Annotated in this window: 180 protein-coding genes and 2 tRNA genes (1 of these 182 only partly in view); 106 read left to right on the top strand and 76 right to left on the bottom strand. The window is 67.1% G+C overall.

What is annotated here, in order from left to right; translation table 11 throughout:
* The 12 genes from NUV79_RS25270 to NUV79_RS10550 form a co-directional block, all read left to right on the top strand.
* On the top strand, positions 1 to 501 hold a 501-nt coding region (locus NUV79_RS25270; RefSeq protein ID WP_308218180.1), incomplete at its 5' end, for an SPOR domain-containing protein.
* Positions 502 to 687: 186 nt separating this feature from the next.
* Entirely contained in the window at positions 688 to 1782 is a 1095-nt protein-coding gene (locus tag NUV79_RS10600) for a TRAP transporter substrate-binding protein (RefSeq protein ID WP_257733036.1), read from the top strand.
* Between the two features lie 60 nt (positions 1783 to 1842).
* Entirely contained in the window at positions 1843 to 2853 is a 1011-nt protein-coding gene (gene nagZ, locus NUV79_RS10595) for a beta-N-acetylhexosaminidase (protein ID WP_257733035.1), read from the top strand.
* Positions 2854 to 2901: 48 nt separating this feature from the next.
* A complete protein-coding gene (locus tag NUV79_RS10590) occupies positions 2902 to 3732 on the top strand; it encodes a segregation and condensation protein A (protein ID WP_257733034.1) in 831 nt (276 codons plus the stop codon).
* Positions 3733 to 3737: 5 nt separating this feature from the next.
* A complete protein-coding gene (gene scpB, locus NUV79_RS10585; protein WP_257733053.1) occupies positions 3738 to 4427 on the top strand; it encodes an SMC-Scp complex subunit ScpB in 690 nt (229 codons plus the stop codon).
* 47 nt (positions 4428 to 4474) lie between these two features.
* Complete coding sequence (locus tag NUV79_RS10580) at positions 4475 to 5581, top strand: ABC transporter ATP-binding protein (protein ID WP_257733033.1); 1107 nt, start codon at positions 4475 to 4477, stop codon at positions 5579 to 5581.
* An 81-nt stretch (positions 5582 to 5662) separates the two neighbouring features.
* The gene (locus tag NUV79_RS10575; RefSeq protein ID WP_257733032.1) at positions 5663 to 5911 is read left to right on the top strand and encodes a twin-arginine translocase TatA/TatE family subunit; all 249 of its coding nucleotides are present in this window, start codon (positions 5663 to 5665) and stop codon (positions 5909 to 5911) included.
* Positions 5912 to 5957: 46 nt separating this feature from the next.
* The gene (tatB, locus tag NUV79_RS25265) at positions 5958 to 6656 is read left to right on the top strand and encodes a Sec-independent protein translocase protein TatB (RefSeq protein ID WP_308218179.1); all 699 of its coding nucleotides are present in this window, start codon (positions 5958 to 5960) and stop codon (positions 6654 to 6656) included.
* A complete protein-coding gene (gene tatC, locus NUV79_RS10565; RefSeq protein WP_257733031.1) occupies positions 6653 to 7465 on the top strand; it encodes a twin-arginine translocase subunit TatC in 813 nt (270 codons plus the stop codon). Before tatB ends, tatC begins: the two co-directional genes overlap by 4 nt.
* 109 nt (positions 7466 to 7574) lie before the next feature.
* Positions 7575 to 8876 carry a serine--tRNA ligase gene (serS, locus tag NUV79_RS10560; RefSeq protein ID WP_257733030.1) on the top strand — a complete coding sequence of 434 codons (1302 nt, stop codon included), beginning with the start codon at positions 7575 to 7577 and terminating at the stop codon, positions 8874 to 8876.
* A gap of 3 nt (positions 8877 to 8879) precedes the next feature.
* The gene (gene surE / locus NUV79_RS10555; protein ID WP_257733029.1) at positions 8880 to 9641 is read left to right on the top strand and encodes a 5'/3'-nucleotidase SurE; all 762 of its coding nucleotides are present in this window, start codon (positions 8880 to 8882) and stop codon (positions 9639 to 9641) included.
* Between the two features lie 19 nt (positions 9642 to 9660).
* A complete protein-coding gene (locus NUV79_RS10550; RefSeq protein WP_257733028.1) occupies positions 9661 to 10323 on the top strand; it encodes a protein-L-isoaspartate O-methyltransferase family protein in 663 nt (220 codons plus the stop codon).
* Positions 10324 to 10356: 33 nt separating this feature from the next.
* Here the strand turns inward: NUV79_RS10550 and NUV79_RS10545 are convergent, their stop codons facing one another.
* Complete coding sequence (locus NUV79_RS10545; RefSeq protein WP_257733027.1) at positions 10357 to 10605, bottom strand: hypothetical protein; 249 nt, start codon at positions 10603 to 10605, stop codon at positions 10357 to 10359.
* Between the two features lie 361 nt (positions 10606 to 10966).
* Between NUV79_RS10545 and NUV79_RS25260 the strand changes: the two genes are divergently transcribed.
* Positions 10967 to 12238, top strand: a complete 1272-nt coding sequence (locus tag NUV79_RS25260; protein ID WP_308218178.1) for a LysM peptidoglycan-binding domain-containing M23 family metallopeptidase — start codon at positions 10967 to 10969, stop codon at positions 12236 to 12238.
* A 204-nt stretch (positions 12239 to 12442) separates the two neighbouring features.
* Here the strand turns inward: NUV79_RS25260 and NUV79_RS10530 are convergent, their stop codons facing one another.
* Entirely contained in the window at positions 12443 to 13321 is an 879-nt protein-coding gene (locus tag NUV79_RS10530) for an ATP-binding protein (protein WP_257733026.1), read from the bottom strand.
* 340 nt (positions 13322 to 13661) lie between these two features.
* On the opposite strand from NUV79_RS10530, the gene yajC reads away from it, so the two are divergent.
* From yajC to NUV79_RS10505, 5 genes are all read left to right on the top strand, one after another.
* Positions 13662 to 13937 (top strand): preprotein translocase subunit YajC, encoded by a 276-nt coding sequence (gene yajC / locus NUV79_RS10525; protein ID WP_257733051.1) that lies wholly within the window; start codon positions 13662 to 13664, stop codon positions 13935 to 13937.
* A gap of 63 nt (positions 13938 to 14000) precedes the next feature.
* Positions 14001 to 15611 (top strand): protein translocase subunit SecD, encoded by a 1611-nt coding sequence (secD, locus tag NUV79_RS10520; RefSeq protein WP_257733025.1) that lies wholly within the window; start codon positions 14001 to 14003, stop codon positions 15609 to 15611.
* A gap of 24 nt (positions 15612 to 15635) precedes the next feature.
* Complete coding sequence (gene secF / locus NUV79_RS10515; RefSeq protein ID WP_257733024.1) at positions 15636 to 16595, top strand: protein translocase subunit SecF; 960 nt, start codon at positions 15636 to 15638, stop codon at positions 16593 to 16595.
* 8 nt (positions 16596 to 16603) lie between these two features.
* Positions 16604 to 16981, top strand: a complete 378-nt coding sequence (locus NUV79_RS10510; RefSeq protein WP_257733023.1) for an Mth938-like domain-containing protein — start codon at positions 16604 to 16606, stop codon at positions 16979 to 16981.
* A 106-nt stretch (positions 16982 to 17087) separates the two neighbouring features.
* On the top strand, positions 17088 to 17975 hold the full coding sequence (locus tag NUV79_RS10505; protein ID WP_257733050.1) for a phytoene/squalene synthase family protein: 888 nt from the start codon (positions 17088 to 17090) through the stop codon (positions 17973 to 17975).
* A 254-nt stretch (positions 17976 to 18229) separates the two neighbouring features.
* On the opposite strand, the gene trmFO is transcribed toward NUV79_RS10505, so the two are convergent.
* Complete coding sequence (gene trmFO, locus NUV79_RS10500; protein WP_257733022.1) at positions 18230 to 19636, bottom strand: methylenetetrahydrofolate--tRNA-(uracil(54)-C(5))-methyltransferase (FADH(2)-oxidizing) TrmFO; 1407 nt, start codon at positions 19634 to 19636, stop codon at positions 18230 to 18232.
* Positions 19637 to 19821: 185 nt separating this feature from the next.
* Entirely contained in the window at positions 19822 to 19977 is a 156-nt protein-coding gene (locus NUV79_RS10495) for a DUF1127 domain-containing protein (protein WP_082009515.1), read from the bottom strand.
* Between the two features lie 562 nt (positions 19978 to 20539).
* Between NUV79_RS10495 and NUV79_RS10490 the strand changes: the two genes are divergently transcribed.
* Positions 20540 to 20893, top strand: a complete 354-nt coding sequence (locus NUV79_RS10490; protein WP_257733021.1) for a hypothetical protein — start codon at positions 20540 to 20542, stop codon at positions 20891 to 20893.
* A gap of 51 nt (positions 20894 to 20944) precedes the next feature.
* On the opposite strand, the gene NUV79_RS10485 is transcribed toward NUV79_RS10490, so the two are convergent.
* Together NUV79_RS10485 and NUV79_RS10480 are read right to left on the bottom strand one after the other, a co-directional pair.
* Positions 20945 to 23332 carry a heavy metal translocating P-type ATPase gene (locus tag NUV79_RS10485; protein WP_257733020.1) on the bottom strand — a complete coding sequence of 796 codons (2388 nt, stop codon included), beginning with the start codon at positions 23330 to 23332 and terminating at the stop codon, positions 20945 to 20947.
* Between the two features lie 206 nt (positions 23333 to 23538).
* On the bottom strand, positions 23539 to 25023 hold the full coding sequence (locus NUV79_RS10480) for a M81 family metallopeptidase (protein ID WP_257733019.1): 1485 nt from the start codon (positions 25021 to 25023) through the stop codon (positions 23539 to 23541).
* 186 nt (positions 25024 to 25209) lie between these two features.
* Between NUV79_RS10480 and NUV79_RS10475 the strand changes: the two genes are divergently transcribed.
* The 6 genes from NUV79_RS10475 to NUV79_RS10450 all read left to right on the top strand — a co-directional run bounded on the left by NUV79_RS10475 (position 25210) and on the right by NUV79_RS10450 (position 33171).
* On the top strand, positions 25210 to 26670 hold the full coding sequence (locus NUV79_RS10475) for a M81 family metallopeptidase (protein ID WP_257733049.1): 1461 nt from the start codon (positions 25210 to 25212) through the stop codon (positions 26668 to 26670).
* The gene (locus NUV79_RS10470) at positions 26661 to 27965 is read left to right on the top strand and encodes an alanine racemase (protein WP_257733018.1); all 1305 of its coding nucleotides are present in this window, start codon (positions 26661 to 26663) and stop codon (positions 27963 to 27965) included. Before NUV79_RS10475 ends, NUV79_RS10470 begins: the two co-directional genes overlap by 10 nt.
* A 261-nt stretch (positions 27966 to 28226) precedes the next feature.
* The gene (locus tag NUV79_RS10465) at positions 28227 to 29735 is read left to right on the top strand and encodes a M81 family metallopeptidase (RefSeq protein WP_257733017.1); all 1509 of its coding nucleotides are present in this window, start codon (positions 28227 to 28229) and stop codon (positions 29733 to 29735) included.
* A gap of 31 nt (positions 29736 to 29766) precedes the next feature.
* Positions 29767 to 31305, top strand: coding sequence for an ABC transporter substrate-binding protein (locus NUV79_RS10460; RefSeq protein ID WP_257733016.1), 1539 nt, complete (start codon positions 29767 to 29769; stop codon positions 31303 to 31305).
* 43 nt (positions 31306 to 31348) lie between these two features.
* Positions 31349 to 32227 (top strand): ABC transporter permease, encoded by an 879-nt coding sequence (locus NUV79_RS10455; RefSeq protein ID WP_257733015.1) that lies wholly within the window; start codon positions 31349 to 31351, stop codon positions 32225 to 32227.
* Complete coding sequence (locus NUV79_RS10450; protein WP_257733014.1) at positions 32224 to 33171, top strand: ABC transporter permease; 948 nt, start codon at positions 32224 to 32226, stop codon at positions 33169 to 33171. Before NUV79_RS10455 ends, NUV79_RS10450 begins: the two co-directional genes overlap by 4 nt.
* A gap of 5 nt (positions 33172 to 33176) precedes the next feature.
* Here NUV79_RS10450 and NUV79_RS10445 read toward each other — a convergent pair whose 3' ends face one another.
* Positions 33177 to 33968 carry an IclR family transcriptional regulator gene (locus tag NUV79_RS10445; RefSeq protein WP_257733013.1) on the bottom strand — a complete coding sequence of 264 codons (792 nt, stop codon included), beginning with the start codon at positions 33966 to 33968 and terminating at the stop codon, positions 33177 to 33179.
* A 133-nt stretch (positions 33969 to 34101) separates the two neighbouring features.
* Here NUV79_RS10445 and NUV79_RS10440 point away from each other — a divergent pair, with 133 nt between their 5' ends.
* From NUV79_RS10440 to NUV79_RS10430, 3 genes are all read left to right on the top strand, one after another.
* On the top strand, positions 34102 to 35418 hold the full coding sequence (locus NUV79_RS10440; RefSeq protein WP_257733012.1) for an aspartate aminotransferase family protein: 1317 nt from the start codon (positions 34102 to 34104) through the stop codon (positions 35416 to 35418).
* A gap of 254 nt (positions 35419 to 35672) precedes the next feature.
* Positions 35673 to 36866: a CaiB/BaiF CoA transferase family protein gene (locus NUV79_RS10435; protein WP_257733011.1), complete on the top strand. Its 1194-nt coding sequence runs from the start codon at positions 35673 to 35675 to the stop codon at positions 36864 to 36866.
* A 12-nt stretch (positions 36867 to 36878) separates the two neighbouring features.
* On the top strand, positions 36879 to 37661 hold the full coding sequence (locus NUV79_RS10430) for an enoyl-CoA hydratase/isomerase family protein (RefSeq protein WP_257733010.1): 783 nt from the start codon (positions 36879 to 36881) through the stop codon (positions 37659 to 37661).
* Between the two features lie 24 nt (positions 37662 to 37685).
* On the opposite strand, the gene NUV79_RS10425 is transcribed toward NUV79_RS10430, so the two are convergent.
* Positions 37686 to 39065: a M20/M25/M40 family metallo-hydrolase gene (locus tag NUV79_RS10425; RefSeq protein ID WP_257733009.1), complete on the bottom strand. Its 1380-nt coding sequence runs from the start codon at positions 39063 to 39065 to the stop codon at positions 37686 to 37688.
* A 202-nt stretch (positions 39066 to 39267) separates the two neighbouring features.
* Between NUV79_RS10425 and NUV79_RS10420 the strand changes: the two genes are divergently transcribed.
* Together NUV79_RS10420 and NUV79_RS10415 are read left to right on the top strand one after the other, a co-directional pair.
* The gene (locus NUV79_RS10420) at positions 39268 to 39852 is read left to right on the top strand and encodes a 2'-5' RNA ligase family protein (protein WP_257733008.1); all 585 of its coding nucleotides are present in this window, start codon (positions 39268 to 39270) and stop codon (positions 39850 to 39852) included.
* 118 nt (positions 39853 to 39970) lie between these two features.
* Positions 39971 to 40678 carry a glutathione S-transferase N-terminal domain-containing protein gene (locus NUV79_RS10415; RefSeq protein ID WP_257733007.1) on the top strand — a complete coding sequence of 236 codons (708 nt, stop codon included), beginning with the start codon at positions 39971 to 39973 and terminating at the stop codon, positions 40676 to 40678.
* 33 nt (positions 40679 to 40711) lie between these two features.
* Here the strand turns inward: NUV79_RS10415 and NUV79_RS10410 are convergent, their stop codons facing one another.
* Complete coding sequence (locus tag NUV79_RS10410) at positions 40712 to 41281, bottom strand: phosphoribosyltransferase family protein (RefSeq protein ID WP_257733006.1); 570 nt, start codon at positions 41279 to 41281, stop codon at positions 40712 to 40714.
* A 125-nt stretch (positions 41282 to 41406) separates the two neighbouring features.
* Between NUV79_RS10410 and NUV79_RS10405 the strand changes: the two genes are divergently transcribed.
* The 3 genes from NUV79_RS10405 (at position 41407) to NUV79_RS10395 (ending at position 43791) form a co-directional block, all read left to right on the top strand.
* Positions 41407 to 41763: an ArsC family reductase gene (locus NUV79_RS10405; protein WP_257733005.1), complete on the top strand. Its 357-nt coding sequence runs from the start codon at positions 41407 to 41409 to the stop codon at positions 41761 to 41763.
* Between the two features lie 82 nt (positions 41764 to 41845).
* Positions 41846 to 43009 carry a tRNA guanosine(34) transglycosylase Tgt gene (gene tgt / locus NUV79_RS10400; RefSeq protein ID WP_374679138.1) on the top strand — a complete coding sequence of 388 codons (1164 nt, stop codon included), beginning with the start codon at positions 41846 to 41848 and terminating at the stop codon, positions 43007 to 43009.
* Positions 43006 to 43791 carry a hypothetical protein gene (locus tag NUV79_RS10395; protein ID WP_257733004.1) on the top strand — a complete coding sequence of 262 codons (786 nt, stop codon included), beginning with the start codon at positions 43006 to 43008 and terminating at the stop codon, positions 43789 to 43791. The genes tgt and NUV79_RS10395 overlap by 4 nt, the downstream gene beginning before the upstream one ends.
* Here the strand turns inward: NUV79_RS10395 and NUV79_RS10390 are convergent.
* A complete protein-coding gene (locus NUV79_RS10390) occupies positions 43705 to 44694 on the bottom strand; it encodes a DMT family transporter (protein WP_257733003.1) in 990 nt (329 codons plus the stop codon). The genes NUV79_RS10395 and NUV79_RS10390 overlap by 87 nt on opposite strands.
* A gap of 219 nt (positions 44695 to 44913) precedes the next feature.
* Here NUV79_RS10390 and NUV79_RS10385 point away from each other — a divergent pair, with 219 nt between their 5' ends.
* Positions 44914 to 45504, top strand: a complete 591-nt coding sequence (locus tag NUV79_RS10385; protein ID WP_257733002.1) for a hypothetical protein — start codon at positions 44914 to 44916, stop codon at positions 45502 to 45504.
* Between the two features lie 23 nt (positions 45505 to 45527).
* Here NUV79_RS10385 and eno read toward each other — a convergent pair whose 3' ends face one another.
* Both eno and NUV79_RS10375 read right to left on the bottom strand, forming a co-directional pair.
* The gene (gene eno / locus NUV79_RS10380; RefSeq protein ID WP_257733001.1) at positions 45528 to 46811 is read right to left on the bottom strand and encodes a phosphopyruvate hydratase; all 1284 of its coding nucleotides are present in this window, start codon (positions 46809 to 46811) and stop codon (positions 45528 to 45530) included.
* 199 nt (positions 46812 to 47010) lie between these two features.
* Positions 47011 to 47334, bottom strand: a complete 324-nt coding sequence (locus tag NUV79_RS10375) for a hypothetical protein (RefSeq protein ID WP_257733000.1) — start codon at positions 47332 to 47334, stop codon at positions 47011 to 47013.
* A gap of 291 nt (positions 47335 to 47625) precedes the next feature.
* On the opposite strand from NUV79_RS10375, the gene queF reads away from it, so the two are divergent.
* The gene (gene queF, locus NUV79_RS10370; protein WP_257732999.1) at positions 47626 to 48081 is read left to right on the top strand and encodes a preQ(1) synthase; all 456 of its coding nucleotides are present in this window, start codon (positions 47626 to 47628) and stop codon (positions 48079 to 48081) included.
* A gap of 79 nt (positions 48082 to 48160) precedes the next feature.
* On the opposite strand, the gene NUV79_RS10365 is transcribed toward queF, so the two are convergent.
* Together NUV79_RS10365 and kdsA are read right to left on the bottom strand one after the other, a co-directional pair.
* Positions 48161 to 49357, bottom strand: a complete 1197-nt coding sequence (locus tag NUV79_RS10365; RefSeq protein WP_257732998.1) for an MFS transporter — start codon at positions 49355 to 49357, stop codon at positions 48161 to 48163.
* Entirely contained in the window at positions 49350 to 50222 is an 873-nt protein-coding gene (kdsA, locus tag NUV79_RS10360; RefSeq protein WP_257732997.1) for a 3-deoxy-8-phosphooctulonate synthase, read from the bottom strand. Before kdsA ends, NUV79_RS10365 begins: the two co-directional genes overlap by 8 nt.
* A gap of 284 nt (positions 50223 to 50506) precedes the next feature.
* Here kdsA and clpS point away from each other — a divergent pair, with 284 nt between their 5' ends.
* The 4 genes from clpS (at position 50507) to NUV79_RS10340 (ending at position 54264) form a co-directional block, all read left to right on the top strand.
* On the top strand, positions 50507 to 50866 hold the full coding sequence (clpS, locus tag NUV79_RS10355; protein WP_257733047.1) for an ATP-dependent Clp protease adapter ClpS: 360 nt from the start codon (positions 50507 to 50509) through the stop codon (positions 50864 to 50866).
* A 46-nt stretch (positions 50867 to 50912) separates the two neighbouring features.
* The gene (clpA, locus tag NUV79_RS10350) at positions 50913 to 53438 is read left to right on the top strand and encodes an ATP-dependent Clp protease ATP-binding subunit ClpA (protein ID WP_257732996.1); all 2526 of its coding nucleotides are present in this window, start codon (positions 50913 to 50915) and stop codon (positions 53436 to 53438) included.
* Positions 53439 to 53442: 4 nt separating this feature from the next.
* Positions 53443 to 53742, top strand: coding sequence for a hypothetical protein (locus NUV79_RS10345; protein ID WP_257732995.1), 300 nt, complete (start codon positions 53443 to 53445; stop codon positions 53740 to 53742).
* Positions 53743 to 53925: 183 nt separating this feature from the next.
* A complete protein-coding gene (locus tag NUV79_RS10340) occupies positions 53926 to 54264 on the top strand; it encodes a YciI family protein (RefSeq protein ID WP_257732994.1) in 339 nt (112 codons plus the stop codon).
* Between the two features lie 393 nt (positions 54265 to 54657).
* Here NUV79_RS10340 and NUV79_RS10335 read toward each other — a convergent pair whose 3' ends face one another.
* Positions 54658 to 56529, bottom strand: a complete 1872-nt coding sequence (locus NUV79_RS10335; RefSeq protein ID WP_257732993.1) for an ABC-F family ATP-binding cassette domain-containing protein — start codon at positions 56527 to 56529, stop codon at positions 54658 to 54660.
* On the opposite strand from NUV79_RS10335, the gene NUV79_RS10330 reads away from it, so the two are divergent.
* The 7 genes from NUV79_RS10330 (at position 56510) to pncA (ending at position 65608) form a co-directional block, all read left to right on the top strand.
* Entirely contained in the window at positions 56510 to 56809 is a 300-nt protein-coding gene (locus NUV79_RS10330) for a hypothetical protein (RefSeq protein WP_257732992.1), read from the top strand. The two genes, NUV79_RS10335 and NUV79_RS10330, sit on opposite strands and share 20 nt — an antisense overlap.
* A gap of 60 nt (positions 56810 to 56869) precedes the next feature.
* The gene (gene coaD / locus NUV79_RS10325) at positions 56870 to 57370 is read left to right on the top strand and encodes a pantetheine-phosphate adenylyltransferase (protein WP_257732991.1); all 501 of its coding nucleotides are present in this window, start codon (positions 56870 to 56872) and stop codon (positions 57368 to 57370) included.
* Positions 57371 to 57535: 165 nt separating this feature from the next.
* Positions 57536 to 58867 carry a proline--tRNA ligase gene (gene proS, locus NUV79_RS10320; RefSeq protein ID WP_257732990.1) on the top strand — a complete coding sequence of 444 codons (1332 nt, stop codon included), beginning with the start codon at positions 57536 to 57538 and terminating at the stop codon, positions 58865 to 58867.
* Between the two features lie 43 nt (positions 58868 to 58910).
* Positions 58911 to 60203, top strand: a complete 1293-nt coding sequence (locus tag NUV79_RS10315) for a lipoprotein-releasing ABC transporter permease subunit (RefSeq protein WP_257732989.1) — start codon at positions 58911 to 58913, stop codon at positions 60201 to 60203.
* A 4-nt stretch (positions 60204 to 60207) separates the two neighbouring features.
* Positions 60208 to 60894 (top strand): ABC transporter ATP-binding protein, encoded by a 687-nt coding sequence (locus NUV79_RS10310; RefSeq protein WP_257732988.1) that lies wholly within the window; start codon positions 60208 to 60210, stop codon positions 60892 to 60894.
* 597 nt (positions 60895 to 61491) lie between these two features.
* The gene (dnaE, locus tag NUV79_RS10305) at positions 61492 to 64965 is read left to right on the top strand and encodes a DNA polymerase III subunit alpha (RefSeq protein ID WP_257732987.1); all 3474 of its coding nucleotides are present in this window, start codon (positions 61492 to 61494) and stop codon (positions 64963 to 64965) included.
* Between the two features lie 10 nt (positions 64966 to 64975).
* Positions 64976 to 65608: a bifunctional nicotinamidase/pyrazinamidase gene (gene pncA, locus NUV79_RS10300; RefSeq protein WP_374679135.1), complete on the top strand. Its 633-nt coding sequence runs from the start codon at positions 64976 to 64978 to the stop codon at positions 65606 to 65608.
* A gap of 8 nt (positions 65609 to 65616) precedes the next feature.
* Here pncA and NUV79_RS10295 read toward each other — a convergent pair whose 3' ends face one another.
* A complete protein-coding gene (locus tag NUV79_RS10295) occupies positions 65617 to 66771 on the bottom strand; it encodes a GGDEF domain-containing protein (protein WP_257732985.1) in 1155 nt (384 codons plus the stop codon).
* Positions 66772 to 66908: 137 nt separating this feature from the next.
* On the opposite strand from NUV79_RS10295, the gene NUV79_RS10290 reads away from it, so the two are divergent.
* The 4 genes from NUV79_RS10290 (at position 66909) to pyrH (ending at position 70478) form a co-directional block, all read left to right on the top strand.
* Entirely contained in the window at positions 66909 to 67301 is a 393-nt protein-coding gene (locus tag NUV79_RS10290) for a pore-forming ESAT-6 family protein (protein ID WP_257732984.1), read from the top strand.
* Between the two features lie 249 nt (positions 67302 to 67550).
* The gene (locus NUV79_RS10285; RefSeq protein WP_257732983.1) at positions 67551 to 68543 is read left to right on the top strand and encodes a 30S ribosomal protein S2; all 993 of its coding nucleotides are present in this window, start codon (positions 67551 to 67553) and stop codon (positions 68541 to 68543) included.
* A 194-nt stretch (positions 68544 to 68737) separates the two neighbouring features.
* Complete coding sequence (tsf, locus tag NUV79_RS10280; protein WP_257732982.1) at positions 68738 to 69661, top strand: translation elongation factor Ts; 924 nt, start codon at positions 68738 to 68740, stop codon at positions 69659 to 69661.
* 109 nt (positions 69662 to 69770) lie between these two features.
* A complete protein-coding gene (pyrH, locus tag NUV79_RS10275) occupies positions 69771 to 70478 on the top strand; it encodes a UMP kinase (RefSeq protein WP_257732981.1) in 708 nt (235 codons plus the stop codon).
* Between the two features lie 7 nt (positions 70479 to 70485).
* Here pyrH and NUV79_RS10270 read toward each other — a convergent pair whose 3' ends face one another.
* Entirely contained in the window at positions 70486 to 70899 is a 414-nt protein-coding gene (locus NUV79_RS10270) for a VOC family protein (protein ID WP_257732980.1), read from the bottom strand.
* 182 nt (positions 70900 to 71081) lie between these two features.
* Between NUV79_RS10270 and frr the strand changes: the two genes are divergently transcribed.
* The 11 genes from frr to lpxB all read left to right on the top strand — a co-directional run bounded on the left by frr (position 71082) and on the right by lpxB (position 83105).
* Entirely contained in the window at positions 71082 to 71645 is a 564-nt protein-coding gene (frr, locus tag NUV79_RS10265; RefSeq protein WP_257732979.1) for a ribosome recycling factor, read from the top strand.
* Between the two features lie 59 nt (positions 71646 to 71704).
* Positions 71705 to 72463, top strand: coding sequence for an isoprenyl transferase (locus NUV79_RS10260; protein ID WP_257732978.1), 759 nt, complete (start codon positions 71705 to 71707; stop codon positions 72461 to 72463).
* A complete protein-coding gene (locus tag NUV79_RS10255) occupies positions 72460 to 73287 on the top strand; it encodes a phosphatidate cytidylyltransferase (RefSeq protein ID WP_257732977.1) in 828 nt (275 codons plus the stop codon). Before NUV79_RS10260 ends, NUV79_RS10255 begins: the two co-directional genes overlap by 4 nt.
* A gap of 5 nt (positions 73288 to 73292) precedes the next feature.
* A complete protein-coding gene (dxr, locus tag NUV79_RS10250) occupies positions 73293 to 74474 on the top strand; it encodes a 1-deoxy-D-xylulose-5-phosphate reductoisomerase (RefSeq protein WP_257732976.1) in 1182 nt (393 codons plus the stop codon).
* Positions 74475 to 74505: 31 nt separating this feature from the next.
* The gene (gene rseP / locus NUV79_RS10245) at positions 74506 to 75654 is read left to right on the top strand and encodes an RIP metalloprotease RseP (protein ID WP_257732975.1); all 1149 of its coding nucleotides are present in this window, start codon (positions 74506 to 74508) and stop codon (positions 75652 to 75654) included.
* 215 nt (positions 75655 to 75869) lie between these two features.
* Complete coding sequence (bamA, locus tag NUV79_RS10240; protein WP_374679132.1) at positions 75870 to 78371, top strand: outer membrane protein assembly factor BamA; 2502 nt, start codon at positions 75870 to 75872, stop codon at positions 78369 to 78371.
* A 132-nt stretch (positions 78372 to 78503) separates the two neighbouring features.
* Positions 78504 to 79565: a UDP-3-O-(3-hydroxymyristoyl)glucosamine N-acyltransferase gene (gene lpxD, locus NUV79_RS10235; RefSeq protein WP_257732974.1), complete on the top strand. Its 1062-nt coding sequence runs from the start codon at positions 78504 to 78506 to the stop codon at positions 79563 to 79565.
* 192 nt (positions 79566 to 79757) lie between these two features.
* Complete coding sequence (fabZ, locus tag NUV79_RS10230) at positions 79758 to 80216, top strand: 3-hydroxyacyl-ACP dehydratase FabZ (protein ID WP_257732973.1); 459 nt, start codon at positions 79758 to 79760, stop codon at positions 80214 to 80216.
* Between the two features lie 35 nt (positions 80217 to 80251).
* Complete coding sequence (gene lpxA / locus NUV79_RS10225; RefSeq protein WP_257733045.1) at positions 80252 to 81061, top strand: acyl-ACP--UDP-N-acetylglucosamine O-acyltransferase; 810 nt, start codon at positions 80252 to 80254, stop codon at positions 81059 to 81061.
* On the top strand, positions 81058 to 81918 hold the full coding sequence (locus NUV79_RS10220; protein WP_257732972.1) for an LpxI family protein: 861 nt from the start codon (positions 81058 to 81060) through the stop codon (positions 81916 to 81918). Before lpxA ends, NUV79_RS10220 begins: the two co-directional genes overlap by 4 nt.
* The gene (gene lpxB / locus NUV79_RS10215) at positions 81918 to 83105 is read left to right on the top strand and encodes a lipid-A-disaccharide synthase (protein ID WP_257732971.1); all 1188 of its coding nucleotides are present in this window, start codon (positions 81918 to 81920) and stop codon (positions 83103 to 83105) included. Before NUV79_RS10220 ends, lpxB begins: the two co-directional genes overlap by 1 nt.
* 6 nt (positions 83106 to 83111) lie before the next feature.
* Here the strand turns inward: lpxB and NUV79_RS10210 are convergent, their stop codons facing one another.
* The 3 genes from NUV79_RS10210 to gltX all read right to left on the bottom strand — a co-directional run bounded on the left by NUV79_RS10210 (position 83112) and on the right by gltX (position 87313).
* A complete protein-coding gene (locus NUV79_RS10210; protein ID WP_257732970.1) occupies positions 83112 to 84101 on the bottom strand; it encodes a Bug family tripartite tricarboxylate transporter substrate binding protein in 990 nt (329 codons plus the stop codon).
* Between the two features lie 141 nt (positions 84102 to 84242).
* Positions 84243 to 85532 carry a citrate synthase gene (gene gltA, locus NUV79_RS10205; protein WP_257732969.1) on the bottom strand — a complete coding sequence of 430 codons (1290 nt, stop codon included), beginning with the start codon at positions 85530 to 85532 and terminating at the stop codon, positions 84243 to 84245.
* A gap of 359 nt (positions 85533 to 85891) precedes the next feature.
* Positions 85892 to 87313 carry a glutamate--tRNA ligase gene (gene gltX, locus NUV79_RS10200; protein ID WP_257732968.1) on the bottom strand — a complete coding sequence of 474 codons (1422 nt, stop codon included), beginning with the start codon at positions 87311 to 87313 and terminating at the stop codon, positions 85892 to 85894.
* 293 nt (positions 87314 to 87606) lie between these two features.
* Between gltX and NUV79_RS10195 the strand changes: the two genes are divergently transcribed.
* Entirely contained in the window at positions 87607 to 89760 is a 2154-nt protein-coding gene (locus tag NUV79_RS10195) for a ComEC/Rec2 family competence protein (RefSeq protein WP_257732967.1), read from the top strand.
* On the opposite strand, the gene lexA is transcribed toward NUV79_RS10195, so the two are convergent.
* From lexA to NUV79_RS10150, 9 genes are all read right to left on the bottom strand, one after another.
* Positions 89754 to 90467 (bottom strand): transcriptional repressor LexA, encoded by a 714-nt coding sequence (lexA, locus tag NUV79_RS10190; RefSeq protein WP_257732966.1) that lies wholly within the window; start codon positions 90465 to 90467, stop codon positions 89754 to 89756. The genes NUV79_RS10195 and lexA overlap by 7 nt on opposite strands.
* 80 nt (positions 90468 to 90547) lie before the next feature.
* Entirely contained in the window at positions 90548 to 91759 is a 1212-nt protein-coding gene (locus NUV79_RS10185) for a molybdopterin molybdotransferase MoeA (RefSeq protein ID WP_257732965.1), read from the bottom strand.
* Positions 91759 to 92241 carry a cyclic pyranopterin monophosphate synthase MoaC gene (gene moaC / locus NUV79_RS10180; protein WP_257732964.1) on the bottom strand — a complete coding sequence of 161 codons (483 nt, stop codon included), beginning with the start codon at positions 92239 to 92241 and terminating at the stop codon, positions 91759 to 91761. Before moaC ends, NUV79_RS10185 begins: the two co-directional genes overlap by 1 nt.
* The gene (gene trpC, locus NUV79_RS10175; RefSeq protein ID WP_257732963.1) at positions 92238 to 93044 is read right to left on the bottom strand and encodes an indole-3-glycerol phosphate synthase TrpC; all 807 of its coding nucleotides are present in this window, start codon (positions 93042 to 93044) and stop codon (positions 92238 to 92240) included. Before trpC ends, moaC begins: the two co-directional genes overlap by 4 nt.
* Before the next feature lie 7 nt (positions 93045 to 93051).
* Positions 93052 to 94065 carry an anthranilate phosphoribosyltransferase gene (gene trpD, locus NUV79_RS10170; protein ID WP_257732962.1) on the bottom strand — a complete coding sequence of 338 codons (1014 nt, stop codon included), beginning with the start codon at positions 94063 to 94065 and terminating at the stop codon, positions 93052 to 93054.
* Positions 94066 to 94080: 15 nt separating this feature from the next.
* Positions 94081 to 94698 carry an anthranilate synthase component II gene (locus tag NUV79_RS10165; protein ID WP_257732961.1) on the bottom strand — a complete coding sequence of 206 codons (618 nt, stop codon included), beginning with the start codon at positions 94696 to 94698 and terminating at the stop codon, positions 94081 to 94083.
* A gap of 77 nt (positions 94699 to 94775) precedes the next feature.
* Positions 94776 to 95810, bottom strand: coding sequence for an aldo/keto reductase (locus NUV79_RS10160; RefSeq protein ID WP_257732960.1), 1035 nt, complete (start codon positions 95808 to 95810; stop codon positions 94776 to 94778).
* Positions 95811 to 95921: 111 nt separating this feature from the next.
* Complete coding sequence (locus NUV79_RS10155) at positions 95922 to 97433, bottom strand: helicase HerA domain-containing protein (protein WP_257732959.1); 1512 nt, start codon at positions 97431 to 97433, stop codon at positions 95922 to 95924.
* Positions 97434 to 97546: 113 nt separating this feature from the next.
* On the bottom strand, positions 97547 to 97828 hold the full coding sequence (locus tag NUV79_RS10150) for a YARHG domain-containing protein (protein WP_257732958.1): 282 nt from the start codon (positions 97826 to 97828) through the stop codon (positions 97547 to 97549).
* A gap of 126 nt (positions 97829 to 97954) precedes the next feature.
* Between NUV79_RS10150 and NUV79_RS10145 the strand changes: the two genes are divergently transcribed.
* Complete coding sequence (locus tag NUV79_RS10145; protein ID WP_257732957.1) at positions 97955 to 98617, top strand: ceramidase; 663 nt, start codon at positions 97955 to 97957, stop codon at positions 98615 to 98617.
* A 35-nt stretch (positions 98618 to 98652) separates the two neighbouring features.
* On the opposite strand, the gene NUV79_RS10140 is transcribed toward NUV79_RS10145, so the two are convergent.
* Together NUV79_RS10140 and NUV79_RS10135 are read right to left on the bottom strand one after the other, a co-directional pair.
* The gene (locus NUV79_RS10140; protein WP_257732956.1) at positions 98653 to 99687 is read right to left on the bottom strand and encodes an AMP-binding protein; all 1035 of its coding nucleotides are present in this window, start codon (positions 99685 to 99687) and stop codon (positions 98653 to 98655) included.
* A gap of 9 nt (positions 99688 to 99696) precedes the next feature.
* Positions 99697 to 101520 (bottom strand): extracellular solute-binding protein, encoded by a 1824-nt coding sequence (locus NUV79_RS10135; RefSeq protein WP_257732955.1) that lies wholly within the window; start codon positions 101518 to 101520, stop codon positions 99697 to 99699.
* A 267-nt stretch (positions 101521 to 101787) separates the two neighbouring features.
* Here NUV79_RS10135 and NUV79_RS10130 point away from each other — a divergent pair, with 267 nt between their 5' ends.
* Positions 101788 to 102570 carry an invasion associated locus B family protein gene (locus NUV79_RS10130; RefSeq protein ID WP_257732954.1) on the top strand — a complete coding sequence of 261 codons (783 nt, stop codon included), beginning with the start codon at positions 101788 to 101790 and terminating at the stop codon, positions 102568 to 102570.
* Between the two features lie 122 nt (positions 102571 to 102692).
* On the opposite strand, the gene hspQ is transcribed toward NUV79_RS10130, so the two are convergent.
* Together hspQ and NUV79_RS10120 are read right to left on the bottom strand one after the other, a co-directional pair.
* Complete coding sequence (gene hspQ, locus NUV79_RS10125; protein ID WP_047578680.1) at positions 102693 to 103022, bottom strand: heat shock protein HspQ; 330 nt, start codon at positions 103020 to 103022, stop codon at positions 102693 to 102695.
* A 112-nt stretch (positions 103023 to 103134) separates the two neighbouring features.
* Complete coding sequence (locus NUV79_RS10120) at positions 103135 to 104184, bottom strand: HpcH/HpaI aldolase/citrate lyase family protein (protein WP_257732953.1); 1050 nt, start codon at positions 104182 to 104184, stop codon at positions 103135 to 103137.
* Positions 104185 to 104457: 273 nt separating this feature from the next.
* On the opposite strand from NUV79_RS10120, the gene NUV79_RS10115 reads away from it, so the two are divergent.
* Complete coding sequence (locus NUV79_RS10115) at positions 104458 to 105429, top strand: AEC family transporter (protein WP_257732952.1); 972 nt, start codon at positions 104458 to 104460, stop codon at positions 105427 to 105429.
* 9 nt (positions 105430 to 105438) lie between these two features.
* The gene (locus NUV79_RS10110; RefSeq protein WP_257732951.1) at positions 105439 to 106557 is read left to right on the top strand and encodes a CaiB/BaiF CoA transferase family protein; all 1119 of its coding nucleotides are present in this window, start codon (positions 105439 to 105441) and stop codon (positions 106555 to 106557) included.
* An 8-nt stretch (positions 106558 to 106565) separates the two neighbouring features.
* Here the strand turns inward: NUV79_RS10110 and NUV79_RS10105 are convergent, their stop codons facing one another.
* A complete protein-coding gene (locus NUV79_RS10105; protein ID WP_257732950.1) occupies positions 106566 to 107741 on the bottom strand; it encodes a UbiH/UbiF family hydroxylase in 1176 nt (391 codons plus the stop codon).
* Positions 107742 to 107875: 134 nt separating this feature from the next.
* Between NUV79_RS10105 and NUV79_RS10100 the strand changes: the two genes are divergently transcribed.
* Positions 107876 to 108850, top strand: coding sequence for a quinone oxidoreductase family protein (locus NUV79_RS10100; protein ID WP_257732949.1), 975 nt, complete (start codon positions 107876 to 107878; stop codon positions 108848 to 108850).
* Between the two features lie 143 nt (positions 108851 to 108993).
* Positions 108994 to 109362 (top strand): hypothetical protein, encoded by a 369-nt coding sequence (locus tag NUV79_RS10095; protein WP_257732948.1) that lies wholly within the window; start codon positions 108994 to 108996, stop codon positions 109360 to 109362.
* An 11-nt stretch (positions 109363 to 109373) separates the two neighbouring features.
* On the opposite strand, the gene rimO is transcribed toward NUV79_RS10095, so the two are convergent.
* The 14 genes from rimO to NUV79_RS10025 all read right to left on the bottom strand — a co-directional run bounded on the left by rimO (position 109374) and on the right by NUV79_RS10025 (position 122074).
* Entirely contained in the window at positions 109374 to 110693 is a 1320-nt protein-coding gene (gene rimO, locus NUV79_RS10090; protein WP_257732947.1) for a 30S ribosomal protein S12 methylthiotransferase RimO, read from the bottom strand.
* A 104-nt stretch (positions 110694 to 110797) separates the two neighbouring features.
* Positions 110798 to 111664, bottom strand: coding sequence for a sulfurtransferase (locus NUV79_RS10085; RefSeq protein ID WP_257732946.1), 867 nt, complete (start codon positions 111662 to 111664; stop codon positions 110798 to 110800).
* Positions 111661 to 112098 (bottom strand): OsmC family protein, encoded by a 438-nt coding sequence (locus NUV79_RS10080; RefSeq protein ID WP_257732945.1) that lies wholly within the window; start codon positions 112096 to 112098, stop codon positions 111661 to 111663. The genes NUV79_RS10085 and NUV79_RS10080 overlap by 4 nt, the downstream gene beginning before the upstream one ends.
* A gap of 126 nt (positions 112099 to 112224) precedes the next feature.
* On the bottom strand, positions 112225 to 113271 hold the full coding sequence (locus NUV79_RS10075; protein WP_257732944.1) for a sulfate/molybdate ABC transporter ATP-binding protein: 1047 nt from the start codon (positions 113269 to 113271) through the stop codon (positions 112225 to 112227).
* 24 nt (positions 113272 to 113295) lie between these two features.
* Positions 113296 to 114186, bottom strand: coding sequence for a sulfate ABC transporter permease subunit CysW (cysW, locus tag NUV79_RS10070; RefSeq protein WP_257732943.1), 891 nt, complete (start codon positions 114184 to 114186; stop codon positions 113296 to 113298).
* Positions 114179 to 115075 (bottom strand): sulfate ABC transporter permease subunit CysT, encoded by an 897-nt coding sequence (gene cysT, locus NUV79_RS10065; RefSeq protein WP_257732942.1) that lies wholly within the window; start codon positions 115073 to 115075, stop codon positions 114179 to 114181. The genes cysW and cysT overlap by 8 nt, the downstream gene beginning before the upstream one ends.
* Before the next feature lie 9 nt (positions 115076 to 115084).
* Complete coding sequence (locus NUV79_RS10060) at positions 115085 to 116125, bottom strand: sulfate ABC transporter substrate-binding protein (protein WP_257732941.1); 1041 nt, start codon at positions 116123 to 116125, stop codon at positions 115085 to 115087.
* Positions 116126 to 116317: 192 nt separating this feature from the next.
* Entirely contained in the window at positions 116318 to 117775 is a 1458-nt protein-coding gene (gene cysG / locus NUV79_RS10055; RefSeq protein ID WP_257732940.1) for a siroheme synthase CysG, read from the bottom strand.
* A complete protein-coding gene (locus NUV79_RS10050; protein ID WP_257732939.1) occupies positions 117772 to 118023 on the bottom strand; it encodes a hypothetical protein in 252 nt (83 codons plus the stop codon). The genes cysG and NUV79_RS10050 overlap by 4 nt, the downstream gene beginning before the upstream one ends.
* A gap of 3 nt (positions 118024 to 118026) precedes the next feature.
* Positions 118027 to 118551 (bottom strand): DUF934 domain-containing protein, encoded by a 525-nt coding sequence (locus NUV79_RS10045; RefSeq protein WP_257732938.1) that lies wholly within the window; start codon positions 118549 to 118551, stop codon positions 118027 to 118029.
* Positions 118538 to 120208 (bottom strand): nitrite/sulfite reductase, encoded by a 1671-nt coding sequence (locus NUV79_RS10040; protein ID WP_257732937.1) that lies wholly within the window; start codon positions 120206 to 120208, stop codon positions 118538 to 118540. The genes NUV79_RS10045 and NUV79_RS10040 overlap by 14 nt, the downstream gene beginning before the upstream one ends.
* Before the next feature lie 4 nt (positions 120209 to 120212).
* Positions 120213 to 120569, bottom strand: a complete 357-nt coding sequence (locus NUV79_RS10035; RefSeq protein WP_257732936.1) for a DUF2849 domain-containing protein — start codon at positions 120567 to 120569, stop codon at positions 120213 to 120215.
* Entirely contained in the window at positions 120569 to 120883 is a 315-nt protein-coding gene (locus tag NUV79_RS10030; protein ID WP_257732935.1) for a 2Fe-2S iron-sulfur cluster-binding protein, read from the bottom strand. The genes NUV79_RS10035 and NUV79_RS10030 overlap by 1 nt, the downstream gene beginning before the upstream one ends.
* Positions 120884 to 121099: 216 nt before the next feature.
* Positions 121100 to 122074, bottom strand: a complete 975-nt coding sequence (locus NUV79_RS10025) for a Gfo/Idh/MocA family protein (RefSeq protein WP_257732934.1) — start codon at positions 122072 to 122074, stop codon at positions 121100 to 121102.
* Between the two features lie 159 nt (positions 122075 to 122233).
* Between NUV79_RS10025 and NUV79_RS10020 the strand changes: the two genes are divergently transcribed.
* Complete coding sequence (locus NUV79_RS10020; RefSeq protein WP_257732933.1) at positions 122234 to 123349, top strand: acyltransferase family protein; 1116 nt, start codon at positions 122234 to 122236, stop codon at positions 123347 to 123349.
* A gap of 10 nt (positions 123350 to 123359) precedes the next feature.
* Here the strand turns inward: NUV79_RS10020 and NUV79_RS10015 are convergent, their stop codons facing one another.
* Positions 123360 to 124673 carry an O-antigen ligase family protein gene (locus NUV79_RS10015; protein ID WP_257732932.1) on the bottom strand — a complete coding sequence of 438 codons (1314 nt, stop codon included), beginning with the start codon at positions 124671 to 124673 and terminating at the stop codon, positions 123360 to 123362.
* A gap of 164 nt (positions 124674 to 124837) precedes the next feature.
* Here NUV79_RS10015 and NUV79_RS10010 point away from each other — a divergent pair, with 164 nt between their 5' ends.
* Positions 124838 to 125878, top strand: a complete 1041-nt coding sequence (locus NUV79_RS10010; RefSeq protein ID WP_257732931.1) for a zinc-dependent alcohol dehydrogenase family protein — start codon at positions 124838 to 124840, stop codon at positions 125876 to 125878.
* Between the two features lie 227 nt (positions 125879 to 126105).
* On the opposite strand, the gene NUV79_RS10005 is transcribed toward NUV79_RS10010, so the two are convergent.
* Positions 126106 to 126432 (bottom strand): hypothetical protein, encoded by a 327-nt coding sequence (locus NUV79_RS10005; RefSeq protein WP_257732930.1) that lies wholly within the window; start codon positions 126430 to 126432, stop codon positions 126106 to 126108.
* A 700-nt stretch (positions 126433 to 127132) separates the two neighbouring features.
* Here NUV79_RS10005 and NUV79_RS10000 point away from each other — a divergent pair.
* Positions 127133 to 128932: an ATP-binding protein gene (locus tag NUV79_RS10000; protein WP_257732929.1), complete on the top strand. Its 1800-nt coding sequence runs from the start codon at positions 127133 to 127135 to the stop codon at positions 128930 to 128932.
* 85 nt (positions 128933 to 129017) lie between these two features.
* Here NUV79_RS10000 and uvrA read toward each other — a convergent pair whose 3' ends face one another.
* A complete protein-coding gene (gene uvrA, locus NUV79_RS09995) occupies positions 129018 to 131987 on the bottom strand; it encodes an excinuclease ABC subunit UvrA (RefSeq protein WP_374679117.1) in 2970 nt (989 codons plus the stop codon).
* A 211-nt stretch (positions 131988 to 132198) separates the two neighbouring features.
* Between uvrA and NUV79_RS09990 the strand changes: the two genes are divergently transcribed.
* Complete coding sequence (locus tag NUV79_RS09990; protein ID WP_257732928.1) at positions 132199 to 132867, top strand: GntR family transcriptional regulator; 669 nt, start codon at positions 132199 to 132201, stop codon at positions 132865 to 132867.
* 129 nt (positions 132868 to 132996) lie between these two features.
* Positions 132997 to 133563: a biotin transporter BioY gene (locus tag NUV79_RS09985; protein WP_257732927.1), complete on the top strand. Its 567-nt coding sequence runs from the start codon at positions 132997 to 132999 to the stop codon at positions 133561 to 133563.
* 114 nt (positions 133564 to 133677) lie between these two features.
* Here NUV79_RS09985 and NUV79_RS09980 read toward each other — a convergent pair whose 3' ends face one another.
* The 3 genes from NUV79_RS09980 to rpiB form a co-directional block, all read right to left on the bottom strand.
* Positions 133678 to 133842 (bottom strand): hypothetical protein, encoded by a 165-nt coding sequence (locus tag NUV79_RS09980; protein ID WP_257732926.1) that lies wholly within the window; start codon positions 133840 to 133842, stop codon positions 133678 to 133680.
* 1332 nt (positions 133843 to 135174) lie between these two features.
* Positions 135175 to 135663 (bottom strand): hypothetical protein, encoded by a 489-nt coding sequence (locus NUV79_RS09975; protein WP_257732925.1) that lies wholly within the window; start codon positions 135661 to 135663, stop codon positions 135175 to 135177.
* A 159-nt stretch (positions 135664 to 135822) separates the two neighbouring features.
* The gene (gene rpiB, locus NUV79_RS09970; RefSeq protein WP_257732924.1) at positions 135823 to 136272 is read right to left on the bottom strand and encodes a ribose 5-phosphate isomerase B; all 450 of its coding nucleotides are present in this window, start codon (positions 136270 to 136272) and stop codon (positions 135823 to 135825) included.
* 283 nt (positions 136273 to 136555) lie between these two features.
* Here rpiB and NUV79_RS09965 point away from each other — a divergent pair, with 283 nt between their 5' ends.
* From NUV79_RS09965 to ssb, 3 genes are all read left to right on the top strand, one after another.
* Positions 136556 to 137551 carry an ABC transporter substrate-binding protein gene (locus NUV79_RS09965; RefSeq protein ID WP_257732923.1) on the top strand — a complete coding sequence of 332 codons (996 nt, stop codon included), beginning with the start codon at positions 136556 to 136558 and terminating at the stop codon, positions 137549 to 137551.
* On the top strand, positions 137548 to 138405 hold the full coding sequence (locus NUV79_RS09960; RefSeq protein ID WP_257732922.1) for an ABC transporter permease: 858 nt from the start codon (positions 137548 to 137550) through the stop codon (positions 138403 to 138405). The genes NUV79_RS09965 and NUV79_RS09960 overlap by 4 nt, the downstream gene beginning before the upstream one ends.
* Before the next feature lie 145 nt (positions 138406 to 138550).
* Positions 138551 to 139111, top strand: coding sequence for a single-stranded DNA-binding protein (ssb, locus tag NUV79_RS09955; RefSeq protein WP_257732921.1), 561 nt, complete (start codon positions 138551 to 138553; stop codon positions 139109 to 139111).
* A gap of 87 nt (positions 139112 to 139198) precedes the next feature.
* Here the strand turns inward: ssb and NUV79_RS09950 are convergent, their stop codons facing one another.
* Positions 139199 to 139990, bottom strand: a complete 792-nt coding sequence (locus NUV79_RS09950) for a class I SAM-dependent methyltransferase (protein WP_257732920.1) — start codon at positions 139988 to 139990, stop codon at positions 139199 to 139201.
* Complete coding sequence (locus NUV79_RS09945) at positions 139987 to 140415, bottom strand: NUDIX hydrolase (RefSeq protein WP_257732919.1); 429 nt, start codon at positions 140413 to 140415, stop codon at positions 139987 to 139989. The genes NUV79_RS09950 and NUV79_RS09945 overlap by 4 nt, the downstream gene beginning before the upstream one ends.
* A 147-nt stretch (positions 140416 to 140562) precedes the next feature.
* Between NUV79_RS09945 and NUV79_RS09940 the strand changes: the two genes are divergently transcribed.
* The 10 genes from NUV79_RS09940 to NUV79_RS09895 all read left to right on the top strand — a co-directional run bounded on the left by NUV79_RS09940 (position 140563) and on the right by NUV79_RS09895 (position 149481).
* Entirely contained in the window at positions 140563 to 141081 is a 519-nt protein-coding gene (locus NUV79_RS09940; RefSeq protein WP_257732918.1) for a GAF domain-containing protein, read from the top strand.
* Positions 141082 to 141088: 7 nt separating this feature from the next.
* Positions 141089 to 141439, top strand: a complete 351-nt coding sequence (locus tag NUV79_RS09935; protein ID WP_257732917.1) for a winged helix-turn-helix domain-containing protein — start codon at positions 141089 to 141091, stop codon at positions 141437 to 141439.
* A 330-nt stretch (positions 141440 to 141769) separates the two neighbouring features.
* A complete protein-coding gene (exbB, locus tag NUV79_RS09930) occupies positions 141770 to 142840 on the top strand; it encodes a tonB-system energizer ExbB (RefSeq protein ID WP_257732916.1) in 1071 nt (356 codons plus the stop codon).
* A gap of 3 nt (positions 142841 to 142843) precedes the next feature.
* Positions 142844 to 143293, top strand: a complete 450-nt coding sequence (gene exbD / locus NUV79_RS09925; protein WP_257732915.1) for a TonB system transport protein ExbD — start codon at positions 142844 to 142846, stop codon at positions 143291 to 143293.
* Positions 143290 to 144153: an energy transducer TonB family protein gene (locus NUV79_RS09920; RefSeq protein WP_257732914.1), complete on the top strand. Its 864-nt coding sequence runs from the start codon at positions 143290 to 143292 to the stop codon at positions 144151 to 144153. Before exbD ends, NUV79_RS09920 begins: the two co-directional genes overlap by 4 nt.
* 66 nt (positions 144154 to 144219) lie before the next feature.
* The gene (locus NUV79_RS09915) at positions 144220 to 144468 is read left to right on the top strand and encodes a hypothetical protein (protein ID WP_257732913.1); all 249 of its coding nucleotides are present in this window, start codon (positions 144220 to 144222) and stop codon (positions 144466 to 144468) included.
* Positions 144469 to 144860: 392 nt separating this feature from the next.
* A complete protein-coding gene (locus NUV79_RS09910; protein WP_257732912.1) occupies positions 144861 to 146069 on the top strand; it encodes an ABC transporter substrate-binding protein in 1209 nt (402 codons plus the stop codon).
* Between the two features lie 63 nt (positions 146070 to 146132).
* Positions 146133 to 148001 carry an ABC transporter permease gene (locus NUV79_RS09905; RefSeq protein ID WP_257732911.1) on the top strand — a complete coding sequence of 623 codons (1869 nt, stop codon included), beginning with the start codon at positions 146133 to 146135 and terminating at the stop codon, positions 147999 to 148001.
* The gene (locus NUV79_RS09900) at positions 147998 to 148771 is read left to right on the top strand and encodes an ABC transporter ATP-binding protein (RefSeq protein WP_257732910.1); all 774 of its coding nucleotides are present in this window, start codon (positions 147998 to 148000) and stop codon (positions 148769 to 148771) included. The genes NUV79_RS09905 and NUV79_RS09900 overlap by 4 nt, the downstream gene beginning before the upstream one ends.
* Positions 148771 to 149481 carry an ABC transporter ATP-binding protein gene (locus tag NUV79_RS09895; RefSeq protein ID WP_257732909.1) on the top strand — a complete coding sequence of 237 codons (711 nt, stop codon included), beginning with the start codon at positions 148771 to 148773 and terminating at the stop codon, positions 149479 to 149481. The genes NUV79_RS09900 and NUV79_RS09895 overlap by 1 nt, the downstream gene beginning before the upstream one ends.
* Here the strand turns inward: NUV79_RS09895 and NUV79_RS09890 are convergent.
* The 11 genes from NUV79_RS09890 to NUV79_RS09840 form a co-directional block, all read right to left on the bottom strand.
* Positions 149438 to 149995, bottom strand: a complete 558-nt coding sequence (locus NUV79_RS09890) for a MarR family winged helix-turn-helix transcriptional regulator (protein WP_257732908.1) — start codon at positions 149993 to 149995, stop codon at positions 149438 to 149440. The two genes, NUV79_RS09895 and NUV79_RS09890, sit on opposite strands and share 44 nt — an antisense overlap.
* A gap of 157 nt (positions 149996 to 150152) precedes the next feature.
* Positions 150153 to 151571, bottom strand: coding sequence for a M20 family metallopeptidase (locus NUV79_RS09885; protein ID WP_257732907.1), 1419 nt, complete (start codon positions 151569 to 151571; stop codon positions 150153 to 150155).
* 167 nt (positions 151572 to 151738) lie between these two features.
* Complete coding sequence (gene cueR / locus NUV79_RS09880; RefSeq protein WP_257732906.1) at positions 151739 to 152149, bottom strand: Cu(I)-responsive transcriptional regulator; 411 nt, start codon at positions 152147 to 152149, stop codon at positions 151739 to 151741.
* Between the two features lies 1 nt (position 152150).
* Entirely contained in the window at positions 152151 to 154637 is a 2487-nt protein-coding gene (locus NUV79_RS09875) for a heavy metal translocating P-type ATPase (RefSeq protein ID WP_257732905.1), read from the bottom strand.
* Between the two features lie 102 nt (positions 154638 to 154739).
* Positions 154740 to 155834, bottom strand: a complete 1095-nt coding sequence (gene modC / locus NUV79_RS09870) for a molybdenum ABC transporter ATP-binding protein (protein WP_257732904.1) — start codon at positions 155832 to 155834, stop codon at positions 154740 to 154742.
* Positions 155831 to 156529: a molybdate ABC transporter permease subunit gene (gene modB / locus NUV79_RS09865; RefSeq protein ID WP_257732903.1), complete on the bottom strand. Its 699-nt coding sequence runs from the start codon at positions 156527 to 156529 to the stop codon at positions 155831 to 155833. Before modB ends, modC begins: the two co-directional genes overlap by 4 nt.
* A gap of 10 nt (positions 156530 to 156539) precedes the next feature.
* Entirely contained in the window at positions 156540 to 157343 is an 804-nt protein-coding gene (modA, locus tag NUV79_RS09860) for a molybdate ABC transporter substrate-binding protein (RefSeq protein WP_257732902.1), read from the bottom strand.
* A gap of 131 nt (positions 157344 to 157474) precedes the next feature.
* Positions 157475 to 157912 (bottom strand): GNAT family N-acetyltransferase, encoded by a 438-nt coding sequence (locus NUV79_RS09855; protein ID WP_257732901.1) that lies wholly within the window; start codon positions 157910 to 157912, stop codon positions 157475 to 157477.
* Between the two features lie 14 nt (positions 157913 to 157926).
* Positions 157927 to 158448, bottom strand: coding sequence for a cupin domain-containing protein (locus NUV79_RS09850; protein WP_257732900.1), 522 nt, complete (start codon positions 158446 to 158448; stop codon positions 157927 to 157929).
* 13 nt (positions 158449 to 158461) lie between these two features.
* Positions 158462 to 159319 carry a 3-mercaptopyruvate sulfurtransferase gene (gene sseA, locus NUV79_RS09845; RefSeq protein WP_257732899.1) on the bottom strand — a complete coding sequence of 286 codons (858 nt, stop codon included), beginning with the start codon at positions 159317 to 159319 and terminating at the stop codon, positions 158462 to 158464.
* Positions 159320 to 159352: 33 nt separating this feature from the next.
* A complete protein-coding gene (locus tag NUV79_RS09840; protein WP_257732898.1) occupies positions 159353 to 160069 on the bottom strand; it encodes an alanyl-tRNA editing protein in 717 nt (238 codons plus the stop codon).
* Positions 160070 to 160235: 166 nt separating this feature from the next.
* Between NUV79_RS09840 and NUV79_RS09835 the strand changes: the two genes are divergently transcribed.
* Complete coding sequence (locus tag NUV79_RS09835) at positions 160236 to 161018, top strand: SDR family NAD(P)-dependent oxidoreductase (RefSeq protein ID WP_257732897.1); 783 nt, start codon at positions 160236 to 160238, stop codon at positions 161016 to 161018.
* 6 nt (positions 161019 to 161024) lie between these two features.
* On the opposite strand, the gene NUV79_RS09830 is transcribed toward NUV79_RS09835, so the two are convergent.
* On the bottom strand, positions 161025 to 162482 hold the full coding sequence (locus NUV79_RS09830; protein ID WP_257732896.1) for a cryptochrome/photolyase family protein: 1458 nt from the start codon (positions 162480 to 162482) through the stop codon (positions 161025 to 161027).
* A 367-nt stretch (positions 162483 to 162849) separates the two neighbouring features.
* Here NUV79_RS09830 and NUV79_RS09825 point away from each other — a divergent pair, with 367 nt between their 5' ends.
* Positions 162850 to 163116 (top strand): hypothetical protein, encoded by a 267-nt coding sequence (locus NUV79_RS09825; RefSeq protein ID WP_257732895.1) that lies wholly within the window; start codon positions 162850 to 162852, stop codon positions 163114 to 163116.
* An 80-nt stretch (positions 163117 to 163196) separates the two neighbouring features.
* A complete protein-coding gene (locus NUV79_RS09820) occupies positions 163197 to 163340 on the top strand; it encodes a hypothetical protein (protein ID WP_257732894.1) in 144 nt (47 codons plus the stop codon).
* Positions 163341 to 163572: 232 nt separating this feature from the next.
* On the opposite strand, the gene NUV79_RS09815 is transcribed toward NUV79_RS09820, so the two are convergent.
* Positions 163573 to 163646, bottom strand: a tRNA-Cys gene (locus tag NUV79_RS09815).
* A 169-nt stretch (positions 163647 to 163815) separates the two neighbouring features.
* On the opposite strand from NUV79_RS09815, the gene NUV79_RS09810 reads away from it, so the two are divergent.
* The 4 genes from NUV79_RS09810 (at position 163816) to NUV79_RS09795 (ending at position 167147) form a co-directional block, all read left to right on the top strand.
* Positions 163816 to 163890 (top strand) — tRNA-Asn (locus NUV79_RS09810).
* A gap of 193 nt (positions 163891 to 164083) precedes the next feature.
* The gene (locus tag NUV79_RS09805) at positions 164084 to 164725 is read left to right on the top strand and encodes a protein-L-isoaspartate O-methyltransferase family protein (protein WP_257732893.1); all 642 of its coding nucleotides are present in this window, start codon (positions 164084 to 164086) and stop codon (positions 164723 to 164725) included.
* Between the two features lie 159 nt (positions 164726 to 164884).
* Positions 164885 to 166300: a TolC family outer membrane protein gene (locus NUV79_RS09800; protein ID WP_257732892.1), complete on the top strand. Its 1416-nt coding sequence runs from the start codon at positions 164885 to 164887 to the stop codon at positions 166298 to 166300.
* Between the two features lie 247 nt (positions 166301 to 166547).
* Positions 166548 to 167147, top strand: coding sequence for a PopZ family protein (locus tag NUV79_RS09795; protein ID WP_257732891.1), 600 nt, complete (start codon positions 166548 to 166550; stop codon positions 167145 to 167147).
* Between the two features lie 35 nt (positions 167148 to 167182).
* On the opposite strand, the gene NUV79_RS09790 is transcribed toward NUV79_RS09795, so the two are convergent.
* Together NUV79_RS09790 and NUV79_RS09785 are read right to left on the bottom strand one after the other, a co-directional pair.
* The gene (locus tag NUV79_RS09790) at positions 167183 to 167425 is read right to left on the bottom strand and encodes a hypothetical protein (RefSeq protein WP_257732890.1); all 243 of its coding nucleotides are present in this window, start codon (positions 167423 to 167425) and stop codon (positions 167183 to 167185) included.
* Between the two features lie 27 nt (positions 167426 to 167452).
* Positions 167453 to 167938, bottom strand: coding sequence for a pyridoxamine 5'-phosphate oxidase family protein (locus NUV79_RS09785; RefSeq protein ID WP_257732889.1), 486 nt, complete (start codon positions 167936 to 167938; stop codon positions 167453 to 167455).
* 184 nt (positions 167939 to 168122) lie between these two features.
* Here NUV79_RS09785 and dps point away from each other — a divergent pair, with 184 nt between their 5' ends.
* The 6 genes from dps to NUV79_RS09755 all read left to right on the top strand — a co-directional run bounded on the left by dps (position 168123) and on the right by NUV79_RS09755 (position 177102).
* Positions 168123 to 168662, top strand: coding sequence for a DNA starvation/stationary phase protection protein Dps (dps, locus tag NUV79_RS09780; RefSeq protein ID WP_257732888.1), 540 nt, complete (start codon positions 168123 to 168125; stop codon positions 168660 to 168662).
* A gap of 139 nt (positions 168663 to 168801) precedes the next feature.
* Positions 168802 to 171621, top strand: coding sequence for a valine--tRNA ligase (locus tag NUV79_RS09775; protein WP_257732887.1), 2820 nt, complete (start codon positions 168802 to 168804; stop codon positions 171619 to 171621).
* A 45-nt stretch (positions 171622 to 171666) separates the two neighbouring features.
* Positions 171667 to 173298, top strand: a complete 1632-nt coding sequence (locus NUV79_RS09770) for an alkaline phosphatase D family protein (RefSeq protein WP_257732886.1) — start codon at positions 171667 to 171669, stop codon at positions 173296 to 173298.
* Between the two features lie 161 nt (positions 173299 to 173459).
* A complete protein-coding gene (locus NUV79_RS09765) occupies positions 173460 to 174041 on the top strand; it encodes a YqaA family protein (RefSeq protein WP_257732885.1) in 582 nt (193 codons plus the stop codon).
* A 390-nt stretch (positions 174042 to 174431) separates the two neighbouring features.
* A complete protein-coding gene (gene ilvD, locus NUV79_RS09760; RefSeq protein WP_257733043.1) occupies positions 174432 to 176162 on the top strand; it encodes a dihydroxy-acid dehydratase in 1731 nt (576 codons plus the stop codon).
* Positions 176163 to 176187: 25 nt separating this feature from the next.
* The gene (locus NUV79_RS09755) at positions 176188 to 177102 is read left to right on the top strand and encodes a tetratricopeptide repeat protein (RefSeq protein WP_374679103.1); all 915 of its coding nucleotides are present in this window, start codon (positions 176188 to 176190) and stop codon (positions 177100 to 177102) included.
* Between the two features lie 118 nt (positions 177103 to 177220).
* On the opposite strand, the gene xth is transcribed toward NUV79_RS09755, so the two are convergent.
* Entirely contained in the window at positions 177221 to 178000 is a 780-nt protein-coding gene (xth, locus tag NUV79_RS09750; RefSeq protein ID WP_257732884.1) for an exodeoxyribonuclease III, read from the bottom strand.
* A gap of 135 nt (positions 178001 to 178135) precedes the next feature.
* Complete coding sequence (locus NUV79_RS09745) at positions 178136 to 178603, bottom strand: BA14K family protein (protein ID WP_257732883.1); 468 nt, start codon at positions 178601 to 178603, stop codon at positions 178136 to 178138.
* Between the two features lie 239 nt (positions 178604 to 178842).
* On the opposite strand from NUV79_RS09745, the gene NUV79_RS09740 reads away from it, so the two are divergent.
* Positions 178843 to 179418 carry a TIGR00645 family protein gene (locus tag NUV79_RS09740; protein ID WP_257732882.1) on the top strand — a complete coding sequence of 192 codons (576 nt, stop codon included), beginning with the start codon at positions 178843 to 178845 and terminating at the stop codon, positions 179416 to 179418.
* Positions 179419 to 179491: 73 nt separating this feature from the next.
* On the opposite strand, the gene trpE is transcribed toward NUV79_RS09740, so the two are convergent.
* Together trpE and NUV79_RS09730 are read right to left on the bottom strand one after the other, a co-directional pair.
* Positions 179492 to 181006, bottom strand: a complete 1515-nt coding sequence (gene trpE, locus NUV79_RS09735) for an anthranilate synthase component I (protein ID WP_257732881.1) — start codon at positions 181004 to 181006, stop codon at positions 179492 to 179494.
* Positions 181007 to 181008: 2 nt separating this feature from the next.
* Positions 181009 to 182922 carry a peptidylprolyl isomerase gene (locus tag NUV79_RS09730; protein WP_257732880.1) on the bottom strand — a complete coding sequence of 638 codons (1914 nt, stop codon included), beginning with the start codon at positions 182920 to 182922 and terminating at the stop codon, positions 181009 to 181011.
* A 188-nt stretch (positions 182923 to 183110) separates the two neighbouring features.
* Here NUV79_RS09730 and tpiA point away from each other — a divergent pair, with 188 nt between their 5' ends.
* The 3 genes from tpiA (at position 183111) to NUV79_RS09715 (ending at position 186214) form a co-directional block, all read left to right on the top strand.
* Positions 183111 to 183875, top strand: coding sequence for a triose-phosphate isomerase (gene tpiA, locus NUV79_RS09725; protein WP_257732879.1), 765 nt, complete (start codon positions 183111 to 183113; stop codon positions 183873 to 183875).
* 144 nt (positions 183876 to 184019) lie between these two features.
* Positions 184020 to 184433 (top strand): preprotein translocase subunit SecG, encoded by a 414-nt coding sequence (gene secG / locus NUV79_RS09720; protein WP_257733041.1) that lies wholly within the window; start codon positions 184020 to 184022, stop codon positions 184431 to 184433.
* 152 nt (positions 184434 to 184585) lie between these two features.
* Positions 184586 to 186214, top strand: coding sequence for a CTP synthase (locus NUV79_RS09715; protein WP_257732878.1), 1629 nt, complete (start codon positions 184586 to 184588; stop codon positions 186212 to 186214).
* On the opposite strand, the gene NUV79_RS09710 is transcribed toward NUV79_RS09715, so the two are convergent.
* On the bottom strand, positions 186215 to 186601 hold the full coding sequence (locus NUV79_RS09710; RefSeq protein ID WP_257732877.1) for a GFA family protein: 387 nt from the start codon (positions 186599 to 186601) through the stop codon (positions 186215 to 186217).
* Between the two features lie 105 nt (positions 186602 to 186706).
* On the opposite strand from NUV79_RS09710, the gene NUV79_RS09705 reads away from it, so the two are divergent.
* The 3 genes in view from NUV79_RS09705 to NUV79_RS09695 are tightly spaced (at most 7 nt apart) and all read left to right on the top strand, a layout consistent with a single transcriptional unit that may run on beyond the window.
* Entirely contained in the window at positions 186707 to 187108 is a 402-nt protein-coding gene (locus tag NUV79_RS09705) for a DUF350 domain-containing protein (RefSeq protein ID WP_257732876.1), read from the top strand.
* Positions 187109 to 187115: 7 nt separating this feature from the next.
* Positions 187116 to 187733: a DUF1190 domain-containing protein gene (locus NUV79_RS09700; protein WP_257732875.1), complete on the top strand. Its 618-nt coding sequence runs from the start codon at positions 187116 to 187118 to the stop codon at positions 187731 to 187733.
* 1 nt (position 187734) lies between these two features.
* Positions 187735 to 188531, top strand: partial view of a glutathionylspermidine synthase family protein gene (locus tag NUV79_RS09695; RefSeq protein ID WP_257732874.1) — the 5' portion only. 373 nt of this gene lie beyond the right edge of the window; 797 of the gene's 1170 nt are visible here — the first part of the coding sequence; its start codon is at positions 187735 to 187737; its stop codon lies beyond the right edge, outside the window.

Raw genomic sequence — 188531 nt, 5'->3', positions numbered from 1 at the left:
CCCCCCCCCCCCCCCCCCCCCCCCCCCCCCCCCCCCCCCCCCCCCCCCCGGCCCCTCGGTGGGCAGGCGACGAATCCCGCGCTTGCGCAGTCCCGTCCGGCCCAGCTTCCCGCCGCGGCTCCGAAGGTCGAGGCGCGTGCCACCACGCCGCCGGCTGCCACGACGCCTGTCGCCCCGACCCGCGTCGCCAGCGCTGCGCCCGCTCCGGTCGCTGCGCCGCCGGCTCCGGCAACCGCTGCCGTCCGTGCCGGCACGGGCGATTTCGTGGTGCAGCTCGGCGCTCCGGGCAGCGAGAGCGAAGCCCGTGCCACCTTCGCGGCCTTGCAGCGCAAGTATCCTCAGCAACTCGGCGGCCAGGCACCGATCGTCCGCAAGACCGAGCTTGCCGGCGGCAAGACCGTGTTCCGCCTCCGCGTCGGACCTTATTCCCGCGAGGATGCCACGACGATGTGCACGCAGCTCCAGGCTGCCGGCGGACAGTGCTTCATCGCCAAGAACTGATCGCGACCGACCCGTGACGAGACATGACGGCGGCGCCCACCGGGCGCCGCCGTTCTCATTTGAATCAGACGCATGGCAGGGTGTGTTCCCACGCTTGTTTCATGCGTTCGGCCATGCGAGTAGCCTCCCCAATAACGAGTGGCCTGCCCCGAAAAGGCGGGCCGGCAGAACGCTGGAGGTAAGCCCATGGATCGCCGCAAGTTCGTCAAGGTCGCCGGTGCCGGCGCCGCAGGCAGCGCCGTCATCGCCGCACCCGCGATCGCGCAGTCGCAGCCCAAGATCAATTGGCGGCTGACCTCCAGCTATCCCAAGAGCCTCGACACGCTGTTCGGCATCTCGACCCATGTCGCGAAGCGCGTCGCCGAGATGACCGACAACAATTTCCAGATCCAGGTCTTCGCGCCGGGCGAGATCGTGCCGGGCCTGCAGGCGCTCGACGCCGTGCAGAACGGCACCGTCGAGTGCAGCCACACGCTGGCGAGCTTCTATATCGGCAAGAACCCGGCCTTCGCCTTCGAGACCTCGCTGCCCTTCGGCTTCAACGCCCGTCAGCAAAATGCCTGGCTCTACCAGGGCGGCGGCCTCGAGCTCTGCCGCGCCTTCATGAAGACCTACAACATCCACACCATCCCGTCCGGCAATACCGGCGCGCAGATGGGCGGCTGGTTCCGCAAGGAGATCAAGTCGCTGGAGGACCTGAAGGGCCTCAAGATGCGCATCGCCGGCATGGGCGGCCAGATCATGGCCAAGCTCGGCGTGGTGCCGCAGCAGATCGCGGGAGGCGACATCTATCCGGCGCTGGAGCGCGGCACGCTCGATGCCGTCGAGTTCTCCGGCCCCTATGACGACGAGAAGCTCGGCTTCGTGAAGGTCGCCAAGTACTACTACTATCCCGGCTTCTGGGAGGGGAACGCCAATGTCAGCTTCCTCGCCAACCAGGACAAGTGGAACGAGCTGCCGGCCTCCTACAAGGCGATCGTCGAGGCGGCCTGTGCCGAGGCCAACATGAACTGCCTGGCCAAGTACGACCATAACAATCCCGACGCGCTGATTCGCCTCGCCGGCACCGGCGCCGAGCTGCGGCCCTTCCCGCAGGAGGTGATGACGGCGGCGTTCAAGGAAGCCTTCGCCATGTATGGCGAGCTTGCCGCCAGCAACGCGAACTTCAAGACCTTCTATGATTCCTTCCTGCCGTACTGGAAGAAGGAGCAGCTCTGGTTCCGCATCGCCGAGCTGCCCTTCGACGCGTTCAACGCGCAGGCCTATCAGCAGGTGAAGTAACAATCCGGGCGGGCGCGGATCATTCTTGACCGCGCCCGTTCCGCTTCCTAACCCGGTAGCATGACATCGCGCGCCTTCATCGCCGGCTGCCTCGGCACGAGCCTCACCGCGGACGAGCGGGCCTTCTTCCGCGACGCAAGGCCCTGGGGCTTCATCGTCTTCAAGCGCAACACGCAGACGCCCGAGCAGGTCGCGGCACTCACCGCCGAGATGCGCGAGACGGTCGGCTGGCACGCGCCGATCCTGATTGATCAGGAGGGCGGCCGGGTGCAGCGCATGGGGCCGCCGAACTGGCCGAAATACCAGTCGGCGCGTGCCTTCCTTGCGATCAACGATCCCATCCGCCAGCGCGAGATCGTCCGCCTCAACGCCCGCCTGATGGCGCATGACCTGAGACAAGTCGGCATCGATGTCGACTGCCTGCCGGTGCTCGACGTACCGGTGGCCGGCAGCCATGATGTCATCGGCGACCGTGCCTATGCCCATGATCCCGATCAGGTGGCGCGGCTCGGCCGGGCGGCGGCCGAAGGGCTGATCGCCGGCGGCGTGCTGCCGGTCGTCAAGCACATGCCCGGCCATGGCCGCGCGCGCGCCGACAGCCATCACGACCTGCCGATCGTCGATGCCCCGCTCGACGAATTGCGTGCGCATGATTTCCGGCCGTTCCGGCATCTCGCCGACATGCCGCTGGCGATGACCGCGCATCTCGTCTTCACCGCGCTCGACGCCAGGAACCCGGCGACGATCTCGCGGAAGATCGTGCGTGAAATCATGCGCGGCGAACTCGGCTTCGACGGGCTGATCATGACCGACGACATCTCGATGAAGGCGCTGTCGGGCTCGTTCGAGGCCAAGTCGCGTGCCGCGATCCGGGCCGGCGTCGATGTCATCCTGCATTGCCACGGCATCATGGACGAGATGATCGCGGTCGCCGGGGCCGTGCCGGAGATGACCGGCGCCCGCGCCCGCCGTGCGAACGCCGCGCTCGGGCGCATCCGGCATGAGCCGGAGCCGGTCGATCTGGAGGCCGCGCGCGCCGAGATCGCGGCCGCGCTTGCCTTGAGCGCCTGAACGGCCGAATCTGCGCCTTCGGGGATGACAGGTGGGGCAGGGCCTTCGATGACGGCCGAATTGCCATTCGAGGAAGACCGCGCTGGGCGCGCGGGCGAGCCTTCGCTCGTCGTCGATGTCGACGGCTATGAAGGCCCGCTCGACCTGCTGCTCGATCTCGCGCGCCGGCAGAAGGTCGATCTGCACCGCATCTCGATCTTGGCGCTGGCCGAGCAGTACCTCACCTTCGTCGAGGAGGCGCGGGCGCTGCGGCTGGAACTCGCCGCCGATTATCTCGTGATGGCGGCCTGGCTGGCCTATCTCAAGTCGCGCCTGCTGCTGCCGGAGCCGCCCAAGGGCGAGGAGCCGAGCGCCGCTGATCTTGCGACCGCGCTGGCGCTGCGTCTGCGCCGGCTGGAGGCGATCCGTGCCGCTGCCAGCAAGCTTTCGGCGCGCGAGCGGCTGGGACTCGATGTCTTCGCCCGTGGTGCGCCGGAGGAGATCGTGGCGGGAGCCCGGCCGGTCTGGGAAGCCGAGCTTTACGACCTTCTCGCAGCCTATGCCCAGCAGCGGCAGAAGCGGGTGCAGGGGCATATCTCGGTCGGGCACCGCGCCGTCTGGTCGCTGGTCGAGGCGCGCGAGGCCTTGCAACGCTTGGTCGGCGCGGCCGGCGACTGGACCGAACTGGACGATTATCTCACGCAGTACATGAGTTCTCACGGCCTGCCGGTGCGGGAGATGCGGGCGACGGTCCGGGCTTCCGCGCTCTCGGCGATGCTGGAGATGGTGCGGGAAGGGGTGCTCGACCTCAGGCAGGAGGAAGCCTTCGCGCCGATCCAGGTGCGCCGCCGTTCGGCCCGGCCGGAAGGCTTGCCCTTCGCCGCCAAGGATGCCTCATGACCGGCATGGCAACTGAACCCGAGGACATCGAGACCGATGGCGGGGCGGAGGCCTTTTCGCAGGCGCTGCGCGTCGTCGAGGCGCTGCTCTTCGCCTCCGCCGTGCCGCTGACAGCGGAGGCGCTCGGCCGGGCTATTCCCGCCGGCATCGCGATCGAGCAGGTTCTGGCGCGGCTTGCCGAGAGCTACGCCTTGCGCGGGGTCAATCTGCGTCAGGTCGCGGGCGGCTGGGCCTTTCGCACGGCGCCCGATCTCGGCTACCTGCTCGCGGCGGAGGCAGAGCCGCCACGCCGGCTGTCGCGCGCCGCGCTCGAAGTGCTGTCGATCATCGCCTATCACCAGCCGGTGACGCGGGCCGAGATCGAGGAGATCCGCGGCGTCGCCACCGCCAAGGGTACGCTCGACATCCTGCTCGAGGCGGGCTGGGTCCGCCTGCGCGGCCGGCGGCGCTCGCCCGGCCGGCCGATCACCTACGGGACGACGCCGGGCTTCCTCGATCATTTCGGGCTGGATCGCATCGACGACCTCCCGGGGCTGGAGGAATTGAAGGGCACAGGCTTCATCGAGGGACGCCTGACGCGCGACCTCGCCGTGCCGGTTCCCGATGACGATCCGGGCTTGCGCGACGACGAGGACCCGCTCGGCGACCTGTTCAGCCCGCTTGACGACGGCGAAGGCGGATCGCAACAGGGGTGAGGAGCCCGGCCATCGGCCGGGATGGAACGGCCGGAGCGGTATCGACCTTGGCGGAAACCAAATCAGGATGGCTCGGCTGGGGCCGGCGCGGCACGGCCGGCGCGGCGATCCCGATGGCGCTCGGCTTCGAGGCTGTGACGCAGCGCTTCGGTTCGGTGACGGCGCTGTCGGATGTCTCGCTCTCGGTCAAGCCCGGCGAGATCGTCGCGCTCTTGGGCCAATCCGGCTGCGGCAAGACGACGCTGCTCCGGCTCGCGGCCGGGGTCGAGCGGCCGAGCGCGGGGCGCGTCCTGCTGGAAGGGCGCGACGTCTCGTCGCCTGATCGTTTCGTCGAGCCGGAGCATCGCGGCGTCGGCTTCGTCTTCCAGGATTATGCGCTGTTTCCGCATCTTTCGGTGCGCGACAATGTCCGCTTCGGCCTGCGCGGCCAGACGCCCGCGACGGCCGATGCAACCGCCCTGCGGGCGCTGGGGCGGGTCGGGCTCGCCGATCTTGCCGATTCCTATCCGCATATGCTCTCGGGCGGCGAGCAACAGCGCGTGGCGCTGGCGCGCGCGATCGCGCCGCGGCCGGGCGTGCTGCTGATGGACGAGCCCTTCTCCAATCTCGACCGGCGGCTGCGCGACGTGGTGCGCGACGAGACCGCCGCCCTGCTGGAGGAAACCGGCGCGACCTCGATCATCGTCACGCATGATCCGGAAGACGCGATGCGCATCGCCGACCGGATCGTCCTGATGCGGGCAGGGCGCATCGTCCAGATCGGGACCGGCGAGGAGCTCTACCGTCAGCCCAACAGCCTCTTTGCCGCCCGATTTTTCTGCGATCTGACGGAGATCGAGGGCCGTGTGTCGGGTGGGGCGGTCGATACGCCGCTCGGCCGCTTCGCGGCCCCCGGACTAGCGGAAGGATCGATCGCTGTCGCCTGCATCCGGCCTCATCGCGTCCGCATCGTGCCGAAGGGCTACTATCTGCGCGGGCGGTTGACGGCACGGCGCTTCCTCGGCGAGGCCGATCACCTTCAGGTGACCGTGGACGGTTTCGATCGGGCCTTGTCGGTGCGGGCGCCGCTCTCGGACGAGATCGAGGTGGGCGACGAGATCGGGGTCGAGATTCCGTCGGACGAAGTCCTTGTGTTTCCGGCTGCGGATCAATAGGTTCCGCCGCCGAACAAGCGACCGGGCAAGGATTTGGTTGGGGCCATTCCCCGGTCGACGCAATTTCGGAGGAGTTTCGCCATGGGTGGCGTGAGCATTTGGCACTGGATCGTCGTCGGCGTCATCGTGATGCTGCTGTTCGGGCGCGGCAAGGTTTCCGAGCTGATGGGCGATGTCGCCAAGGGCATCAAATCGTTCAAGAAGGGCATGGCCGAGGATGACGAGGCGGCGGCTCCGGCCGCCACCAACGTTGATCCCAAGGTGATCGACCAGACGAAGGCCGACAACGCCGCCGCCCAGGCCCAGGCCAAGGCCGAGCACAAGGCCTGATGCCGCCGTGCCCTCCGGGGCACGGGCTTGAGAGGACGAGCCGTCGATGTTCGACATCGCCTGGAGCGAGATGGTGCTGATCGGCGCGGTGGCGCTGGTCGTGATCGGCCCGAAGGACCTGCCCAAGGCCCTGCGCACGGTCGGCCAGACGATTGGCCGTGTCAGGCGCATGGCCTCGGAGTTCCAGGGGCAGTTCAACGACGCGATGCGCGAGGCCGAGCTCGCCGATCTGAAGAAGCAGGTCGAGGATGTCGGTGGATCGGTGTCGAGCGCGCTGAACAACGATTTCAAGCCGATCGATACCCCGAAGGACTTCGATACGGCCAAGCCGGACGCTGCGAAGCCTGACGACGCCGCCCTGAAGGAGGCCGAGGCCAAGCTCGCCTCGATTCCGCTGCCGGAGCCGCTTCCGCCGGTCCAGATCGCAGCCGAGGCGCCGAAGCCTGCCGACAAGCCGAAGCGGGCCAAGAAGTCCGAGGCGGAGCCTGCTCCCGTCGTCGCCGAGGCTCCGGTCGCCGTGGCCGAGCCTATCCCGGTGAAGCCTGTCCGCAAGCGTAGCGTCAAGGCTGTCGAAGCTCCTGCCGTCGTCGAGGCACCGGCTCCGGTTGTGGTCGCTCCGGCGAAGGCTCCGAAAGCCGCTGCGGCACGCAAGCCGAAGGCTGTGATCGCTGCCGCTCCGGCTGAACCCGCCAAGCCTGCCGCCCGCAAGCGCAAGGCCGCCAAGGGCGAGGAGAACTCCGCATGAGCGTCGCCAATCCTCGCGACGGCGAGGACGAGATCGAGGCCTCGCGCGCGCCGCTTATCGAGCATCTCGTCGAATTGCGCTCGCGATTGATCAAGTCGCTGATCGCGTTCCTGGTGATGTTCTTCCTCTGCTTCGCGCTGGCGACGCAGATCTACAACATCCTGGTCCAGCCCTATATCTGGGCGGCGGGGCCGGGCGCGAACGTCCAGCTGATCTACACCGCGCCGCTGGAGTATCTGTTCACCCAGATCAAGATCGCGGCCTTCGGCGCGGGCTTCCTGGCTTTCCCGGTGATCGCGACGCAGATCTACAAGTTCGTCGCGCCGGGGCTCTACAAGAACGAGAAGCAGGCTTTCGCGCCCTATCTGGTGGCGACGCCGCTCTTCTTCATCGCGGGTGCTGCGATGGTGTTCTTCTTCGCCATGCCCGTGCTGATGAAGTTCTCGATCGGCATGCAGCAGACCGCGACGGACGGGCAGGCCGGCATCGCGCTCCTGCCCAAGGTCAGCGAGTATCTCTCGCTGATCATGACGCTGATCTTCGCCTTCGGCATCGCCTTCCAGCTGCCGGTGATCCTGACCCTGCTCGGGCAGGCGGGCATCATCGATTCGCAATTCCTGAAGGAAAAGCGTCGCTACGCCATCGTCTTCGTCTTCGTCGTCGCGGCGGTGCTGACCCCGCCGGACGTGATCTCGCAGCTGATGCTCGCCGTCCCGATGATGCTGCTCTACGAGCTCTCGGTGTTCTCGGTGCGTCGCGTCGAGAAGAAGAGCGAGGCGAAGAAGGCGGAAGAGGACGCGGCGGAGTAACCGATCTCCGCTTCCGCCCGGAATGACGCGAGGGGTGGTTCCCTCGCGCGCGATCCCGGTCTAGAGCATGCGTCGCTGCATTCCGCAGCGATGGCATGGCCGGACGACGATGTACGACATCAGATGGATTCGCGAGAACGCCGCGGCGTTCGACAAGGGGCTTGAGCGCAGGGGCCTGGCGCCGCTGTCGTCCTCGCTGCTCGAACTCGACGATGTCCGCCGCTCGTCGATCGCCAAGGCGCAAGCCACGCAGGAGCGCCGCAACGCGCTCTCCAAGGAGATCGGCAAGGCTTTTGCGCAGAAGGATGTCGCGCTCGCCGATACGCTGAAGGCCGAGGTCGCGGCGCTCAAGGAGCAGCAGCCGGCGCTGGAGGCCGAGGAAAAGGCCGCCAAGGACAAGCTCGACGAGACGCTCGCCGCGATCCCGAACACGCCCTTCGACGATGTGCCCGACGGTGCCGACGAGCACGGCAATGTCGTGCTGCATGTCCATGGCGTGAAGCCGGAGGAGCGCGGGCTGCTCAAGGGCGTCAACGACCCCAAGCAGCATTTCGAGCTGGGCGAGGCGCTCGGCCAGATGGATTTCGAGAAGGCAGCCAAGCTCTCCGGCTCGCGTTTCGTCGTGCTGCAAAGTGGGATCGCGCGTCTGTCGCGGGCGATCGGGCAGTTCATGCTCGACACGCACACCGAGGAGCACGGCTATACCGAGGTGAACCCGCCGCTGCTGGTGCGCGACGACGCGATGTTCGGCACGGCGCAACTGCCGAAGTTCCGCGAGGACCAGTTCCGGGCCGGCGAGGAGCATTGGCTGATCCCGACCGCCGAGGTGCCGCTGACCAATCTCGCAAGGGAATTAATCCTCTCCGAGGAGGAGCTGCCGCTTCGATTCACCGCGCTCACGCCCTGCTTCCGTTCGGAAGCCGGCTCGGCCGGGCGCGACACGCGCGGCATGCTGCGCCAGCACCAGTTCGAGAAGGTCGAGCTCGTCTCGATCACGGCGCCGGAGAAGTCGCGCGAGGAGCATGAGCGCATGCTCGCCTGCGCCGAGGCGGTGCTGAAGAAGCTCGACCTGCATTATCGCGTGATGACGCTGTGCACCGGCGACATGGGCTTCGCCTCGCAGAAGACCTGGGACATCGAGGCCTGGCTGCCCGGCCAGAAGACCTATCGCGAGATCTCGTCCTGCTCGGTCTGCGGCGATTTCCAGGCGCGTCGCATGAACGCCCGCTACAAGACCAGGGACGGCAAGGGGCCGTTCTTCGTGCACACCCTCAACGGCTCGGGCACGGCGGTCGGCCGCGCGCTGATCGCCGTGATGGAGAACTACCAGAACGCCGACGGCTCGATCACCGTGCCGGACGTTCTGGTGCCCTATATGCGCGGCGTGACGCGGATCGAGAAGGCGGCCTGAGACATGCGTATCCTCGTCACCAATGATGACGGCATCCATGCCGAGGGCCTGGCCGTGCTGGAGCGCATCGCGCGCCAGCTTTCGGACGATGTCTGGGTCGTGGCGCCCGAGACCGACCAGTCCGGCGTCGCGCATTCGCTGTCGCTGTCCAATCCGCTCCGGTTGCGCCAGATCGACGAGAAGCGCTTCGCGGTGCAGGGCACGCCGACCGATTGCGTGATCATGGCCGTGCGCGCCGTCATGAAGGAGGCGCGGCCCGATCTCGTTCTCTCCGGCGTCAATCGCGGCTCGAACGTCGCCGAGGACGTGACCTATTCCGGCACCATCGCCGCCGCCATGGAAGGCACGCTGCTCGGCGTGCCCTCGATCGCGGTGAGCCAGGCCTACTCGCCCGGCAATCGCGATTCGATCCGCTGGGACTGCGCTGAGAGCCATGCGCCGGGCATCATCCGCCGGTTGCTGGAGGAGGGCATCCCGGAAGGCGTGCTGTTCAACCTCAACTTCCCCAATGCGGGGCCGGACGAGGTCGATGGCGTCGCCGTCACCGTGCAGGGCCGGCGCGACCAGGAGCTGGTGCAGCTGGAGCCGCGCAAGGACGGCCGCGGCAATCCCTATTACTGGATCGCCTTCCAGCGCAGCGGCAAGGAGCCGGCCAACGGCACCGACCTGAAGGCGCTGGCGGAGAAGCGCATCTCGATCACACCGCTCGAGCTCGACCTGACGCATGAGCCGACGCTGACGCGCTTCGCGCAGCTCTTCGCCTGAGCCGGGGGCGGGGAGGGGCATGAGCGAGGACGCGCCGGCCAGCGAAGGCGAGCGCACCGTCGCCTTCCTGCTTTCGCTCCGCGCGCGGGGCGTGCGCGACCTCGCGCTGCTGCGTGCGATGGAGCGGGTGCCGCGCGACCGTTTCGCGCCGGCCCGCTTCGCCGATCTCGCCCGGCAGGACGTCTCGGTGCCGCTGCCCTGCGGCCAGACGATGACCGCCCCCCATACTGTCGCCAACCTGCTCGGCGCGCTCGACATGCAGCCGGGTGCGCGCGTGCTCGAGGTCGGGACCGGCTCCGGCTATGTCTCGGCGCTGCTTGCCGCGATGGGGGCCGAGGTCGTCTCGCTGGAGCGCTACCGCTCGCTGGCGCTGGCCGCGCATGAGCGGGTTTCGGGCAGCGGTTTCGGCGGCGCGATCGACCTGCGCCATGCCGACGGCTTCCAGCCAGACCGGACGCTCGGGCGCTTCGACCGCATCCTCGTCAACGGCGTCACCCAGGCGGTGCCGGAAGCACTGCTGGCGCGGCTGTCGCCGGGCGGAAGGCTCGTCGGCGCCCTGCGTATCGATGGCGCGGCGCGGCGGGTGGTGGTCACGCATCTCGAAGATGGGCAGTTCGATCACGCAACTGGCCCAGCGTTGCGCCTGCCGCCACTGATCCCCGGACGGTCGCGCGCGCTGTAGATCGACCGGCGGACCGCAGGCAGGCCGAGCCGTCTATCGGCGCTGAAGCACGTCGGAATCGGCGATGCCGTCGCCGGTCAGGCGCAGCTCGTTGCGGTCGAAGAAGCCGATGAAGCGCTTGCCGCCGATCTCGAAGACGACCATCCGGCCGGAGATATCGCGCAATCTCAGCGCGTCGCGCTGAAACGGTCGGGTGACGTCGATATTGCCGAGCATTCTTTCCGTGTCTATCAGGATCAGTTGCTTCTCCGAGCGCCAGGTCCCGTGCATCTGCTTCAGCATCGACTCGGCCGATAGGGCCGCCCGACCGGGAAGAAGCGCAAAACAGGCGAGGGTCACACGAAGCATGCCGTTGCGTTAGCGCAAGGGCGATGCTGCCGCAATTGCGGGGTTCGCCCGGGGCGCGGGGCCATAGATGCGGCGGGCCTCGTCATTCGTGCCGGCTGCGGCATCAACCAGATTTCCCAGGGCGTTTACGCGAAATTAAGCTCAACGGGACTTTAATCGCCTTCATCGAGTTGCGTCGTTCGCGAGTACTCAGTTCATGCGTAGCCAAGCCGGATCGATCAATCCCCGCGCTCTCCGTCGTTTGTCAACGGTGTGCCTGTTCGCCATCGGCGTCAGCGCGTGCTCGTCGGATACGATGCGTTTCACCGAGACGCCGTTCGACAGCCCCTTCAAGTCGGCTCAGGCGCCGTCCCAGGTTCGCGATCCGGTCACGACCGGCTCCATCGGGCAGGTGTCGAGTGCGCCGCTGCAGCCGGTGGCTTCCGCGCCGCTGGTCCGGGCGCAGCCCCTGCCGCCGCCGCAATCCTCCGTCGCGCTGAGCTCGCCCGCTCCGCAGGCCGTTTCCGGCGGTGCCGCCGGCTGGTCCGCGCAGGGCGGTACGCCCGTTGTGCTTGCCCAGGGCGAGACGCTCGACACGATCTCGTCGCGCTACGGCGTGCCGCGCGCCGCCATCATGTCGGCGAATGGGCTGAGCAATGCGAATGTCGCCCCCGGCACACGCATCACCATTCCCGTCTATAACGCCTCTGCTTCCGCTGCTCCGGCCGCCCCGGCGCCGGTCCGTCAAATCGCGCAGGCTCCCGCCGAGACGCAGCGTTTCGTCGCCGGCCCGTCGGCAGCTCCGCGTGTGACCCCGCCGGCCGCCGTCGATCCGAAGGCGCAGGCCAGGGCTGCCGCCGAGGCCAAGGCCACCGCCGCCGCTGAAGCCAAGGCGAAGGCTGCCGCAGACGCTCAGGCCATGAAGGAATCGCGCGCTCGCTTCGCCGCAGAGGCGAAGGCCAAGGCCGATGCCCGCAAGACCAGTGCCGCCCTGCCGACGCCGGCTGCGAAGCCTGCGGCTGCGCCGGTCGCCGCCGTGAAGCCTGCGCCCGAAGCGAAGCCGGTCAAGACCGCTGCGCCGGCCGCCAAGCCGGTGGTCGTGGCGAGCGCTCCGGCTGCCGAGCCGAAGCCGACCGCGATCCCGAAGGCCGAGCCCGCGCCCGAGCCTAAGACCACCGCCAGCATTCCGAAGCAGGAAGAAGAAGCCTCGCCCGGCGACAAGGCGGATTTCCGCTGGCCGGCTCGCGGTCGCGTCATCTCCGGCTACAGCGGCAAGGGTGGCAACGAGGGCATCAACATCGCTGTTCCCGAGGGCACACCGGTCAAGGCTGCCGAGGGCGGCACGGTCGCCTATGCCGGCAGCGAGCTGAAGGGCTATGGTAACCTTGTCCTGATCCGTCACCCGAACGGCTATGTCTCGGCCTATGCCCATAACGGCGAGCTCAAGGTGAAGCGCGGCGACACCGTGAAGCGCGGCCAGGTCGTCGCCAACTCGGGCCAGACCGGCAACGTCTCCTCGCCGCAGCTCCATTTCGAACTGCGCAAGGGTTCCGCGCCGGTCGATCCGACGCCCTACCTGAACAACTGATTCCGGAGCCGCGGACGAGGTTTCACCCTTCGATCGGTTCCGCGAGACCCTCCCGATCGAAAAGAACGGGGCTGCCCCAGAAAAGGGCGGCCCCGTTTTCGTTTGTGTTTCCAGCGTCGTCATGCCCGGGCTTGACCCGGGCATCTCGGAAACCGGTGTCCTCTTGTCATGAGATTCTCGGGTCAAGCCCGAGAATGACGCTCCTCAACCCTCCAGCTTCCGGCCCAGTCGGCCGGCAAGGTCCTGGATGTACTGCCAGGCGGTGCGGCCGGAGCGGGAGCCGCGCGTCGTCGACCATTCCAGCGCGTCGCGGCGCAATTCGTCGGCGGCGACGTCCAGGCCGAAATGGCCGGCATAGCCGTTGATCATCTCCAGGTACTCGTCCTGGCTGCATTTGTGGAAGCCGAGCCAGAGGCCGAAACGGTCGGACAGCGAGACCTTCTCCTCGATCGCCTCGCCCGGATTGATCGAGGTCGAGCGCTCGTTGTCCATCATGTCGCGCGGCAAGAGGTGGCGGCGATTCGAGGTGGCATAGAACACCACATTGTCGGGGCGCCCCTCGACGCCGCCGTCGAGCACCGCCTTCAGCGACTTGTAGGAGGTGTCGTCGCTGTCGAAGGACAGATCGTCGCAGAAGACGATGGCGCGGTGAGGATCGTTGCGCAGCTGGCTCATCAGCCCTGGAAGGCTCTCGATGTCCTCGCGATGGATCTCGATCAGCTTCAGCGGCAGCGCATCCTTGGCGAGGCGCAGGTTGGTGTCGGCATGGACGGCCTTGACCAGCGAGGACTTGCCCATGCCGCGTGCGCCCCAGAGCAGGACGTTGTTCGCCGGCAGGCCCTTGGCGAAGCGTTCGGTATTCTCGGCCAGCGTGTCGCGGACGCGGTCGACACCGCGCAAAAGCGAGAGCGCGACGCGGTTGACCTTCGGAACCGGCACCAGTTCCGAGCCCGATGCCTGCCAGACGAAGGCGTCGGCGGCCTTGAGGTCGGCGGCCTTGCGACGGGGCGGGGCGATACGCTCCAGCGCGTCGGCGATGCGCAGCAGCGTCGCGAGTGTCTGGTCGGTCTCGGTCGTGGTCATGGCGGCGTGGCCTTCGTTTCGTTCCGTTGAACCGTACCGTACCGTCCGGTACGGTTCATGCCGCTACCTAAACCACGCCGTGGATCGCGCGCAAGGGGCATTGCGCGAATGGCAGCCAGCCCATAGGTGAGGGATCGCGCATGGGAGACCGGGCGCGTCCGATTGATTTCACGGCGTTGCTGGCTATAGTCCGCGCGATTTTGCGGCCGGGCGGTGGTTTTGGCTTGCGTCTTCCATCCAGAGATTCGCGGTCGGCGGCGTGCCGCCGCCGTACCAGAGGAGTGTATTCGTGATCACCCCCGCTTTCGCCCAGGCCACAGGAGCCGGTGGCGGCGCCGACATGCTGATCCAGCTCGTGCCGTTCCTGCTGATCTTCGTCATCATGTGGTTCCTGATCATCCGGCCGCAGCAGCGCCGGGCCAAGGCCCATCAGGAGCTGATCAAGAACGTGCGCCGCGGCGACACCGTCGTCACCTCCGGCGGCATGATCGCGAAGGTCTCGAAGGTCGTCGACGACGGCGAGATCGAGGTCGAGATCGCCGACGGCGTGCGCGTGCGCATCGTGCGCGGCATGATCCAGGACGTCCGCTCCAAGGGCGAGCCGGTCAAGAACTGAGAATGCGGCGGCCCAGGCTCCCGATGAGGGAGCCCCGGCACGATTACAAGGCTGTTCACGCAGATGCTTCGTCTCCAGGCCCGCAAGGTCATTCTCGTCCTGCTCGTGCTGTTCATCGGCTGCGGGCTCGCCGTGCCGAACCTCTTGTCACCTGAGACGCGCAAGGCCATCGAAACCAACGCGCCGTCCTGGATTCCGCGGGCCTTCCTGCCGATCCATGCGGTGGTGCTTGGCCTTGATTTGCAGGGCGGGTCCCACGTCCTGCTCGAAATCGACCGGGCCGAACTGGTGCGCAGCCAGGTCGTCCAGCTGCGCGACGACGTCCGCCGTATCCTCCGCGAAGAGCGCGCCAACCCGCAGGGTGGCATCCAGACCACGACACGCGGCGTGCAGGTGCGCGTTCCGGACGCGACCGAGCGGGCCCGCGTGCTGCCGAAGCTGCGCGAGCTCGCCCAGCCGATCGGCACGCTCGGCGCCTTCGGCCCCTCCGGCAACCAGTCGATCAACATCACCGACCAGCCGGACGGGCTGATCCAGCTCACGGTCACCGAGGCCGGTTCGAACGAGCGCATCCGCCGGGCCGTCGAGCAGGCCATGGAAGTGCTGCGCAGGCGCGTCGACGCGCTCGGCACGACCGAGCCGAACATCCAGCGTCAGGGCCTCGACCGCATCCTGGTGCAGGTGCCGGGCCTGCAGGACCCGCAGAAGCTCAAGGAAATCCTTGGCCAGACCGCGAAACTCGAGTTCCGCCTCGTCGGCGATGCCAACAGCGCCGATGTCGACATGCTGCCGTCGCAGGATGCCGGTGGCCAGCAGGTTCCCGTGCTGCGCCAGCCCTCGGTCGATGGCGCCGACCTGATCGACGCGCAGCCGGCCTTCGATTCGCGCAGCGGCACGCCGATCGTGAATTTCCGCTTCAACATCCGCGGCGCCCAGCGCTTCGGCCAGATCACCACCGAAAATCTCGGCCGTGCGCTGGCGATCGTGCTCGACAACAAGGTGATCTCGTCGCCGGTGATCCAGTCGCCGATCACGGGCGGCTCGGGCCAGATCTCCGGCAATTTCACGGTCGAGCAGGTCAACAACCTGGCGATCCTGCTGCGCGCCGGTGCGCTGCCGGCCCGCATGACGATCGTCGAGGAGCGTACCGTCGGCCCCGGCCTCGGCGCCGACTCGATCCAGGCCGGCAAGATGGCGACCCTGATCGCGACCGTGCTGGTGGTGATCTACATGCTCGCGACCTACGGCATCTTCGGCTTGATCGCGAGCATCGCGCTCGTCGTCCATGTCGGCCTGATCTTCGGCCTGATGTCCTTCCTCGGCGCGACGATGACGCTGCCCGGCATCGCCGGCATCGTGCTGACCATCGGCACGGCGGTCGATTCGAACGTGCTGATCTACGAGCGCATGCGCGAGGAGGAGCATCAGGGCCGCAGCCTCGTCTCGGCGCTCGAAGCCGGCTTCCAGCGCGCCTTCGCCACGATCATCGACTCCAACGTCACGATGCTGATCGCGGCGGTGGCGCTGTTCTCGCTTGGCTCCGGCCCGGTGCGCGGCTTCGCGGTGGTCTTCATCCTCGGCATTCTCACCACCGTCATCACGGCGGTGACGCTGACGCGGATGCTGATCGCGATCTGGTATCGCTGGGCCAAGCCCAAGCGCCTGCCGTTCTGACGCAAGCCTTTCAGGAGATTGGCCATGCGCCTGCTTCGTATCGTTCCCGACAACACCAAGTTCAAATTCGTCTGGTTCCGCCGCTTCAGCTATCCGCTGTCGGCCGCCTATTCGATCCTGGTGCTCGTCCTCTTCCTCACCGTCGGCCTGAATTTCGGCATCGACTTCAAGGGCGGCACCCTGATCGAGATGCAGGCCAAGAGCGGCAGCATCGACATCGCCCAGATCCGCCACACGGCCAACGGGCTCGGCTTCGGCGAGGCCGAGGTTCAGGAGTTCGGCGCGGCTGGCGAGGTCTCGATGCGCTTCGGCATGCAGCCGGGCGGCGAGACCGCGCAGCAGGCGGTCGTGGTCAAGGCGCGCGAGGCCTTCGCCTCCAGCTATGAGTTCCGCCGCGTCGAGACGGTCGGCCCGCGCGTCTCGGGCGAGCTGGTGCAGGCCGGCACGCTCGGTGTCGTGCTCGCGATCGTCGGCGTGCTGATCTATCTCTGGTTCCGCTTCGAGATGCCGCTGGCGATCGGCGCGATCCTCGGCACGCTGCACGACATCGTGCTGACGATCGGCTTCTTCCTGATCACGCAGCTCGAATTCAACCTGACCTCGATCGCGGCGATCCTGACCATCGTCGGCTATTCGCTGAACGAGACCGTCGTTGTGTTCGACCGTACGCGCGAATTGCTGCGCCGCTACAAGACAATGCCGGTGGCCGAGCTGCTCGACCTCTCGGTGAACTCCACCCTGTCGCGCACCGCGATGACGGCGACCACGACATTCCTGTCGCTGCTGGCGCTCGTGATCTTCGGCGGCTCGGCGATCGAGGGCTTCGCGCTGGTGATGCTGTTCGGCGTCGTGGTCTGCACCTACTCGGCGATGTTCGTCTCGACGCCGGTGCTGCTCTACATGGACGTCCGCTCGGCCGGCGCCCGTGAGGAGGCGCAGGAGGCGGCGCGAGCCAAGTCTTCCGCCGCCAAGGCCAAGGCCTGAGCGGCTTCATGCCGCGCTTCGACGGGTTCGTTCCCGGCCGTTTCCCACTCGACGCCATCGGCGCGGGCGGGTTCCGCTTCGCCGAGATGAGCCACAAGGGCTCGATCATCGCGACGCCGGCCGGCATCCGCATCTGGCCGGTGACGCGCTTTTCCGAAGTCACGATCGAGAGCCTGCAACCGGTGCTCGATGAGGCCGGGACGATCGATTTCCTGTTGATCGGGACGGGGGCGGACATTGCCTTCATTCCGCCCGCCCTGCGTGATCCCCTGAAGCAGGCCGGAATCGCGGTCGAGGGCATGGCGACCGGCGCGGCGGCGCGGACCTATAACGTCCTCGTCGGCGAAGACCGGCGGGTGGCGGCGGCGCTGATCGCGGTCGACTAGGACCATGTCGTGAGCCGGCCATGTGAGCGGCGCGTAGCGATGACGCGGCGCTTGGCCTAGACTGGGCTTGGGCCAAGGGCGAATGATGACGGGCCAGGGCGGAACGATGCCGCAGACCGAGACCGACGACCGCAGGGAGATCGCGCCGGCGCGCCTGCCGGAGGCCTATGCCCATTGCGCCGCGCTGGTCCGCGAGCAGGATCAGGACCGCTATATCGCCGGGCTCTATGCGCCCGAGGACCGCCGGGCGGCGCTCTATGCGCTCTATGCCTTCAGCCTGGAAATCGCGCGCGTCAGGGCGCTGGTCAGCGAGCCGTTGCCGGGCGAGGTACGCCTGCAATGGTGGCGCGATGTGCTCGAGGGCCAGGCGGGCGGTGAGACGCAGGCCCATCCGGTGGCCGCGGCCCTGCTCGATACGATCCGGCGCTATCGCCTGCCGGTCGCGCCGCTGACCGCGTTGATCGATGCGCGCATCTTCGACCTTTACGACGACCCGATGCCCTCGCTGCGTGATCTGGAGGGCTATGCCGGCGAGACGGTGAGCGCCCTGATGCGGCTTGCCTGCATCATCCTGGCCGGCGGGCGCGATCCCGGCGGTGCGACGGCCTGCGGCCATGCCGGCGTCGCCTATGCGCTGACCGGGCTGATGCGCGCCTTCCCGTGGCATGCGGCCGAGGGGCAGGTCTATCTGCCGGCCGATATCCTCGCCCGCAACGGCGTGACCCGCGACGACATCGTGCGCGGGCGCGGCGGGCCGGGCGTGCTCTATACGCTCAAGGAATTGCGCGAGATCGCGCGCGGGCACCTGAAGAAGCTCACCAGCCTCAGCGAGACGATTCCCTCCGGCCTGAAGCCGGCCTTCCTGCCGGTCGCGCTGGTCGAGCCCTATCTCAAGCGGATGGAGGTCGGCGGCTACGACCCCTACCGCACGATCATCACCCTGCCGGCCTGGCGCCGGCAATGGGTGCTGTGGCGGGCGTCGCGGAAGCGCTGAGAGGCGTCGTGCCACCACTCTCGCGCAAAGCGATTTATCAGACCAGTATTCCAGATGGCGCGGGGAACCCTCTCCCATAGGGAGAGGGCAGGGTGAGGGGTAGGCCGCTCACCGTGATTGCCGTGTGGTGGTCGCTGCACGGCGGTTAGGCCAACGCCTCACTGGTCCGGGGGCCGACACCTCACCCCTGCCCCTCTCCTTACAGGAGAGGGGTTCCCCGCGGTTATTTTGTCTACCGAGGGTAGTGGTTCGGCCTACTCAGCCGCCTTCGCCTCGACGCCGCCGGCCCATTCGTCCATGACCTGTTTGGCGCGGGCCGTCAGCGCCTGCTTGCGGGCGAGGCTCTTGGCCGGGCCTTTCAGACGCTTGCCGTCCGGGCCGGTCGTCGCCACGCCCTCGATCAGCGGGAACAGGCCGAAATTGATATTCATCGGCTGGAAGGAGCGCGGGCCCTCGTCGATCGTGACGATATGGCCGCCGGTGATGTGGTTGACCAGCGCGCCGAGTGCCGTCGTCGCAGGCGGCATTGGCAGGTCGCGGCCGAGCCGCTCGGCGGCGGCCATCCGGCCGGCGAGGAGGCCGGTCGCGGCGCTTTCGACATAGCCCTCGCAGCCGGTGATCTGGCCAGCGAAGCGCAGGCGCGTATCCGCCTTGAGGCGCAGGCGCTCGTCGAGCAGCTTCGGCGAGTTGAGGTAGGTGTTGCGGTGGATGCCGCCGAGCCGGGCGAACTCGGCGTTCTGCAGGCCGGGGATCATCCTGAAGATGTTCGCCTGCTCGCCATATTTCAGCTTGGTCTGGAAGCCGGTCATGTTGAACAGCGTGCCGAGCGCGTTGTCCTGCCGGAGCTGGACCACGGCATAGGCCTTCACGGTCGGGTTGTGCTTGTTGGTGAGGCCGACCGGCTTCATCGGGCCCCAGCGCAGGGTCTCGCGCCCACGCTCGGCCATGACCTCGATCGGCAGGCAGCCGTCGAAATAGGGCGTGCCTTCCCACTCCTTGAACTCGGTCTTCTCGGCGGCGAGCAGCGCGTCGATGAAGGCCTCGTACTGGTCGCGGTCGAGCGGGCAGTTGATGTAGTCGGCGCCGGTGCCGCCAGGGCCGGCCTTGTCGTAGCGCGACTGGAGCCAGGCCTGGTCCATGTCGATCGAATCGAAATGGACGATCGGGGCGATGGCGTCGAAGAAGGCGAGCGAATCCTCGGATGTCAGCGACTGCAGACCCGCGGCCAGAGCGGGCGAGGTCAACGGTCCGGTGGCGATGATGACATTGTCCCACGCGGCCGGCGGCAGGCCTGCGATCTCGCCGCGATCGATGGTGACGAGCGGGTGGGCCTCCAGAGCGGCAGTGACGGCCTGCGAGAAGCCGTCGCGATCGACCGCGAGCGCGCCGCCGGCCGGGACCTGATGGGCGTCGCCCTTGGCCATGATCAGCGAATTCAGGCGGCGCATCTCCCAGTGGAGCTGGCCGACGGCATTGCTGGAGGAATCGTCGGAGCGGAAGGAGTTCGAGCAGACGAGCTCGGCCAATCCTTCCGTCTTGTGGGCGTCGGTGCCGCGGACGGGGCGCATCTCGTGGATGACGACAGGGACGCCGGCCTGCGCGATCTGCCAGGCGGCTTCGGAGCCGGCGAGACCGCCGCCGATGATATGAACGGGTTCCATGGCTGGGGATGTGTCCGCAGCCGGGCCGCAGGTCAAGGGACAGGCGGCCTGAAATGCAAAATGCCCGCCGTGAGGCGGGCATTCGCTCTTCGACCGAAGCTCGAGGGGAGGGGAAACACGAGCCTCAGGAGAAACTACACGGAACGCGTCGCGCCCGATGCGCGACGGTTCTCATTCTCAGGCCTTCAGGCCGCGGCGTGCGAACGCGCGATGAAGGAGATCTCCGAGCGCGACAGGCCGAGATCGTCGAGCTCGCGGTCGGTCAGGCGGGAGAGCTCGCGAACGGTCTCGCGATAGCGGAGGTAGGCGCGGATTTTGGCAGCGATCATGGTGACGAACATGGTGGTTTTCCTTAGCGATATTCCGGACCGGGGCGGTGCCCACAGCGACAATCTCGTTGTGCACTGCATATAAACCGGACAGCCTGCTTCCAACAGGGGCACGCGGTCAGCTCCGATATGCATTCAATGCATGACAAGTTAAGTTTCCGGTCATTTTCGTGGGATCGTTCTGCGCTGAACGTAACGCTTGCGGCGAAATTGAGGAAATCGACCGCCTCCGATTTGTGCGCCTGCCGGCCTGAAGCAGCGCGGCGCTGAAGAGTTGCCTATCAGATAGTCATGTTGCGGTTGCTAAATCGCGAGCCGTCGCAACAAGACAATTTTGCGTTGCAGCAAGGGGCGGTGCGGCTGCGATTCCTGGTCGCAGCGGAAGGCTCGCCGGCCGACACGCATTGATCCGCTACGGCAGTGTTTGCCCGGTAGAACTTGCCGATTCGACGGGCGTCCGGCAGCCGGTGCCTTGGTCGAGTTCCGGGTAACTTATTGAAATGGATGTCTGATTCTCCTGATTGTGCCCCGGCCCGGAGATTGCCTGCCAGTGCCCAGCAGAAAGGAGCACGCGATGACCATCTCGTTCTCGACCTCGAACTGGCCCGTCAATCTGACGAAGGCCTACGCTGCCACACAGGCCGCTGATGACGATTCGAAACAGGGGGCCGGCGCTTCCGCCTCGTCCTCTGCCTCGTCATCCTCGACCGAAGCCGAGTTCCTGAAGATCGCGCGGATGACGCCGGAGGAGCGGGTTCAGGCCGCGCTGCTGGCCAAGCTCGGCATGACCGAGGAGGAATTCAACAAGCTCGACGCGCAGGCCAAGGCCGACGTCATGACCAAGATCCGCGACGAGATGCTGAAGCAGATGGAAGCCAAGGGCGAGACCGCGAAGAAGACCGGTACGCTCGCCGATATCAGCGTGTGAAGCGCATTTGCGAGGCCGGCTGCTGCCGGCCTCGTTTCTTCGATCTGTTGATCAGCTCACCTTGCCCGCGTCGAAACGCAGCAGCCGCAGCGCGTTGGCGGTGACAATCACGGTCGCGCCGGTATCGGCGAGGATCGCGACCCAGAGCCCGGTATAGCCGAGCACGCTGGTGACGAGGAACACCGCCTTCAGCCCGAGCGCGATCGTGATGTTCGTGCGGATATTGCCCATCGCCGCCCGCGCCAGCCGGATCAGAGCCGCGACATCGCGCACGCGGCTCTTCAGCACCGCGCCATCGGCGGTCTCCAAAGCGACATCGGTGCCCGAGCCCATGGCGATGCCGATGCTGGCGGCGGCCAGCGCCGGCGCATCGTTGATGCCGTCGCCGACCATCATTACCGATGTCTCGCCGGAGAAGGCCTTGATCGCCGCGACCTTGTCGTCGGGCATCAGCTCGGCCTTGTGCTCCATGCCGAGGCCGGCGGCGATGGCGGCACCGGTGCGGGCATTGTCGCCGGTCAGCATTGTCGAGCGGATGCCCATAGCCTTCAGTTCGGCGATAGCCGCGGCTGCGTCCTCGCGAGGCTCGTCGCGCAGCGCGATGAAGCCGGCGAGCGCGCCATCGACGATGACGGCGGCGACTGTCTTGCCGGCGGCTTCCAACCCCTCGGCCGTGACGCGCGCCCGCTTGTCGAAGGGCGCGCGGCTCTCGGCATGGCGGGGAGCGCCGACGAAGACGGCGCGGCCATCGACCTTGCCGGTGACGCCCTGGCCGGCGAGCGCTGCAGCCTCGGCCGCCGGCTTATAGGCGATGCCGTCGGCGCGGGAGCGCTCCAGCACGGCCTCGGCCAGCGGATGCGCGGAGCCGTGCTCGACCGCGGCGGCATAGGCCAGAACCTCGGCCTCGCCGCCGGAGAGTGCCACGACATCGGTGACGCGTGGCTTGCCCTGGGTCAGCGTGCCCGTCTTGTCGAAGGCGACGAGGCCGGTCTTGGCGGCGGTCTCGATGACGACGCCGCCCTTCATCAACAGGCCCTGCCGGGCGCCGGCCGACAAGGCGGCGGCGATCGAGGCAGGCACCGAGATGACGAGCGCACAGGGGCAGCCGATCAGCAGCAGTGCCAGCGCCCGGTAGATCCAGACCGACCATTCGGCGCCGAGCAGAAGCGGGGGCACCAGCGCGACCAGCACGGCGAGGCCGACGATCGCGGGCATGTACCAGCGCGAGAACCGATCGATGAAGCGCTCGGTCGGGGCGCGGGCCTCCTGCGCTTCCTCGACCAGGCGGATGATGCGGGCGATGGTGTTGTCCTGCGCCGCCTTGTCGACGCGCACGCGCAGCGCCGCCTCGCGATTGACCGAGCCGGCATAGACGGGCTCGCCGACGCCCTTGGTCTTCGGCACGGATTCGCCAGTGACCGGGCTCTCGTCGATGCCGGAGGTGCCGTCGGTGATCTCGCCATCGGCCGGGATGCGGTCGCCGGGACGCACCAGCACGGTCTGGCCGATCCTGAGGCTCGCGGCATCGACCTGCCGGGTCGCGCCGTTCTCCTCGATAATCGCGGTTTTGGGCACGAGATCGCCGAGCGCGCGGATCGAGGCGCGGGCGCGATCGGCCGCGACGCCTTCGAGCACCTCGCCGACCGCGAAGAGGAAGACCACCAGTGCCGCCTCCTCGGCCGCACCGATGAAGAGCGCGCCGATGGCGGCGATCGTCATCAGCATCTCGATGGTGAAGGGGATGCCGGCACGCGCTGCCGCGAAGGCGCGCTTCGCCACGGGCAGGACGCCAACGATACAGGCCAGGATGAAGGCCCAGTGGCCGATGCCCGGCCAGATCAGCCCGGCAGCATAGGCGGCGCCGAGGAACAGGCCCGTGGCGATGACGAGGCGGCCCTTGCCGGTCTGGTACCAGCTCGCGCCCTCGGGCGTGGCTTCATGGACATGGCCAGGCAGGCCGTGGCCGTGGTCGTTCGCGGCGGTGGCTGACTTGGCGCCCTGCGAGGCGTGGTCGTGTCCGGCGTGGGAATGGCCGGAATGATCGTGCTTGTGATCGAGGTCATGCGCATGACCCGAGCAGGCGTCGCCGTGCTCATGCTTGCCGTGAGCATGGGCGTGGTCGTGATGCTCGAGGGCGTGGCCGACGTGATCATGACCGCAGCCGCACGCGTCCTGCTTGGCTGCCGGGCGCTCGACAGGATTCGCTAGCGCGGCCGTGGTGTAGCCGAGGCCGTTGACGCGCTTCTCGATCGCTTCCGGCGTGGTTGCGCCGGCATCGAGCGCGACGGTCAGCGTCTCCGACATCACCGAAAGCCTGACGTCGCTGACGCCGGGCAGGCGCTCCACCGCACCGCGAATCTTCGCCGCGCAGCTCGCGCAATCCATGCCGCCGACCTTCCAGGACAGGGTCTGGGCTGTGGTTTCGGGGCGGGCGGCCATGACGTGTCTCCGTCTCTCTTTCGCTACGGGACACTTCTCTACAAGCTGTAGCCACTTCAGGTTCAAGAGGGAAAATGCGCTTCGGGGGCATGGCCGTCATGCTCGAGCCTGACCCGAGCATCTCGGGAGGAGAACGCCCCTTGTTCTGCCAGAGGTTCTCGGGTCTGCGCTTCGCTTCGCCCGAGAATGACTGCGTGAGGCTGGCCTCAATCCAGCGGGAACACCGGCCGGCGCAGGCGTTTGTAGGGCAGGCCAGCGATCCGGCTGGTGCAGGGGCCGGGCGTCGCCACGGAGAAGCTGCCCTTGGCGATCTTGTCATAGGCGCGCCGATGCGCCACCGCCGCCTTGACGCCGATCGCCTTCAGTGCTTCCGGCTCGATGCCCTGCGAGCGGAGCTGGCCGAGGTCGAAGGGCGGGGTCTTGCGGCTGCTCAGCAGGACCGTGACGCCCTCGACCTGCACGACCACACAGGGCCCCATGCTGAAGCGCGAGCCCTGCGAGGCTGCCAGATGGCTGTTGAGGTCCTCCAGCGCGAACTCGCCGTCGCTGGCGCTGATGAAGCGTGCCTCGATCTCGATGGGACCTTCGGCGATGGCGCTGCCCCTGCCTCCGATCGAGAGCTTGCGGGTCTCGCCGGGTTTTGCGCCAGCCATGGCGGCGACGGCGGCGGGATCGGCGATGGCGACCGCGCAGTTCCCGACGTCATGGCGCAGGAAGGCCCGCAGCACCGAGGTGGCGTCGCCCGGCGCGCCGCCGCCGATATTGTCGGCCGGCTCGACCACGATATAGGGGCCGCCCTCCGAACGCAGGATTTCCGCGACGGCCTCGTCGAGATTCCATTCGGCCGGCTGGCCGAATTCGCGCAAGTCGATGGCCGTGGCCGCGAGGCGCTCCAGCGCATCGCGGGCGGGCGCTTCCGGGCCGGTGAAGGCGACCGCGAAGGCGACGCCGGCCTCGGGCACATCCGAGAAGGAATAGCCGCCGACGACATTGACCACCCAGATATCCGGGTTCTCCTGCTCGATCCGGCGCGCCAGCGCCTCCAGGTCGCGCATCGGCCGGTCGGCGGTGCCGGTTCCGGTCGGCGGCCAGACCACCGGGGCGTTGCAGGCGAGCATGCGCGGGAGTTCCCCGCTCGCGAGTGACCGTGCCAGCAGCTTCGCCGAGCGGACGGCGGATTCGCGCGCATCCGTATGCGGGTTCTCGCGATAGGCGACGAGCGCGTTGGTATGCGCCGCCATGGCAGCGGTGAAATTGGCGTGGAGATCGAAGACGCCGAAGACCGGTAAACTCTCGCAGCCCGGCACCGCGCGGATATGGGCGAGCAGCGTGCCTTCCGGGTCGAGGCAGTCGGTCGTGACCATCGCGCCGTGCAGGGCGAGCCAGATGCCGTCGAGCCCGCCATCGGCGAGCGCCGCCTTCAGGCCGGCATCGAATTCCACGAGGAAGCGCTGGAACACCGCATGCTCGACCGTGCCGGCGGGCAGGGCGGTGTAATCCACCGTCGGCAGCACTTCCCAGCCCTCGGCTTTGGCTACTTCCAGGAAGCCGTCGATCGTCGAGCCGTCACCGCGACGGGCCAGCAACTCCGCACCCCTGCGGATGGTGAAATCGACGAGCGTCGTCACCTCGTCGACGAAACTATGGGTCTCGTGGAAGAGCGATCCGAGCAGGATGCGGCGGCGGGACATGATCGGCTGAATCTCCCAGGCTCGCAGGACGCATTCATCTCGGCCGCCGATCTGTTCCGGATCAAGCCTGCATTGTTCCATTCGGAGGAACGCGAGTGCTTTGACAGGCCGGGTGCCGTCCCGGTTTCATGGGCGTGCCGGCAGCCCGAAAGGGCGGCTGCCGCCTTTGACCGAGAGAGCATGCGGATGCGCGTCTTCACTGCGTCGCTGGCGACGGAAACCAATACCTTCGCGCCGCTCTTCGTCGATCGCAGCGCCTTCGAGGGCGCCTTCTACTGCCCGCCCGGCACGCATCCGGACACCCCGACGCTGTGCTCGGCCCCGACCGTGGCGGCGCGCCCCCGCGCCGCCAGCGAAGGCTATGAACTGGTCGAGGGCACGGCGACCTGGGCCGAGCCGGCGGGCCTCGTCTCGCAGGAGGGCTATGAGAGCCTGCGCGACGAAATCCTCGGCCAGCTTGAGGCGGCGCTGCCGGTCGATATCGTGCTGCTCGGCCTGCATGGCTCGATGGTGGCGCGCGGCTATGACGATTGCGAGGGCGACCTGATCGCACGGGTAAGGGAGCTGGCCGGGCCGGATTGCGTCATCGGCGCCGAACTCGACATGCATTGTCATCTGACGGCCGAGATGGTCGCGGGCGCCGACATCATCGTCGCCTTCAAGGAGTTCCCGCATACGGATTTCCTGGCGCGGGCCGGGGATCTGCTGGAGCTTTGCCTCAGGACCGCGCGCAAACAGGTGAAGCCTGTGAGCGCCGTGTTCGACTGCCGGGGGCTCGCAGCCTTCATGACCAGCCGCGAGCCCGGCCGCAGCTTCGTCGACCGGCTACTCGCGATGGAGGGCAAGGATGGCATCCTCTCGATCTCGGTCGCGCATGGCTTCCAGGCGGCCGATGTCGCTGATGTCGGGACGAAGGTGCTGGTGATCGCCGATGGTGACGAGGCGAAGGCGGCTGCGCTGGCTAAACAGCTCGGCCTCGAAATCCTGCGCTGGGGGCAGGGCGCCTCGCCGAAACACTACAAGCCGGAGGAAGGCATCGCAGCGGCGCTGGAACTGGCAAAGCCCGGCAAGCCGGTGGTGCTGGCCGACCGCTGGGACAATCCGGGCGGCGGGGTTGCCGGCGATTCCTCGGTGATGGTCGAGGCGCTGCTGCGGCATCCGGATGTGCCGGCGGCGATCGGTGCCATGTGGGACCCGGTCGCGGTCAGTCTGTGCCGGGCTGCGGGCGTCGGCGCGGAGATTCCCCTGCGCTTCATCGGAAAAGCGGCGCCGTCCTCGGGCCGGCCGATCGATGCGGTGGTGACGGTTACGGGCACGACCGGGGACCTGCTGATCCCGTTCGCGCAGAGCTGGGTTTCGCTCGGGCCTGCCGCCGCGATCCGGATCGGCCAACTCGATATCGTGCTGGCCTCGACGCGGGCGCAGACCTTCAGCCCGCCGGTCTTTACCGATCTCGGCATCGACCTTTCGGCGAAGACGGTGGTGGTGGTGAAATCCTCCAACCATTTCCACGCCGCCTTCGCGCCGATTGCGGCACAAGTGCTTTACCTCGACAGCGGTGGACCCTACCCGCCCGATGCGAGCAAGATCCCCTACACCAAGGTGAAACGCCCCTTCTCTCCGCTGGACCCTAATCCATGGCTGTGACTGCTCCCGCCCCGCTCCCGCGCCTGTCGCTTCGCGAGATCGAGGATCAGCGCCTCGATGTGCTGGTGAAGGGCCTGCCGCCGGGCGCCTCGCTGCGGCTCGGCGATGTCGGCAAACAGGGCTGGAACGTGCTCGCTGGCGACATGCCGATGCCGCTGGCTGTGATCCGCGAAAGCGTTCTCACGGCCAACAGCGCCTGGATGAGCGCCTTCAGCGCCGCCAACGGCCTGCTGATCGCGCCGCATGGCAAGACGACGATGGCGCCGCAGCTCTTCGACCTGCAGGTCGCCGATGGCGCCTGGGCGATCACCGTCGCGACGATGCAGCAGCTCGCGGTCGCCCGGCATTTCGGCGTGAAGCGCGTCATCCTCGCCAACCAGCCGGTCGGGTCGCAGGAGATCGCCGCCTGTTTCGAGGCGCTGCGGGAACCCGGCTTCGAGCTCTATTGCCTTGCCGACAGCGTTGCCGGGGTCGGTCTGCTGGCGCAGGCGGCGAAGGGGCATGCGGGCGCCAACCCGCTACGGATCTTCGTCGAGATCGGCTTCATGGGGGGGCGCACCGGGGCGCGGACGCGCGAGGAGGCGCTGGCCGTGGCGCGTGCGGTCGCGGGCGCGCCGGGGCTGCGGCTTGCCGGTTTCGAGTGCTTCGAGGGACTGCACAGCGATACCGCCAATGCCGACCGATTGCTCGGCGAGGTGGTTGCCGTCGCGGCGGCGGCCGAGAGCGAGGGGCTGCTCGGGCCGGAGCCGATGGTACTCTCGGCCGGCGGGACCTCGCTGTTCGACCGGGTTGGCGAGGCCTTCAATGCCGCCGCCTTCAAGCGGCCGATCGTCAAGGTGCTGCGTTCCGGTTGCTACCTGACCCATGATTCCACGGTCTATTCGGCGGCGTTCCGACGGATCACGCTGGAGACCAGCCTCAAGCTGCCGCCGGGCGGCCTCGAGCCGGCGCTGGAGGTCTGGGCCTATGTCCAGTCGCGGCCGGAGCGCGGGCGCAGCCTGCTCACCGTCGGCAAGCGCGATATCTCGTTCGATTCCGGCATGCCGGTGCCGGTGCGCTGGTATCGGCCGGGCGGGGCGACGCAGCGGCCGGAGCCGATGCCGGCCGGCCATACGGTGCTCGGCCTCAACGACCAGCATTGCCATCTCGGTACGCCGGAGGAGAGCCCTTTGCAGGTCGGTGATATGGTGGCCTTCGGCATCGGCCATCCCTGCACGACCTTCGACAAATGGGCGGTGCTGATGCTGGTCGATGACGACTGGACCGTCACCGGCGCCATCCGGACCTTCTTCTAAGCGTCTGCACCGATACCATCGTCCTCATCCTGCGGCGGCTCCGCAGGGTGAGGATTGAATCTCCCGAAAGGTCCTGTGAGTGCGTGTTCCTTCAGATGGAACATCCAATCCTTGACGTGAAATATTTGACGCAACTACGCTTTTGACGATGAGGCCGGGCTGCCGCCCAACACAGATTCAGCCCGGCGCGATGCCCTGAAGTCGACAATCCGCTTCGTCCGGCATCGGCCGGAGCAGCGGTCGCAATCCGGGAGGATGGCCGTGCGTCTGGCGCTGATCCACATCGTTCAGGAGACGAACGACTTCAATCCGCTGCTGACGACGCTCGCCGATTTCGAGGCGTTCGGCCTCGTCGAGGGCGAAGAGATTGCCCGGCATTTCGGCGAGATCGGCCAGATCGGCGGGCATTACGCGGCGGTGAAGGAGAGCGGTCTCGCCATCGAGACGATCCCGATCATCCGGGCCTGGGCCGTGGCTGGCGGGCGCATCTCGCGCGAGGCCTTCGATTTCTTCCAGGCGAAGATCCGGGCGGGGCTCGAGACGGTGGGGCCGATCGACGGGCTCGTCCTGCATCTGCACGGCGCCTGCGCGGCCGAAGGCATCGACGATGTCGAGGGCGAGCAGGCCGAGCTTTGCCGGAAGATATTGGGGCCGGACGTGCCGATCCTGCTCGGGCTCGATCACCACGCCAATGTCACCCACAAGATCATGGCCAATTGCACGGCCATCGTCGGGCATCGCACCCAGCCGCATGACGTGTTCGATACCGGCAAGATCGGAACGCAAGTGCTGCTGCGTATCCTCATTGAGAAGTGCCGGCCGGTCATGGCCTGGCGCAAGATACCGCTGCTCTCGCATCAGGAGCAGTTCCTGACCTCGAAAGGGCCGATGAAGATCTGGTTCGACCGGGCCCGCGCGATCGAGGCCGACCGGCGCGTCCTGCAGGCCTCGAACTACCCGATGCAGCCCTGGCTCGATGTCGCGGAGGGCGGCTGGTCGACCATCGTGGTCACCGACAGCGATCAGGCGCTGGCCGAGAAGCTGGCGGACGAGCTGGCCGATCTCGCCTGGTCGATGCGCGATGATTTTCAGGTGCGCGAGGCGGTCTCCATCGATGACGCTGTGCGCAAGGCCGATGCGGCCGAGCGCGGCATGGTCGTCGTCAGCGATACCGGCGATACCGTCTTCGGCGGCGCGGCCGGCGACAGCAACCTGCTGCTGGAAGCGATGCTGCGGCTCGGCATCAGGAGCAAGGCGCTGATCCCGCTGATCTCGCCCAAGGCCGTCGCGACGTTGACGGCGGCGGGCGAGGGCGCCGAGGTGACGCTGCCGCTCGGGGGCGATGCGGCGACGGCATTCTTCAAGCCGCTGACCGTGACGGGCCGCGTGCGCAAGCTCGGCGGCGGTTCGATCCCGTTGAACTTCAACCATCAGCCCGAGGTCCACATGGGCCGTGTCGCTGTCTTCGATGTTGGGCCGGTGACGCTCTTGATCTCGGAGCTGCGCGGCGTCGCGGGCAATGTGCCGGACGTCTACGAGGCCTTCGGCATCGACCTCTCCGACTACAAGATGGCGGTGCTCAAGACGGCCTCGAACTTCCAGTATTTCGACCGCATCGCCTCCGGGCTCGTCCGCGCCGATACGCGCGGGCCGGGGCAATCGGACGTGTTCACCCTGCCGTGGCAGCGGATTCCGCGCCCGGTCTATCCGTTGGAGACAATAAGCGACTGGCGGGCGCATTCGTCCCAGCCGGGAGCGGGGAAAAGCTGAGACGAAACCAGAGACAACAAAGGGGAAAGCGATGACAAAGCTGTCGCGACGTCAATTCGGCATGGCCGGCCTTGCGCTGGCGGGCGTGTCCCTGGCGGGAGCCTTGCCGGCCTCGGCCCAGCAGCTCAAGGGCGGGAGATTGCGCGTCGCCGTGCTGAGCGAGCTGGCGAATTACGACCCGCAGCAGCTCTCGACGGTGAATTTCCACGTCATCAAGAACCTCTATGACAGCCTGATCGAGTACACGCCGGAGGGGAAGCCGGAGCCGAGCCTGGCGACGGAGTGGACAATCGCGCCGGACAAGAGCGCGGTGACGCTGAAGCTGCGCAGCGGCGTGACCTTCCAGAGCGGCACACCGTTCAAGGCGGATTCCGTGCTGGCGACCTTGCAGAAGGGCGCCGATCCCAAGCGCGGCAAGAACGTGTTCCCGACGATGTCGATCGTCAAGGACTGGTCGGCGCCCGACGATTCCACCGTGACGATCAACTTCAAGGCCCCGGTGCCCGAGCGCCAGATCCTCGACCTGCTGCAGTTCCTGATCCCGATCGACCCGAAGGGCATCGACACGGTCGAGACCGTGCCGGCCGGCACCGGGCCCTACACGCTGGTCAACCGCGCGGTAGGGCAGAGCCTGACGCTCAAGGCCAATCCGAAATACTGGCGCGAGAAGCAGCCGATCGTGCAGGACCTCGTCTTCACGGTGTTCAGCGAGGATGCCTCGGCGAGCGCCGCGCTGGAATCGGGCGCGGTCGATATCGTCTATAACGGCTCTTCGCGCAGCGCCGTCAGGCTCAAGAATGCCGGCTTTCAGGTCTTCGCCGGGCCGGGGCCATTGGTGCAGGTCTTCCGCATCAATTCGACGCGCGGGCCGTTCCGCAACAAGGCGTTCCGGCAGGCCTTCAACCATCTGATGGACCGGGCGAGCATCCTGCGCGTTGGCTATGCCGGCATGGGCAAGGTCGTGGCGCTGCCCTGGGCGCCGGCGAGCCCGGCCTATGACGAGAGCTACAACGCGACTTATGCCTATGACCTGGAGAAGGCGAAGAAGCTGATCGCCGCTTCCGGCCTTTCCGCCGACGAGCTCAAGAACTGGAAGCTGCTGGTCAATGGCAGCGACGAGCCTTCGGTCGCGATCAGCCAGATCGTGCAGGGCTCGCTGCAGAAGATCGGCATCCCCGTTGAACTCGACATGCGGCAGGGCGCGGAATACGTCACCGCTCTGCTTGGCGGCGATTTCGCCGCGACCTTCGGCGCCGTCGGCAACGTTCAGAAATTCCCGTCGCGCGTCGCCACCAACTCGATCTACCGCACCTCGGGCAATCCGGTCCTGAAGGACCCGCATCCGCATCCCGACTACGTCGCCGCGATCGCCAGGGTCGATGGCGCGTCCGGCGGGGCGGCGGAGGTCAAGGCGGCCTATGACAACCTCAACAAGGTCATGGTCGTGGAGGCCTTCGGCATCCCCACCAATTCCTACGATGTCGGCCTGATCGTCGCCTCCGACAAGATCGGCGGGATCACGCTCGATATGGATAACCTCTTCATCGCGCGCACCATCGGCTTCAAATGATGCGGCCTGACGGCGCCGGGCGGCGCGAGCGCGGCGCCCGGCGATGACGGAGACGTTGGCCCGGATCAAGGGATTGCTGCGCCGGCTGCTCGCCCGGCGCGGTGCAGCGCTCGGGCTCGGCTTTCTCGGGCTGGTGGCGCTGGCGGCGGCTTTCGCGACCGTGCTGCCCTTCGATCCGCTGTCGCAGAGCGTGGCGGCCTCGCTGCTGCCGCCCTCGGCCGAGAACTGGTTCGGCACCGACGAACTCGGCCGCGATATCCTGGCGCGCGTCATCTATGGCGCGCGGACCTCGCTTTTGACTGCGGTCGGCGCGGTCATCATCGCGGCGCTGGTCGGCGTGCCGATCGGGCTCGCCGCCGGCTTCTATGGCGACTGGCGCGATTCCCTGCTGATGCGCTGCATCGACGTGCTGCTGGCGCTGCCCAACATCCTGTTCGCGATGGCGCTGATCGCCGTGCTCGGCCGCAGCCAGGGGGCGGCGCTGATCGCGGTCGGCATCGCCGGCATTCCGGGCTTCGCGCGGATCGCGCGGGCGCAGGTCATGGCCCTGCGCCAGCTCGATTTCGTCACGGCGGTGCGCGGCTTCGGCGGTAGTCCCGGCTACATCATGTTCAAAACGATCCTGCCCAACGCCTTGAGCCCGCTGGTGGTGCAGGCGATCGTGCTGGCCTCGATCGCGATCCTGCTGGAGGCGGCGCTGGCCTTCCTCGGGGTCGGCGTGCCGCCACCGACGCCGAGCTGGGGCGAGATGCTGCGCACCGGCAAATCCTATCTCTACGAGGCGCCGACCTATGCGGTGCTGCCCGGAATCGTGCTGACGCTGACGATCCTCTCGCTCGATACGATCGGCCGGGCGCTGACCGCGATCCTCGACCGCGACGAGACCGATGCCAGCGGCGAGACGATCGGGGGCCGGCGATGACGGCCTATGTCCTGCGCCGCCTGTTCCAGATGCTGCCGGTGCTGCTGATCGCCTCCTTCGCGATCTTCGCGATGATCTATGCGGTGCCCGGCGGGCCGGTCGCGGTGATCGTCGGCGAGAATGCCGGGCCGGAGGAGATCGCCGCCGCGATCCAGCGCTACGGGCTCGACCGGCCGATGGTCGTGCAATACGCCGACTGGCTCGGACGCGCGGCGATGGGCGATTTCGGGCTCTCGCTGCACAGCCGCCAGCCGGTGCTGCAACTGATCGGCGAGCGCCTGCCGGCGACCTTGCAACTGGCGCTGGCGGCAATCTTCGTTGCGCTGGTCATCGGCATTCCCGTGGCGATCGCGAGCGCGGTGAAGCCGAATTCCTGGCTTGATCGCCTGCTCAGCGGCTGGAGTGCGCTCGCGCTGGGCGTGCCGACCTTCTGGCTCGGCATCCTGTTGATCCTGCTCTTCGCGGTGGAATTGCGCTGGCTGCCATCGGCTTCGCGGCATGTCCCGTTCTGGGAGTCTCCGGTCGATGCCTTGCGCAGCCTCGCGCTGCCGGCGATCACGCTCGGTACCTATGTCTCGGGCATCCTGGCGCGCTTCCTGCGGGCGTCGCTGATCGGCGAGGCGCGGGCCGATTATGTCCGCACGGCGCGGGCCAAGGGCGTGCCGGAGAACCGCATCGTCGGCTTCCACATCATGCGCAATGCGCTCCTGCCCTTCGTCACCATCGTCGGCTTGATGATGGCGAATTTCATCGGCGGCGCCGTGGTGACGGAGGCGGTGTTCACCTATCCGGGGCTCGGGCGCCTGCTGATCCAGGCGATCAGCACCCGCGACTACCCGCTGATCCAGGGCTGCATCCTGGTGATCCTGATCGCGTATATGCTGATCAACCTCACAGTCGACATGCTCTACGCCTGGATCGACCCGCGGATCGAATACCGATGAGCGCCCTAGCGCAGGTCGGCGGTCGGGCGCGAGCCGAGATGGGTCGAGATGCCGGCTGCGACCTCGCGCAGGCGCGTGCCGACCTTGGCCGCCAGCGAATGCGGCATCCGCATCAAGGGCGCCGAGACGCTGAGCGCCGCGACGGGGTAGCCGTCCTCGTCGAGGATCGGCACGCCGACGCACATGGCGCCGTCCTCGTTCTCGCCCATCTCCGTGGCGTAGCCGGTGCGGGCGACCTGCCGAAGCTGTCGCTCGATCTCCTCGCGCTCCAGCAGCGTGCGGCCGGTGCGCTCGGTCAGCGGCAGGTCGAGCTGCCTTTGCCGCTCCACCTCGGGCAGGAAGGCGAGGATCGCCTTGCCGAGCGCGGTCGAATGCATCGGATGGCTCTCGCCGATGCGGGCCTGCATGCGCAGCGACCGATTGGCCTCGATCAGGTCGATATAGACGACGGTGCCGTTGCCCTTGACCGCGAGATTCACGGTCTCGTTGAACTCCTGCATCAATTCGATCATGGCCGGGCGCGCCAATTCGCGGACCTTGCTGACGCTGGCATCGGCGCGGGCGATGGCACGCAGTTGCGGGCCGAGATTGTAGCGGTCGGTCGCACGGTTGTGGTCGAGGAAGCCGGCGGCGGTCAGCGTCTGCAAATAGCGGAAGGTCGTCGTCTTCGGGATCTTGAGCTCCTTGCTGACGGCGGTGAGCGCGATCTCGTGGCCGTGGCGGGCGACCAGCTCAAGCACCTTCAGCGCCTTCATCACCGGCTGCACGACATAGGGGTTGTCGGTTTTCGTGGGCATGGCCGCTCCGGTGGTCGCGCTCGCTCAAGGGCCAGGATGGCCAAGGCCTGCGAATTCCGCAAGGCGAAACCCCTGTTCCTTTACGCGGAGCAGGTGGTCTGGTGAGGTCGGGGCAACAGCGGGAGGCAACGCAATGACAGGCACGGACAGCCAGCAGGCGGGCGCCCTGCGCTTCGATGAATCCGCCCGGCAGATTGCGGCGAATGCACGTTTCATCGCCGGCGGCGTGAACAGCAATTTCCGATTGGGCATGCAGCCCGGGCCGCTCGTCTTCGAGCGCGGCGAGGGCGCCTATCTGATCGATGTCGATGGCAACCGGATCATCGATTATTACTGCGGCATGGGCGCGACGGTGCTCGGCCATACGCCGGCGCCCGTCATCGAGGCGGTGAAGCGTCAGGCCGAGAAAGGCATCCTCTTCGCCGGCCAGATGCCGGTCGAAGCGGAAGCCGCGCAATTGATCTGCGAGCGCATTCCCTCGGCCGAGCGCCTGCGCTTCGGCTCATCCGGCTCGGAGGTGGCGCAGGCCGCGATGCGCTTGGCGCGTGCTGCTACGGCTAAGCGGACCATCGTCAAGTTCGAAGGGCATTACCACGGCTGGTTCGACAATATCCTGTGGTCGACGGCGCCGGGATTGAACGCAGCCGGGCCCGAGGAGGCGCCGACACCGGTGATCGGCAGCAAGGGCCAGGATCCGCAAGCCGGAGAGGGGCTCTCGATCCTCGGTTGGAACGATCTCGCGGCACTGGAAACCCGCCTCGCCAAGGGCGATGTGGCCGCCGTGCTGATGGAGCCGGCGATGTGCAACCAGGGCGCCATTGCGCCGGCACCGGGCTATCTGGAAGGCGCGCTCGCCGCCTGCCGCAAGCATGGCGCGATCCTGATCTTCGACGAGGTCATCACCGGCTTCCGGCTCGGGCGTGGCGGGGCGCAGGAGCGCTTCGGCGTGACGCCGGATCTCACCCTCATGGCCAAGGCGATCGCCAACGGCTTCCCGGTCGCGGCGATCGCTGGCCGGGCCGACCTGCTCGACCTGTTCGCCGACGGCGTGCTGCATGGCGGCACCTTCAATGCCCAGCCGGTCGCGATGGCGGCGCTGGTCGCGACCCAGAAGGCGCTGACGCCGGAGCATTACGAACGCAGTTCCGCTCAGGGCCAGCGCCTGCAGGACGGCATCCGCACCATTCTCGCGGAGACAGATATCAAGGCGCAGGTCGCCGGCTTCCCGCTGATGTTCCATGTCGCCTTCGGGCTCGACGCGCCGGCGCGGAACTACCGGGATGTCGCGCGCGCCGACAAGGCCGCCTATAGCCGCTTCGCGCATGAACTGCTGAAGCGCGGCGTGCGCGTGCTGGAGCGCGGCGCCTGGTTCGTGTCGTCGGAGCATGACGCAGGCGTGGTCGATGCGACGCTGGCTGCCGTGCGCGACGCGGCGCGGGCGGTGGCTTAGCAGTTCAAGCCTCTCCTTTTGTCATTCCGAGGCTTCGCGTAAGCGAAGAACCCGGAACCCACGGCTGGGTGAGCCGGTCGCAGCCGAACCTGATGGTTCACCCAGTCGTGGATTCCGGGTTCGCGCCTGCGGCGCGCCCCGGAATGACAAGACTGGGTCGCCATGCGCTCCAATCCTGCATGCAGCATGCGCGTCGCCATTGACCCCGCGGCGTACCGTACCGGATAGTTCGCTCCGAGAGGGAGCGAATGCCGATGCCGCAGCCGAGACCGTCCACCGCGCTTGCCGGGCTCAAGGTTCTGGACCTGACGCGGGTGCGGGCCGGGCCGACCTGCGTGCGCGTCTTCGCCGATTTCGGGGCGGACGTGATCAAGGTCGAGAGCCCGCCGGGGCTCGATCCCAACGAGAACATGAGCGGGCCGCGCCTCGGCTACGACATGCAGAACCTGCATCGCAACAAGCGCTCGCTGGCGCTGAACCTTAAAACGCTGGAGGGCAAGGCGATCCTGATGAAGCTCGTCGACGAGGCCGATCTCGTCGTCGAGAATTTCCGGCCCGACGTGAAGGAGCGGCTCGGGCTCGATTTCGAGACGCTGCATGCGCGCAATCCGCGCCTGATCCTGGTGTCGATCTCCGGCTTCGGCCAGTCCGGTCCCTATCGGACCCGCGCCGGCTTCGACCAGATCGCGCAGGGCATGGGTGGGATGATGTCGGTGACCGGCCTGCCGGGGCAGGGGCCGGTGCGGGCCGGAATCGCGCTCGCCGATTCCTCAGCCGGGCTCTATGGCGCGGTCGGGGCGCTGGTCGCGCTGCAGGAGCGGGCGGTCTCGGGGCGGGGGCAGTGGGTGCAGACCTCGCTGCTCGAGGCCCAGATCGCGATGATGGATTTCCAGGCCGCGCGCTATCTCGTCGAAGGCTCGGTACCGCCGCAATCCGGCAACGACCACCCTTACCAGACGCCGATGGGCGTCTATCGCACGCGCGATGGCGCGATCAATCTCGGCGTCGGCGGCGAGGAGCAGTGGCGCTCATTCTGCCGGGCTATCGGGCGGCCCGAATGGGGCACCGATACCCGCTATGACAGCACGGAGAAGCGCTTCGCCCGCCGGCCGGAGCTGCGCGAGCTGATCGAGGAGATATTCGCGTCAGCCGACAGCGCTCATTGGCTGGAGGCGATGGAGCGCAACAGCGTTCCGGCCGGGCCGATCTATGCGGTCGATGAGATGTTCGAGGACCCGCAGGTGCGCCATCTCGGCATCGCCAAGCCGGTGAGCCATCCCGAGCTCGGCGATATCCGCCTGATCGGCCAGCCGGTGACGCTGTCGCGCACGCCCGCCGATGTCGCGACGCCGACGCCTGCGGCCGGCGCCCACAACGACGAGATTCTGGCCGATCTCGGCTATGACGAAGCCGGGCTCGCGCGCTTGCGGGCCGATGGCGTGATCTGACGGAGAGCCTGCGTGAACGACGAAATCCTGTATGCGGTCGAGGGCGGGGTCGGCACGATCACGCTCAACCGGCCCCAGGCGCGCAATGCGCTGACCTTCGCCATGTATGAGCGCATCGCCGAGATCTGCCGCGACCCGGCCGCCCATGGCGATCCGCGCGTCATCGTCATGACCGGGGCGGGCGACAAGGCCTTCGCGGCGGGGACCGACATCGCCCAGTTCCGCTCCTTCTCCAGCGCCGAGGATGCGCTGGCCTATGAGGAGCGGATCGAGACCGTGATCGGCACGATCGAAAGCTGCCCGGTGCCGACGCTGGCCGCGATCTCCGGCGCCTTCACCGGCGGTGGGGCTGCGATCGGGCTCGCCTGCGACCTGCGCATCGCGACCGCGAGCGCGCGCTTCGGCTTCCCGATCGCGCGTACGCTCGGCAACTGCCTGTCGATGGAGAATTACGGGCGGCTCTACGCGATCCTCGGCCCGGCGCGGGTCAAGGACATCGTCTTCACCGCGCGGTTGGTCGAGGCGGAGGAGGGCGCGCGGATCGGGCTTTACAACGAGCTGGTGCCGGACCATGAGGCGCTGATGCGCCGGGCGCGCGAGCTGGCGGAGATCATCGCCGGCCATGCGCCGCTGACGATGCGCGCGACCAAGGAAGCGATGCGCCGCCTGACGGCCGCGACCGCCGCCGGCATCGACGGCCATGATCTCGTGACGCTCTGCTACACCAGCGCCGATTTTCGCGAGGGCATGGAAGCGTTCCTCGGCAAGCGGACGCCGAACTGGAAGGGCAAGTAGCGCCCTTCCAGTGCGCGGCAGTGCTCAGGCCGGCTTTTGGAGCCGCCCGAGTTCGTGCAGCAGCGCGGCACCCGTGCGCAGGCCGCTGTAGAAGCAGTCCAGCGTCATGTTCTCGTTCGGGGCGTGGTTGGCCTCGTCGTGATTGGCGTAGGGCGTCACGAAGGCGGGGATGCCCAGGATCTTGGTGAAGACGTAGTTCGGCAGGCTGCCGAAGCCGGCCGGGATCAGCAGGGGCTCCTCGCCCTGAGCCGCCACGAAGGCGCGGCGCAGCGGCGCGGTATAGGGCGAGGCGATCGAGGTCTTCGAGGGCTGCATGCCCTTCTCCTCGGCGATGAACTCGACCTCGGGTGCATGCTTTTCGACGTGAGCCCTGACCTTGCGCAGGATGTCCTCCGGGTCCTGCGCCTCGACGAGGCGGATGTCGCATTTCACCAGCGCCTCGTTCGGCAGCACGGTCTTGGTGCCCGGTCCGCCATAGCCGCCATGGAAGCCGTTGATGGTCAGTGTCGGCCGGAAGCAGAGGCGCTCGTAGAAGGGCCGGTCGGCGGGCGCGTCGAGGCGCGTGAGGCCAACGCCCTTCTTGAAGGCCTCGATATCGAGCGGCAGGCGCTCGACCGCTTCCAGCTCCTCCGCCGTCGGCGGCTCGATGTCGTCATGCAGGCCGTCGATGGTGATCTCACCCTCGGGGTTCTTCATCGTCGCGAGGAGATGGACCAGCGTCCAGATCGGGTTCGGCACGACGCCGCCGAAATTGCCGGAATGGACGTCGCGGCTGGCATGGCGGCAGCGGAGATCGAAGGAGACGACGCCGCGCGAGCCGAACTTGATGGTCGGCGCACCGCTGGCATGGCGCGGGCCATCGGCGGTGACGGCAAGGTCGGCCTTGAGCAGATGCGGGTTGGCGCGGACGAAGCCGGCAATGTTCGGGCTGCCGATCTCCTCCTCGCCCTCAAGCACGAGGATGACGTTGCAGGGCAGTTCGCCATGGACCTTGAGATGGGATTCGATCGCGAGGATCTGGGCGAAATGCTGGCCCTTGTTGTCGCCGACGCCGCGCGCATAAAGCCGGCCGTCGCGGATCGTCGGCTCGAAGGGCGGCGAAACCCATTTGTCGAGCGGGTCCGGCGGCTGCACGTCGTAATGGCCATAGAGCAGCACGGTCGGCTTGCCCGGCGCCTTCTCCCAGCGCGCGACGACGACCGGATGGCCCTCGGTCGGGATCAGGCTGGCTTCCAGGCCGATTTCCGTGAGCATGTCGACGAGCAGCAGGCCGACCTCGGCGATGCCGATATTCTCGGCGCTGATGCTGGGGTGGCGCAGATACGCGATGAGGCGGTCGAGGAAGGCGCTGCGGTTGGTCTCGATATGCTCGAAGACCGCGGCGAGTGCGTCTGAGGAAGCCATAGCCAATGCCTGACAGGAGAGGAATCCGTGCCGCCCGCCAAGCGGGGGCGCAAGCGGCGGCCGAGTGGCCACCGAGGGCAGCCTAGACGCGGGGTCTGCGGCGCTCAAGCGCGGGCAGGGTTGTCACGGTGACTGGCAGCTCTGCGAATTTCGCTGGGCGGATTGCGGTTTGTGTTGTTCTTGTTTTGTTCTATAGTTGGATATGCAACTCGTTCTCGACCTCGACGGTGGGCGAGCGTTTCGGCCGCGAGACGGCCGCCGACCGCCCCGCTATTTCTTCGCGCTCCTCCCGGATGCGGAAGCGAAATCGCGGATCGACAGGCTGGCGCGTGACTTGAGAGCGCGGCTTCGCGCTTCGGGAGAGTTACGCGGGCCGGACAAATATCATGTGACCTTGCGAGGCATCGCTGCCCCTGATGGGCCGTTCGGGCAGAGCATCGCGATGGCACGCACGGTTGCCGACGCGATCCGGAAGACCTCTTTCGCCGTCATGTTCAATCAGGCCGCGAGCTTCGGAGCAGCACCAAACTACGCATTTTCCCTGACAACGGGGGCGGATTTGCTTGCTGCCAATGGCTTGTCCACCACACTCCTCGATGCCTTGCGGCACGCTGGCCTGAAGGTCGATGGATCGAGCTTCCAGCCGCATGTAACGCTCTTCTACGACCGGAGGCGTAGGGAGCCCTTAGCCTTGCCGCCGCTGAGCTGGCAGGTGCGCGAGTTCGTGCTGATCGAGAGCATCGACAACAGGAAGTACGTAATCCTAGGCACTTGGCCGCTCGCTTGAACTCCATGCAGCTGTGCAAGGCCGGTTTGCGGCAATCGGGGTGCCGCGCCGTTGCTTTGGTCGCGGCCGGCTCTATCGTTCCCGGCCGAAGCCTCATCCGATTCAGACGGAGCCTTTCATGGCCGATTTGTCCGCTTTCCCGATCACCAGGCGCTGGCCCGCCGCGCATCCCGACCGCATCCAGCTCTATTCGCTGCCGACGCCGAACGGCGTGAAGGTCTCGATCGCGCTGGAGGAGCTGGAACTGCCCTACGAGCCGCATCTCATCGATATCGGCAAGAACGAGACCTGGGGGCCGGAATTCCTGTCGCTGAACCCCAACGGCAAGATTCCGGCGATCATCGATCCCAACGGCCCGGACGGGAAGCCTTTCGGCCTGTGGGAATCCGGTGCGATCCTGCTCTATCTCGCCGAGAAGACCGGCAAGCTCCTGCCGAAGGACCCGGCCGCCCGCTACGAGACGATCCAGTGGGTGTTCTTCCAGATGGCGGCGATCGGCCCGATGTTCGGGCAGCTCGGCTTCTTCCATAAATTCGCCGGCCGCGAATACGAGGACAAGCGCCCGCGCGACCGCTACGCCAGCGAGAGCAAGCGCCTGCTCGGCGTGCTCGAGGAGCGGCTGGCCAGCCGCACCTGGATCATGGGCGACGACTACACCATCGCCGATATCGCGATCCTCGGCTGGGTGCGCAATCTCGTCGGTTTCTACGATGCAGGTGGGCTCGTGGATTACGCCAAGCTGACCCATGTGCCGATCTGGCTGGAGCGCTGCCTGTCGCGCCCGGCCGTGCAGCGCGGCCTCGACAGCCCGAAGCGCCCGGCCTGACGAGCAGCTGCTCCTTCGGTCCGACCAGAGAGCTTATTCGGGTTGGGCCGGAGGCAGCTTTTGCAGGCTGTGCACGACCATGCCGGCCCGAGACAGCCGCTCGCGGCCGCCGAGGCCTTCAAGCTCGAAGACGAAGAGCGCATGCGTGCAGCGTGCACCCAGCCGGCGGAGCAGTTGCGCCGTCGCCAGCGCGGTGCCGCCGGTCATCAGGCAGTCGTCGATGATGGCGACCGCACGCCCTTCCAGCGCCTGGCCCTTCGACAAGGCGATGCCGTTGCCGAGCTCGTAATTGGCGGCGAGGCTGCGCACGACATCGGCGCGGATCGAGCCGACCTTGCGGATATCGATGAAGCCGAGGCCGTTGCGCAGCGCCAGCGCACCGGCGAAGCCTAGGCCGCCGATATCGATGCCGGCGAGAAGGTCGATCTCCTTGTCGAGACGGGCCGACAGGGCCTCGCAGGCAGCCCTCATCCAGCGGGGATTGCTTGTGAAGCTCGTCGCATCGGGAAAATCCACGCCGGGGACGGGATGGTTCTTCCAGCGGCGATGGGGAAAAGCCGGGCTGTCCATCATTTTCGGCTCGGAGGTCGAAGCGGTATCCATGCTAATCCCTGCCTGTACCCGGCGATGCCGCCTGCGCTGTCATGCCTGTCTGCCGCCCGGCCGGCAAACCGTGATAACAGCCGGGTGGCGGATGCCGTGCGGCTTCACGAGGTTCGGACCACGGCATGACGATCACGATCTACGGCATCAAGAATTGCGACACGATGAAGAAGGCGCGCGTCTGGCTGGATGGCCATGGCGTCGCGATCGCGTTCCACGACTACAAGGCGAGCGGGATCGACAGGGCCTCGCTGGAGCGCTGGGTCAAGGAGCATGGCTGGGAGACGGTGCTGAACCGCGCCGGCACGACCTTCCGCGCGCTGCCTGACGAGGATAAGCAAGGGCTCGATGCCGGGAAGGCGATCGCGCTCATGCTGGCGCAGCCCTCGATGATCAAGCGGCCGGTGCTCGACCTCGGCAAGGGCAAGACGATCGTCGGCTTCAAGCCGGAGGTTTACGAGGCGGCGATCGCGAACGGCTGAAGCCCGCGCATGACGGAGCGGAACGGTCATCCGGCGCGCGGGTCTCTTCCCTAAACCCGCGCGCTGCTCTACCTCGCAGGCCATGACCGATCAGCCCCAATCCATGCAGCCCGAGATCGCTGCCACACCCGAATTCGCCTTCAAGGTCGCGGCCCGCGACGGCGCGGCGCGCACCGGCGCGATCAGCATGCCGCGCGGCGTCATCCGCACGCCGGCCTTCATGCCGGTCGGCACTGCCGCGACCGTGAAGGGCATGTATCCCGAGCAGGTGAGGGCGCTCGGTGCCGATGTCGTGCTCGGTAACACCTATCACCTGATGCTGCGGCCCGGCGCCGAGCGCGTCGCCCGGCTCGGCGGCCTGCACAAGTTCATGAACTGGCCGCACCCGATCCTGACGGACTCGGGCGGGTTCCAGGTGATGTCGCTGTCGCAATTGCGGAAGCTGACCGAGGAGGGCGTGACCTTCCGCTCCCATATCGACGGCTCGAAGCACGTGCTGACGCCCGAGCGCTCCGTCGAGATCCAGAACCTGCTCGGCTCCGATATCGTGATGCAGCTCGACGAATGCGTGGCGCTGCCTTGCGAGGAGAAGGTTGCGGAGAAGGCGATGCGCCTGTCGCTGCGCTGGGCCGAGCGCTGCAAGACCGCGTTCGGCGACCATCCGGGCCGCGCACTGTTCGGCATCGTGCAGGGCGGGGACGTGCCGCATCTGCGCGTCGAGAGTGCGCGCGAGCTCGCTGCCATGGACCTGAAGGGCTATGCCGTCGGTGGATTGGCGGTCGGCGAGCCGCAGGACGTGATGCTGGCGATGATCGAGACGGTCGAGCCACATCTGCCGCAGGAGAAACCGCGCTACCTGATGGGCGTCGGCACGCCCGACGACATCGTCAAATCTGTGGCGCGCGGCATCGACATGTTCGACTGCGTGATGCCGACGCGGGCCGGCCGCCATGGCCAGATCTTCACGCGTTTCGGCCGGATGAACCTCAAGAACGCCAAGCATGCGGAAGACCCGCGCCCGGTCGACGAACAATCCTCCTGCCCGGCGGCCAACAGCTGGTCGCGCGCCTATCTGCACCATCTGGTCAAGGCCGAGGAGATGCTCGGCAAGATGCTGCTGACCTGGGTCAATCTCGCCTATTACCAGGACCTGATGGCGGGCCTGCGCGCGGCGATCGCCGCCGGGCGGCTCGATGACTTCATCGCGGAGACCCGCGAAGGCTGGGAAAGGGGCGAGCCGGCTTGAGCACGGGCCTCGCCCTGCTGCCTCTCAAGATGGCGCTCGCGGCCTCGGTGGTCGTGAGCTGCTCGATGCTGGCCGAGCGCGCTGGGCCGCTGATGGCGGCGATGATCGCGACCTTGCCGATCTCGCTCGGGCCGGTCCTCGTTTTTCTGGCGCTCGACCATGGCCCGGCCTTCATCGCGGGTGCCGCGCTCGGCACGATGAACGCCAACGCGACCCATGCCAGCTTCGTGCTGAGCTATGTGCTGCTGGCCCAGCGCCATGGCGTGCTGGTCTCCCTCGGCGGGGCGCTGGCGATCTGGACGGTGCTGCTGCTGCTTCTGCGCAGCATGGCGCTGTCGGTGCTCCCGCTTACCGCGCTGACGATCCTCGCCCTGTCCGTCGTGCATGTGCTGGTGCGGCCCCATCTCAAGGTGCGCGCGAGGCCACCGGCGGGGATTTCGCGCTACGCGATCCCGATCCGCGCGGCCTGCGTCGCGGCGCTGGTCGGCATCGTGACCGGCCTCAGCGAGCGCGTCGGCCCGCAATGGTCCGGCATCCTCGCCGGCCTACCGATCATCCTCTCCAGCCTCATCATCATCCTGCATACGCGGGCCGGCGGCCCGGCCGCAGCCGCCGTCATCGGCAGCAGCGCTCTCGGCCTGCTCGGTGCGGGCCTCGGGCTCGCGGCGGTGCATCTCGCCGCCGTGCCCTGGGGCTCATGGACGGCGCTGGCCCTCGGCCTCGCCATTGCGGTTGTCTGGAACCTGATCCTGCTCGGGCTGGCGCGCCGGGCGGCGCCATGATGCCACGAACAGGCCGCCGATGATCAGCACGATGCCGACAAGCTGAAGCGAGGAGGGGATCTCGCCCAGCGCGGGAACCGCGAGCAGCGTGCCGGTGACCGGGATGAGCGGCGGAAAGCGTCCGACCACGGACGGCCCCAGAACATGCGCGGCCCAGCCCCAGACCCAGAGGCCGACGATGACGTTGAGCACGCCCTGATTGAAGCCGTGGAGCGCAAGCACCCACCAGGGGGCGACATCGAAGCCGCGGAAATAGAACAGGAAATAGATCGGCAGGTAGACCAGCGACAGGACCGAGACGATCGCGGTCGCCTTGAGGCCGTCGACCTGCCAGCGCTGGATCATCAGCGGATAGAAGCCCCAGAGCAGGCCGACACCAAGGAAGCAGAGATCGCCGCGCAGCGTCATGGCGTTCGCGCCGGCGCTGCCGGCGATGCCGAGGCAGATCAGGCCAGCGAGCACGCCGGCGACACCGATCATGAGCCGCCCGGTCAGGGCCGCGCCGAACATCACGACCGAGCCGATGATGCCGATCAGCGTCACCGTGCCCGGCCCGATGGTGGCGCCATGGGCGGCGGGCGCCATCGTCAGGCCGGTCAGCATCAGATAGGTCATCGGGAAGCCGCTGCTCAGCGTCAGCCAGAGGCCGCGCTTCCAGCCGACCCCGCCGCAGGAGGTAAGGCCGGGCCGCAGGAAGATCGGCAAGAGCAGCAGCCCGGCGATGGCGAAGCGCAGCGCCATCAGGTCATGCTGGGTCAACCCGTTCAGCACGGCATGGCGGCTGATGACGAAGTTCGAACCGTAGATCAGAACGGCCAGCAGCATGCCGAGCGCCGCGAGGCGCTTGCGGCGGCGCACCCTCGCATCCGTATCGAGCATCGTAGCTGGGGTGATCTGGTCCATCCTCTTTCTCTAACGCCGCATCGCCCCAGCCGTTACGGGCCGTTACGCATGGCGTCCGCGCGTATGGCGGCAGACCGTATTTGCGCCCCGTTTCGGCCCTGCTGGTGCCCAGACGCACCGGCTTCCTTGCATCGCAACATGCAAGGGGCGCAGCAATGCGGAGCGCGACCGATGTCGACAGATTCTGATTTTCCTGCCCCAGCCACGATCGTGACCCGATTGGGGAGCGATCTCCTGCTCTCGCTGGGCGTCGCCACGGCAACGGCCCTGCTCGTGATGGTGCCGACGCTCATCGCCGATGCGTCGCCCGATCGTGCCAAGGCGCCGACCTTGACCCTGCTGCGCGACGGCAAGCTCACGGATCGGCTGGCGGAGTTCGCCGCAGGCGGCGAGGAGGGTTTCCCGGAGGAGCGTCTGCTGACGCCGGCCGCGTTGGCAATGCCGATGGTGTTGGCCTGGCCCGAGCCGGGGGATTGGACACCACTGCGGGCGGTCGTTGCTCAGGCGAAGCCGCCGGCCGCGGCCAGCGCCGTCGCGCTGCCGCCGCGCCGTCTGGCGATTCTGTCCGAAACGAAGGGGCAGGCTATGTCCGCGCCGCTGGTGATCCTGCCTCCAGCCGCCGTGACCACGGCGGGGTCGGTTCAGGCCGTCGACGCAGCAGGCGGCGAGGCTGCGGATTCATCCCTGCGGCAGTACGTCGTCGCGCCGGCGATGAAAGTCGTCGATGTGGTGTCCGGTGCTGCCGGAAGCGTGCAGGCGGCAGGGTCATGGACCCTGACGCAGGCGAACGGCCTGCTGCCGCGCTGGTGAGCGCGGCAGCGTGAGGCTTTAGATCAGGCCAGCGCCTTCAGCGCGTTGCGGCCGGCATAGATCGCCTGCGCGCCCAGCTCTTCCTCGATGCGCAGGAGCTGGTTGTACTTCGCGGTCCGGTCCGAGCGGGCAAGCGAGCCGGTCTTGATCTGCCCGCAATTCGTCGCGACGGCGAGGTCGGCGATGGTCGAGTCCTCGGTCTCGCCCGAGCGATGCGACATCACGGCGGTGTAGCCGGCGCGCTGCGCCATCTCGACGGCGGCGAGCGTCTCGGTCAGCGAACCGATCTGGTTGACCTTGACCAGGATCGAGTTCGCCGTCTTTGCCTTGATGCCCTGCGACAGGCGGGTGACGTTGGTCACGAAGAGATCGTCGCCGACAAGCTGGCACTTCGAGCCGACGAGATCGGTCAGCGCCTTCCAGCCCTCCCAGTCGTCCTCGGCCATGCCGTCCTCGATCGAGACGATCGGGTAGTTGCCGACGAGCTTGGCAAGGTACTTGGCCTGGGCCTTCGGGTCGCGCGTCTTGCGCTCGCCTTCGTAGACGTAGGAACCGTCCTTGAAGAACTCGGTCGCGGCGCAGTCGAGCGCCAGCGCGACGTCCTGGCCCGGCTTGTAGCCGGCGGTCTCGATTGCCTGCATGACGAAATCGAGCGCGGCCTCGGCCGACTTGATGTTCGGGGCGAAGCCGCCTTCGTCGCCGACATTGGTGTTGTGGCCGGCGTCGTGCAGCTTCTTCTTCAGAGTGTGGAAGATTTCCGCACCCATGCGCAGGCCCTCAGTGAAGGAGGTCGCGCCGATCGGCATGACCATGAATTCCTGGAAGTCGATCGGGTTGTCGGCATGGGCGCCGCCATTGACGATGTTCATCATCGGCACGGGCAGGACGCGGGCCGAGGTGCCGCCGACATAGCGGTAGAGCGGCAGGCCGGAGGCTTCGGCCGCCGCCTTGGCGACGGCGAGCGAGACGCCGAGGATGGCGTTGGCGCCGAGCTTCGACTTGTTGGGGGTGCCGTCGAGCTCGATCATGGTCTGGTCGATCGCGGTCTGGTCCTCGGCGTCCATGGCGACGATCGCCTCGGCGATGGCGACGTTGACCGCCTCGACCGCCTTGAGAACGCCTTTGCCGAGATAGCGCGACTTGTCGCCGTCGCGGAGTTCCACCGCCTCATGCGCGCCGGTCGAGGCGCCCGAGGGAACGGCGGCGCGGCCCATCGAGCCGTCTTCCAGCACGACATCGACCTCGACCGTCGGATTTCCGCGGGAATCGAGGATCTGGCGTCCGATGATGTCGATGATCGCGGTCATGGCAGGCTCCGGGGAAGCAGGCGGGATGATAGGGCGCTTCTAACCAACCGGTTGCCGCGGGGAAAGCCTCAATCCGCAGGTTCTTGACGGTGCGGCAGGCGTCCGATGGCGCGGGGCTTGCGGATTGCCCGGGCATCCAGACGCTTCGTCCCATCGGGAAACGATCATGTTCCAGACCATGCCTAACCGCCGCCGGCCTTCACTCTCCTCTGTCCTGTTCTGGTCCGGCCTGACCGTCCTGTGGTGGGCGGGGCTTTGCCTCGTCGCGGGGCGGCCGGTCTGGTTCTGGTAGGTCTTCCGGTTCGTCGGGCAGGCCGAGATAGCTGCCGAGCATGAAGCCGGCCTGCAGCGCGAAGAGATAGCCGATCCAGACGAGGACGACGAAGAGTCCGAACTCGCCGCGGAAAATCCACGCCGGAAAGACGACGAGCGTGACCGCGGCGCTGGCGAGAATGATTGCCGGATAGCCATGGGACAGGCCGATCAACAGGCCGATCAAAAACAGTATGCCGGCAATGATCATGCAGTTCGGTCTAGGCTTCTGATTTCGTGAAATCGAAGTAGAGCGTACTGCTCGATCACGCAAACAAGCGTGTGGAAGATCGAGAGATATTTAAGAAAATTGCCGAGATAAATTACCTAGAATTTGAATCGTTCCGTAAATTTCTATTTTATATTTGGTTTTGTCCGGTTGTTTCGGTTCGTTGATGCTGAGCCGGCCTCTTTCCGGCAATTCGAATGGCGGCGGCGCCGGCGGCAGTTCCCAGACCGGCCGGAGATGCTCTAGAACGCCGGCCAAATGCAGGAGCATCCCATGACCATCGACGCCTCGACCTTGCAGCTCGGCCAGAGCAGCGCCTTGCCCGCCTCGCCGGAGGAGGCGCGGCTCGACCGCGTGCCCAATCCGCATGCCGGCACGAATTATCTCGCCCGCTTCACCTGCCCGGAATTCACCTCGATCTGCCCGGTCACCGGCCAGCCGGATTTCGGCATCCTCGTCATCGACTATCTGCCGGGGAACTGGCTGGTCGAGTCGAAGTCGCTGAAGCTCTATCTCGGCTCGTTCCGCAACCACGGCGCCTTCCACGAGGATTGCACCGTGAACATCGGCAAGACGCTGGTCGATCTGCTGGAGCCGGAATGGTTCCGTATCGGCGGCTACTGGTATCCGCGCGGCGGCATCCCGATCGACGTGTTCTGGCAGACGGGCGAGCCGCCGAAGGGCCTCTGGCTGCCTGACCAGGGCGTCGCGCCCTATCGCGGGCGGTGAGTCTTATCGTGCTCGCTTGAAATGCTGTGTCATGCCCGGATCAAGCCGGGCGTGACACTTTAAGCTTGGAGCCTGGGCTTCAGGTCCGCGTGCCCAATGGCGGCAGCAGGCGCGGGGTCACGATGCCCAGCGTGCCGATGGTGATACCGAAGACGACCAGCGCCAGCTGCGGGCCGAGCAGATGCAGGAGCGCGCCCATGATCAGCGGCCCGGTCGCGTGCCCCATGAAGAAGAAGCAGGCGAACAGTGCCATGGCCGAGCCGCGCGCCGTTGGCGCGAGCTCCGTCGCCTGGGCCTGAAAGGTGCCGTGCATCAGGAAGAAGCCGAAGCCGGTGACCAGGAAGATGCCGATCGCGCTCCACCACGGCCCGGGAATGATGAAGGCGAAATAGCTCACCGCCACAGCGAGCCCGCCATAGCGCATCATCTGGCGCGGGCCGACCCGCTCGACGAGGATACGGGTGAGGAGGCCATAGACCAGGCCGCCGAGCCCCATCGCGCCGATGGCGAGGCCGGCCTCCGAGGCACCGACGCCGGAACGCTGGTGCAGGATCGCGGCGATGAAGGGCTGCAGGCCGAAGACGAAGGCGCCTTCGATCATCACGAGCAGGTAGAGCAGCTTGCTGCGCGGGTTGGCGAAGACGGCCTTGTAGCTCGTCACCGCGCCGGCGAGGCTCAGGGGAGGCCGCGCCGCATCCGGCCGGGGCTTGAGCACGAGCCGCACCAGCAGGGCGCCGCCCGCCGCGAGAAGCCCGGCAATGACGAGCACGGCACGCCAGCCGATATGATCGGCGACGAGGCCTGAGAAGGTCGCGCCCGCCATCTGGCCGATGATCATGATGACGAGGAAGCGGCCGAGCATGATCTGCCGCTCGGCCATCGGAGCGCGGTCGCCGATCGCGGCCATCGCGGCCGGAATGATGCCGCCGGCCATGACGCCCCCGAGCGCGCGCAGCACGAGCAGCATCCAGAAGCTGGTCGCGAAGGCGGCAAGGATCGAAAGCACGCACAGCGCTGCGAGGCAGGTGGCGATGCTGCGCAGCTTGCCGACGGAATCGGCGATCGGGCCGAGAAAGGGCTGGCCGAGCGCGTAGCAGCTGGCGAAGGCCGTCACCAGGAAGGCGATCTGATGAACGCTCTGGCCGAACTCGACGGCCAGGGTCGGCACCAGCGGGTCGATCAGCCGCATGGTGAAGGTGGAGGCGAAACCGCAGAGTCCGAGGACCGGGATCAGGGCCCCCAGATTGTCGCCGGAGGCCTTGGCGGGTTCAGACATAGGCGAGTGCCGCCGGGGCCGTCCGCGACTTGGCGAGGCGGTCGAACGCCTGGAGTTCGGCGATCAGGCCCTTGAACTCGGCGAGCGGCACCATGTTGGGGCCGTCCGAGGGCGCCTTGTCGGGGTCGGGATGGGTCTCGATGAAGAGGCCGGCGACGCCGACGGCGACCGCCGCGCGCGACAGGACCGGTACGAACTCGCGCTGGCCGCCGGTCGAGGCGCCCTTGCCGCCGGGCTGCTGCACCGAATGGGTGGCGTCGAAGATCACCGGCGCGCCGATCTCGGCCATGGTCGGCAGGGCGCGCATGTCGGAGACCAGCGTATTATAGCCGAAGGAGGCGCCGCGCTCGGTCAGCATCACGTTGGCATTGCCGCTCTCGGTCACCTTGGCGGCGACATTGACCATGTCCCAGGGGGCGAGGAACTGGCCCTTCTTGACATTGACGACGCGGCCGGTCTTCGCGGCGGCGACGAGCAGGTCGGTCTGGCGGCAGAGGAAGGCCGGGATCTGGAGGATATCGACGACCTCGGCCACCGGCGCGCATTGGTCGACCTCGTGAACGTCGGTGAGAACCGGCAGGCCGGTGCGCTCGCGAATCTCGGCATAGACGGGCAGGGCCGCCTTCATGCCGATGCCACGGGCGCCCTTGACGCTGGTGCGGTTGGCCTTGTCGAAGGAGGCCTTGAAGACGAGGCCGATATTCAGCTCCTCGGCGATCTCCCTGAGCGCCAGCGCGCATTCGAGCGCATGGTTGCGGCTTTCCATCTGGCAGGGGCCTGCGATCAGTGCGAGCGGCAACGCATTGCCGAAGCGCACGGGGCGGGCGAGATCCTCGCCGATGGTGACGGTGGCGTTGGGAGTCATGGCGGCGTCCTTGTCCAGCGGGCTGCCGGGTGCTTGCCGGGCTTATGTCGAGTTGAGCCCGGCCGGGTCAAGTCAGGGCAGCCCTGCAACGAGCTTATAGATTGGGCTCCCTTGCGAACGGGCTGGCGAAGCAGGGGCGAGGTCTGTAAATTCGCAAGCGAAGCACTATCTCGATTGGCGATGCAGGATCGGATGTGAATACGGCGCGTACGAAAATGATGCAGTCAGGCCAGGACAGGGCAAGGCAGGCAGGGCGTCCGGTGCGCGCCGGCGACGGGCTCGTCATGGCCGACCGCCCCAAGCGCGGCCAGCCGCCGAACGATGGCGGCGGGCGCGAAGGCAACGGGCGCGAGGGCAGCGGCACCGCCGTCCTCACCCGGACGCGGACGCGCAAGCCCAATCTCTACCGCGTCCTGCTGCTCAACGACGACTACACCCCGATGGAGTTCGTCGTTCACGTTCTGGAGCGGTTCTTCAACAAGGACCGCGCCGAAGCTACGCAGATCATGATGCATGTGCATCAGAACGGCGTCGGCGAATGCGGCGTCTTTACCTACGAAGTCGCCGAGACCAAGGTTACGCTCGTCATGGATCTGGCGCGCAAGCACATGCATCCGCTGCAATGCGTGATGGAGAAAAAGTAGCCTTGGGTCATCGAGTTCTTTTGGAAATCAGATAGGAGCGCGCCCCTTGCCGAGTTTCTCGCGCAGCCTCGAACAGGCGCTTCACCGGGCTCTGGCCCTCGCCAATGAGCGCCGTCACGAATACGCCACCCTCGAACACCTCTTGCTCGCGTTGGTCGACGACCAGGACGCGGCGGCGGTGATGCGCGCCTGCAGCGTCGATCTCGACCTGCTCAGGCGCAACCTCGTCGATTACATCGACGCGGAGCTGACCAATCTCGTCACCGATGGCCGTGACGATTCCAAGCCGACAGCCGGCTTCCAGCGCGTCATCCAGCGCGCGGTGATCCATGTCCAGTCCTCGGGCCGCGAGGAGGTGACCGGCGCCAATGTGCTCGTCGCGATGTTCGCCGAGCGCGAGAGCCATGCCGCCTACTTCCTGCAGGAGCAGGACATGACCCGCTACGACGCGGTCAACTATATCAGCCACGGCATCGCCAAGCGCCCCGGCGCCAGCGAGAGCCGACCTGTCCGCGGGTCCGAGGAAGAGGGCGAGCCGCAGCGCGAGCAGCGCTCCGAGCAGGGCCAGCCGGAGGACAAGGACAAGAAGAAAAAGGAAAGCGCGCTGGACGCTTACTGCGTCAACCTCAACCGCAAGGCGAGGGACGGGCGCATCGATCCGCTGATCGGCCGCGAGGCCGAGGTGCAGCGCACGATCCAGATCCTCTGCCGCCGCCAGAAGAACAACCCGCTGCTGGTCGGCGACCCCGGCGTCGGCAAGACGGCGATCGCCGAGGGCCTCGCGCTCAAGATCACGCGCGGCGAGGTGCCGGAAGTGCTGGAGGACGCGACCGTCTTCTCGCTCGACATGGGCACGCTGCTCGCCGGCACGCGCTATCGCGGCGATTTCGAGGAGCGCCTCAAGCAGGTGATGAAGGAGATCGAGCAGCACCCGAAGGCGATCATGTTCATCGACGAGATCCACACGGTGATCGGTGCCGGTGCGACCTCGGGCGGCGCGATGGACGCCTCCAACCTGCTGAAGCCGGCGCTGGCCTCGGGCTCGCTGCGCTGCATCGGCTCGACCACCTACAAGGAATACCGCCAGTATTTCGAGAAGGACCGGGCGCTGGTGCGCCGCTTCCAGAAAATCGACGTCAACGAGCCGTCGGTGCCGGACACGATCGAGATCCTCAAGGGCCTAAAGCCCTATTTCGAGGAGTTCCATAAGCTGCGCTACACCAACGACGCCATCAAGGCGGCGGTGGAGCTCTCGGCCCGCTACATCCATGACCGCAAGCTGCCGGACAAGGCGATCGACGTGATCGACGAGACCGGCGCCTCGCAGATGCTGGTGACCGAGTCGAAGCGCAAGAAGACGATCGGCGTGAAGGAGATCGAGGCGGCGATCGCGACCATGGCGCGCATCCCGGCCAAGACGGTCTCCAAGGACGATGCCGAGGTGCTGCGCAATCTCGAGACCACGCTCAAGCGCACCGTTTACGGTCAGGAGAAGGCGATCGAGGCCCTGTCCTCCTCGATCAAGCTCGCCCGCGCGGGCCTGCGCGACGGCGAAAAGCCGATCGGCTGCTATCTCTTCGCCGGCCCGACCGGCGTCGGCAAGACCGAGGTCGCGCGCCAGCTCGCCTCCTCGCTCGGCGTCGAGCTGATCCGCTTCGACATGTCCGAATATATGGAGCGCCACACCGTCTCGCGGCTGATCGGCGCGCCTCCCGGCTATGTCGGCTTCGACCAGGGCGGGTTGCTCACCGATCAGATCGACCAGCATCCGCATAGCGTGCTGCTGCTGGACGAGATCGAGAAGGCCCATCCGGACCTGTTCAACATCCTCCTGCAGGTGATGGACCACGGCAAGCTGACCGACAATAACGGCAAGCAGGTCGATTTCAGGAACGTCATCCTGATCATGACCACCAATGCCGGCGCCGCCGACATGGCCCGCAACGCCTATGGCTTCACCCGGACCAAGCGCGAGGGCGACGATACCGAGGCGATCAACAAGCTGTTCGCCCCGGAATTCCGCAACCGGCTCGATTCAGTCATCTCCTTCGGCCATCTGCCGAAGACGGTGGTCGCGCGCGTCGTCGACAAGTTCGTGCTCCAGCTCGAAGCGCAGCTCGCCGACCGCAACGTCACGATCGAGCTTTCGGACGAGGCGCGCGAGTGGCTGGTCGACAATGGCTATGACGAGGCGATGGGCGCCCGGCCGATGGCCCGCCTGATCCAGCAGACGATCAAGACGCCGCTCGCCGACGAGGTGCTGTTCGGGCGCCTGAAGAATGGCGGCGCGGTCAAGGTCGTCGTCGTCCAGTCGGAGACCGGCATCAAGGTGCTCGGCCTCGAATTCCCGGACGGGCCGGCCAGGCCCAAGCCGGAGAAGGATGTCGCGGCCGCCACGGCCAAGCGCGTGCCGAAGCCGCGCGCGAAAGCTGCGGCTACCGGCAAAACGAGCAAGACTCCGCCGCGGCGAGCGCCTAAAGGTGGCGGAACTCCGGATGGGACGGGTGGCGCGCCGAAGGCCTCGGCCAAGGGCGTCCGCACGGTGCCGAAGGTTCCGCTGACGAAGGCATAAGAACGTGTTGTTCAAGCGAAAGACCGCGAGCCTCGCCGCCGATGGCGGCGAGGTGCTTCAGGAGGCCCCGGCGGCGCCTGTCGCGCCGGCGCGCCCGAAGAAGGAAAAGCTCGGCTGGTTCGAGAAGCGGGACCGGCGCCGTCGCCGCCGCAAGATCTTCGAGGAGGTGCTGGGCTGGATCCTGGTGCCGGCCTTCATCTACCTGATCTATCTCGGCGTGCAGGCTGTCGGCGGCATCCCGAAGGAACTGATCGACTTCGCCAATGAGCTGATCGCGCTGGCGATGAAGGGCGGCAAGGGCTGAGGTCGTAGCCGGGAACGCCTCAGGCGTTCTCAGCTCTTCACCCGGCAACCATTGCTCCTCCGTCGCAGCCCAGCGCCTTTGCTGGCGCGACAACTGCCAATCCTTGTCAGGATCGTGCGAGAAGGCGCGACTGAGCCGCCTGGCGCGCTTGTCTCCTCCGAAGCTGCCGCACATCATCGCGGCATGACGAAATACCTGATCTCCTTTCCAAGCGAAGCGATGGTGGTCACGGGCGAGCAGCTGGCCGCCGCCTCCGTCGATTCCCATGCCGTGATCGAGGAAGCCAAGGCGGCCGGCGTCTATGTCTTTGGCGGCGGGATCAACGAGCCGGTCGCCCCCGTGCTCGTCGCTGCCGATGGATCGGTATCCGAGGAGATTTATCCGGGCAGCCGCCTCAATGGCGGCTTTGCGGTGCTGGAGCTGCCGACGCGTGAGGAGGCGGTGAAATGGGCAGCGAAGCTCGCAGGCGCTTGCCGCTGCTCGCAGGAACTCCGCGAGTTCATGTACGATCCGGCCAGCTAGCGCGCGGCCGCGTTGGATTGGGGCTCTCGGGCAGCCGCACGGTGAACAGGCGGTCGGAGTGGCCGACGCCCCCACCGCCGTCGTACATTATCGCCCATGATCAGATTCGCTCTCGCCACCGCGCTGGTCGCGATCGCCCTGGGGGCCGCCGATGGTGCGCTCGCGTCCGGGTCGTGCCGCCCGACCCGAGACGGCAAGGACCGCATGGATATGTCCGGCGGCTGCCCGAGCGGCTATGTCGTCCGCGGTGCCTGCTGCGAATCCGTCCGGCCGATCTCGCAGCCCACCGGCGCATATACCTGCCCGGCCGGAACCATGCTGAGGCTCGGCGCCTGCGTCCCGCGCCAATAGGCGGTCAGCCGCGACAGCCCCGGATACCGGAGGCCTGACGCCTCAGGCGTTCTCCAGTTCCTCGCCGAGCAGCAGCCATTCCTCTTCCGCTGCCGCCAGCGCCTCCGACAGTTCCGCGCGCTGGCGCGAGATCTGCAGCGCCTTGTCGGGCTCGCGGGAGAAGGCGCCGTTTGCGAGCGCCGCGTCGACCTTTTCGATCAGGCCGGTCAGCTTGGCGATGCGCGCCTCGGCGAGATTGAGCTTCTGCCTGAGCGGCCCTTGGGCGGCCCGCTTCGTCGCCGCTTCCTTGCGCTCGTCGGCCTTGGGCTTGGCGGTAGCATCCGGCGCAGGCTTGCCGCGCTTCTCGGCCTTGGCGGCGCCCAGCACATAGGTGCGGTAATCGTCCATGTCGCCGTCGAAATTCTTCACGGTGCCGCCGCCGACGAGCCAGAGCCGGTCGGCGCAGGCCTCGATCAGGAAGCGGTCGTGACTGACGAGGATGACGGCGCCGGGATACTCGTTGATCGCGTTGACCAGCGCGGTGCGGCTGTCGATGTCGAGATGGTTGGTCGGCTCGTCGAGGATCAGCAGATGCGGCCCGTGGAAGGTCGCGAGCCCCAGCATCAGGCGGGCCTTCTCGCCGCCGGAGAGCAGCTTCACCGGTGTGTCGGCCTTGGAGGCGGGGAAGCCGATCTGCGCCGCCTTGGAGCGGACCTTCGCTTCCGGCGCATCCGGCATCAGGTCGCGCAGATGGCCGACCGGCGTGTCCTCGATGCGCAGTTCGTCGAGCTGGTGCTGGGCGAAATAGGCCGTCTCCAGCTTGCTCGACTTCTTCATCTCGCCGGACATCGCGTCGAGCCGGCCGCCGATCAGCTTGCAGAAGGTCGACTTGCCGTTGCCGTTCGAGCCGAGCAGCGCGATGCGGTCGTCCGGCGCCAATGACAGGTTGAGCCGCGACAAGACCTTACGCTCGCCATAGCCGGCGGCGGCATCCTCCAGCACGATCATCGGCGGCGAGAGCGGCTTTTCCGGGCCGGGGAAGACGAAGGGCTGCACGTCGCGATCGACGATCGCGGCGATGGTCTGCATCTTCTCCAGCCGCTTGACGCGCGACTGCGCCTGCCGGGCCTTGGTCGCCTTGGCCTTGAAGCGGTCGACGAAGGACTGGAGATGCTTGCGCTCGGCGTCCTGCTTCTCCTTGGCGCGGGCGAGCTGCATCTGCTTCTCGGCGCGCTGCTTTTCGAATGAGGAATAGCCGCCGCGATAGAGCGTCAGCTTGCCCTGGTCGAGATGCATGATGTGGTCGACCGAGGTGTCCAGCAATTCGCGATCGTGGCTGATGACGATCACGGTATGTGGATAGCGCTCCAGATAATCGTAGAGCCAGAGCGTGCCTTCGAGGTCGAGATAGTTGGTGGGTTCGTCGAGCAGCAGCAGGTCGGGCTCGGAGAACAGCACGGCGGCGAGCGCGACGCGCATCCGCCAGCCCCCCGAGAAATCGGAGCAGGGGCGCTGCTGCGCCTCTTCGTTGAAGCCGAGCCCGTGCAGCACCATCGCGGCACGCGCCGGGGCGGAATGCGCACCGATATCGGCGAGCCGCGTGCCGATCTCGGCGATGCGGTGCGGATCGGTCGCGGTTTCCGCTTCGGTCATCAGGGCTGTGCGCTCTGTATCCGCCGCGAGCACAACCTCGATCAGCGTCTCCGGGCCACCCGGCGCTTCCTGTGCGACGCCGCCGATGCGTCGGCCCCTCGGCAGGCTGATATTGCCGCTCTCGGTGCCGAAATCGCCGGTGATGATCTTGAACAGCGTGGTCTTGCCGGTGCCGTTGCGGCCGACGAAGCCGACGCGCGCGCCATCGGGGATGGCGGCGCCGGTATGGTCGAGCAGCAGGCGCTCGCCGAGACGGTAGGTGATGTCGTTGATCGTCAGCATGGCGCGTTCGTTTAGGCTTGGGAGCCCCGAAAAGGCAATCGAAAGCCGGAACAAGCGGCCGATGTCACCGTTTCGTCAAAATCTCGCCTTGGGACGGCCTCCGCCGGCCATCACCCAAGGGAAACCGGATCAACCGCGATTCGCCGAGGTTATCTTCATGGATACCCGCCTGTCCTTCGCCAGCTCCCGCCGCGCTTCCGCTACGGCGTCCCTCATGGTCCTCGTCTCGATCATCATCGGCAGCGCCGCAGCGCTCGTCGCGCTGGTGCCGCTGACCTGAAGTTGCCCAAGCCCCTGAGAAGACTTGTCGTCTTCCGGTCCAGCCGCTAACGCTGGCCCCATGGCACGCATCGCTTTCTATACCGGCTCCTTCGACCCCGTGACCAACGGCCATGCCGACGTTATCGCGGCGGCCGCCGGCCTCTGCGACAGGCTCGTCCTGGCGATCGGGGTCCATCCCGGCAAGACGCCGCTGCTCTCCGTCGATATCCGTGCCGAATTGCTGCGCGCCGTCGCCGGGCCCCTGCTGGCAGCCAAGGGCGCCGCGCTCGACGTCGTGACCTTCGACGATCTCGCGGTGGACGCGGCGCGCCGGGCGGGGGCTTCGATCATCATCCGCGGCCTGCGCGACGGCAGCGATCTCGACTACGAGATGCAGATGGCCGGGATGAACGGCACGATGGCGCCGGATGTGCAAACCGTGTTCCTGCCGGCCTCGCCCGGTGTGCGCTACATCACCGCGACGCTGGTGCGCCAGATCGCGGCGATGGGCGGGGATGTCTCGCCCTTCGTGCCGGCCCCGGTGCTCGCAGCGCTGAAGGCGCGCTTCGCCAAGGGCTGACGGCGCTATCCCTCGCTAAAGGCACATAACTTCGCCATCTTCCGCCGCTTCCTGCTGATTTTGGTTTGCATTTTGCCGAGAGCGATGGTGTCTCTCAGCTAGGCCGACTCGCTCTCCGATCTCCCGGCGCGATTCTGCGCGCAGGGCCCTCCGACAGGTTTTCCGATGCGTCTTTCCCGCTATTTCCTGCCCCTTCTGCGCGACACGCCCAAGGAAGCGGAGATCGTCTCGCACCGGCTGATGCTGCGCGCCGGCATGATCCGCCAGCAATCGGCGGGCATCTATTCCTGGCTGCCGCTGGGCCTGCGCGTGCTGAACAAGATCAGCAACGTCATCCGCGAGGAGCAGGACCGCTCGGGTGCCGTCGAGATCCTGATGCCGACCATCCAGTCGGCCGATCTCTGGCGCGAGAGCGGGCGCTACGACGCCTATGGCAAGGAGATGCTGCGCATCAAGGACCGGCATGATCGCGACATGCTCTACGGGCCGACCAACGAGGAAATGGTCACCGAGATCGTCCGTTCCTACGTCAAGTCCTACAAGGACCTGCCGCTCAATCTCTACCACATCCAGTGGAAGTTCCGCGACGAGGTCCGCCCGCGCTTCGGCGTGATGCGCGGCCGCGAGTTCCTGATGAAGGACGCCTATTCCTTCGATCTCGACAAGGACGCGGCGCGCCACGCCTATAACCGTATGTTCACGGCCTATCTGCGCACCTTCGCGCGGCTCGGCCTGAAGGCGATCCCGATGAAGGCCGATACCGGCCCGATCGGCGGCGACCTCAGCCACGAGTTCATCGTGCTTGCCTCGACCGGCGAGAGCGAGGTCTTCTGCCACAGCGACTACCTGAACTTCGAGACGCCGGCCGCCGATACCGATTTCGACAGCGTTGCCGGCCTGCAGGGCGTCTTCGACAAGTGGACGAGCCTCTACGCCGCGACCGAGGAGATGCACGACAAGGCAGCCTTCGAAGCGGTTCCCGAAGACAAGCGCGTCTCGGCGCGCGGCATCGAGGTCGGCCATATCTTCTATTTCGGCACGAAATATTCCGAGCCGATGGGCGCGACGGTCGCCGGGCCGGACGGCCAGCCCGTGCTTCTGCATGGCGGCTCCTACGGCATCGGGCCGAGCCGCCTCGTCGCGGCGCTGATCGAGGCCGGCCATGACGATGCCGGCATCGTCTGGCCCGAGGAGATCGCGCCCTTCGACATCGCGGTGATCAACCTCAAGGCCGGCGACGCGGCGACCGACGGTGCGGCCGAGCGCATCTACAAGGACCTGCTCGCCAAGGGCTACGACGCCGTGCTCGACGACACCGACGACCGGCCGGGCGCCAAATTCGCCACCGCCGACCTGATCGGCGTGCCCTGGCAGATCATCGTCGGCCCGAAGGGGCTGGCCGAGGGCAAGGTCGAGATCAAGCGCCGCGCCGGTGGCGAGCGCGAACTCGTCTCGCTCGAGGCCGCGCTCGACCGCTTCAAGGGCAGGACGGCGTGACGGCGGGCACCGTCATGAAGCTGGACATCGTGGGAGCTGCCGCATGAGCGCCGTCGCCGACAGCGCCGAGGTCCCGACCGGAACCAAGGCCTTCGCCGGTTTCGAGTGGCTGCTTGCCGGACGCTATCTGCGCACGCGTCGCCGCGAGGGTTTCGTCTCGGTCATCGCCGGCTTCTCCTTCCTCGGTATCATGCTCGGCGTCGCGACGCTGATCATCGTGATGTCGGTGATGAACGGCTTCCGGATCGAGCTGCTGAGCAAGATCGTCGGCGTGAACGGCCATATCTTCGCGACGCCGATCGACCGGCCGCTCGATGATTACGACAGCGTCGCGGCGCGGCTCAGCAAGATCTCCGGCATCAAGCTCGCGATCCCGCTGGTCGAGGGACAGGCGCTCGCCTCCTCGCAGACCGGCAACAATGGCGTGCTGGTCCGCGGCATCCGCGAGAGCGACATCAAGGCGATCCCCTTCATCGGCGGCAACATCAAGGGCGGCACGCTCGATGGCTTCGATGGCGGGACGCCTGGCGTCGCCATTGGCCGCCGCCTCGCCAACGCGTTGGGCATCCAGGTCAATGACATGATGACGCTGGTCTCGCCGCAAGGGGCCTCGACGCCCTTCGGCACAGCGCCGCGCATCAAGGCCTATCCGGTCAAGGCGATCTTCGAGATCGGCATGACCGAGTTCGACGGCACCTTCGTCTACATGCCGCTCGCCGAGGCGCAGGCCTATTTCAACCGCGACGGCGACGTGAACGTCATCGAGATCTTCGTCGACAATCCAGACCGGACCCAGGCCGTCCGCGACGCGATCGAGGCCGATGCGCCGCGCCCGCTCGTGCTCTCCGACTGGCGCCAGAGAAATCGAAGCTTCTTCAATGCGCTGGAAGTCGAGCGCAACGTGATGTTCATCATCCTGACCCTGATCGTGCTGGTCGCGGCGCTGAACATCGTCTCCGGCCTGATCATGCTGGTGAAGGACAAGACCGCCGATATCGCGATCATGCGCACCATGGGCTGCACGCGCGGCACGGTGCTACGCGTCTTCCTGATTACGGGGGCGGCGATCGGCGTCATCGGCACTTTGGCCGGGCTCGCTCTCGGCATCGTCTTCGCCAAGAACATCAAGTCGATCATGGCGGCGCTGAATTGGATCACTGGCGCCAATCTCTGGGACCCGACGGTGCGTTTCCTCAGCGACATCCCCTCCGTCATCGACTGGAGCGAGGTGACGAGCGTGGTGGTGATGGCGCTGACCCTGTCGCTGCTGGCGACGCTCTATCCGGCCTGGAAGGCGGCACGCCTCGACCCGGTCGAAGCTCTCAGGATGGGTTGAGCCGATGGCACAGGAAATGCCCGCGCTCTTCCTCTCCCAGGTCGAGCGCTACTACCCGCAGAGCGACGCGCCGCTCGAAGTGCTGCGCAAGGCCGATTTCGCGCTCTGGCCGGGCGAGGTCGTCGCCCTGGTTGCGCCGAGCGGCACCGGCAAGTCGACGCTGCTGCATGTCGCTGGCCTGCTAGAGAAGCCCGATTCCGGCGAGGTGTTCGTCGGCGGGCTCGCCACGACCAAGCTCGACGACAAGGGCCGCACGCGGCTGCGCCGTACCGAGATCGGCTTCGTCTACCAGTTCCACCATCTCCTGCCCGAGTTCACGGCGCTGGAGAACGTGGTGCTGCCGCAGCGCATCCGCGGCCTCGCCCGCGGCCTCGCGGAGGAGCGGGCATCGGAACTTCTGACCTTCCTCGGCCTCGGCGAGCGGCTCGACCATCTGCCGGGCGAATTGTCCGGCGGCGAGCAGCAGCGCGTTGCCATCGGCCGCGCCGTCGCCAACGGGCCGCGCCTGTTGCTGGCCGACGAGCCGACCGGCAATCTGGATCCGCAGACCGCGCAGCATGTCTTCGGCACGTTGATGGCGCTGGCGCGGGCCTCGGGGCTGGCGGCGCTGATCGCGACGCATAACCTCGATCTCGCCCGCCAGATGGACCGGCAGGTCACGATCCGCGACGGGCTCGTCGTCAAGCTGTAGGCGGCAGCGGCCGTCAGGCTGTTCCTTACCGGCACCACCACCTTTGTCATTCCGGATTCGCGCCTGTGGTGCCCCCGGAATGACAAAGACGGCTTCTGAGCGGAACGCCCCGCGTCATGCTCGCCCTTGTGGCGAGCATCCACGTCTTGAGCACGGCCCTCGTCGAAAGAAGGCGTGGGTGGTCGGGACAAGCCCGAGCATGACGCTGCAAAATCCAGAGCGGCGAGACTGATCGCCAACGCCCGCATCAGAGCATCGGTAGGATTTCATTAACCGCTATGCCGGGTTCGCGCTGCCCGCTTCCCTATCGACATTGACGAGAACAAATAGCGAACTAATATGAACGTATCAGAAACACAGGAGGTTCTCATGACTGCAGCGCGTAAATTCGCCGCCGGCCTTGCCGAGATCGCCTCGCTCGGCGTCTTCCTCGGCATGATCTGGCTCTGGGCCGCTATTCTCTCCGGCCCGCATGTCTGAGGACGGCAGGAGCCATCCACAGACGGGCCCATAAGGCCTCGACGCCGGCCCCGCCCAGGACGCATAAGAAGGGCCGGGTAAGGACGAGTCGCCCGGTTGCGGCGACAGGAGTGGGACATGAGCAGGGAAGCCGACGAGGCGCGCGTTCTCCAGGAGATCGGCTTCGTCCACCTGCATGTCCATTCGAGCTATTCGCTGCTCGAAGGCGCGATGACGATCGCGACGCTCGCCAAGATGGCGGTGGCCGACGGCCAGCCGGCTTTAGCACTGACCGATACCGACAATCTCTTCGGCGGTCTCGAATTCTCCGAGAAGCTGGCGGGCTCCGGCCTGCAGCCGATCGTCGGCGTGCAGCTCTCCGTCGATTTCGCCGATGAAGGCGAGGGCAGCCGCAAGCCGACACAGCCGCAGCGCCTGCCGCATATCGTCCTGCTGGCCATGGACGAGGGCGGCTACGGCAACCTGATGAAGCTCGTTAGCGAGGCGGCGCTGGCGACCGGCGGCTCGGGCCAGCCGATCACCACGGTCGAGCGTCTTGCCGCCTATAATAGCGGCCTGATCGCGCTGACCGGGGGGCAGGGCGGACCGGTGGATGTCGCCCTGCGACTCGGCCAGCTTCCGCAGGCCGCTTCGCGCCTCGCGACGCTCGCCGGCATCTATGGGGACCGGCTTTATGTCGAGATCCAGCGACATGGCGGCGAGGGCGAGGCGACGCGGGAAGCGCATCTCTTGCGCCTCGCCTACGACGCAGACCTGCCGATCGTCGCGACCAACGAACCCTTCTTCGCCAAGCCTGCCGATTTCGACGCGCATGACGCGCTGCTGGCCGTGGCCGAGGGGCGCCTCGTTTCCGACGGCACGCGCCGCCGCGTTACGCCGGAGCATTATTTCGCCTCGCGCGCCGAGATGAAGAAGCGCTTCGCCGACCTGCCGGAAGCGCTGGCGAACACCGTCGAGATCGCGATGCGCTGCCATTGGCGCGTCTCGACCCGCAAGCCGATCCTGCCGCGCTTCGGCGAGGAGGGGCGTGACGAGGCGGAGGAGCTGCAGGATCAGGCCCGCGCCGGGCTTGCTGCGCGGCTTGCCAAGCACGGCCCGGCCGAAGGCTTCACCGTCGAGGATTACGAGAAGCGGCTCGATTTCGAGCTCTCGATCATCACCCGGATGAAGTTCCCGGGCTACTTCCTGATCGTCTCGGACTTCATCAAATGGGCGAAGAACCATGACATCCCGGTCGGTCCGGGCCGCGGCTCGGGCGCAGGCTCGCTGGTCGCCTATGCGCTGACGATCACCGACGTCGATCCGCTGCGCTTCGGCCTGCTCTTCGAGCGCTTCCTCAATCCCGACCGCGTCTCGATGCCCGACTTCGACATCGACTTCTGCCAGAACCGGCGAGAAGAGGTGATCGACTATGTGAAGCACCATTACGGGCAGGAACGCGTCGCCCAGATCATCACCTTCGGCACGCTGCTCGCCCGCGGCGTGCTGCGCGACGTCGGCCGCGTGCTCGAAATGCCCTATGGCCAGGTCGACAAGCTGACGAAGCTCGTGCCGCAGAACCCGGCCAAGCCGATCTCGTTGAAGGATGCGATCGAGGGCGAACCCAAGCTGCAGCAGGCCGCCGAGGAGGAGCCGATCGTCGCGCGGCTGCTCGAAATTGGCCAGAAGCTGGAAGGGCTTCACCGCCATGCTTCGACTCACGCCGCAGGCGTGGTGATCGGCGACCGGCCGCTGGAGCAGCTCGTGGCACTCTCGGTCGATCCGCGCACCGGCATGCGCGTCACCCAGTTCAACATGAAATGGGTCGAGCAGGCCGGGCTGGTGAAGTTCGACTTCCTCGGCCTGAAGACGCTGACCACGCTGACCACGGCGGTGAAGCTGATCGCCCAGCGCGGCATCCATATCGATCTGGCGCAACTGCCCTTCGACGATCCGACGACCTACGCCATGCTGGCGCGCGGCGAGACGGTCGGCGTGTTCCAGGTGGAATCGGTCGGCATGCGCAAGGCGCTGGTCGAGATGAAGGCCGACCGGATCGAGGACCTGATCGCGCTGGTGGCGCTCTATCGGCCGGGCCCGATGGACAACATCCCGACCTATTGCCGCCGCAAGCTCGGACTGGAAGACCCGACCTATCTCCATCCCGGCATGGAGCCCTGGCTGCGCGAGACCCACGGCATCATCGTCTACCAGGAACAGGTGATGCAGGTGGCGCAGGCGCTCTCGGGCTATTCGCTCGGCGAAGCCGATCTGCTGCGCCGCGCCATGGGCAAGAAGATCAAGGCGGAGATGGACGCCCAGCGCGACCGCTTCGTGAAGGGCGCGATCGAGGGCGGCATCAAGAAGGACATCGCCTCCGAAATCTTCGACCTGTTGGCGAAGTTCGCGGATTACGGCTTCAACAAGAGCCATGCGGCGGCCTATGCCATCGTCGCCTTCCAGACCGCCTATCTGAAGGCGAACTACCCGGTCGAGTTCCTGGCGGCGTCGATGACGCTCGACATGGGCAACACCGACAAGCTCTCGGAATTCCGCCGCGATGCCGAGCGGCTCGGCATCAAGGTCGAGCGGCCGGCGATCAACCAGTCCGGCGTCGAGTTCGACGTCGCCGACGGCAAGATCTTCTATGCGCTTGGGGCCATCAAGGGCGTCGGCACCGCGGCGGTGGAATCGCTGGTGGCGGCGCGGCAGGCCAACGGACCGTTCCGCGATCTCGCCGATCTCGCCCGCCGCATCGATACCCGGCTCGTCAATCGCCGCACGCTGGAAGCGCTGATCGCAGCGGGGGCGCTCGACGAGCTGGAGGCGGACCGCGCGCGCGCTGTCGCGGCGCTCGACGGCATGCTGGCGCTCTCGAACCGCACCCGCGACGAGGCGGCGGCCGGCCAGTTCGACCTGCTCGGCGGCGGCGTGGTGCAGGAAGCCTTCCGCATCCCGCAGGTCGAGCCCTGGGCGCCGGCCGAAAAGCTCAGGCGCGAGCATGAGGCGGTCGGCTTCTTCCTCTCCGGCCACCCGCTCGATGATTACGAGCATGTGCTGAAGCGGCTGCGCGTGCAGCGCTATGCCGATTTCGCGCAGACGGTGAAGGTCAACGGCACCGGCGTCGGCAAGGTCGCTGTTTCCGTCATCGACAAGTCGGAGCGACGCACCAAGTCCGGCTCCAAGATGGGCATCGTCAACCTGTCCGATCCGAGCGGCCAGTTCGAGGCGGTGCTGTTCTCGGAAGGGTTGATGAAGCTGCGCGACCTGCTCGAGCCGGGCAGGGCGCTGGTGCTGCGCCTGTCGGCCGTGCTCGACGGCGAAGAGGTACGCCCGCGCATCGAGGATGCCGAGGAGCTCGATGGGCTCGCCGCGCGCCAGAAGCAGGATCTCGTCGTCTATCTGCGCGACGACAAGGCGGTTGCCTCTGTCGCCGAGCGCATCCGCCCGCGCGACGCCATGCGCGCTGAGGGCAAGGTCTCGATCATCATGATCATCGATGACGGCGCGCAGGAGGTCGAGATCGAATTGCCCGGCAAGTTCCCGGTCAACCAGCAGATCGCCAATGCCGTGCGCGCCGCGCCCGGCGTGGTCGATGTCAGGCTGCAATAGGAGCGCATCAATGGCCGACGACCGGACCGCGCTGCTCGTGGTCGACGTCCAGAACGATTTCTGTCCGGGCGGCAGCCTCGCCGTGCCGGATGGCGACGCGATCGTGCCCGTCGTCAATGCGCTCGGGCGCCGCTTCCGCCAGGTCGTGCTGACGCAGGACTGGCATCCGGCCGGACACGCCTCCTTCGCCTCCAGCCATTCGGGCCGTAAACCCTTCGAGACGATCGAGCTGGTCTATGGCCTGCAGGTGCTCTGGCCGGATCATTGCGTGCAGGGCACGGCGGGCGCCGCCTTCCATGCCGGGCTCGATCTGCCCCATGCCGAGGCGGTGATCCGCAAGGGCTTTCGCCAGAGCATCGACAGCTATTCCGGCTTCATCGAGGCCGATCGCCAGACGCGGACGGGACTGGAGGGCTATCTACGCGAGCGCGGCATCGCGAAGGTCGTCATTGCCGGGCTCGCGACGGATTTCTGCGTGAGCTGGACGGCACAGGATGCCGCCCGCGCCGGCTTCGAGACGATCGTGGTCGAGGATGCCTGCCGCGCGATCGATCTCGAGGGTTCGCTCGACCGGGCCTGGGCCGAGATGGCCGCAGCTGGGATCAAGCGCGTCTCGGCCGCGACCCTCGCGCCCCGAGGCTAAGCCCGGAGTCATGCCGCCGGCTTGAGCTGCGCCTGGACGCGGTCGCGCCCGAGCCGCTTGGCGCGGTAGAGCGCCTCGTCAGCCTCGACGAGGAGGTCGTCAAGCTCGCGCCCGCCGATTTCAACCTCGGCCACGCCGATGCTGAGCGTCGGCTGCAAACCGATCTCGGCGAGATCGGCGACCTTGTCGCGGAAGGCGCCGCGGAGGCGCTCGGCCACCCGCACCGCTTCCCGGACTCCGATATCGGGCAGGATGATGGTGAATTCGTCACCGCCCTGCCGGGCCAGGATGTCGGTGCTGCGCAGCTGTTCCTGCACGGTGCTGGCGAAGAGCCGCAGGATGCGGTCACCGGTGGCATGGCCGAGCGTGTCGTTGATCTGCTTGAAATGGTCGATGTCGATGAGCAGCAGCGCCGCGTGCTGCTCGCCGCGCGCTTGCCGCGCCAGCCATTGCTCGAGGCCGGAGCGGTTCATCGCCCCGGTCAGCGGATCGCGCCGGGCGAGCGTCGCGAGAATCCGGTTGCTGCGCTCGGCCGCGAGCAGCAGCAGCGCCTGGCCTCTGAGGATGACGAAGGCGACGCCGGTCGCGGCGAGCCAGCCCGTCGCTCCCGAATCGGTGGGGAACAGCGTCGTGCCGACCTGGTCCAGCGCCGCCAGCGTGATGCGCCCGGCATAGATCACCACGGTCGGCATGAACAGCGCAGCCAGGAGCCAGGCCGAGCGCAGCCTTTCCTGCCGGCCGAGCCGGACGGCCTCGCGCACGATCGCGGCATCGCAGAGCGCCATCACCGTCGCCACGACCATGACGCGCGTCGAATAGCCCTCTGTTCCCGGCGAGAGTGCGAGCAGGGTCCAGATGCCGAGGAGCACCACCCCGAAGCCGAACCAGTTGAGCTCGCGGCCGGCGAAGTTGCGGATGCCGAAGAGCAGCAGCAGGCAGCCCGCCAGCATCGCGGTGTTGGCGAACTCGATCGAGACGATGTCGGGAATCGTGCCGCGGAAAGCCGCGCCGAGCAGGCCGATCCCGATGCACAGGCTACTGACGCCCCACCAGACCGGGCTGCGGGTGAAGCGGCCGGTGGCGAAGGTCATCAATTGCAGTGCGCCGATGATGAAGCAGGTCAGCGCGCCGGTGACGAAGATCGTTCTCAGGTCGAGGGTCACGCCGAATCCAGCCTCCGGCAGCCGTCCTGTCGGAGCGGTCCGGGTTGTTCAGGCTGGTCGCACGCGCTAGGCAGGCGGCGGCGGGGGGGCGAGCATCTTGGCATGCTTGAGAACATGATAGCCTGAGGATATTCCCCATGACCTTTTACAAGTCGTTGATGGCCGCCTCCGCGGTCGCATTTCTGGGCTCGGTCGCCCCGTCCGTCGCCCAGACCCAGGCCGATCAGCTCAAGGTCGCCTATCAGGCGGCCCGCAATCAGCTCGGCATCCTCGGCTATTGCGCCGACAAGGGTTTCACCGACGCCGGGGCCGCCGACGTCCAGAAGAAGATGATCGCGATGATCCCGGTGCCGGCCGATGTCAGCGGCGGCGACGCGGCCGAGGCCGCCGGCCGCAAGGGCACGATCTCGGCCATGGGCATGGAGCAGAACATCGAGGCGATCGCCAAGGCGACGAACAGCACGCCGGCCGCCTACTGCAAGCAGATCGGCGATGTCGTGAAGCAGATGGGCGCCAAGCTGCCGCAGTGAGGCGAGCCCCGGCATTCTGCCGGGCGGATAACTGTGGACGGGCCCATGCGGTATCCGCATGGGCATCATCATGTCGCGCGCCCGGCTTTCCCGGCCCAAGCGGCTTGCAATGCGGCGCCATCCCCTGTAAGGCGCAGCCCATCCCACATGGAGCGCATCGCCTCGATCTCCCGAGGCGTTCCGGTGACGTGGCAGCTCATGCCCTGTTCATTCGCGCTCCAGAGGTTCAACCGGAAGGACTAGAACACCATGGCTCTGCCTGATTTCTCCATGCGCCAGCTCCTCGAGGCCGGCGCCCATTTCGGCCACCAGTCGCACCGCTGGAACCCCAAGATGTCCCCGTACATCTTCGGCGTCCGCAACAACATCCACATCCTCGACCTGTCGCAGTCGGTGCCGATGCTGCACCGCGCCCTGCAGGCCGTGTCGGACACCGTTGCTCGCGGCGGCCGCGTCCTCTTCGTCGGCACCAAGCGCCAGGCGCAGGATGCGATCGCCGATGCCGCCAAGCGCTCGGCCCAGTACTATGTCAACTCCCGCTGGCTCGGCGGCATGCTGACCAACTGGAAGACCATTTCGGCTTCGATCCAGCGCCTGCGCAAGGTCGACGAGCTGCTCAACGGCGGCGGCGCCGGCCTGACCAAGAAGGAGCGCCTGATGCTGTCGCGTGAGCGCGACAAGCTCGAGAAGGCTCTGGGCGGCATCAAGGACATGGGCGGCACGCCGGACATGATCTTCGTGATCGACACCAACAAGGAGCAGCTGGCGATCAAGGAGGCTCAGCGCCTCGGCATCCCGGTCGCCGCGATCGTCGACTCGAACTCGGATCCGGATGGCATCACCTTCCCGGTCCCGGCCAATGACGACGCCGGCCGCGCCATCCAGCTCTATTGCGACCTGATCGCCCGCTCGGCGATCGACGGCATCGGCCGCGCCTCGGGCGACCAGGGCATCGATGTCGGCGCCGCCGAGGCGCCGGTCGTCGAGGAGGCTCTCGAGACCGCTTCGGGCGCCTTCGAGACGCTGACCACCCCGCGTGGCGCTCCGGACGATCTGACCAAGCTCTCGGGCATGGGTCCGGACGCGGTCCAGAAGCTGAACGACGGCGGCATCTACCACTTCTGGCAGATCGCTGCGATGACCCCGGCCGACGTGACCAAGATCGACCACGACCTGAAGCTCGGCGGCAAGATCGACCGCGAAGGCTGGGTCGCCCAGGCTCGCGATCTCGCCGACGCGTAATTCGGTTAGCGGTTGCGGCGCGTCATCGGCGCGTCGCAATCGGGCCTCTCGATTGACGCCGGCTTTGAGACGTTAAGAGGACGCGCCGACGGCCGGAAACGGAGCGTCGGCGTTTCCCCATGCAGGCGTCCGCATCATTCCGATCCGTGGCCGGCCTTCGGGCCTGCGCCGCACCGACAGCAAGGACAAGACAGATGGCAGCGATCACCGCCGCGATGGTGAAGGAACTCCGCGACAAGACCGGCGCGGGCATGATGGATTGCAAGACCGCCCTCTCGGCGACCGACGGCAACATGGAAGCCGCCGTGGACTGGCTGCGTGCCAAGGGCCTGTCGAAGGCCGCCAAGAAGGCCGGCCGCGTCGCCGCCGAGGGCCTCGTCGCCGTCGCCGTGCAGGGCAATGAGGGCGTCGTCGTCGAGGTCAACTCCGAGACCGACTTCGTCGCGCGCAACCCGGAATTCCAGGCGCTCGCCAAGACCATCGCCGATGTCGCGCTGGAGCGTGGCGGCGACGTCGAGGCGCTGCTCGGCCATCACTATCCGGGCGGTGGCTCGGTGCAGGACGCCATCGCCAACGCCATCGCCACCATCGGCGAGAACATGACGCTGCGCCGCGTTTCCTCGCTCAAGGTCTCCTCGGGCGTGATCGGCTCCTATGTCCACGGCGCGATCACCGAAGGCCTCGGAAAGATCGGTGTTATCGTCGCGCTCGAGTCGACCGGCAAGGCCGATGAGCTCGCGGTGCTCGGCCGCCAGCTCGCCATGCATGTCGCGGCGACCAACCCGGTTGCTCTCGACCTCGCTTCGGTCGCCCCGGAAGTCCTGGAGCGCGAGAAGGCGATCCTGGCCGAGAAGAATGCCGGCAAGCCCGAGCACGTCCTCGCCAAGATCACCGAGAGCGGCCTGAAGAGCTACGCCAAGGAATATTGCCTGCTCGAGCAGGCCTATATCCATGACGGCTCGAAGTCGGTCTCGCAGGTCCTCAAGGAGATCGAGGGCAAGGTCGGCGCTCCGGTCGCGCTGAAGGGCTTCGCCCGCTTCGCGCTCGGCGAGGGCATCGAGAAGGAAGAGCAGGACTTCGCGGCCGAGGTCGCTGCCGCCGGCGGCACCACGGGCTGACAAGCTCGCTATCGAATGAGAGAAAGGCCGCGCATCGCGCGGCCTTTTTTGTAGGAAGATAGGGCTGCGTCGAATCGCGGCCGGCCCCCAGCTAGACGGAGAGACATCGATGAGACCCCAACGCGTTCTCGTGAAGCTCTCCGGCGAAGCTCTTGCCGGCCCCGTTGGAAACGGCCTGGACGGCGTCACGCTGACGGCGCTCGCGGCCGACATCGCCCATGCCTCGCGCGAAGGCGTCGAGATTGGAATCGTGGTCGGCGGCGGCAACTTCTTCCGCGGCGTCCAGGGCCTCAACAAGGGCCTCGACCGCACCACCGCCGATTCGATCGGCATGCTCGGCACGGTCATGAACGCGCTCGCGCTGGAGCATGCGATCGAGGCTGCCGGCGCCCCGGCGCGCGCCATGTCGGCGGTGCCGATGCCCTCGCTCTGCGAGAGCTATGCCCGCAAGCGTGCGCTCGACCACCTGAGCAACGGCAAGGTCGTCATCCTCGGCGGCGGCACGGGTAACCCGTATTTCACCACCGATACCGGCGCGGCCCTGCGCGCGGCCGAGCTCGGCTGCAGCCATCTCCTCAAGGCGACGCAGGTCGACGGCGTCTACAGCGCCGACCCGAAGAAGGACCCGGCTGCGACCCGCTACGACACGCTGACCCATGAAGACGCGATCAAGCGCGACCTCAAGGTGATGGACACGGCCGCCTTCGCGCTCGCCCGCGACGCGAGCCTGACCATCGTCGTCTTCTCGATCGCCGAGCCCGGCATGCTCGCCGCCGTCCTGCGCGGCGAGGGCAGGGCGACCTACGTCACGCCCTGAGGCCGCCTCAATAGGTTTGCCACAGGCCGGGTGTCGTCAGTTCGAGAAGGTGCCCATCGGGATCGCGGAAGTAGAGGCTCGTGCCGCCACGCTGCCATTGCATCCGCCCTTCGACGGCGATGCCGAGTTCATTCAGCCTGGTCTCCCAGGCCGGAAGCTCTTCGGAGTCGATCGCGAAGGCGATGTGGAGCGGCCCGCTGCCGTCATGCGGCGGGATCGTGCCGCCGGCCGAGCGTTGCGCCTGCAACGAGGCGCCGCGCTGGAACAGCAGCAGCACGTTCGCTCCCCCGACATCATAGGCGAAGAGAGTCTTCGTCTTGAGCAGAGGCGCGAGGCCGAGCTTGTCCTCGTAGAAGATGCGGGCGCGGTCGAGATCATCGACATAGAGGGCTGTCTCGACGATGCGGTTGAGGCGGGGCACGTCTTTTCTCCGTGGTTTCGTGCGGGCGGCACTGGCCGGCAAGCGAGCCGGCCTCTAGGATGAGATGGGCATCCGGAGGGGGCGGACCAGCGGGTTGCGTTAGAGGCTCTTGATCTTGACCCTGCGCAGCCTCGCCGCCATGGTCTCGCCGATTTTGGATTACCTGTAAGGTCCTGATTGAAATGGCCCAGACGACGTTCGACCTCGCCGACATCAAGCGCCGCATGGCCGGTGCGGTGCAGTCCTTCAAGGGCGACCTCGCCTCGCTGCGCTCCGGCCGCGCCTCCGCCAACATGCTCGATCCGATCATGGTCGAGGCCTATGGCGCCCGCACCCCGCTGAGCCAGCTCGCCACGGTCTCCGTGCCGGAGCCGCGCCTGCTCAGCGTGCAGGTCTGGGACCGCTCCATGGTCAACGCCGTCGACAAGGCGGTGCGCGAATCCGATCTCGGCCTCAACCCGCAGACGGAAGGCCAGGTCCTGCGCATCCGCATCCCCGAGCTGAACGAGCAGCGCCGCAAGGAGATGGTCAAGGTCGCGCATAAATACGCGGAGGAGGCCAAGGTCTCCGTGCGCCATGTCCGCCGCGACGGCATCGACGTGGTCAAGAAGCTGGAGAAGGACAGCGACATGACCAAGGACGACGCCGCGCGCAATTCCGACCTCGTCCAGAAGGCGACCGATCAGCACATCGCCGAGATCGACCAGGCGCTCGCGGCGAAGGAAAAGGAAATCCTGCACGTCTGATTTCCTGCGCGGGAGATTTCCCGCGCTCCTTCGGCCGAAGCCGAGCGAGGCTCATCCGCATGTCATCCGGTCAGCGCGAGGCAGGCCCGTCCAACCCGGCTCATGTCGCCATCATCATGGACGGCAACGGGCGCTGGGCGCAGATGCGCGGGCTGCCGCGGCAGGAGGGTCATCGCCGCGGGCTGGAGGCGCTGCGCCGCACGGTCCGCAATGCCAGCGACCTCGGCCTCCGGTACCTGACGCTCTACAGCTTCTCGACCGAGAACTGGCGCCGCCCCTATGCGGAAGTCTCCTTCCTGATGGGGCTGCTCAAGCATTTCGTCGAGAAGGACCTCGCCGAGCTTTCCGCCGCCAATGTCCGGGTGCGGATCATCGGCAGCCGCGACGACCTTGCGGCCGACCTGCGCCGCCTCGTCGAGCATGCCGAAGCCAGTACGCGCGACAATACCGGCCTCGTACTGGTGATCGCCTTCAACTACGGCTCCCGCGACGAGATCATTCGCGCGACGCGCCGGCTGGCGGTGGAGGCCGCGGCGGGGCGGATCGACCCGGCCGCGATCGACGAGGCCGCGATCGCCGGCCGGCTCGATACCCACGACATTCCCGATCCCGAGCTGGTCATCCGGACCTCGGGCGAGACGCGAATCTCGAACTTCCTGCTCTGGCAGGCGGCCTATGCCGAGTTCATCTTCGCCCCGGTGATGTGGCCTGATTTCGACCGCGCCGCCTTCGAGGACGCGCTCGCCCAGTACCGCCAGCGCGATCGCCGCTTCGGTGGACTGTCCACGCCCTCCGACCGCAGCGTGGGCGTCGCGTGAATGCGCCGTCTCCCTCCGCGCCGCGCGCAAACTCCGAGCTCAGGCTCAGGGTCGCCTCGGCGCTGGTGCTTGGGGCGCTGGTCCTGCTCGTCACGCTCTGGGGCGGCTGGCCGTTCCGGCTGGTCTGGATTCTCGTCGCCGGGCTCGTCGCCTATGAATGGCTTGCGATCGTCGGGCGGGGCAATGCGATCCCCGCCGGCATCGGCGTGATCGCCACCGGTCTCGTGCTGAGCTACTCACCGGCAAGCCCGGCCGCGCTTGCGGGCACCGCGGCGGCCGCGGCCCTTCTCGGCGCGCTCGCGACGCCTTTCGTGCGCTCGCGTTTGGCGCTGGAACTCTGCGGTGTGGCCTATGCGCTGGCCTTCGCACTGGTCACGCCGGCCTTGCGCGATCTTCCGCAAATTGGCCTTGCCCTGATCCTGTGGAGCTTCGCCGTCGTCTGGCTCACCGATATCGCCGCCTATTTCACCGGCCGTAAGCTCGGCGGGCCCAAGCTGATGCCGGCGGTGAGTCCGAAGAAGACCTGGTCGGGCGCGATCGGCGGCGCCGTCGCGGGCATGGTCGGCGGCTATCTCGTCTGGCGCCTGATGCCATCTCTGCAGGGCGTGACCGCGGCCGGGCCGGTGATCGCCGCCTCGCTTGCAGGCTCGATCGTCAGCCAGGCGGGAGACCTGTTCGAGTCGTCCCTCAAGCGCCGTTTCGACGCCAAGGATTCGAGCAAGCTCATTCCCGGCCATGGCGGTTTCCTCGACCGGCTCGACGGCTACTGGGCGGTGCTGGTGCTGGCCGGCTTCGCGCTCTTCGCCCTGCACCTCAACATCTGATCCCGATGCCCCTGCGCAGCGTCACGCTTCTGGGAGCGACCGGCTCCGTCGGACGTTCGGTCCGCGATGTCGTCGCCGAGAATCCCGAGCGCCTGTCGATCGCGACAGTCGTTGGGGGGCGTGATGCCGAGGCGCTGGCCCGAACCGCGATCGAGACCGGCGCATCATTCGCCGCCTTGGCCGATGCCGCGGGCGGCGAGGCGCTGAAGCAGGCGCTGTCGGGCACCGGAATCGCGAGTGGAGCAGGGCGCTCCGCCGTGCTGGAAGCGGTCGACCGTCCGGCCGATATCGTCGTCAGCGCGATCTCGGGTGCGGCCGGGCTGGAGGCGACCTTCGCCGCGCTTCGGCCGGGGCGGACGATCGCGCTCGCGAACAAGGAAAGCCTGGTCTGCGCCGGGGCTGCGGTGATGGCGCGAGCGGGCGAGGTCGGCGCCCGGTTGCTGCCGCTCGATTCCGAGCACAACGCCCTGTTCCAGGTGCTGGGCGGCGAGCCGCTTTCATCGGTCCGAAGCATGACGCTGACGGCCTCGGGCGGGCCGTTCCGGACCTGGAGCGCCGACCAGATCGCGGCTGCAACGCCCGATCAGGCGCTGAAGCATCCGAATTATGCGATGGGCGCCAAGATCACGATCGATTCCGCCAGCATGATGAACAAGGGGCTGGAGCTGATCGAGGCCCGCTTCCTGTTCGATCTGCAGCCGGACCAGCTCGACGTGCTCGTCCATCCCCAGCAAATCGTCCACGGCCTCGTGACCTTCCGCGACGGCTCGGTCAGCGCCGGCATGGCCGTGCCGGACATGCGGGTCGCGGCCGCGCATTGCCTCGGCATCGACGGTCGCCTCGACGCGCCGTCGCAGCGTTTCCTCGATCTCGCTCTGGCGGCGCCGCTTAGTTTTGAACGCCCCGACCTCGTCCGCTTCCCGGCGCTGGGCCTTGCCATGGCAGCGTTGCGCGAGGGCGGAGCGATGCCTGCCGTACTGAATGCCGCCAACGAGATCGCCGTCGCCGCCTTCTTGGAACGCCGGCTCCGCTTTCCCGGTATCACGGCTCTGGTGGAGGCGGTCTGCGCAGCTTCTCCGGTTGGAGCGAGGGCTCCGGGCGATGTCGCGGAGGCGCTCGCCATTGACCACGATTCGAGGCGGCGGGCTGCCTCGCTCTTGTCGCAAGCACGGTTCACTGTCACCTAAAGGCTGACAGAGACCCCGAGGGAACAGGTTCATGGAATTCGCAGCGTCGCTCTGGAATGCCGGGCAATTCGTGCTCGGCTATCTGCTGCCGTTCCTGTTCGTCCTGACCATTGTCGTCTTCGTCCACGAACTCGGGCATTTCCTGGTCGGCCGCTGGTGCGGCGTCGACGTCAAGACCTTCTCGATCGGCTTCGGCCGCGAGCTCTTCGGCTTCAACGACCGGCATGGCACGCGCTGGCGCTTCGCGCTGATTCCGCTCGGTGGCTACGTCAAGTTCTCAGGCGATGCCGATGCCTCGAGCGCGCCTGACGATGCGGCGGTCAGCCGGATGTCGGCGCAGGAACGCGAACGCTCCTTCCCGGCGCAGTCCCTCGGCGAGCGGGCCGCGATCGTCGCCGCGGGCCCGATCGCGAATTTCCTGCTGGCGATCCTGATCTTCGCTGGCTCGGCCTTCTTCTTCGGCAAGCAGGTGCTGATCCCGCGCGTCGATGTCGTGGTCGCGGGCGGCGCAGCGGAGAAGGCCGGATTGAAGGCGGGCGACATCGTGATCGCCATCGACGGCCAGAAGGTTACCAGCTTCTCCGACATGCAGCGTATCGTCTCGACCCGGCCCGAGGAGCGCCTGGAGGTTTCGGTCGAGCGCGACGGCGGGACAGTGACCCTGCCGGTGACGCCGGCGCTGACCGAACTGAAGACCCAGCTCGGCATCCAGCGCATCGGCGTGATCGGCGTCAGGGCCTCGCCGCGCCCTGAGGATGTGAAGATCCAGCGATTCGGACTGCTCGACTCCACCAAGGCCGGCTTCGTCGAGACCTGGTTCGTCGTGACGCGGACCTATGACTACATCGCCAAGCTGGTGACGGGGCGCGAATCCACCGACCAGCTCTCGGGTCCGATTCGGATCGCGCAGGTCTCGGGCATCGTCGCCTCGAATGGCGGGTTGCTCGGTTTGATCAACCTCGCTGCGATCCTCTCGGTCTCGATCGGCCTGATGAACCTCGTGCCGGTCCCGATGCTCGATGGCGGCCACCTGCTGTTCTATCTCTATGAGGCTCTTCGCGGCCGGCCGCTGAGCCCGCGCGCTCAGGAAATCGGTTTCAGGGTCGGCCTTGCGCTCGTGCTGATGCTGATGCTGTTCGTAACCTGGAACGACATCGTCCACGTCCGCGGGATGCTCTGAAACCGCCTGCGCACCGCGCTTTGCGGCGGAAAAACGGCACGCTGCGTGGCCCTCCGGCAACGAGATTCCTAAAAACACTTTATTAACGACGATCGCGGTTTGCACCCTGCCGGAAACTTTGTAGAAGCGATTGAACCGCAATGTCCCCGTGCTGCCATCGGTTGATGGCGGTCCCCGTTTGGGGTGGTGACCAGAGAGATGGAATAGGCGACCCGATGACGTCGACCCAAAAGAGCCGGACGACCAAGACGCGGCTCTCTCGATCGATCGGACTTTCGGCTTTGATGCTGGCCGTGAGTGGTGGTGTGGCTTTCGCGCAGGCCGTGGTCGTCCACGGCAACCGGCGTGTGGATGCGGAAACGATCCGCTCCTACGCGGTCGGCCGGGAGAGCCCGCAGGAGATCCGCGAGAGCCTGCTGGCGACTGGTCTGTTCAGCAACGTGCAGGTCAACCGCCGCGGCTCGCAGATCGTCGTCTCGGTCCAGGAGCAGGGCGGTACGGTCAATCGCGTCGCGTTCGAAGGCAACCGCAAGATCAAGGGTGAGCAGCTCGCCCAGATCGTGCAGTCGCGCGCCGGTGGTCCGGTCAGCCAGGCGCTAATGGATTCCGATGCGGAACGCCTGCGTGAAGCCTACAAGCGCGCCGGTTACGGCCTGTCCTCGGTCAGCGCGCGGGTTGCCCCGCTGCCGAACGGTCGTCAGGACGTCGTCTTCACCATCAACGAGAGCAGCAAGACCGGCATCAAGTCGATCAACTTCACCGGCAACGAGGCCTATTCGGCCGGGCGCCTGCGCGGGTTGATGACCTCGACGGAATCGAATTTCCTGAGCTGGATCAAGACCTCCGACGTCTACGATCCCGACAAGATCAATTCCGACATGGATCTCATCCGCCGCTTCTACCTGAAGAACGGCTACGCCGATTTTCAGGTCACCAATAGCGCCGCTCGCTTCGACGAGGCGGCCGGCGGCTGGGTCATCGATATCCAGGTCCAGGAAGGACCGCGCTATCAGGTCGGCAATGTCTCGGTCGATTCCTCGCTGCGCGATGTCGATGCCGCTGCCCTGCAGCGTTACGTCGCGACCTCGACGGGCGACACCTACAATGCCGAAGCCGTCGAGAAGTCGCTGGTCGCGTTGACGACGGAGGTCGCGCGCCGCGGCCATGCCTTCGCCCAGGTTCGCCCGCGTGGCGATCGTGACGCTTCCGGCCGCCAGATCGGCATCACCTATGTCGTCGACGAAGGCCCGCGGGTCTATGTCGAGCGGATCAACGTGCGCGGCAACACCCGTACCCGCGACTATGTCGTGCGCCGCGAGCTCGATCTCGGCGAGGGCGATGCCTACAACAAGGTCATGGTCGATCGCGCCGAGCGTCGCCTGAACAATCTCGGATTCTTCAACAAGGTCCGTATCACCAACGAGCCGGGCTCCGCTCCGGACCGCGTGGTCGTCAATATCGATGTCGAGGACAAGGCAACCGGCTCGTTCTCGATCGCCGGCGGCTATTCGACCTCGGACGGTGTCATCGGCGAAATCTCGCTGTCGGAATCGAACTTCCTCGGTCGCGGCCAGTTCGTCCGCATCGCCGGCACGCTCGGCGAGAGGACGCAGGGCGTCGATTTCTCGTTCACCGAGCCCTATTTCCTGGGCTATCGCGTGGCGGCGGGTATCGACCTGTTCTCGAAGTTCAACGACAACTACAACACCGGCCGCTTCGAAAGCCGCGTGACGGGTGGTCAGGTGCGCTTCACCTTCCCGATCACGGAAGAATTCTCGATCACGCCGCGCTACTCGCTCTACACGACCGAGATCGACATCCCGAACGAGGTCAGCCGGCCCTATAACGACTGTACCTTCCCGATCCCGGGCATCACGCCGACGGGTGCCACGGCGGCTACCCCGTATAACTGCGTGACCAACGGCGAGGCGACGGTCGCGGTCAAGGAAGCCCAGGGCTCGACCCTGACCTCGCTTGTCGGCCTGAACTTCAACTACAACTCGCTCGACAGCGTCCAGAATCCGCGCAACGGCTTCATGGCCGAACTGAAGCCGGAATTCGCCGGTCTCGGCGGCGACTCGAAGTTCTTCCGCGTCTCGGCCGATGCCCGCTACTATCGCGAGATCTTCGACGACGTCGTCGGCTTCCTGCGCGTCCAGGGTGGTCACGTTCAGGCGACCAGCGGCAATCTGCGCATGGTCGATCACTACTTCCTCGGACCATCGCTGGTGCGTGGTTTCGCACCCTCCGGCATCGGCCCGCGCGACGTTCTGAACGATCCGACGGCGAACGCGGTCGGCGGCACGACTTATTTCGGCGGCACCGTCGAGGTGCAGTTCCCGATCTTCGGTCTGCCGCGTGATCTCGGCCTGCGTGGTGCGGTCTTTGCCGACGCCGGCACACTGTTCAACTATGACGGTGGCTCGAAGTCGGTGGCCTACGCCTGCCCGGCTGGTTCCGAGGCCCGCCAGTACAATGTCATCACGGGTGGCGCGCAGTCGAATATCGGCTGTATCCGCGACAAGAACATCCTGCGCTCGTCGGTGGGCGTCAGCTTGCTCTGGCAGTCGCCGCTTGGTCCGATCCGCTTCGACTACGCCTACGCCCTGACGAAGGACGATGGCCAGATCGGCATCAATCCGCAGACCGGTCTCGTCGGCAAGTACGGCGGCGACCGTCTCCAGGCCTTCCGGTTCTCGGGCGGCACCCGCTTCTGACGTGAGCGGGGCGTAGCACTGGCCCGAAAAGTGGCTTCCACTTTTCGGGAAAGCCCGGTGCGATAACATGGACGATCGCCGTTTCCGTGCCCGGCAGGGCGCATGGCGATCCTGCCCGCTTCGGACCGGATCATGGCAGAGCCCGTTTTCTTTCCCTTCGCGACCTCGCTGAACTTCGGCGAGGTCGCAAGCATTTCAGGCGGAACCTTGCCGGACGGCGTTGAGCCGGCCCGCAAGCTCGATGGCGTCGCCGCCCTCGAAACGGCCGGCCCGGCCGATCTCGCCTATATGGACAACCCCAAGTACACGGAGGCGCTGGCTGCGACCAAGGCGGGCCTGTGCCTGGTTTCGCCGCGCTTCGTCGATCGCGTTCCGGCTGGCACGGTAGCCCTTGTATCGCCCGCGCCTTACCACGCTTTCGCGAAGGTGATGGAGCGTTGCTTCCCGAGCGCGCTGAGGCCTGAATCGGTCTTCGCCTCGCAGGGCGTCGCGCCCGGCGCTGTCGTTCATGCTACCGCCGTTCTCGAAGCAGGCGTGACCGTCGATCCGGGCGCGGTGATCGGTCCGGGCGCCGAGATCGGCGCCGGCACCGTCGTGGCCTCGCATGCGGTGATCGGGCCGCAAGTCCGGATCGGGCGCAACTGCTCGATCGGCGCCGGCAGCACGATCCAGGCTTCGCTGATCGGCAATCGCGTCATCGTCCATCCCGGTGCGCGGATCGGGCAGGACGGCTTCGGCTTCGCGATGAGTCCCAAGGGGCACATGAAGGTCCCGCAGATTGGCCGCGTCATCATCCAGGACGATGTCGAGATCGGCGCCAACAGCACGATCGACCGGGGCGCGAGCCGCGATACCGTGATCGGCGAGGGTACGAAGATCGATAATCTCGTCCAGATCGGCCATAACTGCGTCATCGGGCGCCATTGCGTGATCTGCGCGCAGACCGGCCTCGCAGGTTCCTCGACGCTTGAGGATTTCGTGGTCCTCGGCGGCCAGGTCGGCCTCGCAGGTCACCTCACCATCGGCGCCGGCGCGCAGATCGCGGCGCAGAGCGGCGTCGCCGGCGATGTTCCGCGCGGCGCCCGCTATGGCGGCTATCCAGCCCAACCTGCGCTCGGCTGGGCGCGCGAGACGGCTCTGCTCAAGACGCTGGTCGCCAATCGCGGCAAGAAATCCGGCACAGCGCAGGACTGATCTGGCGTTTCCACCGCCGGATCCGCTCTTTCTGCCGCGAATGCCGAGAATTGTGTTGCCGAACCCGCTCCGTTTCCGGCAAAGCGGCGGAGGCTTTGAAATCGTGGCGGGTTGCAGGAGCGTTGCCTGTGCCCCGTCGCCGACGTGAATGCAAGACGCTGCCCGGCGAAGGCACGCGGGAGAAGACAGACCATGAGCGAGGCGACGACGGCACTGGGTGTGATCGACATCCAGAGGATCATGGCCAGCATTCCTCACCGTTATCCGTTTCTGCTGGTCGATCGCGTTGTCGAGATCGATGGCGATACGTCCGGCGTGGGCATCAAGAACGTGACGGTCAACGAGCCGCAGTTCACCGGCCATTTTCCGGAGCGGCCGGTGTTTCCGGGCGTTCTGATGATCGAGGCGATGGCCCAGACGGCCGGTGTCCTTGTCGTGAACGCCCGCGAGGTCGGCGAGCAGGAGGTCAAGACCGTCCTCTTCACCACGATCGACAAGGCAAAGTTCCGCAAGCCGGTCACGCCGGGCGACCAGATCCGCTTCCACCTCACCAAGCTCGCCCGCAAGCGCAATATCTTCTTCTACCGCGGTGAGGCGCGCGTTGATGGCGTGCTCGTGGCCGAAGCCGAAATCTCGGCGATGGTCGTTTGAGCGTCGGGTCGGTTCAGGATCAGGGCAACGTCTCGATGAGCGTCACCATCCACCCCATGTCGCTTGTCGACCCGAAGGCCCGGCTCGGCGCCGGCGTGAAGATCGGGCCTTTCTGCGAGGTCGGCCCCGATGTCGTGCTCGGTGAGGGCGTCGAGCTCGTCAGCCATGCCGTCGTCGCCGGCCGCACCACGATCGGTGCGCGCACGCGCATCTTCCCCTTCGCCTCGATCGGCCATCCGCCGCAGGACCTGAAATATCGGGGCGAGCCCTCGACGCTCTCGGTTGGCGAGGATTGCATCATCCGCGAAGGCGTGACGATGAATCCGGGCACCGAGGGCGGCGGCATGGAGACAGTCGTCGGCAATCGCTGCGCTTTTCTCGCGAATTCGCATGTCGGGCACGATTCCCGCGTCGGCAACAATGTCGTGTTCTCCAACAATGCGATGTGTGCGGGCCATGTCACGGTCGGCAACTTCGTCATCGTCGGCGGCGGCGCCGGCCTGTTGCAGTTCATCCGGATCGGCGACCATGCCTTCATCGGCGGTGGTGCCGGCGTGACCAGCGACGTCATTCCCTTCGGCCTCGTGCGGGACAATCCAGGCCACCTGGCCGGACTCAACCTGATCGGGTTGAAGCGGCGCGACTTCAGCCGCGAGCAGATCAACGAATTGCGTCGGGCCTATCGCCTGCTCTTTGCCGACGAAGGCACGCTTGCGGAGCGCGTCGAGGACGTCGCGGCGGAGTTCTCGAAGCAGCCGCTGATCGAAGAAATCCTGAACTTCATCAGGGAAGGCGGCGGCAAGCCGCTCTGCACGCCGCGGGATGCTGCCGCAGCGGAGCGGTGAGCACTGACGCGCAAGGGGCGGCTCGCGGTCCGCTCGCGATGATCGCGGGGGGCGGGGACTACCCGCTCCAGCTGGCGCGCATCGTGACCGATCGGGGCGAGCGCCCCTATATCGTGGCGCTCGACGGCGCAGTCGACCCCGCCGCCTTCGGTGAGGGTGCGGATGTCCAGAAATACCGATTGGGCCAGCTCGGCAGCCTGCTCGAAGAGCTGCGTCGCCGGGGCATCGCCGATATCGTCATGCTGGGCGCCCTGCCGCGGCCGAGTTTCGGCTCGCTGCGCCCTGAAGTCTCGACGCTGAAATACCTGCCGCATTTCGCCAAGGCCTTTCAGGGCGGGGACGACCACCTGCTGCGCGGCGTCGTCCGCTTCTTCGAGATGCAGGGCTTTCGCGTTCACGGTCCGGCGGACATAGCGCCCGAGATGACCGCGCCGCGGGGCGCTATCGGCCGCAAGCAGGCCAACCCCGAACAGCGCGCTGAGCTCGAACGCGGCTTCGCCTTGCTGGCTACGCTCTCGCCCTTCGATGTCGGGCAGGCCGCGATCCTCGCCGATCATCGCGTCGTCGCGATCGAGGCCGCCGAAGGCACGGATGCGATGATCCGGCGCGTGGCCGATCTGGTGGCGCGCGGGCGGCTCAAGATCGGGAAGGGCGACGGCTTCCTCGTGAAGGTGCCGAAGACCGGGCAGGACCTGCGCGTCGACATGCCGGCGATCGGGCCGGACACCTTGCGCAACATCGCCGAAGCCGGGCTTTCCGGCATCGGCATCCGGGCCGGCGCGGTGCTGGTCGGCGATCGGGTGACGCTGGGCCGGCAGGCGGACCAGCTTGGCCTCTTCGTCGAGGGCTTTCCCTGATGCGGCCCTTCCGGCTGGCGATCATCGCGGGCGAGGCCTCGGGCGATGCCCTGGCGCTACGCTTCCTCGCCGCCCTGCGCGAGCACATGGGCGATCGCCCGATCGAGCTCTGCGGCGTTGGCGATCACGGCTTGCCGGAGGCCGGTCTCAAAACGCTGTTTCCCCAGGCCGATATCGCGGTGATGGGTTTCGGCCCGGTGATCGCGCGCCTGCCTTTGCTGCTGCGGCGGATGGAGGATGCGGCGCGCGGCATCGCAGCATTCCAGCCCGACCTGCTGCTGACGATCGATAGCCCGGATTTCTGCCTGCGCGTCGCGAAGAAGGTGAGGGCGCGGGCGCCCGCCATTCCGATCGTGCACTGGGTCTGCCCCAGCGTCTGGGCCTGGCGCTCGGGTCGCGCACGCCGGATGGCGCCGCACGTTGATCGCATCCTGGCCCTGCTGCCCTTCGAGCCTGCGGCACTCGCGCGCCTGCATGGCCCCGAGACCGTCTATGTCGGCCATCCGCTGATGGAGCGGCTGGCCGAGATGCGGCCCAATGCGGAAGAGCAGCGCCGCCGTGGTGATGCCGACCGGCCGGCGGTGCTTGTCCTGCCCGGCAGCCGGCGCTCCGAGATCCATCACCTGATGCCGGTCTTCGGCGAGGCGGTGGCGAAGGTTGCCGCGGCGGTGCCGGGCGCGCGCTTCGTCCTGCCGGCTGTGCAGCGGCTCCAGCCGATGATCGCCGAGGCGGCAGCGCAGTGGTCCGTCAAGCCGGAGATCGTGACGGGCGAAGCGGCCAAGCTCGCGGCATTCCGTGAGGCCCGCGTCGCGTTGGCGGCCTCCGGGACTGTCACGTTGGAACTTGCCCTGTCGCAGATTCCGACCGTCGCGGCCTATCGCGGCGCCAACTGGGAAGCTTTCCTCGCCCGGCGCCTCGTCAAGCTGCCGAGCGTGATCCTGCCCAATCTCATTCTCGGCCGGAGCGTCGTCCCGGAGTTCATCCAGGAAGAAGCGACCGCCGATGCGCTGAGCGACCATCTGCTCGCTGCGATGGCCGCGAGTGGCAAGCGGCAAGAGCAGCTCGAAGGCTTCGCGGAAGTCGAGACGATCATGCGCTCGGCCGGACCGAGCCCGGCGGCGAACGCGGTTTCGGCTGCTCTCGAACTGGTCGCCTCGCGGAGCGGCCGCGAGGCGACGCAAGCCTGAGCCGGCTTACTCGACGACGGCGCCCGAGGCCTTGGCGATCGGCGCCCATTTGGCGAGTTCAACCTTGACGTGCTCGCCAAGCTGCTCCGGCGTCGAGCCGACGATATCGGCGCTGACATCGTTGAGCCTCTTCTTGACGTTCTCGTCCTTCAGGGCCTGGTTGGCGGCCTGGTTGATCTTCTCGACGATGGGGCGCGGCATGTTGGCGGGGCCGAACAACGCGTTCCAAGTATAGGTCTCGTAGCCGGCCAGGCCGCCTTCGGCGATGGTCGGCAGATCGGGGAAGGAGGAGACGCGCTCCTTGGTGGTGACGCCGATCGCGCGCAGCTGGCCGTTCCGGATGAAGCCGGCCGAGGAGGGCAGGTTGTCGAACATGATCGGCACCGCGCCCGCGACCACGTCGTTCAGGGCGGGGCCGGCGCCGCGATAGGGCACATGGTTCATCTGGACGCCGCCGAGCGACTTGAACAGTTCGCCCGAGAGATGCAGCGGCGTACCGACGTCGGAGGAGGCATAGGAGTATTTGCCGGGATTGGCCTTCAGCACCTCGATCACCTCCTTGACCGTCTTGGCCGGGAAGTCCGGATGCACGACCATCACGTTCGGCACGATCGCGAGCAGGTTGATCGGGGTGAAGTCCTTGACCGCGTCGAAGGTCACCGTCTTCAGGATCGCCGGGTTGAGCGCATGGGTCGAGATGGTGCCGAGCAGAAGCGTGTAGCCATCCGGCTGGGCACGGGCGACGGCGGTTGAGCCGATATTGCCGCCGGCGCCGGCCCGGTTCTCGATCACCACGCTCTGGCCGAGGATCTCGCCCATCTTCTGGCCGACGAGCCGGGCGACGATATCGGTCGAGCCACCGGCGGCGAAGGGGACGATCAGGTTGATCGGGCGGCTGGGGAAACTGGCCTGCGCGCGTGCCTGCGTGCCGGCGAGGCCGACGGCACCGGCCGCGATCAGGAACGAACGGCGGTCGAGAAAGCGGCTTTCGGTCATGAACGGATCTCCGTGAGAAGAGGCAATTCTAAACGGCCGCACCCGCGGATCACTCGCATCGCTCTGCTCAATCATCGGAAACAATAAGGGCGCGGTGGAGACCACCGCGCCCTCGTAGGCATACGAGCTTTCGCCCTGTGATCAGCGGCGGCCGATCGGGGTGTAGTCGCGCTGCGGCGAGCCGGTATAGAGCTGGCGCGGGCGGCCGATCTTCTGGGACGGGTCCTCGATCATTTCCTTCCACTGCGCGATCCACCCGACGGTGCGGGCGACGGCGAAGAGCACCGTGAACATCGAGGTCGGGAAGCCCATCGCCTTGAGGGTGATGCCCGAATAGAAGTCGATATTCGGATAGAGCTTCTTCTCGATGAAGTACTCGTCCGAGAGAGCGATGCGCTCCAGCTCGACAGCGACGTCGAGCAGCGGGTCGTCCTTGATGCCGAGCTCGTTGAGCACCTCATGCGTCGTCTTCTGCATGATCTTGGCGCGCGGATCGTAGTTCTTGTAGACCCGGTGGCCGAAGCCCATCAGGCGGAACGGATCGTTCTTGTCTTTCGCCTTGGCGATATACTTCGGGATGTTGTCGACCGAGCCGATCTCCTCGAGCATCTTGAGCGCTGCCTCGTTGGCGCCGCCATGGGCGGGGCCCCACAGGCAGGCCGTGCCGGCCGCGATGCAGGCGAAGGGGTTGGCGCCCGACGAGCCGGCGAGGCGCACCGTCGAGGTCGAGGCATTCTGCTCGTGGTCGGCATGCAGGATGAAGATGCGGTCGAGCGCGCGCGACAGCACCGGATTGACCTTGTATTCCTCGGCCGGCACCGCAAAGCACATGCGCAGGAAGTTCGAGGTGTAGTCCAGCGAGTTCAGCGGATACACAAAAGGCTGGCCGATCGTGTACTTGTAGGCCATCGCCGCCAGCGTCGGAATCTTCGCGATCATCCGCATCGAGGCGATCATGCGCTGATGCGGGTCCGAGATGTCGGTCGAGTCGTGGTAGAAGGCCGACATGGCGCCGATCGAGCCGACCATCACCGCCATCGGGTGCGCGTCGCGGCGGAAGCCCTGGAAGAAGCGGGCCATCTGCTCGTGCACCATGGTGTGGCGCGTGATGCGATAGTCGAAATCGGCCTTCTGGGCGGCCGTCGGCAGCTCCCCGTAGAGCAGCAGGTAGCAGGTTTCGAGGAAGTCGCCATGCTCGGCGAGCTGCTCGATCGGGAAGCCGCGATAGAGCAGGACGCCCTTGTCGCCGTCGATATAGGTGATCTGCGACTCGCAGCTCGCCGTCGAGGTGAAGCCGGGATCATAGGTGAACATGCCCGTTTGGGCGTAGAGCTTGGCGATGTCGATGACGGCGGGGCCGACCGACCCCTCCTTGATCGCCATGTCGACGGTCTTGTCGCCGACCTGGAGCTGGCTGTTACTTCCGCTCATCGATACCGATCCTTTCAAGGCTCGCTGCTGTTCAGCCCCGGTTTCGCCTCTCCGCGCTTTCGCGCCGGCCATCTCGTATCCGAAGGCCGCGATGTGACGCGCGCATGTCGGAAGGAGATGGGAAGAGGCGGTCCATGTGACTGATTTACAAGCAATATTCGTGCCCGCCGCGCTGGCGCGCTGCAATGCACTTGCGCGTCACTAGACCATTTGCGCAGTGCATTCAACCGAGCCAAAAGGCGGTTGGAGCCGCGCTGCGCTCATATCTGCGCGAGCAACTCCGCCGCCGTCTTTGGGACGGCGGCGGCGGGAGGCTTTCAGGCGGATCGGGCGGGCCTTTCCGGGCCTTCGAAAACCGGTCAGGCGGCCTGATCGGCGAGCCGCGCCAGCGTCTCTTCGCGGCCGAGAACGGCCATGACGTCGAACAGGCCCGGCGACATCGCCCGGCCTGTCAGCGCGGCGCGCAGCGGCTGTGCCGCCTGGCCGAGCTTCAGCCCGCTTTCCTCGACATAGGCACGAACCGCCGCTTCCAGCGGGGCCGGCGACCAGTCGTCGACGGCGGCGAGCTTCTCCGCGATCTGCGGCAGGCGCTGGCGGGCGGCCTCGTCGAGCAGGCCCTTGGCCTTGTCGTCGAGCTGGAGCGGGCGCTGGGCATAGAGATAGAAGGCGCTGTCGAGCAGTTCGATCAGCGTCTTGGCGCGCTCCTTGAGGCCGGGCATGGCGGCGAGGAACTTCGCTTCCAGCTCCGGCGAGAGCGTGGCACCGAGCCCGCGCGCCGGCCCGATCTCCGGCAGGATGACCTTGAGCGCGGCAAGCAGGTCCGCATCATCCGACTGGCGCATGTAGAGACCGTTGAGGTTCTCCAGCTTGGCGTAGTCGAAGCGTGCCGGGGAGCGGCCGATCGAGGACAGCTTGAAGGCGTCGATCATCTCCTGCGTGGAAAAGACCTCCTGGTCGCCATGGCTCCAGCCCAGCCGCACCAGATAGTTGCGCAGCGCCGCCGGCAGGTAGCCCATCGAGCGATAGGCATCGATGCCGAGCGCGCCGTGGCGCTTCGAGAGCTTGGCGCCGTCCGCGCCGTGGATCAGCGGGATATGCGACATGCTTGGCACATCCCACCCCAGCGCGTCGTAGATCTGGGTCTGGCGGGCGGCATTTGTGAGATGGTCGTCGCCGCGGATGATATGGGTCACGCCCATGTCGTGGTCGTCGACGACGACGGCGAGCATGTAGGTCGGCGTACCGTCCGAGCGCAGCAGCACGAGATCGTCGAGATTCTCGTTCTGCCAGACGACACGGCCCTGGACCTCGTCATTGACCACGGTCTCGCCGGTCTGCGGCGCCTTGAGGCGGATCACCGGCTTCACGCCTTCCGGCGCCGTCGATGGGTCGCGGTCGCGCCAGCGCCCGTCATAGCGCAGCGGCTTGCCTTCGGCGCGGGCCTTCTCGCGCATCTCCTCGAGCTCGGCCGGGGTCGCATAGCAGTGATAGGCCCGGCCGGCGGCGAGCATCTGCTCGGCGACCTCGCGGTGCCGGGCGGCGCGCTGGAACTGGTAGACGGTCTGGCCGTCCCAATCGAGGCCGAGCCATTCCAGCCCGTCGAGGATCGCGGCGATGGCGGCATCGGTCGAACGTTCCCGATCGGTATCCTCGATCCGCAGCAGCATCTTGCCGCCTTGCCGGCGGGCATAGAGCCAGTTGAACAGCGCGGTCCGGGCTCCGCCGATATGCAGGAATCCGGTGGGCGAGGGCGCAAAGCGCGTGACGACGGCGTTGCTCATGGGAGGGAACTCCGGCCGGGCGGCAAGGGCCGTCCGGGACTAGACAGGGGAAGGGGCCAGATCGTGACATGACAACCGGCGCGCGCCCTGTAACATGGCTTTGCCGGAAACGCTAAGCGGTCAAATCGCAGCGCCGGCAGGGGGGAGAGCAGGCGATGCAGCCGGCGCCGCCGGGGCAGGGAGAGCGGAGCGGCCGGCGCGGCGCGCGCGCCGATGCCTTGCCGGCTTGGCTCGGCGCTTCGGTACCGCTCTCGGCGAACTTGCGGCCCTTACTCCGGTGGCTTTGGCTTCGCTTGCAGCAGGGATTTGCGCTGGAGGCCGAACGGCGCCGGCCCTTCCTCTGGCTGCCCATCGCCATGGGCGTCGGCATCCTGCTCTATTTCGCGGCCGATCGTGAGCCGGCATTATGGGCGCCGTTGCTCGGCCTCGCCCTGAGCGGCGCGGCGGCTTTCATGCTGCGCTTTCGCCCGCTTGCGTCGATGGCCTGCCTCGCGGCAGCCGCCGCCTTCCTGGGTTTTGCTGCTGGCGTCTGGCGCACGGCCGATATCGCGGCGCCGATGCTGGAGCGGCCGCGCATCGGCAAACTGACCGGCTTCGTCGAGAGCGTCGAAGCCCGCAACAGCGGCGCGCGGCTCGTCGTGTTGATGACCGATCTCGCCAATGTGCCGGTGGACCAGCGGCCGAAGCGGGTTCGTGTCAATATCCGGCAGGGCTCTGTCGCAGCCGGAGACCATATCGTAGCGACCGCGCGCCTGTTGCCGCCGCCGGGGCCGGCGCGGGCGGGAGGCTATGATTTCGGCCGCGATGCCTTCTTCCGAGGGATCGGCGCCGTCGGCAGCGTTTCCGGCAAGATCGCCCTAGTGCCGGCGCCTTACCCGATGCCGACTCGTCTTGCGATCGACGTGATGATCGATCGCGCCCGCAACGCCCTGACCAAACGCATCGCCGAACTCGGAGGCGGGCAGGGCGGGGCGGTTGCCGCAGCGCTCGTCACCGGCAAGCGCGGCCTGATTACCGAGGCCACGAACAACGACCTGCGCGCCGCCGGCATCTACCACATCGTCTCGATCTCCGGCCTGCATATGGTGCTGGCGGCCGGCACGATCTTCTGGCTGGTCCGTGCGCTGCTCGCCCTGTCGCAGACGGTCGCGCTGCACTGCCCGGTCAAGAAGCTCGCCGCGGTGGCGGCCATGGTCGGCGCGACCGCCTATTGCATCTTCTCGGGCAGCGATGTCGCGACCGAACGCTCGCTGATCATGACGCTGGTCATGCTCGGCGCGATCCTCGTCGATCGCGCGGCGCTGAGCATGCGCAACCTCGCGCTCGCCGCGATGATCGTGCTGCTGCGCGAGCCGGAGGCGCTGCTCGGGCCGAGCTTCCAGATGTCCTTCGGTGCGGTCGCAGCGTTAATCGCCTTCGCCGAGCGCTGGGAGAGGCGGGGCCGCAGCGAGCCGCCATCGGCCTTGCCGTGGCCGCTCGGGCCGATCTGGACCGCGGCGCTCGGCATCCTCGTCACCACCATGCTGGCGACGGCCGCGACAGCTCCCTTCGGCGCCTATCACTTCCAGACCTTCAACCCCTTCGGCCTGCTCGGCAATGCGATGGCGCTGCCCTTCGTCTCGCTCTTCGTGATGCCGGCGGCGGTGTTCGGCGTGCTGGCCTATCCGTTCGGGCTGGACTGGCCCGCCTGGGCCTTGATGGGACTCGCCTCCGACGTCGTGCTCAAGGTCGCGCATTGGGTCGCAACCATCGACCATTCCACCGTGACGGTCGCCGCCTTCGGCCCGGCTGTGCTGGGTTGCTTCGCGGTGACCCTGCTCTGGCTGACGCTCTGGACCACGGCCTGGCGCTGGCTGGCGGTCTTGCCCCTGATCAGTGGCGTCGCGATCGCCGGCAAGCCGGAACGGCCGGAAATCCTGATCGAGCGCGACGGCTCTGGGCTGGCAGTGCGCGGGCCGGACGGGCGCCTCGCCATCGCCGGCAAGCCCAGCCGCTTCGTGTTGCAGCAATGGCTTGCCGCCGACGGTGACAGCCGCTCGCCGGACGATCCGACATTGCGGACCGGCGTCACCTGCGATCGTCTGGGTTGCGTCGCGCAGACAGCCGACAAGCGCACGATCTCGTACACGCGCGAGCGCCTTGCCATCATCGAGGACTGCCTGCGCGCCGACCTCGTCGTCACCGCCATCCCCTGGAGTGGAGCCTGCAAGGCGAGGCTGGTCGAGCGGATGGCGCTTACGCGAGACGGGGCGACCTCGCTCTACCGAACAGCATCGGGATGGAGCAGCCGGACCTCGGAGCCGGACGCGGCCGACCGGCCCTGGAGCCGTCGGCGCGAGCCTCGCCCGGCCGAGCCGGCAACCCGGCCGGCTGGTCAGCCCGCAACCGCGCAGCCTGCGTCAGCGATCGACAGCGAAGCCGATCCAGATATCGAGCGCCTTCAGTAGCGCCGCATCAGGTTGACGAGGCGGCCCTGGATCTTGACCCGGTCCGGGCCAAGGACACGGGTCTCGTAGGCCGGGTTCGCCGCTTCGAGCGCGATCGAGGAGCCGCGCTTGCGCAGGCGCTTCAGTGTCGCTTCCTCGTCGTCGATCAGCGCCACGACGATATCGCCGGTATTGGCGGTGTCCTGCCTGCGGATGACGACGGTGTCGCCGTCGAGAATGCCGGCCTCGACCATCGAATCGCCGCGCACTTCCAGCGCGTAATGCTCACCGGAGCCGAGCATGTCCGGCGGCAGCGAGACGGTGTGGCTGCGGCTCTGGATCGCCGAGATCGGGGTGCCTGCCGCGATGCGGCCCATGACGGGAATCGCGATGGAATGCCGGCTATCGTCCTCGACAGCTGCGGGCCGGGGCTTGGCTATGCTCGGCTGCGCGCCGAGGCCGCCCTGCACGACGGCGGGGCTGAAGCGGGGGCGCGGCTGCGGGGTGCCGAGCCCGTCCGGCATCTTGATGACTTCGAGCGCGCGCGCCCGGTTCGGCAGCCGGCGAATGAAGCCGCGCTCCTCCAGCGCCATGATCAGGCGATGGATGCCGGACTTCGAGCGCAGGTCGAGCGCGTCCTTCATCTCGTCAAAGGAGGGCGGCACGCCACTTTCGCGCAAGCGTTCCTGGATGAAGCGCAGGAGTTCATGTTGCTTGCGTGTCAGCATGGTCGCCGCCAGCCCCTCAAAGCGCAGATTCGAAACAAAGCACGAACACCATACGCGTTCTGCTTGTGTTCTGCAAGCTGCTACCGTAGCGGCAGGATATGACAGGGGTCGCCCTTCTTCGCCGGAGCGGCATGGGCCGGGCGGATCGTCAGAGCCTGCGCGCGGGCCAGCGTGCCGAGCATCGAGGAATCCTGCCGGTCGAAGGGCGTCGCCACCCAGCCCGCCGGCGTCAGCGTGAGCTCCGAGCGCAGATAGTCCTCGCGCTCGTCATTGCCGGGAATGTCGCGGCCGAGGATGGCGGGGATGCTGCGGTCGCGATCGGCATCGGCGATGCCGAGCAGCGCCTCGATCAGGGGCAGCACGAAGAGATGGCCGCAGACGATCGAGGAGACCGGGTTGCCCGGCAGCCCGACCACGACCATCCGGCCGAGCCGGCCGGTCATCATCGGCTTGCCCGGCCGCATCGCGATCTTCCAGAAGCCAAGCGTCATGCCGGCGCGCGTCAGCGCCTCCTGCACGAGGTCATGCGCGCCGACCGAGGCGCCGCCCAGCGTGATCAGCACATCGGCATCGGCCTCGCGGGCCTGCGCGATCTTTGCGGCGAGATCGGCATGGTCGTCGCGAGCAATGCCGAGATCGAGAACGGCTCCGCCGGCCTTCTCGACAAGCGCGGCCAGCGCAAACGAGTTCGAGGCGACGATCTGGTCGCGGCCGACCGGTTCGCCCGGCGCGACAAGCTCGTCGCCGGTGGCCAGGATCGCGACGCGCGGCTTGCTCCGGACGGGCAGGGTTGGATGCCCCATCGCGGCGGCAAGCCCGAGCGCCGCGCTGTCGAGCGCGCGCCCGGTCTGCAGCAGCACGTCGCCTTCGTGGAAGTCCAGTCCCGCCGCGCGCAGGAACTTGCCCTTGGCAGGCGGCACCCGGACGCGGATGACCGGGCTGCCGACGCCGTCCGCATCTTCCTGCATCAGGATGGTGTCGGCTCCGTCAGGCATCGGCGCGCCCGTGAAGATGCGTACGGCCTGTCCAGGTCCGACGGCGCCCTCATAGGCCCGGCCGGCGGCGGATTCGCCGATGACCGAGAGCGAGACGCCCTCCGCCATCTCGTCGCCGCGCACGGCGTATCCGTCCATGGCGGAATTGGCGAAGGGCGGCTGGGTCCTGAGCGCCTTGACCTCGCCGGCCAGCACCCGCCACGCGCATTGCGCCAGCGGCAGAGTTTCTGCCACGGTCGGCCCCGGAATGCTGTCGAGCAGCGCCTTGCGTGCGACGGGGACCGGGGTGAGCGCCATCAGACCTGCTTAGCCTCGTAGTCGCCGGACTGGCCGCCGGACTTGTGCAGCAGCCGGATATTCTCGATCCGCATCGCCCGGTCGACGGCCTTGACCATGTCGTAGACGGTGAGACAGGCGACGGAGACGGCGGTGAGCGCCTCCATCTCGACGCCGGTCTGGCCCTTCATCTTGACCTCCGCACGCACGCGCACGCCCGGCAAGGTCTCGTCGATATCGAGATCGACGGCGATCTTGCTCAGCAGCAACGGGTGGCAGAGCGGGATCAGTTCATGCGTGCGCTTGGCGGCCATGATGCCGGCGAGGCGCGCGGTGCCGAGCACGTCGCCTTTCTTGGCATTGCCGTCGCGCACGATCGCGATCGTCTCCGGCGCCATGACGACCTGGCCTTCGGCGACCGCGATGCGGGTCGTCTCGGCCTTGCCGCCGACATCGACCATGTGCGCCTGGCCTTGGGCGTCGAGATGGCTGAGCCGGCTCACGCCGCGACGGCCTTGCCGGTGAGCAGCGCCTGCGTCGCGGCGGTGACGTCGGCCTGCCGCATCAGGCTTTCGCCGACAAGGAAGGTGTTCACGCCGATCCGGTTGAGCCGGGCGATGTCGTCATGCGTGAAGATGCCGCTCTCGCTGATGACGATGCGGTCGGCCGGCACGCGCGGCGCCAGACGCTCGGTCACCGCCAGATCGACATTGAAGCTGCGCAGGTCGCGGTTGTTGATGCCGAGCAGGCGGCTTTCGAGCTTCAGCGCCCGGTCGAGCTCGGCATCGTCATGGACCTCGACGAGAACATCCATGCCGAGCTCGCGCGCGGTCTCGTTCAGCGCTCTGGCGGTGGCGTCGTCGACGCCGGCCATGATGATCAGGATGCAATCGGCGCCCCAGGCGCGAGCCTCGTAGACCTGATAGGGCTCGTAGAGGAAATCCTTGCGCAAGGCCGGCAGGCCGGCGGCCTCGCGCGCGTCGGTGAGAAATTCCGGTTGGCCCTGGAAGGAAGGCGAGTCGGTCAGCACAGACAGACAAGCCGCGCCGCCGGCCGCATAGGCGCGGGCGAGCGAGGGCGGATCGAAATCGGCGCGGATCAGGCCCTTGGACGGGCTCGCCTTCTTGATCTCGGCGATCAGCGCCGGTGTGCCCAGTGCGAGCTTGCCGGCGAGCGCATCGGCAAAGCCGCGCGGCTTGGAGGCGGCGCGGGCGCGTCGCTCGATCTCGGCCTGCGGGACCGCGGCTTTCGCCGCCGCGATCTCCTGGCGCTTATAGGCTTCGATCTTCGCGAGGATGTCGGTCATGCCGGCCTCACGCGTTCGAGGCTTTGACGAGCGCGGCGAGTGTCGCCCTGGCCTTGCCGGAATCGAGCGCGGCCGTCGCCTGGGCGAAGCCGTCCTTCAGATCCCGGGCCTTGCCGGCGACGAGCAGAGCCGCGGCCGCGTTGAAGGCGGCGATGTCGCGGAAGCCGGTCTTCTCGCCGCCGAGCACGGCATTCAGCGCCGCCGCGTTCTCCTCCGGCGTGCCGCCACGCAGGACCTCGGGCTTGGCCGGTTCGAGGCCGACATCGGCGGGACTGATCGAGAAGCTCTCGATCTTGCCGTTCTCCAGCGAGACGACGCGGGTCGGGCCTGTGGTGGTGATCTCGTCGAGCCCATCGGAGCCATGCACGGCCCAGACGCGGGTCGAGCCGAAGGAGGCGAGCACCTTGACCATCGGCTCCAGCCAGGTCTCGGAGAAGGCGCCGATGAGCTGGCGCTTGGCACCGGCCGGGTTCGAGAGCGGGCCGAGCAGGTTGAAGATCGTGCGCGTGCCGAGTTCGGTGCGCACCGGTGCGACATGGCGCATCGAGGCGTGATGCGTCGGCGCGAACATGAAGCCGACGCCTGCCTCGCGGATGCAATGCTCGGTCGCGGCCGGATCGAGCCCGACCTTGACGCCGAGCGCGGTCAGCACGTCCGCCGCACCCGAGCGCGAGGAGGCGGCGCGGTTGCCATGCTTGGCGACCGGCACGCCGCAGGCAGCGGTGATGATCGAAGCCAGCGTCGAGACATTGTAGGAGCCGGAGGAATCGCCGCCGGTGCCGACGATGTCGATCGCCTCGGGCGGCGCCTTCACCGGCAGCATCTTGCCGCGCATGGCGCCGACGGCGCCGGCGATCTCGTCGATCGTCTCGCCGCGCACGCGCAGCGCCATCAGGAAGGCGGCCGACTGCGCGTTGGTCACTTCGCCCGAAAGGATGGTGTCGAAGGCGTCGCGCGCTTCCTCGCGGGAGAGCGTCGCGCCGGTCGCGACCTTGGCGATGAAGGGTTTGAAATCGTCCATGGGAGCTCTGCGGAATCAGGCTGAAAGGGTCAGGGCGGAGGCTTCGCGTTCGCTCTGCCATCGCTCCGCGAGGTCGAGGAAGTTCCGCAGGATCGTCGCGCCATGCTCGGAGGCGATGCTCTCCGGATGGAACTGGACGCCGTGGACCGGCAGCTCCCGGTGCGAGAGCGCCATGATCAGGCCGTCATCGCTCTCCGCCTCAATGTCGAAGACATCCGGGCAGGAGGCGCGCTCGACCACGAGCGAGTGATAGCGCGTCGCCTGCAGCGGGCCGTTGATGCCGCGGAACAGGCCGCGCGCCTTGTGGCGGATCGGCGAGACCTTGCCATGCATCGGCAGGGGCGCGCGCACGACCTGGCCGCCGAAGGCCTGACCCATCGCCTGCAGGCCGAGGCAGACGCCAAAGATCGGCTTCTTGCCCGCGCCTTCGCGGATGACGTCGAGGCAGATTCCGGCTTCGTTGGGCGTGCAGGGGCCGGGCGAGAGCACGATCGCATCGTGGTCGCCGGCGAGGGCCTCTTCGGAGGTGAGCGCGTCGTTACGCCAGACATCGACCTCGGCGCCCAGCCCACCGATGAGATGGACCAGGTTCCAGGTGAAGCTGTCGTAGTTGTCGATCAACAGAACGCGCATGGCCGAACCCGTGAATGCGGGTTGAGGTCATGCACGCTCTGAGGCGGGCTGGTCAAGTTTCGCGCGGGCTGCGCGGATCAGACCACCGGCGGATTCAACCGCGCGAAACCGGCCTGCCGCCGATAGGGGAAATACGGATAGGGCGCGGTGCGGACGCTCGCGGCATCGAGGCGCGCGACCTGTTCGGCCGTCAGGTTCCAGCCGACAGCACCGAGATTGTCACGCAATTGCTGCTCGTTGCGGGCGCCGATGATGACGGAGGAAACCGTCGGGCGCTGCAGCAGCCAGTTGATCGCGACCTGCGGCACGCTCTTGCCGGTCTCCCTGGCGATGGCATCGAGCACATCGACGATGGCGTAGAGCTGCTCGTCCTCGACCGGCGGGCCGAATTCGGCAGTCTCGTGCAGGCGGCTGCCGGCAGGCAGCGGCTGGCCGCGCCGGATCTTGCCGGTGAGGCGGCCCCAGCCGAGCGGGCTCCAGACCAGCGCGCCGACGCCCTGGTCGAGGCCGAGCGGCATCAGCTCCCATTCGTAATCGCGCCCGACCAGCGAGTAATAGACCTGATGCGCCACATAGCGCGGCCAGCCATGGCGCTCGGCCGCGGCGAGCGACTTCATCAGCTCCCAGCCGGCGAAGTTCGACACGCCGACATGGCGCAGCTTTCCGGCGCGGACGAGCATGTCGAGCGTCGAAAGCACCTCCTCGACCGGCGTGCCGGCGTCGAAGGCGTGCAATTGCAGCAGGTCGATATGGTCGGTGCCGAGACGCTGCAGCGCATCCTCGGTCGCCTTGATCAGGCGGCTGCGCGAGGAACCGGCATCATTAGGGCCGTCACCCATCGGCAGCGTCGTCTTGGTCGAGATCAGGACCTTGTCGCGTCGTCCCTTGATCGCCTCGCCGAGCACCTCCTCGGAGGCGCCGTTCGAATAGACATCGGCGGTGTCGAACAGGTTCAGCCCGGCTTCGAGGCAGATATCGATCAGGCGGCGCGCTTCCCGGGCGTCGGTCGTGCCCCATGCGCTGAAGAGCGGCCCGGTTCCGCCGAAGGTTCCTGCGCCGAAGCTCAGGGCGGGGACCATCAGTCCCGAATGGCCCAAACGCCGATATTCCATGATTCAGATCTCCAGTGGAGGCCGGAACTTGGCGATGCGGAACCGGCGTGATTAGCCCGCCAGCGGGAACAGCATTCGTGAGTTCAAGTCATCGAGCCCGCGGGAGCGGTACTAGCCTCGCGCGCTGCGCGGCATGCCGGCCGTGCGCGGCTGCGCCAGCCCCGGCGCGGTCTCGACGCCGAGCGCGGGCAGGGCAAGCGTGCGCTGGCCGCGGAAGTCGACATGACAGACGATCAGCCCGCGCTCCTCGATATAGCTGAGCACGCGTCGCGCGCGGCTCGGCGAAGCGCTGCCATAGACCTCCGCGAGCTCGGCATCGCTCGGGCAGGGGCGGCCCTCGATCGCGGTGCGAGCGATGTAGAGAAAGAGCCCCTGCAGGTCTTCCGGCAGCGTGCCGGAGGCTGCCACCGCCGTTTGCCAGCCCTCGCTCGTCGCGATGCTGTCGCTGACCCCGGCGCGCGCGACCGCGAGCCGGCGGCGGAACTCCTCGAGGCTCAGATGCGTGCGGCCGAGTCGGCGCATCCGGCAGCGCACGGTGAAATCCTGATAGAGCACGGCGACCTGTCGCGAGCGCGCTTCGGGATCGCCCATCAACTCGCGCAGGATCTCGACCATGATCGCCTCGCGCTCGGCCGGCTCCAGCTCGATCTCGGGTTCCGGCTCCGGCTGCGGGGCGGGGCGATAGTTCTCGATCCGGCGCAGCACCTCGGTTGGGTCGGGCCGTGGGCGCGGTGCCGGGCGGGCAGGCCGCGCCATCGGCAGCGGCTCGTCCTCGCCGCGCGTGAAGATCAGCTTGCCGGCATCTTCCGGCGCTTGCTCGGGGAGCGGCATCAATCCCGGCGCGCTGCCGCGATCGACCGAGGAGACCGTGCCGATCCGAATCGGGAGCGGGCGCTTCGACAAGGCGGGGCCAAGTGCGACGAACTGGCCGCGCTCCAGATCGCGGAACATCTCGGCCTGCCGGCGGTCCATGCCGAGCAGGTCGGCGGCGCGCTGCATGTCGATATCGAGGAAGGTGCGGCCCATCAGGAAGTTCGAGGCTTCCGCCGCGACGTTCTTGGCGAGCTTGGCGAGGCGCTGCGTCGCGATGACGCCAGCGAGCCCACGCTTGCGGCCGCGGCACATCAGGTTGGTCATGGCGCCCAAGGAAAGCCGGCGCGCTTCGTCGGAGGCTTCGCCCGCCATCACCGGCGCGAAGAGCTGGGCCTCGTCGACCACGATCAGCATCGGGAACCAGAGCGAGCGGTCGACATCGAAGAGCCCGCCGAGGAAGGCAGCGGTGGCGCGCAATTGCTCGTCGGCTTCGAGGTTTTCGAGGTTCAACACGACCGAGACGCGGTGCTGGCGCACCCGCAGGGCGACGCGCTGCAATTCGGCCTCGCCGCATTCGGCATCGACCACGACATGGCCGAACTGGTCGGCGAGCGATACGAAATCGCCTTCGGGATCGATGATCGCCTGCTGCACCAGAGGCGCGCTCTGCTCCAGCAGGCGGCGCAGCAGATGCGACTTGCCCGAGCCGGAATTGCCCTGCACCAGCAGGCGCGTCGCCAGCAATTCGGCGAGATCGATCAGACCGGGCTCGCCGGTCCTTGTCGTTCCCATCTCGATGGCGGTGGTCATGCGGGCGATGAATCGTCGGGTTGGATCGGGCGCGGACTTGCGGCCGGCGCTTCTAGCACGGCCGCCCCTTCGCTGGGCGCAGGGCAGCCCTGCCTTCCACAGGCAATCCGGTGTCAGCGCGGGCAGCGCAAGGCGCGCTCCTGCCGGAGGATGTCGGCGATCGCCCGGTGGTCATTGGCCGAGAGCGGCAGGTCCTCGACATTGTCGTACTGGCAGCCGGCATTGCCGAAGGCCGCGATCGCGCGCTTGGTGCGGAAGCAATAGCCCTGCGCCTTGTAGATCTCGTTGCGCGCGGTCCACAGATCGGCACAGGCTTGAGGGTTGGCGGATGCCGGGCTCGCCATTCCGCCTGCAAGCAGGGCGATTGCGAGAAGCGGGAAGCAAAGGCTGCGCATCGGGATATCTCCTGCTAGCGAGTCGCGAGCTTTGCGGAGAGGGCCGGGGAAGGCAACACGCGGACGATGACATGAAGTCGTCGCAACGGGCGGCTTCGCTGGCATGAGAGACTGACGGGCGGGGCGATGCAGTTCGGCTATTGCGAGCGGATCGATGGCAGCTTCTGGGCCGAGCCTCTGAACGCGGTGACCAATGCCGCCTTCCTCATCGCGGCGCTGGCCGGATTCTGGCTGTGGCGCCGGCACGGCGGACGCGATGTGGTCACGCTCGTCCTGATCGGGCTGGTCTTCGCCATCGGCATCGGCTCCTTCCTGTTCCACACCATCCCGAATCGCTGGACGCTGCTGGCCGATGTCATGCCGATCCAGCTCTTTGCCTTCGGCTATTTCGCCTTCGCACTAAGGCGCTTTCTCGGATTGTCCGGGGCGATCACCGCGGCCGGAACACTCGCCTTCTTTGTTCTGGCGCTGGGCCTGTCCGCGCTCGGGCGTGCGGTGCTGCCGACCGGGATGGCGGGCTCCGCAGGTTATGCAGCCTTCCTGCTCGGGCTGGTCGGCGTAGCGCTCGCTCTAGCGCGTGCCCCTGCTCGGCGCGATCCAAGCCGGCTACTGGCGCTTGCTGCAGGCACCTTTGCTGTTTCCCTGACGATGCGCAGTGTCGACGGCGCGCTTTGCGGCAGCCTTCCGCTCGGCACGCACTGGCTCTGGCACCTGCTCAACGCGGCGGTGCTCTACCTGCTCTTGCGCGCTGGGGTGCTCGGCGGCGCTTCCTCATCGCGGGGCGAATGAGGCGTTCGACGTCGCGTTCTTCTGCGCGGACGCGATCAGGCGACCGAAGGCCCCTGCCGCTTGCCGACGGTGATGTCGCCGGCCGAATGGGCCTCGATATCGACGATCGCGACATCCGGCCGATCGACCGCCGGGAGGCCGCGGGCATCGCTCTCGCGGTGCACGAAGACGAGGCTGGCCAGCGCCGGATGCCCGGCCAATCGCGAATGCGCCAGGGCCGGCTCCATGGCACCCGGCAGCACCAGATGGACACTGCGCCCGCCTTCGAGGCAGGCCTGGAGATCACCGAGGCTGAACAGGCCGAGCGGCAGAAGTTCGAGCCCGCTCAGCATCGCCACGCCCGGCCCGCTCGCCAGCGCGGCGAGGTCGCCGCCGACCAGCGTCGTCACGATGCGCGAGGAAATCGTTGGCTTCAGCGCCCGCGAGATCTCGAGCGCCTTGCCGAGCAATTCCCGCTCCGGCAGCGCGATTGGCCCCTGCAGCGACACGCCGTCGGCGATCTGCAGCACCGGTCTCTCGATGAGCTGGGGCAGGGGATGCAGCGTCGGGTTGGCCATCAGCGTGTCGAGCGGGGCGACGCCATCCGGCACATCCGGGCCGAAGCCGCCGACGAAGCGGGTGCCGAAGGCGCGCATCGCGAGGTTGCGCAGCATCAGGAGCGGCCGCAGCGGCCCGACCCGGCTGACGCCGAGCGCCATCACCGCGCCGGAAGCCTCGATCAGCCGGAGCAGTTCGAACTCGTTGCCGTGCAGCGGCAGCATGAGGGGCGACAGGCCCGCGCGCAGGCTCGCCAGGATCGAGACGATCGCCTCCGGCCCGAGCGGGGCCAGGATCGCGACGCTCGCGCCCGGCGTGCCCTTGTTGATGGCGAGGAGGCGCGCCAGCCGGTCGATGCGCTCGTCGAGATCGAGGAAATTGACCGAACCCGGCGTGACGTCGCTCCAGCCGCGCCGGCCGGGCGGATCGCGCAGGGCCGCGTCATAGCCGCGATTGCGGGTCAGGGCTGCGAGCAGGGTGTCGAGATCGAGACCGTCGAGCAAGGCTGAGGCTTCGTCCTGTTCCGCCCGCATCGACATGTCCTAGTTTGCCGGGGCTGCCGCCGGGAGGCGGGCCAGCAGCTCGTTGGAGAGGAAATAGGCCGGCTGCCGCCCGGCCAGCGCGACGCCGCGCGCGAAGGCGATCCAGGTGTCGGGCAGGTAATAGAGCGGCACGACGTAGAAGCCGGAAATCAGCAAGCGGTCGAGCGCGCGCACCGCCGCGACGAAATCCTCGCGCTCGCGGGCACCAAGCAGGGCCTGCAGGACGGCGTCCACGGCAGGCGATCTCACGCCGGCATAGTTCAGCGAGCCGTTGCGGGCGGCATTGGCCGAGCCCCAGCGTCCGATCTGCTCGTTGCCGGGCGAGGCCGAGGCCGGCCAGGTCCACTGGATCATGTCGAAATCGAAGGTCGACAGGCGCCGCCAGTATTGCACGTCGTCGATCAGGCGCACCGAGACAGTGATGCCAAGCCGGGCCAGAGACTGGGCATAGTTCAGCGCGAGCCGCTCCTGCGGCCGGCTGGTGACGGTGATCTCGAAGGCGAAGGGCTCGCCCTTGGCGTTGCGCAGCACGCCGTTCTGGACCGCGTAGCCCGCAGCCTTGAGCAGATCGAGCGCCTTGCGCGCCTGCTCGCGGTCGCGGCCGGAGCCGTCGGTCTCCGAGGGCCGCCAGCTGCCGGCGAGGATGTCCTCGCGCACGGCGCCCGGGAAGCCGGCGAGCAAGGCCTTCTCCCGGCCATCGGCGGGAACGCCGAGCGCCGAGAGTTCCGAATCGGAGAAGAAGCTGCCGGCCCGGCGATAGACGCCATGGAACAGGTTGCGGTTGACCCATTCGAAATCGAACAGGAGCCCCAGCGCCTCGCGCGCCCGGATATCGGCGAAGATCGGTCGGCGCGTGTTGAAGACGAGGCCGGTCATGCCCTTGGGCGTGTCGAAATGCAGGGTTTCCTGCCGGATGCGCCCGTCATGCACGGCCGGCACGTCGTAGCCGGTCATCCAGCGCGTCGGATCACCTTCGATGCGGACATCGTAGAGCCCGGCCTTGAACGCCTCGAACAGCGCGTTCGAATCCCGGTAGAAATCGTAGCGAATCTCGTCGGCATTATAGAGCCCGCGCGTGAGCGGATGGTCCTCGGCCCAGAAATCCTTGCGCCGCCGCAGCACCAGCGATTCGCCGGGGCGGACCTCCTCGACGGCATAGGGGCCGGAGCCGAGCGCCGGCTTGAAGCTGGTTTCGCCGAAGGTTTCGGCATTGGTCGCATGCTTCGCGAAGATCGGCATCGCGCCGATCACCAGCGGCAACTCGCGGTTGGAGCCATCGCCGAGCTCGAACTCGACGCGCCGGGGCGAGGGCGCCGCCACCTTGGTCACCCTGCCAAGGCTGGAGCGATGGAACGGCTTGCCCTTCGCCTTCAGCATCTCGAAGGTGAAGATCACGTCCTCGGCGGTGACCGGCCTGCCGTCCGAGAATCGCGCGCGTTCGTCGATCTCGAAGGCGAGCTGCTTGCGGTCGGCATCGAGCGAAACGCCGGAGGCGAGCAGGCCATAGGCCGTGAAGGGCTCGTCGGCCGAGCGGAAGAGCAGGCTCTGCTGGACATATTTCGGCACGGCGTCGGGCGCGACGCCGAGCACGACGAGCGGATTGAGGCTGTCGAAGGTGCCCTGGATGCCCATGATGATGCGCCCGCCCCGGGGTGCCTTGGGGTCGGCATAGGGCAGATGCGCGAAGCCGGGCGGGAGCGCCGGCTGGCCATGCATCGCGATGGCGTGCCGCAACGGGGCCGAATCGGCCAGCGCCTTACGGCCGCGCGCCATGACGGCGAACGGGGCCAAAGCCAGCAGAAGGTTGACCCCGCGGCGGCTCATCGCCTGGGGCAATCGAAGAAATTCCATCGGACGACCTGATTCCCTCGACAAGAATAGCATGGGAGCAGCAGGGTCACGCAGCTATTCGGGCTGGAAACCTCGGAGCGAACTCGCTAAAGGCGGGGCAGGGTGTCATTCAAACGCCTCAATCAGCCTTGATGTGCACGGCTTGCGATGGCCTGCGCCCCATGCGATTGGGCCATCAGCGGTGACGCGCGCGGCTTGCGAAGTCGTGATCCCGAATTCGCTTGGTAAGGAAAGACAAGAATGTCCGCTTCGTATCGCCTGTCATCTCGTGCGCTCGGCCTCGTGCTCAGCACGGCCATCGGCTTTGCGCCCGTCGCGGGCTTCGCTCAGGCTCCGGCGCAGCGCCCGGCGACGCCGACCCGCCCGGCCGCCCCGGCGCCGGCCCAGCCTGCCGCTCCGGCCCAGCCCGGCGGTGCAGCCACCGGCCCGCAGGTCGTCCAGGTCAAGCCCGAGCCCTCGCAGACGAGCTGGACCAAGGTCTGCGGCAAGGACCAGGCCGCCAACAAGGAAATCTGCTACACCACCCGCGACTTCGTCTCGGATCAGGGCCAGCCGGTGCTGGCCGTCGCGATCTATGACGTGAAGGGCGACCCGAACAAGATCGTGCGCTTCCTGATGCCGCTCGGCCTGCTGCTGCAGCCCGGCATCCGTTTCGGCGTCGACAATGCCCAGCCCACCGGCGGCCGCTACGCCATCTGCTTCCCGAACGGCTGCTTCGCCGAGTCGCAGGTCAAGGACGACTTCATCAACGCGATGAAGAAGGGCACCAACCTGAATGTCAGCGTCCAGAACCAGGGCGCCCGCGAACTGACCTTCACCATCCCGCTGGCCGATTTCGCCAAGGGCTTCGACGGCGCCGCGATCGACCCGAAGGTGCTCGAGGACCAGCAGAAGCAGCTGCAGGACGAACTGGCCAAGCGCCAGGAAGAGCTGCGCCAGCGTCTCGGCGCCGGCGGCGCTGCCGCTCCGGGTGCTGCTGCCCCGGCTCCCGGCGCCGCGCCCGCGACCCCGCCGAAGCCCTGATCGACGGCGCGATCGCCTGAAACAGAAAAGGCCGGTCCCTCGCGGGGCCGGCCTTTTTCTTTGAGCATGCCTGATGCCGACGATGGGCTCCTCGCGGAGAGACGGCGGCCGTCCGGCGAGATTCAATTCAGATCGGCGCGATCCAGCTTGTAGCGGCCCTTGCGGTCGCGCCGGAAGAACTCCTTGGCGCGGGGATGGCGCACGGGCTCGCCGGAATCGTCGTCGACGAGATTCTGCTCGGAGACATAGGCGACGTATTCCGCCTCCTCGTTCTCGGCGAAGAGATGGTAGAAGGGCTGATCCTTCGACGGGCGCATGGCCTCCGGAATCGCCATCCACCACTCCTCGGTGTTCGAGAAGACCGGGTCGACGTCGAAGATCACGCCGCGGAACGGGTAGATGCGGTGCTTGACCACCTGCCCGATCCTGAACTTGGCCGAACGCGCTTCCATGACAGATCCATCTTGCGCCGGCTGATACGCCGCCAGCTTACGTTCTTGCCGCCTTGCTCAAGCATTGCGTCGTAAATGCGTCGAGATCAATCGATTCAGGCCGGCTGTCCCATCACATTCCGTAGCGCTCGGCGAGATCCGGGTCGCGCGCGGCGACCTGAACAGCGAGGTCGACGATCACCTTCGCCTGTTTCCAGGTGGCGTCGTCCTGCATCTTGCCGTCGATCATAACGGCGCCCGAACCGTCGGGCATCGCCTCCAGAATCCGCCTGGCGAAAGCGACCTCGGCCGGGTCGGGGCTGAAGACCCGCTTGGCGATGGCGATCTGCGAGGGGTGCAGCGTCCAGGCGCCGGCGCAGCCGAGCAGGAAGGCGTTGCGGAACTGCGCCTCGCAGGCGGCTTCGTCACTGAAATCGCCGAAGGGGCCGTAGAACGGCTTGATCCCGGCCGCGGCGCAGGCATCGACCATCTTGGCGAGCGTGTAGTGCCAAAGGTCCTGCTGCGCGACCGCACGAGTGCCGCCATCGGGGGAGGGGTCGGCGATCACCTTGTACTCGGGATGGCCGCCGCCGACGCGGGTCGTCTTCATGGCGCGAGAGGCTGCAAGATCGGCCGGCCCGAGGCTCATGCCGTGCATGCGCGGCGAGGCGGTGGCGATCGCCTCGACATTCTTCACGCCCTCCGCCGTCTCCAGGATGGCGTGGATCAGGATCGGCTTGCGCAGCAGGTGCCGCGCCTCGAACTGCGCCAGCAGCTGGTCGACATAATGGATGTCCCAGGGACCTTCGACCTTCGGCACCATCACGACGTCAAGCTTGCCGCCGATCTCGCCCACGATCGCGGTGATATCGTCGAGGAACCACGGCGAATTCAGCGCATTGACGCGCGTCCACAGGCCGGTCTTGCCGAAATCGACCGCCTTGCCCATGGTGATGAAGCCGTCGCGCGCCGCCCGCTTGGCCTCGACCGGGATCGCGTCCTCGAGATTGCCGAGCACGATATCGACCTGGCCGGCGAGTTCGCCGACCTTGGCGCGGACCTTCTCCAGATGCGGCGGGACGAAATGGATCATCCGCTCGAGCCGCAGCGGCAATTCGCGGAAAGGCTCCGGCGCGCCGATCGCAAGCGGGCGGAAGAACTGGCGCGGCGTCCTGGTCGTCATCGGCGGCTCCATGCTGCAATGCAGCGACTGTGGCCGAGACAACGCGCGCCGTCCATGGTTCTTTCGATGGCGGTTGGGTCGGAATGCCTAGGCTATTAGTCCTAATGTTGGGGTTGGGGAATATTTCCTAGGCATCATGTCTTCTTGTTGCGCTGGGTGCGGGCACGCACGCTGAGAAAGCCCTTGCTGCCTCTGAGCCATGCGCTAGATGCAGATGTCCGCCGGGTTCGGGTCGAAAGCGGGCGCCTTCATCGCAGGACGAAAACGCCACCGATGGCCGACCTCCTCAGCATCTTCAATCTGGTCGCGCCGTTCTTCGGGCTGATCCTGCTGGGCTTTGCCATCGGCCGTTACAAGCAATTGCCGGAGGAAGGGCTCGCCTGGCTGCAGTTCTTCCTGATCTATGTCGCATTGCCGCCGCTGTTCTACCGGCTGATCGCCGACAAGCCGCTGAGCGAGCTCGCCAACTGGAAATTCATCGCCGGCACGACCTTCGCCACCTTCTGCGCCTTCAGCCTGTCGCTGGTGATCGGGCTGAGGGCTGCCAAGGGCGATCTGCCGCAGGCGGTGATGCAGGGCGTCGCCGGGGCCTATTCCAATATCGGCTATATGGGCCCGCCCTTGATCCTGGCGGCGCTGGGGCCCGAGGCGAGCGCGCCGGTCGTGCTGATCTTCGTCTTCGACAGCGTCTTGCTCTTCTCGCTCGTTCCGCTGCTGATGGCGGTCGCCGGCGTCGAGAAGAAGAGCCTGCTCGCGACCGCCGGCGAGGTGGCCTGGCGGGTCATCACCCATCCGTTCAACGTCGCGACGCTGGCCGGCGTGCTGGCGAGCTATCTCAAGTTCGAACTGCCGGTGGCGCTCGACCGGATGGTGTTGTGGCTCTCGCAGGCAGCCGCACCCTGCGCGCTCTTCCTGCTTGGCGTCACCGTGGCGCTGAGGCCGATGAAGACGATGCCATCAGGCGTTCCCGCGCTGGTCTTCATCAAGCTCCTGCTGCATCCGTTGCTGGTCTGGGTGCTGCTCTCGGCCATCGGCGGCATCCCGACCAACTGGATCTATGCCGCGATCATCATGGCGGCGCTGCCGCCAGCTTTGAACATCTTCGTCATCTCGACGCAGTACAAGGTCGGGGTCGAGCGTGCCTCGGCCTGCATCCTCGTCGGCACCATCGTCTCGATGGTCACGCTGTCGGGCTTCCTGTGGCTGGTGAAGACGGGCAGGATAGCGGCCGATCTCTTCCATTAAGGGTGCCGGATGCTGCCGCTGGACGACCTGCTGGTCCTCGATTTCTCGACGCTCCTGCCCGGGCCGCTGGCGGGCCTCTTCCTATCCGAGGCCGGCGCGCGCGTCATCAAGATCGAGCGGCCGGGCGGCGAGGACATGCGAGGCTTTCCGCCGCGCTTCGGCGAGACGGCGGCGCCCTTCGCGGTGCTCAATCGCGGCAAGGAGAGCGTCGAGCTCGATCTGAAGGCTCCGGATGCGTTGGCGCAGTTGACCCCGCTGATCGCGAAGACCGATATCCTGATCGAGCAGTTCCGGCCGGGCGTGATGGAGCGGCTCGGCTTCGGTCCTGAGGCGCTGAAGGCGATCAACCCGCGCCTGATCTATTGCTCGATCAGCGGCTATGGCCAGCACGGCCCGCGCGCGCAGGAGGCCGGGCACGACATCAATTACCAGGCGCTCGGCGGCCTGCTCGGCCAGTCGCTGAAGCGCGGCGAGGCGCCGCCCTTGCCGCCGCCGCTCGTCGCCGACATCGCCGGCGGGACGATGCCAGCCGTGCTCAACATCCTGTTGGCCTTGCGCCAGCGCGATCGCACAGGGCTGGGCTGCCATCTCGACATCGCCATGGCGGATGCGATGCCGACCTTCGCCTGGTACGGGTTGGCGCAGGGCCAGGTCACCGGTTCCTTCCCCGATGGCGGCGAGGGGCTGCTGACCGGCGCGAGTCCGCGCTACGGGCTCTATGCCACGGCTGATGGCTGGTTCCTGGCGGTCGGCGCGATCGAGCCGAAATTCTGGCAGAGCTTCTGCGAGGGTATCGGCCTCGACGAGCGCCTCCGCGACGACCGCCGCGACCCGGAAGCGACGCGGGCCGGCATCGCCGCGATCATCGCCAGCGAGAGCGCCGCCTATTGGCGCGCGCTGATCGAGCCGCTCGATTGCTGCTGCACGGTGGTGCGGACGCTGGAGGAGGCGGTGTCCGATCCGCAGATGTCGGCGCGCGGCCTGCTCGACGCTCAGGTCGAGGAGCCCGGTGGTCGGCGCCTCGTCTCGACTCCCTTGCCGCTGGCGCCGGTCTTCCGTGAGCAGGCGGCCGGGTTGCGGAAGGTCGCCGCGAGCGGGGCTGATACAGGCAAGCTTCTCGGCGAATAGCGACGTGATCAGGCGCGCGCGCCGCCGGCCAGTCCCTGCCGCATCACGAGGCGCCGTAGCGGCCCGATCCGCGACAGTGCCAGCAACCCCGCACCCCGCATCAGGTCGGCCGGCAGCAGGTCGGTCAAGAGCGTCCGGTTGAGCATATCGACCGCGCCCGTGCGCAAGCGGACATCGGTCTGCCGCGCGCTGTCATAGTCCGCGATGACGCTCGGTGCGCCGGCATCCGTTGCGCCCGCCAGCGCCTCGCTCAGAGCGGCGACATCGCGCAGGCCGAGATTGAGGCCCTGTGCGCCGATCGGCGGGAAGACATGCGCGGCCTCGCCGATCAGCGCCATGCGGCCGGCGCCGAAACGCTCGACCGAGAGCCCGCCCATCGGCACCTTGCCGCGTGGTCCCGAGACGGTCATCGCGCCGAGCAGCGACTGCACCTGCCGCTCGACCCGCAATGCGAAGGCGGCATCGTCGAGCGCGGCAAGGGCCGGGGCTTCCTCCGGATCGACGAGCCAGACCAGCGACGATCGTCGGCCGGGCAGGGGCACGATGGTGCAGGGGCCCTTGCGCGTATGGAATTCCGTCGAGGTTTCCTGATGGTCGCGGCGGTGCTCGAAAATCGCGGTCAGCGCGACCTGCGGATAGCGCCAGTCGCGGCTTTCGATGCCTGCCGCCGCGCGCACCTGCGAATTGCGCCCATCGGCACCAACGACGAGCCGCGCCTTCAGCGGTGCGAAACCCTCGCCGGAAAGGCGCGCGCTGTCCGCCTCCGGCTCGATCGTCCGGACGAAGCCGGGGACCATGCGCAGGCCGGATCGCGCACCGGCTTTCTCGGCGAGAATCCCGGTCAGGTCGGCATTCTCGATATTCCAGCCGAAGGCCTCCAGCCCGATCTCGGAGGCGCGGAACTCGACCGGTGGCTGGCGGAACAGGCTGCCGCTGTCGTCGACAAGGCGCATGACCTCGAGCGGCGCGGCCTTTTCCAGCAAGGCGTCCCGCACGCCGAGATCGGCCAGCATCCGCCAGGAGCCGTCGAGCAGGGCGACCGTGCGGCCGTCACGCGGCGTTGCGACCGGGCCGAGCAGGGCGACGCTGCGCCCTTCGCGGCTCAGCGCCAGCGCGGCCGCCAGGCCGACGGCGCCGGCGCCCACGATGGCGATATCGACCTGATCGGCAGTGTCCGTGCTCATTGCCCTTGGCTAGCCGATGCGCCGCGCTTTGGCCACGGGCCGCAAAGTCGCAAGGTGCGTTCTGCGTTGGGCACGGATGCCTTTCCCGCCCGATGAACTATGGTCGGGCATCCATCCCGTAGGAGATGCCTTTCATGGTCAAAGCCATTCGTGCCCATAAGACCGGCGGCCCCGAGGTCCTGCAGTTCGAGGACGTCACCCTGCCGCAGCCGGGTCCCGGCGAAATCCTGATCCGGAACCGGGCGATCGGCCTGAATTTCATCGATACCTATTTCCGCTCCGGCCTCTATCCGGCGCCGCAACTGCCCTTCACGCTGGGCAACGAGAGCGCCGGCGACGTGCTCGCCGTCGGGTCGAATGTCACCGAGTTCAAGCCGGGCGACCGCGTCGCGGTGGTCGCGGGTCTCGGCGCCTATGCCGAGGAGCGCATCGTGCCGGCGGCTTCGGTCGTGGCGCTGCCCGAAGGCATTTCCTACGAGGCCGCGGCCAGCATGCTCCTGAAGGGGCTGACGGCCGAATACCTGCTGCACCGGACCTACAAGGTGAAGCCGGGAGACACGATCCTGGTCCATGCCGCGGCTGGCGCCACCGGCCTCATTCTCTGCCAATGGGGCAAGGCGCTGGGCGCGACCGTGATCGGCACCGTCGGCTCGAAGGAGAAGGCGGAACTCGCCAGGGCGCATGGCGCCGACCACGTCATCAACTACCGCGAGGAGGATTTCGCGGCGCGGGTGAAGGAGATCACCGGCGGGGCGCTCTGCGACGTGGTCTATGACGGCGTCGGCAAGGACACCTTCATGAAGTCGCTGGACACGCTGAAGCCCTTCGGCCTGCTGGCAAGCTTCGGCAATGCCTCGGGCGCGGTTGAATCCTTCAATCTGGGCATTCTCGCCAGCAAGGGCTCGCTCTATGTCACGCGCCCGACGCTCAACACCCACACGGCCAAGCGCGAGACCATGATCGCGATGGCGAAGAACCTGTTCGGGGCGGTGACGAGCGGCAAGGTCAAGGTGCCGGTCAACGCGACCTTCCCGCTGAAGGATGCGGCCGACGCGCACCGCCTGCTGGAATCGCGCGGCACTACCGGCTCGACGGTCCTGATTCCCTGATCCGATCCGGGAATGATGCGAATGGAAAAGCATGCGTCCGGGCAACCGGGCGCATTTTTTTTCGTGAGCCATGAACCCGCAGGCGGGGCGCCGCGACGAATCGGTATCAGCACGCGGTGCTGACAACCATTCAAGGTGACGTCATGACCAGCAGGTTTAAGATCGTCGGCTTTCTCTTCGCGACCCTGACCCTTTCGGGTGTCGCTCTCGCCCAGCAGGGCGGCGGCAATGGCGGCGGAGGCGGCGGTGGCGGCTCCGGTGGCCAGGGCGGGCAGGGCGGCGACCACAACTCCGTCATCGCCATCCGCCTGCAGGACCACGAGCGCATCCGCGTCCCCGGCGCGGCGAAGACGCGGGCGGCCGGAGCGAACTGCATCACGCACGCCTGCAACGAGCGACCGCGCCAAGAGCCCCCTCCGGTTCTGACCGCGGAAGGTTGCGGCGGCGAACTCCGGGTCGCGCGTGACCGCAACGGCCGGATCGTCCGCCGGGTCTGCGAATTCCCGAACTGACAGGCTATAGCTCAGACAGCCACGCCGTGAAGATCGTAGGCGTCAGCGCGCTCGATCTTCACGGTGACGATATCGCCGGCCCTGAGCGGCCGGCGGCTCGCCACATAGACATTCCCGTCGATCTCCGGCGCGTCCCATTTCGAGCGGCCCTTGGCCACGGTCGGGCCGGCCTCGTCGATGATCACCGGGATGCGCTTGCCGACGCGGCCCTTGACGATGCGGGCGGAAATCTCGGCCTGCGCCTTCATGAAGCGGTGCCAGCGGGCCTCCTTGACCTCCTCGGGAACGAGATCGAGGCCGAGGTCGTTTGCAGGCGCGCCCTTCACCGGCTCGTACTTGAACGCGCCGACGCGCTCCAGCTTCGCTTCCTTCAGCCAGTCGATGAGGATGTCCATGTCCTCCTCGGTCTCGCCGGGGAAGCCGACGATGAAGGTCGAGCGGATGGCGAGGTCGGGGCAGATGTCGCGCCACTTGCGGATGCGGTCCAGCGTGCGGTCCTGATGGGCCGGGCGCTTCATCGCCTTGAGGACGTTCGGGGAGGCGTGCTGGAACGGGATGTCGAGATAGGGCAGCACGAGCCCTTCCTGCATCAGCGGGATCACCTCATCGACATGCGGGTAGGGGTAGACATAGTGCAGGCGCACCCACATCCCCATCTGGCCGAGCTCGCGGGCGAGCTCGAAGAAGCGGGTGCGGATTTCGCGATCCTTGAACATCGACGGCGCGTACTTGATGTCGAGCCCGTAGGCGCTGGTGTCCTGCGAGATCACCAGCAATTCCTTGACGCCGGCCTTGGCCAGCTTCTCGGCCTCGCGCAGCACGTCGCCGATCGGCCGCGAGACAAGGTCGCCGCGCAGCTTCGGGATGATGCAGAAGGTGCAGCGATTGTTGCAGCCCTCTGAAATCTTGAGATAGGCGTAGTGCCGCGGCGTCAGCTTCACGCCCTGATCGGGCACGAGGTCGACGAAGGGGTCGTGCTTCGGCGGCACCGCCTGGTGCACGGCCGAGACGACGCTCTCATAGGCCTGCGGGCCGGTGATCGCGAGCACGTTCGGGAAGACGTCGCGGATCTGCTCGGGCTCGGCGCCCATGCAGCCGGTGACGATGACCTTGCCGTTCTGGGCAAGAGCCGAGCCGATCGCCTCCAGCGATTCCGCCTTGGCCGAGTCGAGGAAGCCGCAGGTGTTGACGATGACGAGGTCGGCCCCGGCATGGCTCTTCGAGAGCTCGTAGCCCTCGGAGCGCAGCGAGGTGATGATCCGTTCGGAATCGACGAGCGCCTTGGGGCAGCCCAGCGAAACGAAGGAGATTTTCGGCGCGACGGCGTTCATCGGCTGATGGCTCGGTTCAGAATGTCAGGAAGCGCCGCGCGTCAGGGCACGCGATCGGCGCTTCCTTTGAACCTTTTCAAGCTGATTTGCAATCGAAAGCGCGATCAGGCCGCCTTGCCGGTCGCGACGGGGCGGTCCGGGTCCTGCGTCCAGTCGGTCATCGAGCCGTCGTAGAGCGCGACTTCGTCGCGGCCCAGAACCTCCGACAGCACGAACCAGTTCGCCGCCGCGGAGTGGCCGGTATTGCAGTAGGAGACGACAGGCCCCTGCGGCACGGCCGCGAAGAGCTGCTCCAGCTCACCGGTGGCTTTCAGCTTGCCGCTGCCGGGCTCGAAGGCACCGGCATAGTCGCGCTGAATCGCGCCGGGGATATGGCCGGCGCGTGCGGCCTCGGCCGATTTCTCGCGGCCCTCGAAATAGCTGGGACCACGGGCATCGACGAGGCTGGCCTGCTTGCTCCGGGAGGCGACGAGCGTCGAATCCGCCGTGCTGCGCAAGCCCTGCTGTGCCACGACTGGGTAGGGCGCCGCGCTCTTCGGCGCTGATGCGCCGGTCACGACCGGGCGCTGCGGATCGGCCGTCCAGGCCTTGAAGCCGCCATCAAGGATGGCCTGCTGGCCGTGGCCGATGAATTTCAGCGTCCAGTACACGCGTGCCGCTGCGGCGAAATCGGTCGCGGCGGTGCCGGCCGGGACGATGACGACATCGTCATGCGGCTCGATGCCGAGGCGGCCAGCGAGCGCGGCGAGATGGTCGAGCGGCGGCAGCATGCCCGGCGCGTTGCCGATCTTCGCCCGCCAGCCATCGGCCGCATAGTCGGAATGGACAGCGCCGGGGATATGCCCGGCCTCGAAGGCCACCTTCGCGCCATCGGCGGCGGTACGGATATCGATGATGACGAGGTTCTCGTCGCCCAGCCGCGCAGCGAGCGCCTCCGGCGTGATCAAGCCGACGAATTCAGCCCTGCTCATTCAGCAGCTTCCTTCTGTAGTTCGTCGATCACTTCGAGGCTGTAGCTCATCTCGGCGGTCGCCCCGAGCATGATCGAAGCCGAACAGTATTTTTCCTTCGACAATGTGACGGCCCGCTCGGCCTTGGCATGAGAGAGGCCCTTGCCGGTGATGCGGTAGGCGAGGTGGATCTTGGTGAAGACCTTGGGATCGGTCGTGGCGCGCTCGGCCTCGACATCGACCTCGCAGCCGGTGATGTTCTCGCGGCCCTTCTTGATCATCCCGACGACATCGAAAGCCGTGCAGCCGGCGAGCCCGATCAAGAGCATCTCCATCGGCCGGATACCGAGATTGCGTCCGCCATATTCCGGCGCGCCATCCATGATCATGGCGTGCCCGCTGCCGGACTCGCCCATGAAGGCCATGCCATCAACCCATTTCGCGCGTGCTTTCATCGCGATCTCCTGTCCGGACCGAGGACCGGTCGCCGAGATGGCTGCCGGATTCGCCGGGGAGGCTATGGCATCGGGCCGGGAAGGGGAATCCGGTTTTCGCGGGCCGCGATGCGCGAAATTGCGGGATCAGGCGGCGGCGAAGAGGTTGCCATGGGCGATGCGCAGCCTGATCCGCTCGCCGATCGCCGGAGCGACCTGGCTGGCGAGATCGACCTCGAGCCGCTTCTTCAGCCCCTCGACGGCGACCTCCGCCCGGCGGATCGGGCCGTTGCGGCGCAGGTGCTCGACCGTGCCGGGCAGGGCCAGCGGCGTCTCGTCGACGATGCGCAGATGCTGCGGCCGGACATAGAGCGAGGCCGGGCCGCCCTGGTTCTGCGACAATCCGCCCAGCACCGGCCGGTCGCCGAAGAAGGCCTGGCTGCCGACGACCTTGACCGGCAGCTTGTTTACCTCGCCCAGGAACTCGCAGATGAAGGGCGTCGCCGGATGGTCGTAGACGTCGTCGGCCGAGCCGACCTGCTCGATGCGGCCTTCGTTGAGGATCGCGACGCGGTCGGCCAGCTCCAGCGCCTCTTCCTGATCGTGGGTGACGAAGACGGTGGTGTGGCCGGTGCGGCCGTGCAGTTCGCGCAGCCAGGCGCGCAGGTCCTTGCGGACCTTGGCGTCGAGCGCCCCAAAAGGCTCGTCGAGCAGCAGCACGCGCGGCTCGATCGCCAGCGCGCGCGCCAGCGCGACGCGCTGCCGCTGGCCGCCGGATAGCTGGCTAGGATAGCGCTTCTCCAGCCCCGGCAACTGAACGAGTTCGAGCAAGTCGCCGACGCGCTTGCGGATTTCGTCGTTGCTCGGGCGCTGGTGACGCGGCCGGGATTTGAGCCCGAAGCCGATGTTCTCGGCAACATTCATCGTCTTGAACAGCGCGTATTGCTGGAAGACAAAGCCGATGCGGCGGTCGCGCAGGGAGAGATCGCGCGTATCGGTCTCGCCGAACAGGACACGGCCGCGATCGGCCTCTTCCAGCCCGGCGATCAGGCGCAGCAGCGTCGTCTTGCCCGAGCCGGAGGGGCCCAGCAGCGCGACCAGCTCTCCCGGCTGGATATCGAGCGAGACGCCGCGCAGCGCCGGGAAGTTGTCGAAGCGCTTTTCGATGGTCTCGATGGTGACGGCGACCGACATGGCGAGAAATCCTTCGTCTGCGGGTCAGTGACGGCGACTGGCGGCGATGACATCGCCGTAGTGCCATTCCAGCAGGGTCTTGAGCACGAGGGTGACCAGCGCCAACCCCGCCAGCAGCGAGGCCACCGCGAAGGCCGCGGCGCCCATGTACTCGTTGTAGAGGATCTCGATATGCAGCGGCATGGTGTTGGTCAGGCCGCGAATCTTGCCCGAGACCACCGCGACCGCGCCGAATTCGCCCATTGCACGGGCGTTGCAGAGCAGGACGCCGTAGAACAGGCTCCATTTCACGTTCGGCAGTGTCACCGAGAAGAACACGCGCCAGGGCGAAGCGCCAAGCGTCAACGCCGCCTCCTCGTCGGACGAGCCGAGCGACTGCATATGCGGGATCAATTCGCGCGCCACGAACGGGAAGGTGACGAAGACGGTCGCCAGGATCAGGCCGGGCAGGGCGAAGACGATCTTCAGGTCGTTGGCCTGGAGCCAGGGCCCGAGATAGCCCTGCGCGCCGAAGAGCAGCACGAAGACGAGGCCCGAGATCACTGGCGAGACCGAGAAGGGCAGGTCGATCAGGCTGATCAGCAGGTTCTTGCCCGGGAATTCGAACTTGGCGACGGCCCAGGCGGCGGCGATGCCGACGACGATGTTGAACGGCACGGCGATGGCCGCGACCAGCAGGGTCAAGCGGATCGCCGCCAGTGCATCGGGTTCGGTGATCGCGGCGCGATAGGCCTCCCAGCCCTTGGCGGCGGCCTCGATGAAGACCGTGACCAGCGGCAGCAGCAGGAAGAGCAGCAGGAAAGCGAGCGAGACCGCGATCAGCACGAACTGAACGACGGGGCTTTCGCCGCGCGCCCGGCTGGGGCTGCGTGCCGGCGCGGTTGCGGCAGCAGAGGACAGGGTCGCGTCAGACATCGCCGAACCTCCGGCGCGCGCGGGCCTGGATCAGGTTGCCGGCGAGGATCAGGGCAAAGGAGATCAGCAGCATCATCGTCGCGACCACGGCCGCGCCGGCATAGTCGAACTGCTCGAGCCGGATCACGATCAGCAGCGGGGCGATCTCGGAGATCATCGGCACATTGCCGGCGATGAAGATGACCGAGCCGTATTCGCCGACGGCCCGCGCGAAGGCGAGCACGAAGCCGGTCATCAGCGCCGGCAGGACCGGGGGCAGGATCACGCGGAAGATCGTCCGGACGCGGCTGGCGCCGAGCAGCGCCGCGGCTTCCTCGACATCGCTCTGCAGCTCTTCCAGTACGGGCTGGACGGTGCGGACGACGAAAGGCAGGCCGATGAAGATCAGCGCGACCATCACACCGAGAGGCGTATAGGCGACCTTGCCGTCGAAGCCGAAGGAGAGATCGGTGAAGGGAATGGTCAGCTTGAAGGCGAGCGGCGCCAGCAGGGAGCCGACCCAGCCGTTCGGCGCATAGATCGCGGCGAGCGAGATGCCGGCCACCGCCGTCGGCAGGGCGAAGGGCAGGTCGACGGCCGCATCGATCAGGCGCCGGCCGGGAAACTCATAGCGCACAAGGACCCAGGCCAGGATCAGGCCGAACACGGCGTTGACCAGCGCGGCGACCAGCGCGGCGGTGAAGGAGAGCTTTAGCGCGGCCAAGGTGCGCGGCGAGGTCGCCACCGCCCAGATATCGGCCGGGCCGGCGCTGGCGGCCTTGAGAAACAAGGCGGCCAACGGGATCAGCACGATCAGCGACAACGCCGTCACGGCGATGCCGAACGCGAGCCCGAAGCCGGGCAGGATGCTCGACTCGCGCCAGCGGAAGGTCGTCGTCGCCGCCGTCATGGGCAGTCCTCAGCGGGCCGGCTTGTAGAGCTGGTCGAAGGTGCCGCCATCGCCGAAATGGGTCGGCTGCGCTTTCTTCCAGCCGCCGAAGACGTCGTCGATCGTCACTAGCTCGACCTTCGGGAAATTGGCGACGTCCTTGCTGTCGGCAGCCTCGGGATTGCGCGGGCGGTAGAAATTCCTGGCGATGATCGCCTGGCCCTTCGGCGTGTAGAGGAAGTCGAGATAGGCCTGCGCCTGCTCGCGGGTCTTCTTGGCGTCGACATTGGCGTCGACCAGCGCGACCGGTGGCTCGGCCAGGATCGAGAGGCTGGGCACGACGATGTCGAACTTGTCGGCGCCGAACTCCTTGAGCGCCAGGAAGGCTTCGTTCTCCCAGGAGAGGAAGACGTCGCCGATGCCGCGTTGGGTGAAGGTCGTGGTCGCGCCGCGCGCGCCGGTGTCGAGCACCGGGACATTGGCGAGGAGCTTGCCGATATAGTCGCGGACCTTCGCCTCGTCCTTGTTGAAGGCCTTCTCGGCATAGGCCCAGGCGGCGAGGTAGTTCCAGCGCGCCCCGCCCGAGGTCTTCGGGTTCGGCGTGATGATCTGGACGCCCGGCTTCACGAGGTCGCCCCAGTCCTTGATCGCCTTCGGGTTGCCCTTGCGGACGAGGAATACGATCGTCGAGGTATAGGGCGAGGAATTGTGCGGCAGGCGCTTCTGCCAGTCGAGCGGCAGCTTCTTCGAGCGCTCGGCGACGGCGTCGATATCGCCGGCCAGCGCCAGCGTCACGACATCGGCATTGAGCCCGTCGATCACGGTGCGGGCCTGCGCGCCCGAGCCGCCATGCGACTGGCGGATCGTCGAGATCTTCTTGTCCGGGTTCTTGGCGTTCCACTCGGCGATGAAGGCCGCGTTGATCTCGCGATAGAGCTCGCGGGTCGGATCATAGGAGACGTTGAGGAGCTCGGTCTGGGCGCGGGCCCCGGCCACGACGCCGAAGCAGAGCGTGAAGGCTCCCAGAACCAGTCCGGCCCGGAGGAGGCGGCTGTAAACGGGTCGCGTCATGTCAGGGCTCCGTTGGTTCACGGCGAGGCTCGGATGAGGCATCGATCCGTTCTGAATAACAAACGAAACGTACTGAATTATCGTCCTTTTCTCAATGACCTAACGCAATGGACGCCTTCCAAATTCGGGCGCCGGAGGAGAAAACGCATCTCCGGCGCTGGCGTTCCACCCGGCGAAGAAGCCGGACCGTGATCAGGCCCGGCGGCGGTCTTCCGCCGGATTCGCGGCAGGCAGGGCCGGGCCGAAGGCATGGCCGAGCAACACGAGAACGGGGCCGTTTGCCGGCAGTTCGCCGAGCCGTTCCGGCAGGTCGGAGATGGTCGTAGCGATGCGCTGCTCGTCCGGCCGGGTCGCTGCCAGTACGGCGACGGCCGGGGTCTGCGGGTCGAGCCCGGCGGCGATGGCGCGCTCGCGGAAGCCGGGCAGGGTGGCGCGGGCCATGTAGATCACGGTCGAGGCGGCAGGGTCCGCCATCGCGCGCCAGTCGAGATCATCGGGCAATTCGCCCTTGCGCGAATGGCCGGTGACGAATTGCAGGCGCCGCGCATGGTCGCGATGGGTCAGCGACAAGCCGAGCGAGGCCGCCGCACCCTGCGCCGCCGAGATGCCGGGCACGATCGCTACGGGCACGCCCGCGGCCTGGCAGGCTTCGATCTCCTCGCCGGCGCGGCCGAAGATGCCGGGATCGCCGCCCTTCAGCCGCACGACATGCTTGCCCTGCGCCGCCAGCGAGACGATCAGCGCGTTGATGTCGCCCTGTTTCACCGAGGGGCCGTAGCCGGTCTTGCCGACCAGCATGCGCTTGGCCTCGCGCCGGGCGAGTTCAAGCACGCCGGGCGAGACGAGATCGTCATAGAGGATGATATCGGCGCTCTGCAGGGCGCGGATCGCCTTCAGTGTCAGCAGTTCCGGGTCACCCGGGCCGGCGCCGACCAGCGTGACCCGGCCCTTGCCGTCATGGTCGGCCTCGATTCGGGAGAGCTTCGCGAAAAGCTCGGCCTCGTCATCGAGATTCGGCGTACGCTCCGGTTCCGCCATGGCCTTTCCGGCGAAGAGTTCCCAGAAGCTGCGCCGCAGCGCGAAGGGCAGTTCGCGCGCCTGGACAGCGGGGCGCCAGTCGGCCGCGGCCTGCGCCCAGTTCTTCAGTCCTGTCGGCAGCAGCGCCTCGATCTTGGTGCGGATCGCCTGTCCGAAGACGGGCGCGGCGCCATCGGTTGAGACGGCTACGATCAAGGGCGAGCGGTTGACCAGAGCGCCGAAGGCGAAGTCGCAATGCTCGGGCTTGTCGACGATATTGACCGGCACACCCGCTTGTCGCGCCGCCGCGACGAAGGCGCGGACCGCATCGGCATCGTCGAGATCGGCGACGGCGATCGCCGCGTCGGTGAGGTCGTCGGCCTGCCAGGCTCGTTCGTGCACATGCACGCGACGGCCGAGTTCGCCCTGTGCCAGCCCGGCGAACAACTCCCCTTCGCCAGCGGCGAAGACGTGCAGCTCCGCCCCGGTCGCCGCCAATAGCTCAGCCTTCCACAGCGCGCCCTCGGTCCCGCCGGCGAGCACGACCTTGCGCCCGACCAGCTTGTGGAAGAGCGGCAGCGTCGCCAGCGGCTCGATGCGGGCCGCGGTGGATTCGGGCTGTCTTTCGGTCATCGGGTCGTCGCTACGGCCTTCTCGTCTGCCGCGATGCGCTCGTTGCCCGCCGGAGGCGTCAGCAGCCACAGCGCGGCCAGTGCCAGGATGATAAGGCGAAAGCCAAGATCGAACCAGCGCCCGCGTGCCTCGCTCGCAACCGGGCGGGGCAGCAGCGTCTCGAACTCGGCATCCGGGCGGTCCTCGTCGATGCCCATGGCCGTGCGGGGGTGTTCGATCGGGCCATGTGTCGCGGTCGAGATCGTCATGACTCACTCCGCTGCGATGGGCGCGGCGGCTCTCGCCGCCCGGCGCTGGTCGAGGACGTTGCGGCCGCTCTCGCCATAGCCGCGCTGGTAGGTCGCGCTGAACGAATCTCTGGCGTGAAGCCATTGCGGCACCGGTTGGCGCGCGGCGTTCGCCTCCGGCAGTTCGATCGTGTCGAAGCCGCAGGAGAGGGCATAGGCGAACTGGTCGGCGATCAGCGGGCCGCTGGCGCGAATCTCGCCCACAAAGCCGGCGCGCTTGATCTGGCGAGCCAGGCTGAAGCCGCGCCCGTCCGAATAGGCCGGGAAGGCGATGGCGACGAGCGCCAGCCGCGGCAGGAAGGGCGCGAGTTCGGCAAAGGCGATGCTGTTGGGGATCAGCACGCCGACCACCTGTTCGGCCTCCTGCGTATCGAGCGCCTCGACGAGCACTTCCCAGGGCACGAGCGCGGCCGGGATGTTGCCGATCGCCGCGCCTTCGCTGCGGGTCCAGCGGTCCTCGGTGTTTCCGTTCCGGTCAAGCAGCGGCACGGGCGGTCTCCTGGAAGGCGGCCTTGAACGGCCCGAGGCCGATGCGGCGGACGTTGTCGATGAAGCTCTCGCCCTCGCTGCGGGTGGCGAGATAGACGGAAACGATCCGTTCGATCGCATCCGGCACTTCCTCGGCGGCGAGGCCGGGGCCCAGAATCTCGCCGATCGCGGCATTCTCGGTGGCGTCGCCGCCGAGCGTGATCTGATAGGATTCGATGCCGCGCTTCTCCAGGCCGAGAATGCCGATATGGCCGACATGGTGGTGGCCGCAGGCATTGATGCAGCCGGAGATCTTGATGCCGAGCGGGCCGATCTCGCGCTGGCGGGCCTCGTCGGCGAAGCGGCTCTGGATCGCCTGCGCGATCGGGATCGAGCGCGCCGTCGCCAATGCGCAATAGTCGAGGCCGGGGCAGGAGATGATGTCGGTGACAAGCCCGACATTCGCCGTGGCTAAGCCCGCCTCGCCGAGCTCCTGCCAGACCGCGTAGAGGTCGCGCTGGCGCACATGCGGCAGCACGAGGTTCTGCGCATGGGTGACGCGCAACTCGTCGAAGGAGTAGCGCTCGGCGAGATCGGCGACGCGGCGCATCTGCTCGCTGGTCGCGTCGCCCGGCGCCTGGCCGGCCGGCTTCAGCGAGATCGTCAGCGCCGTGTAGCCCGGCGCCTTGTGCGGGACCGTGTTGACCTCGACCCAGCGGGCGAAGGCCGGGTTCGCGGCCTTCGCCGCTTCCAACGTGTTGCTGACAGCCGGTAGCACCTCGTAGCGCGGCGGCGCGAAATAGGCGGCGATGCGCGCGACTTCTTCCGGGTCGGCATTGATCGAGGGGCCGTCGAGCTGGGCGAATTCGGCCTCGACGCGGCGGGTGAATTCCTCGGCTCCGATCTCGTGGACGAGGATCTTGACGCGGGCCTTGTACTTGTTGTCGCGCCGGCCCTCGAGATTATAGACCCGCATGATCGCCTCGAGATAGGCGAGCAGGTCCTGCTTCGGCAGGTAGTCGCGCACGACCTTGCCGATCATCGGCGTGCGGCCAAGCCCGCCGCCGACGCTGATCTCGTAGCAGGTTTCATGTGTGTCGGGATGGCGGCGCAGGCGCAGGCCGATATCGTGCGCCTTGATCACCGCCCGATCAGCCTCGGCGCCGGTCACCGCGATCTTGAACTTGCGCGGCAGGTAACTGAACTCGGGATGGGCCGAGGACCATTGCCGGATCAGTTCGGCGGTCGGGCGCGGGTCCTCGATCTCGTCCTGCGCGACGCCGGCGAAATGGTCGGCGGTGACATTGCGGATGCAGTTGCCGGAGGTCTGGATGCAATGCATCTCGACATCGGCGAGCAGCCCGAGGATAGCGGGCACGTCGCGCAGCTTCGGCCAGTTGAACTGCAGGTTCTGGCGCGTGGTGAAATGGCCGTAGCCGCGGTCATAGCGCTCGCCGATCAATGCGAGCTGGCGCAATTGCCGCGAGCTCAGCGTGCCATAGGGCACGGCGATCCGCAGCATATAGGCGTGGAGCTGGAGATAGACGCCGTTCTTGAGCCGGAGCGGCTTGAACTCGTCCTCGGTCAGCGAGCCGTCGAGACGGCGCGCCACCTGGTCGGTGAACTGGGCCACCCGCTCCCGGACGAAACGCTCGTCGAATTCGTCGTAACGATACATGAAATCAGCCCTTCGGTGCGGCGGCGATGCCTTCACCGGCCTGCTTGCCGAGATCGGGACGATTGCTGGGGCCGAGCGTCTTAAAGCGCTCGCGGAAATGGCGCGGCACGGGGGCGCCGCTCTCGATGGCGACATCGACGAGATAGGCGTCGACGACCTTGTTGCCGCGCAGTTCAGCAGCGGCGAAGGCTTCGAGTCGTTCGGCCGCCGCATCGTCGGCCGCGACCAGCGCGAGCGCAGGGTCGCGGGTCCAGGCCAGTGGGCCAGCGCCATCGACGAAGGCGAAGACGACATCGCCGTCGAGCAGGTCGTTGGCGAGGAGGATCGCCGGCAGGGGAACGCGTTTCGCTGGAGCGGCCATCACGCGGCCTCCGCGAGCGTCAGCGTCAGCCCGTCGAGATCGTCAGCCCAGATGATCTGGCAGGAGAGGCGCGAGGTCGCCTCGATCAATGGCAGTTCGTCGAGCGCGTCGATTTCCTCGTCGCGCGGCTCGGGCAACTTCCCGGCCCATTCCTGCGCGACGATGACATGGCAGGTGCCGCAATCGCAGGAGCCGCCGCAGACGCCCTCGATGCCGACCTTGTAGTCGCGCAGGATCTCCATGACCCGCCAGCCTTCCACGGCTTCGAGTTCATGGCTCCGGCCCTGTCGATCGATGACGTTGAGAACTGCCACGATAACGCCCATCCCCGTTCGGTCTTTCGAACAGGGATTTTACGCTACAGGCGGGTTTCAGCTCAATTCACATCAGGTAGTCGGTTTTTTCGAATTATCGATGCGCTAGAGTAGAATTATCCTGAAGAAGGTTTCTTTGGCCGATCTGCCGCAAATTTATGCCATCCGGGCAGCGTCTCGCGTTGAAGTGCGGGACGCTGCCCGGAGCAGCGCGTGTCAGGCGCTTTTCAGGATCGTCTCGACGATGTCCTGCACATCGAACGCTTCGCGCAGCGTCGCAAGGTGATGCGGCTCGCCGCGGGTGAGCTTGGCTACGCCTTCGAGCTGCCGGCGCAGCGCCAGCGGGCGCGCCTCATTCTGGGAGAGCGCTTCCGGATCGGGCTCCCAGCGGCCATCGGGGAGGCGCCGCTCGGCCCGCGACCAATCGCAGAGCCGGACAGCGCCCTTATCCCCCTCCAGCGTCCAGACGTTATGGTCGTCCTTCGTGGTCGTGCCGACGCTGCCGGTCAGGGTGACGGGGAGGGCGCCCGCGGTCAGCGTCGCCTCGATCCGGCGCTCGCTCTTGCCGGTCTCGGGATAGGCAGCCTTGGCGACAAGGCCGGTGAAGGGGCCGGCGATGCGGCGGGTCAGGAACAGGAAATGCGAGACGACCTCGCGGGTGAAGCCGCCCTGCGCCGTGCGGTCGAGCCAGCCGGCGGCGTCGACCTGCCAGGAGCGCGGCCAGTTTGCGAAGGCGACCTCGATCGTAACGCGCCGCGGCGCGCCGATGGCGCCCGAGTCGATCCATTCCCGCAACCGCGCGACGGCCGGAGAGGAGGCGAAGGGGAAATTCACCGCGCCGCGATCGCCGGCCTCGCCGACGAAAGCGCGGGCATCCTCGACATCGACGGCCAGCGGCTTCTCGCAGAACACGGCCTTGCCCGCAGCAAGCGCCGCGCGGGCATGGCCGAGATGGGAGGAGGGCGGCGAGGCGATATAGACGCAGTCGCTCGCCGCGATCAGGGCAGCGGCATCCGGTTGATGCGCGACCGACGGCAATGCAGCGCCGATCCGCGCCATCGCCTCGGTGGAAGGGTCCCAGATGCCGGCGACGCGCAGCGCCGTCGCGGGCTGGTCGAGCGCGGCGCGCAGCATGCGCTCACCCATGATACCGGCGCCGATGAGGCCAAGGGAAATCGGGGTTGCGCTCATAGCTGTCTCGCTCGTCAGAAGCCGGGCCGCTTGCGGTGGCCCTTTCGAATATCCGGTCAGTCTCGGGTTAAGATTAACTGCCGGCATTTGTTGAAAGTCGACCGGCTGCCGGGCCATATCGTCGCCTGCGCATGATGCAGTTCCGCATCCAGGTGAAGCATGTTCCGGCTCTACCGATCCCTTCCGAGCGCTGCCGATATCCTGAACCGGAACGGCGGTGAAGGCCCCGGCTTCAACGCGATGCGCCTGATCCTGTCGCTGACCATCCTGGCGGTGCATTCGGGCTGGGTCGCGGGCGCCGATACGAGCCGCGACTGGGAAGGGCTGCACGGCATCTTCCTGATGAGCCTGGTGCCGGCCTTCTTCGCGCTCAGCGGCTTCCTCGTCACCGGCAGCGCCATGCGCACCGACGCCGTCCGGCCCTTCATCACCCTGCGCGCCATCCGCATCGTGCCGGCGCTCTTCGTCGAAATCACGCTGTCGGCGCTGGTGCTCGGCCCGCTGCTGACGACCTGGCTGCTGCGCGACTATGTCGCCGATATCCGCTTCTGGGAGTATTTCGGCAATATCGTCGGCCGTATCCGCTTCGAATTGCCGGGCGTGTTCGAGAGCAATCCGGTCGCCGGCGTGGTCAACCAGAATCTCTGGACGCTGAAGCCGGAATTCTACTGCTACATCCTGATGGCGATCATGATCGCGGTCGGCATCCTGCACCGCCGGCTGCTCTTCGCCGCGCTGTCGGTCGCGGTCATCCTCGGCGCCACCGTCGCCGCGTTCAAGGTCGGCTTCGGCGTCACCGAGGGCAACTATCACTGGACCGTCGTCGTCTTCTATTTCCTGGTCGGCTGCCTGTTCTTCCAGTGGCGCGAGCATGTGAAGATGCACTGGCTGCTCTTCGTCGCGGCGCTCCTGGCCTCGGTCGCCCTGATGGCCACGCCGCGCGAATACGCCTTCTTCGTGCCGCCCTTTCTGACCTATTGCGTGGTCTATCTCGGTCTGCTGCCGCTGCACCTGCCGGCGCGGATCAAGAAGCTAGACGTTTCCTACGGTATCTATCTCTACGGCTTCCCGATCCAGCAGGCGATCGTCAGCCAGACCGATTTCGCCCATGGCAACGGGCCGCTGCTCTTCGCCATCTCGGCGCCGATCGTCATCGCCTTCGCGCTGGTGTCGTGGCTCTGGATCGAGAAGCCCTTCCTGAAGGTGAAGCCCTACGTGCTTGGCCAGAAGCAATGGCGCAAAGGCAAGGCGTCGGCGCTCGCTCCGGCCGAGTAAGCCGCAGCCGTCAGGACGCCTTGGTGCGCATCCGCGCGGCGAGGCCGAGCCCCATCACCGCCATGGCGAACAATACCCAGAGCGGATCGGCACGGTTGAGCGGGAAGGTCTCGAGCATGCCGACATAGGTCATGAAGATCAGGATCATGGCGAAGAGGTCGGCGAGATTGCGGTTCCCGGGAATCTGCCGGCTGCGCATGTAGTCGATGAGCGGCCGGCCCATCAGCAGCCAGGTCGTCAGCACCGCGCCGGGTACGCCGAGGGTCAGCGCCGCGTCGAGGTAGCTGTTATGGCCGGAGCCGATGCCGCGGATATCCCAGCTCGCCTCGTAGTTCTCCTCGAAGCCGGTCACGGCCGGTGTCTGCCAGAAGCTGGCATAGCCGTAGCCGAACCAGGGCCGCTCGGAGATGCGCTGCAGGGCGAATTTCCAGATCTCGTCGCGGCCGGTGAAGGTCGGGTCCGAGATCACCGCCTTGAGCATGGCATTGAGTGTCGGCGACATCACCGAGCCGACGGTCAGCGCCGCGATCAGCGCGACCAGCACGAGATGGACCAGCACTGCGAGTCCCGGCCGGCCGGTGATGCGCGCCAGCGTGACCACGCCGATGGCCAGCGGCAGGAAGCCCATCGTCGTCTTCGAGCCGCTGTTGAGCACGAAGAGGACGCTGAGCGCCACGACGAGCGCGCCGCGCCAGCGCAGGCCGCTGCGCCAGCCGTAGATGCCGATCATGGCCACGATCGAGAAGACCGGGGCGGCGAAGTTCTTGTGTGAGAGATGGCCGCGCCAGTCGCCGGCATGCACGCCCTCGGCGCCTTCCGAGCTGTGGATCACCAGATGCGGCGCCAGCACCAGCATGGCGTAGATCAGCAGCAGCAGCACGAGGCAGGCATTGACCGCCGCGACGGCGAAGCTGCGTTCGTCGCGCGGCAGGACGAGCACGCCCGCGACCACGATCATCACGATCGCGGTGAGCAGCAGGCCGCGCAGCGAGGCGGTCGGATCGAGCGACTGCGCGATCGAGAGCGCCGCGATACCGAAGATGACGGCCCAGCGGCCGAAGCCGAGCCGTGCCAGCACATCGCGCTGCGTCAGGCGGAGCATCGCGACGAGGAAGACGAGGCCGAGCCCGAACCAGCCAACCTGGTTGACGATATTGCCGGTCGATTCGCCCGGCGCCGTCTGCTCCGGCACGCCGGCGAAGGGCTGCAGCGACAGCATCAGGACGAACAGCCCGCAGCCGGCGAGGATGCCGCCGAGCAGGCCGGGCTCGGCCGCGGATTGGGTCGTGTCGGTGATCGTCGAGCCGTGGACGCTGTCGCTCATGGATGTTTCGCGGCCGTCTTCGGAAAGCCCGCCGACGCGGCAGGCCGAGCGCGCATGCACCATAGGCGCGGAATCTTAAGGGCGTCTCACCGGCCGCACCTCCGCGATTGACGATTCCGCCCGCGCTGCCGCATGACACGGGCTCGACCAAGGAGGCCCGCCCCATGAAAGCCGTCGTCTATGAAGCCTTCGGGCAGGCCCCCGAACTGCGCATCCTGCCGGACCCGACCCCGGAGCCGCACAGCGTCATCATCAAGGTCGAGGCGACGGGCCTGTGCCGCAGCGACTGGCATGGCTGGGTCGGCCACGATCCCGATATCCGCCTGCCGCATGTGCCGGGCCATGAGCTGGCCGGCGTCATCGCCGCGGTCGGCCGCAGCGTCGTGCGCTTCCGCGAGGGCGACCGCGTCACCGTGCCCTTCGTCTCGGGCTGCGGTTCCTGCCCGCAATGCCATTCCGGCAACCAGCAGGTCTGCGACGACCAGTTCCAGCCCGGCTTCACCCATTGGGGCTCGTTCGCCGAGTACGTCCGCATCGACCGGGCCGATTTCAACCTCGTGCGCCTGCCCGAGGAGATCGATTTCGCCACGGCCGCCAGCCTCGGCTGCCGCTTCGTGACCTCGTTCCGCGCCGTGGTCGACCAGGGCAAGGTCACGGGCGGGCAATGGGTCGCCGTCCATGGCTGCGGCGGCGTCGGCCTCTCCGCGATTATGATCGCCAATGCGCTCGGCGCCAATGTCGTCGCCGTGGATATCTCCGATGACAAATTGCAGCTCGCCCGCGAGGTCGGCGCCGCGGTGACGATCAATGCGAAGTCGCAGCCCGATGTCGTCGCCGCCGTGCGTGACGCGACCAGCGGCGGCGCCCATGTCTCGCTCGATGCGCTTGGGTCTCCCCAGACCTGCTTCAACTCGGTGGCGAACCTGCGCAAGCGCGGCAAGCATATCCAGGTCGGGCTTTTGCTGGCGGAGCAGGCGACGCCGCCGATCCCGATGGCGCAGGTCATCGCCCACGAGCTCGAAATCATCGGCAGCCACGGCATGCAGGCGCATCGCTATGGCGCGATGCTCGACATGATCAGCGCCGGCAAGCTCACCCCGCAGCAGCTCGTCGGCCGCCGCATCGACCTCGCCGAATCGATCCCCGCCCTGATGGCGATGGACCGCTTCGAGGGCACCGGCGTGACGATCATCGACCGGTTCTGAGGGGCGGCGAGGGAGCCCCGACGCCGTTTACGCAGGAGAACCGCGACACCTCTTTCCTTCTCCCGGATGGGAGAAGGTGGCCCGGAGGGCCGGATGAGGGTGTGCCGTTGCAGTAGAAGGCGAGGCGGCACCGTTGCGCTCAGGCGATCAGCGGCAGGCCCTCACCCCTGCCCCTCTCCCATCCGGGAGAGGGGTTCCCCGCGCATGATTTGTGAGGGGGGAGGAGATCACTCCCCGCCCCGCGCACGCTCCCCGGCAACACGCGCCTCGGCCTGCGCCATCGCCTCGTCGGGGTCGAGCCCGTTGGCGCGGTTCTCCATCGCGTAGGCGAAGGATCTGCGGGTCTCGTCCGGCATCGCCCGCAAGACGGCGCGGAAGCAGGCGCCGCGCGCATCCTGGCAGGCGCGCATCCGCTTGCAGGTCCGGTTCGGGCAGACGCGGAAGATTTCGAGCTGGTCGGTCAGCCGGCGAAACAAGGCGGACCGCGCCCGCTGGCAGCTCTCGAAATCGGTGATCGGCGGGGTTGCGGCTGGGGTGGTCTGGCGTTTCGGCATGGCGGGTCTCCCGGGGATCAGGCACGCAGGATCGTCCGCCCGCGCGGATGCGCGGCGGGAGGGGTGGCTGGACAGGGCTGGCGGAGCGCCGCGAGGCGCGAAGAGAATCCGCAACCGTTGAGCCAGGCTGCGGCGCGGCGGGATTGAGCCACCCGTCGCACGCCCCGTGGCGCTCCGCCTCCGGCGATTTTGGGCTCCGGGCCGCGCTTATCGGGCCTAAGCGGTTCAGGATGGGCGGGTTTCGACGCCAGTGCCCCTTACGGGAGCGTCGCGTCGTCGCCGTACCCATCGTCAACAGCCGGCCGTTCCCAGCGAGCTCCTCGCACAGGGACCGTAGTGTCCCCAGGGCGGTGCCCCGAAGCCTCCCGGGAGCAGGGCGTAACCCCCACCCGCAGGCGCCGACCCTCACCCAACCTCCAGCATACCTCCGGACGGCCGCCCCGTTTGGGTGATGGGCGAGGGCAGGATAGGGCGAGCGAGGAGAGGCGGGGATAAGTTTCCGCCGATCGAGAAAGGCGAGGGAACCGACACGCTTCCTTCCATCTCCCGGATATGAGCATGCGGTCGCCGATAAAATGCAAAGCAGAGCGGCCGCGCCTGCAGATGTTTGATGTTCGGTATGTTGGGGGCGGGGGAATTTACTTTGCGTCTTCGCATTGAGCGTCCCGCCGGTTGCCTGCTATGTCGATGAAAGTCTGCGTTGACTATCGGTCTTGAATTGGGGGGACGGGTGGATAAGAGCGCGCATTTTGCGGTCAATACGCGACTGACGCGTATTCTCGGGGAAACGTATCGATCCAGCGAGGCCGCTCTGAAGGAGCTTGTCGACAACGCATGGGACGCCGATGCGAGTAACGTTTGGATCACGTTGCCAGACCCGCTCGCCAAAGAAGCAGTTGTTGTCCGTGATGATGGAAGTGGAATGACCGCGCTCGAAATACGCGGAGAGTACTTAAACATCGCGAGTGACAAGCGCACTCGCACTGGCGAGCGCACAATCAAGCACAACCGCAAGATAAAAGGACGAAAGGGCATTGGAAAATTCGCTGGCTTAACGATTGCTAGTCGGATGGAATTAACTACTGTCGCCCGCGAGCGTTTCTGTACTCTCCTCATCGACAAAAAGGATTTGATAGAAAACCAGAACGACCTGGAGGCCGTGCCGCTGCCGTTCTCGGAGGGGAACGCGAATGGCGCAAACGGGGGAACCATCGTAGTCCTATCTGACCTCGATAGTCGGCTGAACTTCCCGAATCCAGACAAACTTCGTGAAATTCTCATCTATGAATACGGGCGTGAGGAATCTTTCAAAGTATTCGTAAATGGAGCTTCGCTTTCGGTGCAAGACGTCCCTGGGGCGACGTCTCAAGTGGAAACCACACTGCCGAATGCTGGAAGCGTTTGTTTGCACTACACAATTGCCGACGGCAAGCGCCCTCCGCGATCACCGGGTATCATCTTGAAGGTGGATGGCAAGTCAGTTGGGCGGCCTATGCTTTTCGGTTTGGACGAGGATGAGGAAATCCCGGAAAAGCTCGTGAAGCGGGTGTATGGTGAGGTGGAGCTAACCGGGATCGAAGATTTCGTTACCGCTGATTGGGGAGCCGTACTTGAAAACAGCAAGGCTTTTCAGGAGGCGCGTGCATACATCAATGAGCAGGTAAAGAATAAGCTGCGTGAGACGCATGCAAAGGACTTGTCCCTTCAAAAAGCGCGTTTGCAGAAACAAATTAATCAACGCCTACAGGAACTACCGGAATATCGCCGTCACTATGCGGAAGAGGCGCTCAATCGGATTCTAAAGCGGTTTTATGGAGAAAGCGAAGACCGCATTGCAACCATTGCAGACGTGGCTTTAGACGCCATGGAGCATGATACTTATTGGGCCGTGCTCGATCGCATAAATTCGCTGAGTCAAGGTGATGTAGGCTCGTTTGCTGAATCGCTTGAGGAGTTCGGGCTTCTTGAGTTGGCATCAATTGGTATGCAGGCTTCCAGACGCCGGCAGTTTTTGGATTTCTTTGATCAACTCACTCAAAATCCGAAAACGCTGGAGAAGGACGTACATAAAGCTCTTGAAACCAATCTTTGGATTCTCGGACGAAAATACGCTTTAATGTCGTCGAATGCGACGCTGCGTAAAATGATCGATAGTTATTGTGGTACTTCGTTTAATGGGCCGAGGGCGTCGAAACGACCAGACCTCCTGTTATCGCAAGATTACGGAGACACATACCTTCTGATCGAATTCAAGAGACCAGCGCACGACATTACACGAGACGATATCGCACAGGCCGAGAAGTATCGCGACGATCTTTCGTCGCGTCTATCCTCGACAACCAAGATGGATATCATGATGATTGGTAGGGGGCGGTTGGCGACGATTGATACACGCCAACTCCTCGGCTCCATCACCATTCATTCCTACTCTAGCATTATTTCTTCGGCCCGGATGGAGCTTGATTGGCTAATTAAATCGCTTTCGGCCTCTAAGCAATAAGCCGCTGTCTAAGCGCGAACACTTCCATTTGAGAAGTTTGCGCAGGCAGCGTCGGTAACGTGGCACGGGGAGAAAGCCGCCGCCCTCACTCCGCCGCCTGCCGCTGCACCTTGCCCTTCTTGATCGGCCGGCGGTCGAGCACTTCCTTGAGGAAGCGCGCGGTGTGGCCTTTGCCGATGCGGACGATGTCCTCCGGCGTGCCCTCGGCCACCACCTGGCCGCCGCCGTCGCCACCTTCGGGGCCCATGTCGATCACCCAGTCGGCGGTCTTCACCACCTCGAGATTGTGCTCGATCACCACCACCGAATTGCCCTGGTCGACCAGCTCGTGCAGCACCTCCATGAGCTTGGCGACGTCGTGGAAATGCAGGCCGGTCGTCGGCTCGTCGAGGATGTAGAGCGTGCGGCCGGTGGCGCGCTTCGACAGCTCCTTGGAGAGCTTGACGCGCTGTGCCTCGCCGCCCGAAAGCGTCGTCGCCTGCTGGCCGACCTTGACATAGTCGAGCCCGACGCGCGCCAGCGTCTCCATCTTGTCGCGGATCGAGGGCACCGCCTTGAACAGGCCCTTCGCCTCCTCGACCGACATGTCGAGCACGTCGGCGATCGACTTGTCGCGATACTTCACTTCGAGCGTCTCGCGGTCGTAGCGCTTGCCCTTGCAGACGTCGCAGGTGACGTAGACATCCGGCAGGAAGTGCATCTCGATCTTGATGAGGCCGTCGCCCTGGCAGGCCTCGCAGCGGCCGCCCTTGACGTTGAACGAGAAGCGCCCGGCCTGATAGCCGCGCGCCTTCGCCTCCGGCAGGCCGGCGAACCATTCGCGGATCGGCGTGAAGGCGCCGGTATAGGTCGCCGGGTTCGAGCGCGGCGTGCGGCCGATCGGCGATTGGTCGATGTCGATGACCTTGTCGAGATGCTCGATGCCCTCGATGCGGTCATGCGGGGCCGGGTGGTCGATCGAGCCGTTCAGCTTGCGCGCCACCGCCTTGTAGAGCGTGTCGATCACCAGCGTCGACTTGCCGCCGCCGGAGACGCCGGTGATGCAGGTGAACATCCCCAAGGGAATCTCGACATCGACATTGCGCAGGTTGTTGCCGCGCGCGCCGACGATCTTGAGGCTGCGGCCCTTCTGGGCCTTGCGGCGCTTGGCCGGCACCGCGACCGACATCTCGCCGGTGAGGTATTTGCCGGTGAGCGAATTGGGATCGTCGAGAATGTCCTGCGGCGTGCCCTTGGCGACGATCTCGCCGCCATGGATGCCGGCGCCGGGGCCGACATCGACGACGTAATCCGCCGTCAGGATCGCGTCCTCGTCATGCTCGACCACGATCACCGTGTTGCCGAGGTCGCGCAGGCGGCGAAGGGTTCCGAGCAGGCGCTCGTTGTCGCGCTGGTGCAGGCCGATCGAGGGCTCGTCCAGCACATAGAGCACGCCGGTGAGGCCGGAGCCGATCTGGCTCGCGAGGCGGATGCGCTGGCTTTCGCCGCCGGACAGCGTGCCGGAGGCGCGGGCGAGCGTCAGGTATTCCAGGCCCACGTCGAGCAGGAAGGTCAGGCGGTCGCGGATTTCCTTGAGGATACGCGGGGCGATCTCGTTCTGCTTCTTCGAGAGCCTTGCGGGCAGGGCGGTCACCCAGTCCAGCGCGTCCTTGACCGAGAGCTTCGAGACCTCGCCGATATGGCGCCTATCGATCTTCACCGCCAGCGCCTCGGGCTTCAGGCGATAGCCGTTGCAGGCGGCGCAGGGCGTCTCGGACATGAAGCGGCCGATCTCCTCGCGCGCCCAGTCCGACTCCGTCTCCTTCCAGCGCCGCTCCATATTGGTGATGACGCCCTCGAAGGGTTTCTTCACCTCATAGCTGCGCAGGCCGTCATTATAGGCCATGCGCACGGGCTCCGTGCCCGTGCCGAACAGGATCGCCTTCTGCGCGCTCTCCGGCAATTCCGACCAGGGCTTGGTCATCGAGAAGCCGAAATGCTTGGCGAGCGCTTCCAGCGTCTGGCCGTAATAGGGCGAGGTCGACTTGGCCCAGGGCGCGATCGCGCCTTTCTTCAGCGTCAGCGAATGGTCCGGCACGATCATGTCCGGATCGATCCGCATCTCGTGGCCGAGGCCGTCGCAGACCGGGCAGGCGCCGAACGGGTTGTTGAACGAGAACAGCCGGGGCTCGATCTCAGGGATGGTGAAGCCGGAAACCGGGCAGGCGAATTTGGACGAGAAGGTGACGCGCTTCGCCTCGCCGTTCTCCTCCTTCTCGTCGGCATATTCGAAGACGGCGATGCCGTCGGTCAGCTCCAGCGCCTGCTCCAGCGAATCCGCCAGCCGCGCGCCGAGATCGGGGCGGATCACGATGCGATCCACGACCACGTCGATGTCGTGCTTGAACTTCTTGTCGAGGGCCGGGGCGTCCGGGATCTCGTAGAACTCGCCATTGACCTTGACGCGCTGGAAGCCGCGCTTCAGCCAGTCGGCCATCTCCTTCCTGAACTCGCCCTTGCGGCCGCGCACCACCGGCGCGAGCAGGTAGCCGCGCGTCTTCTCCGGCAGTTCGACCATGCGGTCGACCATCTGCTGGACGGTCTGGCTCTCGATCGGCAGGCCGGTCGCGGGCGAATAGGGGATGCCGGCGCGCGCCCAGAGCAGGCGCATGTAGTCGTGGATCTCGGTGACCGTGCCGACGGTCGAGCGCGGGTTCTTCGAGGTCGTCTTCTGCTCGATCGAGATCGCCGGCGAGAGCCCGTCGATCTGGTCGACATCGGGTTTCTGCATCATCTCGAGGAACTGGCGGGCATAGGCCGAGAGCGACTCGACATAGCGGCGCTGGCCTTCCGCATAGATCGTATCGAAGGCGAGCGAGGACTTGCCCGAGCCGGACAGGCCGGTGAACACGACGAGCTTGTCGCGCGGAATCGCGAGATCGACATTCTTGAGATTGTGCTCGCGCGCGCCGCGCACGGTGATGGCGCGGCTGTTCGGATCGGCCGCGCGGTTGCGGTCGAACATGTCTTCCAGCGCAGCGGCCTGGGCAGCGGCGGATTCGGTCTTGCGGGCCATCGGGGCGTCCGGTCGAGGAGGAGCACTACAGATAGGGCAAATGCCGGGCCATTCCAGCCTCGCGGCGATCTGCCCGGCATGAATAGCACGCAGCCGTTCCGGCTGCTGCCGTCTTCCTGACAGGAAACGTCAGGATCGGCGAGGGCTCGATATGGGCATCATTTCGCCAATCGCAATCGACTCCGCCGTGCACTCGAATTATCTATAAATCATGACGAAGCCTGCCGAAGACACCATCGCCGTCCGCATCGCCAGGGCCCTGGCCGAGCGGATCATCGCCGGAACGATCGAGCCCGGCTCGCGCCTCAGGCAGGACCATATCGCCGAGGAATTCGAGACCAGCCATGTCCCGGTGCGCGAGGCCTTCCGCCGGCTGGAGGCGCAGGGGCTGGCGATCAGCGAGCCGCGCCGCGGTGTCCGCGTCGCCTCCTTCGACCTGTCGGAGGTGAAGGAGGTCGCGGCGATGCGCGCGGCGCTGGAGGTGCTGGCGCTGCGCCATGCCGCGCCGCATCTCACCGCCGCGATCCTCGACAAGGCCGAGCAGGCGCGGCGCGATTGCGACGCTGCCACCGATGTCCGGGCCTGGGAGGAGGCGAATCGCCGCTTTCACCGCACGCTGGTCGCGCCCTGCGGGATGAAGCGCCTGCTCGCGACGATCGACGATCTCCATGCCGCGAGCGCGCGTTTCCTGTTTTCGGCCTGGCGCTCGGAATGGGAGGCCCGCACCGACCATGACCACCGCGCCATCCTCAACGCCCTGCGCAATGGCGATATCGAGACCGCGATCGCGACGCTGGCGCGGCATGCCCAATGGATCGGCGAGCGCCCGGTCCGCACGGCTTCCGGCGCGACGCGCGGGGCTTTCGCGATCGTTGGGTGAGCATAGTCCTTCCCCAGCGTGGGCGGTTTCGCACAATGGGTGCACTTGCCTTTTCCGGCGAGATATGGACTTCCTCATAGATCAAAGATCGAAATTATAGATAATTTTGATCGCGACCAAGGAGTGACCATGACCGATCTCGCCCTCAGCCGCCCGTTCAGCCCGCTGCGGCTGGAAAGCCGCTCGCTCGCCTGGCAGGCCGGCGCCGTGATCGTCGGCAGCCTGCTGCTGGCGCTGTCCTCGCAGATCAAGGTGCCGATGTACCCGGTGCCGATGACGATGCAGACCTTCGCGGTCACACTGGTCGGCGCGCTCTATGGCTGGCGCCTTGGCGCGGTCACCGTCATCGCCTGGCTGGCGCAGGGTGCCATGGGCCTGCCCGTCTTCGCCGGCGCCGTCGGCGGCGCGGCCTATTTCGCCGGCCCGACCGGCGGCTACCTGCTGGCCTTCCCCTTCGCCGCGGCCCTGACCGGCTGGCTGGCGCAGCAGGGCTGGAACGGCAGCCGCGTCGGCCTCGCCTTCGCCTCGATGCTCGCCGGCAATGTGCTCTGCCTGGTGATCGGCGTGGCCTGGCTCGCCGTCCTGATCGGCCTGCCCAAGGCGATCATGCTGGGCGCGGTGCCCTTCATCCTCGGCGCCATCCTGAAGTCGGCGCTGGCCGCCGCGACGCTCAAGGCCTTCGCGCCGCGCGGCTGAGACGGTCGAGCTATATCGCTTCAGCGACCCGGCGGGCTTTGACCTGCCGGGTTTTTTGTTGGGCTGTGGGCTTGCGCCTTTGGCGGCCGCGGTGCCTCGGTGGATCGGAGACGCCTAGCGGAGGACGCTCCCGAACGAATCCGTCTGGCGCGCCGGGGCGCCGATGCCGGGCTGCGTATAGGCCGGCCCGTCGGCCCTCGCGCGGGGGACGGTATCCTGCGTGGTGCAACCGACCGGGCCGACCAGGATGAAGGCCAGGGCGAGATAGCGTTTCAGCATGGCGAGCTCCATCGCGGGATTCCGGAGCCGGGCTTCTTCGGGCAGCTCCGCGTTCGCTTAGTCTTCGCACGATCTTCATGCCGGAAAACAGTCCCTCGGGATGCTCGGCTGCATCAGGCCGGCATGCGGGGCGATCGTTCGGCTCAACGACGACGCCTGTGAGTGGACGTTCCCAATGTCTTGATCGGGTCGGAACCTGACCTTTCGGTCAGGGCGCACTCAATCGATGCAGGCTGGCTTATCTAGTATGCAGCTTGTTGCAATCTGTTGAATAGGGGGCGCCTCTTGCAGTCGCCAGCCTGTCCTTTGCTGCGCACAGATGAAGCCGCAGGACCTCGTCCCCTACGTCCTTGCGAAGCGAAGTCAACCGCTTCTGCAAGCGGGCGAAGTCGCGACTCGCAGTCAACTCAATACGCTGCTCCAATGGATAGCGGCGATATCTTTGAAGATCCTTAAGTCGAGCATCAACGAGCCTGCCAAGTTCCCGATAAACCGAGTGGCAGAGGTGATCAGAAAGACGGCATAGAAAGGTTGCGTGAAAAGTCGTCGCGGCAGGCGTTGACGCCGGCTGTGCGGATGGAGCTACGGCAGCGGACGGCGCCGAAAAAGCAAAGAAGGCAATGACAGCCATGATCGAACGCATGCGCTCTCCCAGTCGTTATGCGGAGCACTAAGCATGCTCTTAAGGCGCCGCAAGCCAATCACGCGTCGGCTTTGTTTTGGCTTAAGCCAGCGTACGCAATACACGGTTTGCGAAGGGGCGCGACTGTCCAGTATGGGGCGGAAGCAGACGAGCTACGGATGATCGTCTCGCAGCCAAGTTCCGCTGATAGGGCATTTTTTCAACCGGAAGCTCGTGGCATCCGGCGAGAAGGTTATCGAGCACGCGTATCGATAGGGCGGATTTCCATCTCTGCTAGGCCATCCGTCCGCGGGAACATGGTCCCGGGTGATGAGGAGGCGATTTCTCACCAGTCGATGGCGACCGTTCGAACAAAGCCCTTCACCAGCGCCTTTTCCCAATCCGTTCGGCATGAAAACGCATGCATCCAGCATCCCGTCCTTCCTGAAGAGCAGCGAGAAAGCCGCCTGCTTCCCCTGCTGCCTCCTGAATTCACGCAACGGAACGCTGTGTTCATTCCACGTCCACGAGCCCACTAAATTTGATCCGGCTTGATCGGCTGACACCTGTCCGGTTGCCCAAAGCGTCAGAATGACAGCACCAGCCGTAGCGCGCGTCGTCATGGAGGACTAGCGCTCAAGGCAGGCTCCGAGAGGGCGCATCGCGAAAGCGAACTCTCGCAAGAATGGCTATGGGGCGTTTCGCGCCGTTCAGGTTGCCGCCTTTGAGGTTTCGTGCTGCCGCGAAAACAAGATTCCGCAGCGCCGCTGCAGCTCCCGGGCAAAGGCCGGCATGTCCCGGCCGCTGATGCCGTAGCGGATGCGATGATCGGGAGAGCGCCGCTGAGAAGCGGAGGCCTCGAAGACCCGGGCGAAGCAGCCGCCGCTGGCGCCGTAGACGCCGCGTTGCGCTGCGAGGCCAAGGCCGATGCGATAGGGAACGCTGCCGGCGCCTCTCGCCTGCGCCGGGTTCGGAGCCACCCGCTCTTGCCGCACCACCCTCCGTTGCTGCGCCGCGCAGGCATTGATCTCGTTGGAGAGACGGTCGCTCCAATGGCAATATCCGTTGACGGATTGAATCCCGAACAGCATCCGGGCGCATTTGCAATGCGCACCGCGCTCGACCGGGCGCGGATAATTCTGCGCGATGGCAGACGTTACGGTCATGACGAATAGCGCGGCGATCGCGGCCTTAAGCATGGAAGCCCCCCAGCATCTTTGCTTGGCGCGATTGTGGGAGCCCCCTCCGGCAAGTCAACTCGACGAAGGCAGGGGGCGGGGGCGGGGGCGGGGCAGCTATTGGGCGAAAGCCAATCTTGCCGAGTAGCCACTTCTCGCCTGGCTTGCCGCGTCCCGGCGCTAACCCTCCAGTGTTGCGATCATCTCCACCCGCGTCGCATGCCGGCCGCCCTCGAATGTGGCGCCGAGGAATGCGTCCACGATCTCCAGCGCCAGCCCTTCGCCGACCACGCGGGCACCGAGCGACAGCATGTTGGCGTCGTTATGCTGGCGGATCATCCGGGCCGAGAAGGTGTCGGAGCAGACGCCGCAGCGGATGCCCTTCACCTTGTTCGCGGCCATCATGATGCCCTGGCCGGTGCCGCACAGGATGATGCCGAGCCGGCAATCGCCGGAGGCGACGAGCCGTGCCGCCGCCTCGCCATGCTTCGGATAGGGCGTGCTCTCCGGCGTCGTCGGGCCGATATCGACGACGGTCCAGCCTTGCGCCGCGACATGCTTCGCGATCGCCTGCCGGAGCGGGATGGCGGCGTGGTCGCTGGAGAGCACGATGCGGTTGTCGGCGGTCACGGCGGAATTGTCCTGTTTCGCGATGGCGTTCGGTGGCCCGGTCATCCTTGATCAGGCATGTCCTGTACCGTCAACGTGTCTTGCCTTCCAGAAGCGCTTGCCGGGGCCGCTCGGTCCTGACGGGCGCTGACAGGGGCGGGCATCGCCTCGGCGGTCCGATTGCGCGATGTTCGATGGCGAGAGGCGGGCGGACGGATCAATTCGCCCGGTCCTGCGTTACAGCGCGAGCCGCCCGTGCCACCGGCCCCGGCGGCGCCAGCCATGAGCGATCGGGGGAACGACGATGATGAAGGCCCTTCTCGGAGCAGCGACGCTTGCGCTCGGTCTCGGTCTCGGCGCGCCGGCCATGGCCTGCGAGCTCGACCGGCCGCTGAAGATGGCCGGGCTCGACTATGATTCCGCTGCCTTTCACACCGCCGTCGCCAGCGCGATCGCCGAGCGTGGCTTCGGCTGCAAGGTCGAGCGCGTTCCGGGCGTGATCGCGCCGTTGGTCAACGGGCTCGCGCGCGGCGATGTCGACATTGTCATGGAGATCTGGATGGCCAACCCGGTCGATGCCTGGGTCAAGGCGACTGATGCCGGCAAGGTCGAACCGCTTGGCACCACGTTCCCGGATGCGAGCGAAGGCTGGTTCGTGCCGCGCTATGTCGTATCCGGACCCGATGCCAAGGCCCCGGACCTGAAGAAACCTGAGGACCTCAAACGCTACAAGGCCTTGTTCGCCGACCCGGAGGAGCCGGGGAAGGGGCGCTTCTATAATTGCGTCGCCGGCTGGGTCTGCGAGGGCATCAACACCAAGAAGCTCGCGGTCTACGGGCTCACTGATGACTTCACCAATACGCGCGGCGGCTCGGGCGAGGCGCTGGTCGCGGCGATCGAGGCGGCGCTCAAGCGCAAGCGTCCGGTCGTGTTCTATTACTGGGGGCCGAGCTGGCTGCTCGGCGCCTATGACCTCGTCAAGCTGGAGGAGACGCCATTCGATGCGAGCGTCTGGGCCGAGCTCAAGGCCAGCGACAGTCCCAAGCGCGCCACCGCCTATCCGACCAGCAAGGTCGTGATCGGCGCCAATGTCGATCTGGCGAAGAAGGCGCCGCAGCTCGCGAGCTTCTTCAAGAGCTATGGCACGACCAGCGAGGTGACCTCGAAGATGCTGGCCGAGGCCCGCGAGAAGGGCGTCACACCCGAGCAGCAGGCGCTCGTCTTCCTGAAGACGCAGGGCGATATCTGGAAGAAATGGCTACCGGCTGACGTTGCCGGCAAGGTTGCTGCGAGCCTGTGACGACTGCCTTGGTGCCGGATTTCGGCAAGGCGTTGCAGGGCGCCGTCAATCGCGCGGTCGATGCGCTCGTCACCGGTTATGGCGACAGGCTCGACGGGTTCGGTGTGGTGCTGACCGCGCCCGTCCGTTTCGTCGAGACGCTGCTTCAGCATGTCCCGATACCGGCCTTCATTCTGGCGGTCGCAGCCGGCGCCTGGCTGGCGACGCGGCGGGTCGGTTTCGCGCTGGCGATGGCGGCCCTGCCATTGGCTCTGGCGGGTCTGGGTGTCTGGGGCGAGGCGATGCAATCGCTCGCGCTCGTTGCGGTCGCGGTGCTGCTCGTTGTGCTGCTCGGCCTGCCGCTCGGCATCGCGGCAGCGCGCCTGCCACGGCTGGGGAGGGCGCTCGCGCCGCTCTACGACCTCATGCAGACCATCCCGAGCTTCGTCTACCTGATCCCGGTCGCGATGCTGCTCGGGCTCGGCCGTGCGCCGGCGCTCGTCGCGACGCTGGTCTATGCGCTGCCGCCCTTCGCGCGGCTGACGGAGCTTGGCCTGCGCGGCGTCGATGCCGGATTGGTCGAGGCCTCGCGGGCTCTGGGCCTCAGGCCGCGCCAGGCCTTCTGGCTGATCGAATTGCCGCTCGCCCGTCCGACCATCCTGCAGGGGCTGAACCAGGCGATCATGATGGCGCTGGCCATGGTCGTCGTCGCCTCGATGATCGGCGCCAAGGGGCTGGGCGAGGTCGTGCTGCTCGGCCTGCAAAGGGCCGATCCCGGCCTCGGCTTCGTCGGCGGGCTCGGCATCGTCCTGCTCGCCGTGCTGCTAGACCGGATGGCGCAGGCCGTTCTCGGAGCCCGACAGCCGCCCCGCTGACCACTATCGAATCAGCGGGGGAAAACCATGCCTGAAGCACTTGAACAAAACGGGAACATCATTGATAATGCCTCAATCGGCCGATAGGGTTCGGCTCCGGTCACGAGGCCGGTTTGTGTGAAGTGCGCAGGAAATGGAGCCTGTCATGGCTGGTAGCGTCAACAAGGTCATTCTGGTCGGCAATCTCGGGCGCGATCCCGAAGTGCGCCGCCTCGGCAGCGGCGAGCCTGTCGTTAATCTGCGTATCGCCACCTCCGAGACCTGGCGCGACAAGCAGAGCGGCGAGCGCAAGGAGCGCACCGAGTGGCACTCGGTCGTGATCTTCAACGAGAACCTGGCGAAGGTGGCCGAGCAGTACCTGAAGAAGGGCTCGAAGGTTTATATCGAGGGCCAGCTCCAGACCCGGAAATGGCAGGACCAGTCCGGCGTCGAGAAATACACCACCGAGATCGTGCTGCAGCGCTTCCGCGGCGAGCTCACCATCCTCGACAGCCGCCAGGGTGGCGGTGACGAGTATGGCGAGGGTGGCGGCAGCAGCGGCGGCTACATGGACGACCGCTCGGGCGGCGGTGGCGGTGGCTCCTTCGGCCGCTCCAGCGCGATGGGCGGTGGCGGCGGCGGTTCACGCCAGCCGGCGATGTCCGGCGGTGGCGGTGGCGGCGGACGCTCGTCCTCCAGCCATCTCGACGACGATATTCCGTTCTAGGGCCTGGTTCCGGTTTCAGGCCAGAATGATATCGATGTTTTTCAGAAGGGCCGGTTCTCGCAAGGGAGCCGGCCCTTCCGTTTCGGCTCAGGGCCGCGCGATGACGAGCCGCAGCGAGCCGTCGAAACTCGGCTGATTGCGCAGGAAGCCGTAGCAATCGTCCCAGGCACCGCATTCGAGATCCTGACGCAGCTTCTCGATCGAGGCGGCGTTTTCGGCCTCGCCGACGAAGCTCCAAGCGGAGCAGGCCGAGCGCGCGCCCGGATCGAGGAAAAGTTCGGGCCGGCCGTAATAGGCCTCGTTGAAGCCGTCGCGGCAGTCGAGCGGGATCGGCACCGCGACGATCTCGACATCGCCGCCCAGCACCGTGCCGATATGTCCGAGCGAGGGATAGCGCCGTGCCTCGGTCGCCAGCACCTCCGGCGCGTAGTGATTGAGCCAGAAAGCCTGCACCAGCTCGGGATCGCAGGAGAGGATCGCGACCGGCCCGCGCGTCACACGGCGCATCTCGCGCAGGCCGGCATCGAGATTTCCCCATTGATGCACGGTGAAGGTCGCCATGCTCGCGTCGAAATGACCGTCGGGGAAAGGCAAGGCCTCAGCCGTGGCATCGATCGCCGCGACGATATCGGCCGGTCGCTGCGCCCGCATCGAGGCGGAGGGCTCGACCGCAATCATGTCGCGGCCGCGCGGCTCGTAGGAGCCGGCGCCGGCGCCGATATTGAGGATGCGCCGGGCCGGGCCGAGCGCCGCCTCGATCAGGGCGGCGATGGCGGGCTCGGGCTGGCGATAGGAGGCGTAGCCCTGTCCAATGCGGCCGTAATCGGCGTCACCGGCACTGCCATCCGCCCGGCGCGGGCTCGCAGTCAGGTCGTTCATCGGGATGTCTCCGTCAGCAGGGAGCGCCACAACGGCAAGGCGTGATCGCGTGTCAGCGGAGCGAGCGGAAGCGTGGAGGCCGTGCCGGGTTCGAGCCAGGCAACTTCGGCGATCTCTGCCGCAGGCTTCGGATCGCCATCAAGAGGCAGGGTGAAAAGCTCGGCCTCGACGATGAAGCCGGGTTCGTTTGCGGCCGGAGCAGCGAAGCGCCCGCAATGGCGAGCGGATGCCGCTGAAATGGTAAGCCCCAGCTCTTCCCGGAGTTCACGGGCAAGCGCATCGAGGGGCTGTTCGCCGGGCTCGATCTTGCCGCCCGGCTGCATGAACGAGGCGGTGCCGCGCTTGCGCACGAGCAGCAGGCGCCCCGCGCGCGCGTCGGTCAGCAGGGCGGCTGCAATGCGGATTCGGTGGGTACCCTCGCTCAAGATCGATTCCCTTGCCGATGAGGTGCGCGAGGATTGGCATGATCCGCGGGGGGCGGGGAAGGGGCCTCTTCGATGGCGTGGCCGGGAGGATGGTGGTAGGAACCGGCGCTGGATTTCGAGAGCGAACGCAAGCGAGGCGTCAGGATCATGTTCGAGGCACGCAGCATCGCCACTGGCAGCAAGCCGGAGTTCTATCGCGAGCTCGCCGGGCAGCTCGAAGCCCTGCTCACCGGCGAAAGCGACCCCGTCGCCAACGCTGCCAACACCTCGGCCCTGCTGTTCCAGATGATGCCGGACCTGAACTGGGCCGGCTTCTACATCATGCGCGGTGGCGAGCTGGTGCTCGGTCCGTTCCAGGGCAAGCCGGCCTGCGTCCGCATTCCCGTCGGCAAGGGCGTCTGCGGCGCGGCCGTGGCGCAAGCGCGTACGATGCTGGTCGAGGACGTCCATGCCTTCCCCGGCCATATCGCCTGCGATGCGGCCTCGCGCTCCGAACTGGTGGTGCCGCTGCATGGCCGCGATGGCGTCATCGGCGTGATCGATCTCGACAGCCCGTCGCTGGCGCGATTCGACGCCGACGATCAGGCAGGTATCGAGCGCATCGCGGCGATCTGGCTCGCCGCCTGCGGCGAAGGCGCGCAGGCGAACCTCGCCAAAGCCTCCTGAGGCCGCGGTGCCCTCGCTGAGCCTGCGCATCCAGCTCGACCCCGAGGGCCGGATCGGCCCCGGCAAGATCGCGCTGCTCGAGAACATCGCGACGCATGGCTCGATCTCGGCCGCCGGCCGGGCGATGGAGATGTCCTACCGGCGCGCCTGGGAGCTGGTCGAGGAATTGAACGTGCTCTTCGGCAAGCCGGTGGTCGAGCGGCAGGTCGGCGGGCGCAATGGCGGCGGGGCGCAACTGAGCCCGCTCGGCGAAGCGCTCATCCTGCGCTTCCGCGCGGTCGAGCAGGCTGCAACTGAGGCTGCCGCTGCTCACCTCGCGGCATTGCAGGCCGAGATCGACCGGCCCGTGCGCGACTGACAGGCCGATACGCGCCGCCTTGCATTCATCGAATAGCGGATATGTGAGGGCCGTCCGGGAGCGCGGGCAGGCCTGATTTCGCGTGGCGGGGACCCGTTCGGGGCCATGGCCGGCGAGCCGCTTTTTCTTGACATGCCCGCCCGATTCGAACAGGCGTATCGCATATGCAGCATGGCTGCTGCAAGTGTTTTTTGTAATGATTCCAATGAGGAAGCCGCCGGCCACCAGGTCGCGGCGGCAGGGCTGCAGAACCGGCGCGAGCCTGGGCGGTCTTCCTCCAGAGAAGGCTGATTTGTGATGATGCGTGCGTTCCGTCTGGCTCTTGTTGCGATGAGCCTGTCCGTGGTGGCGGCCCAGGCTCAGGTGCCGGGGCAGCCTGCCCCGCAGACGCCGACTGAAGCGGCTCCGCCCACGGCGCAGACCCAGCCAGCCGCCCCCAGCCAGCCTGCCGTGACGGCACAGCAAGCCGCTCCCGCTCAGACACCGCCAGCCGCCCCCGCCCAGCCGGCGACCCCGACCAATCCCCTCCCGCCCGCTCTGCCCCAGCTCGGCATCAATCCGCCGAGCACGGCCCATCCGCCGCTGACGCCCGCCAGCCCGGCGACGCCCGTGGTCGCTCCGCCGGCTGCCGCGGCCACCCTGCCGCATGACCTGTCGCCCTGGGGCATGTTCATGGCGGCCGATATCGTCGTGAAGGGCGTGATACTCGGGCTCGCGTTTGCCTCGCTGGTGACCTGGACGATCTGGCTAGCCAAGGCGATGGAGCTCGCCGCCGCCAAGCGTTCGGCCGGCCGGGCGCTGCGCCGCATCGAGGCGGCCGACAACCTGAGCGCGGCAGCTGGCGCCGCCGCCGGCAAGAACGGCAAGCTGCGCGGTGCCGTCGGCCAGCTGCTCTCGGCGGCGCTCGCCGAGACGCGCCGTTCCGCCGATCTCGGCGAGGACGGGATCAAGGAGCGCGTCGCCATCGCGCTCTCGCGGATCGAGGCGCGCGCCGGCCGCTCGATGGCGCGGGGCACCGGCCTGCTCGCCACGATCGGCTCGACCGCGCCCTTCGTCGGCCTGTTCGGCACGGTCTGGGGCATCATGAATTCCTTCATCGGCATCAGCCAGGCCAAGACGACCAATCTCGCCGTCGTCGCTCCGGGTATCGCCGAGGCGCTGCTGGCGACCGCGATCGGCCTCGTCGCCGCCATCCCCGCCGTCATCATCTACAATGTCTTCGCTCGCGCGATCACCGGCTACCGCGCTACGCTCTCCGATGCTTCGGGCGAGATCCTGCGCCATCTCTCGCGCGATCTGGAGCGCCGCCAGCGCGCCGTCGCGCCGGCTCCGCGCGCGGCCTCGGCCTCCTCGGCTTCCGCCGCCGCGGCGGCACCTGCGCCGCTCGTTCCGGCGGAGTGAGCCATGGGCGTTTCCCTCAAGGACCCGCAGGACGGCGACCTCGGCGAGGTCAGCGACATCAACGTGACGCCGTTCATCGACGTCATCCTCGTCCTGCTGATCATCTTCATGGTGGCGGCGCCGCTCTCGACGGTGGATGTCGCGGTCGACTTGCCGGTCTCGAACGCGCAGCCGCAGCCGCGGCCGGACACGCCGATGTTCCTGACGGTGAAGGGCGATCTCACGCTCGCGCTCGGCAATGACGCGGTGCCGCGCGAGGCGCTGCAGGCGGCGCTGGACCAGAAGACCAATCGCGACCGCGAGCAGCGGGTCTTCCTGCGGGCCGATGGCAGCGTCGCCTATAGCGAATTGATGAACGTGATGAACCTGTTGCGCAATGCCGGTTATCTCAAGATCGCGCTGGTCGGGCTTGAGGATACCGGGCAGGGGGCTGCTGCGGGGCCTAAGCCATGAGCATGGAACGCCCATCGATCTCCCGCTACGCGCCGGCCGCCCTGCGCTGGAGCTTAGCCGCCTTCGTGGTCGCGAGCGCCCATGGCACGGCCGGCTGGGTCATCGCCAATTGGCAGCGCGCCGAGGCGGCGATGGGGGCCCCACCGGCTGCCGTCATGATCGAGCTCGCACCGTTGGCCGTTGCGCCCGAGGCGCCGCCGCAGGACGTCGCGCCCGGCCCCGAGATGGCCGAGGCGCAGCCGGAGCCCGAACCGCCGCCGCCCGAGCCGGTCGAGCAGCCCAAGGAGATCGAGCCGCCTCCGCCGGAGCCGGAACCCGTCGCGATTCCGGAGCCGGAGATCAAGATTCCCGAATTGCCGCCGCTGCCGGACGCTGCTGCCATCCTGACGCCGCCGCCGAAGGAAGAGCCGAAGCCGCCTCCACCGGAGAAGCCCAAGCCGAAGCCGAAACCCAAGATCGTCGAGAAGAAGAAGCCGATCCGTCCCGACAAGCCGAAGGCGGAGCAGACCACTGCGCCAGTGGCGCAGGAGCAGGCTGCGCCGCGCGCGGCTGCCCCCAATTCCGGGGCATCCTCACCGTCTCCGGCCGCGACCGCGAGCTGGCGCGGGACGCTGATGGCGCATCTCAACCGCTACAAGCGCTTCCCGGGCGGTGCCAGCCCCGGCACGGTCCAGGTCGCGTTCAGCATCGATCGCGGCGGCCGCGTGCTCTCGGCCCGGCTCGTCCGCGGCTCGGGCGATGCGGCGCTGGACGAGGAGGCGGTCTCGATGATCCGCCGCGCCAGCCCCGTGCCGGCCCCGCCGGACGGGCTTGGCGGCGGAGCGATCTCGCTGGCTGTGCCGATCCGGTTCTCACGCTAGACTGGTTGCGGGAACCGGGAGGCCGTCCGCGCGTAGGACGGACAGGTTTGCGAGAGGAGAAGCGGGATGACGATCATCAGGCTTGCAGCCGGCGCGATGCTGGCCCTCGCACTGGGCGGCTGCGTCACGACCGAGGCCGAGTATCGGGCCATGGACGAGCAGCGCTGCCGCTCCTTCGGCTTCCGTGCGCCGAGCGAGGGATTCTCCAACTGCCTGCTGCAGCTCGACCTCGATCGCGCGGCCGAGCGGCGCTATCGCTTCGACCGCTTCGACGCCTCCTTCGGCGGCCCTTGGGGCTATGGCCGACGCTGGTAAGAACGCGACTCCCGACAAGAAAAAAGGGCCGCGCGGGAAGCGCAGCCCAAGTCTAGGGAGGAAACGCCCAAGGAGGGCGACGCAACATCTCTGTTGCGCTGCATCCTAGATAGGGAGCCTGAAGCGCACTCGCAAGGCCAAAAGGACAGCATCGCTGACTTATTTTTGGGCGGCGTAATTTCTTAATAAAATCAATTGGTTAACTGATTTTTCTTGGCGCTCGCGCGAGCCGTTGCTCATCGATTGCCGATGCGCTGCATTGCAAGAAAGGCAGATTGACAAACGCAGGGTTCTGTCCATTCATATGTATGCATATGAAAAACGCTCTCCCAAACCCGGTGCGAGCGGTATCGCTGCGGATTGCAGCCGCAGCGAGGCGAAGGACCCATCCGATGAAGATCGATCGTCGCAGTTTCGTCGCGGGCTCGCTCGCCCTCGGCGTTCCCCAGCTGGTGCGCGCCCAGGGCGCGGGGCCGATCCGTATCGGCGAGGTCAACTCCTATACCGCGCAGCCCGCCTTCCTGAAACCCTATCGGCAGGCCTGGGAACTGGCGCAGGAGCAGATCAACGCGGCCGGCGGCGTGCTCGGCCGCAAGCTCGAGACCGTCTTCCGCGACGATGCCGGCAAGCCCGAGGATGCGGTTCGCCACGCCGCCGATCTCGCGACAGCCGAGAAGGTGGACATCATCGCCGGCGGCTTCCTCTCCAATGTCGGGCTGGCGCTCGCCGACTACGCCAACCAGAACAAGCGGCTCTATGTCGCCTCCGAACCGCTGGCCGATGCGCTGGTCTGGTCGAAGGGCAATCGCTACACCTTCCGCCTGCGGCCCTCGACCTATATGCAGGCCGCGATGCTGGTCGAGGAAGCGGCGAAGCTCCCGGCCAAGAAATGGGCGATCGTCGCGCCGAACTACGAATACGGCCAGTCGGCGGTGAAATGGTTCAAGGAGTTGCTGGTCAAGGCGCGTCCCGACGTGACCTTCGTCGCCGAGCAGTTCCCCGCGCTCGGCCGCATCGATGCCGGCGCCACCGTCCAGGCGCTGGAGGCGGCCAAGCCCGAGGCGATCTTCAACGTCACCTTCGCGGTCGATCTCGCCAATTTCGTCCGTGCCGGCAACACGCGCGGCCTGTTCGAGGGGCGGCAGGTCGTCTCGATGCTGACCGGCGAGCCGGAATATCTCGACACGCTCGGCGCCGAGACGCCGGAGGGCTGGATCATCACCGGCTATCCGCATGCCGACTTGCAGACGCCAGAGCACATCAAGTTCCGCGACGCCTACAAGGCGAAGTACAACGACTATCCGCGGCTCGGCTCGGTCGTGGGCTACGAGACAGTGCAGGCCATCGCGGCCGCGCTGGCCAAGGCCGGCTCCACCGACAACGAGAAGCTGGTCGACGCCTTCGAGGGGCTGAAGTTCGGCTCGGCCTTCGGTCCGATCGAGTTCCGCAAGATCGACCATCAGTCTACGCTCGGCGCCTATGTCGGCAAGAGCGCGCTGAAGAACGGCAAGGGCGTGATGGTCGACTGGAGCTATCGCGACGGCGCCAAGTACCTGCCCAGCGACGACGAGGTCCGCAAGCTGCGACCGGTCGTCGGCTGAGCCTGGCTGACAGGGAGCGTGGCGCTACCGCCTGAAACGCCGTAGCGCCGCGCCCGAGACGACATGCTTGATCTCGTCCTCACCCAGACCCTGAACGGCCTGGCCTCGGCGTCGTCGCTGTTCCTGGTGGCGTGCGGGCTGTCGATCATCTTCGGTGTCACGCGCATCGTGAACTTTGCCCATGGCTCGCTCTACATGCTGGGCGGCTATCTGGCCTTCACGCTGGTGAGCTGGCTCGGGCCGGCCGATCCGCTCGGCTTCTGGGGCGGCGTCATCCTCGCCGTGCTGCTGACCGGCCTCGCCGGCGTGCTGATCGAAGTCCTGATCCTACGACGGATCTATCAGGCGCCGGAGCTGTTCCAGCTGCTCGCGACCTTCGGCGTCGTGCTGATGCTGCAAGACATCGCGCTGGCGACCTGGGGGCCGGAGGACAAGCTTGGCCCGCGTGCGCCGGGCTTCCGCAGCTTCGTCATCCTGTTCGACAACCGTTTCCCGAGCTACGAGCTTTTCCTGATCGCGGTCGGGCCGGTCGTGCTCGGCCTGATCTGGCTGCTGTTCCACCGGACGCGCTGGGGCGTGCTGATCCGGGCGGCGACGCAGGATCGCGAGATGGTCAGCGCGCTCGGCGTCAACCAGCGCCTGCTCTTCACCTCGGTTTTCGCCTTTGGTGCCGCGTTGGCGGGGCTCGGCGGTGCGCTCCAACTCCCGCGCGAGGCGATCAACCTCCACATGGATTTGTCGATGATCGCCGAGGCCTTCGTGGTCGTGGTGGTTGGCGGGCTCGGCAGCGTGACGGGAGCCTATTTCGCTGCCGTGCTGATCGGCGTGCTCCATGCCTTCGGCATCCTGATCCTGCCGAAGATCACGCTGGTCCTCGTCTTCCTGGTGATGGCGGCGGTGCTGATCGTCAGGCCGCACGGCCTGCTCGGCAAGGCGGCGAGCGAGCCGCGCGGCCATGCCGGCCAGCTCTTCCTGTTGCGCCCGGCCGACGGCGCGGCCAAGCTGTTCGGAGCCGTGGCGCTCGGCCTGCTGGCGCTGGCGCCGCTCGTCGTGCCGGATCATGTCATCCTGACCCTGACCGATCTCGTCATCTTCGCCGTCTTCGCCGCCTCGTTGCATCTGCTGATGGGGCCGGGCGGCATCACCTCCTTCGGCCATGCCGCCTATTTCGGCCTCGGCGCCTATGGCGCGGCGCTGGCGGTGAAATGGCTGGGCAGCCCGATGGAGGAGGCTCTGATGCTGGCGCCATTGATGGCCGGCATCGCGGGCGCCATCTTCGGCTGGTTCTGCGTGCGGCTTTCGGGCGTCTATCTCGCCATGCTGACGCTGGCCTTCGCCCAGATCGCCTGGGCCACGGCCTTCCAGTGGGTCGACCTCACCGGCGGCGACAACGGCATCCTCGGCGTCTGGCCCTCGGCCTGGGCGGTGCCCAAGACGGTGTTCTACTATCTCGCGCTCGCCATCGCCGTGCTGGTGATCGTGGCGTTGCGCGTCATCATCTTCGCGCCCTTCGGCTATGCCTTGCGTGCCGGCCGCGACAGCCCCTTGCGGGCCGAGGCGATCGGGCTCGATGTCGGGCGCCTGCAATGGGCGGCCTTCACCATCGCGGCGATCGCGGCCGGCATCGCTGGCGGGCTCTTCGCCTTCTCGAAAGGCTCGGTCTTCCCGACCTATATGGCGATCCCGCGCTCGGTCGACGCGCTTCTGATGGTGCTGCTCGGCGGTGTGCAGACGGTTGCCGGGCCGGTCATCGGAGCCTTCGCCTATATGGGCCTCAACGAGCAGCTCATGAAGCTGACGGCCTATTGGCGCTTCGTGCTGGGCCTCTCGATCGTGCTGCTGGTCGTGCTGTTCCCGCGCGGTCTCGTCGGCACCTGGCTGTTCTGGCGCTCCCGGCGCGAGAGCGCCACGCAAGCGACGGCGGCGGCATGAGCGCACCCGTGCCCCCCGTGCTGGAAGCCCGCGATCTCGCCCGCTCCTTCGGCGGCGTGAAGGCGGTCGACGGCGTGTCGTTCTCGGTCGAGGCCGGAAAGCTTGTGGCCCTGATCGGCCCGAATGGCGCCGGCAAGACGACCTGCTTCAACATGCTGAATGGGCAGCTCAAGCCCGATCGTGGCGAGGTGCTTCTGGCGAGCCGGCCGATCACCGGGCTGGAGCCACGCAAGGTCTGGCGCCTCGGCGTCGGCCGCACCTTCCAGATCACCGCGACCTTCGCCTCGATGACCGTGCGCGAGAACGTCCAGATGGCACTGATTTCGCACGCCGGAAAGAGCTGGCGCCTGTTCGGCCGCGCCGACCGGCGCCGCGTCGAACCGGCCGATGCCTTGCTCGATCAGGTCGGCATGACCGGGCAAGCCGAGCGCGCCTGCGGCGTGCTCGCCTATGGCGACCTGAAGCGCGTCGAGCTCGCGGTCGCGCTCGCCAACGAGCCGAAGCTCCTGCTGATGGACGAGCCGACCGCCGGCATGGCGCCGCAGGAGCGCATCGCGCTGATGGCACTGACCGCCCACATCGCGCGGGAGCGCGGCATCGCCGTGCTCTTCACCGAGCACGACATGGATGTGGTCTTCGCCCATGCCGATCGCGTGCTGGTGCTCGATCGCGGCCGGTTGATCGCATCGGGGACCAGCGCCGAGGTCCGTAACGACCGCCAAGTGCGCGCGGTCTATCTCGGCTCCGGCGCGACCTCGGGAGGGCATTGATGGCGGCGCTCCTCGAACTGGTGGGCGTCGAGGCCTGGTATGGCCGCGCCAAGATCCTGCACGGCGTCGGCTTCTCGGTCGACTCGGGTGAGGTCGTCGCGCTGATGGGCCGCAATGGCGCCGGCAAGTCGACCACGATGAAGACGGTGATGGGGCTGGTGCCTGAGCCGAAAGGATCGATCCGGTTTGAGGGCAAGAAGATCGCCGGCCGCGAGCCCTTCGCGATTGCCCGGCTCGGCATCGGCTATGTCCCGGAGGACCGGCGCGTCTTCTCCGACCTGACGGTGATGGAGAATCTCGAGGTCGGCCGTCAGCCACCCCGCAAGGGCGCGCCGCATTGGACGCCGGAGCGCCTGTTCGATCTCTTCCCCAATCTCGGGCGCATGCGCGACCGGCCGGGCGGCGCCATGTCCGGCGGCGAGCAGCAGATGCTGACCATCGCCCGCACGCTGATGGGCAATCCGCGCCTGCTGCTTCTCGACGAGCCCTCGGAAGGGCTTGCGCCGGTCATCGTCGAGGCGATGGCGCAGACGATCCGCGTGTTGAAGGGCGAGGGGTTGTCGGTGCTGCTCTCCGAGCAGAACCTGCATTTCGCCGGCAGCATCGCCGACCGCGCCGTCATCATCGAGAAGGGCTTGATCCGCTTCGACGATACGATGGCCGCGCTCAAGGCTGACGAGGCGGCGCGGAGCCAGTATCTGGCGGTCTGAAGCCCGAGAGCAGGCGCCGCATCACGCCGAGCAGCGGCTCGACTTCAGGCTCGGCCATCGGATCAAGCGCGGCGATGGTGATCGCCTTGGCGCGCTCGACATAAGTCGGCAGCAATTCGCGGCCGCGCTGGCCGAGCTGAACCAGCACGCGGCGCTTGTCGTCGGGATCGTGCAGGCGCTCGACCAGTCCGCGCTCGGCAAGGCGGGTCACCACGCCCCGGATCGTGGCCGGGTCCATCGCCGTCATGCGGCCGAGCTGGTTCTGGGAAATCCGCCCATCGACCGCGAGTCGGCAGAGCACCGCGAATTGCGGCGGCGTCGGCCCGTCCTCGCCCATCATTTCCAGGAACATCGCGACATAGCGCTGCTGCATCTGCCGCAGCAGGAAGCCGAACTGTTCGTCCAGGACATAGCCGGCGAGATCGACCGGCTCAGGTGTCGCGGAATCGGCCTGGCCGCTGGCCGTGCGGTGATGCCGGCCGAGCCCGTCTTCCGATTCCTCTGCGCGATCCATGCTGGCTCCGGGTGGCGATTCTGCCGATTGGCGGCAGCGATGTTGTTCCGGATCATATGTGTTCGTTCGATCGCGATACAGCGCTCAAACGAAACATCCCGGGGGGCCGTCTGGCCACCCGGGATGTGTCTGCATCGGTTCTGAAGCGCGAGGGCTATCAGCCCAGCGACATGGTCAGCGGCGGCTTCACTTCAGGCGGCAGCGGTGAGGTGTAGCCTTCCTTGCCGAGGCGGGCCTTGTGGTCGGCCTTGGCGGCGGCCATCAGGGCCGGGTCGCTCAGCACGGCGGCGCCGGTCGCGGCCATCGCCTTGGCGACATGGACCATCGCCTTGTGCGCGGCGGGGGACTTGCCCTGCGCCACGACCTGCCAGGTGTGGAACGGCGTGCCCATCGCGACGGTCGGCGCATGGGCCTGCACGGTCGGCACCGCCCAGCTCACGTCGCCGATATCGGTCGAGCCGATCGCCGGGTTGCGCTTGGCGTCGCGCGGCACGAGGAAGTCGGCGAGCGGGGCGCCGGTATCGGGCATGCCGATCGTGCGCCAGATCGAGGCGATCTCCTGCGGCGAGAGCGTGGCGCGGATCTTCTCGGCATAGGCCTTGTCGGCATCGTCGAAATGCGGCGCGCCGAGCTCGCCCATCACCTTATGCATGGCCTCTTCGAGCGGCGTGTTGGCGACGAGATCGGAGACGGCGCTGACGATGCGCATCTCCATCTTGGTTTCCGTCATCAATGCCGCGCCTTCGGCGATCTTCTTCACGCGCTGGACGAGCTCCAGCATGCCGCGCAGGTCTCGGGCGCGGATCGAGTAGCGCACGCGGGCATGAGCCTGGACGACGTTGGGCGCGATGCCGCCGGTGTCGAGCAGCGCGTAGTGGACGCGGGCGTCGGAGGGCATGTGCTCGCGCATGTAATTGACGCCGACATTCATCAGTTCGACGGCATCGAGCGCCGAACGGCCGAGATGGGGCGCGGCAGCGGCATGCGAGGCGCGGCCGGTGAAGACGAAATCGGCGCGGGTATTGGCGAGGGCGAGGGCCGGAGCGACCTCCCAGAAGCTCGACGGGTGCCACGAGATGGCGACATCGGCGTCGTCGAAGGCGCCAGCGCGGACCATGAAAGCCTTCGCGGCGCCGCCTTCCTCGGCCGGGCAGCCATAGTAGCGCACGCGGCCGGGGATCTTGTTCTCGGCGAGCCACTCCTTCATCGCCACCGCAGCGAGCATCGCGGCCGAGCCGAGCAGGTTATGGCCGCAGCCATGGCCATGGCCGCCGGCCTCGATCTCCTTGTGCTCGGAGGCGCCGGCTTCCTGCGACAGGCCGGGCAGGGCGTCGTACTCGCCGAGGAAGGCGATGACCGGGCCGCCTTCGCCGGCCTCGCCTATCACGGCGGTCGGGATATCGGCGACATTCTCGGTGATCTTGAAGCCCTGATGCTTCAGCTCTGCAATATGCTCGGCGACGGAGCGCTTCTCGGTGTAGCACACCTCCGGCATGCCCCAGACCCGGTCGGAGAGCGCGATCAGGCGCTCCTTGTTCGCATCGACATGCCGCCAGAGATCGTTTCGATTGTCCATTGTCGTTCCGCCTGGAGAACGCCCTGGGCGCTCCCCGTCTTTCGTTGAGAGGCGGATTCCCCGACGGGGCCGATGCGGCCGGGCCGGACCCGCCTCTGGTGGGCAGCGGCATATGAGCAATCTCGCACCGACACGTCCAGACATTCAGCGCATGGCGGAGCAGCGTCTCAGGCTTTGCCTTGCGTCGGCGTGGTGGCTGCGAAATCGGCGAGGATCGGGCAATCCGGCCGGTGGTCGCCATGGCAATGCGTCGCCAGATGCCGCAGCGTGTCGGCCATGGCCTTGAGTTCGGCCGCCTTTTCCTCGAGCTCGCGCACATGTGCCATGGCGAGGCTCTTCACATCGGCGCTGGCCCGGCTCTTGTCGCGCCAGAGCGCGAGCAGTTCGCGGGTTTCCTCCAACGAGAAGCCGAGATCGCGCGAGCGGCGCACGAAGCGCAGCGTATGCACGTCGTCGGCGGCATAGACCCGGTATTGCGCGGCCGTGCGGGCCGGCGCGGTGATCAGGCCGATGCTCTCGTAATAGCGGATCATCTTGGCGCTGACGCCAGAGCGGGTCGCCGCTTCGCCGATATTCATCTCAGGCCTCCACCTGAAAGCGCTTCAACCTGAGCGCATTGCTGACGACGCTGACGCTCGACAGCGCCATGGCAAGCCCGGCGAAGACCGGCGAGAGCAGGATGCCGAAGGCCGGATAGAGCACGCCCGCCGCGACCGGGATCAGCAGGGCGTTGTAGCCGAAGGCCCAGGCGAGATTCTGGCGGATATTGGCGATCACCGCCTGCGACAGCGCAATCGCACGGGGCACGCCCATCACGTCGCCGGACATCAACACGACATCGGCGCTTTCGATCGCGATATCCGTGCCAGTGCCGATGGCGATGCCGACATCGGCCTGTGCGAGCGCAGGCGCATCGTTGATGCCGTCGCCGACGAAGGCGACCTTGGCGCCGCGGCCCTGCAGCCGCTTCACCACCTCGGCCTTGTCGGTCGGCAGCACCTCGGCCCAGACCTCGTCGATGCCCAGGCCGCGCGCCACCGCTTCCGCCGTGCGCCGGTCGTCGCCGGTCACCATCGCGACCTTGAGGCCGAGCTTGTGCAGGGCGGCGATGGCCGCGGGCGTGGTCTCCTTCACCGCGTCTGCGACGGCGATGACCGCAGCGATCTTGCCGTCGATCGCGGCATAAAGCGGAGTCTTGCCGGCCTCGGCCAGCGCCTTGGCGCGGGCCGCGAAGGGCGCGATGTCGAGCTTGGCCTCCTCCATCAGGCGGTGGCCGCCGATCGCGACCTTGCGGCCCTCGACAGTCGCGGTGACGCCGCGGCCGGGATCGCTGGTGAAGTCGGCCGGCTCGGCGAGGGCGAGATTGCGAGCCTTGGCGGCCGCGACCAGCGCCTGCGCAAGCGGATGCTCGGAGCGGTTCTCGGCCGAGCCGACGAGGCGCAGCACGTCGTCGGCCGCGAAGCCGTTCGCCGGCTCGATATCGGTGAGCTCGGGCTTGCCCTTGGTCAGCGTACCCGTCTTGTCGAGCGCGACGATCTGGACGTCCTTGAGCGCCTGCAAGGCGTCGCCCTGCCGGAACAGGATGCCGAGCTCGGCGCCGCGACCGGTGCCGACCATGATCGAGGTCGGGGTGGCGAGGCCCATGGCGCAGGGGCAGGCGATGATCAGCAGCGCGACGGCATTGACCAGCGCATGCGACAGGGCGGGGCTCGGGCCAAATGTCAGCCAGACGGCGAAGGTCAGCAGAGCCAACCCGATCACGACCGGCACGAACCAGAGCGTGACACGGTCGACCAGCGCCTGGATCGGCAGCTTGGCGCCCTGCGCGGCCTGAACGGTGCGCACGATCTGGGCGAGCAGCGTGTCGGAGCCGACCTTCTGCGCGGTGAAGCGCAATGCGCCCGAGCCGTTGACGGTGCCGCCGGTGACGGTGCTGCCGGCCTCCTTGCGGACAGGGGCGGGCTCGCCGGTGATCATCGATTCATCGACGAAGGAAGAGCCGTCCGTGACCTCGCCATCGACCGGGACGCGTTCGCCCGGCCTGAGGATGACGACGTCGCCGGGGCGCACGCTATCGACGGCAATATCGCTCTCGGCGCCGTCGCGCAGCACCCGGGCAGTCTTGGGCTGGAGCGCGATCAGGCTGCGGATCGCGGCGCCGGTCCGGCCCCTGGCGCGGGTCTCGAACCAGCGGCCGAGCAGGATCAGCGTCACGATCACCGCGCCGGATTCGAAGTAGGTGCCCTCCGTGCCCGCCGGCAGCAGGTCCGGCAGGAAGGTCGCGACGCTGGAATAGAGATAGGCGGCGCCGGTGCCGAGCATGACCAGCGAGTTCATGTCGGGCGCCAGTCGCAGTAGCGCCGGGAAACCCTTGCGCAGGAAGACGAGGCCCGGCCCGAACTGGACGATGGTCGCCAGCACGAAGGAGAAGACGCGGACATTCCATTCGCCGAAGGTGCCGGCGAGCCAATGGTGCAGGGAGGGAACCATGTGGCTGCCCATCTCGACGACCAGCAGCGGCAGAGTCAGCAGGCCGGCGATGATGACGGAGCGCAGCAGCTTGCCCTGTTCCTCGTCCTTGGCGGCCTGTCGGCGCGTGTCGGCATCACCATCGGCCGCGATGATCGGGCTCGCCTCATAGCCGGCGCCGGCCACGGTCTTCGTCAGGGCAGGGATGATCTCGCTCCCTGCGAGCGTCTTCACGCTGGCGCGCTCGGTCGCGAGGTTCACGGTGGCCTCGACCACGCCCGGCACCGCGCGCAGGGCCTTCTCGACATGGCCGACGCAGGAGGCGCAGGTCATGCCCGAGACCGACAGTTCGATCGCGGTCTCGACCGGGGTGTAGCCGCTCTGGCGGACCGCTGCCTCGATCTGCTTCAGGTCGGTGCCGTCCTTGGCGAAGCTGATGTGAGCACGTTCGGTCGCAAGATTGACCGAGACCGCATCGACGCCCGGCACCGCCGCGATGGCGCGCTCGACATGGGCGACGCAGCCCGCGCAGGTCATGCCCTCGACGCCCAGATCGAGGGTTTCGAGGTCGTTCCTGCTCCTGTCGATGACCGTCATCGCCGTCTCCTTCATGGTGATGACGAGCGATATAGTCCTTCCCATGATGGGAAGGTCAAGCTTCATTCCATGACTTTTTGGGAAGGTTGTGCGGCGCCCGGCTCAAGGCATCTCGACCGAGACGCTCTTGATCACTGCATGGACCGGCTTACCGGGCGCCAAGCCGAGCAGGGCGACGGATTTCGCCGTGAGGCGCGCCGCCAGCTTCGCCTCGCCGCAAGCGATGAGCAGGTGCACGGTGCTGCCGCCGGTGCCGCTGCGCTCGCCGATCTCGGCAATAGGGCCCGACAAAACGTTAAGCGCGCTGATCTCGGCTGGCTGGCCGAGGCTGAGCATCACATCGCTGGCGAGGATGCGGATCTTGATGCGCTGGCCCTGCCGCAGCGCGCCGCGTGCGATCGTGAGCGGCCCGGCCGGCGTCGTCAGACACGCCAGACCAAAGGCGTCCTCGAAGCCGGCGACTTCGGCGGATAGCAGCGTGCTCGCCTCCGGCGCGCCCGGCCGCGCCGCCAGATCGGGCCGGGACAGAATGTCCGCCGTCGGACCGCAAGCGGCGACGCGCCCGTTCTCGACCATGGCGACAGTGGTAGCGAGGCGCGCGACCTCGGCCAGCGCGTGCGAGACATAGACGATGGGGATGCCGGCCTCGTCGCGCAGGCGCTCGATATGCGGCAGAATCTCGGCCTTGCGGGCTTCATCGAGCGCCGCCAATGGCTCGTCCATCAGCAGGAGACGCGGCTGCGCCAGCAAGGCGCGGCCGATCGCGACGCGCTGCTTCTCGCCGCCGGAGAGCGCACCGGGGCGGCGGCGCAGCAGATGGCCGATGCCGAGCAGCTCCAGCACCTTGTCGAGCTCGGCCGGCCTGCGCTGCGCGCGCGGCACGAACCAGTGTCCGAAGAGCAGGTTCTGCCGCACGCTGAGATGCGGGAAGAGCCGCGCCTCCTGGAAGACATAGCCGATGCGGCGGCGGTGCTTCGGCAGGAAGATGCTGCGTTCGGTATCGACCAACGTCTCGCCATCGACGCGGACATGGCCGAAATCGGGGCGGATCAATCCGCCGATGACATTGACCAGCGAGGTCTTGCCGGAGCCCGAGCTGCCGAACAGGGCGGTCAGCCGCCCATCGGAGGTGAGGGAGGCATCGAGGCTGAAGTCGCCGAGCCTGTGGCGGACGGCGATGTCGAGAACAGCAATCATTCGACGTTGATCCGGCGGCCGACGATGCGGGCCATCAGTTCGGAGAGGATGAGCGCGGCGACAGAGATCGCGATCGAGATCAGCGTCAGGCGCATCGCGCCGGCATCTCCGCCGGGCACCTGCGTGAAGGTGTAGATCGCGGTGGGCAAGGTCTGTGTCTCGCCGGGGATGTTGGAGACGAAGGTGATCGTCGCGCCGAATTCGCCCATCGCCTTGGCGAAGCACAGGATCATGCCGGCGATGATGCCGGGCAGGCAGAGCGGCAAGGTGACCGTCAGGAAAACCCAGATCGGGCTGGCGCCCAATGTGCCGGCGGCGGATTCGAGCTTGCGGTCGACCGCTTCGATCGAAAGTCGGATGGCACGGACCATCAAGGGGAAGCCCATCACCGCGCAGGCCAGTGCCGCGCCGGTCCAGCGGAAGGACAGCACGATCCCGAACCAGTCGTAGAGGAACTGCCCGATCGGCCCGCGCCGGCCGAAGCCGACGAGCAGCAGGTAGCCCGTCACCACCGGCGGCAGGATCAGCGGCATATGGACGATGGCGTCGAGCAGGGACTTGCCCCAGAAGCGCCCGCGCGCCAGCAGCAAACCAACGCCAAGCCCCAGCGGGAGGCTCGCGACCATCGCGGTCGTCGCGACGATGAGGCTGAGCCTCACCGCCGTCCATTCTTCAGGCGATAGCCAGTCGGTCACGAAGCGGCAATCACGATGAACTGGCGGCCTTGTTGAGCACCGTGAAGCCCTGCTTCTCGAAGACGGGCCGGGCGGCGGCGCTGCGCAGATAGGTCAGGAAGGCCTGCGCGTCGGGATTGGCCGAATCCTTGGTGACGGCGACCGGGTAGACGATCGGCGGATGCGAATCCTCGGGGAAGGTCGCGACGACCTTGACCTGCGGGTCGGCGGCGGCGTCGGTCGCGTAGACGATGCCGAGCGGGGCCTCGCCGCGCGAGACCAAGAGCAGCGCGGCGCGGACATTGTCGGCCTGCGCGATCTTGTCCTTCACCTTGTCCCAGGCGCCGAGCTTCTCCAGCGCGGCCTTGCCGTATTTGCCGGCCGGGACGGAATCGACATTGCCCATGGCGAGCCGGCCTGCGCCAACGGCCCCCGCGACATCGGCGCCGGGCTTGAGATCGAGCCTGGCGGTCGAATCCTTGCCGGCGACCAATACGATCCGGTTGGCGAGCAGGCTGACGCGGGTGTCCGGCTTGATCAGGTTCTTGCCCGCAGCATAGTCCATCCAGTCGAGATCGGCCGAGACGAAGAGATCGGCCGGCGCGCCGTTCTCGAGCTGCTTCGCCAGCGTGTTGCTGGCGGCATAGGAGATCTTCGGCGCCGGCTTGCCGCTCTCCTTGACCCAGTTGGCGGCGGCCTCGTCCAGCGCGTTCTTCATGCTGGCGGCGGCGAAGATCACGAGGTCCTTCGTCTGCGCCTGCGCGGCGTCGAAGGCGGGCGCGAAGCTCACGGCAAGGGCAAGGCCCATGCCCAGCAGGGTGCGGCGCTTCAACATACTGTTCCTCGCTCGAATTTGTCGTTGTATATCGCTGGGTATAACGATGGTTGCCGCGCGGTTCGAGCCAAGTCAAGGCGGCACCACGCCATGGCGATTTCAATGCGAGTGCAGGCGATCGTTCAGCCTGCCTAGAGACTCTTCAGGATGAGCCACTCGCCGCTGCTGGTGACCTCGTTGGCCTCGATGAAGCCGATCGACAGGTAGAAGCCCAGCGGGCTGTGCTCGCCTCGGACGACGCTGGCGCTGAGCGTGGTGATGCCTTGCGCCTTCAGCAGCGCGAAGGCCTGCTCCAGCGCGGCGCGGCCATAGCCTTTCCCTTGATGCCGCCGGTCGACCATGAAGCGCCAGAGATAGGCGGTGCCGGGCTTGTCGTCGTCGCGCCAGAGCATGAAGCCGACGGGCTCGTCCCCGGCATAGATCGCCCGGAAGGTCGCGCGCGGCTCGAAATGCGCCTGCGCGATCGAGATCGCGACCGGCGCGACATAGTCGCTCTGCTCCTCCGCGACCTCGAGTCCGCAGATGGTGCGGACCGTCGCCGCGGTGATCTCGCGCAGCTCGACAGGCATAGGCATGTTCCTGTTCACCCGTGCGGGTGCTTGTGGATCGGGTCGACCCAATAGACCTCTTCAGGCTTCTCGACCGGGTCGACATCAGTGATGTTGACCACCACCGCCTCGTTGTCGGAGCGCACCAGCACGCATTGCAGCGGGTTGTCGGGATCGGCGTTGATCTCCTGATGCGGCACGAAGGGCGGGACGTAGATGAAGTCGCCCGGGCCGGCCTCGGCGACGAATTCCAGCCGTTCGCCCCAGCGCATCCGCGCCTTGCCGCTCACCACATAGATCACGCTTTCGAGCTCGCCGTGATGGTGCACGCCCGTCTTGGCATTGGGCTCGATCGCGACGGTGCCGGCCCAGATCTTCTGGGCGCCGACACGGGCGTGATTGATCGCGGCCTGCCGGAACATACCCGGCGTCTGTGCGGTGTTGGGATCGAGCTTGTCGCCGGAGATGACGCGCACGCCGTCATGCTTCCAGCGCGGCTCGCCGTCATGGCTGTGATCGTGCGGATGGTCGTGATCGTGAGAATGATCGTGGCCCATGGCAGTCTCCCGCTCACGCCTGCTTCGCCGGTCCGGTCGCGACAGGCCGCTCGCCCATGCCCCATTCGGACCAGGAGCCATCATAGATCGCCCTGGCCGGCTTGCCGACGGTCTCGAGCGCGGTCGACAGGATCACGGCCGAGACGCCCGAGCCGCAGGTCATGATCGAGGGCTTGTCGAGATCGACGCCGGCATCCCGGAACAGGCCGACGATCTCCTCCGGGGATTTCAGCCGGCCGTCAGTGGTGAGCTGCGACGACGGCAGGTTGAGCGAGCCGGGAATATGGCCGGAGGCCAGGCCCGGCCGCGGTTCCGGCGCCTCGCCGCGGAAGCGATCGGCCGCGCGGGCATCGACCACCTGGATCGCCTGCGAGGCGGTGGCGCGCGCCACATCGTCCGCGCTGGCAACAGCGCCGTTGTCGAGCCTTGCGGTGAAGCTGCGGGGCTGGCGCGCCTTCGGGCTGTCTTCCTCGACGGGGCGTCCCTCGGCCAGCCATTTCGGGAAGCCGCCATCGAGGATGACGACATCGCGTGCGCCGAACACCTTGAAGGTCCAGCGCACGCGCGGCGCCGCGAAGAAGCCGAGCCCGTCATAGACGACGATACGCATGCCGTCGCCGATGCCGAGCGCGCCGGCGGCCGCCGCGAATTCCGGCGCCGAGGGCAGCATATGGGGCAGGGATGAGCGGCTGTCCTTGATCTTGTCGATGTCGAAATGGACGGCGCCGGGAATGCGGCGCTGCGCATGTTCGGCCGCGCCGTCGCGCTTCTGCGCCGGCAGGTACCAGGAGGCATCGACCACGACGATATCCGGTGCGTTCAGGCGCTCGGCCAGCCACTCGGTCGAAACGAAGACGTCTTCACGGGCCATAAGCGTATCCTCTGGGCATCAGCTTTGGTGTTCTCAGGCGAGCGCGATCCGGACGCGCCGGTTCTGCTTGCCCTTCTTCTCGATATCGGTGACCACGACCGCGCCGATCTCGGCGGTGTTGCGGACATGGGTGCCGCCGCAGGGCTGCAGGTCGATATCGCCGATGGCGACGAGCCGGACGCGGCCCGAGCCGCGCGGTGGCTTCACCGACATCGTCTTGACGAGACCCGGATTGGCGTCGAGCTCCTCGTCGGTGATCCAGCGCTCGGTCACATCAGCATTGCGGGCGACCAGCGCATTCAGCTTCTCGCTGACCTCCGCCTTGTCGAGCCCGCCCTCCGGGATATCGAAATCGAGCCGCCCGTCGCCATCGCCGATCGAGCCGCCGGTGACCGGGAAGGCGAGCACGACGCTGAGCAGATGCAAAGCGGTGTGAATGCGCATCCGCTTGAAGCGGCGCTCCCAGTCGAGCACGGCAGTGACCGCCTCGCCCGGCGCCGGCAGTGCCTGCCCCTCGGCCGGGACATGGATGACTCGGCTCTTGTCCTCGGGATCGTAGATCGTGGTGGCGATGACGATCTGGCTGCCATCGGCACGGCGCAGATACCCGGCATCGCCAGGCTGGCCGCCGCCGGTCGCATAGAAATGGGTGCGGTCCAGGATGATGCCGCCGCGCTCGTTCACGGCTTCGACCGTCGCGGGCGTTTCCTGGAGATAGGCATCCTGGCGGAAGAGCAGTTCGGTCGGCATGGTCTCGTGTCTCTTGAGTGGCGCCAGCGCGCCTTCGCGGCGCAGACTGCACCGATTGCCGCCGGGGTGCCACCGCGTTGGCGGGATAGCGGGGATGATTTCCGCTGCATGGCTTTCGGCCGGGCGATTTGATGCCTAGATGACTACCCGCCAACCCGGAGCCAGCATGGCCTCAGCCCGCATGAAGCCGCAGGACGGCGTCGCCTGGATCACCGGCGCCAGCTCCGGCATCGGGGCCGCGGTCGCGCTCGAACTGGCGCGGCGAGGCTGGACCGTGGCGGTCACGGCCCGACGATTGGAAGCGCTGGAACGCTTGGCTCGCAGCGCCGAGAGCCTGCCTGGCCGCATCGTCGCCCATGCCGGCGACGTCACCGACGCGCAGGGCATGCGGGATGTCGCTGACGCGATCGAGAGCATCCATGGCCCGATCGCGCTGGCCTTCCTGAATGCCGGCATCGCTTCGGGGCGGGGCAAGGCGGTCGATGTCGAAACCATCGAGGCGGTGGTCGGCGTCAATCTGCTGGGCGTCGCCAAGAGCTTCTTCGCGATCCAGCCGCGCATGGTCGCGCGTGGAGCGGGCCAGATCGCGGTCAACGCTTCGCTCGTCGGCTATCGCGGCCTGCCGGGCGCGGCCGCCTATGGTGCGGCCAAGGCCGGTGCCATTCATTTCTGCGAATCGATGCGCTTCGATTGCGAGGCGGCCGGCATTCGCCTGCAACTGGTCAATCCCGGCTTCATCGAGACGCCGATGACGGAGGGGCGTCGCTTTCCCATGCCGTTCCTGATGACGGTGGAAGAGGGTGCGCGGCGAATCGCCGACGGGTTCGAGCGCGGCGGCTTCGAGATCACCGTGCCGCGCCGCCTCGCCTTCATCCTGAAGCTGGCGCGCCTGCTGCCTTATCCGGTCTATTTCGCGCTGATGCGCCGTTTCGCCGAACGGAGCGGCTGAAACGCGTCAGCTGCTGCGAATCGCGGCGAAGGCATCGAGCGCCCGCTGGCGGCCGAAGGCGAGATCGACGAGCGGGGCAGGGTAGGTCTCGCCGATTCGAACGCCCGCCTCGCGCAGCGCCTTCTCCGAGGCCTTCCAGGGCTGGTGGATGTCCTTGTCGGACAGTCCCGCCAATTCCGGCACCCATCGGCGGACGTAGGCGCCCTTGGGATCGTGGGTTTCGCCCTGCGTCACCGGGTTGAAGATGCGGAAATAGGGCGAGGCATCGGCGCCCGAGCCCGCGACCCATTGCCAGCTCGCGGCGTTGTTGGCCGCATCGGCATCGACCAGCGTGTCCCAGAACCAGGCTTCGCCGGCCCGCCAGTCCTGCAGCAGGTGCTTGATCAGGAAGGAGGCGACGACCATCCGCACGCGGTTATGCATCCAGCCGGTCGTCCAGAGTTCGCGCATGCCGGCATCGACGAGCGGGATCCCGGACTGCCCGCGTTGCCAGCGGCGAAGAGCCTTGTCGTCGGGATGCCACGGAAAGGCGTCGAATCGCGAATCGTAGTTGCGGGTCGCCAGCTCTGGATTGTGGAAGAGCAGGTGGTGGGAAAATTCGCGCCAGCCGATCTCGGAGAGGAATTTCTCGGCGTCGCGCTCCGATCCGGCGGCTTCGCCGGCCGCGTGCGCATGCTGAAGCGCGTGCCAGACCTGCCGCGGGCCGATCTCGCCGAAATGCAGATGCGGAGAAAGCCGCGATGTCGCGGCCCGGTCCGGCCGGTCGCGGTTCTCGGCGTAGCCGGCAAGCCCGCTGCCGATGAAATCATCGAGCCGCTCCGCGGCACCGGCTTCCCCCGGCGTCCATTCTGTTCGCAGGCCGCCGGCCCAGTCGGGCTTCGTCGGTTCCAGCCCAAGGTCATCCAACGACACCGTCAGAGCCTCGATCGAAGCGGGCAGGGGCAGTGCCTGGATTCGCGTGGAGGCGGGAGTCGGAGCATCCGGCTCTCCCTTCTGACGGGCCGCGCGCCAGTACGGCGTGAAGACCTTCATCGGCTGCCCGGTCGTGGTGGTGACCTGCCAGGGCTCGTTCAGGAGATGGCTATTGAAGCTGCGGACCGTGATTCCGCGCCCGGACAGGTCTTCCTTGAGCTTGCGGTCGAGCGCGATTTCCGCCGCCTCGTAGCGGCGATTCCAGGTGACGATACCGATATCGGCCTCGGTCACGATGCGTGGCAGCAACGTGGCCGGATCGCCTTTCGTCAGCACGAGCCGGCCGCCCTGCGCTGCCAGCGCTTCGCTAAGCGTGGCGAGCGAGCGCGACAGCCACCAGCGCGAGGCGCCTCCGAGCGGGCGGCGATCCGTCCCGGTATCGAGGATATAGAGACACAGAACCGGGCCAGCCTCGGCAGCCGCGGCCAATGCCGGGTTGTCGGCCAGTCTCAGGTCGTTCCGGAACCAATGGAGCGTGCGGTCAGTCATCATGCCTCGTCCGGCTGGCGATATCGCATCGGGCGCGATCCGACATCAACGCGGCTTGTGCCGGTTCGGCGGCTGACGAGAGAAAAGATTTTTGACGACTCAGGTCGAGACGGTGCATCGCCGTTCGGCGCGTCTGCCGGGACGATATGTCGCCGGGCTCAGATTTCCAGTGGCAGATGCAGGAAGTCGGCGATCACCCAGGACAGGCCCGCGGTGCCGGCCATAAGGACCGCTACCAGGATTGCTTCGACCATGACGCTACTCCGCCTCAACAGGCAGGTGCAGCTAACTAAAATTTTAACGATTTGTAAACGAATTCCTTAAGGCGAATCACAGCCTGACGATGGCTTGGGATGGATGCTGTTGGACGATGGACGCATTGCAGGAAGCTGGCCTCGACCTCGAGCTCGGAGAGATCGGCCGGAGGCTGGACCGGTTGTTCACGGCCCGCCAGCCCCGGACCGAAGGGCGGCTCAAGCCCGGCACTTTCGAGGTTTCAGCGACGGAGGCCGGCACCGGCCGCCTGCGCGTGGTGCTGGATGCCGATCTGCCCGAGGCCGTCGGCCGGACAATTCTGAGCCTCGCGATCAAGCACGGCGCGCGGCAGGGACGGGGCGACAGCCCGCAGAAGGGCTGAAGGCGCGAGATCGGGTACCGTAAAGGCAGGCCTCCCGTCGGCAATCGGGAACCGCCAAGCGGCTCGGGCGTCCCTTCTTCATGAGCAACCCAAAAAAACCACCACTGGATTTCTGGCTCTGGCTGGCCGTCATCGGCCTCACCGTGATCGTGGCCGTGTCGTCGATGACCTTTCCCGAACGGGTTGCGCCGGATTCGTTTCCATCCCGCTCCGAGACGCGCTGAGCACGGCAAAAGAGAGAGCCCCACCGGCCGTGCCGATGGGGCTCATCTGGGCCTCCAGCCCTTGCCCGGCCGACCGTCGTCGCCGGGCACCACTCGAAAATCCGCAAGGGTAATGTCGAACGAGGGAATTGGTTCCCGGACACAGCGGAGCACGGCCCCGGGACAACGGAATGCGCGGCGGTGGCGTTCACATCGGGGGAAAAGCGCGAGGAGATCAGCGCTGGAATTCTGTTGGAGGCCTCGCCCGGAATCGAACCGGGGTGCAAGGATTTGCAGTCCTCTGCGTAACCACTCCGCCACGAGGCCTTCCTGCGAAAACGGCCGCGGCCGCTTCAGCGAGAGCGCACTAACCACAAGCCGCGCGCCGCCGCAACCCGGCATCGCAACTTCCACAGGCCAGGCGACAAATCTGCTTGGTCGGCTCGCAAGGGGCTTGCACTATCCGGATGGCACCGCTAAGACGCCGCCACGTTGTTCCCGGATAGCTCAGCGGTAGAGCAATCGACTGTTAATCGATTGGTCGCAGGTTCGAATCCTGCTCCGGGAGCCAGCTTCCTCCTCACATCGACAGATCGTCTTAACCGTCGCTGGTTTATGCCTGCGGTCAGGCGGCGCTTGCCTTTTGCGCGAGCGTCGAACAGAAAGCTGCCGAAGAACGGCGCGATCGCTGCACCGGTTCGCGGCGGCTTCCTGAGTGTCGGCCGCGCCTTGCAGCACCGGCGTCGTGGACGGAGAGTTCGGGCATGGACGATTTTACCTCGCTGCGCCGCAATATGGTCGATTGCCAGCTGCGCACCTATGACATCACCGACCGGGCCGCGCTGGCCGCGGCGGATTCGGTGCCGCGCGAGGCTTTCGTCCCCGAAAACCTCGCGCATCTCGCCTATCTCGACCAGTCGATTCCGCTGCCGGGCACCGGCCGGGCGCTGATGACCCCGATGGTCGCGGTGCGGATGATCCAGTTGCTGGACCCGCAGGCGGGCGAGGCCGTGCTCGAATATGCCGGCGGTTCCGGTTATGGCGCCGCGCTGATGGCGGACATGGGAGCGAAGGCCACGCTCTGGGAGCCCGACGACGCGGCGCGCATGCTGGCCGAATCGGCGCTGGCTCGCGCCGGCGCCGGCAGCGTGACCATCACGGCCGCTCAGCCGGCGGCATGCAGCTTCGATGCCATCCTCGTCAGCGGTGCCTGCGAGATCGCGCCCGAATCGCTTTTCCCGCTGCTGCGGCCGGAAGGCCGGCTCATCGCGGTCGAGGGCCTGGGCCGGGCGGCGCGGGTGATGCTCTATATGAAGTCCAGCGACGTCGTCTCCGGCCGGCCCGTTTTCGACGCGGCAGCGCCGGTGCTTTCGGAGTTCCGCCGTCCCGCGGCCTTCGTTTTCTGATGACGGCAGGTGTCGCATTTTTGCGGCACTGCACGAACGAAACCATTCCGGCGCCGCGCCATGCGTTGGCGAGAGGTGCCGGAGCGGGTATGGAATGTAACTCTGCCGAGGCTGGGGCGATGCCTGGGCGCGACTTTCAGTGCGCACATGAGGCGTCCAGTGCATAAACGCTACGACAAGATTTCCGGACTTGCTCTCTCCGCCGCCTTCGCTCTGGCGTTGGCCGGGGGCTGGGCGGGGCCGGTTTCGGCACAAACCATGGATGCCGCGCTCGCGCGGGCCTATTCCGCCAATCCGACACTCAATGCGCAGCGCGCCTCGGTCCGCGCGACCGACGAGAACGTGCCGCAGGCAAAGGCGGGCTACCGGCCGCGAATCACGGCCTCGGCCGATATCGGCGCCAGCATCACACAGTCGGGCATTCCGGCCTTCGCCAGCAGCTCCCCGGTCCATACCACCAACGTGTCCCGCCTCGGGCCGCGCGGTGCCGGCGTGCAGGTCGATCAGAACATCTTCGATTCCGGCAAGACCCGCAGCGCCGTCAGCCAGTCCGAATCGCAGGTGCTGGGTGCCCGCGCCACGCTGCGCAATACCGAGCAGAACGTGCTGCTCGATGCCGCGACGTCTTACATGAACGTGCTGCGCGACACGGCGATCCTCAACCTGAACCGCAACAACGTCGAGGTTCTCGAGGAGCAGCTGCGCCAGACGCGTGACCGGTTCCAGGTCGGTGAGGTGACCCGCACCGACGTCGCCCAGGCGGAAGCCCGCCTGTCATCGGCGCGCTCGCAGGCGATTCTCGCCGAATCGAACCTGAAGACCTCGGTAGCCCGCTTCCGGCAGAATGTCGGCACCGAGCCGCGCTCGCTCGCGCCGGGGCGTCCGGTCGAAGGGTTGCTGCCGAAGTCGCTGCCGACCGCGCTGAACCAGGCCCTGTCGAATCACCCGGCCATCATCGCTTCTCTTCACGGCGTCGATGCGGCGGAGCTTCAGGTCAAGGTCACCGAGGCCGATCTCTATCCCGTCGTCGGCGTGCGCGGCGTCGTCCAGCAGCGCTACGACACCCAGTTTTCCGGCGACAACCGCTTTTCGGCCAGCCTTGTCGGCACGCTGACCATCCCGATCTACGAGGGTGGCCAGGTCTATGCCCGCACGCGCCAGGCCAAGGAAACGGCCGGCCAGCGTCGTATCGAGGTCGATACCCAGCGTGACACCGTGCGCGCCGCGGTCGTCTCCGCCTGGGGCGGTCTTGAAGCGGCCAAGGCCCAGATCATCGCCGCGCAGGCGCAGGTCGAGGCCGCGTCCACCGCGCTTTCCGGCGTGCGTGAGGAGGCCAAGGTCGGCCAGCGCACGACGCTCGACGTGCTGAACGCCCAGCAGGAGCTGGTGAGCGCCCGCTCGAGCCTCGTGGTGGCCCAGCGCGACCGGGTCGTCGCCTCCTATGCGGTCCTCTCCGCCGTCGGCAAGCTTTCCGCCCAGACCCTCAAGCTCAAGGCCGAGATCTACGACGCCCGCGAGCATTACGAGCAGGTCCAGGGCAAGCTCTGGGGCACCCAGACGCCCGACGGCCGCTGATAGCGCCGCGCCAAAAGCCCCCGCGCCCGGATCGGGCGCGGCTGCGGCATCGGCATATCTGCCGCCGAATTGAATCCCCGCACAGCGCCGACGCGGCTTTTCGGCCCGATGCCATCGGGCAACAGCGCGGATTTCTCCTGTGGGAGAGCGGGTTGGCGCCTTGTCTGACATCGGCGCCGTGGAATACTGCGCTCTTGGAGCGGCGTTGATTCCATCGGCGCGCCCGTTGTCCACGGTTAGACTCATCATGAGCGCGCAAGCCAAGCCCAGCGAACCGTCAATGGAGGAGATTCTCGCCTCCATCCGCCGGATCATTTCGGACGATGAGAAGCCGGCCGAGGAGGCTGCGGCGCCGGCTCCCGAGCCCGAGCCGGAACCCGCCCCGGTTGCGGCCATCGACGACGATGTGCTCGACCTTGGGGCCGAGGCTGCGCTGGTCGCCGCTCCTGCGCCGGCGCCGGCCGCATTCCCTGATGATTCCGACATCGCCTTCGTCGATGAAGAGCCCGTTGCGGCGCTGCCGCCGGAGCCGCCCGTCGCTCCCGTCGAACCGCCGCCGGCGTTCATCCAGCCTGCGCCGCCGCCGCAGCCCGAGCCTCAGGCTGCGTTCGCGCCGATGCCGGACATGGCGAGCCTGCTGTCGGATCAGGCGAGTTCCGTCGTCACCAATGCCTTCGGCCAGCTGGCCTCGACCGTGCTGAGCAACAATGCGCGGACGCTGGAGGATCTGGTCAAGGACATGCTGAAGCCGATGCTCAAGACGTGGCTGGACGACAACCTGCCGACCATGGTCGAGCGGCTCGTCCGTGCCGAAATCGAGCGCGTCGCGCGCGGCGGCCGCAGCTAGGCGGCCGCCCGGCATTTTGACGCACATTAGCGCCGTTACTGGCCCAGCAATGACTTGGCGTTGCCGGTTCGGCGGCGCCGTGTCCGTGGCTGGGCCCGTTCGAAGGCGCCGGCTTCCCTGAGACGCATCAAGCCATAGCCCACCATGGCGAAAGCCGTCGCCGGGGCGCCGAGCCGCGAGACCAGCATGGTCAGGCCCACGGCGACCGGGCGGGGATAGCGGCCAGACGCCGCCTCGACTGCGAACCAGGCCCCCAGGGCATGGACGAAGAGCTTCATCATCGCTTCCTGCTCGTTGCTGCGTGTTCAGAGGCGGACCTTGCGGTTCTCGCCGAGATCGGGCTTGGCACCCGTGAGTGCCGCCGCGGCCATCTTGACGCTGGTGACGATCTTGCCGGGGCTGTCCCAGAATTCCGCCATGCTAGGCCGGACGCGCAGCACGCGGATGTTCGGGTCGTTCTCGTCGTCCCAGAAGGCACGGTTGCTGGCGTCCCAGAGGTCATGCACGCGTTGACGGTCATCGAGGACGGTCGCGGTCCCCGTCACCGAGAGGTAGCGCTGGCTGCCGGTATCGGCGAAGGCGACGCAGACATTGTCGTTGACCTGGATCTCGTCGTCCTTGTGGTGGCGACGGTCGGTCAGGAAATAGATCGCGTCCTCCGCACGCTCGCCATGGGCGTGCATCGGGCGGGCCCGCAACTCGTCGCCCTGGCCATCATGGGTCACGAGCATCGCGAACTTGATGGAATCGATGAGATCCCAGACGCGGGTCTGGTCGCTGTGGTGAGGCATGTCGCTCTCCCTGCTGCTGTCGTCAGGTGATGTTGGTCCAACGGGGCGGGGCGCGGCTGGTTCCGTCGCGGGAGCAGTCCATCTGACCGGAACCGAGCAGCGGCTCACGCGTATCAGCAGGATGCGTCGGGACTGCCGGCGCCGGCAGCGAAGCTGCTTTCATGCCCCTGATCCGAGGTTTGCCATGGCCAAGACCGCAACCAAGACCGCGCCGCGCAGTGCACCGAAGAACTCGACCACGGCCAAGGTGGTCAAATCCAGCCGGGTCGACCTGGCTTCGAACACCAAGACCAAGGTTATCGGCATGTTGAATGAGCGCCTCGCCGACGGCATAGACCTTTCGCTCGTCACCAAGCAGGCCCACTGGAACCTGAAGGGGCCGGGCTTCATTGGCATCCACCTGATGCTCGACGGCTTCCGTGACGAGCTCGACACCCATGTCGATACCGTAGCCGAGCGCATCGCCCAGCTCGGCGGCATCGCCTTCGGCACGACGCAGACGACCGCTCAGGCGACTTCGCTGAAGCCCTATCCGACCGAGATCGTCGCCGTGCAGGATCATCTCGCGGCGTTGATCGAGCGCTATGCGGATGCAGCGAACAAGGTACGCGAGGCGATTGACGCCTGCGACGAGGCCGGCGATGCCGATACCGCCGATATCCTGACCGCCTATTCCCGCATGCTCGACAAGTCGCTCTGGTTCCTGCAGTCGAACCTGGCCTGACGCCTGCGCAGGGCGCGGCATGTCATCGAAAACGTTGACGCGCAGCCTTCGCATGGGCTCTTAAGGGCCGAGACCTTTTTGGCCCGTGATTTTTCCGGCCGGGGCAGGTTCCCCGGCCTTTCTGCGTTCGAGCGATGCGATGATGGACAAGACTTTCGAACCGGCCGCCGTCGAGGCCCGGATCAGCAAGGCCTGGGACGAGGCCAAGGCCTTCAAGGCGGGCAGGGGGGCAGCCCCCGGCGCCGAGCCCTATTGCATCGTGATCCCGCCGCCGAACGTCACCGGCTCGCTCCATATGGGCCATGCGCTCAACAACACCCTGCAGGACGTGCTCTGCCGCTTCGAGCGCCTGCGCGGCAAGGACGTGCTCTGGCAGCCCGGCACCGACCATGCCGGCATCGCGACGCAGATGGTCGTCGAGCGCAAGCTCGCCGCCGAGAACCGCACCGACCGCCGCACGATGGGCCGCGAGGCCTTCCTCGCCGAGGTCTGGAAGTGGAAGGAGGAGTCGGGCGGCACGATCGTCAACCAGCTCCGTCGCCTCGGCGCCTCCTGCGACTGGTCGCGCGAGCGCTTCACCATGGACGAGGGCCTCTCGGCCGCCGTCCTCAAGGTCTTCGTCGGCCTGCACAAGCAGGGGCTGGTCTACCGCGCCAAGCGGCTGGTGAACTGGGACCCCAAGTTCCAGACCGCGATCTCGGATCTCGAGGTGCTGCAGCTCGAGAAGACCGGCACGTTCAAGTGGCAGCGCGGCGGCGAGGACGAATTCGACGCGGCCAAGCTCGACAAGGCCTTGAGCCGCGACCCGAACGGCCATCTCTATTATTTCAACTACCCGCTCGAAGGCGTGACCTACGACGCAGACGACGCATCGACCTTCATCACCGTCGCGACGACGCGGCCGGAGACGATGCTGGGCGATACCGGCGTCGCGGTTCACCCGGAGAACGAAAAGATCGGCCATCTGATCGGCCGCAAGGCCGTGCTGCCGCTGGTCGGCCGCGTCATCCCGATCTTCGGCGACGATTATGCCGATCCCGAGAAGGGCACCGGCGCGGTCAAGATCACGCCCGCCCATGACTTCAACGATTTCGAGGTCGGCAAGCGCCATCAGCTCGACGTCGTCAACATCCTCGACGGCGAGGCGCGCATCCTGCTCGCGGGTAACGAGGATTTCCTGGCCGGCGCCAAGCCGGAAGCCGAAACGCTGGCGCTCGACGGCGCCGACCGCTTCGTCGCGCGCCGGCGCGTCGTCGAGATGATGGCCGCGCGCGGCCTGCTCGTGAAGGTCGAGCCGAACACCCATACCGTCCCGCATGGCGACCGCTCGGATGTCGTGATCGAGCCCTGGCTGACCGACCAGTGGTATGTCGACGTCAAGCCGCTGGCACAGCGCTCCATCAAGGCGGTGCAGGACGGACGCACCAAGTTCACGCCCGAGAACTGGACCAAGGTCTATTACGACTGGCTGGAGAATATCGAGCCCTGGTGCGTCTCGCGCCAGCTCTGGTGGGGCCACCAGATTCCGGCCTGGTACGGACCGGACGGCGAGGTCTTCGTCGCCGAGTCGGAGGCCGAGGCGCAGACGCTCGCCATGGCGCATTACGGTGACACCGTCGCGCTGACGCGCGACGAGGACGTGCTCGACACCTGGTTCTCCTCGGCGCTCTGGCCGTTCTCGACCCTGGGCTGGCCCGAGCAGACCGCCGAGCTGAAGCATTATTACCCGACGGCGACGCTGGTCACCGCCTTCGACATCATCTTCTTCTGGGTCGCCCGGATGATGATGATGGGCCTCAACTTCATGGACGAGGTGCCGTTCAGGGACGTCTATATCCACGCCATCGTTCGCGACGAGAAGGGCGCGAAGATGTCGAAGTCGAAGGGCAACGTCATCGATCCGCTGACGCTCGTCGACAAATACGGCGCCGACGCACTGCGCTTCACGCTCAGCGCGATGGCGGCGCAGGGGCGCGACATCAAGCTCAGCACGCAGCGCGTCGAGGGCTATCGCAACTTCGCGACCAAGATCTGGAATGCCGCGCGCTTTGCCGAGCTGAACGGCTGCGCCCGCGCGGAAGGCTTCGATCCCGCCAGCATCAAGCAGCCGCTCAACCGCTGGATCCTCAGCGAGGCGGCTCAAGCCGCCGAGGAGATCGCGGCCGGCATCCCGAGCTTCAGGTTCAACGAGGCGGCCGGCGCGGCCTATCGCTTCGTCTGGAACCAGTTCTGCGACTGGTATCTCGAACTCGCCAAGCCCGTTTTGCAGGGCGAGGGCGTCGACGCAGCGGCCCGTGCCGAGACGCAGGCGACGGTCGCCTATGTCATCGACCTGATCTGCCAGCTGCTGCACCCGTTCATGCCGTTCCTCACCGAGGAGCTCTGGGCGCAGAAGGCCGAGGCCGGCGCGCCGCGCAAGCTCGCGGAGGGCGACGCCTCGCTGGTCTGCCTGACGCGCTGGCCGGACCTCTCGGCGCTCAAGGATGCGGCGGCGGAGGCCGAGATCGGCTTCGTCGTCGACCTGATCTCGGACATTCGCTCCGTGCGCTCGGAAGTGAACGTTCCGGCCGGCACGCAGGCGCCGCTCGTGCTCGTCAACGCCTCTGCTGCGACGCGGGCGACGATCGAGAGCTGGCGCCCGATGATCGAGCGGCTCGCCCGCGTCTCCGATATCGGATTCGAGACGGCGGCGCCGGCCCAGTCGGCCCAGATCATCGTGCGCGGCGAGGTGGCGGCCCTGCCGCTCGCCGGGCTGATCGATCTCGATGCCGAGCGCTCGCGCCTGACCAAGGAGCTGGCCAAGCTCGACCAGGATATCGCGGTCGTCGAGAAGAAGCTCGGCAATCCCGATTTCATGGCGCGTGCGCCGGAAGAAATCGTCGAGGAGAATCGCGATCGCAAGGCGGCGGCCGAGGCCCGCAAGGTCAAGGTCGCGGAGGCTCTGGCGCGCCTTTCATAGGATCGCCGCGCCGTAGTCGTGTTCGAAGGGTAGGGGGAGACCAGCATGTTTCGCCGCGACGCCTTCGGACGCTTCGATCCCGACGATTTCGTCACTGCGCCCGGGACACCCACGCGCCGGTCGCTGCTGCAGGGGCTGGCGGCGTCGGGCCTGCTGCTAGCGAGCGGGCAGGCTCAGGCGCAGCGGCTCTGGGCCAACCCGGTCTTCGCGGCCGATCCGTTCTCGCTCGGCGTCGCCTCGGGCGATCCTGCGGCGGACGGCTTCGTGATCTGGACGAAGCTTGCTCCCACCCCTCTGGCGGAACATGGCGGCATGCCGATGCGGGCCGTCGAGGTTGCATGGGAGGTCGCCGAGGACGAGGCTTTCGCGCGCGTCGTGCAGCGCGGCACCGGGCTGGCACGGCCTGAACTTGGCCACGCCGTCCATGTCGAGGTCGGCGGGCTCCAGCCGGATCGGTTCTATTTCTACCGCTTCACCTGCGGCGGTGTGCGCAGCCAGGCGGGGCGTGGCCGGACCTTTCCGGCGACCGGGGCCGCCGTCGAGCGGATGCGCTTCGGCGTGGTCGGCTGCCAGCGCTATGAGGATGGCTTCTTCACCGCTTTCCGCCATGTTGCGGAGGAGCGCTTCGACTTCGTCTATCACTACGGCGATTACATCTACGAGTACCGCACGATCCGGCCGGGCGACCGCCCGTTGCCTGTCGCGCGGGTGATGCCGGGCGACCCCGACGAGATCTACGCGCTGTCCGACTATCGCCGCCGCTACGCGCTCTACAAGCTCGATCCTGACCTTCAGGCGGCCCATGCCTCGGCGCCGTGGCTGGTTTCGTTCGACGACCACGAGATCGACAACGACTGGGCCGGCTTCGTCTCCGAGGAGACTGGCGTGCCGCCCGAGATCTTCGCGCTGCGCCGGGCGGCCGGGTTCCAAGCCTGGTACGAGCATATGCCGCTGCGGCGAAGCGCGCTGCCGAACGGCCCGGCGATCCAGGCCTATCGCCGCTTCCGTTATGGTGATCTCGCCCAGATCGACGTGCTCGACACGCGTCAGTTCCGCACCGACCAGCCCTGCGGTGGCGGCTGGCAGGCGCGCTGCGCCGATGCGCTGGCGACGGACAAGACGATGCTCGGCCCGGCCCAGGAGGCCTGGCTCAGCGAGGGCTTCCGCCTGCCGCGAGCGCGCTGGAACGTGCTCGCGCAGCAGGTGATGATGATGCGGCGCGACAACGATCCGGAGGCCGGCGGCGTCAGCTACCATATGGACAAGTGGGACGGCGCGGCTGCGGCGCGGCAGCGCCTGTTCGACGGGCTGACTCAGGCGCGGATCGCCAATGCGATCGTCCTGACCGGGGACATCCACCAGAGCTGGGCCGGTGAGCTGAAGGCCAATTTCGACGATCCGAAATCGGCGACGGTCGGCGTTGAATTCATCGCGACCTCGATCACCTCCGGCGGCGACGGAGCGGCGATGACGCGAGCCGGCAGGGTCGGGCTCCAGAAGAACCCGCATATCCGCTATTTCAACAGCCAGCGCGGCTATCTGCGCCACGATGTCGGCAAGGAGCGCTGGCAGGCCGATTACCGCCTGCTCGAGCGTGTCACGCAGGCCGGCGCGAAGGTCACGACCGGCGCGAGTTTCGTCACCGAGGCCGGCAAGCCCGGCCTGGCGCCGGCGTAGGCGATCCCGTCCTGCCCGGTTCCCGCCACGACTCCGTCTTCAAATTGACCTTCGCGCAAGAGAACGCTGGCATTCTCCCACCGAGACGGTTAGATGCGCATCAGGCGCAAGTCTGCCATGCGCCTCGATGCCAGTAACCCAGGACCGGTTGTTTCGTCACGATGCTCAAGCGAGCCTATGACTGGTGCGTTTCGTACGCCTCCCATCCCGCCGCCCCGTGGCTGCTTTTCGGCATCACCTTCATCGAAAGCTCGTTCAGCCCGCTGCCGCCGATTCCGCTGCTGATTCCGATGTGCATCGCCCGGCCGGACCGCGCCTGGTTCTATGCCGGCATCTGCTCGCTCGGCGCCGTGCTCGGCGGCTATCTCGGCTATGCCATCGGCGCGCTGCTCTATGAGTCGGTCGGCGCCTGGCTGATCGGCATCTATGGGCTGCAGGACAAGGCCGCCAGCCTGATCGCGACCTCGCAGGACTACTGGTTCTGGGTGCTCGTCACCAAGGGCCTGACGCCGATCCCGTTCAAGATCGTCACGATCATGTCCGGCTTCCTGCATTTCGACCTGTGGAAGTTCACGATCGGCATGGTCGTGTCGCGGGCGAGCTTCTTCCTGATGATCGCGGTGGCGCTGCGCTTCTACGGCGACGACATTCGCATCTTCATCGAGAAGCACCTGCCGATGACGGCGCTGGCCCTCGTCGCGATCATCGTCGGCGGCTTCTTCGTGCTGCCGCTGGTGCTCTGAGCCACCGCTCTAAGCCGACGCAGCCCTCATCCGAAGCGTCGCCGGAGCCGCTGCCATGCGGCTCCTCGGGGCGAGCGCCCGCATGCGTGCAGCCGCTGAAATCACCGTTACATTACCCTTCCGGCCCAGGTTTTGTGACATCGGCGCAACACCCGAGCGGGATCGGTGCCTGACACCGCCCCGACCGCCCCAATCGCCGCGAAGCCGCCACAAACGAAGCCCAGCAAAACGCTGCGTTAAGTGCCTGAGATATATCGAAATCGGGGGTAACGCGCGGAGCCGGCAGAGGTTCCGGACGTTTTTCGGGTTTTCAGGGGCGCGATTGCTCCCGGCAGGCGCGGCGTGGCACATCTTCGCGCCGTGCTGATCGGGGGAACAGGGCGAGTGGCGATGGACGGGCGTGTGTACGACAAGTCGAGGCTGCCGAGCCGCCATGTGAGCGTCGGCCCGGCCAAGGCCCCGCACCGTTCCTATTATTACGCGATGGGCATGACCGCGAAGCAGATCGCGCAGCCCTTCGTCGGCGTCGCCTCCTGCTGGAACGAGGCCGCCCCCTGCAACATCTCGCTGATGCGCCAGGCCCAGGCCGTGAAGAAGGGCGTCGCCTCCGCCAGCGGCACGCCGCGCGAGTTCTGCACGATCACCGTGACCGACGGCATCGCGATGGGCCACCAGGGCATGAAGTCGTCGCTCGCATCGCGCGAGGTTATCGCCGACTCGGTCGAGCTCACCATGCGTGGCCATTGCTACGATGCGCTGGTCGGCCTTGCCGGCTGCGACAAGTCGCTGCCCGGCATGATGATGGCGATGGTGCGTCTCAACGTGCCCTCGATCTTCATCTATGGCGGCTCGATCCTGCCCGGCAATTTCAAGGGTCGTCCGGTCACCGTCCAGGACGTGTTCGAGGCCGTCGGCAAGCATTCGGTCGGCGCCATGTCGGACGAGGACCTGAAGGAGCTCGAGGAGGTCGCTTGCCCGTCTTCCGGCTCCTGCGGCGCCCAGTTCACCGCCAACACCATGGCGACCGTCGCCGAGGCGATCGGCCTGGCGCTGCCCTATAGCTGCGGCGCGCCGGCCCCCTACGACGTCCGCGACACCTTCTGCTACACCGCCGGCGAGATGGTGATGGAGCTGATTGCCCGGAACATCCGCCCGCGCGACATCGTCACCCGCAAGGCGCTGGAGAATGCCGCGATGGTCGTCGCCGCGACCGGCGGCTCGACCAATGGCGCGCTGCACCTGCCGGCGATCGCGCATGAATGCGGCATCGATTTCGACCTGTTCGAGGTCGCCGAGATCTTCAAGAAGACGCCCTATATCGCCGACCTGAAGCCGGGCGGAAAATACGTCGCCAAGGACATGTTCGAGGTCGGCGGCATCCCGCTGGTGATGAAGAGCCTGCTCGATGCCGGCTATCTGCATGGCGACTGCATGACCGTCACCGGCCGCACCATCGCCGAGAACATGGCCTCGGTGAAATGGAACGACCAGCAGGATGTGGTCTACCGCGCCGACAAGCCGATCACGGTCACCGGCGGCGTCGTCGGCCTGCAGGGCAACCTCGCTCCGGAAGGCGCGATCGTGAAGATCGCCGGCATGCCGGAGGACCAGCTCGTCTTCACCGGCCCGGCGCGCTGCTTCGATCGCGAGGAGGACGCCTTCGAGGCGGTCAAGAACCGGACCTACAATGTCGGCGACGTGCTGGTCATCCGCTACGAGGGCCCCAAGGGCGGCCCCGGCATGCGCGAGATGCTGTCGACCACCGCCGCGCTCTACGGCCAGGGCATGGGCGACAAGGTCGCGCTCATCACCGATGGCCGATTCTCCGGCGCGACGCGGGGCTTCTGCGTCGGCCATGTCGGTCCTGAAGCCGCCGTCGGCGGCCCGATCGGCCTGATCCGCGACGGCGACATCATCGAACTCGACGCCATCACAGGAAAGCTCGCAGTCCGCCTTTCTGATGCCGAACTTGAAGCGCGTCGTAAGGACTGGAAACCACGGAAGACCGACTACAATTCCGGCGCGCTGTGGAAATACGCGCAGACCGTCGGCTCCGCCAAAGGCGGTGCCGTCACCCACCCAGGAGGGGCGGCCGAAACCCATTGCTATGCGGATATCTAGCTCAACCATAGCATGCCTGTTCCTGTTGCTGGGCGGCCATCAGGCCGTCCTGGCTCAGGAGATTTCAGGCACGAAGCTGCTGCCGCCGCGCGCCATTCCGGGCGCGGCGCTGCCGGAGCCGGACGATTCCGTGTCCGGCGGCCGCGGCGCGGCTTCCGTGGCTCCCGGCCCCGATACGCCGACCGCCCACACTGCTCTGCCGCTCGTGCCCTTCACCAGCGCCCGCGACGCGCTCAAGGCCTGGATGCGCGATTCCACCGCCGGCAATAAGGTCGGCGCCGTGCGCGCGCTCGAATATGCGGCCTCGCAGGGCCATCTCACGGCGCAGTACAAGCTCGGCCGGATGTATGCCGGCGGCGAGGGTGTCCCGACCAACGATCTCAAGGCCTTCGAATATTTCTCGAAGATCGCGGACGAGAACGCGGACGCCATGCCCGGAACGGCCGATGCGCGGCTCGTCGGCAGCGCCTTCGTGGCGCTCGGCAACTATTTCTCGGATGGGATCAAGGGCAGCTATGTGAAGCCCAATCCGGACCGGGCCTTCGACATGTTCCACTATGCCGCCTCCTATTTCGGCGACCCGGACGGCCAGTACAATCTCGCCCGCCTCTACATGACCGGGCAGGGCGCCAATCGCGACCCGCGCCAGGCGGCACGCTGGATGAAGCTTGCGGCCGAGAAGGGCCATGCGCCCGCGCGCGCCGCCTTCGGCGAGATGCTGATCCGTGGCGGCGAGGGCGTGCCGCGCCAGCCGGTGCTGGGCCTGATGTGGCTCGCGATGGCGCGCGAGGGTGCCGATCCAGCCCGCGAGGCCTGGATCATCGAGCGGCATGACGTGGCTTTCGCGGCCGCCTCGTCCAGCGACCGCTCGGCGGCTTTGGCCTTGATCGAGCGCCAGCATCTCGGCAGCTCGCGGAGCGGCGCCGCGCCTCAGAACTGAGCTGAGGCGCCGTCATTCTCGGGCGAAGCGAAGCGTAGACCCGAGAATCTCATGACGAGAAGACACTGATTCCAAGATGCTCGGGTCAAGCCCGAGCATGACGGCTTCCTGCTGTCCCTCAGTGCAGATCGATCATCACCGGGACATGGTCCGAGGGCTTGTCCCAGCCACGGACGTGCTTGGCGATCTTCACCCCCGAGAGCCGGTCGGCCGCATGCGGCGAGAGCAGCAGGTGGTCGATGCGGATGCCGTTGTTCCGCTGCCAGGCGCCCGCCTGATAATCCCAGAAGGTGTAAAGCCCCGAGGCGTCGATCGTGCTGCGCAGGGCCTCGGTCAGGCCGAGATTGGTCAGGCCCCGGAAGGCGGAACGCGTCTGCGGCAGGAAGAGCGCATCGCTGACCCAGGCGGCCGGGTCGCGGGCGTCGCGCGGCTCCGGGATGACGTTGTAGTCGCCGGCCAGAACCAAAGGCTCCTCAAGCTCCAGGAGCATCCGGGCATGGGCGGTCAAGCGCTGCATCCAGCCGAGCTTGTAGGGATATTTCTCAGTGTTCGGCGGGTTGCCGTTGGGCAGGTAGATCGAGGCGACGCGCACCACGCCGTCACCGAGCGGCAGCACGCCTTCGAGATAGCGCGCCTGCTCGTCGCCATCGTCGCCCGGCAGGCCGCGGCGGACATCCTCCAGCCGCGAGCGGCTCAGGATCGCGACGCCGTTGAAGGTCTTCTGGCCGTGGGTCTCGACCTGCCAGCCGGCCGCCTCGATCTCGGCGCGCGGGAAATCGGCATCCACGCACTTGATCTCCTGCAGGCAAAGCGCATCGGGCTCCGCCTCCTTCAGGAAGTCGAGGAGGTGGCCGAGGCGCTGCCTGACCGAATTGACGTTCCAGGTGGCGATCCGCACGCGATGCTCCGATTCAGGCTGCCGGCAGGATAAAGCGGGACCGCTGCCGCGATGACAAGCCGTTTCCGGCCGAAACGAAAAACTCCCCGCATCGCTGCGGGGAGTCCTTGTCTGCGATCGCGCTGTCGCCTGCTGTCAGGGGCAGGCGCGGACGACGCCGCCAGAGGCGATGTAGGTCCCGGTCTCCGGGTTGTAGCTGCGGAAGCGGCGCGAGCAGTAGGCCACGGCGTCGGTATCCTCGACGCTGTAGCCATAGGCGCGCGGCACGGCCGGGGCATAGACCACCGGCGGCTCGACATAGACCGGGGCCGGCGGGGGGTAATAGTAGACCGGCGGGGGCGGGGCCGCCAGCGCGCCGGCGGCGAGCGCGCCACCGATGATGCCGGCCGCAATGCCGGCGCCCACGGCCGGGCCACGGCGATAGCCGCCATAGTAGCGCGGGCCGTAGCCATAGCGGCGGTACTGCACGGTCTCGATGAGATCACTGCCGGCCTGCGTCGTCGCAATGGCGGGCGCAGCGGGAGCGAACGGGGCAGCCGATGCAGGCAGGGCGAGTAGGGCGCTGCCGGCAATGGCGGCAGCGACGGCGAGCGTCCTGATCATGACGAAACTCCTCTGCGGTACCAGGCGAGCGGAACTCCGCATGTTCCCCCGTTTGGATTCGAATGTAGCGGTCCGGTGACCACAGGGAAAGCTAGCAGTCAATCCGGGCATAAATGGGCCGTCACGCTCCCGTCGCTTTTGCGCTCGAAAGCAATGCCGAAGTGCTTGCGCGGGCGAAATTTCCTCGCCATCTAGCGTTGCACTGCACACCGCACCTGATCGAAGGACCGAGACCGACCATGGCGCAACCGCGCGACCCGTCCGACCAGCCCGCCGCGCTTGGCCCCCTGCGGCCGCTGCCGGCGATCATCTTCAGCTCGCGCTGGCTGCAGCTGCCGCTCTATATCGGCCTCATCGTGGCGCAGTGCGTCTATGTCTTCCTGTTCCTCAAGGAACTCTGGCACCTCGTCACCCACGCCTTCGACTTCAGCGAGCAGCAGATCATGCTGGTCGTGCTCGGGCTGATCGACGTGGTGATGATCTCGAACCTGCTGATCATGGTGATCGTCGGCGGCTACGAGACTTTCGTCTCGCGCCTGCGGCTGCAGGGGCATCCCGACCAGCCGGAATGGCTGAGCCACGTCAATGCGAGCGTGCTCAAGATCAAGCTCGCCATGGCGATCATCGGCATCTCGTCGATCCACCTGCTCAGGACCTTCATCGAGGCCGGCAATATCGGCATCGCCGGCAAGACCGCGAGCTATACCGAGGCGGGTGTGCTGCTGCAGACGCTGATCCATGTCGTCTTCATCCTCTCCGCCATCGGTATCGCCTGGGTCGACAAGATGACGGCGACGCCCGGCAAGGGGCACTGACCCGGGCGCCGAAACAGAAACGCCCCGCCTGACCGGCGGGGCGTCTTGCGTTCTGGGATGCTGCCTGTGCGGACTACTGGCCGCGCCCGCTGCGGGCGGCGAAGCGGATCGCCTCCTCGGCGGCGCGGAACAGGGCCTTGGCCTTGTTGATGCACTCCTCCTGCTCGGAGGCCGGGTTCGAATCGTAGACGATGCCGGCGCCGGCCTGAACATGCATGCGCCCGTCCTTGACCACGGCCGTGCGCAGCACGATGCAAGTATCCATCTCGCCATTGGCGCCGAAATAGCCGATGCAGCCGGCATAGGCGCCGCGCGCATCGCGCTCCAGCTCGTCGATGATCTCCATCGCCCGGACCTTGGGGGCGCCCGAGACCGTACCGGCCGGGAAGCCGGCGATCAGCGCGCCCAGCGAATCGTGCTTGGGGTCGATCCTGCCCTCGACATTCGAGACGATGTGCATGACCTGGCTGTAGCGCTCGATGAAGAACGAATCGGTGACCTTCACCGTGCCGATCTCAGCGACGCGGCCGACATCGTTGCGCCCGAGATCGAGCAGCATCAGGTGCTCGGCGCGTTCCTTCGGGTCAGCCAGCAGCTCCTCGGCCAGGGCATTGTCCTCGGCCTCGGTCGCGCCGCGCCGCCGCGTGCCGGCGATCGGCCGGATCGTGACGGTGTCGTCGCGCAGACGGACCAGGATCTCGGGGCTCGAGCAGACGATCTGGAAGTCGCCGAAATCGAGATAGCAGAGGAACGGCGCCGGATTGACCCGCCGCAGCGCCCGGTAGAGCGCGAAGGGCGGCAGGGCGAAAGGCGCCTCGAAGCGCTGCGACAGCACGACCTGGAAGATGTCGCCGGCGCGGATGTATTCCTTCGCCTTGTCGACCATCTCCAGATAGTCGGCCTCGCTGGTGTTCGAGGTGGTCGCGGGGACCGGCAGGTTGGCGATGTCGATATCGGCCTCGGCGGGGAGGGCGCCTTCCAGCGCCCGCACCACGGCCTCCAGCCGCTCCTGCGCCCGCTCATAAGCATGGCGCGCGCCGACGCCCGGCATGTGCCGGACCGGCGTCACGACATGGATCTCGTCGCGCACGGCGTCGAAGACCACCATCAGCGTCGGCCGCGTCAGGATGGCGTCGGGCACGCCGGTGCCGGTCTCCTTCGGCTCGGGCAAGCGCTCCATCAGGCGCACCATGTCGTAGCCGAGATAGCCGAAGACGCCGGACGCCATCGGCGGCAGCCCTTCCGCCTCCGGAATGGCGCTCTCCTCGAGCAGGGCGCGCAGGCTCTCGAAGGCCGGGCGCGGATCGTCGAGGAAACTCTCGCCCAGAGCCGTGCGGCAGAGCGAGGCCTGGCCGTGATGGCAGCGCCAGATCAGGTCCGGCTCCAGCCCGATCATCGAGTAGCGGCCGCGCACGGCGCCGCCCTCGACCGATTCGAGCAGGAAGGCCGGGCCGGCCGTGGCATGGCGCAGCTTCAGGAAGGCGGCGACCGGTGTCTCGCAATCGCCGACCAGCACCTGCCGCAGCAATTGCGGAGCACCGGTCTCGTAGGTCTGCGCGAAGTGCTCGAACTCCTGGAGCGGCTGCATCGTCAGTTCTGTGCCCCGCCGGTCGCGTTGCGGAAGGCGGCCTCGTTGATGCTGACGCCGAGCTCGGCCTGCCGCTTGGCGACATATTGCAGCATGATGTCCTCGCTGACACTGGACGAGAGCAGCCGCTCGAAATTGCCGGCCTCCTGGGTCGTGCGGACGTAAGGCGCGACGGTGGCCGAATCGACCTTGAACAGGATGCGTCCGCCATCCGGCGTGGCGGCGGAACCGCTCTTGCCCACGGCGATGCCGAAGACCTGCGCGATGACCGTGCCCGGCAGCTCGGGGCGCTGGTCCTGCCGGCCGAGATCGGCGGCGGTCTCGATCGTGAGGTTGGTCGAGGCCGCGACCGCGTCGAAGTTCTCGCCCTTGTCGAGGCGCTCGATGAGCTCGCGCGCCTTGGCCGAAAGCCGCGTGGCCGATTCGTCGGCGCGCCATTGCTTCTCGACCTCGGCCTTGACCTCGTCGAAAGCGCGCTCGCGCGCCGGGTCGATCTTGGTCACGTCGAACCAGACATAGCCGGCGTTGCGGGGGAGGCGGATCGCCTCGTTATCGACACCGATATCGGAGCGGAAGATCGCCTGCAGCGTCGGGTCGCCGCCGGGGAGCGCCTCTTCGCGCGAGCCGTCCGGCCTGCCGAGGCCGGCATTCATCGGGCCGGCCGTGCGCAGCGTGAGGTTGAGCTCCTTGGCGATCTCGGCGAGCGGCCGGGCCGAGGCGCGCTGGTCCTCGATCTTGTCGTGGAGATCGGTGACCTGGGCAGCGGCGCGGCTGGTGGCCAGCTCCTGCTTCACCTCGACGATAACCTCCTCGAGCGGGCGCACATGCGCGCCTTCGACCTTGGTCACTCGCAGCAGCACCGTGCCGAAAGCGCCCTTGACCGGCGCGGTGACGCCGCCCTCCTCGATCGCGAAGACCGCATCGCGCACGGCGGGATCGATCATCTGGTCGCGGGTGAAGGTGCCGAGCGTCAGGTCGTTGAAGGCGACGTTCCGCTCGGTCGCGATCTCGTCGAAGGTCTCGCCGCCATCGATCTTGGCCTTGGCGGCCTGCGCTTCCTCTTCGCTGGGGAAGGGGATTTGCTGGACGGTGCGGGTCTCGACGGCGGTGAAGCGCTGGGCCTTCGTCGCCTCGTAACGCGCCTTGGCCTCGTCATCGGTGATCTTGGCGGGATCTGCCAGCGTCTCGGCGGTGATCGCGAGGATGTTGGCCGTGCGGAATTCCGGCGCGCGGAAGGCCGCCTTGCGGTCGTTGAAGAAGCTCTTGAGCTGGTCCTCGGTCGGGGCCGCGATCTCGCCGGCGGCACTCGCCGGCATCCGGGCGAAGGTGATCGCGCGCTTCTCGTTGCGCAGGCGATTGCCGACCTCCTGCAGGGCGAGCGGGGCGGAGAGGCCGCCGACGACCATCTCCGAGAGCTGCTGGCGCAGGATGGTCGAACGCTGGAGCGCGACATAGCTCTGCTCGGTGTAGCCGTTCGAGCGCAGCAATTCGTTGAAGCGGGCCGAGGAGAACTGGCCGGAGGCGTCGCGGAAGACCTGGTCGTCGAAGATCAGGTTGCGGATGGTCTCGTCGGAGACCGCGAGCCGCATGCCCTGCGCCGTCTGGTCGAGCGTCGCCTCGGTGAGCAGGCGCGACAGCACCTGCCGGTCGAGGCCGAGCGCGCGCGCCATCTCCGGCGAGATCTGCCGGCGCTGCTGGCGGATCAGGTTCTGGATCTCGTTCTGATAGGCGGTGCGCATCTGCTCGAGGCCGATCTCGGTCTTGCCGACCTTGGCCACCTCGTTGCGGCCATAGCCGCGGAAGATGTCGCCCACGCCCCAGATGGCGAAGGAGATGATGAGGAAGCTGAACATGATGGCGATCACGATCTTCCCGAAGAGACCCTGACCCGCCTTGCGGATGCCCTGCATCATCATCGAAGCCGTCTTTCCCTGAACCTGTCGTGGCGCGAAAACGGGCCCGCGCGCGTATTTGTCGGCGCTGCTTATAGGAACCGGCGGCGAAAGCCGCAATCGCCGTCACGGTCACGATGCCGCTTCGCACGCGATTGCGGCGCCGGCCGGGCGTTGCTAGAGCCGTGGATCAGGATTTCAGGAGGATCGACGTGACGCGCAGCATCAAGCCGCTGGTGGCCGGCAACTGGAAGATGAACGGGCTCAAGGCCGACCTCGCCGTCGCGGCGGAGGTTGCAAAGGGCTACGACGCCGCGCTGAAGCCGGCCGTCGATCTCGCGATCTGCCCGCCCTCCAGCCTGCTTTTCGCTGCGACTGCCGCGCTGATCGGCTCGCGCATCGCGACCGGCGGTCAGGATTGCAGCACGCAAGGCTCCGGCGCCTTCACCGGCGAGGTCTCGGCCGCGATGCTGGCTGACGCTGGCGCCAGCTTCTGCATCGTCGGCCATTCCGAGCGCCGCACGCTCCATGGCGAGAGCAATGCCACGGTAAAGGCCAAGGCTGAAGCCGCGCAGAAGGCGCTGCTGGTGCCGATCGTCTGCGTCGGCGAGACCAAGGACGAGCGCGAGGCCGGCAAGGCGCTCGCCGTCGTCAAGAAGCAATTGCGCGGCTCGGTGCCGGACGGCGCGACGGCTGCCACGCTCGTCGTGGCCTATGAGCCGGTCTGGGCGATCGGCACGGGGCTCACGCCGACGGCGGCCGATGTCGCCGAGATGCATGAGGCGATCCGCGCCGAACTCGGCCGCCTGCTCGGCAAGCAGGCTGCTGCCGGCGTGCGCCTGCTCTATGGCGGTTCGGTCAAGCCCTCGAACGCCACCGAGTTGATGAATGTTGCGCATGTCGACGGCGCGCTCGTCGGCGGCGCCAGCCTCAAGGCCGAGGAATTCCTGGCGATCGCCCGGGCCTGCGCCGGCTGAACATCCCGTCGTGAATAGGCCGGCGCGCAGGGGTGGCGCTGCCGGCCCACGCATGTTATGTGCCGCGCCGAATTCGCCTCGATCTTCGAGGAGGAGCGGGTGGCCCTTGGCGGCGGCCCGCGCCATGCCCATTTTCGTGAGACCATGCAGAACGTTCTCATCGTCATCCACCTGATCATCGTCGTCGCGCTCGTCGGCGTCGTGCTGTTGCAGCGCTCCGAAGGCGGTGGCCTCGGCATGGGCTCCGGTGGCGGGGGCGGCGTCGGTGGCTTCATGACCGGCCGCGGCCAGGCCAACGCCCTGACGCGGGCGACGGCGATCCTCGCCGGCCTGTTCTTCCTGACCTCGATCGTGCTCGCGGTGATGGCCAATACGGGCCGCACGCAGCGCTCGATCATCGACGGCGCGCCTGCGACCTCGGCCCCGGCGACGCCGGGGGCTCCGGCCGGCCCGAGCGCCCCGAATGCCGGCGGCGTGCTCGACCAGCTGCGCCAGATGCAGAACCAGAATCAGGGCGGCGCACAGCCGCCGACGCCGCCAGCGGCGCCGCAGCAGTAACAAGGGCAGGGCCGGGAAACCGGCCCTTCTCTTTTGATATGGGAGAGGCCGGGCGACCGGCCTTCTCTTTTGTGGACAAGCGCGCAGGGCAAAGCGGGACTGCTCAGAACGCGCTTAGCGAATCGAACCCGTGGCGATAGAGGTGACCTCCCATGACGCGGTATGTTTTCATCACCGGCGGCGTGGTGTCCTCGCTTGGCAAAGGCCTGGCGGCGGCGGCTCTCGCAGCCCTTCTCCAGGCGCGCGGCCATACGGTCCGCCTGCGCAAGCTCGACCCCTACCTGAACGTCGATCCGGGCACGATGAGCCCGTATCAGCACGGTGAGGTCTTCGTCACCGACGACGGCGCCGAGACCGATCTCGACCTCGGCCATTACGAGCGCTTCACCGGCCGGCCCTGCAACAAGGGCGACAACATCACGACCGGCCGCATCTACATGGACATCCTGACCAAGGAGCGCCGGGGCGACTATCTCGGCGCGACCATCCAGGTCGTCCCGCATGTCACCAATGCCATCAAGGACTTCATCCTCACCGGCAACGAAGGCTATGACTTCACGCTGGTCGAGATCGGCGGCACGGTCGGCGACATCGAGAGCCTGCCCTTCCTCGAAGCCATCCGCCAGACCAACCAGCAGCTCCCGCGCGGCCAGTGCATCTTCGTGCACCTGACGCTGCTGCCCTATATCCCGACCGCCGGCGAATTGAAGACCAAGCCGACCCAGCATTCGGTCGCGGAGCTGCGCTCGATCGGCATCCAGCCCGACATCCTGCTCTGCCGCACCGACCGCGAGATCCCGCGCGAGGAGCGCCGCAAGCTCGCGCTGTTCTGCAATGTCCGCGAGACCGCGGTCATCGAGGCCCGCGATGTCGCCTCGATCTATGACGTGCCGCTCTCCTACCATGCCGAGGGGCTCGACACCGAGGTGCTCGCCGCCTTCGGGATGGATGCCAAGCCGGAGCCCGACGTCACCGGCTGGAAGCGCATCTCCGACCGGGTGAAGAATCCCGAGGGCGAGGTCACCATCGCCGTCGTCGGCAAGTATACCGGCATGAAGGACGCCTATAAGTCCCTCATCGAGGCGCTGACCCATGGCGGCATCGCCAATAATGTGAAGGTCAATCTCGACTGGATCGAGTCGGAGGTCTTCGAGAAGGAGGATCCGGCGCCCTTCCTCGAGCATGTCCACGGCATCCTCGTGCCCGGCGGCTTCGGCCATCGCGGCGCCGAGGGCAAGATCAAGGCGGCGACCTTCGCGCGCAACCGCAAGGTGCCCTATTTCGGCATCTGCTTCGGCATGCAGATGGCGGTGATCGAGGCGGCGCGTTCGCTCGCCGGCATCGAGAACGCCAATTCGACCGAGTTCGGCCCGACCGAGGAACCCGTCGTCGGCCTGATGACCGAGTGGATGCGCGGCAACGAACTGGAAGAGCGCGCGGCCGGCGGCAATCTCGGTGGCACGATGCGGCTCGGCGCCTATGCCTCGACGCTGGCGGCCGGCTCAAAGATCGCCGAGATCTACGGCTCGACCGAAATCTCCGAGCGCCATCGTCACCGCTACGAGGTGAACATGGGCTATCGCGAGCAGCTGGAGGCCAAGGGCCTGCGCTTCGCCGGCCTCTCGCCCGACGGCCTGCTGCCCGAGACGGTCGAATATCCCGACCATCCCTGGTTCATCGGCGTGCAGTACCATCCTGAGCTGAAGTCGCGCCCCTTCGAGCCGCACCCGCTCTTCGCCAGCTTCATCGAGGCGGCGAAGGCCCAGAGCCGTCTGGTCTGATCAGGGATCTGCGAGCCGCACCGTCGCCCAGGGCAGGCGATGCTGCTCGAATACCGCCTTGCCGGGCCCGGGAAAATCCGGGTCGGCGAAGGCGCCGATCGCGACCGCCACCATCTCCGGCTTCCGCGACGGCTCCCAGAACACCGTGCTGCCGCAAGCCGGGCAGAAATGGTGCAGCACGCGATGGCCGCTATCGGCCGGCCGCTCGTAATCGTTGAACTGCCCCGACACGGCGACGTCGCCGCGCGCGAAGAAGGCTGCCACGCCATAGGCGCTGCCCGTCCGCCTCTGGCAGTCCCGGCAATGGCAGAGCGAGACGCTGGCGGGCTCGCCGGAGCAGGCAATGCGCAATTGTCCGCAGGCGCAGTGGGCTTCCCGGGTCGTCATGCGGCGCATCCTCCTTTTAGATGACGGCTTGCGCCGTTTTCTTGCTAGTCTGACTATGTGGCATCGTTGACTGAGAGTCTTCGCATCGGCACGGGGGCAGGGCGCATGACGATCTCAATGGCGGGCCTGCCCGCGTTCCTTCTCTATTTCACCGTCGGCGTCCTGTTGATCGCGGCCTTTGCCGCGGTCTATCTGCGGCTGACCGCGCATGACGAGATCGCCCTGATCCGGAACGGCAACCTCTCGGCCGCGATCGCCTTCGGCGGCAATCTCGTCGGCTTTGCCGTGCCGCTGGAAAAGGCGATCTCCCAGGCCAGCAGCATTCCCGACTGCGTGCTCTGGGCGGTGGCGGCGATGCTCATCCAGTTCGCCGCCTATGGGCTCGCGCGGGTCGCGATTCCCGAACTCTCGCGCAAGATCGAGGAAGACCGGCTGCCGGCCGCCGCGATGCTGGCGGTGATCGCGGTGATCTCGGGCACGCTGGCCGCGGCCAGCATGACGGCGTGAGGCGGGCATGAAGCGCTCCTCGCAGATCGGGCTTGCGGCCGCCGGCGTCCTCCTCGTCGCCACCGTCTGGTCGATGACGGGCGAGGACCCGCAGGAGAACCTCGTCTATAACAGCCTGAGCGATTGCCGGTCGGCCGGGCAGGTCTCGGCCTCGCAATGCGAGACGGCCTTCTCGGAAGCGAGCGCCGCGCGGCTCAAGGACGCGCCGAAATTCCAGAGCCAGTCCGCGTGCGAGGCTCAATACGGCGCCAATGGCTGCGGCTCCGCCAGCATCGGCGGCGCGCAATACTTCATCCCGGCACTGGCCGGCTTCATGCTGGCGCGCGGCCTGTCCGGTGGAGCGGCGCAGGCGCAGCCCCTGATGCCGCCGACCACCTCGGCCTGCCCGCCGGGCTCGACGCAGCCCGAATGCCAGCAGGCGCGCTCGTCTTCGTCCAGTTCGTCGGGCGGCTCCTATGGCGGCAGCGGCAGCCGCTCGCGCGCCTATTCCACCACGAGCGGGCGCAGCGTCACCGCGGCTTTCGCGGCCGGCGCCCGCGTCGGCAGCACGGCTGCGACCAGCACGGCTTCGCGCGGCGGCTTCGGCTCGATCGCGCGCTCCTTCTCCTCGCATTCCTCGTCCTGAGATGCGCCGCGTCACGCTTCCGCCCCGCGCGGACTGGGTCGAGCAGGTCGAGCGCCTGGGCTTCGCCTTCCACACGATCGACGGCGAAACCTATTGGGACGAGAGCGCGGCCATCGCCTTCACGCTGGAGGAGATCGAGCGCGATATCGAGGGGCCGACCGAGGCGATCGAGCAGCTCTGCTTCGCCTTCATCGAGAAGGCGCTCGATCATGACGAGATCCTGACCAAGCTCGCGATTCCCGCAGAGCACTGGGATTATATCCGGGCGAGCTGGCAGCGCGGCGAGCGCAATCTCTACGGCCGGCTCGACCTCGCCTATGACGGGCGCGGACCGGCGAAGCTGCTGGAATACAACGCCGATACCCCGACCGCCCTGTTCGAATCGAGCGTCGTGCAATGGGACTGGCTGGAGCAGGCGATGGCGCGCGGCGCGATCCCGCGCGGGAGCGACCAGTTCAACTCGCTGCACGAGCGCCTGATCGCGGCTTTCGCCGGCCTGCGCGAGCCTTCGCCCTATCGCCTGCACCTGACCTGCGTGCAAGGCAGCCCCGAGGACAAGGGTACGGTCGATTACCTCACCGATTGCGCGGTGCAGGCCGGGCTCGACGCGCGCTTCACCTATATCGAGGAGCTTGGGCTGCTCACCGACGGACGCTTCTGCGACGGCGCCAACCAGCCGATCGAGACCCTGTTCAAGCTCTATCCCTGGGAGTGGATGTTCCGCGAGAGCTACGGCAGCGCGCTCGCCGGCTCGGGCTGCCAGTTCGTCGAGCCGCCCTGGAAGGCGATCCTCTCCAA

This window comes from Allobosea sp. 47.2.35, from assembly GCF_024655635.1.
Classification (GTDB): Bacteria; Pseudomonadota; Alphaproteobacteria; order Rhizobiales; family Beijerinckiaceae; genus Allobosea.
This window is presented reverse-complemented; position numbering and strand designations above follow the sequence as displayed.

Bases quoted from the DNA above. Each gene is read 5' to 3' on its own strand.
- NUV79_RS10545 (WP_257733027.1), bottom strand. From the start codon at position 10,605: ATGCTGAAGCAGATGCACGGGACCTGGCGCTCGGAGAAGCAACTGATC.
- NUV79_RS09835 (WP_257732897.1), top strand. From the start codon at position 160,236: ATGGCCTCAGCCCGCATGAAGCCGCAGGACGGCGTCGCCTGGATCACC.
- bamA (WP_374679132.1), top strand. From the start codon at position 75,870: ATGACGTCGACCCAAAAGAGCCGGACGACCAAGACGCGGCTCTCTCGA.
- NUV79_RS10495 (WP_082009515.1), bottom strand. From the start codon at position 19,977: ATGTTCGTCACCATGATCGCTGCCAAAATCCGCGCCTACCTCCGCTAT.
- hspQ (WP_047578680.1), bottom strand. From the start codon at position 103,022: ATGGAAGCGCGTTCGGCCAAGTTCAGGATCGGGCAGGTGGTCAAGCAC.
- uvrA (WP_374679117.1), bottom strand. From the start codon at position 131,987: ATGGCCCGCAAGACCGAATCCGCCGCTGCCCAGGCCGCTGCGCTGGAA.
- NUV79_RS09975 (WP_257732925.1), bottom strand. From the start codon at position 135,663: ATGCTTAAGGCCGCGATCGCCGCGCTATTCGTCATGACCGTAACGTCT.
- NUV79_RS10435 (WP_257733011.1), top strand. From the start codon at position 35,673: ATGCCGCAGCCGAGACCGTCCACCGCGCTTGCCGGGCTCAAGGTTCTG.
- NUV79_RS10375 (WP_257733000.1), bottom strand. From the start codon at position 47,334: ATGATCATTGCCGGCATACTGTTTTTGATCGGCCTGTTGATCGGCCTG.
- NUV79_RS09980 (WP_257732926.1), bottom strand. From the start codon at position 133,842: ATGCTGAAACGCTATCTCGCCCTGGCCTTCATCCTGGTCGGCCCGGTC.
- NUV79_RS10015 (WP_257732932.1), bottom strand. From the start codon at position 124,673: ATGAGCGACAGCGTCCACGGCTCGACGATCACCGACACGACCCAATCC.
- NUV79_RS10390 (WP_257733003.1), bottom strand. From the start codon at position 44,694: ATGGACCAGATCACCCCAGCTACGATGCTCGATACGGATGCGAGGGTG.
- sseA (WP_257732899.1), bottom strand. From the start codon at position 159,319: ATGGCCCGTGAAGACGTCTTCGTTTCGACCGAGTGGCTGGCCGAGCGC.
- NUV79_RS10575 (WP_257733032.1), top strand. From the start codon at position 5,663: ATGGGTGGCGTGAGCATTTGGCACTGGATCGTCGTCGGCGTCATCGTG.
- trpE (WP_257732881.1), bottom strand. From the start codon at position 181,006: ATGCAGCCGCTCCAGGAGTTCGAGCACTTCGCGCAGACCTACGAGACC.
- NUV79_RS10510 (WP_257733023.1), top strand. From the start codon at position 16,604: ATGCCGCGCTTCGACGGGTTCGTTCCCGGCCGTTTCCCACTCGACGCC.
- NUV79_RS10340 (WP_257732994.1), top strand. From the start codon at position 53,926: ATGACGAAATACCTGATCTCCTTTCCAAGCGAAGCGATGGTGGTCACG.
- NUV79_RS10025 (WP_257732934.1), bottom strand. From the start codon at position 122,074: ATGAGCGCAACCCCGATTTCCCTTGGCCTCATCGGCGCCGGTATCATG.
- ilvD (WP_257733043.1), top strand. From the start codon at position 174,432: ATGGACGGGCGTGTGTACGACAAGTCGAGGCTGCCGAGCCGCCATGTG.
- secG (WP_257733041.1), top strand. From the start codon at position 184,020: ATGCAGAACGTTCTCATCGTCATCCACCTGATCATCGTCGTCGCGCTC.
- cysG (WP_257732940.1), bottom strand. From the start codon at position 117,775: ATGACCGAAAGACAGCCCGAATCCACCGCGGCCCGCATCGAGCCGCTG.
- surE (WP_257733029.1), top strand. From the start codon at position 8,880: ATGCGTATCCTCGTCACCAATGATGACGGCATCCATGCCGAGGGCCTG.
- NUV79_RS10405 (WP_257733005.1), top strand. From the start codon at position 41,407: ATGACGATCACGATCTACGGCATCAAGAATTGCGACACGATGAAGAAG.
- NUV79_RS09900 (WP_257732910.1), top strand. From the start codon at position 147,998: ATGAGCGCACCCGTGCCCCCCGTGCTGGAAGCCCGCGATCTCGCCCGC.
- NUV79_RS10150 (WP_257732958.1), bottom strand. From the start codon at position 97,828: ATGCGCAGCCTTTGCTTCCCGCTTCTCGCAATCGCCCTGCTTGCAGGC.
- NUV79_RS09805 (WP_257732893.1), top strand. From the start codon at position 164,084: ATGGACGATTTTACCTCGCTGCGCCGCAATATGGTCGATTGCCAGCTG.
- trpC (WP_257732963.1), bottom strand. From the start codon at position 93,044: ATGACCGACATCCTCGCGAAGATCGAAGCCTATAAGCGCCAGGAGATC.
- ssb (WP_257732921.1), top strand. From the start codon at position 138,551: ATGGCTGGTAGCGTCAACAAGGTCATTCTGGTCGGCAATCTCGGGCGC.
- NUV79_RS09820 (WP_257732894.1), top strand. From the start codon at position 163,197: ATGAGCAACCCAAAAAAACCACCACTGGATTTCTGGCTCTGGCTGGCC.
- tsf (WP_257732982.1), top strand. From the start codon at position 68,738: ATGGCAGCGATCACCGCCGCGATGGTGAAGGAACTCCGCGACAAGACC.
- NUV79_RS09910 (WP_257732912.1), top strand. From the start codon at position 144,861: ATGAAGATCGATCGTCGCAGTTTCGTCGCGGGCTCGCTCGCCCTCGGC.
- NUV79_RS09875 (WP_257732905.1), bottom strand. From the start codon at position 154,637: ATGACGGTCATCGACAGGAGCAGGAACGACCTCGAAACCCTCGATCTG.
- NUV79_RS10060 (WP_257732941.1), bottom strand. From the start codon at position 116,125: ATGACGCGACCCGTTTACAGCCGCCTCCTCCGGGCCGGACTGGTTCTG.
- NUV79_RS10085 (WP_257732946.1), bottom strand. From the start codon at position 111,664: ATGAGCAGGGCTGAATTCGTCGGCTTGATCACGCCGGAGGCGCTCGCT.
- NUV79_RS10470 (WP_257733018.1), top strand. From the start codon at position 26,661: ATGGCTGTGACTGCTCCCGCCCCGCTCCCGCGCCTGTCGCTTCGCGAG.
- clpS (WP_257733047.1), top strand. From the start codon at position 50,507: ATGGCCGACCGCCCCAAGCGCGGCCAGCCGCCGAACGATGGCGGCGGG.
- rseP (WP_257732975.1), top strand. From the start codon at position 74,506: ATGGAATTCGCAGCGTCGCTCTGGAATGCCGGGCAATTCGTGCTCGGC.
- NUV79_RS10035 (WP_257732936.1), bottom strand. From the start codon at position 120,569: ATGGCCGCTCCAGCGAAACGCGTTCCCCTGCCGGCGATCCTCCTCGCC.
- queF (WP_257732999.1), top strand. From the start codon at position 47,626: ATGACCATCGACGCCTCGACCTTGCAGCTCGGCCAGAGCAGCGCCTTG.
- gltX (WP_257732968.1), bottom strand. From the start codon at position 87,313: ATGAGCAACGCCGTCGTCACGCGCTTTGCGCCCTCGCCCACCGGATTC.
- tatB (WP_308218179.1), top strand. From the start codon at position 5,958: ATGTTCGACATCGCCTGGAGCGAGATGGTGCTGATCGGCGCGGTGGCG.
- NUV79_RS09985 (WP_257732927.1), top strand. From the start codon at position 132,997: ATGACCGATCTCGCCCTCAGCCGCCCGTTCAGCCCGCTGCGGCTGGAA.
- frr (WP_257732979.1), top strand. From the start codon at position 71,082: ATGGCCCAGACGACGTTCGACCTCGCCGACATCAAGCGCCGCATGGCC.
- coaD (WP_257732991.1), top strand. From the start codon at position 56,870: ATGGCACGCATCGCTTTCTATACCGGCTCCTTCGACCCCGTGACCAAC.
- NUV79_RS10440 (WP_257733012.1), top strand. From the start codon at position 34,102: ATGACAGGCACGGACAGCCAGCAGGCGGGCGCCCTGCGCTTCGATGAA.
- NUV79_RS10315 (WP_257732989.1), top strand. From the start codon at position 58,911: ATGAGCGCCGTCGCCGACAGCGCCGAGGTCCCGACCGGAACCAAGGCC.
- proS (WP_257732990.1), top strand. From the start codon at position 57,536: ATGCGTCTTTCCCGCTATTTCCTGCCCCTTCTGCGCGACACGCCCAAG.
- NUV79_RS09840 (WP_257732898.1), bottom strand. From the start codon at position 160,069: ATGCCGACCGAACTGCTCTTCCGCCAGGATGCCTATCTCCAGGAAACG.
- fabZ (WP_257732973.1), top strand. From the start codon at position 79,758: ATGAGCGAGGCGACGACGGCACTGGGTGTGATCGACATCCAGAGGATC.
- NUV79_RS10105 (WP_257732950.1), bottom strand. From the start codon at position 107,741: ATGAGCACGGACACTGCCGATCAGGTCGATATCGCCATCGTGGGCGCC.
- modC (WP_257732904.1), bottom strand. From the start codon at position 155,834: ATGATTGCTGTTCTCGACATCGCCGTCCGCCACAGGCTCGGCGACTTC.
- NUV79_RS10075 (WP_257732944.1), bottom strand. From the start codon at position 113,271: ATGTCGGTCGCCGTCACCATCGAGACCATCGAAAAGCGCTTCGACAAC.
- scpB (WP_257733053.1), top strand. From the start codon at position 3,738: ATGGCAACTGAACCCGAGGACATCGAGACCGATGGCGGGGCGGAGGCC.
- NUV79_RS10020 (WP_257732933.1), top strand. From the start codon at position 122,234: ATGTTCCGGCTCTACCGATCCCTTCCGAGCGCTGCCGATATCCTGAAC.
- NUV79_RS10130 (WP_257732954.1), top strand. From the start codon at position 101,788: ATGTCCGCTTCGTATCGCCTGTCATCTCGTGCGCTCGGCCTCGTGCTC.
- NUV79_RS10420 (WP_257733008.1), top strand. From the start codon at position 39,268: ATGCAACTCGTTCTCGACCTCGACGGTGGGCGAGCGTTTCGGCCGCGA.
- NUV79_RS10005 (WP_257732930.1), bottom strand. From the start codon at position 126,432: ATGCCGAAACGCCAGACCACCCCAGCCGCAACCCCGCCGATCACCGAT.
- NUV79_RS10160 (WP_257732960.1), bottom strand. From the start codon at position 95,810: ATGGAATATCGGCGTTTGGGCCATTCGGGACTGATGGTCCCCGCCCTG.
- NUV79_RS10445 (WP_257733013.1), bottom strand. From the start codon at position 33,968: ATGCCCACGAAAACCGACAACCCCTATGTCGTGCAGCCGGTGATGAAG.
- NUV79_RS10455 (WP_257733015.1), top strand. From the start codon at position 31,349: ATGACGGAGACGTTGGCCCGGATCAAGGGATTGCTGCGCCGGCTGCTC.
- lpxB (WP_257732971.1), top strand. From the start codon at position 81,918: ATGCGGCCCTTCCGGCTGGCGATCATCGCGGGCGAGGCCTCGGGCGAT.
- NUV79_RS10110 (WP_257732951.1), top strand. From the start codon at position 105,439: ATGCTGCCGCTGGACGACCTGCTGGTCCTCGATTTCTCGACGCTCCTG.
- NUV79_RS09940 (WP_257732918.1), top strand. From the start codon at position 140,563: ATGTTCGAGGCACGCAGCATCGCCACTGGCAGCAAGCCGGAGTTCTAT.
- NUV79_RS10120 (WP_257732953.1), bottom strand. From the start codon at position 104,184: ATGACGACCAGGACGCCGCGCCAGTTCTTCCGCCCGCTTGCGATCGGC.
- NUV79_RS10415 (WP_257733007.1), top strand. From the start codon at position 39,971: ATGGCCGATTTGTCCGCTTTCCCGATCACCAGGCGCTGGCCCGCCGCG.
- lexA (WP_257732966.1), bottom strand. From the start codon at position 90,467: ATGCTGACACGCAAGCAACATGAACTCCTGCGCTTCATCCAGGAACGC.
- NUV79_RS10425 (WP_257733009.1), bottom strand. From the start codon at position 39,065: ATGGCTTCCTCAGACGCACTCGCCGCGGTCTTCGAGCATATCGAGACC.
- kdsA (WP_257732997.1), bottom strand. From the start codon at position 50,222: ATGACTCCCAACGCCACCGTCACCATCGGCGAGGATCTCGCCCGCCCC.
- rimO (WP_257732947.1), bottom strand. From the start codon at position 110,693: ATGAACGCCGTCGCGCCGAAAATCTCCTTCGTTTCGCTGGGCTGCCCC.
- serS (WP_257733030.1), top strand. From the start codon at position 7,575: ATGTACGACATCAGATGGATTCGCGAGAACGCCGCGGCGTTCGACAAG.
- cueR (WP_257732906.1), bottom strand. From the start codon at position 152,149: ATGAATATCGGCGAAGCGGCGACCCGCTCTGGCGTCAGCGCCAAGATG.
- tgt (WP_374679138.1), top strand. From the start codon at position 41,846: ATGACCGATCAGCCCCAATCCATGCAGCCCGAGATCGCTGCCACACCC.
- dnaE (WP_257732987.1), top strand. From the start codon at position 61,492: ATGAGCAGGGAAGCCGACGAGGCGCGCGTTCTCCAGGAGATCGGCTTC.
- dxr (WP_257732976.1), top strand. From the start codon at position 73,293: ATGCCCCTGCGCAGCGTCACGCTTCTGGGAGCGACCGGCTCCGTCGGA.
- NUV79_RS10145 (WP_257732957.1), top strand. From the start codon at position 97,955: ATGCAGTTCGGCTATTGCGAGCGGATCGATGGCAGCTTCTGGGCCGAG.
- NUV79_RS09890 (WP_257732908.1), bottom strand. From the start codon at position 149,995: ATGGATCGCGCAGAGGAATCGGAAGACGGGCTCGGCCGGCATCACCGC.
- lpxD (WP_257732974.1), top strand. From the start codon at position 78,504: ATGGCAGAGCCCGTTTTCTTTCCCTTCGCGACCTCGCTGAACTTCGGC.
- NUV79_RS10590 (WP_257733034.1), top strand. From the start codon at position 2,902: ATGACGGCCGAATTGCCATTCGAGGAAGACCGCGCTGGGCGCGCGGGC.
- NUV79_RS09730 (WP_257732880.1), bottom strand. From the start codon at position 182,922: ATGATGATGCAGGGCATCCGCAAGGCGGGTCAGGGTCTCTTCGGGAAG.
- NUV79_RS10050 (WP_257732939.1), bottom strand. From the start codon at position 118,023: ATGACGATCTCGACCGCGACACATGGCCCGATCGAACACCCCCGCACG.
- NUV79_RS10115 (WP_257732952.1), top strand. From the start codon at position 104,458: ATGGCCGACCTCCTCAGCATCTTCAATCTGGTCGCGCCGTTCTTCGGG.
- eno (WP_257733001.1), bottom strand. From the start codon at position 46,811: ATGACCGCGATCATCGACATCATCGGACGCCAGATCCTCGATTCCCGC.
- NUV79_RS10335 (WP_257732993.1), bottom strand. From the start codon at position 56,529: ATGCTGACGATCAACGACATCACCTACCGTCTCGGCGAGCGCCTGCTG.
- pyrH (WP_257732981.1), top strand. From the start codon at position 69,771: ATGAGACCCCAACGCGTTCTCGTGAAGCTCTCCGGCGAAGCTCTTGCC.
- secD (WP_257733025.1), top strand. From the start codon at position 14,001: ATGCTTCGTCTCCAGGCCCGCAAGGTCATTCTCGTCCTGCTCGTGCTG.
- cysT (WP_257732942.1), bottom strand. From the start codon at position 115,075: ATGACGGCGGCGACGACGACCTTCCGCTGGCGCGAGTCGAGCATCCTG.
- NUV79_RS09700 (WP_257732875.1), top strand. From the start codon at position 187,116: ATGAAGCGCTCCTCGCAGATCGGGCTTGCGGCCGCCGGCGTCCTCCTC.
- NUV79_RS10260 (WP_257732978.1), top strand. From the start codon at position 71,705: ATGTCATCCGGTCAGCGCGAGGCAGGCCCGTCCAACCCGGCTCATGTC.
- lpxA (WP_257733045.1), top strand. From the start codon at position 80,252: ATGAGCGTCACCATCCACCCCATGTCGCTTGTCGACCCGAAGGCCCGG.
- NUV79_RS09790 (WP_257732890.1), bottom strand. From the start codon at position 167,425: ATGAAGCTCTTCGTCCATGCCCTGGGGGCCTGGTTCGCAGTCGAGGCG.
- NUV79_RS10480 (WP_257733019.1), bottom strand. From the start codon at position 25,023: ATGTCCCGCCGCCGCATCCTGCTCGGATCGCTCTTCCACGAGACCCAT.
- NUV79_RS09705 (WP_257732876.1), top strand. From the start codon at position 186,707: ATGACGATCTCAATGGCGGGCCTGCCCGCGTTCCTTCTCTATTTCACC.
- NUV79_RS09855 (WP_257732901.1), bottom strand. From the start codon at position 157,912: ATGCCTGTCGAGCTGCGCGAGATCACCGCGGCGACGGTCCGCACCATC.
- cysW (WP_257732943.1), bottom strand. From the start codon at position 114,186: ATGTCTGACGCGACCCTGTCCTCTGCTGCCGCAACCGCGCCGGCACGC.
- NUV79_RS09990 (WP_257732928.1), top strand. From the start codon at position 132,199: ATGACGAAGCCTGCCGAAGACACCATCGCCGTCCGCATCGCCAGGGCC.
- NUV79_RS10290 (WP_257732984.1), top strand. From the start codon at position 66,909: ATGACCTTTTACAAGTCGTTGATGGCCGCCTCCGCGGTCGCATTTCTG.
- NUV79_RS09965 (WP_257732923.1), top strand. From the start codon at position 136,556: ATGATGAAGGCCCTTCTCGGAGCAGCGACGCTTGCGCTCGGTCTCGGT.
- NUV79_RS10490 (WP_257733021.1), top strand. From the start codon at position 20,540: ATGACCATCTCGTTCTCGACCTCGAACTGGCCCGTCAATCTGACGAAG.
- dps (WP_257732888.1), top strand. From the start codon at position 168,123: ATGGCCAAGACCGCAACCAAGACCGCGCCGCGCAGTGCACCGAAGAAC.
- NUV79_RS10450 (WP_257733014.1), top strand. From the start codon at position 32,224: ATGACGGCCTATGTCCTGCGCCGCCTGTTCCAGATGCTGCCGGTGCTG.
- NUV79_RS09715 (WP_257732878.1), top strand. From the start codon at position 184,586: ATGACGCGGTATGTTTTCATCACCGGCGGCGTGGTGTCCTCGCTTGGC.
- pncA (WP_374679135.1), top strand. From the start codon at position 64,976: ATGGCCGACGACCGGACCGCGCTGCTCGTGGTCGACGTCCAGAACGAT.
- NUV79_RS09710 (WP_257732877.1), bottom strand. From the start codon at position 186,601: ATGACGACCCGGGAAGCCCACTGCGCCTGCGGACAATTGCGCATTGCC.
- NUV79_RS09905 (WP_257732911.1), top strand. From the start codon at position 146,133: ATGCTTGATCTCGTCCTCACCCAGACCCTGAACGGCCTGGCCTCGGCG.
- NUV79_RS25260 (WP_308218178.1), top strand. From the start codon at position 10,967: ATGCGTTTCACCGAGACGCCGTTCGACAGCCCCTTCAAGTCGGCTCAG.
- NUV79_RS09895 (WP_257732909.1), top strand. From the start codon at position 148,771: ATGGCGGCGCTCCTCGAACTGGTGGGCGTCGAGGCCTGGTATGGCCGC.
- yajC (WP_257733051.1), top strand. From the start codon at position 13,662: ATGCTGATCCAGCTCGTGCCGTTCCTGCTGATCTTCGTCATCATGTGG.
- NUV79_RS09920 (WP_257732914.1), top strand. From the start codon at position 143,290: ATGAGCATGGAACGCCCATCGATCTCCCGCTACGCGCCGGCCGCCCTG.
- NUV79_RS10475 (WP_257733049.1), top strand. From the start codon at position 25,210: ATGCGCGTCTTCACTGCGTCGCTGGCGACGGAAACCAATACCTTCGCG.
- trpD (WP_257732962.1), bottom strand. From the start codon at position 94,065: ATGGACGATTTCAAACCCTTCATCGCCAAGGTCGCGACCGGCGCGACG.
- NUV79_RS09850 (WP_257732900.1), bottom strand. From the start codon at position 158,448: ATGGGCCACGATCATTCTCACGATCACGACCATCCGCACGATCACAGC.
- NUV79_RS09775 (WP_257732887.1), top strand. From the start codon at position 168,802: ATGATGGACAAGACTTTCGAACCGGCCGCCGTCGAGGCCCGGATCAGC.
- NUV79_RS10460 (WP_257733016.1), top strand. From the start codon at position 29,767: ATGACAAAGCTGTCGCGACGTCAATTCGGCATGGCCGGCCTTGCGCTG.
- NUV79_RS10600 (WP_257733036.1), top strand. From the start codon at position 688: ATGGATCGCCGCAAGTTCGTCAAGGTCGCCGGTGCCGGCGCCGCAGGC.
- NUV79_RS09745 (WP_257732883.1), bottom strand. From the start codon at position 178,603: ATGATCAGGACGCTCGCCGTCGCTGCCGCCATTGCCGGCAGCGCCCTA.
- NUV79_RS10155 (WP_257732959.1), bottom strand. From the start codon at position 97,433: ATGACCACCGCCATCGAGATGGGAACGACAAGGACCGGCGAGCCCGGT.
- exbB (WP_257732916.1), top strand. From the start codon at position 141,770: ATGAGCCTGTCCGTGGTGGCGGCCCAGGCTCAGGTGCCGGGGCAGCCT.
- exbD (WP_257732915.1), top strand. From the start codon at position 142,844: ATGGGCGTTTCCCTCAAGGACCCGCAGGACGGCGACCTCGGCGAGGTC.
- NUV79_RS10505 (WP_257733050.1), top strand. From the start codon at position 17,088: ATGCCGCAGACCGAGACCGACGACCGCAGGGAGATCGCGCCGGCGCGC.
- NUV79_RS10530 (WP_257733026.1), bottom strand. From the start codon at position 13,321: ATGACCACGACCGAGACCGACCAGACACTCGCGACGCTGCTGCGCATC.
- NUV79_RS10485 (WP_257733020.1), bottom strand. From the start codon at position 23,332: ATGGCCGCCCGCCCCGAAACCACAGCCCAGACCCTGTCCTGGAAGGTC.
- NUV79_RS10365 (WP_257732998.1), bottom strand. From the start codon at position 49,357: ATGTCTGAACCCGCCAAGGCCTCCGGCGACAATCTGGGGGCCCTGATC.
- NUV79_RS10135 (WP_257732955.1), bottom strand. From the start codon at position 101,520: ATGAGCCGCCGCGGGGTCAACCTTCTGCTGGCTTTGGCCCCGTTCGCC.
- secF (WP_257733024.1), top strand. From the start codon at position 15,636: ATGCGCCTGCTTCGTATCGTTCCCGACAACACCAAGTTCAAATTCGTC.
- trmFO (WP_257733022.1), bottom strand. From the start codon at position 19,636: ATGGAACCCGTTCATATCATCGGCGGCGGTCTCGCCGGCTCCGAAGCC.
- NUV79_RS09915 (WP_257732913.1), top strand. From the start codon at position 144,220: ATGACGATCATCAGGCTTGCAGCCGGCGCGATGCTGGCCCTCGCACTG.
- NUV79_RS09885 (WP_257732907.1), bottom strand. From the start codon at position 151,571: ATGGACAATCGAAACGATCTCTGGCGGCATGTCGATGCGAACAAGGAG.
- NUV79_RS09785 (WP_257732889.1), bottom strand. From the start codon at position 167,938: ATGCCTCACCACAGCGACCAGACCCGCGTCTGGGATCTCATCGATTCC.
- NUV79_RS10185 (WP_257732965.1), bottom strand. From the start codon at position 91,759: ATGGCGCTCACCCCGGTCCCCGTCGCACGCAAGGCGCTGCTCGACAGC.
- NUV79_RS09770 (WP_257732886.1), top strand. From the start codon at position 171,667: ATGTTTCGCCGCGACGCCTTCGGACGCTTCGATCCCGACGATTTCGTC.
- NUV79_RS10285 (WP_257732983.1), top strand. From the start codon at position 67,551: ATGGCTCTGCCTGATTTCTCCATGCGCCAGCTCCTCGAGGCCGGCGCC.
- NUV79_RS10010 (WP_257732931.1), top strand. From the start codon at position 124,838: ATGAAAGCCGTCGTCTATGAAGCCTTCGGGCAGGCCCCCGAACTGCGC.
- NUV79_RS10310 (WP_257732988.1), top strand. From the start codon at position 60,208: ATGGCACAGGAAATGCCCGCGCTCTTCCTCTCCCAGGTCGAGCGCTAC.
- NUV79_RS10080 (WP_257732945.1), bottom strand. From the start codon at position 112,098: ATGAAAGCACGCGCGAAATGGGTTGATGGCATGGCCTTCATGGGCGAG.
- NUV79_RS09795 (WP_257732891.1), top strand. From the start codon at position 166,548: ATGAGCGCGCAAGCCAAGCCCAGCGAACCGTCAATGGAGGAGATTCTC.
- nagZ (WP_257733035.1), top strand. From the start codon at position 1,843: ATGACATCGCGCGCCTTCATCGCCGGCTGCCTCGGCACGAGCCTCACC.
- NUV79_RS09740 (WP_257732882.1), top strand. From the start codon at position 178,843: ATGGCGCAACCGCGCGACCCGTCCGACCAGCCCGCCGCGCTTGGCCCC.
- tatC (WP_257733031.1), top strand. From the start codon at position 6,653: ATGAGCGTCGCCAATCCTCGCGACGGCGAGGACGAGATCGAGGCCTCG.
- NUV79_RS10140 (WP_257732956.1), bottom strand. From the start codon at position 99,687: ATGCGGGCGGAACAGGACGAAGCCTCAGCCTTGCTCGACGGTCTCGAT.
- NUV79_RS10165 (WP_257732961.1), bottom strand. From the start codon at position 94,698: ATGCGCGTTCTGTTGATCGACAACTACGACAGCTTCACCTGGAACCTG.
- NUV79_RS10330 (WP_257732992.1), top strand. From the start codon at position 56,510: ATGTCGTTGATCGTCAGCATGGCGCGTTCGTTTAGGCTTGGGAGCCCC.
- NUV79_RS10550 (WP_257733028.1), top strand. From the start codon at position 9,661: ATGAGCGAGGACGCGCCGGCCAGCGAAGGCGAGCGCACCGTCGCCTTC.
- NUV79_RS09765 (WP_257732885.1), top strand. From the start codon at position 173,460: ATGCTCAAGCGAGCCTATGACTGGTGCGTTTCGTACGCCTCCCATCCC.
- NUV79_RS10040 (WP_257732937.1), bottom strand. From the start codon at position 120,208: ATGTATCGTTACGACGAATTCGACGAGCGTTTCGTCCGGGAGCGGGTG.
- gltA (WP_257732969.1), bottom strand. From the start codon at position 85,532: ATGAGCGGAAGTAACAGCCAGCTCCAGGTCGGCGACAAGACCGTCGAC.
- NUV79_RS10410 (WP_257733006.1), bottom strand. From the start codon at position 41,281: ATGGATACCGCTTCGACCTCCGAGCCGAAAATGATGGACAGCCCGGCT.
- NUV79_RS10095 (WP_257732948.1), top strand. From the start codon at position 108,994: ATGACCAGCAGGTTTAAGATCGTCGGCTTTCTCTTCGCGACCCTGACC.
- modA (WP_257732902.1), bottom strand. From the start codon at position 157,343: ATGTTGAAGCGCCGCACCCTGCTGGGCATGGGCCTTGCCCTTGCCGTG.
- NUV79_RS09950 (WP_257732920.1), bottom strand. From the start codon at position 139,990: ATGAACGACCTGACTGCGAGCCCGCGCCGGGCGGATGGCAGTGCCGGT.
- NUV79_RS09830 (WP_257732896.1), bottom strand. From the start codon at position 162,482: ATGATGACTGACCGCACGCTCCATTGGTTCCGGAACGACCTGAGACTG.
- NUV79_RS09825 (WP_257732895.1), top strand. From the start codon at position 162,850: ATGGACGCATTGCAGGAAGCTGGCCTCGACCTCGAGCTCGGAGAGATC.
- NUV79_RS10210 (WP_257732970.1), bottom strand. From the start codon at position 84,101: ATGACCGAAAGCCGCTTTCTCGACCGCCGTTCGTTCCTGATCGCGGCC.
- NUV79_RS10100 (WP_257732949.1), top strand. From the start codon at position 107,876: ATGGTCAAAGCCATTCGTGCCCATAAGACCGGCGGCCCCGAGGTCCTG.